Below are 227,640 nucleotides of genomic sequence, written 5' to 3' on the forward strand. Positions count from 1 at the left end.
CCGTCATCCGGCGCCGCTATATCGGCAACACCGCCATCCTCGAGACCGAGGTCGAGGACGAGACCGGTGCCATGATCCGGATCACCGACTTCGCCCCGCGCTGCCGGCGCTTTGGCCGGCTCTACCGGCCGGCCACGCTGATGCGGCGGATCGAGCCGGTCCATGGCCGGTTCCGCGGCACCATCCGGGTCCGGCTGAACGGCCGCTACGGCGCCGAGCGGATGCGCAAGGTGCCGATGAGCAACAGCATCCGCTTCGTGGGCGAGGAGCAGACGATCCGGCTGACCACCGACACCTCGGTGGCCTGCATTGCCGAGGAACTGCCGATCGTCGTGCACGCGCCGATCCACATGATCCTGGGGCCGGACGAATCGGTGCCGGAAGCGCCCGGCCACCTGTTCCGGGAGATCTTCGACGAGACCCTGCTCTACTGGCAGGAATGGTCGCGCTACCTGTCGATCCCGTTCGAGTACCAGGACGTGGTGCTGCGCGCGGCGATCACGCTGAAGCTGTGCGCCTTCGAGGAAACCGGCGGCGTGGTGGCGGCGCTGACCACCTCGATCCCCGAGGCGGCGCATTCGGAGCGCAACTGGGACTACCGGTTCTGCTGGCTGCGCGACACCTACTTCACCGTGCACGCCCTCAACCGCCTGGGCGCCACCCGGACCATGGAGGACTATCTCCGCTACATCACGACCGTGGTTGCGCTGTCCGAAGACGGCACGCTCCTGCCGCTCTACCCGATCCTGCCGGGGCGCGACCCGGACGAGAAGGTGGCGCCCGCCCTGACCGGCTACCGCAACATGGGGCCGGTCCGGGTCGGCAACGCCGCCTGGTTCCAGCGCCAGCACGACGTCTATGGCAGCGTCGTGATGGCTGCCGCCCAGATGTTCTACGACCACCGCCTGCCCAGGCGGGGCGACCTGGAGCTGTTCCAGCTCCTGGAGCGGCTGGGCGAGCAGGCCGCCCGGCTGGCGCTGGAGCCCGACGCCGGCATCTGGGAATACCGGGGGCGCGAGCGGGTGCACACCCATTCGGCGCTGATGTGCTGGGTGGCCTGCGCGCGGCTGGCCAAGATCGCCGGGGTCCTGGAGATGCCCGAGCGCGGCGAGTACTGGCGCGGTCACGCCGCCCGGATCCGCCGGGCGATCCTGGAGGAAGCCTGGGACCCGGCGCGGCAGACCTTTGTCGAAAGTTTTGGCGGCAAGGACCTGGATGCGGCGCTCCTGCTCATGCACGAGGTGGGCTTCCTGGCTGCCGACGATCCGCGCTTCGTCGGCACGGTCGAGGCCATCGAAAAGGAGCTGCGCCGCGGCAACCACCTGTTCCGCTACGCGGCGGCCGACGATTTCGGCGAGCCGGAGAACGCCTTCACCGTCTGCACGTTCTGGTTCGTCGACGCCCTGGCCGCCATCGGACGCAAGGACGAAGCGCGCCAGATCTATGAGGAACTGATATCCTGTCGCAATTCGATGGGGATCCTGTCCGAGGACGTCAATCCGCTCACCAAGGAACTGTGGGGCAATATTCCGCAGACCTATTCCATGGTAGGGCTGATCATCTCGGGGATGCGCCTGTCGAAAACTTGGGAGGAAGCATTTTGGCGCGACTCGTAATCGTCTCCAACCGCGTGAGCGTGCCCACCGGGCGGCGCGTCGAGGCGGGTGGGCTGACCGTCGTCCTGCGGGATGGCCTGCGGAAGGCGGACGGGCTCTGGTTCGGCTGGTCCGGGGATTTTGCGGAGCAGCCGGGGCCAGCGAAGGTGACCACGCGCGGGAAGATGAGCTATGCCCTGCTCGACCTGAACCAGGACGACTACAAGGGCTTCTACTACGGGTTCGCCAACGGCTCGCTCTGGCCCTTGTTCCACTACCGGCTGGGCCTGGTGGACTGGAAGGCGGAAAGCTACCGGGCCTACCGCAAGGTCAATCTCCAGTTCGCGTCCGAACTGATCAAGCTTTTGAAGCCGGACGACCAGGTCTGGGTCCACGACTACCAGCTGATCCCGCTCGGCGAGGAACTGCGCAAGCTGGGCTTCACCGGCACGATCGGCTTCTACCTCCACGTGCCGTTTCCTTCCGGCGACATCGTCGAGGTGCTGCCGGCCCATGTCGAGCTGGGCCAGGCGATGCTCAACTACGACCTGATCGGGGTGCAGACCGACCGGGCCCATCACGACATGCTGGACTTCCTGGAGCGCTGGATCGGGGCCGAGCGGGAAGGCGAGGACCTGCTCTATGCCGGCCGCCGGGTCCGCACCGGCGTCTACCGCGCCGCGATCGACACGCTGGGGTTCGGCAAGGAGGCCGCCGTCGCGGTCGAGAACGAGGAGGTGCGCAGCCTGGAAGAGTCCCTGGGCGGCCGGACGCTGATGCTGGGCGTCGAGCGGCTGGACTACACCAAGGGGCTGCCCCTGCGCTTTGCCGCCTACGAGCATTTGCTGGCCACCCATGAGGACTGGCTGCGCAAGGTGATCATGCTGCAGATAGCACCGGTCAGCCGGGGCGAACTCGCCCAGTACCGGGCCCTGCGCTCCGACCTGGAGCGCGCCACCGGCCGAATCGCCGGCCGCTTCGCCTCCCCCGACTGGAACCCGATCCGCTACGTGAACCAGCCGGTGCCACGCAAGATCCTGTCCGGCTACCTGCGAGTCGCCCAGGTCGGGCTGGTGACGCCCCTGCGCGACGGCATGAACCTGGTCGCCAAGGAGTATGTCGCGGCGCAGGACCCGCAGAATCCCGGGGTGCTGGTGCTCTCGCGCTTCGCGGGCGCCGTGGAAGAACTGGGCGAGGGGGCCCTCCTGGTGAACCCGCTCGACATCGAGCGCACCGCCGAGGCGATGCGCGATGCGCTGGCGATGCCGATAGACGAGCGCATCGACCGCTGGCAGCGCTGCATGGAGCCGCTGCGGGTGTGGACTGCGCGGACCTGGTACGACGCGTTCGTGCACAAGCTCCACGAGATCGCCGACGCCAACAGCAAGCTGGCCCACGCCGCCTGAGCCCGCCTCCGCTCCCGAACCACCGGGGGCGGGCCCGGGGGCTTTGGCCGGTAGCGGCTGGTCGCGCGCCAGCGCAGGAAAGCGCCGAAAGGCACCCCCTGCGCATTGCCGCGTCACCGACCCGTGCCCTGCTACGGGCCAGCCGGTGATCCGGGCGTTGAAGAAGCGATAGGCACAATAGGGCAGGTCCGGCAGAGGCGCCTGCGACCCGCCGGAGCCCGGCCCCCGCCGCATCCAGGTCAAGGACGGCCGGGGGAAGCGAGCGCCGCTCCCGGTCTCGCTCCCGTCGGCAGGCGTTCCGGACCGCGCTGGGGCCGCCCGGATACGGCGTTTCCTGCCGCGGGTGGCAAAGGAAGGTGGCGGGCTACCGGAAGAAGCCGGACGCCAACACGCGTCCTTGCAGCCCGGGCGATCGTTTCGGCGTTTCAGCGCCCTGCGCCGGCCGGTCTCGATGGATCAGGCTCGGGCAGCAGGCCATGAGGGTGCGCTGCGCCCCCGGCCAAGGGCCGATGCCATTGCCCGGCCTCAGTCCCAGACCGGATCGCCCAGGTCGACGTCGTCTTCGTCGGTCAGCACGCCGGCCGCGCCGCCAGCCGCCCCGCCGATCGCTGCACCGCCCAGGACGCTGCCGCCGGTGACCGCCCCGGCTGCCGCGCCGACCCCGGCGCCCAGGGCGGCACCGCTCACGCCGCGTTCGGTCGTGCTGCTGCCGCAAGCTGAAAGGAGCAAGAGAAATGCCAATGCCGAGACCATCTTGGTCATCGTACCGCCTCCATGGGTCAACGATTTCCCAGTAGCGGAACAAACGCTCAAGAAGTCAGCAGGTTCCGTCGACTTCAGACTTCGCTACCGCTGCTCAGGAGAAACTCCACGAGACTCGCCTGTTCTTCCGCCGTGCAGTCGAACAACAGATGGGTCTGATGGCGGCTGACGCTGACGACCCGGGCACGCAGCGTCTTGCTGGGCGTCAGCCCGTCGATGCCGATCTCGGCCGCGGCCCCGATCGTGGCCGGGAGGGCCGGAGCCAGACCGGCGCCGCCCAGCGAAAGGTTGAGGATGGTGACCGGCCGCACGGCGCCGTCAATTTCCAGGCGCGCCGGCAGGCCTGCGGCGTAGCGGCGGTGATAGCGGCGCTCGCCCAGAGGTGGCAGCAGGTCGGCGAGCGCCTGCCCGTCGGTCTCGGCGTGATCCATGGGAGGCACCTCATGCGGATGGCGATGCCCTGGACCTTATCTTCCACTTCTTAAGGAAGCCTTACCTCGCGCCGGATCCCGCGCCACAGGGTAGGTCGGTGCATCAGGCCCCCATTGTCGCGCCCGACCCGCCTGCCGGCGTCGCTTCCCGGTTCCGCCGACAGGGCTCTTGGTCTAGACCCTGCGGGCATCCACCAGATACGTGACGTAACAAAGACGATGGCCGGCCATTCCCACGCCAAGAATGTCATGCACCGCAAGGGTCGCGCGAATGCGGCCAAGTCGGCGCTGTTCACCCGCCTGATGAAGGAGATCCAGGTCGCGGCGAAGACGGGCGTGCCCGACCCCGCGATGAACCCGCGGCTGCGCATGGCGGTCCAGGCGGCGCGCCAGGCCAACGTGCCCAAGGACAATATCGAGCGGGCCATCAAGCGCGGCCAGGGCGGCGACAGCGAGAACTACGAGGAGGTCCGCTACGAGGGTTACGGCCCGGGCGGGGTGGCCATCATCGTCGAGGCGCTCACCGACAACCGCAACCGCACCGCCGCCGACGTGCGCTCCGCCTTCACCAAGCATGGCGGGGCGCTCGGCGAGAGCAACAGCGTGAGCTTCCAGTTCGAGCGGATCGGCAAGATCCGCTTCGACGCCTCGGCGGGCGACGCCGACACGGTGATGGAGGCGGCGATCGAGGCCGGCGCCCAGGACGTCGAGAGCGGCGAGGAGAACCACGAGATCTTCTGTGCCGCCGACGAGCTGAACACGGTCCTGCAGGCGCTCGAGGAAAAGCTCGGCTCGGCCAGCGAGGCGGTCCTGACCTGGCGGCCGCAGAACAACGTGCCGGTCGACGACGACAAGGCCGAGACGCTGTTCGACCTGCTCGAGGTGCTGGACGAGAACGACGACGTGCAGCGCGTCGTTGCCAACTTCGAGGTGTCGGACGAGACGCTGGCCCGCCTGAGCGCCGGCTGATGCTGGTCCTGGGCCTCGATCCCGGTCTGCGGCACACCGGCTGGGGCGTGGTCGAGGTGCAGGGCAACCGGCTGCGCTTCGTGGCGGCCGGCGTGGTCGACACCGACGCCGGCGACGAGCTGGCGCGCCGGCTGGTGACGCTGCATGACGGGCTGGCCGAGGTGGTCCGCCGCTATGCGCCGACCGTCGCGGCGGTGGAGGAGACGGTGGTGAACAAGAACGCCGCCTCCTCCCTCAAGCTCGGCCACGCCCGCGGGGTGATCATGTTCACCGCGGCCGCGGCCGGCCTGCCGGTCACCGAGTACCCGTCCAAGACGGTCAAGCGCGCGGTGGTCGGCACCGGTGCTGCCGAGAAGGAGCAGGTGGCCGCGATGATCCGCATCCTCCTGCCGGGCGCCGGCGTCTACCGCTCGGATGCGACCGACGCGCTGGCGGTGGCGGTGTGCCACGCCAACCGAACCTCCACGGTCGCCGCCATCGGCCGCAGCGTCCGCTCGGTGGTGGGAGGCGTCGCTTGATCGCGCGGCTGCGCGGGCGGGTGCTGGAGCAGCTGGAGGACGGGGTGGTCCTGGACGTGAATGGCGTCGGCTACCTGGTGTACTGCCCCGCCCGGGTCCTGGCGCTGCTCGGGCGGACCGGCGAGGCCGCCGACCTTCATGTCGAGACCCAGGTGCGCGAGGACGCGATCACCCTGTTCGGCTTTGCCGAGGCGGCCGAGCGCAACTGGTTCAAGGCGCTGCAGGCGGTGCAGGGCGTGGGCGCCCGCTCGGCCCTGGCGATCCTGGGCGTGCACGACCCGGACCGGCTGGCGACCGTGATCGCGGCGCAGGACAAGGCCGCCCTGGCGCGAGCACCCGGCGTCGGGCCGAAGCTGGCGGCGCGGATCTGCGCGGAACTGAAGGACAAGGCGGCGCTGCTCGGCACCGGCCGCGGCAGCGCGCCGGCCGCGGGCGCGGCCGCGGCGCCGGAAACTTCCGGGCCCATGGAGGATGCGCTCTCGGCCCTGACCAATCTGGGATATGGTCGCGCGGAGGCCTTCGCGGCCCTGCAGATCGTGCGGACCGGCGAGCATGAGCAGGCCGGCCTGCAGCAATTGCTCACCCTGGCGCTGAAGGAGCTCGCACGATGAGCGAGCGGCTGATCGACGCCCTCGAACAGACCGACGACCTGGACCGCTCGCTGCGGCCGCAACGGCTGGCGGAGTTCGTCGGCCAGGCCCGCCAGCGCGCCAATCTCGAGGTGTTCATCGAGGCGGCCAAGGCGCGCCACGACCCGCTGGACCATGTGCTGTTCGCCGGGCCGCCGGGCCTGGGCAAGACCACGCTCGCCCAGATCCTGGCGGCCGAGCTGGGTGTCGGCTTCCGCATGACCAGCGGGCCGATCATCGCCCGGGCCGGCGACCTGGCGGCGCTGCTCACCAACCTGCAGCCGCGCGACGTCCTGTTCATCGACGAGATCCACCGGCTGTCGCCAGCGATCGAGGAAGTCCTCTATCCGGCGATGGAGGACTTCCAGCTCGACCTGATGATCGGGGAGGGGCCCTCGGCGCGCTCGGTGCGGATCGACGTGCAGCCGTTCACCCTGGTCGGCGCCACCACCCGCTCCGGCCTGCTGACCACGCCGCTGCGCGACCGGTTCGGGATCCATGCCCGGCTGGAGTTCTACACGATCGAGGAGCTGGTCTCGATCCTGCGTCGGGGCGCCAGGTTGCTGGGCTTCGAGCTGGCCGAGGACGGCGCGGTCGAGATCGCCAGGCGCGCCCGGGGCACGCCGCGGGTGGCGACCCGGCTCCTGCGCCGGGTGCGTGACTTCGCCACGGTGGAGCGGGCCCGCGCGGTCGACCGGGAGCTGGCCGACCGGGCGCTGCTGCGGCTGGACGTGGACCGGCTGGGCCTGGACACGCTGGACCGGCGCTACCTGAAGATGATCGCCGGCGCCTATGGCGGCGGGCCGGTGGGGATCGAGACCCTGTCGGCGGCCCTGGCGGAGGAGCGCGACACCATCGAGGAGACGGTCGAGCCGTTCCTGATCCAGCAGGGCCTGGTGCAGCGCACCCCGCGCGGGCGGATGCTGACCCGCCCGGCCTGGCTGCATCTGGGCGAGCAGCCGCCGGCCTCGTTCGAGCAGGGCTCGATGTTCGAGGAACTGCCGGAATGACCGGCGTCCATGCCATGCCGCTGCGGGTCTATTACGAGGACACCGACGCCGGCGGGATCGTCTACCACGCCAACTACCTGCGCTTCGCCGAGCGGGCCCGCACCGAGTGGCTGCGGACCCTGGGCTTCGACCATCCGGGCCTGCTCGAGACCTTCGGGGTGATGTTCACGGTCCGGCGCTGCGACGCGGTGTTCCTGGTGCCGGCGCGGCTGGACGACGAGTTGCGGGTGGAGACCCGGGTGGCGCGGATCGAGGGGGTGCGGATCCACCTGGACCAGGTCGTGCTGCTGGGCGAACGCCGCCTCGTCACGGTCGCGGTGGAACTGGTCCTGGTCGACCGCCGGGTACGCCCGGTGCGGCCGCCGGCAGCCCTGCGCAGCCTGCTCGAGCCGATGGCGGAACCGTGATCCGCGCCGGACGCAAGGCCTATTTGCCGCCCAAGGGTTCCGCTTGACACAACATCATGCCTATGGTGCAGGTGCACAGCGGGAAAGCCAGCCGAGTCCATCGTCTTAGCTGAAGTTCCTGATCTTATTAGTCTTTTCGGCGACGCGCCGACTTCGCCGCCGTCTCCGACCCGGACCGCCGAGAACCATGGATCCCAACCTCGTCACCGCCGCTCCTATCGCGACGCCGGAAGCCGCGCTGTCCATCTGGGCCCTGGTCATGCAGGCCGACCTGGTGGTCAAGTCGGTGATGGTCATCCTGGCCCTGGCCTCCCTGTGGTGCTGGGCCGTGATCTTCGAGAAGATCTGGCGCCTGGCCTCGCTCAAGCGCCGCACCAGCGGATTTGAACGCCTGTTCTGGTCGGGCGCGCCGCTGGAGGACCTGTACCGCCGCCTCGCCAAGCGTCCCGACCATCCGATGGCGATGATGTTCGCCACTGCCATGGAGGAATGGCGGGAAGCGCCGCGCAGCGCCGTGCGCGACGGCGGCGACCACCTGCTGGAGCGGATCGGCCGGGTGATGCGCCTGGCCATGGACCGCGAGCTGGTGGTCCTGGAGCGCAGCGTGCCCTCGCTCGCCACGATCGGCTCGGTGGCCCCGTTCCTCGGCCTGTTCGGCACGGTCTGGGGGATCATGAACAGCTTCACCGCGATCGCGGTCTCGAAGAACACCACGCTCACCGTGGTGGCGCCCGGGATCGCCGAAGCCCTGTTCGCGACCGCGGTGGGCTTGGCCGCGGCCATCCCGGCGGTGGTCGCCTACAACAAGCTGTCCGGCGAGATCGACCGCTATGCCGACCGGCTGGAAAGCTTCGGCGAGGAGTTCCAGGTGGTGCTCGCCCGGGAGATCGAGGCGAGCAGGGCGGCCTGACCATGGCGGGAAGCTCCATCCCCACCCACGGCACCACGCGCCGCGGCCGGCGCCGGCGCCGGCCGATGTCCGAGCCGAACGTCACGCCGATGGTCGACGTGATGCTGGTGCTGCTGATCGTGTTCATGGTGGCCGCGCCGCTCCTGACCGCCGGGGTCTCGGTCGACCTGCCGCAGGCCCAGAGCTCGCTCCTGCCAGGCCAGGACGAGCCGCTCTCGGTGACGGTCGGCCGCGACGGCAAGGTCTACCTGCAGGAGAGCGAGATCGCCGTGGACCAGCTGGGCCCGCGCCTGCAGGCGGTCACCCAGCGCAACCAGGAGGCGCGGATCTTCGTGCGGGGCGACCAGGCGGTGAACTACGGCCAGGTGATGGCGGTGATGGGGGCGATCCACTCCGCCGGCTTCACCAAGGTGGCGCTGCTGACCCAGGTTCCCGAGGGCGCGGCCGCGGCACCGTCCCCGGGCGGCAGCGGCACATGAGCGCCAGGCGCGTCGGCGGGTGATCGGACGTGCGTAAGTCCCTGCTCGCTTCGGCCGGCTTCCACGCGCTCGTGGCCGGCATCCTGTGGTTCGGCCTGCCCGAGTTCGGCCAGCCGCTGCCCGAGGATGGCGGTCTCACCATCGACCTGGTGACCGAGATTCCCGTCGAGCAGCCACGCCCGCAGCCCGCGGCGCAGGCACCGCTCCCGGAGCGCCAGGCCGCCTCGCGCCAGGAGGAGCCCACGCCGGAGAAGCCCAAGGAGCTTCCGAAAGCGCCGCCACCTCCGCCGCCGCCACCTCCGCCACCTCCGCCGCCACCGGCACCGCCGCCACCTCCGCCGCCACCGGCACCGCCGCCACCTCCGCCGCCGCCGGCACCGCCGCCTCCGCCGCCGCCGGCACCACCGCCGCCACCTCCTCCGCCGCCGCCTGTGCCGGCGCCGGAGCCCAAACCCGCACCGGAGCCGCCGCCACCACCCCCGCCACCACCGCCGCCCCCTCCGGCTCCGCCACCGCCGCCGGCGCCACCGCCGCCGCCGGTTCCGGCACCGCCAAAGAGCAAGCCCAAGCCGCCGCAGGCCAAGCCCGCGCCGGCGAAGGAGACGCCCAGGCCGGCCGAGCCCGAAGACGATTTCAACGCGCTGCTGAAGAGCGTGGAGAACCTCGACAAGCGGGTGCGGGCCGACGAGCAGCGCGACGGCAATGGCCAGGTTGCGGCGAACGACCTGCCGAGCGCCGGGCAGCGCGGGCCGCGGACGCCGCGCCTGGGCGCGGCCGGCCTGGGCGCGATGGTGCGCGAGCAGATCGAGCCCTGCTGGAACGTTCCCGCGGGCGCCCGGGGTCTTGCCGGGATGAGCGTCGGCATCAATCTCCGGCTGCTGCCCGATGGCCGGGTGCAGAGCGCGGAGCCGGTCGAGGCTGCGCGGATGCGCGCCGACCCGGTGTTCCGGGCCGTGGCGGAAAGCGCCCAGCGGGCGGCCCTGCAGTGCTCGCCGCTCCGGCTGCCGCGCGAGGACTACGACATGTGGAAAGACATCATCATGAATTTCCGCCCCGACCAGATGGGTTGAGCACGGTCGGCAGGGAGGCCAGCCTCGTGAGACATTTCATCGACCCAACCCGGCCCGATCTCCTGGTCCGGCCGCTGCTCGGCCGGCGCGTCTTCCTGGCGGGATCGGCGGCGGTGCTCGCGGCCGGCGCGGCCGGACCCGTGCAGGGCCAGCTCGCGGTCGACATCACCCGCGGGGTGGTGGCGCCGATCCCGATCGCGATCAGCCCGTTCGCGGCCGATGGCGGGCAGGCGGCGTCCCTGGCCACCCAGATCGCCGACGTGATCTCGGCCGACCTGGACGGGTCGCGGCTGTTCGAGACGATCGACCGGCGCGCCTACATCCAGAGCCCGCAGGAACTGCGGGAGATCCCCCGGTTCGGCGACTGGCGGCAGATCAACGCCCAGGCCCTAGTGAGCGGCACCATCGCCGAGACGGGGACCGGGCTGGCCGTCGAGTTCCGCCTCTGGGACGTGCTGGCCGGCTCGCAGATGGCGGGGCTGCGGATCGACGCGCCGGCCGCGTCCTGGCGGCGGATCGCGCACAAGATCGCCGACGCGATCTACGAGCGGATCACCGGCGAGAAGGGCTATTTCGACACCCGGATCGTCTATGTCAGCGAGACCGGGCCCAAGGCGAAGCGGATCACCCGGGTGGCGCTGATGGACCAGGACGGCGCCAACCACCGCTTCCTGACCGACGGCCAGGAGCTGGTCTTCGGGCCGCGCTTCTCGCCGGACACGCGGCGGGTCGCCTACCTGCTCTACCGGGGGATGCGGCCGCGGGTGTATATCCGCGACATCGACGGCGGCCGGGAGCAGGTGCTGCTCGACACCGACGGCATGAACTTCGCGCCGCGCTTCTCGCCCGACGGAAACACCGCGCTGATCACGGTCAACCAGGGCGGGAACTTCAACATCGTCGCGGTCAATTTGGGAACGCGCGCGCAACGCGACATCACCACCGGCAACGGCATCTCGACCTCGCCGTCCTTCTCGCCGGACGGCAGCCGGATCGTGTTCAACAGCGACCGTTCCGGCCGGCCGCATCTGTTCGTCACCGGCACCGGCGGCGGCCCGGTGCAGCGGATCTCCTATGGCGAGGGCCAGTACGGCAGCCCGGCCTGGTCACCGCGCGGCGACATGATCGCCTTCGTCAACATCAAGCAGCGCAGCTTCCATATCGGCGTCATGCGGCCTGATGGCAGTGACGAGCGGCTGATCACGCGTAGTTGGCAGGATGAAGCGCCGACCTGGTCGCCCAATGGTCGTGTCGTTCTTTTTCAACGAACCGAGCCGGGCGGAACAACCAAGCGGCTTTATCAAATTGATGTGTCCGGACACAATGAACGTCTGGTGCCGACACCACTGGATGCTTCGGATCCGGATTGGTCGCGCTTGATTCCGTAACCGGTGCTTCTATAAGGGGCACGTGACAGAAATCGTGTCCAGGTTGATAGTGTCCTTTCCTGCCACATCTTCGCGGCAAGAAGTCGCCGCTGGGAATTGCCGATGAAACTCGCTCTCCTTCCCGTTGCCGCGGCTACCCTCCTGCTGGCGGCCTGCAGTTCGACCCCGAGCGATTCGACCGCGAATGCCGGCGGCGGCATCACCACGACCGACACGTCCGGTCTGGCAGGCGGCGCGGCGGCGGCGGGCAGCCAGGCCGACCTGGAACAGAATGTCGGCGACCGCGTCTATTTCGGCTACGACAGCACCGCGCTGGACGAGGAGGCCCGCGCCACCCTGCAGCGCCAGGCGACCTGGCTGCAGCAATACCCCTCGGTCTCGGCCACCGTGGAGGGCCATACCGACGAGCGCGGCACCCGCGAGTACAACCTGGCGTTGGGCGAGCGCCGCGCCTCGGCGGCAGCCCGCTACCTGTCCAGCCTGGGCATCGGCGAGAGCCGGCTGGTGACGATCTCCTACGGCAAGGACCGGCCCGCCGATCCGGGCAGCGACGAAGCCGCCTGGGCGAAGAACCGCCGCGCGGTTACGGTGATCAACGCCACCAACTGAGCATCGCGGGAACGGTCCCGGCCGTTCCCGCGATCGAGGCGATGTCGTCACGTCCGGGTCGTGAGGTAGGATGCGCGTGCACTTGTCGAGACTAGCCCTGCTGCTGGCGTTCATGCTGTCGATGGCCGGCCAGCCGGCCTCGGCGCAGACCGCGGACGCGCGCAAGGTCGCCGACCTGGAGGCGCGGATCCTGTCCTTGGAAGAAGAGATCCGCCAGCTGCGCGGGCGGGTCGAAGAAGCCGAGTACCAGGCCCGGGAAGCGAACCAGCGGATGGAGCGGCTGCTGGCCGATGTGGATGCCCGCCTCCAGGGCGTCGAACCGTCGCCGGCGCCGGGCGGTCCGAATGGCGGCGCGGCGGCGCCGGTCGCCGGGGCCTCTGCCGCCGGCGCCGCCGTGGCGACGGCGCCCAGCAGCGCCGAGCCCGGCGTGATCGGGACCCTGCCGCGCGACGCCCTACTGGGCCTGCCGGAGCCGCCGCCGGAGCCCGCGGTGCCGGCGGGCAGCGCCCTGGTCAGCGGCTCGGCGCGCGACCGCTTCGATGCGGGCATGGCCCGGGTCAAGGCGGGGGACTGGGCCGGGGCCGAGGCGGCGTTCGCCTCGGTGGTGGCGTCGTCGCCGGACGACCCGCTGGCCCCCAACGCCGCCTACTGGCAGGCGGAAACCTACTACGCGCGCAAGGACTGGCCCCAGGCAGCGGCCGGGTTTGCCCGCAACGTCCGCACCTATGGCGAGGACGCCATCCGCTCGCCGGACAATCTCCTCAAGCTCGGCATGTCCCTGGTGCGCCTGGGCGACACCCAGAAGGCCTGCGCGGCGTTTGCCGAGTTCGACCGCCGCTACCCTGGCGCTCCCGCTGCCCTCAAGCAGATGGCGGGCCGGGAGAAGGCCAGCGCCGGCTGCAGCTGACCTGATCCCGCCCCTGGACGGGGCCTCCATCCCGTCCTCCGAAGGGAGGTCTCCGCTCGATGCAGCCTTTGCCCGGGCGATGGCCGGGTTCGGCCCGTTCGAGCCCCGGCCAAAGGTCGCGGTGGCGGTCTCCGGCGGGGCCGACAGCGTCTGCCTGGCCATATTGGCCGACGCCTGGACTGCGGAGAGGCAAGGCGAGATCCGGGCCTTCGTGGTCGACCATGGCCTGCGCGAGGGCTCGGCGGCGGAAGCCCGGCTGGTGCTCGGACGCCTGGAGGCGCTGGGCATTGCCGGCCAGGTCCTGTGCTGGCGGCACGACCCCGTCGCCAGCCGGATCCAGCAGCGGGCCAGGGAAGCCCGCTATGCGCTGCTGGAAGAGGCCGTCGCCGCTTGGGGCGCCCTGCACCTGCTGCTCGGGCACCATGCCGACGACCAGGCCGAAACCGTGGCGATGCGCCGGGCGCGTGGCAGCGGGCCGCTCGGGCTGAGCGGCATGCCCGCGGTGTCCGAGCGCGCAAGGATCCGGATCCTCCGGCCGCTCCTGCATCTGCCCAAGGCGCAGCTGGTCGCCGAGCTGCAGGCCAGGGGGATCCCCTGGGTGGAGGACCCGAGCAACCGGGACCAGCGCTTCGCCCGCGCCCGGCTGCGCCGCCAGGGAGGCCTGCCGGAACGTGCCGCCGCCGAGGCGCGCTGTCGCCTGGACGAGGGGGTGGCCCGATTCCTGGCCGCGCATGGCTGGATCGCGCCGGACCGGCGGGTATGGTTCGAGCGGGCCCCCTTCAGGGCGCTGGCTCCCGACATGGCGCGGCATCTGCTGGGCCGGGTCATTGCAGCCATGACCGATCGACCCTACCTGCCGTCCGGGACGGGACTTGCCCGGCTCGCCCAGGAGGTGCAGGTGGGCGCCCCCGGCGCCGCCACCCTGGGAGGCTGCCTCGTTCGCCATGGCGAGCGCTGGGTGCGGATCCGGCCCGAGCGGGTGCACGGCCTGCCCTGGCGTCCTCCCATACCGCTCGCGCCGGTTCCTTTTGGCGCAGGTGCGGACGCAGCGACGATCTTGCTTCACTCGCCAGGGAACTTATGTTCCACGTAATAGCGGTATTCTGCCTAGCGTTCGGGTCTGGCAGGATCGCCCGCACCGGACGAGGCACGGCTACGTGAACAATTTCAGCAAGAACCTGGCGCTCTGGGTCATCATCGGCCTGTTGCTGATCGCGCTGTTCAACCTGTTCCAGAGTCCCAGTACCCGAGGGACCAGCTCTAATCTGGCGTTCTCCGACTTCCTTTCGGAAGTCCAGGAAGGGCGGGTCGCCGAGGTGACCATCCAGGGCGAGCAGATCACGGGACGGACCAACAGCGGAACTTCCTTCCAGACCTACACCCCGAACGACCCGGCTCTGGTCGACCGTCTGACCGAGCATGGCGTCCGCATCACCGCGATGCCGGTGGACGACAACGTGCCGTCGCTGCTGGGCGTCCTGGTGTCCTGGTTCCCAATGCTGCTGCTGATCGGCGTCTGGGTGTTCTTCATGCGCCAGATGCAGGCCGGCGGCGGCAAGGCGATGGGCTTCGGCAAGTCGCGGGCGCGCATGCTCACCGAGAAGCACGGCCGCGTCACCTTCCAGGACGTCGCCGGCATCGACGAGGCCAAGGAGGAACTCCAGGAGATCGTCGAGTTCCTGAAGAACCCGCAGAAGTTCACCTCGGTGGGCGGCCGGATCCCGAAGGGCTGCCTGCTGGTCGGTCCTCCCGGCACCGGCAAGACCCTGCTGGCCCGGGCGATCGCCGGCGAGGCGAATGTGCCGTTCTTCACGATCTCGGGCTCCGACTTCGTCGAGATGTTCGTGGGCGTGGGTGCTTCCCGCGTGCGCGACATGTTCGAGCAGGCCAAGAAGCACGCGCCCTGCATCGTGTTCATCGACGAGATCGACGCGGTCGGCCGCCATCGTGGCGCCGGCCTTGGCGGCGGCAACGACGAGCGCGAGCAGACCCTCAACCAGCTGCTGGTCGAGATGGACGGGTTCGAGGGCAATGACGGCGTGATCCTGATCGCCGCCACCAACCGGCCCGACGTGCTCGACCCGGCGCTGCTGCGGCCCGGCCGCTTCGACCGGCAGATCGTGGTCCCGAACCCCGACGTGATCGGCCGCGAGAAGATCCTGAACGTCCACATCAAGAAGGTGCGGACCTCGCCCGACATCGACGCGCGCACCATTGCCCGCGGCACCCCCGGCTTCTCCGGCGCCGACCTCGCCAACCTCGTCAACGAGGCGGCGCTGCTGGCGGCCCGGGTGGGCAAGCGCCTGGTCACCATGAACGAGTTCGAGCAGGCCAAGGACAAGGTGATGATGGGGGCGGAGCGCCGCTCGCTGGTCATGTCCGAGGACGAGAAGAAGCTCACCGCCTATCACGAGGCGGGCCATGCCGTGGTCGGCTTCTTCTCCCCGGCCTCCGACCCGATCCACAAGGCGACCATCATCCCGCGCGGCCGGGCGCTCGGCATGGTCGTGCGCCTGCCCGAGGGCGACCGGCTTTCGGTCACCCGCGAGAAGCTGGAAGCAGACATCGCCGTGGCGATGGGCGGCCGGGTCGCCGAGGAACTGATCTTCGGCCATGACAAGGTCACCGCCGGCGCCTCCTCGGACATCGAGCAGGCCACCAAGATCGCCCGGCACATGGTCACCCAGTGGGGCATGAGCGACAAGCTCGGGCCGGTGGGCTATGCCGAGAACCAGCAGGAGGTGTTCCTGGGGCACCAGCTCCACCAGACCAAGAGCGTCTCCGAGGCGACCGCGCAGACCATCGACAGCGAGATCCGCGTCCTGGTGGACCGCGGCTACCAGCGTGCCCGCACCATGCTGACCGAGAAGATCGACCGGCTGCATTCCTTCGCCCAGGCGCTGCTGGAGTACGAGACGCTGACCGGCGAGGAGATCGGCGCGGTGATGCGCGGCGAGCCGATGCCGGCGCCCAAGCGCTGGGGCGACGACAACCCGCCGACCTCCGCCCCGACCAACTCCGGTGGCGGGCGGCGCTCCTCGGTGCCGACGACCCGTCCGGCCGATGGCGCCGGTGGGGTCGAGCCTTCGCCTGGCCCTGCCTGATCGATCGTTACCGGCGGCTCTTCCGGGCCGCCCAGCCAGAGAAGGGAAGGGGAGCCGGCGACGGCTCCCCTTTCGCATGAGATGAGCGCACGGACCTATCTGGAACCGCTGGGCCTCCTGCACGGCCCGACCGCCGCCGCGGCGATCGCGGCCGGCTGCGCCCTGCCGCTTGGCGAGGAGGCGGCCTTCACCGCCGGCCGGGTGCTGCGGCGGGACGGGGAGGCGGTGGAGGAGCGGATCCTGCCGGCCGCCGCTCTCCTGGAATCGGCGGACCCGGCGATGGCCGGGCGCCTGGCCCGGCTGGCGCGGCCGGCGGGGCCGGTGCGGATCATGGGCGTGGTCAACGTGACCCCGGACAGCTTTTCCGACGGCGGCCGCTGGTTCGGCCGGGATGCCGCGATTGCCCATGGGCTGGCCCTGGCGGCGGCAGGAGCTGCCATCCTGGACGTGGGCGGGGAAAGCACCCGGCCGGGCGCCGAGCCAGTTCCTCCCGCCGAGGAGATCGAGCGGATCGTCGAGGTGGTGCGGGCCCTTTCAGGCCATGGCTGCACCGTCTCGGTCGACACGCGCAACGCCTCGACCATGGCGGCCGCGCTCGACGCAGGAGCCACCATCGTCAACGACGTGACCGCCCTGCGCCACGACCCGGCCGCCATGGCGGTGGTGGCGGAGGGCGGCTGTCCGGTCGTGCTGATGCACAGCCAGGGCGAGCCGCGCACCATGCAGGCCGATCCGCGCTACCAGCGGGCCTGCCTGGACGTGTTCGACCATCTGGAGGAGCGGATCGCCGCCTGCGCCGCCCATGGGATCGGCACCGAGCGGATCATCCTCGATCCGGGGATCGGCTTCGGCAAGCGCGCCGGACACAGCCTGGACGTCCTGCAGCACCTGGCGATGCTGCGCACGCTCGGCTGCGACCTGCTGGTGGGCGTGTCGCGCAAGAGCCTGATCGCCCATGTCGCCGGCGACCGGAACCTGGCTCCGACCGAGCGGGTGCCGGGCTCGCTGGCGGCGGCCCTGGCGGGTGTCGGGCGAGGAGCCAGCATCATCCGGGTGCACGACGTGGCGGAAACACGTCAGGCCCTGGCGCTGGCCCGCGCGGTGGACGTCGCCGCCTAGGGCCCGCAGGAGACCCGGCTGCCCAGGGCCGGGCAACCCGGCGGGGGGTGCGGATCGAAGCTGCGGGTCATCGCCCGCCCGCGCGAGGGCGCCGCAGGCGGGCCCAGAGCTGCCAGGCCGGCGGGACCGCCACCACGATGATGGCGATCCGCAGGATGTGGTGGGTGGCGACGAAGGCCGGGTCGATGGCGAGGACGATCGCGATCAGGCTGGTCTCGGCGACACCGCCCGGGATGAACGCCAGGAGCAGGGCAGGGAAGGGCAGGCCGGTCAGGAGGTGCAGCGTCCAGGCGGCGAGGCCCGCCAGGAGCAGCATCAGCGTGGTCGACAGGACGCTGTCGCCCAGGGTGCGCAGGACCATGCGCGGGTCGGTGCCGGTGAAGCGGCAGCCGGCGGCGGCCCCGATCACCAGCTGAGCCAGGGCGACGCTCCAGAACGGCGGGGCGCCATGGACGAGGCCGGCCATGTGCGCGGCGCCGCTCACCACCATGCCGCCCAGCAGCGGCCCGGCCGGCAGGCGCAGCACGGCGCCAAGCGTGCCGCCGACCACCCCGCACAGCACCAGCAGCACCAGGTCGTACGGCCCGGCCACCGGCATGGACAGGGAGGCGGAGCCGGCGCCCTCGGCCTCCATGATCCAGGCAAAGCCCGGCAGCAGGCTGACCGCCACCAGCACGCGGATCGCATGGATCAGGGCGATCCGGCGCAGGTCGCCGCCGGCGCGCTCTCCCGCCAGCACCATTTCGGAAAAGCCGCCCGGGGCAGCGCAGAAGAAGGCGGTGATCGGGTCGTAGCGGACGGCCTTCACGAACCAGAGGGCGGTCACCACGGTGGTGATGGCGATATAGGGGACGAGCGCCAGCAGGCTCGGCCACCAGCGCCCGACATGGCCGGCCATGTCCGGGGTGAACCAGGAGCCGACCAGCACGCCCAGCACCACCACCAGGGGAGCCCGCAGCGTGTTGGGCACGTCCAGGCGGAAGCCGGCCAGGGCGGCCAGAGTGGTGGCGAACAGGGCCCCCAGCATCCAGGCAAGCGGGATGTGCAGCAGGGCAAACACCGCACCGCCGATGCCGCCGACCAGGAGGGCCGGCAGCACCCGCAGGCGCCAGTGGTCGATCCCCGGGATCATCCCGGTGCTGGCCTGGACGAGGGAGGGCGGCTCACATCCCGCCCAGGTGCAGGATCTTCTGCCAGTGGACGTCGGTGACCGGCATGACCGAGAGCCGGGACTGGCGGATCAGGGCGATGCCGGCGAGATCCGGCTCGGCCTTGATCGCCGAGAGCGGGACCTCGCGCGGCAGCCTGGCCTTGGGCTTCAGCCGGACCAGGCACCAGGGCTGGTTGTGCTCGTCCGGATACCAGCCTTTCGAGACCGTCATGATCCCGATCACCGCCGGCTGCACGACCGAGCGGTAGAAGAAGACCTCCTCGCCTTCCTCCATCGTGCGCATGTTGCGCGCGGCCTGGTGGTTGCGCACACCGCCCCATTCGGTCTCGCCATCCGCCACCAGCCGGTCCCAGGAATAATCCTCGGGCTCGGTCTTCATCAGCCAATGGGCCATCGGCCAGTCAGCCCAGCCATTCGCCGAGGGCGGCGCGGTAGGGAGTGACGGTGAAGGAGGCAAACACGCCCTCGGTGGAGAAGGGGTCGCCCTTGGCGAACGCCTCGGCGGCCGCCTTGTCGGCGACGTCGACGATCAGCACGCTGCCCATCGGGTCGCCCTTGTCGTCGAGGATGGCGCCGCCGACCTTGATCACGTCCTTTTTCGACTGGAGATATTCCAGGTGCACCGGGCGCACTTCCAGGCGGCGCGCCAAGGCGCCGGGCTTGTCCTCGGCGCGGATGATGAAGAGCATGTCGAACTCCGAGTGTGATCGATCCGTCCGGACCATAGGCATGGCCATGCTGGCCCGTCACCCCGGCAGCGCGTGCCGCCCGCAGGCGGCCGGCGAGCCTGCGGGTCAGACGGCGGGCCTGGTCGCGACGAAGGAGGGGTGGCGCTCCATCTGCTCATGCCAAGCGGCGAGCCTGGGGGCAGGGCCGCGCCAGTCGATGCCGGGATGGCGCAGGCCCAGATAGGTCAGCGCCACCGCGATCGCGATGGAGTCCAGGCGGAGCGTGTTGGCGAAGGCCGGAAGGTCGGCCTCGGCGGCGGCCACCGCGCGCAGGATCGCGTCCCTCTGCTTGTCCATGAAGGCCTGCGAACGCTCGCCGTCCGGGCGGATGCTCTCCTGGCGGGAGGCGACCGCCGCGTCCATGATCCCGTCGGCCAGGGCCGTGCGGACCAGCACCGGCCAGCGCTCCCCACCGTCCGGCAGCAGCTTCGGGCCGCTGCCCTGCGAATCCAGGTACTCGCAGATCACCGGGCTGTCATAGATCGGGGTGCCGTCGCCCAGCAAAAGGGTCGGGATCTTGGCCAGCGGGTTCTTCGCGACGACCAGCGGGTCCTGAAACAGCGCCGTCGGCGCGGTCGGCGCGACGATCTCGATGTCCAGCCCCTTCTCCAGGGCCACGATCTGCGCCTTGCGGCCGAACGGGCTGAGCGGCAACGTGATCAACTGCATGCGACGAACCTCCAGGAACCTGCCGCCCTGATGCCACGCAGGGCGCCCCGGTAGAAGGGCCGCCGCACTGGAAGCCTTCACTGGAAGAACGTGTCGACGCCCAAAAGGTCGCCGCCGCCCAGCACCGCGGCATAGCGCAGGCCCTTGCCGATCCCGACCAGGACCAGGAACGGGACCAGGTGGACGCGCAGCGTGCCGGCCGCGATCGACAGGGCGTCGCCGACGCCGGGCAGCCAGGTCAGGAGCAGGGCGGGCTTGCCCCAGCGGCCGAACCACCCCTGCGCCTGGGCCAGCTGGTCCGGGCTCACCGGGAACCATTTGCGGTCCTGGAAGCGCAGGATCGCGGTGCCCATCCACCAGGACAGGACCGAGCCGACGAGATTGCCGGCGGTGGCGACGAGCCAGAGCGGCACCACGCCGATGCCCTGGGTCATCAGGCCCAGCATCACCACCTCGGAGCTGCCAGGCAGGATGGTGGCCGAGCTGAAGGCGCTGACGAACAGGCCGGCCAGCAAGACAAGGTCGTGCACGAAGGATCTCCAGCCTGCCGCGGTTCCGGCTCAGTCCAGGTCGGGGTAGCCGAACAGCTGCGGATCGCGCCAGACGAACAGCTCCTGGTCGATGTCCTGGTTGGTCCGGACATCGGACAGGGTCACCACCGTCTTGGTCCCGCCCGGATCGAACACGGTCCAGCGCCGCAGCTCGACCGGCTTTTCCGCGAACACCAGCTGGACCGAGCCCTGGTCCTCGTTGCCCTTGCTGAAGGCGGTGATCCGGATCTCGCCGCCGGTCACCTCGACATCGCGGATCAGCACCTCGTCGCCGAAATCCGGGTTCCTGGCCAAAAGGAAGCCCAGAGGCGTCTGGGCGACCGGGATGTAGTTCACCTGCTTGGTGGTGCCGTCATAGAACACCAGCCGCCAGTCGGTGGTCACCAGCAGGATGTTGGCCGGCGGATCGTATTGCATCCGCATCTCGCCCGGCCGCTGGATCCACAACCGCCCGGTGGTCAAGGCGCCGCTGGGGGCGATCTGGACAAAGGTCGCGGAGAGCGTCTTCAGCCCCTTCATCCAGTCGGTGACCCGGTCGACCGCGGCCTGCTGCGCCCCGGAGAGCGCCGCCCGGGCCAGGGCAGGCACGGTCAGGCCGGCCAGGATGGTCGAAAGAAACAGACGGCGTGAGGTCAACGTTCACCCTTCCCGGAGCGGGCCTCAGAATTCGATCGGCTCGTCGCCGTCCACGCCGCCGCGGCCCATCAGGACCTGGCGGCGTCCGACATGGTCGGCCGCCGTGATCAGGCGGTCCTGCTCCATCCGCTCGATCAGCTTGGCAGCGGTGTTGTAGCCGATGTTGAGCTTGCGCTGCAGGTAGGATGTGGAGGCCTTGCCGTCCCGGGCAACCACCTTCACGGCTTCCTGATACATCGAATCGCCGCCGCCATCGCCGCCGCCGAACATGGCGCCCTGGGCCGACCCGTCACCGCCCCCGCCGCCTTCGTCGCCGCCGGCCTCGTCGGTGACCGCGTCGACATAGTCCGGCTCGCCCTGCGCCTTGAGGTGGGTGACCACCCGGGCCACGTCGTCGTCGGTGACCAGCGGCCCGTGGATGCGCAGGATCCGGTCGCCCGGCATCATGAACAGCATGTCGCCCTGGCCGAGCAGCTGCTCGGCACCCGGCTCGCTCAGGATGGTGCGGCTGTCGATCTTGGACGACACCCGGAAGCTGATCCGCGACGGCAGGTTGGCCTTGATCACGCCGGTCAGCACGTCCACCGAAGGCCGCTGGGTCGCGACGATCAGGTGAATGCCGGCGGCGCGGGCCTTCTGTGAAAGGCGCTGGATGGCGTTCTCGATCTCCTTGCCGGCGGTGAGCATCAGGTCGGCCACCTCGTCGACGATCACGACGATCAGCGGCAGCGACTTCATCTCGATCGGCTGGTCCTCGAAGATCGGCGCGCCGGTGTTCGGCTCGAACCCGGTGCGCACCCGCCGGCTCAGGCTCTCGCCCTGGGCCTTGGCCGCCTCGATCCGGCGGTTGAAGGCGAAGATGTCGCGCACGCCCAAGTGCGACATCAGCCGGTAGCGCTCGTCCATCTGCCGGACGACCCATTTCAGCGCCACCACCGCCTTGCCCGGCTCGGTCACCACCGGGGCCAGGAGGTGCGGGATGTGATCGTAGACCGAAAGCTCGATGACCTTCGGGTCGATCATGATGATCCGGCACTGCTTGGGCGTCAGCCGGTAGACCAGCGACAGGATCATCGCGTTGATCGCAACCGACTTGCCGGCCCCGGTGGTGCCGGCGATCAGCAGATGCGGCATCCGGGCCAGATCGACCATGATCGGCTTGCCGGAGATGTCCTTGCCCAGCGCCAGCGCCAGCCGCGCCGAGGTGTCGGTGTATTGCGGGCTGTCCAGGAGCTCCTTGAGGAACACCGTCTCACGGACGTCGTTGGGCAGCTCCACGCCGATCACGTTGCGGCCGGGCACGGTCGCGACGCGCACCGACAGGGCGCACAGGGAGCGGGCGATGTCGTCGGCCAGGCTGATCACCCGGGCGGCACGGGTGCCGGGAGCGGGCTCCAGCTCGTAAAGCGTGACCACCGGGCCGGGCTTGGCGTCGGTGATCTCGCCGCGCACGCCGAAATCGTCCAGCACCGTTTCCAGCTGACGGCTGACCTCGTGCAGCTTCTCCTTGGTGATCGCAGCGCCGGGCTTGTGCTTGGGCGGGGTCAGGAACTCCAGGTCCGGCAGCTCGAACTCGTCGTCGAACGGCTGGACGTTGCGCTTGGGCTGGGGCGGGCGGGTGTCGCGCACGGGCGGCGGCGGCTCGCGCACCGGGGCCGGAGCGGCGGGCCTGCCCGCCGGGCGGGCCGGATCGGCGCTGCGCGGGTAGACTGGCGCCTCGTAGGGCTCGTCGTCCCGCTCGTCGTCGTCCGCCTCGTCCGCGTCCGGCCTAAAATCGTCCACCGGCGCCGGAGGCTGGGGACGCCGCTGCGGCTGTGCCTGGGCGCGGGTCCGGCTGCGGGCAGGCCTGGCCGGTGCCGGCTCGGGTTCGTTTGTGTAATCCTCGTCGTCGAACACATCGGAAAACGGCTCGGGCTCGGGCCGGCGGACGCCCGGACGGCGCGGGCGGACCGGCGCCTCGGGTTCGTTTCGTCGAAACAGGGCAGTTGTCCGCGCGGCCATGGCCTTCGCGCCGGTCGCCACCCGCTGCACCAGTCCGGGCCCCCGCGGGCGCTGGACCTCGTCCGCCAGCTCGGCGCGTGCGGCGACCCGGGCCTTGCGGCGGGGCCGAAGCAGGCCGAGGACGCTCCAGTTCCCCTCGACCAGCTGCACCCCGAACGCCACGACCCCGGCCAGCAGGGTCACCACCACTGCGGCCCAGCCATAGGCGGCGCCGCCCAGCATGGGGTGGAGGGTTTCGTAGAGGAACCGGCCGACGAATCCGCCCAGGCCCACCCGGAGCGGCCAGCTCGCCGCATCAGGCTGGGGCTGGGTCGCCAGGAAGGCGCAGAATCCCAGCAGCGCCAGCGGCAGGGCGGTCGAGGCGATCCAGACATGGTGGAACGGCTTGTCGGCGATCAGCCGGATCCCCCAGGCGGCAAACACCCCGATCGGCAGCCAGATGCCGACGCCGAACAACTGCAGGGCGAGGTCGGCGGTGTAGGCGCCGAACAGGTCGAGCGGGTTGACCGGGGTGGCGCTGGTCGCGGTGTTGAAGGACGGATCCGCCGGGTTGAAACCCCAGACGGCTACCGCCAGCAGGATCGCCGCCGCCAGCCAGAACAGGCCCATCACCAGCCGGCGGGCGGTGGCGATCAGGCCGGCGAGCGGGCGGTCCTGGTCGAGGCGTTCGAGCATCGCGGCCATGTCAGGATCTTCCGGCCGGACGGTCGTCCGGGGCGAGGGTGGCGACGAAGCGGTCGAGCGCATCGGCGATCGTCCCGAGGTCGTGGACCAGGGCCAGTCGGACATAAGGGGCGGAGATCGGCGCCGGCCCGTCCAGATAGGCGCCGGGCAGCACCTTCAGCCCGGCCTCGGTCCAGAGCCTGGCGGTGGCGGCGACGCCGTCGCCGACGTCCAGCCAGAGAAAGAACCCGGCGGCCGGCCGGAAGAATCCGAACCGGCCGGACAGGCGCTGCTCGGCCACGTCGAACTTCTGGCGGTAGAGCCGCCGGTTCTCCTCGACATGGGCCTCGTCGTTCCACAAGGCCTCGGCCGCCTCCATGAGCGGGATCGGCTGGGTGGCGGCGGCGTAGGCGCGCAGCTTGGCGAAGGCCTGGACCAGGGCGGGATCGCCGGCGACGAAGCCCGAGCGCAGCCCCGCGGCGTTCGAGCGCTTGCTCAGCGACTGGAACACCAGGACCTGGTCGAGGCTGCCGGTGTCGTGGTGGGCGACATCCAGGCCGCCGGGCGGCGGCTCCTTGTCCCAGAGCTCAGAATAGCACTCGTCCAGGAACAGCGCGAAGCCGTGGCGGCGGGCCAGGCCGATCGCCTTCGCAAGATAAGCGCGGTCGGCCACGGCGCCCTGGGGGTTGGCCGGGCTGCACAGGTAGAAGGCGGCGGTCCGCGCCAGGACCTCCGGCCCGATCGCGTCCAGGTCGGGCAGGAAGCCGCTCGCCGCGCTGGCCGGCAGCAGCACCGGCTCGGCCCCGGCCATGGATGCGGCGCCATAGTAGACCGCGTAGAACGGGGTGGGCATCAGCACCGCGGGGCGGCTGCGGCCGGCCCGGTCGACGGCCAGCTGGGCCGCCAGATAAAGGGCCTCCTTGGTGCCGGCCACCGGCAGGACATGGCGGTCCGGGTCGAGCACGGTCTCGGACAGCGCGTTGCGCCGTGCCAGCCAGCGGGCCACCGTGCGGCGGAACGAGGGCGTCCCGGTCGGCGGCGGGTAGCGGTTCCAGCTGGCGGCGTGGCGGGCGACGTTCTCGGCCAGGATCGGCGGCACGGCATGCTGCGGCTCGCCGATGCCCAGATCGAGGACCGGCCCGGCCGGCGACGGGACCTTGTCCGCGAGCAGCCCGGCCAAGCGGCGGAACGGAAATTCGCCAAGACTGTCCAGGCGGGAACGACTCATCGGGATGGAGGCTTCTTGCTCGCTGCGTTCATGGATGCAAAGCAAGAGTTAACATCCAGGCGCAAGCCATCGCAACGCCGCAAGAAAACGGGTTGTAGCCCTTGAGCGGGATTGTGGCGTCATTCCCGCAACAAGGGAGTGTGCGGGGGGTCTGGACACGCTGCGGTTTTGTGCGCCGACTTGGCGACCGTGCCCCGGCGCTCGTCCGGCAGCAGGATCGCCAGGATCAGCACCGCCAGCACCACCACCGCGATCGCCCCGTAGAGCGGCAGGAAGCTGCCGGTCGAGGCGCGCAGCAGCCCGCCTGCCAGGTTGCCGGTCATGTTGCCGACCGCGAGCGCCATGTTGACGATGCCGAACATGCGGGTGGCGCCGGCACCGACCACCGTGCGGGCGAGATAGGCCGGCACCAGGCCGAACATCGCCATGAACGCGATCCCGAACCCGGCGATCGCCGGGTAGACCAGCAGCTTCTCCGCCGGCCGGGTCAGGCCCAGCACCGCCAGCAGCAGGACCGTGGCCGCCAGCACCAGGGCCAGGCGGACCGACAGGCGGTCGGCCAGCCAGCCGAAGGCCACCCCGCCGATCATGCCGGCAACCCCCAGGACCGACCAGACCTGGGTAGCCGCCTGGGCGTCCCAGCCGCCGTCCTCGCGCAGGAGCCCGCCCAGATAGGTCTGCAGCGGCGCGCAGGCGAGGCCGGTGGCGAACATGATCGCCACCAGCACGACCACCGGGCCATGCCGCACGGCCGCCGGCTCCCACCGCTCCTCCGGCCTCGCCGGGGACGCCGGTTGGACGGAACGCAGCTGCAGGACGAAGGCGGCCAGGAGCAGGGCGGTGAGCAGCGCCATCATCAGCCATGCGCCGCGCCAGCCGGCGATGGCCAGGACCGGCGGAACCAGGGCGCCGTTCAGGAACACGCCGTAGCTGGTGCCGCTGGAGACCAGCCCCAGCACGAGGCCGCGGTGGCGGGCCGGGATGGTCGCCTGGACGATCTCCGCCACCGGCGTCCAGCCGAGCGCCGCAGCGCCGGCCAGGACGAACAGGAGGGCCATGACGGTGAAGATGTGGCTGGCGGCGGCCATCGCCGTCAGGGCCAGGACGCTCGCCAGCAGGGCCAGCGCCATGGTGGGCACCGCGCCGAACCTGGGGGCCGCGACGGCGCCGGCGAGCGACGCGGTGAAGAAGCCGGCCTGGGCGATGGCGGTGGCAAGCCCGGCCGTGTCGTAGCCGAAGCCGAGCCCGGCCCGCATGTCCGGCAGCAGGACCGGGAACAGATAGATGCCGAAGCCGAACACTGCCGCGATCAGGCCGGTCAGGAGGGCCGCGACGAAGAGGGGGCGGGGGGCAGTCTGGGTCATGCCAGGACGATCGCCGGCCCGGCCGGGCCGCACCATCGACAAGCATGCGGGCAATCTTGAATCCTGCTCAAGGATCCGGCATCGATCGACCGCATGAAGCTGCCGCCGCTGCCATCGGTCCGGATGTTCGTCGAACTGGTCGAGGCCGGCCGGCTCGGGCCGGCGGCCGAGCGGCTGGGGGTCACCGATTCCGCGATCACCCACCAGATCCGCAAGCTGGAGGCGGACCTGGGCCTGGCGCTGTTCGAGCGCGACGGCCGCTACCTGCGCCTCACCCCGGCCGGGCGCGAGTTCCACGGCGAGGTGGCGCCGGCGCTGGAGCGGATCGCCCTGGCCAGGGCCAGGCTGCGCGGCGAACAGCGGCCGCAGGTGGTGCTGACCCTGCCGCCGTCCCTGGCCAGGGCCTGGATCCTGGACAAGGTCGCCGCGTTCGAGGCGGCGCTGCCGGGGGTGGAACTGCGGCTGCTTCCGGTGACCCGGCTGGTCGAGCTGGAGCGCGAGCGGGTCGACATTGCTATCCGCTACCTGTCGGCGGGGGTCGCCGGCGAGGGCCATTTCCTCCATGCCGAGCGGGCCTTCCCGGTCTGCGCCCCGGCAATCGCCGCCCGGGCGGATTGGGCCAGGGTGCCGGTGCTGCGCAACGAGGACCATCCGCTCGAATGGCAGGACTGGCAGCGGCTCTCCGGCGCCCTGACGTCGCTCGGGCCCGAGCGGATGCGGGCCAGCTCGCTGGTGCTGATGGATGCGGCGGCGGCCGGCAACGGCCTGGCGATCGGGCGCACCCCGATCGTCGACCCCTATCTCGCCGATGGCCGGCTGGTGGCGCCGTTCGGCACCGACTGGCCGACCGGCGGGCGCTACCTGCTGGTGGTGCGCCGGCGCGGCCGCCGGCCGGAGGTGGTGGCGGCCGAGCGCTGGCTCAGCGAGCTGCGGTTCTGAACCTGTTTGGTGGTTGCGCCGGTCCGCCCCTGGCGTTCACAAGGAGGAAATTCCAGCACCGGCGGAGGAAACTTGCACCACGAGGTTCCCCTGATCGCCACGGTCGCGGTCGCGTTCGTGCTGGCCTTCGTGTTCGGCTTCTTGGCCAACCGGCTGCGCCTGCCGCCGATGGTGGGCTATCTGGTCGCGGGGATCGTGGCGGGACCGCTGGTGCCGGAGCTCGAGGCGGACACCGAGCTTGCCCTGCAACTCGCCGAGATGGGCATCATCCTCCTGATGTTCGGGGTCGGCCTCCATTTCTCCGCCCGCGACCTGATGGCGGTGCGCGGCATCGCCATTCCGGGCGCGCTGGGCCGGATCCTGATCGTGACCCCGGTCGGCATCGCCCTGGCCTGGATGTGGGGATGGGGAGCCGGCGCCGGGGTGGTGTTCGGCCTGTGCCTGTCGGTGGCGAGCACGGTGGTGGTGCTGCGCGCCCTGGAGGAACGCAACGCCCTGGCGAGCCTGAACGGCCATCTGGCGGTCGGCTGGCTGATCATCGAGGACCTGGCGATGGTGTTCACCCTGGTCCTGCTGCCGGCGCTGGCCGAGGTCCTGCACGGCCAAGGCGAGGCTGGCGGCGACATCCTGCTGATCCTGGTGATCACCTTCGGCAAGATCGCGGCGTTCGTGGCGCTGGCGGTGCTGCTGGGACCCCGGGTGGTGCCGTTCCTGCTCACCCAGGTGGCGCGGACCGGCTCGCGCGAGCTGTTCACCCTGTCCGTGCTGGCCCTGGCGCTGGGGATCGCCTACGGCTCGGCGATGCTGTTCGGGGTCTCGTTCGCGCTCGGGGCGTTCTTCGCCGGCGTGGTCTTGAGCGAATCCGAGTTCAGCCAGCGCGCCGCCGCCGATTCGCTGCCCATGCAGGACGCGTTCGCGATCCTGTTCTTCGTGTCGGTCGGCATGCTGTTCGACCCGGGGATCCTGCTGCGCGAACCGGTGGCGATCCTGGTCGTGCTGCTGGTGATCACGCTCGGCAAGGCGCTGGTCACCACCGCCATCCTCCTGCTGCTGCGCCTGCCGCCGGCCACGGCGCTCTCGGTCGCGGCCAGCCTCGCCCAGATCGGCGAGTTCTCCTTCATCCTGGCCGGGCTCGGCGTCGCCACCGGGCTGATGCCGCCGGAAGGCCGCGACCTTTTGCTGGCAGGCGCCCTCCTGTCGATCACCCTGAACGCCCTGGCCTTTGCCGGCAGCGACCTGCTGACCGCGTTCGGCCGCCAACGGCTGGCGCCCTGGTTCGACCGGTTCGGCGAGGAGCGGCAGCGCGTCATCCAGAACGAGCTGGACGCGCTGCGCCGGCGGAGCCTGGCGCGGGAGGAGGCGCACAGCCTGCGGCTCCAGGAACTGGCCGACCGCTTCCCGATCTTCGCCGACCTGGACCAGGCGGCGCGGGAAGAACTCCTGCTGCTCCTGCGGCCGCGCACGGCGGCGCCGGGCGAGCGGATCATCCGGGTCGGCGACCGCCCGGACGCCGCCTTCTTCATCACCTCCGGCACCGTGCTGGTCCAGGTGCACGGACAGGAGATCCGCCTGAACGCCGGGGAATATTTCGGCGAGATGGCGCTGCTCAGCGGCCGACGCCGCACCGCCGACGTCACCGCCCTGGACTACTGCCAGTTCCTGGTCCTGGAGCAGCGCGACTTCCGCTCCTTCCTGGCCCGCCATCCCAAGCTGCGGGGGCAGCTCCTGGAACTGGTGCGCGAGCGCGCCGAGATGAACCGGCGCGCGGTGGACGGCGACCGGGCGCTGGCCGGCTGAGGGGACGGGCGGCAGGCCTGCCGACGTGGCACGTCTCGCTGGTGCCGCCACCAAGCATCCGGACGCCCAGCCCGCCGCCGCCCGCTCAGATGCGGGTGGCGGTCGCCAGATGGGCGGGCGCGGCGAAGGCGACCCGGCCGTCTGACCCGGCGAGCGGCCGCAGATCACGGAGGGCGGCCTGCAGCAGCGTGCGGTACTGGTCGTCGTCGATCAGGTCGGCGAGGGTCCAGCCCTTGATGTCGGTGTGCACCCAGGCCTCGATCGAGGGAAAGCGGGCGGTGCCGGCGCAGGTCTCGATCCGGGGCTGCGGCAAGCCGGCCAGCTCGAACAGGCGACGAAGCTCCGCCTGGTCGCCCAGCATGAAGGGCGCGCGCAGCTCGGCGGCGACGCGCTGGCCGAACAGCCGCTCCAGCAGGTCCGCCATCGCGGCGTAGCCGGGCGAGCGGTCGATGGCGTCCCAGACCGCGACGGCGACCAGGCCGCCCGGGCGGAGGACGCGCCTCATCTCCTTCAGGGCACCTGTCCGGTCCTGGAAGAACATCAGGCCGAACTGGCACAGGACCCGGTCGAACGCATTGTCCTCGAATGGCAGCTGCTCCGCCATTCCTTCCCGCCAGTCGATCCCGGGCGCCGTTCGGCGGGCCAAGGCGAGCATGCCCGGGTTGCGGTCCAGACCGGTCACGGCGCCGTCCGGCTGCACCTGCCGGGCCGCCTCGCGCGCCAGCACGCCGGTGCCGCAGGCGACGTCGAGGACGCGCTGGCTGGGCGCCAGCCCGGCCGCCTTCGCGACCTGCGGCGGCCATTGCTGGAACAAAGCGGGGACGAAGAAGGATTCGTAGATCTCCGCGGCGCTGCCGGTGACCTGGCCGTCGAGGGTGGTGGACATGACGATGTCCCTTCCTGACGAGGATGAACCGATCATCATATTATATAGACCGGTCGTCATATTTTGGCCAGCCAGCTACACCGGACGCCATGCCCAAGGACACCCGGACCCGGATACTGGAAACCACCGCGCGGCTGCTGCAGCATCGCGGCTATCATGGCACCAGCCTGAACGACATCCTGAGCGAGAGCGGGACCCCGCGCGGCTCGCTCTATTTCCATTTCCCCGGAGGCAAGGACCAGCTCGTGCTGGAGGCGACCCGGGCGACGGTGGAGGAGACCACCCGGGCGCTGGGCGACGCGCTGGCCCTGGGACCAACCTTGGGCGTGCGCCGCTACACCGAGATGGCGGCCCGGCTGATGCGCGAGACCGACTTCGCGTTCGGCTGCCCGGTGGCGCCGGTGATCCTGGACGGAACCGCGGCCCTGACGGATCTGGCCGCGATCTGCCGCGAGGCGTTCGAGACCTGGGACGGCATGCTCCAAGATGCGTTCGTCGCGGCCGGCATGGCGCCGGAGCGGGCGACCGCGATCGCGCTGATGGTCAGCGCCGCGATCGAGGGGGCGCTGGTGATGGCGCGGGCGGCACGGGACGAGGGGCCCCTCATGGTGGTGGCCTGCGAACTGGAGCGGATGGTGGCGGCGGAGCTGCCGCCGGCCTGAACCGGTCCAGTCGCGTCAGCGCCGGGCGCGCTTGGCCGGGGCGGGTGCCGGCACCGGCATGGCGAGCGCCCGCGCGAACGCGTCCTCGGCGGCGAAGCCTTCCAGGATGTCGGCGATGATCTGCTCGCGCGACGCGTTGATCGTCTTGGGGATCGCGGCCTGGTTGGCCTTGTAGTGCTCCCACATGATCTGCACCGCCTTGTCGCGGGTGAGCTTGGCCTTGGGCGCGAGGTCGGCCTCGGCCTTGCGCAGGAAGGCCGGGAACCCGGCGGCTACGGCCGACCAGTCGGTGGAGAACACGTTGCGCCTGGCCTCGAACGGGTCGGCCCCGTCGGTGTTGCCCTCGGCGTCGCCCTGGACCACCAGGCAGGTCAGGTCCGGCAGGCCCTGTTCCTGGGTGAAGCCGCGCACCACCTCCATCCGCCGGCCGGTCTCGAGCGGGTCGGCGTTCTGGACGATCTTGCGCCGGGGATGCGCCAGCCGGGCGCGCTCGACCAGCTCGGTCTGGGTGATGGTCCGCTTGTCCTTCGCCAGCTCCAGGAGGATCGGGAAGAAGACCGATGCCAGTTGCAGGTCGAGGACGGTGCGGCCGGGAGCCGCGTCTCCGGTGGTTCTGGTCACGAGCGCGCCTGACATCGGACATGGGTGGGGTAGGGAAGCCACTGCCTGAGGGCAGCCCCCTGGGCTTGTAGGCGCAGCTGCCGCGCGAAACAGCCGAAAAAGTTCCGCAGCGGCGGGAAAACCGCCGGTCACTCCCGCATCAGCCGCCCGAGCAGCTGCACGCCCGGCTGGATCCGGTCGGTCGGGATCGAGCCGACGCCCAGGCGGAAATAGTTCCGGGGCGGGTCGGCGTCGGCGAAGAACGGGGTGCCGGGCTCTAGCAGCAGGTCGTGGGCCAACGCGCGCTCGGCCAGCTTCGTAGAATCCAGGTCCGGCGGGCCTTCCACCCAGGCGCCGCCGCTGCCGGGGCGCATCGTCCAGCGCAGCCGCGGCAGGTGCTGGCGCAGGCTGTCCTCCAGGGCGCGGGCGCGCTCGGTGAACGCCTTGCGCATCCGGCGCAGCACCGTCTCGTGGTGGCCATGGGCCAAAAACAGCGCCAGGGCGCGCTGGTTGTTGGCAGGCGGATGGCGCAGCATCAGGCGGCGCAGCGCCCGCGCCTCCTGGATCACCGGGGCGGGGGCCACGACGAAGCCCAGGCGCAGCCCGGGGGCCAGGGTCTTGGAGAGCGAGCCCACGTGGATCACCCGGCCGTCCTTGTCCATGGACTTGAGCGCCGGCACCGGCTCGTCGGCCAGGCCGTCCACCGTGTCGTAATCGTCCTCGATCACGATCCGGTCGCCGGCATGGGCGTCGGCCAGCAGCGCCTCGCGCCGGTGCTGGGGCATGGTGACCGTGGTCGGGCACTGGTGGCCGGGCGTGAGCAGGACCAGGTCGCAGCCGTCCAGGCGCCGGTCGACCACCAGGCCGTGGCTGTCCACCGGCAGCGGGCGCAGCCGCGTGGTGCGCAGGGACAGGATGTTGCGGGCGTCCGGATAGCCCGGGTTCTCGATGCCGACCGTGGTGTCCGGGCTGACCAGCAGCGAGGCCAGCAGGTAGAGGGCCTGCTGGGCACCCAGCGTGATCACGATCTCGTCGGCGGCGGCCCAGATGCCGCGCCGGGGCAGGACCCGGGTGCGCAGCTGCTCGATCAGCTCGGGATCGTCGCCGTCGATCAGGTCCTTGGCCCAGTCGCGCACCTCCAGCACCGACATGGCCTGGCGGACGCAGTCGCGCCATTCCGCGCGCGGGAACAGGATCGGGTCGTACTGGCCGTACAGGAACGGGTAGCGGCGCTGCTGCCAGTCGTCGGGCTTGCCGACGTTGCGTTGCGACGAGGGCGTCGCGATCAGGCGCCGCCGCCAGGCCACGGTCGAGCCGTTCGGCAGGATCGGCCGGGTGGGCGGGATCGCCACCCGCGGCGCCACCACGAAGCCCGACCGGGGCCGCGGCTCCAAAAAGCCTTCGGCGACCAGCTGCTGGTAGGCGAGCACCACGGTGTTGCGGGCGACGTCGAGGGCGCCGGCCAGGGCGCGCGACGACGGGACCGCGGCGCCGGCGGGCAGGTGTCCGCCCAGCACAGCACCGGTGATCATCTGCCGGATCCGGCTCTGCAGGGAGCGGCCCTGGCCGCCGATGCGGGCGAACAGCAGCGCCCAGGGGATGGCGCGCCGCTCCCGGGTCGAGGGATGGCTCATTCCAGCCGGGTTCGGTCGGTGAACGGCAGGTCCAGCGAATTGGCGACCGCCTGGTAGGTGAGCTTGCCATGCGCCACGTTCAGGCCTTCGGCCAGACCGGGATCGGCCTTGATCGCCGCCTTCCAGCCCTTGTTGGCCAGCGCCAGGGCATAGGGGAGGGTGGCGTTGTTCAGGGCATGGGTGGAGGTGCGGGCGACGGCGCCCGGCATGTTGGTCACGCAGTAATGGATCACGCCGTCGACCTCGTAGGTCGGGTCCGCATGGCTGGTGGGCTTGGAGGTCTCCGCGCAGCCGCCCTGGTCGATGGCGATGTCCACGAATACCGAGCCCGGCTTCATCCCGGCGATCATCTGCCGGGTGACCAGCTTGGGCGCCGCGGCACCCGGGATCAGCACGGCACCGATCACCAGGTCGGCGGCGGTGACGTGCTGCTCGATCGCGTCGATGGTGGAGAAGATCGTGTTCAGCGTCGGGCCGAACTGCAGGTCGAGCTCGTTGAGCCGCTCCAGCGAGCGGTCGATCACGGTGACCGCCGCTTCCATGCCCATCGCCATGCGCGCGGCATTGGTGCCGGACACGCCGCCGCCGATGATCACCACCCGCCCGGCCGGCACGCCCGGCACCCCGCCCAGAAGGGTGCCGGAGCCGCCCTGCGCCTTTTCCAGGCAGTGCGCGCCCACCTGGATCGACATCCGCCCGGCGACCTCGGACATGGGCGTCAGCAGGGGCAGCCGGCCGCGCTTGTCGGTGACGGTCTCGTACGCGATGCAGACCGCGCCGGATGCCATCAGCGCCTCGGTCTGCGGCTTGTCGGCGGCGAGGTGCAGGTAGGTGAACAGGATCTGGCCCGGGCGCAGCATGGCGCATTCGTGAAGCTGCGGCTCCTTGACCTTCACCACCATGTCGGTGCCGGCGAAGATCTCGTCCGGGGTCGCCACGATCTTTGCGCCGGCGCGGGCATAGGCGTCGTCGTCATAGCCGATGCCGGCGCCGGCCCCGGTCTCGACGCTGACCTCGTGGCCGTGATGCGCAAGCTCGCGCACGCTGGAGGGGACGAGACCGACCCGATACTCGTGGGTCTTGATTTCCTTCGGGACACCGATGCGCATCGTGGCTTCCTTGGTGCGGCTCGATGCAAGACGGTAGAAGCCGGAGCATGGGACCGCCAGTCTTTGGCACCAGTCGGCAAGACGATCTGGCACCAGTTTCCCGGCGACCCCAGGTGCGGCGGCCACAGCGGCCAGGCATTCCGGCGAATCCTGCCCATTCGCCTTGGCAACGCTAACATGGACATCTATCTCCGTTTTTGTCTCGGTCACTCGAGGGACTGATGTCTCTGTCTCGCCGTTCGGTGCTGGGGTCGCTCGGGGTCGTTGCCGGGCTGGCCGGCCTGTCGACCTCCGGCCAAGCCGCGAGCTTCTTCCGGATCCTCACCGGCGCGCCATCCGGGACCTATTATCCGGTCGGCACCGCGATCGCCGGCGTGATCGGCGCGCCCGAGGGCGGGCGGCCCTGCCGGCTGGGCGGTGGCTGCGGCGTGGAGGGCCTGGTGGCCCTGGTGCAGTCCTCGCGCGGCTCGGTGGAGAACGTCGAGGCGATCGAGAGCGCCGAGGTGGAAAGCGGATTCTGCCAGGCCGACATCGCCCATTTCGCCGCCAATGGCGAGGGCCCGTTCCAGGGAAGCCCCCCGTTCCAGAAGCTGCGCGGCATCTGCTCGCTGTTCGACGAGGCCCTGCATCTGGTGGTGATGCCCACCTCCAAGATCGCCGCGATCCGCGACCTGCGCGGAAGGAAGGTGGCGATCGGCTCGCCCGGCTCCGGCACCGCGATCACCGTCCACCGGGTGCTGGATGCGTTCGGGCTGACTGCCAGCGACGTCACCCTCGTCGAGATCGATGCCGTGGAAGCGCTGGGCCGGATGCGGCTCGGCACGCTGGACGGGATGTTCCTGATCGCCGGGGCGCCGGCCGAGGTGGTGTCCGAAGCCCTCTCGGCCCTGGACGCCCAGCTGGTCGGGATCGACGGCGGCGCCGTCGATCGCCTGCTCAAGGACAGTTCGTTCTTCACCCGCGCCACCATCGAGGCTGGCACCTATGCCCGCGCCTATGCCAGCCCGACCATCGCGATCCGCGCCCTCTGGCTGGTCTCGGCCGACGTGCCGGCCGAACTGGTGCACGGCATCACCCAGGCCTTCTGGCATCCCCAGTCCCAGGCCTTCCTGCGCAACGTCCATCCGCGCCTGATCGACCTGGACCTCGCCCATGCGCTGGACGGCATGGAAGTCCCGCTCCACCCCGGCGCCGCGGAGTTCTACCGGGAACAGGGCTTCGTGCAGTGACCGCGCCGGTGGCGGTGCGGGTCGACGGGCTGGTCAAGCGCTACGGGCAGGTGGTGGCGGTGGACGGGCTGAGCTTCGCGATCCCGGCCGGGCGGACCACCGCCCTGCTCGGCGCGAACGGTGCGGGCAAGACCACCACCATCGCCATGCTGCTGGGGCTGCTCGCCCCCTCGGCCGGCTCGATCGAGATCTTCGGCCTGCCGATGCCGCGCCAGCGCAACCGCCTCCTGCCGCGCATGAACTTCTCCTCGCCCTATGTCGACCTGCCGCTGCGCCTGACCGTGCGGCAGAACCTGAAGGTCTATGCCGACCTGTACGGGATCCCGGACACGGCCGGGCGGATCGCCGAACTGGTGGAGCGGCTGGACTTAAGCGCCTTCATCGACCGGCCGACCGGGCGGCTCTCGGCCGGGCAGAAGACCCGGGTGGTGCTGGCCAAGGCCCTGATCAACCAGCCGGACCTCCTGCTCCTGGACGAGCCGACCGCATCGCTCGATCCCGACACCGCCGACCGGCTGCGCCAGATGCTGGCCGACTACCAGGCCGAGCGCGGTGCCGCCGTGCTGCTGGCCTCGCACAACATGCTGGAGGTCGAGCGGCTGGCCCACCACGTGGTGATGCTGAAGGCCGGCCGGCTGGTGGCGGAGGGCTCGCCGGCCGAGCTGCTGGCGCGCTACGGCCGGACCGACATGGAGGAGGTGTTCCTCGACATCGCGCGCGGCCGCTCGCGGCGCATGGAGGAGGCATGAGCGCGCTCGGCCTGTCGCTGCGCCGGATCCGCGGCGTGTTCCGCCGGCACTGGTACCTCCTGACCGCGTCCTGGCCGCGCATGCTGGACCTGGTCTACTGGCCGACCGTGCAGGTGATCCTGTGGGGGTTCATCACCCGGTTCCTGGCGACCGAAAGCTCGCTGGTGGCCAACGCGGCCGGGATCTTCCTCTCGGCCGTGCTGCTCTGGGACGTTTTGTTCCGAGGTCAGCTGGGCGTCAGCCTGAGCTTTCTGGAAGAGATGTACGCAAGGCATTTCGGCCATCTCTTCACCAGCCCGCTGCGGCCCTACGAGCATGTTTTCGCGGTGTTCCTGATCGCGATGATCCGGGTGAGCCTGGGCGTGGGCGGGGCGGCGCTGCTGGCGATCCCGATCCACGGCTTCTGGATCGGCGGCGCGCTCGGCTGGTCGACCGTCCTGTTCATGGCGGTGCTGATGGGCTTTGGCTGGTCGATCGGGCTGATGATCTCCGGCACGGTGATGCGCCTGGGGATGGGCGCGGAGAGCCTGGCCTGGGCGGCGATCTTCCTGATCCAGCCGCTGTCCGGCGTGTTCTACCCGATCGAGACTCTGCCCGGCTGGGTGCAGGCGATCGCCTGGTGCCTGCCGACGGCCCCGGTGTTCGAGGGAATGCGGGCGGTGGTGATCGACAACCGCTTCGACACCGGGCTGTTCGCCCAGGCGCTGGGTCTGCTGGCGGTCTGGCTGGCGATCGGGACGGGCGTGTACGCCCTCTTGTTCCGCTCGGTCCGCAAGCGGGGACTCCTGCTGCAGACAGGCGAATAGCGGCCGGCCTCAGGCCAGCACGATGGCGCTGGCCTGGGTCCCGAACGGGCCGCCGCCGGCAAGCGTGGTGCGCCGGTAGCTGAAGAAGCGCTCGGGCAGGGCGACGGTGTCCAGGCCGCTGGCCTGCACGGTGCGCACGCCGGCACGGCCCAGGCGCATGCAGACATAGGATTCCAGGTCGAAATAGGCGCGGTCGCCGCGGCCGGCGGTGAAGAAGGCCTCGGAGGCCGGATCCTCCTCCAAAAAGCGCGCTTCGAACTCCGGGCCGACCTGGTAGGAGCGCCGCTGGATGCAGGGACCGACCGCGGCGGCGATCCGGGCCGGATCGGCGCCGGCCTCCGCCATCGCCTGCACGACGCTCTCGACGATGCCGGACAGCGCGCCTTTCCAGCCGGCATGGGCGGCGCCGATCACCCTTGCGTCCGCGTCGCCCAGGAGGATCGGCGCGCAGTCGGCGGTGGTGACCGCCAGGACCAGGCCCGGCTCGGTGGTGACCAGCGCGTCGGCGTCGGGCGCATCGTCGGGTGCCCAGGGCGTGGCGACCCGGACCGTGTCGGTGCCGTGGACTTGGCGGGCGACCACGAGCTCCCGGCCTTCCAGGGCCTCGGCCACGATCCGCCGGTTGGCCAGGACCCGGGCGCGCTCGTCGCCGGTGCGCAGCGCCATGTTCAGGCTGTCATAGGGCGGCTGGCTGGTGCCGCCCTGGCGGCCGAAGAAGCCGTGGCGGATGCCCGGGCGGCTGTCCAGGAGGGCGGTGGTGGTTCTCACGGGGCGGCGCCTTCGGGGACGGACGTGTCGGGGGCAGGAAAGCCCGGCGGCAGCGGGCGGCCGGGTGCTGCCACGCCCAGCACCTTGAACAGGCGGCCCATCCGCGCCGGGTCGACCAGGCGCTGGCTGCGGCTCCACAGATCGGCGGCGGCGGCCTCGTCGAGGTTGCGGGCCAGGGCCTCGGTGCGCGGCTCGATGCCCAACGCGCGCAGATACTCGCCCTGCGGCACCGGGCCGGCGACCTCGCAGCCGGCGGCGCGGAACGCCGCCACGACCGGGCCGAAGTCGACCCGGCTGGTCAGGTCGACCTCGCCCGGCAGGTCGAACGGGTCGTGGATCTTCTTGTGGCCGCGCACTGCCTGCACCGTGTCGCCGGTGGCTCCCTGGTAGACGTCGCCATAGTCGATCAGGAGCGCGGCGCCGCCGGCGGCGACCAGGCGCTCGGCGATCGAGCGGGCCATGATCTCGCGGGCAGGGGAGATCTCGTGGATCGAGCCGTCCGGGCAGGCGGGCAGCGCGGGGCCCAGCGCCGAGGGACGCGGATCCAGCATCAGGCCGAGATGGCCGCTGCCGCTGATCCCGACCTTGCGCTCGAACCAGAGCCCGGACAGGTGAACGAGCTGGCGGATCGGCAGGGCGTCGAGCAGCTCGTTGGCGACGAGGAACAGGGGGCCGGCCGCGGGCGCGTGCTCCAGCGTGTCGTACCAGCGCACCGGCAGGCCGCGCAGGCGGTTGGTCTGGAAGCTGCGCATCGAGGCGCTGACCTCGACCAGCGCCAGCGGCGCCAGGGCTTCCCGCGCACCCGGAGCCACGCCCAGCGCCCGCCACGCGTCCGCCATCAGCGTGCCCTTGCCGGGCCCGATCTCCGCCAGGGTGGCGGGCGCCGGCGATCCCTGGTCCAGCCAGGCCTGGACGAGCGACAGGCCGATCAGCTCGCCGAAGACCTGGGAGATTTCCGGCGAGGTGATGAAGTCGGCCCCCAGCGGCACCCGGGTCGCATAATAGCCATGGCCCGGATGGTAGAGGCAGGTCTGCCACCACTCGTCCAGCCGGATCGGGCCTTCCGCCTCGATCTTGCGGCGCAGGAGCTGCAGCAGCGGCCCGCTCATGCCGGGCGGACCGCCCGGCGGGTGCGCAGGATCAGCCACAGCCCGACCAGCGCCACCGGCAGGGACAAAAGCTGGCCCATGGTCAGGCCGCCCATCAGGTAGCCCAGCTGCGCGTCGGGCTCCCGGGCGAACTCGACCAGGAAGCGGGCAAGCCCGTAGCCGAACAGGAAGGTGCCGCCGATCAGGCCGCGATCCTCCGGGGTGCGCGGCCTGAGCGCCAGCCATTGCACCGCGATCAGCAGGACCAGGCCCTCCAGGAAGGCCTCGTAGAGCTGGCTGGCATGGCGCGGTTCCGGGCCGCCGTTCGGGAAGACCACGCCGAACGGCAGGTCGGTGACCCGGCCGTACAATTCGCCGTTGATGAAGTTGGCGATCCGGCCGAACAGCAGGCCCAGGGGTGTCACCGCCGCCACCGCGTCGGCCACGTCCAGAAACGGCACGCGGCGCGAGCGGGCGAACCACCACATCGCCACCAGCACGCCGATCAGGCCGCCATGGAACGACATGCCGCCCTGCCAGACCATCAGGATCTGGGCAGGATTCTCCAGATAGGAGGGCAGGTTGTAGAACAGCACGTAGCCGAGCCTGCCGCCCAGGATCACGCCCAGCGTGATGAAGAACAGGAGGTCGTCGACATCTTCCGGGGTGATCCGCCAGCCCGGCCGGGTGACCAGGCGCTTGGTCAGGTACCAGCCGAGCAGGAGGCCGCCGACATAGGCCAGGGCATACCAGCGCAGGGCGAACGGCCCGAACTGGACGATGACTGGGTCAATGTTAGGGAAGGCGATGGCGAGCAACGGGGGCAAGGTCTGTTCCGGGTGCGGCTGGGTGCGAGCGCGGTCATGCCGGTTGGGAGCGACGGCTTCAAGCGAGGCCGGAGCGAACCGCGCGACAGCCTAGTCTTTGCGCCGGCCAGGGGAAGACCCATATAGGCAAGCGGACGTAGCCGTCGCGCATGGAGGACAAGATGCAGACCACGAGCCGGTTGTTCGACGATCTGGCCAAGGTGGCCGGCGGAGCGGTGAGCACGTTCGGCGCGGTGAAGGAGGAGATCGAAACCCGCGTCAAGGAACGAGTCGAGCGGCTGATGGCCGAGATGGACCTGCCGACCGCCGACGAGGTCGCCGCGGTCCGGGCCATGGCTCAGAAGGCTCGCGAGGAACAGGACGTCCTGATGGAGCGGATCGCCGCCCTCGAGGCACGTGTGGCAATTCTGGAGAAAACAGCATCCGAAATCGACTGATGGGCGAGTAGAACATGGCTCCCGCGTTGTCGACAAGCAACGCCTGAGGCATGCTCGGGGCAGAGCGCGCCCGACGCCGACCATTTTCCAAGGATCCCCGGCCAGGGATCCCTTCGTCAGGAGAAGCCATTGACGATCATGCGCTCCGAAGTGGCCGAAGACGACGAACCTGCGTCGAACCCACTCGAAATGATCGAACACCTAGCCCAGCTCCGGGAATGGGACTGTGTCCGCAAGGACGACGACGAGCTGACCGTGGAGGTCGTCGGGTCCTGGTGCCGCTACCAGCTGATGATCACCTGGAACCCCGACCTCTGGGTGCTGCACTTCACGACCGCGCTCGACCTCAAGGTGCCGGCCAAGAAGCGCGAGCCGATCCGCCAGCTCCTGGCGCTCGCCAACGAGAAGCTCTGGCTCGGTCATTTCGACCTGTGGTCGGACGAGGACCTGCCGGTGTTCCGCCACGGCATGCTGGTGCGCGAGAGCGCCCTGCCGTCGCTGGAACTGATCGAGGACATCGTCGACATCTCGGTGGGCGAGTGCGAGCGGTTCTTCCCGGCCTTCCAGTTCGTGGTCTGGGGCGGCAAGAAGCCGGCCGAGGCGATGATGGCCGCCCTGCTGGAGACGGAGGGCGAGGCGTGACCACCGAGCCGCAGAACGATCTGGCCACCGCGCGCGTGCTGCTGGTCGGCTGTGGCAAGATGGGCTCCGCCATGCTTCATGGCTGGCTGGCGGCGGGCCTGCCCGCCGCCAACGCCCATGTGGTGGAGCCCGGGCCGACCGCCGGGGTGCCGCGGGGCGTGGACTGGGTGTTCAAGGCCGAGGAGCTTCCGGCCGACCTGGCGCCCGACGTGATCGTGCTGGCCGTGAAGCCGCAGATGATGGACGCCGCCGCCGCCGGCTTCCGGCCGTTCGTGCAGCGCGGCGGGCTGGTGCTCTCGGTGGCGGCCGGCAAGACGATCGCCACCTATGAAGGCTATTTCGGCCATGGCACCCCGGTGGTGCGCGCCATGCCAAACACCCCGGCGGCGGTCGGGCGGGGCGCCAGCGTGCTGGTGGCGAACGGCCATGCCAGCCCGGACCAGCGCCGCCTGGCCGAGCAGCTGATGGCGGCGGTGGGCACCACCGACTGGATCGAGGACGAGCAGCTGATGCACGTCGTCACCGCCATGTCGGGGGGCGGCCCCGCCTATGTGTTCCTGCTGATCGAGGCAATGGCCGCGGCTGCCGAGAAACTCGGCCTGCCGGCAGATCTGGCGATGCGGCTCGCACGTACCACGGTATCAGGAAGCGGCGAACTGGCGCGGCTCGTGCCCGAGCCGGCCGCCCAGCTGCGCAAGAACGTCACCAGCCCGAACGGCACCACCCAGGAAGCCCTGGCGGTGCTGATGGCGGATGACGGCATCCAGCAATTGTTCGACAAGGCGATCGCGGCGGCGGCCAGACGCTCCGAGGAGCTGGGCTGACCGTCCCGATCGGGAAAGGGACGGAGATGGCCAGGAAGCCCAAGGCCGCGGACACCGCGGCACCGATGTCGATGCGCGACCCGCTCGATACGGCACTCGCCATGATCGAGACCGGCGGCTGGCGCGGCTTCAGCCTCGTGGAGCTCGCCCGCGAGCTGGGCGTGCCGGTGGGCGAGGTCTACGCCCAGTTCCCGTGCCGCACCGCCGTGCTGCACGAGCTGGGCAAGCGGCTGGACTCCCGCATGCTCGAGCTCTCCGCCGCCGACCTCGACGACATGAGCACGCGCGACCGGCTGTTCGAGCTGATCATGCGCCGCTTCGACGCGATGAAGCCCTACCGCGAGGCCCTGCGCCGCGTGGCCAAGGAAAGCCGCGGCGACCTGGAGGCGGCGGGCGTGGGTTTCTGCAACCTCACCCGCTCGGTCGTCGAGATCGTCGATGCCGCCGGGATCCGTGGGCCGGCGGCGCTGCTCGCCCGCAAGGGGGTGGGGCTGCTCTACCTGCGCGTCCTGCGGGTATGGATGCGCGACGAGGACCCGGAGCAGGCGAAGACCCTGGCGGAGCTGGACCAGGGGCTGGCGCGGCTGGAGCAGACTGCCCGCAATCTCTGCCGGTTCATGCCCAAGCGGCGGGCAAAGGAGGCCGAACCTGCGGCAGTTTGACTGGGCATGCATCATTGCTGCGATGCACAATAAAACTTGACGGACTCATACCGCAGCGCGAGATAGGCACATGGGTCGAGTTGCTCGGCACGATGCTTTTGCTGAAGGTGAAGTCATGAGCGAGACCAGCATCCCGAAGACGACCAAGGCTGCGGCCGAGAAGGTGTCCACGGCTGCGGCGGACCAGGCGTCCAAGGTGGCCGACACCAGCGCGGAGACCGTGGACAAGACCAGCGCCACCGCCAAGAGCGCGATGAAGCCCATGGCCGATGCATTCGACCAGATCGCCCAGGCCCAGGCCGAGTTCGCGCAGCGTCTGGGTTTCGATCCCAAGACCTTTGGCTTCGATCCCGCCAAGTTCGGCTTCGACCCGGCGAAGTTCGGGTTCGACCCGGCCAAGTTCGGCATGGACAAGTCGTTCGGCGCGGCCGCCCCACGCTTCGAGCTCCTTTTCACGCAGCACCAGAAGAACGTCGACGCCTTCTTCAAGGCTCAGGCGGCGATGGTGGACGGCGTGCAGGCGGTGTTCCAGCGCCAGCTCGCCCTGTTCCAGCAGACCCTGGCCGAGGCCACCTCGCTGATGCAGGCGCTGATGGCCGAGAAGGACAGCCGGATCGGCGTCGAGAAGCAGGTCGACGCCTCGAAGAAGGCCTTCGAGAAGATCCTCGCCGAGGCCAAGGAACTGGGCGACGTCGTCACCAAGTCGCAGAGCGAGGCCTTCCAGCTCCTCAACGACCGGGCGATGGAGCAGATGGAAGAGATCAAGGCTGCCTACGACAAGGCCGCTTGACCCCTTCTTCTTCCTGATCGAACCCCTGGACGGCGGCCGGTGATCCGGCCGCCGTTCTTGTTTTTCCAGCCCCGGGGGAGGCTGCCTTGACCATATCCTTCGATGATTTTCTCAAGGTCGACATCCGGGCCGGCACGATCGTCGCCTGCACGCCCAACGTCGCGGCGCGCAAGCCGGCCTACAAGCTGTCGGTGGATTTCGGGCCGGAGATCGGGATCCGGACCAGCTCGGCGCAACTGGTCGATCTGTACCAGACCGAGGACCTGATCGGGCGCCAGGTGGCGGCGGTGGTGAACTTCCCGCCGCGCCAGATTGCCCGGGTGGTCTCGGAAGTGCTGGTGCTGGGCTTTCCCGACCAGGACGGCCGGGTCGTCCTTGCCGCCGTGGAGCGCCCGGTCCCGAACGGCGCCCGGCTGTTCTAGGCGGCGAAGGCGTCGTCCTGGCAAGGGAGCCGCCCGGAACCCTGGCACCCGCGAGGCTCTGTTCGTGACGGCGCGACGCCTTTTCAGGGAAATCCGATGGCATCTCCGGGCGAAACCGGCGCCGCTTCCGCCGAGCTGACCACGCCTGACCTCGGACGGAGCCTTCCGGAGGTGCATCGCAGCGTGGCCGTTCCCAATGCCGGCGGCTTCCTGCGCAAGTTCATGGTGTTCCTCGGGCCGGGCTACCTGGTGGCCGTGGGCTACATGGATCCCGGTAACTGGGCGACCGCCCTCGCCGGCGGCTCGGCGTTCGGCTACACGCTGCTTTCCGTGGCGCTGCTGTCCTCGCTGATGGCGATCCTGCTGCAGGCCCTGTGCACCCGGATCGGCATCGCCACCGGCCGCGACCTGGCGCAGCTCTGCCGGGAGCGCTTCCCGCGGCCGGTGGCGGTGCCGCTCTGGATCATGGCCGAGACCGCCATCTGCGCCACCGACCTGGCCGAGCTGATCGGCACGGCGATCGCGCTGGAACTGCTGTTCGGCATCCCCCTGCTCTATGGCGTGGTGCTGACCGCGCTGGATGCCTTCCTGATCCTCTGGCTGCAGCACAAGGGCGTGCGCTGGGTGGAGGCGCTGATCTTCGGGTTGATCACGCTCATCCTGGCCTGCTTCGTCGGCCAGCTCGCCATTGCCCATCCGGTCTGGGGGGAGGTGCTGCAGGGCTACCTGCCGCAGGCCTCGGTGGTGACGGACAGCCAGCAGCTCTACATCGCCATGAGCATCATCGGCGCCACGGTGATGCCCCACAATCTCTACCTGCACACCGCCCTGGTGCAGTCACGGGCGATCGGCCCGGACGTGGCCGCCAAGAGGGAGGCGATCCGCTACGCCGCGCTGGACAGCAGCCTGGCGCTGACCCTCGCCCTGGTGATCAACTCCGCGATCCTGATCACCGCGGCGGCGACCTTCCACGCCAGCGGCCGGACCGAGGTCGCCGAGATCCAGGATGCCCATCGGCTGATGGCCCCGCTGCTCGGCAGCGCGCTTGCCGCCAGCCTGTTCGCGGTGGCCCTGCTCCTGTCCGGCATCAATTCGACCGTCACCGCCACCCTGGCCGGCCAGGTCGTGATGGAGGGCTTCCTGCGCCTGCGGCTTTCGCCGGTCCTGCGCCGGCTGGTGACCCGGCTGATCGCGATCGTGCCGGCGGTGGCGGTGACCTGGATCTATGGCGAGGGCGGCACTGCGCAGCTCCTGATCCTCAGTCAGGTGATCCTCTCGCTGCAACTGCCCTTTGCGGTGGTGCCGCTGATGATGTTCGCCGCCGACCGCCGCCGGCTTGGCCCGCTGGTGGCGCCGGGCTGGCAGCTGGCGGTCGGCTGGGCCATCGCGCTGCTGATCATCGTCCTGAACCTGAAGCTGATCCTGGACTTCGTTCTGGGCAACTGAAGCGGTACTGGAAGATGGCTTGTGAGGATTGGCACTCCCAGTCCGGGGGAGGTCGTGTATGGTTGGCGGATAGTGCAGCCATGGCCTGGCAGGAGTGCGTCGCATGTCCGTCGGCAGAACACGGGGCTCGGGCACCTGGCGGGGACGAAGGCCGTCCCGGAGGTGAAGGACGAGATCCGGCACGTGCGCATGGCAGCACATGGGACCCACGAGGAATCGCTTGCCGGCTATCCGGTAGCGGGCTGCCGCTGGAGGCTGCGCGTGCCGGAGGGCCTCGACCTGATCCAGGTCGAGGGAAAAGAAGCGGATCCGGGCGTGCCGGCGGGGAGCGGGATGCGGCTGAGGATCACCGGCCGCGGACAACCGGGCTACGCGATCGTCCAGGCCGATTTCGGGCGGCCCTGGCAGGGCACCCCGGACTGCATGGTCATGCTCATGATCGAGCTGAGCGACTGAGGCTGCTCCGGCCGCACCGCATCGAGACGGGCGCGGCCGGAGCGCCGGTCACTCGGGCAGGGCGTTGATCGCGTAGAGCGCCCGGACGATCTCCGAGGGCGAGGCGTCGCTGCCGAACGTGGCGCCGAACAGATCGATGATCCCGCCGCTGCGGTAGAGCTTGGCCAGCGCGCGGTCGACCGCCAGCCGGAACGCGCCGTCATCCTTGGGCAGCGCCAGGGCATAAGGCTCGTTCGAGAAGAACTGGTCCGAGATCATCAGCTTGTCGCGGTCCGGGCTCTGCCGCCACTGGTACAAGAGGATCGCGCCATCGCCGAAATAGGCGGCGATCTTGCCGGCGGCCAGGTCGGCCACGCCCTGCTCGTGGCTGTCCACCGCGACCAGATCGGCCTGGAACTGCTGGTCGGCCAGAGCCTGCTTCAGGCCCGATTCGGTGGTGGTGCCGGCATGCACGCCGATCTTCTGGCCGGCCAGCTGTTCGAAGTTCTGCGGGCCATCCTGACGATAAAGCAGGGTCGAGCCGGTGGCGAAGGTCGGCAGGGAGAAGTCCACCTGCTCGCGCCGGGACAGGGTCTGCGTGGTGGCGCCGCACAGAAGGTCGATCCGGCCCTCGCTCACCGCCTTGAAGCGATCCTCGCCGGTCACCTTGACGTAGCGCACCTCGAGCTTGTCGAGCTTCAGCTCGCTCTTCACCTCGGCGGCGACCACCTTGCACAGGGCGACGCTGTAGCCCGCCGGCTCGCCGATGTCGTTCTCGAACGAGAAGGGCACCGCGTCGGCTCTGTATCCCAGGGTGAGGACGCCCGTCTCCTTGATGCGGTCGAGGGTGGCGGCCTCGGCCTGGACGGCGAGCAGGCCCGACGAGGCGATGGCGGCGGCGAACAGGATGCGCATGCGACGGCGTTCCGAGACAGTTGGCCCTGCCGGATTTGTAGAATTTATCCGACCCAACTGCCAGGGCTCAATCGCTGCGGCCGACGTTGGATCGGAGCATCGGCCGGGCCTGCCGCGGTCCGGCGCCTGCCTCCCGCATGGCCCGCGGGAACGGCCAGCCGCGGTTGACCATGGCAGGCCAGCCCCCGATCCTCCGCCGCCGCAACAGGAACCATCCGGAGAAGAACATGCCGTCGGCATCGAAAGCCCTGTTCATCGGGACCGCCTTGACCGCAATCCTCGCCGCAGCGCCTGCCGCCATGGCGGCAGAAGCGCGCGAGGAACTGACCGCGGCGGTGCTGCAGGGCGAGGGGGTGGAGCGCCTGGTCGCCAACCAGGCCTTCCTGCCGCCCAGCGATGCCGCGGCGGCGCTGGAGCCCTTCCAGGGGACGCTGCATCTGGACGAGGTCGAGATGACGACCACGCCGGACGCCTTCACGACGCGGCAAGTGCTGGGCAAGGACCCGAAGATCTTCCCGTCGCTGTCGGTGTCGTTCTTCACCGAAGAGGGCGAGCTGGTGCCCGTGTCGCAGGACGTGATCCGTGCCGGCTCCACCGGGGAGGGGCGAAGCTATTGGGACATGATCGTCCAGCCGGGCCGGGTATGGTCGGAGCCGGGCGATGGCGGCTGGTCGCGCGCCTCGTTCCCGTTCGCGCTGATGCACTCGATCGAGGGCGAGACCCATAACGGCGTCGCGACCTTCCTCTACAAGGGTGAGCAGGTCAGCGGCCTGCAGTTCCAGGTCGTCCAGCAGACCTCCCCCTATTACATCGAGGACTACTTCACCGCCGCCGGTCTGGCGCCCGCGCGTTTCGAGGAGCTCGCGGCGGACGGCCTGGACGAGGCGCGGCAGGCCTATCGGGAAAGCTTGGCCAACCAGGTGGAGATCCGTCCCTGGTCGGAGCTGGAGACGCAGGTCGGGGCCGCCGAGCTGGAAGGCTTCGACAGCTCGATCACCGCCGGCGAGATCGTGGTCGACGGGCTGCTCAAGGACGGCGTGTTCTACCTGAAGTCATGTCCCAGCGCTGCCGGCGACCTCGCCTACTGCGAGCGCCAGCGCTTCGGGGTCTGGTCGGTGACCAAGGCGGCGGCGAACGCGGCGGCCCTTCTGCGCCTGGCCGAGAAATACGGCCCGGAGGTCTTCGACGCGAAGCTGGTCGACCATGTCACCGAGGCCGCCGACTATCCGGGCTGGCAGGAGGTCACCTTCGGCGATGCGCTGAACATGGCAACCGGGATCGGCAACGGCAGCACCGAGACCGCCCCGAACCTGATCGGCGACGGCGAGCTCGATGAGACCTATCCGCAGTGGTACGAGGCGCGCTCCGAGCAGGACAAGATCGATACGATCCTGCGGATCGCCAAGAACTACCCCTGGGGGCCGGGGGAGGTCGCCCGCTACCGCGACCAGGACATGTTCCTGCTGGGTGTCGCGATGAAGCGCTACCTGCAGGCGCAGGAAGGCGCGGACGCCGGTCTGTGGGCGATGATGGAGCAGGAGGTCTATGGCCCGATCGGCATCCAGGCGCTGCCGATCAACAAGACCCTGGAAGCCGACGGGCGCGCCGGGCAGGCGCTGATGGCCTTCGGCCTCTACCCGACCATCGGCGACCTGGTGAAGATCGCGACCCTGTTTCAGGAGGAGGGGGCGCATGACGGCACCCAGATCCTGCACCGGGGCAAGCTCGCCGACATCCTGCCGGGCCCGCAAGCGCGGGGCCTGCCGACCGGCGGCTTTCATCCCGCCTACCACATGGCCTTCTGGCATGCGCAGCACCGCTCCGAGGAGGGCTGCACGCTCTGGTACCCGATGATGCTCGGCTGGGGCGGCAACATCGTCACCCTGCTGCCGGACGACCTGGCAACGATCCGGCTCGCCAGGAACTGGAGCGGCGAGGATGCCGCCTCCGACATGTCCAGCCTGGTCGAGGTGGCGGACCGGATCGGCACGTTCTGCCCCTGACGACTGGCCCGGCCGGCCGCCAGGAGTACTTCAACAGCCTGAACGGGCCTGCCGCGGCAGCCCGTTCCAGGACATCCCGGAACTGGCGACCCTTCTCCGCCCCAGCCGGAGCGGAGAAGGGTGTCGCCGGATCACATGACGGCGCCGACCATCCACGGCACGAACTCGTGGTCGCCCACGCCCAGCTCCTCGGACTTGGAGGGGGTGCCGCTCGCGACCTCGATCACCTTGTCGAAGATCCGCTGGCCGACCTGCTCGATGGTCTCGGAGCCCTCGACGATCGTGCCGGCATTGATGTCCATGTCCTCCTCGATGCGGCGGTACATGGCGCTGTTGGTCGCGATCTTGATCGACGGCGCCGGCTTGAAGCCGAAGCAGGAGCCGCGCCCGGTGGTGAAGGTCACCATGTTGGCGCCCGACGCGACCTGGCCGGTGACGGCCGCCGGGTCGTAGCCGGGGCTGTCCATGAACACGAAGCCGCGCGCGGTCACCGGCTCGGCGTACTTGTAGACGCCGTTCAGGTTGAGCGTGCCGCCCTTGGCCGCCGCACCCAGCGACTTCTCCAGGATGGTGGTGAGCCCGCCCGCCTTGTTGCCCGGCGACGGGTTGTTGTTCATCTCGCCGCCGTTGATGGAGGTGTAGTTCTCCCACCACTTGATGCGGTCGATCAGCTTGTCGGCGATCTTCTGGTCGACGGCGCGGCGGGTCAAAAGGTGCTCCGCCCCGTAGATCTCGGGCGTCTCGGACAGGATCGCGGTGCCGCCGTTGCGGACCAGCAGGTCGGCCGCATGGCCCAGCGCCGGGTTGGCGGTGATGCCGGAATAGCCGTCGGAGCCGCCGCACTGCAGCGCCAGGCTGATCTCGGAGACCGAGACCGGCTGGCGGGCGTACTCGTTCACGCCGGGCAGCATCTCCTGGATGATCTCGTGGGCCCGCTCGATGGTCTTGCGGGTGCCGCCGGTGGCCTGCATGGTCATCGTGCGGAAGTTCGGGCCGGGCTTGATCTGGTAGGCGTCCAGCAGGAAGTCGATCTGGTTGACCTCGCAGCCCAGGCCGATCATCAGCACCGCAGCGAAGTTCGGGTGGCGCGCGAAGCCCCACAGCGTGCGCTGCAGGTTGCCATAGCCCTCGCCGGCATCGGCCATGCCGCAGCCGGTGGAGTGGGTGATCGCGACCACGCCGTCGACGTTCGGGTACTGCGCCAGGACTTCCCGGGGGAAGCGCTCGGCGATGAACTTGCAGACCGTGGCCGAGCAGTTCACCGTCGACAGGATGCCGATATAGTTGCGGGTGGCGGCCCGCCCGTCGGCGCGCAGGTAGCCCTGGAAGCTCGGGCGCTGGTTCTCCGGCACGTAGTCGATCGGCTTGACGTCGGCGCCGACCGCATAGTCGCGGTCGAAGTCCTGCATGACGCAGTTCTGCACATGGACATGCTCGCCGGGTGCTATGTCCTGGCTGGCGAAGCCGATGATCTGGTTGAACTTGCGGATCGGCTCACCCTTGGCGATCGGGCAGATCGCGACCTTGTGGCCTGCAGGAATGCGCTGGGTGGTGCGCACGGCGTCGATGCCGAGTTCGGTGTTCGGCAGGATGTCGAGCCTGGCCACGACCGTGTTGTCGTTGGCGTTCAGGCGAATGGTCAAGGCAAGGTCGGTCAAGGTATTGGGCCCCGGGTTCTATCCGCGCACATCATAGCCGTTCCAATGGCCGAAACCAGGGTGACGTAGGGGCTTGTGCGGCTCGATCAACGCGCTGGAGCCGTGTGGCCGTGGCGATTCAGCCACGGCCGGGCAGGCGAATAAACGTTTCACAGCATCGTCTGTGCGGGTATCGCCGGTCAGGGCCGCCCGGAGCCCATGTCGCGATTGGCAACGCGCATGGCGCGAGGCCCGAGGTCAGGCGGGCCCGCTTCGATGTATCCGGAACGGGAGCTCGCCTGGAGGATGGCGTCGGGGCCGGGGAACGGCTAGGTCCGGGCAGGGTACCCCATGTCCGTCACGCGCGGCGGGGCCAGCCATAAGAAGGGGATAGGCATGCGTTTCACATCGGTAGGCGCGGGCGTTCTGGCGCTCTCGATCGGCTGGGCGGCTGTTCCGGCGCAGGCGGAGACGCTGCGGATCGGCACGGAGGCGCAAGGCATCCCGTTCGCCTTCATGAACGAGCAGAACGAGATCGACGGCTTCATGGTCGACCTGATCAAGTCGATCGGCGAGAAGGCCGGCTTCGAGGTCCAGATGGAGCCGATGGAGTTCTCGGCGCTGATCGCCTCCCTGACCTCGGGCAAGATCGATCTGATCTCGGCCGCCATGTACAACACGCCCAAGCGCGCCGAGGTGATCGACTTCTCCGACCCGGTCTACAGCTTCGGCGAGGGCATGATCGTGCCCAAGGACGACACCAAGGACTACACGTCGTTCCAGGAGATGGAGGGCCAGACGGTCGGTGCGCAGCTCGGCACGGTCTACATCGCGGCGCTGGAAGAGGCCGGCATCTTCGAGGAGGTGAAGGTCTACGACACGATCCCCGCGATCATGAACGACGTGAACGCCGGCCGGATCGCCGCGGGCTTCGCCGACTATCCGGTGATGTCCTACTATCTGGGCCAGGGCCAGTTCCCGGACGTGCGCCTAGTCAAGAGCTACGAGGCGGTGCTGCCGGGAAAGATCGGCGTCGCCACCCAGAAGGGCGACACCGAGCGCATGGCGGCGATCAACAAGGCGATCGGCGAGATGAAGGAGAGCGGCGAGCTCGACCAGCTGATCGAGAAATGGAGCCTCAACTGAGGCCGGCTGCCCGATCCAGGCAGGCATGACGAAGCGGCGGCCGGCTTCCGGCCGCCGCGCTCTTGAGGTGGAAGGTGACGATGGGCGGCTTTTTCCAGGACATGATCAGCTTCCTGCCGGTGCTGATGAAGGGCATCCAGCTCACCATCATCGTCACGGTCGGCTCGATCATCTTCTCGACGGTGCTGGGGCTGGTCTGGGCGATCATGCGCCTGTCCTCCAGCCGGGCGCTGAGCTGGACCAGCGCCACCATCGTCAACCTGCTGCGCGCCATCCCGATCCTGGTCCAGCTGTTCTACATCTATTTCGTGATGCCGGAGCTGGGCCTCGCGCTCACCGCGCTGCAGGCGGCGATCATCGGCCTTGGCATCGCCTACTCCTCCTACCAGGCCGAGGACTTCCGCGCCGGCATCGAGGCAGTGGACCATGGCCAGACCGAGGCGGCTCAGTCGATCGGCATGTCGCGCAGCCTGATGATGCGCCGGGTGATCCTGCCCCAGGCGGTGCGGATCATCCTGCCCTCCTACGGCAACACCATGATCATGATGCTGAAGGACAGCTCGCTCGCCTCCACCATCACCGTCGCCGAGTTGTCCCTGCAGGGCAAGCTGCTGGCCTCCTCGACCTTCAAGAACACGGCGGTCTTCACCACGGTGGCGCTGCTCTACCTGGTGATGTGCCTGCCCCTGATGGGCCTGAGCCGGTGGCTGGAGAAGCGGATGGGGCGGAGGCGCTGACCATGGCGATGATCGAGTTCCAAGACGTCCACAAGAGCTTCGGCGCGCTGGAGGTCCTCAAGGGCGTGGACGCCACGGTCGGCAAGGGCGAGGTGGTGTGCATCATCGGCCCCTCGGGCTCCGGCAAGTCCACCATGCTGCGTTGCGTGAACGGGCTGGAGGACTACCAGAAGGGCAGGGTGCTGGTGGAGGGCCAGCTGGTCGACCGCAACGCCCCTTCGATCCGGGAGGTCCGGATGGAGGTCGCGATGGTGTTCCAGCGCTTCAACCTGTTTCCGCACCGGACCGTGCTGGAGAACGTGATCGAGGGGCCGGTCTACGTGAAGGGCGAGCGCAAGGCCGAGGCGTCGCGCCGGGGGCAGGCGCTGCTGGAACGGGTCGGGCTCGCGCAGAAGGCGGATGCCCATCCCCAGCAGCTCTCCGGCGGCCAGCAGCAGCGGGTCGCGATCGCCCGGGCGCTGGCGATGCAGCCGCGCGCGATCCTGTTCGACGAACCGACCTCGGCGCTCGACCCGGAACTGGTCGGCGAGGTTTTGACCGTGATGCGCGACCTGGCCAAGGAGGGCATGACGATGCTGATCGTCACCCACGAGATCGCGTTCGCCCGCGAGGTCGCCGACCGGGTCCTGTTCATCGATGGCGGCGTGATCGTCGAGCAGGGGCCGCCGGCCGACGTGCTGGCCCGGCCATCCCACCCGCGCACCCAGGACTTCCTGCACCGGGTGCTGCACCCGATCGACTGACGGTCCGCGAACCGAGGCGGGGATTTCGCAGTCGGGCGGTGCGCTGCTAGAGTTCGAGCATTCCCCTTGGGGCAGAACCGGACACGGCTTCCACCATGGACGACAGCATCGACCATCGCGCCATGATCTCGCGCCTGGCGCCGGAGCAGCGCCGGGCGCTGACCACGCTGTCCGACCGGCCGGGCCTCGTCCAGCTGGCCGGCCATCTCGGCCTGATCCTGGTTCTGGGCTGGGCGATCCTGGCCGGCGTGCCCGGCTGGCCGCTGCTCCTGGTGCCGCAGGGCATCCTGATCGTGTTCCTGTTCACCGCCCTGCACGAGACGGTGCACGGCACCGCGTTCCGCACGCCATGGCTGAACCGCGCGGTGGCGCATCTGGCCGGGTTCCTGGTGCTGATCCCGCCCTGCTGGTTCAAGTATTTCCACTTCGCCCACCACCGCCACACCCATGACCCGGACCACGACCCGGAACTGATGGCGCCCAAGCCGGAGACCGTGCTCCAGTACCTGCGCTACCTCTCGGGCGTGCCGCTCTGGATCTCGGCGGTGCGGACGCTTCTGACAAATGCTCGCGGCGCCATCACCGACGACTATCTACCCAGGCGGGCGCGGCCGCAGATGGTGGTGGAGGCGCGGGTGATGCTGGGGCTGTACGCCCTGCTGGCGGCGGGCTCGGTGGCCTTTGGCTCGACGGCGCTGTGGTGGGCCTGGCTGGCGCCGATCCTGCTGGGCCAGCCGTTCCTGCGCGCCTATCTGCTGGCGGAGCACACCCGCTGCCCGCATGTCGCCAACATGCTGGAGAACACCCGGACGACCTTCACCACCCGGGTGGTGCGCTTCGTGGCCTGGAACATGCCCTACCATGCCGAGCACCATGCCTACCCGACCGTGCCGTTCCACCAGCTGCCGGCGCTGCATGAACATGCCAGGGCCTATCTGCGCCAGACCGAGCGGGGCTATGCCCGGTTCCACCAGAAGCTGGCCCGCGCCCTGGCGGGCGGTGGCTGACCACGCCGGAAGCGGCGGCCTGCCAGGGCGCAGCCGCCAAGCATCTTTCCGATGCGGTCCCGGTCAGGCGGCGCGCCTGCGCCGCCCGGCTGGCTTGTCCTCGTCCAGGTCGAACAGCTCCGCCAGCTGCTTGAGCATGGTGCCGCCCAGCTGCTCCGGGTCGGAGATCGTCACGGCGCGCCGGTAGTAGCGGGTCACGTCGTGGCCGATGCCGATGGCGAGCAACTGCACCGGCGAGGTGGTCTCGATCTGCTCGATCACCTGGCGCAGGTGCTTTTCCAGATAGTTGCCCGGGTTGGACGAGAGCGTGCTGTCGTCGACCGGGGCGCCGTCGGAGATCACCATCAGGATCCGGCGCTGCTCCGGCCGGGCGAGCAGGCGCTCGTGCGCCCACAGGATCGCCTCGCCGTCGATGTTCTCCTTGAGCAGCCCCTCGCGCAGCATCAATCCCAGCGCCCGGCGGCCGCGCCGCCAGGGCGTGTCGGCGGCCTTGTAGATGATGTGGCGCAGGTCGTTCAGCCGGCCGGGCGAGGCCGGCTTGCCCTCGCGCAGCCACTGCTCGCGCGACTGCCCGCCCTTCCAGGCGCGGGTGGTGAAGCCCAGGATCTCGACCTTGACCCCGCAGCGCTCCAGTGTGCGCGCCAGGATGTCCGCGCTCATGGCCGCCACCGCGATCGGCCGGCCGCGCATCGAGCCGGAATTGTCGATCAGCAGGGTCATGACCGTGTCGCGGAAGTCGGTCTCCTTCTCGACCTTGAAGGTCAGGGCGTGGCTGGGGTTGATCACCACGCGCGCGAGCCGCGCGGCGTCCAGGATGCCCTCGTCCAGGTCGAACAGCCAGGAGCGCTGCTGCTGGGCCATCAGCTTGCGCTGCAGCCGATTGGCCATCTTGCCGATCATGGCGTGGAAGCGCTGCAGCGACATGTCGAGCTGGCCGCGCAGCCGTGTCAGCTCGGACGGGCCGCACAGCTCGTCGACGGTGACCACCTCGTCGAACTTCTTCGCGTAGACCTTGTAGGAGGCGAGGTCGCTCTGGCCCTGGCCGGATTTCGGCCGGTTGGAGGCGGGCGCCTCGCCCTCGTCCTCGGCGCCCATCTCGGCCATGGCGTCCTGGCTCTCGTCGCCCTCGCCGGCCTGGGCCTCCGCGGCATCCTGCGAGGCGCTGGTTTCCTTGGTCTGGCTGTCCTGCTGCTGGTCCTCGCCGCTGCCTTCCTCGCCCTGGTCGCCGCCTTCCTGGCCTTCCTGCTGCTCCTCGTCCTGGTCCTCGGACTGGTCCTGGCCCTCGGCGTCCTCGGGCAGTTCCTCGGTGGTGAACCCCAGGTCGTTCAGCAGGTCGCGCATCTCGATGGCGAACCGCTCCTGGTCGTCCAGCAGCGCTTCCAGCTTGGGCAGGTGGCCGGCCATGTGCTGGGCGAGATGATCGCGCCAGGGTTCCAGCGCCTTGGCATAGGGCGGCGGCAGCTCGGTGCCGAGCAGCTGCTCGCGGGCGAACAGCTCGATGATCTCGGCCATATGGCCCGCCTGCTCCTGGGCGCCCGCCTCGATCGGCCGGACCCGGGCCTTCCAGGCGCTGAGCAGGTTGTCGCGCACGCCTTCCATCCGCGACGCGCCGAACGCCTCGATCCGGACCTGCTCCATCTTGTCGTAGACGAGCTGGGCGATCTCGCCGGTCGGGGCATGGCGGGCATGCAGCTTGGCGTCGTGGTGGCGCAGGCGCAGGGCCGACTGGTCGCCCTCGCCACGGATCCGGGCGAGGTCGGCGCGGGCAAAGTCCTGGCGGGGGCTGGGCAGCCGCACGCCCTCGGCCGCGCGGGGATCGGCGGCGCGCTTGCCGTCGCCGGCCCGGAACTGCACGTCCAGGGTCGGTTTCCCGGCCATCGCGCGCACGGTGGCGCCCACGACCCGCTGGAAGTTGTCGACCCGCTCACGCACCGTCTGGTTGGGCTCGGGCGCTCCCGGGCGCGTTGCGACCACTACCACTGCCAGGCTCCCCTGCTTGTCGTTCCTGGGCGCGCCGCGACCGGACCGGGCGCGCCCGCTCCGGTCAGGCCATCGCCAGCCGGGTAGCCGATTCCGGCAGTTCCTGGCCGAAGCAGCGCTGATAATACTCGGCGATCGTGGCGCGCTCCGCCTCGTCGCACTTGTTCAGGAAGGTCAGGCGGAAGGCGAGCGGCAGGCTCTTGAAGATCCGCGCGTTCTCCGCCCAGGTGATCACCGTGCGGGGCGACATCACCGTCGAGACATCGCCGGCGACAAAGCCGTTGCGGGTCAGGTCGGCCAGGCTCACCATCTGCGACACCGACTTGCGCCCTTCCGGCGTGTCGTAGTCCGGGCACTTGGCCAGCACGATCCGCACCTCGGCGTCGTGCTCCAGATAGTTCAGCTGGGTCACGATCGACCAGCGGTCCATCTGGCCCTGGTTGATCTGCTGGGTGCCATGATAGAGGCCCGACGTGTCGCCCAGGCCCACCGTGTTGGCGGTGGCGAACAGGCGGAAGGCCGGGTGCGAGCGCAGGACCTTGTTCTGGTCGAGCAGGGTCATGCGGCCCTGGCTCTCCAGGACCCGCTGGATCACGAACATCACGTCCGGCCGGCCGGCATCGTACTCGTCGAACACCAGCGCCACCGGGTTCTGCAGCGACCAGGGCAGGATGCCTTCCCGGTACTCGGTGACCTGCTTGCCGTCCTTCAGGACGATCGCGTCCTTGCCGATCAGGTCGATCCGGCTGATGTGGCTGTCCAGGTTGACCCGGACGCAGGGCCAGTTCAAGCGGGCGGCGACCTGCTCGATATGGGTCGACTTGCCGGTGCCGTGATAGCCCTGGATCATCACCCGGCGGTTGTAGGCGAAGCCGGCCAGGATCGCGAGGGTGGTGTCGTGGTCGAAGCGGTAGGCATCGTCCAGGTCGGGGACATAGTCGGTGCGCCGGCTGTAGGCGTCCACCTCGAGGTCGCTGTCGATCCCGAAGGTCTGCCGAACCGACAGCCGGATGTCCGGCCTGGCGGGCAGATCGATCCGGTTCGACGGATCGAGAAGCGAACTCTGATCAGCGAGAGTCATGACGGATCCGAAGACGCGAAGGTAGCGAGGCTCTGTTGGCGCGTGGTGCTGGGCAATGGCCAGCCCGAACGAGGGCACCGCACCCGCAGCGCCCACCTCGACAACGCCGACGCTAGCAGATCGTTCCAATTGTCGCCAACCCTGCCGGATGTCCTGCTTGGCGGATGAGCCGGACGGGTCGGCGCCACTCCTGGCCGGCCTTCGCCGCGACCGCGGACCCTTTGCCCCAGGGTCCGCCCGCCGGGTCGATGGGGCCGGGAAAAGGTCTGCCCCGGACCTGTCGCGCGGCCTCAGCCAGCCCCGAGCGCCTGCCGGAGATAGGCCTGGACGAACGTGGGGATGCCGTCGCCCTCCGCTTCGGCAACGCTGCGCACCAGCCGGACGTCCGAGAACTCCGGCCTGGTCTCCGAACGAAGGAAGGAAACGATCCGTGCGCGCAGCCGCTCGGCCGGCAGATCGATCCGGATCTCGCGCATCAGGGCGGTGCGCCCGCCTTCGATCACCACGGTCCAGCCTTGGCCGACCTCGACCTCGTCCGGCCGGATGCCGGTTTCCTCGGCAAGTTCACGCAGCACGTTGCCCTGCAGGTCGACCCGGCCGTCCGGCAGGACGTCGGCCGGATCCGGGGTGCCCGCCGGAAAGTAGATCCGCCCGGCATTGGCGGTATGCCCGGCCATCACGCCCAGAACATAGGCGCCGTCGGCGCTGCGCAGCGCCGCCATCCCGAAGCAGTTGCCGGCGCTCGGATCGGGAAAGCCCAGGTCGCGGAAGGTGAGAAAGCTGGCATAGTCGATGGCGACGTAGCGGACCTGCAGGCAGCCGGCGCGGATCTGCCGGTTGCGGCCGATCAGGACCTGCCCGTTGAACAGGGCCGGGTTGGCCCTGCTCAGCCGGTCCCAGTGCGCCCGGACCCGCTCCCGGTTCGCCACCGCCCAGGGCCAGGGACCGTCCTCCAGATGCGCCTCGATCCGGTCGACGGCATGCATGGTCACGTTGCTGCTCATCGCTTTCCGTCATTCATGGCGGCCCGTCCCGCCGGCCGGCCGCATTGGCCGCCGCGACCTTGCCGCGCCCCGACCGGATCTGCCACCGGCTTGTGGGGCGCGGGCCCGTCCCTGCCTTCCTCCCGAAATGGCTGCAGCACCGATGCCGCGACCGGGGCAGCTCAGCGGGCGTCGGGATGGGCCAGCAGCCAGGTGTAGGCGGCGTTGATCTGCTTCAGGCGCTCTTCCTGGTGGCGGTCGCCGCCGTGCAGGTCCGGGTGGTGCTGCTTGGCCAGCGTCTTGTAGCGCCGCTTCAGTTCCTCGACCGAGAAGCCCAGGCTCAGCCCCAGGGTCTGCGCATGGGTCTGGGCGGTCGTCGGCGGGCGGCTGGCAGGGGCTTCCCGGCGGGACCGGCTGGTGAAGCCATGGGCATGCAGAAGCTCGAACGGGTCCTTCAGCCGCATGTCGGCCGTGTTCAGGCCGGGCGGCCAGGTCGGGCGGCTCCAGGTGACGTCGTCCCGGCGCTGCGCCTCGATCTCGTCGGCATCCATTCCCTGGAAATAGTCCCAGCGACGGTTGAACTCCCGGACATGCTCCAGGCACAGCCACTGATAGTCCCGCAGCGAGGCTCGCGAGAGCGGCGCCCGGTACTCGCCGCAGGCGTCACAGCCCGGCCAGGCGCAGGTCCGCACCGGCCCGCCACGATGGGCGCCGCCGCGCGCATGGTTCTGGCCGCCGGTGCTCTGGCGCAGCGGTTCCTCGGCGATCATCTGAGCGCGGCTTCGTACGGTCGTGGTCATTGTTCGTGAATGCTGGGAGGTTGCCGGATGATGGGCATCCGCGGGGCCTCAGGCAAGGCCGCAGCGGTGCGCGGGCGTACCGATATCCGCGCATGATGTCGCTGGCCGGTCCTCCGTGCAGGTTGCTGCGCCCTTGCGCATCGATGCCGGCCATGCCTCGATCCGGCGCCTCATCGGCCGAAGGAGACACGCCCATGACCGCTGCGCTGCCCGCCACCATGCGCTACGTGAAGATCGTCCGCCCGGGCGGACCGGAGGTGCTGGCGCTGGACGAGATGGCGCGGCCGGACCCGGCACCCGGCGAGGTCCTGATCCGGGTCGCCGCCGCCGGGATCAACCGGCCCGACGTCTTCCAGCGCGGCGGCTCCTACCCGCCCCCGCCCGGCGCCTCCGACGTGCCCGGCCTGGAGGTCGCCGGGGAGGTGGTCGCCCTGGGCAGGGGCGTCGACGCCTATGCGGTGGGCGATCATGTCTGCGCGCTGGTGGCCTCGGGCGGCTATGCCGACTACTGCGTGGCCCCGGTCGAGCAGACCCTGCCGGTGCCCTCCGGCTGGAGCGACATCGAGGCCGGCGGCGTGCCGGAGACCTTCTTCACCGTCTGGACCAACGTGTTCCAGCGGGGCGGCCTGCAGCCGGGCGAGCGCTTCCTCGTCCATGGCGGCACCTCGGGCATCGGCGTCACCGCCATCCAGCTGGCCCATGCGCTGGGCGCCGAGGTGTACGCGACCGCGGGATCCCCGGAAAAGGCCAAGGCCTGCGAGGAACTTGGCGCTGTCCGCGGCATCGACTACCGCCGGGAGGACTTCGTCGAGGTCGTCAAGCAGGCCACCGGCGGCAAGGGCGTCGACGTGATCCTGGACATGGTCGGCGGCGACTATGTCGCGCGCAACCTGGAGGCGGCGGCCATGAACGGCCGGATCGTCCAGATCGCCTGGCTGCAGGGCAGCCGGGTCGAGGCCGATTTCACCAAGCTGATGGTGAAGCGGCTCACCTGGACCGGCTCGACCCTGCGTGCCCGCTCGGTCGCGGAGAAGGGCGCCATCGCCCAGGAACTGCGCACCCGGGTCTGGCCGCTCCTGGAGGCCGGCACCATCCGCCCGGTGGTCCATGCGACCTTCCCGCTGACCGAGGTGGTCGAAGCGCACCGGCTCATGGAAAGCTCGGCGCACACCGGCAAGATCCTGCTCGTTCCCTGAGCCAGTCGAGCACGCCCTCGCCGGCGGCGGCGCCGGTGGCGAAGCAGGCCTGCAGGAGGTAGCCGCCGGTCGGCGCCTCCCAGTCCAGCATCTCCCCGGCGACGAACAGGCCCGGACAGCGGCGCAGCATCAGCCGCTGGTCGAGTTCCTCCAGGGCGATCCCGCCGCTGCTGCTGATCGCCTCGGCGATCGGCCGGCTGCCGGTCACCTCGATCGGCAGGGCCTTCAGGGCGGCGGCGAGCTCGGCCGGTCTGCTTGCAGGCCCAATCCCTGCCTCGCGCAGGAGCACCGGGGTCATCGGCGGCAGGCGCAGCGACCGGCTGAGCCAGGTCGGCCAGGACTGGCTGCCGCGCGGGCGGGAAAGGCGGCGCAGGAGCTCCTCCGGGGCCAGGTCGGGCTTGAGGTCGATCTGGAGGCGGCCCTTGCCGCAGGCGTCGATCTGCCGGCGCAGGGCAGCGCCCAGCGCATAGACCAGCTGCCCCTCCACCCCATAGGGCGTCAGCACCAGTTCGCCCCGGGCGGTCTCGCCGTCCACGGTGGCCGCCAGGTTCTTCATGGGGATGCCGGCAAAGCGCTGCCGGGCCACCTCGGACCACGGCACCAGCACCCCGGCATTGGCGGCCCGCAGCGGCCGCACCGCCACCCCGAGCGCGCTCAGCATCGGGACCCAGGCGCCGTCCGCCCCCAGCCTGGGCCAGCTGGCGCCGCCCAGGGCCAGCACGGCGGCATCCGGCCGGCAAAGGCGCTCGCCATCCGGCCCGTCCAGCCGGAGCGCGCCGTCGCCGCTGATCCCGACTAGTCGGGTGCGCAGCTTCAAGGTCACACCCAGCTGGTCCAGACGTGCCAGCCAGGCGCGCAGGAGCCCGGTTGCCTTCAGCGCCTTGGGGAAGATCCGCCCGCTGGTCCCGACAAAAGTCTCGGCTCCCAGCTCATCCGCCCAACTGCGCAGCGCCGTCACGTCGAAAGCGGACAAGTGCGGCTCCAGCCAGTTCCGGGCATCCCCATAATGCCGGAGAAGTTGTTCCACCTCCCCGACATGGCTGAGATTTAGGCCGCCTCTGCCGGCGATCAGGAATTTCCTCGCAGGACGCGCCGATCCCTCGACCACAACTGGTCGCAATCCTTGCTTGGCCATGCGTTCGGCGGCGATCAGCCCGGCGGGGCCAGCGCCGATGACCAGAACAGACGGGGGTTCCTCGCTGTTCGGCCAATCTCTATCGGTATTTGCAACCATCGATTGCCATGATAATGCGCGTTTCACCTTTAGTCATGCAGAGGAGTACTCCATGACCTTGGACGAACTGAATTCGGCAGTCGCAGACAAGGCCGGCATCACCAAGGCCGATTCCGCGAAGGCGGTCCGCGCCGTTCTGGACAGCATCCAGGCCGCGCTCAAGGACGGTGACAAGGTCACCATCACGGGCTTCGGCTCCTTCGAGGTCGTGCAGCGCGCCGCCCGCGAGGGTCGCAACCCGCAGACCGGCAAGACGATCACCATCGCGGAATCGAAGGCGGTCCGCTTCAAGCCCGGCAAGGGCCTGAAGGACGCGGTCGGTTGACTAAGCGCAGCCGTTGCGGCTGCGTTACTTTTGTCTCCGGATGATCGAACAAGAAGCAACAGGCATCCGGACAAAGCGCAGGACAGGCTCTCCGTTTCTGGCCTAGTCAATTCCTAGTCACGCCCCAGATGTTCCTTGGGAAGTTCTGGCAGGCAGGACAGGATCATTCGCCTCAGGGTTGCTGAGGCTGTTCCGCCTCTGTTTCGGCAATCTCCGCCGGCGGTCCTGTGCTCCGGCCGGATCGCCTTCCGGGGACGGGTGCCGTTGCTCTGGCTGGGGCGACCGTGCCTCGACGCGGCTGGTACCCAAGGTGGCTCCGGCTTCCAAAAACGGCACGAGGGACGGACGCTGTCCGCATCCGTCCCTTGGCTGCCTGGCGGGGGGGCGGATCAGGCTAGCGGATGGTGCCGTTCATGCCGTGCGGGAAGAAGCCGCCGCGCGGGGCGCCGGTACCGAGATAGACGACATCCAGCACCTGGCGCGGCGTGCGCGAGAAGGCGACGCTGTTCAGGTCGGTCGGGACGATGTTGACCTTGCCCTGGTTGCTCAGACCCTGATCGGTGACCGAGGGGCCATCGATCATGTCGCGCGCGCGGGCAATCCGGCTGGCCAGGAAGCCCTTGCCGGCGCGCAGCAGCATCGAGCGGATCTCGCCCGCGTGGTAGGCCTCGACGGCCAGGATGCCGGCGGCCGCCTCCAGATAGGGCGATTCCCGCAAGGCAGGGGTGGCGCCCTTGTAGGCGGTGACGCCGACATCCTCGAAGGTGAACGCGCCCAGCCAGAAATTTTCCTCGCTGCTGAACGGATCGAACATCATCGATCCGCTGGGCACGCCGGTGGCCTGGCCAAGAGCCGAGAAGGACTTCGAGAAGTCGATGGCCGGCCGCGCCACCGCAGCCTTGCCCAGAACGGAACGCAGCAGCTTCACATGGTTGAGCTCGTCCTGGGCGATCTCCTGGGCGATCTCGCGCTGGTAGCGCGCGCCGAACTGGACCTGGCGCCCGCCGGTGACCGCGCCGACGGCCTGATTGCCCGAACCGGCGTCGCTGGCGTCCAGACCACGGCCATAGGCGGCGCGCAGGTAGTATTCGGCCTCCAGATATTCGAGGTTCAGCGCGAAGTTCAGGACGTCCGCCTCGGTGATGGCCGGGGCGGCCTGGGCTGCCTTGGACCTGAGGATCGCCGGACCGGCCAGCCCGACGGCACCGGCAAGGCCGAGGGTGCGGGTCATCAGGCTGCGCCTGCCGGTAGCCGCGGTCGAACCTGTCTCTGTCATGTGGATCTGCCTTCCGATCTGTCCGCCTCGCACGATGTCCCGGATGGGGATCCAGCGTGGCGGCTCTTCGAAGGGGCTAACGCGGCGCCGGCGATCCGAGATGCAGCGCCTGCGAAAATTCTCGCCTCGTTCCAGCCGGCCGAAGTAAAGGGCGGGATCCGCTTTGCGCTATCCCCGGAAACATCCATCGATGTGATGGGTCCGGCGTCTCGGCAAGCCGTCGCGGCGCTACGGCCTGATGCGGCTCATGAAAGCGGGGATCTGGTCGCCGACGGGCCGGCAGGCGCTCCTGATCCCTGTCCAGGCGGCGCGGCCGGCCGAGCTCGGCCAGTGCCGGTTCCCGTCCCACTGCTCAGCTGACCTGGGCGCAGGCCGGACGAGCGGCAGCTACAGCTGAAAGACAACGGCCGCGGCGATGGCCTCGTTTCCGCCATGTCAGGGGCGGCCAAGTCGGCCGACATCACCACCGCGCCTGGAGCAAGGGGTGGCCCTGGCACTGCTTCCCCAGGCTTGGTGGGATCAATCGTTCATTGGTCCAACTGGCAGCAGCGGGACGGCGATGCGCCAGGGCGTCGGCCAGCAAGAAGAGGGATGGCGTGCCAACGGTCGGGAATGCTGCAACCGAGCGCCGGCGGTTCGGCCGCAGCCCGAGCGGCTGCCCGTGCTGGACCAGGCCGCCCCGGGCGCCTGGACAGGGCGCTCGAACAACTTCCTGCAGCGCCATGCTTTCTGATCGGCTCAGCCTGGTCATCGACATTGGGAGAGCCTGCCGGATGGGCTGCAGGACATGAGGGGGCGCGCGGATTGTACCGCAGCTGCCCCATCCTTGGCCGGGCCGGCCCAAGGACCGACAGCCCGCACGCGATCAGCGAAGCCCGGCGCGCGATCGAGGGCGACTACCCCACCCGCCAAGGGCTCCGGACCCGATCCCGGTGGAGACGGATGATCCGCTCCCTGCGGATCGAGGCGGGATGTGCCTCCAGGCTGTGGCCCGGACGTGACCATGTGCAACCGCTGCCATGGCCTCTGCGGCCTCCTGGCCGCGGCTCCTCTGGGGAGCGTGGATGATGGACAGGCCCGGAGGAATGGCAGCTGCTGTTTCGGCAGGCTGCCGGCAGCGGTCCGGTGCCGGGCAACGCTCGATCGAGCGCCGCCACGTCAAGCCCCATCACTCCGCTTCTGGTGCTAAGGGGATGTCCGATGATCGGCCCTTGCGGGGCGGCCGGACATCAACGTTCCATGGACTGGCCGATGATCGTGGCCAACCGTTCGCCTGCACCATGGCATCGGGCAACATCGCCGGCATCAGGATGGTAGTGCGCTGCTCCCTACCGCCCCGCCCCTGCGGCGGGCCATCGCCGACAAAGCCCATGATGCCGACCGTCTGCGTCCCTGGCTCAGGGCCCGGCACATCCAGGCCATGGCCCCCCTCCACGGCCAGTCGCACCATTTCTTGCCCGCTCGACCGCAAGGCTTGCGTGCGACGCGGCCTGATCGAGCGGCTGTTCTGCCGGCTCAAGAACGGTTGACGTCTCGCCACCCGTTGAGACCAGCACGCCCCAGAATGTCTGGCCGCCCTCGCACTCGTCGCCTTTGCTTCAGCCTGGACTGAACGAGTTCCTTCTGGAGTTTGCCGGCATCTCTTGGCTTCCAGGGGGCGACGGAAAGGGAACTGCGCCCATGCTTGGCCGAGCATCCGACTCCTGTGCCGAGATCTGCCGTTTCCACAACCCTCTCGACGGCCGATCCTAGCGCGCCTGGCTGCGCGGAAGGCTGGCCAGCAGCTTGCGGGCCAGCTGCGGGGCGGTGGTGAACTTGATGGCCGCTGCCGAGTACAGCCCGGATGGCCCGCCCTCGGCACCATGATCGACCAGGAGCGGGCGGTTGGTCAGCTCGGTCGAGCCGGCCGCCCCCACCGGCAGCAGGCCGGCATGGACCGCCTGCACCGCGTCGAGGTCCAGGTCGAGCCAGGGCAGGGCATCGGCGAGATCGTCGATGAAGGCCAGCAGGTCCCTTTCCGGCGGTTGGGGCGCATCCGGCGCGCCGATCCAGGGGGCGTGCCAGGTACCGGCAAAGGTCCGGCCCTGCAGCGGATAGACGAACAGCACCGGCGCGTTCGGCCGGCGCGCCTGGACCGCCAGGGCGCCCTCGAAGGGAGCCGGCCGGTCCAGGACTAGGTTGAAGGCCAGGGAAGGGCGGAACAGGTCGCGCCGACGGACCGACGGCAGGTGGGCAAGCGTGAGATCGGTCCAGGGCCCAGTCGTGGTCACGACCGTCTCCGCCCGCACTGTCTCCCCGTTGGCGAGGCGCACGCCATGGACCTTGCCATGCTCCACCAGGATCTCCTGGACCGGGTGGGAGGGACGCAGCTCGGCGCCCGCCGCGCGTGCCCGCGCCGCCAGGGCCGCGGTCAGCCGTGCGGCATCCTTGGCGACCGCATCCGTCCACCGGGCAGCGCCCTGGAGGCCTGGCGCCTGCAGGCAGGGCAGCAGGTCGCGGGTCTCGCCGACGCTCAGGATCCGGCCCCTGGGCAGATGCCGGTCGGGCCGGATGCCGCGGTTGCGCCAGGAAGCCAGCGCCGCATCCATGGCAAACGCGGCGCGGAACAGTGCCGGCCGCTTCAGCCCGCGGCCGGTCAGCAGCATCAGGCAAGGCAGGGGCTCCACGAGATCCGGAAAGTCCCGCAGCCATTCCCGGCGGGCCTCCACCGATTCCCGATGGCGGACCAGATCCAGGGATTGCAGGTAGCGCAGGCCGCCATGCAGGATGCGGAACCAGTTGGCCGAGGTCGCCTGGGCGAAATCCGCCCGCCTCTCCAGCAGCGCCACCGTTTGGCCGGTCCGCGCCGCCTCGTAGGCCAGGCACAGGCCGACCACCCCGCCCCCGACAATGGCGAGGTCGACCGACGCCCGCTCCGTCAATGGCCGACGCCCCAGCGGGTCTTCCAGTCCTGGAAGACCAGCATCGCCCAGATGACGTGGCTATGGTTGGCACGGTTGCTGCGATGCTCGGCCAAGAGCCGCTGGACGGTGTCCGGCTGGAACAGGCCATCGGCCTTCAGGCGCTCGGGGGCCAGCAGTTCGTCGGTGAGCGGCCTGAACGCGTCGTTCAGCCAGTGCTTGATGGGGATCGAGAAGCCCTGCTTGGTCCGGTACACGCTTTCGCGCGGCACATGGCGCGCGGTCACTTCCTTCAGGAGTGGCTTGGTCTGCCCGTCCTTCAGCTTCATCGAGGAGGGCATCCGGAAGGCCAGCTCGACAAGCTCGATGTCCAGCAGCGGGACGCGCAGCTCCAGGGAACAGGCCATCGACATCCGGTCGGTCTTCACCAGGCAGTTGTCGACCAGGTAGGACTTCATGTCGACATGCAGCGCCCGGTCGACCGGGTCGCGTGCCTCGGCTTCCTGCATGTAGCGCCGGACATGGGCCTCGGCGCCGGTGTCGCGCTGCTCGCCCATGCCGGCCGTGAACAGATTGCCGCGCAACGCTGCGTCCATGAACAGCCGCCAGCGGGCATGGCCCAGGGCCGGATCGAGCCTGGCTCCCTCGACAAAGCGCTTGGCCTTGTTGATCAGCCCCTTCTTCTGCGGCCGGGGCGGGATTCGGTCCAGCAGAGGGGCGATCACGCCCTGGCGGAGAAAGGCCGGCAGGCGCTGCCAGCGCCCAGCCATCGCCTGGGCCACATAAGTGTCGTAGCCGCCGAACAGCTCGTCGCCGCCATCCCCGCTCAGCGCCACCGTCACGTGGCGGCGCGCGAGGCGGGAGACGAGGTAGGTCGGGAAGATCGAGAAGTCGGCGATCGGATCGTCCATGAAATGCATCAGGTGGTCGAACATGCCCCGCACGTCGGCGCGGATCGTCTCGACCTCATGGCGCACGCCGAGATGGCGCGCCACCCGGCGCGCATGGGGCAGCTCGTCATAGGATGCGTCGTCAAAGCCGATCGAGAAGGTCAGCGCACCCTTGCCCATCTGGGACACGACCATCGAGCTGTCGACGCCCCCCGACAGGAGAGCTCCCAGCGGGACATCGGCCACCATCTGCCGGCGGACCGCCTGGCCGATCGCGGCGTCGAGCCGGTCCGCCCAGGCGCGCTCCTCGCCCGGTTCCACCGCATCGGCAGCGGGCAGGTCCCAGTAGCGGCGTTCCTGCACGGCACCCCTGTCCAGGTCCACCGCCAGGGTGCAGCCCGGCTCCAGCTTGCGGATGGCGCGAATCAGCGTGCGCGGGGCCGGGACATATTCCCAGCTCATGAACTCTGCCAGGGCATCATGGTCGAGTTCGCGGGGCACCAGCCCGCTTGCCAGAAGCGCCTTGATCTCGGAGCCGAACACCAGCTGGCCCGGCAGCTTCGCCACGAACAGCGGCTTGATGCCGACCTGGTCGCGGGCCAGGAGCACGCGCCGGCGCGTGCGGTCGTGCAGCGCGAAGGCGAACATCCCGTTCAAAAGGCGGGGGAACGCGTCACCATGCTCCTCGTAGAGGTGGACCAGCACCTCGGTGTCCGAGCGGGTGCGGAACCGGTGGCCGCGCCGCTCCAGGTCCTGGCGCAGCTCGCGGTAGTTGTAGATCTCGCCGTTGAAGACGACCTGGACCGTGCCGTCCTCGTTGCCGATCGGCTGATGACCGCCCGCGACGTCGATGATCGACAGCCGGCGCATGCCCATCAGCACCGGCGGATCGACATGATGACCAACGCCGTCGGGCCCCCGGTGGAGGATCGTGTCGGTCATCCGCGCCAGCAGGGATGGATCGAGGCGGTCGCCGCCCGGGAAGGTCAGGACGCCTGCGATTCCACACATACGGCTCTGCTTCTTTCGGGACAGACCATGTCGAGCACGCGGCGCATCTTCGCGACGTAGATCGGCCGGCTGTAGACGTCGGCGTAGCGGCGGCGCGCCCCTTCGGCGACCGCCGCCCGGGCCTCGTCGTCGCCGATCGCGGCGACCAGGGCCTGGCCGAACGCAGCAGGCTCAGGATCGCTCAGGAAGCAGACCGTGTCGTCCAGGACCTGGGTGTGCGACAGGATGTTGGTCGCCACCAGCGGCACGCCGCTGGCCAGCTGCTCGTAGATCTTGAGCGGCGTGTTGATCCCGGTGCTGCGCGGCGAGACCAGCACGTGGGCCATGCCGATATAGTGCTTGGCCAGGGTCTGGGCGACCCGGCCGGTGAACACCACCTGGTCGCCGATCCCGAGGTCGCTGGCCAGGCCGCGGTAGTGCTCGACCTGCTCCGGGGTGCCGCCGACGATCAGGAGCAGCGCGTCCGGCGTCTGCGGGAACGCCTGGGCGAACCCGCCCAACAGGATCTCGATGCCCTGGTAGGCTTCCAGCGTGCCGGCATAGACGACCAGCTTGCGGTCGGCCGGCAAGGGGATCGGTGGCGGCGGGGGCGCCCCCTGGACCGTCCGGACCAGCCGCACCGGGTCGAAGATCGAGTTCTCGATCAGCACATGCCGGCTGCGATCCGGCACCAGCGGCTCCGCGTAGCGGGCAAGTTCCGGGCAGATCGTGATCACCGCGTCGGCGTTCTTGAGGCAGGTCCGCTCCAGCCACTCGAAGATGCCGATGATGATCCTGGATTCGGTGAATTTGTAGTTGCGGAGCTGTTCGGGCAGGCTCGAATGCATGTCGTAGATCAGCCGGAAGCCGAAGAGCGGCTTCAGGAAGCGCAGGAAGAACACGCTCTCCTCATGCGCATGGACGAACTGGTAGCGCCGGGTGCACAGCAGGAACAGCGTCCAGAACAGCATGAAGACGTCGAGGAACAGCTTGAGCGGCGACGGCCCGATCTTGACCGGCCCCAGGAACTCCATCCGCGGGATGCGGTAGATCCGGACGTTGGGCAGGTCGATGTCTTCGCCGCGCCCATAGCACAAGAGGTCGACGTCGAATCCTTCCTCGGCAGTCACCAGGGTTCGGTAATAGACGGAAAACGGAGTGCCACGCGGCGTGAAAAATGGCTGAGGTGCTACCACCAGCGCCCGAGGACGAATCATCGGCGGGTCCTCTTGACTATCTGCATCGCAATCTGATCGCGCAGGAACGGAAGGCTCCTAGTGAGCCTGCCGGTTGGAGATGCCGGAGCATCCTGGTTCGCGAGGACCTGGCGGAGCTGCGCGAACGGACGATCCCCATCGACCGGTCCATCCAGGCGCAGCCCATAGCTGCCGGGACGGACCTGATGGGAAGGGAAGGGAAGGGGATCGCTGCCCGGGAGCACCCGACGGCCGGCTGCCTCGATCTGCCCGAACGGCCGGGGCGCCGGCCAGAACCAGGGGCGCCCGCCATTGTCGCCCAGGAAGAGCTGGGACGCTTCGGGGCTCGCCAGCACATCCGCGAGCAGCCGGCCACGGCGACCCGACCATTTCCCGAAGCCCCAGGGGACTACCGGCAGGGCGCCTGCCTCGACTGCCCTGGCCAAAGCCGAGCGGAACTGGGTGCCATCGGCAATCGGATCGTCCAGCCCGAGGGTCAGCAGTTCCAGCCCTTCGGCGGTCTGGACCTGACGTCCGGCCGTGACCACGACCTCCTGCCCGGTGCGGTCGGCGAGCGTCAGAGTGACCCCGTCGCCGTGCCGGTGGACCCTCCAGCCATCCGGGGGAGTGGATGCCAGCTCGCGGAATGCGAAATCCCGGGCGGTCTCGGTGAACAGAAGCCAGGGGAGCTCCGCGCCGGCCGCTCGAGCGTGCCGCAGCGCCGCCGTCAGGAAGGTCGGCCGGTCGAAGGACGGATAGAGATGGACATGCGCGTCGACCAGGATCCGCCGCATCGACCCGACCGCCTCCTGCCGAGCCGGCCGCTCCCCCATTCTGTCCTCCAAGCCCATAGCTTTGTTCGACAATCTCGATGTGTCGCCGATTGCGCGCGAGAGGTGTGGCCTATGACCCGAACCATTGCAAGCCGAGGCTCGCATCATGATGCAGCGGCCGGACACCATCATCGCCGTCTCGACCATGGTAGAAGCAGAAACCGGGCAGATGAAGGCCTGTCTCCTTCGTTCAGGGTGGCCAGTGATATCTATCTCGCCCCTCATTAAGATTTGCCTAACATCTTGTCGGTATGATGCGCATCACAACGCTGTTGACGATGTTTCCGATGAGACCCGGCTCGTGTACGAAACCGCCGCGCACGGCCGGCTCGCCCTCCTCGTCCCGTCCGTGCTGCCCCAGCGGAGCGATCTCAGATGACGGATACCCCCCCTCGGCGCGCGCTGGTCACCGGCGCCACCGGATTCACCGGCTGGTACGTGGCCAAGGAACTGCTGGCCCAGGGCTTCCAGGTGCGGGCGCTGGTGCGCGACCCGGCCAAGGGCGGAGAGCTGGTCCAGGCCGGCATGGAGGTCGTGTCGGGTGATCTGCGCGACGCCGCCAGCCTGAAGCAGGCGGTGGAGGGCTGCACCCATGTCTTCCATATCGGCGCGCTCTACCGTGAGGCCCGCTTCGCCGATTCCGTCTATTTCGACGTCAACGTCACCGGGACCGGCCACCTGTTCGAGGCAGCGCTCCAGCAGGGTGCCAGGGTGGTCCACTGCAGCACGGTGGGGGTGCATGGCGACATTGAAGGCATCGCCGACGAGAACGCTCCGATCGCGCCCGGGGATGTCTACCAGGAGAGCAAGGTCCAGGGGGAGGAGCTGTTCCAGGACTATCTGCGGCGCGGCATGATCGGCGCCTGCTTCCGCCCGGCCGGCATCTACGGACCGCGCGACACCCGGTTCCTGAAGCTGTTCCGGACCATCCGGGACCGGAAGTTCCGGATGTTCGGCAGTGGCGAGATTCTCTACCACCTGACTTATGTCGAGGATCTCGCTCGCGGGATCGTGTTGCTGGGCACCCATCCCGCCGCGATCGGCGAGACCTTCATCCTGACGGGCGCCCGCTACACCACGCTGAACGAGCTGGTCGCGCTGACGGCGGAGGCGGTGAAGGTGCCGCCCCCCAAGGGCCGCCTGCCGATCGCGCCGCTGCTGGTGGCCGCCGCCGCCTGCGAGGCCTTGTGCAAGCCGTTCGGCATCGAGCCGCCGCTGCATCGTCGCCGGACCGACTTTTTCACGAAGTCGCGCGCCTTCACCAGCGCCAAGGCGGAGCGGCTGGTCGGCTATGCGCCCGTGGTCGACCTGCGCGAGGGGCTGGGGCGGACCGCACAGTGGTATTTCGAGCAGGGGCTGCTGAAATAGGCTGCGCGGCAACCTTGGAAAGGCAACGGGCCGGACCGTAAGCGGCCGCTGGCCCGGCGGCCGCGAGGCTGGCTCTCAATCAACCGATGCGGCGGCGGATCCGCCAGCCGATGGCCTGGGCTGCCCATGGCGGCAGCGACTCGTCAGGGGCCGTCCCTCGACACGCGGTGCCAGACCCGCCCAGCCGCCTCTCCAGGCGCTTCGGTCCAATCCGCGCTGGCTGCCGCAGCCGCAGGCACGCCTTCGCGCGATGCTTCCGGGCGATGCCAGGCTGGGGTGCCTTGGCTGGACCAGCCCAAGCCACGCGACGTCCCCCGACACGCGGTGCCAGACCCGCCCAGCCGCCTCTCTGGGCGCTTCGGTCCGATCCGTGCTGGCTGCTGCAACGGCAGGCACAATTTCGCGCGGTGCTTCTGGGGGCGAGGGCAGGCTAGAGCATCTTCCGATCAGGCTGCATCATTGTCGCAGCCGGCGGCGGTAGAATAGTTGCCGCATTCCTGCGGGCCGAAGGCGCTGGCGGCGGTGCCGATGGCGGTCCACAGGCCAGTGATGCTGCGCTCGGCGGCCTTGCGCAGGAGGGCCTTGAGCTTGGCAAAGGCGTTCTCGCCTCCCGGTCCTGCTGGACCGGGCCCTTTCAGGGTACGGACGATCCGGCTCCTGCCGGATCACGGATCAAAGTCAGGACCATAGGGCGGCAGGTAAAGCAGTCTGGCGCCGGCATCTTCGATCGCCTTGCGCATGCCGGGTACTTTGTGGCTGCCAAGGTTGTCCAGGAAAGGCCAGCAGGCCTTTCATCCGACTCCTGCAGGGAGCGCGGTCAGGAGACCGCGAAGGGATGACCGTATCGCCAGGCCGCAGCTCAGGCACCAGCACCTGGTCGATATAGGCCTGGAAGGTAATGCCGTTCATCGGCCCACCGAGAACCATTGGAGCTACCATGCCGGTCCAACGCAGGCCGGCTAGGAAAGTCGTGGTCTTCCAGTGTCCGTGTGGGAGGGCACCGCGAAGACGTTCGCCCATGCGGCTACGGCCGCGCGGTCGAGCCATCTTGGTGGAGGTCCCGTCAATCGCCGCTGGCGCTCGACCATCACTGAAGACCAGTGGTTCCGGCTCGAGAGCTGGCCCTCGAACCATGCCCGGCGCCGCTTCAGGGCATCGGGCCGGTCCTGCCCGGCCGCCTGCGCCGACTTTTTTCTGAGCGTGAGTTCGTGCCGGTCCAAGAACCGTCACAGCGTCGCAATGCCAGCGGAAATGCCGGAAGTCGCCATGGCGGTTCTGAGCTCGCCGAGCGTGATGTCGGGCGTGCGGTCCACCAGTTGCAGGATCAGCGCTGCATGCGCCTCGATCCGCGACGAGCGTCGGTCGCCGCCCGATGCCCCGGGCAGGATCGGACCCGTCGCGCGCAGCCTTGCGTACCAGCGGATGGCGCTCGACAAGCTGACCTCGGAGCGTGCCGCGGCCGACCGGCACGACGCGCCTGCCGACACGGCCCGCACCACCCGCTCGCGAAGATCGACCGACAGCGCCTTGGACATCCCTCTGCCAGCCTCCCTACCGGCCAGCAGCTTGAATCACATCCTTAGCCCTTCGAGGATCCCAGGCGATGCAGTCAGCTCGGAAACCGCTCTGGGCGTTCTGAGCGGACCAGCCCGAGCCAAGCAACGTCTCTACCTTTGTCGCCCATCGTAACCCGCATCATGGCGTTCGCTGCGCCCGTCCATTCTCCCGGGACATCGGTAGCGTCCGGGAAGGCAAGGTGCAGAGACCGGGATGGTGCTGCCCAGCTGGTGGGCCTGCTCCAGGTTGTCCCGGAACGGTCTGGACATCCGGCAATCGGCGGCTGGGCGCAACGACACGCTGGTGCGCGAACTCCTTCAGCAAATGCGGTCTGGACATTGTTTCGGCCGGGGCGGGATCGCGGGCCGGGCACCTAGTCCCGGCTGGTGGGCATGACGGCAGGAGGCGGATGCCGGGCGCTCCGTGGCGTGGTGCGATACCTGGGCCGGCAGGTCATCGGTGCGGCCATGGGTGATTGATGCGGCCGCACGGCGGCGCGGTAACCGGATCGTCCGCATGCGCCGGGGCACGCCAAGCTGCCGGATCCCTGCGATTGGCCGCTCCTCCGTGCTTGCAGATTGTTCAGGTCGAAAAGTCATCGCCAGCAAGCGTAGAGAGATATCCGCAGATCGAGAGAATAATTCTCCAGAACAACGAACATTACATGCATGAACTAGCAGCAAAGTGATGCTGATCACAGCAATGTGCAACAAACCCGTGGCAGAGCAGCCGGGAAGTGTTCAAGGATACGCCTTTCGACGTCGTGATCGGGCAAGGAAATGCTTGAGTATTTTTCAGCATCCATGGGCGTGGCGGCGGGCTGCATCGCGATCGTCGGCGAGATCTGGTACAATGGCTCGATCCTGTCCGGGCGGACGCGGCCGGACCGCCTGGCCTGGTGGATCCTGGCGCTCACCGGCTGGCTGGGGGTGGGCAGCCATCTCGCCCTTGGAGGCGGGTGGAGCGTGCTGGTGCCCCTGGTGATCGCCATCGGGATGACCGTCACCGCGATCCTGTCCTTTCTCCACGGCGCGCCCCTCATGCGCGGAGGACTTGACCGGGCTGCGCTGGTGACGGTGGCGCTCGGCCTGCTCGCCTGGGGCATGTTCGGTGCCCCGCTGCTGGCGATGCTGGCGTTGATCGTGGTCGACACCGCGGCCATGGCGCTCAACATTCACAAGGCATGGCAGCTGCCGGGCTCCGAAGCGCGCACCCCCTGGGCCATTGCGGTGCTGGCCGACCTGGTCAACCTCCTGGCGGTCGACCCGAGCGGACATGGCTGGATCCTGCCCTGCTATCTCCTGGTGACCAACCTGCTGATGCTCGCCAGCATCATCGCCGCCACCAGCCGGCCGTTGCCGCCGCAGCCGGTCGAGCCTTGAGCAGCTCGACCATCCGCCGCATCTGCCCACTTCCGTGCAAGGCAGTGCCGGTCGGGCCGACGAACGGGAAGGCTTGGGTGTCGCCTGATCGGAGCCACCGGCAACGGTCTGACCGCCTCCCGCAACCCCCGGCTGCGGGTCCGGCCATCACCTGTGGGTCAGCGGTTGTCGGGACCGGTGCGTCAGGCCGACCCTCCGGCCACATCCCCACCGGCGGGCGAGGTGCACGGCATGCGGGCGCTGGACGGCTGGATCCTGCCTGGTTCGGCTGAGGCCGCCCGGCCGCCCGACATGATGCCGCCATGGACCCAGCCAGCCTGGACCCGGACAGCCGCGGCGCCCGGCTTCGGCCGGGCCGAAGCCCGCGGCCCGCCTCGGTGCGGCCGGACCCCGCCCGAGCATCGGGACAGCCGGCGTCGGACCAGCCTGGATCGGCTCTCCGGCACCTGGCCTCGGCGAGCCGGGCGATCTTCCAGGACCAGCCAGCCCCCCTGGCCAGTCGGACTCCGCCAGCGGGTGCGGCTATTCAGGCGGCTTCCAGCCAATTGTCGTCCTCGCGGACCTCGATGATGGTCGGACCGTCGGCCCGGGCCGCCTCGATCAGCGCTGCGGTCAGCTCGGCCGCGGAACCGGGCCGGACATGGCGGCAGCCATAGGCCTGGGCGATCGCGCCGAATTCCGGGGTGAACGGATGGACCGCCAGTTCCTCGATCGAGCGGTTGCGCATGCCGAGCGCGATCTGGCCGAGCGAGCGGTTGTTCCAGAGCAGGATCGGCAGGGGCAGGTTCTCTTCCCGCGCGGTGCCGAGCTCGGCCAGGGTGAACTGGATGCCGCCATCGCCGATCAGCGCCACCACCGGGGTCTGGGGCTTCGCCAGCTTCGCGCCGATGGCGGCCGGCAGGGCGTAGCCCAGCGTGCCGAAGCCTGCCGGGTGGAACCAGGTGCGCGGCTGGTCGGTCGGGTAGCGGCTGTTGCCGCTATAGGCGATCATGGTCATGTCGCTGAACACCATGCCCTCTTCGGGCAGGGCGGCGCGCAGGGCGCCCAGGACCTTCTCGTGCTTGTGCTCGAGCGGGATCGTGGCGGCGCGGTGCGCGCGCCGGAGTTCCTGGACCCGCTCGGCCGGCGCCGGCCGCCCCTCCGGCAGCGCTTCTGCCAGTGCGGCCATGGTGGCGCCGGCATCGGCCAGGATCGCGATCTCCGCCGGGAAATCGCGGTCGAGCTGGTCGGGGTCGAGGTCGACCCGGATGATCTTGCCGGGGATCTCCAGCCGCTCGGCCCAGATGTCGTTCTCCGCCAGCTCGGTGCCGATCGCGATCACCAGGTCGGCCTCGCCCAAGAGGGCATGGGCGCCGGAAAAGGTCAGGATCGAGCCGGCATGGTTGGGATGGTCCTGCGGCAGGACGCCCTTGCCGGCGATGGTGGTGAAGGCGACCGCACCGGTCCTGGCGACGAAGTCCCGGGCGGCCGGTGCGGCATCCACGCAGCCGCCGCCCAGCACCACCACCGGCAGGCGGGCCGCCTGGATCAGCGCCGCGGCCTCGGCGACCTGCCGGGGAGCCGGATGGGCACGTTCGGCTGGTCGGCGCGGCCAAGCACCCCGGCCACCCCGGCGTTCCGCCACGTCCAGCGGCACCTGCAAGACGATCGGGCGCGGCCGTTCCAGGGTGAGGTGGCGGAAGCAGGCGGCCAGCACCTCGTCGACCTCCTCGGGCGACTGCACCGTCCGGGTCAGCCGGGTGATCGGCGCCACCGTGGCGCGCTGGTCGCCGATCTCGTGCAGGCGGCCGCGGCTGAGACCGCCGCCATCCATCGGGTTCAGCGTGGTCAGCACCAGGACCGGCACGCTGTCGGAATAGGCCTGGCCGATCGCGGTGGCGGCGTTGAGCAGGCCAGGCCCGGTGATCAGGCAGGCCACCCCCGGCTGGCCGGTGGCGCGGGCATAGCCGTCCGCCATGAACACGCCGGCCTGCTCGTGGCGGATGCCGACATGGCGGATGCTGGCGCGGGCCATCGCGTCATAGAGCTGCAGCGTATGCACCCCCGGGATGCCGAACACCGTGTCGACCCCGTAGGCGATCAGGCCCTCGATCAGGGCTTCGGCAGTGGAGGGGGCGTTCTTCAAGGCGTGATCCTTCCCGTTGGCCGGCCTATCGTGCCCCCAGGCAAGGCGATGCGGCAACCGCATCCCCGGAAATAATCGGCCAGGCATCGGGGAAGGCACATGGCGAACTACCGGACGATCTATCAGCGCTCGATCGAGAAGCCGGATGCCTTCTGGGCGGAAGCGGCCCGGGCCCTGCACTGGGACCGGCCCTGGGACCGCGTGCTGAACTTCGACCGGCCCCCGTTCTACCGCTGGTTCGAGGGCGGGGAACTGAACACCTGCTTCAACGCCGTCGACCGGCACGTCGCCAGCGGGCGGGGCGGACAGGTGGCGATCATCCACGACAGCGCGGTGACCGGCTCGGTGCGCCGGATCACCTATGCCGAGCTGCAGGACCTGGTGGCGCGCTTTGCGGGCGTGCTGGTGGGCCAGGGGGTCGGCAAGGGCGACCGGGTCGTGATCTACATGCCGATGGTGCCCGAGGCGGCGATCGCGATGCTGGCCTGCGCGCGGATCGGCGCGATCCACTCGGTGGTGTTCGGGGGCTTTGCCGCCAAGGAGCTGGCGACCCGGATCGACGACGCCAAGCCCGTGCTGATCGTGGCGGCGTCCTGCGGGATCGAGCCTGGCCGGGTGGTGCCGTACAAGCCGCTCCTGGCCGAGGCGCTGGCGCGTTCCCGGCACCGGCCGCGCCGCTGCATCGTGCTGCAGCGGCCGGAGGGGATGGCGGAACCGGAGCCGAGCATGGACCTGGACTGGCAGGCCTGCATGGACGAGGCGCAGCCGGTCGGCTGCACCCCGGTGGAGGCGACCGATCCGCTCTACATCCTCTACACCTCCGGCACGACCGGTCTGCCCAAGGGCATCGTGCGCGACCATGGCGGCCACGCCACCGCCCTGCTCTGGTCGATGAAGAACATCTACGGCGTCCAGCCGGGGGAGGTGTTCTGGACCGCGTCCGACGTCGGCTGGGTGGTCGGCCACAGCTATATCGTCTACGCGCCGCTGCTGAACGGCAGCACCACGGTGATCTACGAGGGCAAGCCGGTCGGCACGCCGGACGCGGGTGCCTTCTGGCGGGTGATCGCCCAGCACGGGGTCAAGGTGATGTTCACCGCGCCCACCGCCTTCCGGGCGATCCGCCGGGAGGACCCGGACGCGGAACTGATGCACCGCCACGACTTGGGCGGGTTCCGCGCCCTGTTCCTGGCCGGCGAGCGCTGCGACCCGGAGACCCTGCGCTGGGCCGAGGAAAAGCTGATGGTGCCGGTGATCGACCACTGGTGGCAGACGGAGACCGGCTGGGCGATCGCCGCCAACTACCTGGGCATCGAGCATCTGCCGGTGAAGCCGGGCTCGCCGACCTTGCCGGCCCCTGGATATGACGTGCGGATCCTGGGCGAGGACGGCCAGGAGCTTCCGGCCGGCGAGCAGGGCGCCATCTGCATCCGGCTGCCGCTGCCGCCCTCCTGCCTCAACAGCCTGTGGGGCAGCGAGGAGCGCTTCGTCGAGAGCTACATGAGCCGCTTTCCCGGCTACTACCTGACCGGCGATGCCGGCTACCGGGACGGGGACGGCTACCTGTTCGTGATGGGCCGCATCGACGACGTGATCAACGTGGCCGGGCACCGCCTGTCGACCGGCCAGATCGAGGAAGTGCTGGCCGCGCATTCGGCGGTGGCGGAATGCGCGGTGATGGGGGTGGCGGACCAGCTCAAGGGCGAGCTGCCGGTGGGCTTCCTGGTGCTGAAGGCCGGGGTGACCACGGCGCCGGCGGAGGTCGAGAAGGAGGCGATCGCCATGGTCCGGGCCGAGATCGGTCCGGTGGCGGCGTTCAAGCTCGCCAAGGTGGTCAAGCGCCTGCCCAAGACCCGCTCGGGCAAGATCCTGCGCGGGACTATGAAGAAGATCGCCGACGGCACGCCCTGGACGATGCCGGCCACCATCGACGATCCGGCCAGCCTGGAGGAGATCGGGGACGCGCTGGCGCAGCTGGGCTATCCGCGGCCACAGTGACCCCTGCCAATCGCGGCACCGCTCACGCGGATGGTGACGCGTGGCCGGGAACGGGACGAACCTGCTCCTGCCCGAGCACGGGCAGGAGCTACACCATGAGCACTGTTCCTCGTTTCCTTCGCCTCGTCCCGTTCCTCGGGCTGGCCCTGCTGACCGCGTGCGAGACACCGAGCGGTCCTGGCCGGCCGGTCGACGCCGGCTCCTCGTCGATCGTGTTCGACCACCCGCTCTACCAGGGAGCCGAAGGGGAGTATCAGCAGAGGAGCAGCGTGGGCGGGACCAACGGCCGGATCGACAGCGCCACGTTCGAGGGGGTGCTCGGCTTTGTCTCGATCCAGAGCCACCGCTCGGCCGGCGACACCTATTTCTCGAAGCGCCCGATGGACGATCTGGTCGCGCAGCTCGGGCCGGAGCCGGAAGCGAACCGGATGAACGAGGAAGGCGTCCTGCCGAACAGCTTCCCGCCGGTGGCCTGGGCGTCGTTCGACATGGCGACCGGGGACGGGGAAACCCTGGCCTGCGTCGTGATCCAGCGCAGCGGCGCCAACGCCACGACCGCCAGGGGTGGCCTGACCTCGGCACTGGTCGTGGCGACCGAGTGCCGGCTGCCGCTGCAGGAACTGGGGGAGGCGGAAGCCTCGGCGCTGTCGAACGCCGTGACCATCAAGTGATCCGCCGGCGCGGGCGGAATCGCAGGCGCCGGCTCAACAACAAAACGGGCGCTTGAGGCGCCCGCTTGTCACTTGATCTTGGATTCTTTGAACTCGACGTGCTTGCGCACCTTCGGGTCGTACTTCTTGAACGACAGCTTGTCGGTCGTGCTGCGGGTGTTCTTCTTCGTGGTGTAGAAGAAGCCGGTGCCAGCGGTGCTGACGAGCTTGATCAGTACGGTCGCGGCCTTGGCCACAGGCCTTCTCCGAGGTAAATGTTCCGGAACGGGTGCGGACCTAGCGGCAACCGCCGGGTTTTGTCAACCTTGCCGCTCGGCGCCGCCAGGCGCCAGGGCGTCCAGCCGCGCCAGCGCCAGCACGAGCACGGCGCCTCCCAGGACCCAGGGCATCACCCAGGCACCGGCCAGCTGCATGGCGGTGCCGCCCAGGAGCGGGCCGACCGCGACGCCGATCTGGATGGTCATGATGTAGGTGGTGTTGGCCGCGGCGATATGGTCGCGGCCATAGGTGCGGCCGAGCAGCGACAGGCCGCAGGAGTAGAGGCTGCCGATCGCTCCGCCGGTGAACAGCAGGATCGGCCAGATCAGCCAGCCCGAGGCCAGGCCCAGGTTCATCAGGGCGTGGCCGAGCGCGGCGGCCAGCGCGGTGGCGACGATGGTCCGCACCCGGCCGATCCGGTCGCCGATCCACCCCACCGGATACTGGAACAGGATGTTGCCGGCGATCAGCACCATCACCATCAGGCCGGCCTGCTGCTCGGCCGCCCCGCCGGCCAGCCCCCAGAGCACCAGCAGCGCGAAGTGGCCGGTCTCCAGCACGGCGAACACGAAGGCGGTGGCGAACACGAACGGGGTGGCCCGCAGCTTGCCCAGGATGTCGGGCCGATGCCCGGCACCACCGCGCAGCAGGGGATCGATCGGCGTGAGGAACAGGGTCAGGACAGCGCCCATCGCCAGGAGCGCGGCGCAGGCCAGGAAAGGCGCCAGGCCCTCGCTGCCGAGCAGGACGATCAGCCCTGGCCCGGCGGTGTAGCCCACGCTGAACAGCGTGCCGTACAGGCCCAGCACCCGGCCGCGCCGTTCCTCGGTGACCAGGGCGTTGACCGCCGATTCGCTCATGATGAACAGCAGCGCCAGGCCGATGCTCTGCAGGAGGCGCAGGCCGAACCAGAACCACAGATCGATCCTGAGCGGCAGGAGCAGGAAGGTCAGCGCGGTGATCGCCAGGCCCAGCAGCATGGCGCGGCTGGCGCCCATGGCGAGCAGGCGGGGAATGAACGGGATGACCAGGAACACGCCCAGCCCGCCAGCGGCGGCGTTCAGGCCGATCAGGCCCTCGGGCACCCCGTGGTGATGGAGCACCAGGGAGAGCAGCGGCTGACTGGTGGAAAGGACGATCCCGACCAGGGTCGCGGTCGCCATGACGAGCGCGAGGACATGGAGCGGCGGCTCAGAAGCGGCGGCGTCCCTTGTTCCCACCATTGCCACGACCTGCTCTCCCACTCGTCAGCCTGGAACGGCGCTTCTTGCCGCTTGCCCATTCCCTCGCCGCCGCGATGCTGGCGGGCCCTGGCTGATGTTCGAGGAGGCGGAAGGAGATCCTGCCGCCCAGCTGGTCGATCTCCTCCAGCTCGACGGTCACCCGGTCGCCCAGCGCGTAGACCTCTCCGGAGAACCGGCCGACCAGGGCATGGCGCGCCTCGTCGTGCACCCAGTCGTCCCGGCCGAGGCCGCCGACATGAACCAGACCCTCGGCCCCGCTGTCCAGCAGGGAGACGAACAGGCCAAAGCGCTGCACCGAGGCGACCATCGCTTCGAAGCGTGTGCCGACCTGGTCCTGCATGAACAGGGCGACGAAGCGCTCGTAGGCGGTGCGCTCGGCGACCATGGCGCGCCGCTCGGTCGAGGAGAGATGCGAGCCCAGCTCGTAGAGCGCCTCGCCTTCCTCATACTTGGACAGCCCGCCGTCGCCTAAGGACAGGGCGCTGATCAGGGCGCGATGCACGACCAGGTCGGAATAGCGGCGGATCGGCGAGGTGAAATGGGCGTAGCGGCGCAGGTTCAGGCCGAAATGGCCGATATTGTCCGGGTGGTAGACCGCCTGGGCCTGGGAGCGCAGGACCAGCTGCGAGACGATCTGGCGCGACGCCTCGTCTTCGATGCGGCTGATCAGCCGGGTGAAGTCGCCGGGCCGGGCGACGTTCTTGCCCCAGGGCAGGCCCAGCTCGCGCATGTAGTCGGCCAGCGCCGCCAGCTTGAGCGCATCGGGCTTGTCGTGGACGCGGAACAGGCAGGGTGCCTTGCGCCCTTCCAGCTCGGAGGCCGCGGCGACGTTGGCCGCGATCATGAACTCCTCGATGAGCTGGTGGGACTGCAGGCGCTCGCGCGCCTTGAAGCCCGCGGGCCGGCCGTTCTCGTTGAACAGGACCTTGCGCTCGGGCACGTCCAGGTCCATGGCGCCGCGCCGGTCGCGGGCGGCGCGCAGCAGGGCATAGGCCTGGAACAAGCGCTCGACCGGCTGGCGCACGTCCAAAGAAACCGCTTCCGGGTCGCCCAGATGGGCGGCCTCCACGACGGTGTAGGTCAGCCGGGCGCGGCTGTTCATCACGCCGCGCAGGAACTTCCAGCGGCGGATTTCTCCCTGGCCGTCGATCGACAGGACGCAGGCGACGCAGGCGCGGTCCTCGTGCGGGCGCAGCGAGCACAGGTCGTTGCTGAGCTTCTCCGGCAGCATCGGGATGACCCGGTCGGGAAAATAGACCGAGTTGCCGCGCTTCTTGGCCTCCTGGTCGAGCGCGTCGTCCGGGCGGACATAGTGAGCGACGTCGGCGATCGCGACGGTGATCAGGAAGCCGCCCGGGTTCTTCGGGTCCGGGTCGGGGACGGCGTGGACCGCGTCGTCGAAGTCGCGAGCATCCTCGCCGTCGATGGTGACCAGCTCCAGGTGGCGCAGGTCGGTGCGGCCCTCCAGGGTCACCGGCTCGGCCTGCTCGGCCAGCTCCAGGGCCTTGTCCGGGAACACCATCGGCAGGTCGGCCTCGACCGCCGTCATCAGGCTGATCGAGCGCGGGTCGTCCGGGCGGCCCAAGTTTTCCACCGCCTCGGCGTGCGGGATGTCCTGGCGCCAGCCGGGCAGCACATGGGCCCGCACCAGGTCGCCGATCGCGACCTCGATCTTGTCGGCGCGCAGCCGGTACTCGTGCTTCGCCTTGCGGTCGGCGGGGCGCAGCCGGAAGCCGTCGCCGGCCCGCTCGACCACGCCGATCACTTCGCGCGAGGTCTTGGGCAGGACGCGGATGACCCGCCCCTCGAACGTGCCGTCCTGCTGGCGGAAGTTCTTGACCAGCAGCCGGTCGCCCGGGCCGGGGACCGGCCGTTCCAGCGCATGGTGCGGCAGGCGGATGCGCAGCTCGCCGAAGATCTCATCGAGCGGCCGGGCGATCAGGTCGCCGTCCTCGTCGACCTCTTCCACCGTCACCGGCATGATCGCCGGCGGCTTGCCGGCGATCGCGTGGCGGCGCGGCGGCCGGCCCTCCAGCTCGCCCTCGGAGCGCAGGTCGCGCAGGAGCTTGCGCAGGGCATGGCGCTGGTCGCCGCCCACGTTGAACGCCTGGGCGATCTCACGGGTCTGCAGTTCGCCGCCGGCGGCCCGGATGAACTCCATGAGCTGTCGGCGGGACGGCAGTCCCGTGCGGCCGTGGGGCGGTGGCCTGCGAGGGGGCAAGCTCAGGCTCGCCTGGTGCTGGAACGGGTGAGCTTCGTGGTGCTGTCGCTGTTGCCGGGGGTGGCGAGGGCTTCCGCGTCCGCCGGTGCCTTCCTGGCAGCAGCCTTCTTGGCCGGCGCTTTCTTCGCGGCCGGCTTGCCGTCGCCCGGCTGGGCCTCCTTGGCCGGTTTCTTCTCCGCCGTCTTTGCCGCTGCCTTCTTGGCCGGAGCCGCCTTCTTGGCTGCACCGCGCTTCGGCTTCTTGCCCGGACCCTTGGCGGCGCGCTCGTCGATCAGGCGAATGGCGGTGGCCAGGTCGAGTTGTTCCGCAGCGAGCGACTTCGGCAGGCTGGCGTTGACGTCGCCGCACTTGACGTAGGGGCCGAAGCGGCCGGCGAACAGCTGGATCGGCTGGTCGTTGTCGGGATGGACGCCGACCTCCTTGAGCGGCGCCGCGGCGGCCCGGCGGGCATTGGCCGGCGGCTCGGCGAGCAGGGCCATCGCCCGGTTCATGCCGACCGTCAGGACGTCCTCGTCCGGCCCCAGCCGGACGAAGCGCTTGTCCAGATGCACGAACGGGCCGAACCGGTTGATGCCGGCGGTGATCGGCTTGCCGGTCTCGGGATCGGTGCCGATCTCGCGCGGCAGCGCCAGGAGCTGGATGGCCCTGTCCAGGTCGAGATCGTCGGGCTTGAGGTTGGGCGGCAGGGAGGAGCGCTTGAGCGTGTCGCCGGAGCCGCGCTGCACATAGGGGCCGAACCGGCCGACCTTCAGCCAGACTTCCTCGGCGCTGTCCGGATCGACGCCCAGCAGGCGGTCCTGGCTCTCCGCCGCGGCTTCGTCGGCGGGCACGTCGAGCTGGCGGGTGAAGCGGCATTCCGGATAGTTGGAGCAGCCCACGAACGCGCCGAACTTGCCGATCTTGAGGGACAGCTGGCCGGTCCCGCAGGTCGGGCAGATCCTCGGGTTGCTGCCGTCCTCGCGCGGCGGGAACAGCCGGGTGGCCAGCGCATCGTTGAGCGCGTCGATCACCTCGGCGACCCGGCGCTCCTTGACGTCCTCGATCCTGGCCTTGAACGGATCCCAGAACGCCCGCAGCACCGCCTTCCAGTCGATCTCGCCGGACGCCACGTCGTCGAGCTGGTCCTCCAGCTTCGCGGTGAAGTCCGGCTGGACATACTGGTCGAAGAACGAGGTCAGGAAGGCTATCACGATGCGGCCGCGCGATTCCGGCACGAACCGCTTCTGCTCCAGGCGCACGTACTGGCGGGCCTGCAGGACCGAGAGAATCGAGGCATAGGTGGAGGGGCGGCCGATACCCAGCTCTTCCATGCGCTTGACCAGGCTGGCCTCGGTGAAGCGGGGCGGCGGCTCGGTGAAGTGCTGGGCAGGCTCGACCTTCTCGCGTCCGACCGGCTCGCCCTGCACCATGGGCGGCAGCAGGCGGCTGTCGTCGTCGTCGTCGGCCGACGGGTCGTCGCGGCCTTCCTGGTAGAGCTCCAGGAAGCCCGGGAAGGTCACGGTCTGGCCGGTGGCGCGCAGCCCCACCGAGCCGTCGACCGCCTCGATCTCCGCGGTGACCCGGTCCAGGACCGCCGCGGCCATCTGGCAGGCGACGGTGCGCTTCCAGATCAGCTCGTAGAGGCGGCGCTGGTCGTCATCCAGGAACTTGCCGATCTCCTGCGGCGTGCGGAACACGTCGGTCGGGCGGATCGCCTCGTGGGCTTCCTGGGCGTTCTTGGTCTTGGTCTTGAAGGTGCGCGGCTTCTCGGGGAGGTAGCGCTCGGAGAAACGCTTCTCGATCCAGCGGCGGCACTGGCCGATCGCGTCGCCCGACAGGGCCACGCTGTCGGTCCGCATGTAGGTGATCAGGCCGACCTGCTCGCCGTTCAGGTTGGCGCCCTCGAACAGGCGCTGCGCCGTGCGCATGGTCCGGTCGGCGGAGAAGCCCAGCTTGCGCGAGGCCTCCTGCTGCAGGGTCGAGGTCGAGAACGGCGGCGAAGGGTTGCGGCCGACCTGCTTCTTCTCGACCGAACCCACCTGGAAGGTCGCGGCCTCGATGGCGCGCACCGCCGCCTGGGCCGCCACCTCGTCGGGAAGGTCGAACCGGTCGAGCTTCCTGCCGTCGAGCTTGGCGAGGCGCGCGGTGAAGGCATCGCCGCCCTGGGTGCGGCAGCCGACCGCGATCGTCCAGTATTCCCGCGCGACGAACGCCTCGATCTCGGCCTCGCGCTCGCACACCAGGCGCAGCGCCACCGACTGGACCCGGCCAGCCGAGCGCGAGCCCTGCAGCTTGCGCCACAGCACCGGCGAGAGGGTGAAGCCCACCAGATAGTCCAGGGCGCGGCGAGCCTGGTAGGCGTCGATCAGATGGTGGTCGAGCTGGCGGGGGGCCTTCATCGCCTCCAGCACCGCCGGCTTGGTCACCTCGTAGAACAGGACCCGCTCGACCCGCAGGTCCTTCTTGATCGCCTTCTTGTCGGTCAGCGCCGAGAGGACATGCCAGGAGATCGCCTCGCCCTCGCGGTCCGGGTCGGTGGCGAGCACCAGCCGGTCGGCGGTGCGAACCGCCCGGGCGATCTCGTCGATCCGCTTCTTCTTCTCTTCCTGGACCTCGTAGATCATGCGGAAATCGTCGTCGGGAAGGACGGAGCCGTCCTTCTCGGGAAGATCGCGCACGTGGCCGTAGCTCGGCAGGACCGTGAAGCCCTCGCCCAGATACTTGTTGATCGTCTTTGCCTTGGTGGGGGATTCGACGACGACGACGTTCATCAGCGGCTTTTCTCGAGATGCCCACCGCGGCAGGTCGTGAGCGAGTGGGATCGGGTCGGGAAGGTGGGCCCTATCTCTTAAGTTGCAAGAGCATGCAAGACGCAAGGCTCAGGCGAACAGGAGAGACACGCGGTTGCCACCATGCCGCTCCAGGCGGCCTTCGAGCTCCAGCTCGAGCAGGGCCTCATGGATATGGGCCGTGGTTGCTTGGCATTGGCGTACGAGATCGTCAACCGCGAGGGGGTCGGGACCGAGCAGGCCGACGATCCGCGCGACCAGCCCGTCGGGCTCCGCGATGGCCGTGCCGTCCGGACCGGCCGACGGAACGGGCGGGGCACCCGGGCGGGCCGCCTCCACGGCCGGAGACCGCCGGGGCGGGCGGTGTGCCTGCCGGAGCAGCAGCGGCTCCAGGACCCGCCGCACGTCCTCGGCGTCCTCGACCAGCACCGCGCCGTCCTTGATCAGCTGGTTGGTGCCCCGGTGGCGCTCGTCGAGCGGCGAGCCCGGCACCGCCATCACCTCGCGGCCCTGTTCCAGGGCCAGCCGGGCGGTGACCAGCGAGCCGGAGCGCAGGGCCGCCTCCACCACCAGGACACCGAGCGACAGGCCGGCGATGATCCGGTTGCGAGCCGGAAAGGCTTGCGCCCGCGGCTCGGCGCCGAACGGCCGCTCGGTCAGCAGCAGGCCGGTCTCGCCGATCCGGGCGGAAAGACCGGCATTCTGCTCGGGATAGACCTGGTCGATGCCGGTGGCGATCACCGCGATGGTGCGGTGCTCCTGGTCCAGGGCTCCTTCATGGCCGGCCGTGTCGATGCCCCGGGCCAGGCCGGAGACGACTGTGAACAGGCTGGAGGCGAGGCCGTGCGCGATGGAGCGGGCCAGGGTCCGGCCGTTGCCGCTGGCATGGCGGGAGCCCACGATCGCGACCGCCGGGTGTTCCAGCAGGCCCGGATCGCCCAGCATGGTCAGGACCGGCGGCGGGTCATGGATGCTGGCCAGGGCTTCGGGATAGCCCGGGCCGCCCAGGAAGAGCAGGCGGGCGCCTGTGCGCTCGGTCTCCTGCAACTCCCGCTCGATTGCGTCCGGCTTGGCCAGGCGCACCTGGCTGGTGACGACCGGCGGCAGTTCGTGCCATCGCTCCAGCACGGCGGCGGCGCTGCCCATGCGCAGCACGAGCCGGCCGAACGCGCGGGGGCCGATCCCGTCGCTGCGGCACAGGCGCAACCTGGCGAAGGCTTCGGCGGGGGCAATGGACAGGTTGGACATGGTCGCCATCGGGAGCGGGAGGCTCTCCACTAATGCGTCATGATCCTGAGGAAATGCAACCCTGGCGAGAAAAGCTGGCCGGCTACTGGGATCGGGCCGGCCATGGCCCGATGCGGGAAACAATTGTCCAGGCGCTGGACTGCTTCGAGCGGGAAGGGCGGGTGCCGCCGCTGCGGGTCGTGGATCTGGGCTGCGGGGTCGGGCGGGACACCCTGAAGCTGCTGGCGCTGGGGCATCATGTCCAGGCGATCGACCGGGAAGCGGTCGCGGTCGAGCGCCTGGTCGCCGCCTGCCCGGCCGAGGCGCGGCCGCGGCTCGTGCCGATCGTGGGCCGGTTCGAGGAGGCGGGCTGGGCGCCGGTCGACCTGACGGTCTCGTCGTTCGCACTGCCGTTCTGCCCGCCCGACCGGTTCCCGGCGCTCTGGACGACGATCGGACAGCGGCTCCTGCCGGGCGGCCGGCTCGCCTGCCAGCTGCTCGGGCCGAACGACGGGTTTGCCGGCCAGCCGGGCATCACCCTGCATGGGCGGCCGGAGGTCGAGGCCCTGCTGGCGGCTTACCGGATCGAGCGGCTGGAGGAGGAGGAAACCGACAGCGTTACCCCGCGCGGCAGGGCCAAGCACTGGCACCTCTACCACCTGGTCGCCAGGAAGCGGTGATGCACCAGGGTCCGGGAAGGGCTGTCAGGCCTTCTTGGAGAAGCTCACCTTGTTCTCCTCGCCGCGCACCAGCCGGCCGATGTTCTGGTGGTGCTTGAGGATGACGATGATGCCGATCAGCGCGAACAGGAAGGCAGCCTGCGGATCGCCGATCATGTACGCCACCAGGGCGGCGGTGACCGAGGCTAGCACCGAGCCCAGCGAGACGAAGCGGGTGGCGATGACGGCAGCCAGGAACACCAGCAGCGCCGCCAGCAGGGTCAGCGGGCTCAAGGCCAGCACCACGCCGGCCGCGGTGGCAACGCCCTTGCCGCCCTTGAACTTCAGCCAGGCGGGGAAGCAGTGGCCGAGCACGGCGCCCAGGCCCACCACCAGGGCCACGTCCCGGTTGAACCAGGCCATGGCCAGCAGCACGGGCAGGGCGCCCTTGGCTGCGTCGGCCAGCAGCGTGGCCAGGGCCAGGCCCTTGCGGCCGGTGCGCAGCACGTTGGTGGCGCCGATATTGCCGGAGCCGATCGCGCGGATGTCGCCCGCACCGGCCATCCGGGTGACGATCAGCCCGAACGGGATCGAGCCGGCGAGATAGCCTGCCAGCAGGGCAAGCAGGAGCGGCCAGCCCCAGGAGGAGGCGGCGATCGGTTCCATGGGTTCAGTCCTCGCTGCCCGATGACGTCTGGTCGCGGCGGAACACGACCCGCCCGTCGACCAGGGTGGTCTCCACCCGGCCCATCATGAGCCGGCCCTCGAAGGCGGTGTTCTTGGACGCGCTGTGGAGGTCGCGCTCGGTGACCTTCCAGGGCCGGTTCGGGTCGAACAGGATCAGGTCGGCCGGGGCGCCCACCGCCAGCGTGCCGGCGTCGATGCCGAGCAGGCGGGCGGGCGTGGTGGCCAGGCGCGACATCAGGGCCGGCAGGCCGATCCGCCCGTCATGGAACAGGCGCAGCGCCACCGGCAGCAGGGTCTCCAGCCCGACCACGCCGAACTCGGCGCTGGCGAACGGCAGGCGCTTGCTGTCCTGGTCCTGGGGGCGGTGGTCGGAGGCAATCGCATCGATGGTGCCGTCGATGACCGCGGCCTCGACCGCCAGCCGGTCGGCCTCCGCGCGCAAGGGCGGCGAGACTTTGGCGAAGGTGCGGTAGCCCTCGACCTCCAGCTCGTTCAGCGCCAGGTGATGCGGCGTGCAGTCGCAGGTCACCCGGACGCCCTCGGCCTTGGCCCGCCGGATCGCGTCCAGGGTCTCGGCGGTGGTGACCCGGGAAAAATGGATCCTGCCCCCGGTGGCCCGCGCCAGGCGCAGGTCGCGCTCGATCATGATGACCTCGGCCTCGCGGGGCACCGAGGTCAGGCCGAGCCTGGCGGCGATCGGGCCGGGATTGGCCACGCCGTTGCGAGCGAGGTCCGGCTCCTCGGGATGCTGCACCAGGAAGGCGTCGATCAGCCGGCCATAGGATAGGGCGCGGCGCATGATCCGGGCGCTGGCGACCGCCTGGTGGCCGTCGGTGAAGCCGATGGCGCCGGCCTCGCGCAGCAGGCCGAACTCGGCAAGCTGCTCGCCCTTCAGCCCCTTGGTGATCGCGGCATAGGGATAGACCTTGGCGAGCCGCGCCCGCCTGGCCCGCCTGGCCACGAACTCGACCATGGAAGGGTCGTCGATGGGCGGGAGGGTGCCGGGCAGGCAGGCAAAGCTGGTGACCCCGCCCGCCACCGCCGCGAGCGCGCCGGTGGCGAAGCTTTCCTTGTGCTCGGCGCCGGGCTCGCCCAGCTGCACGCGCAGGTCGACCAGGCCCGGCGCCAGCACGGCGCCCTGCGCATCCAGCCGCTCGGCCTCGATCGAGCCGTCCTGGCCGAGACGGGGACCCAGCGCCGCGATGCGCCCGTGCTGGATCAGCAGGGCGCCAGGCTGCTCGGTGCCGGCGACCGGATCAACCAGCCTGGCATTGGTGATCAGCAGGCGGCTCATGGCCTGGCCTCCCGGTCGGGTCCGGCCAGGGCGTCGAGCACCGCCATGCGGACCGCCACGCCCATCTCCACCTGGTCCAGGATGGCGCTGCGGTCGATGTCGTCGGCGACCACGCCGTCGATCTCCACGCCGCGGTTCATCGGGCCGGGATGCAGGACCAGCGCGTCCGGGGCGGCGTTGGCGAGCTTATCGCGGGTCAGGCCGTAGAGCCGGAAATATTCGCGGATCGAGGGCAGGTGGGCGGATTGCATCCGTTCCAGCTGCAGGCGCAGCATCATCACGATGTCCACGCCCTCCAGGCCGCGCATCATGTCGGTGGTGATCTCGGCGCCATAGGCGTCGATGCCGCCGGGCAGCAGGGTCGGCGGGGCGATCAGCCGGACCCTGGCACCCATGGCGAGCAGCAGCAGCATGTTGGAGCGGGCCACCCGGGAATGCAGGACGTCGCCGCAGATCGCGACCGTCAGCCCCTCGATGCGCCCCTTGCGCCGGCGGATGGTCAGCGCGTCGAGCAGGGCCTGGGTCGGGTGCTCGTGCAGGCCGTCCCCGGCATTGACCACCGAGCAGCGGACATGGCGGGCCAGGAGGGCCACCGCACCGCTCTCGCCATGGCGCACCACCAGCACGTCCGGGTGCATGGCGTTCAGGGTCATCGCGGTGTCGATCAGGGTCTCGCCCTTCTTCACCGAGGAGGTGGCGACCTCCATGTTGACCACATCGGCGCCCAGCCGCTTGCCGGCCAGCTCGAACGAGGTCCGGGTCCGGGTCGAGTTCTCGAAGAACAGGTTGAGGAGCGTGCGCCCGGCCAGCCGGTCGCGCCGGTCGGCGAGGCCGCGATTGACGTCCACGCACGCCTCGGCGCGGTCCAGCAGGTCCTGGATCTCGTAGGGGGCCAGTCCCTCGATGCCGAGGAGATGAGGCCCGCGGAAACGAAGGGAGTATCGGTCATCCATGGCCGGGAGGAATAGGCCCCGGCAGGCCGGTCGACAAGCCGACGAAGCGGCCGCGGCGACGATCGCTCAGGCGTCAGTCGCGCCGCTGCTCGTTCCCGGTGGCCTCGACACGCAGCCCCAGCGGCGCGAACCAGAGGTTCGCCCAGATGGTCACGCCCATGCGGAGCATCGCCCAGGGCAACAGCCAGGCATCTGGGACATCCGGCCGGGCCCCGGTGGCGGGGAGGGCTGGTACAGGCCTTGTCGGCGTGCGCAACTGGATGATGTCTGCCATGAGCGGTCTCGGCCTCGCCTGCCAGATCTATGACCGACGTCCCGAGGGTCGTCTATGACTGGCAGGACACCAACCGGACATTAAGCGCAGGGTGCCATACCCCACGGTGACATGTGTCACTCCAACCGGACCAAAAGCCTCAGCTCAGTAGATCATGCCGAGTTCGAGCTGGGCTTCTTCGGACATCATCGAGGGATGCCATGGCGGATCCCAGGTGATCTCCACCGTGCACGACGTCACGCCCGCGACGGCGGAAATCTTGTTCTCCACCTCGATCGGCAGGGATTCCGCGACCGGGCAGCTCGGCGAGGTCAGGGTCATCGAGACGATCACCCGGTCGCCGTCCTCGATGTCGATCTTGTAGATCAGCCCGAGCTCGTAGATGTTCACCGGGATCTCGGGGTCGTAGATCGTCTTGAGCACGTCGACGATCTGCTCGCCCAGCCGTTCGATCTCGACGGTGCGCGCCCGGCTGGCGGCGTCTTCGGGCGTTTCCTGCAGGAACGCTTCGGCGCGATCGAGGCCGCTGTTCTCGTCCATGTCCGCTTCCTCAGCCATACTTGCCGACAATGTAGCGCAGGCTCTTCGCCAGCGCCTCGACATCGGCCTCGTTGTTATAGATGCCGAACGACGCGCGGGCACTGCCTTCCAGGCCGAAGCGCCGGTGCAGCGGCTGGGCGCAGTGATGGCCGCTGCGGATCGCGATGCCGTCCAGGTCGAGCATCGCCCCGATGTCCTGGTGGTGCAGGCCGTCGACCCAGAACGAGATGGCGCCGGTGCGGTGGGCTGGCGCCCCCAGCACGTTCAGACCGGGGACCTGCTGCAGCGCGCGCAGGCCGATCGCCATCAGGTGGTCCTCATGGGCCTGGACCGCCTCGATGTCGAACTGGCGAAACCAGTCCAGCGCCGCCGCCAGGGCATGCACGCCGGCGATGTCCGGCGTGCCGGCCTCGAAGCGGAACGGAATCTCGCCATAGGTGGTCTCCTCGAAGGAGACCCGGTCGACGATCCCGCCGCCGCCCTGCCAGGGCTGCATGCCCTCCAGGTGCTCGCGCCGGGCGTACAGGACGCCCACCCCGGAGGGGCCGTAGATCTTGTGGGCGGAGAAGGCCAGGAAGTCGATGTCGAGCGCCTGCACGTCCACCGGCAGGTGCTGCACCGACTGCGCGGCGTCGACCAGCACCGGCACGCCCTGGGCGTGCGCCGCTGCGACAATCTCGCCGATCGGGTTGACCGTGCCCAGCACGTTGGAGACCCAGGAGCAGGCCAGCATCCGGGTGCGCGGCCCGATCATGGCGCGCAGGGCCGCCGTGTCGAGCTCGCCGGCATCGCTGACCGGCGCCGCCACCACCTTGGCGCCGTGGCGGGCGGCGATGATCTGCCAGGGCACGATGTTGGAGTGGTGCTCCATGGTCGTGACCAGGATCTCGTCGCCGGCCTGGAGCTTCGGCTCCAGGAACGACCAGGCGACCAGGTTGATCGATTCGGTGGTGTTGCGGGTGAACACGACCTCGCGCCAGTCGGCCGCCCCCAGGAAGCCCTGCACCTTGCGGCGGGCGCCGTCGAAGGCGTCGCTGGCGCGCTGGCTGAGGTCGTACACGCCGCGATGGATGTTGGCGTAGTCGTGCCGGTAGAACTCGGCCTGCGCCCGGATCACCGCTTCCGGCTTCTGGGCGCTGGCTCCGCTGTCGAGGAACACCATCGGCCGGCCGCTCATCGGCTCGGCCAGGATCGGGAACGCGGCGCGCACCGCGTCCACGTCGAGGCTGGGAGCGCTGACGCGCTCCTGGACGTCGGTGCGCATCTCGCTCATCCCAGTTCGGCCAGCCGCTCGCCGCCGGGCAGGCGGGCGAGGATCATCGCCCGGGCGGCATGCGACACGCTCTCGTCGACGATCCGCTCGAACACCTCGCCGGTGAACGCGAAGGTCAGCATCGAGCGGGCCAGCGCCTCGTCCAGCCCGCGCGAGCGCAGGTAGAACAGGCCGGCCGGATCCAGGTCGCCGCAGGTGGCGCCATGGCTGCACTTCACGTCGTCGGCATAGATCTCGAGCTCGGGCTTGGCATCGATCTCCGCATCGTCCGAAAGCAGCAGGTTGGTGCTCTTCTGGTACGAATTGGTGCGCTGCGCATCCTTGTGCACGAAGATCTTGCCGCTGAAGACCGCGTGGCCCCGCTCGTCGGCGACCGTCTTGTAGAACTGGTCGGACTCGCAGTCGGGCTGCTCGTGATGCATGCGGATCAGCGTGTCGGCGTGCTCGGTGCCCCGCGGCATGGTCAGGCCGTTCAGGGTCGCGTTGCTGTGCGTCCCGCGCAGGCGGACCTCCATCTCGTGCCGCTGCAGAGTCCCGCCCAGCGCCATCGTGGTCTGGGTCAGCCTGGAGCGGCTGCCCAGGGCATAGCGCGACCGGGTGATCGAGCTGCGCCCGTCGCCGTGCTGGGAGGTGCGGTCGAGGGTCAGCTCCGCGTCGTCGGCGATCTCCACCGTCTCGACCTGGTTGAGCAGGCTCTCGCCCGCCCCCAGCGCCACGGTGGTCAGGATCGCGTGCAGGCGGGCACCCTTGCCCAGGCGGATCACGTGGCGGGGATGCACCATGAACGCGCTGGAGGATGGGGTGAGCAGCGAGATGACCTGCAGCGGCTCGTCCACCGCTACCCCGTCATCCAGGGTGATGAACGCGCCATCCTCGGTAAGCGCCCGGTTGAGCGCCTCGAAGGAATGCTCGGGCTCGCCCTCGATCTGGGCGCGGTCGACCAGTTCCGGGCTTTCGGCCAGGACATGGGCGAGCGGGCGCACGACCATCCCGGCCGGCAGGCCGCCGATATGGCTGAGCTGCGGGACGATCCGGCCATTCACCATGATCAGCCGGCGCGCCTTGTGGCCGCCCGCGAAGTGCGGGATGACCAGCGAGGCGTCGGCGCTGTCGCGCGGCGCCACGCCGAACGGCTTGTTCACCAGGCTCGCGGCGTTGGTGTACTTCCAGTTCTCGACGCGCGGCGTGGGCACGCCCAGCGCGTTGAACCGCTCGAAGGCGGCGGCGCGCTGTTCCAGCGCCTTGCCGGAACTGCCGGCCGCCTCGCCGCGCAGGCGCTCGAAGGCCTCCGCGAAGGCGGGCACCGGATCCACGGTGCGGTTGCGGGCGATGCTGGTCATGCCGCGATCTCGCCGAACTCAGCGCCGAGCACGCCGCCATAGCCCTTGTCCTCCAGGGTCTTCGCCAGCGAGCTGTCGCCGCTCATCTGGATCTGGCCCTTGGCGAGCACATGGACATGGTCCGGCACGATGTAGTCGAGCAGGCGCTGGTAGTGGGTGATGATCAAAAAGCCGCGGTCGGGTGAGCGCATCCGGTTGACGCCATCAGCCACCGTGCGCAGCGCGTCGATGTCGAGGCCGCTGTCGGTCTCGTCCAGGATGCACATGCGCGGCTCGAGCATGGTCATCTGCAGGATCTCGTTGCGCTTCTTCTCGCCGCCGGAGAAGCCGCGGTTGACGTCGCGCTTGAGCAGCGCGTCGCTCATCCCGATGAGCCCGGCCTTCTCGCGAATCATCTTCATGAACGCGGCGGCGCTGATCTCCTCCTCGCCGCGGGCCTTGCGGATCGAGTTCATCGCCTGGCGCAGGAAGTACATGTTGGAGACGCCCGGGATCTCGACCGGGTACTGCATCGCCAGGAAGAAGCCGGCCGCGGCCCGCTCCTCCGGCTCCTGCTCCAGGATGTCCTCGCCGTTCAGGGTCACGCTGCCGCTGGTCACGTCGTAGCCGTCACGGCCGGCCAGGACGTAGGCCAGCGTGCTCTTGCCCGATCCGTTCGGGCCCATGATCGCATGGACCTCCCCGGGGCGAACGGTGAGCGAGACGCCCTTGAGGATTTCCTTGTCGTCGATGTTCGCGTGCAGGTCTTTGATTTCGAGCATGGTCTTCTTCGATCCGGCTGGGTGCCGTCGCACCCCGAAAAATGGTTCAGGACAGGGCGCGGCTCAGCCGACGCTGTGCTCAAGGCTGATCGCCAGCAGCTTCCTGGCCTCGACCGCGAACTCCATCGGCAGCTCGTCCATCACCTCACGGCAGAAGCCGTTGACGATCAGCGCCACCGCGTCCTCGTCGGAGATGCCGCGCGAGCGGCAGTAGAACAGCTGGTCGTCGGAGATCTTCGAGGTGGTCGCCTCGTGCTCGCACACCGCGGAGCGGTTGCGGACCTCGATGTAGGGCACGGTGTGCGCCCCGCACTGGTCGCCGATCAGCATCGAGTCGCACTGGGTGTAGTTGCGCGCGTTCTGGGCGGACTTGAGGACCTTCACCTGGCCACGATAGGTGCTGTCCGACCTGCCGGCGGAGATGCCCTTCGCGACGATGCGCGAGCGGGTGTTCTTGCCGATATGGATCATCTTCGTGCCGGTGTCGGCCTGCTGGTGATTGTTGGTCACCGCGACCGAGTAGAACTCGCCCACCGAGTTGTCGCCCTGGAGGATGCAGGACGGGTACTTCCAGGTGATCGCCGAGCCGGTCTCGACCTGGGTCCAGCTGATCTTGCTGTTCTTGCCGCGGCAGGCGCCACGCTTGGTGACGAAGTTGTAGATGCCGCCCTTGCCGTCCTTGTCGCCCGGGTACCAGTTCTGCACGGTCGAGTACTTGATCTCGGCATCGTCCAGCGTGATCAGCTCGACCACGGCGGCATGCAGCTGGTTCTCGTCGCGCATCGGCGCGGTGCAGCCCTCGAGGTAGCTGACATAGCTGCCCTCGTCCGCGATGATCAGGGTACGCTCGAACTGGCCGGTGCCCTTCTCGTTGATGCGGAAATAGGTGCTCAGCTCCATCGGGCAGCGCACGCCCTTGGGGATGTAGACGAAGCTGCCGTCGGTGAAGACCGCCGCGTTGAGCGCCGCGAAGAAGTTGTCGCCGGCCGGGACCACGCTGCCCAGATACTTGCGCACCAGCTCGGGATGGTCCTGCACCGCCTCGGACATCGAGCAGAAGATGATGCCCAGCTCGTGCAGCTTCTTGCGGAAGGTGGTCGCGACCGAGACGCTGTCGAACACGTAGTCGACCGCGACGCCGGCCAGGATCTCCTGCTCCTTGATCGGGATGCCGAGCTTCTCGTAGGTGCGCAGGATCTCCGGGTCGATCTCGTCCAGGCTCTTCGGGCGCTCCTTGATCTTGGGCGCCGAGTAGTAGCTGATCGCCTGGTAGTCGATCGGCTCGTAGTCGACCTTCTGCCAGGTCGGCTCCGACATGGTCTGCCAGCGCCGGTAGGCGGCCAGGCGCATCTCAAGGAGCCATTCGGGCTCCTGCTTCTTGGTCGAGATCAGACGAATGACGTCTTCGCTCAGGCCAATGGGCGCATTGTCCGCCTCGATCTCGGTGACGAACCCGTACTTGTAGTCGCCGCCGGTATACTCGCGGACCGTCTCGAGCGCGGTCGCCATGGATGTCGATCTCCCGTTTTCGTCGATCAGGCAGTCAGATATTTCGGGTCGCGCGCCGGAGCGTGCTTCGGGTCCTCGCCGTCGGTGCCGGCCTCGAGAAACGCCGCTGGGACCGTGCGCGCCATCTCGTCGATGGATACGGCGTCCAGCGCCACCCGGATCGCATGGTTGATGGTGTGCCAGTTGGTCCGGGCCGGACAGAACGAGTCGATGCCGCACTCCGCGCCGTTCGGGTCCAGGCAGCTGGTGATCGCGATCGGGCCGTCCACCGCCTCGATCACCCGGGCCACCGACACGCGCTCGGTGGCGCAGGCCAGACCATAGCCGCCCTTCGCACCCCGATGGCTGACCAGCAGCCCGGCGCGCACCAGCGTCTTCAAGAGCTTGCTGGTCGTCGGCAAGGGGATGCCGGTGGCGGCGGCGAGCTCCGGCGCGCTCCAATGACGTGCGGGATGACGCGCGACCTGCGTGGTCAGCACGATCCCGTAATCAGCAAGGCGGCTCAGTCGAATCACGCTACCTACGGCCGGTTGTGCAGCTCGGAACCATTCCAGACCGGTTCGGTCCAGTTTGCACTGCTCAATTGGCGTCGGCGGGCGCTATGTCAAGCGACCACATGGGCGGCCACGGGCCGGAATCGACAATGGCCGGTCCAGGAAGCAGGCTGGATGGGACAGGCTGCTGGCGGGTGCTGGACAGGTCGTTCGCCGCTGCGCTGGACGATCCCTGCAGCATGGCCCGCGCGGCCGGCATGCGCGAAGGAAACGGCTGTATGGACAATCCTGAAGAAGGGGGGCGGCGCATCCTGACCGGCGGCTGTCTGTGCGGGGCGATCCGCTATGCCGTGACCGACAGGTTCAGCTATGCCCTGAACTGCCACTGCTCCGACTGCCGCCGAGCCACCGGTTCGGCGTTCAAGCCCTTCGCCGGGATCGAGCGGGACAGGCTGCGCATCACCCAGGGCCGGGACAGCCTCCTGCTTCGGGGCGACGAGGCCGCCCACGACGCCTGCTGCAGACGATGCGGCTCGCTGCTGTACTCGGTGGTCCGCGACGGGACGTTCGTGCATGTCCTCATGGGCTCGCTCGCCGACGATCCCTCGATCCGCCCGAGCGCGCACATCTTCGTCGCGTCGAAGGCGCCATGGTTCACCATCACCGACGACCTGCCGCAGCATGCCGGGCACGCAACGGCCGAGCCGGTGGAGGAATAGCTCCGGCAATCGCTGCCGGATGGCGGTATGCTTGAGCCGGCCGGCCGGTTCTGCCAGCGTCGGGTGGCCGGGTGACCCCGGCGGTTCGATCGTTGCGGAGCTTCCCGATCATCATGTCCACTGCGTTGCCGCTTGCCGGGATCAGGGTCCTGGATCTCAGCCGGATCCTGGCCGGCCCCACCTGCACCCAGCTCTTGGGCGATCTCGGCGCCGAGGTGATCAAGATCGAGAAGCCGGGCGAGGGCGACGACACCCGCAAATGGGGGCCGCCCTATGTCCAGGACGCCGAGGGCAAGGACACCCGCGAGAGCGCCTATTATCTCGCCGCCAACCGCAACAAGCGCTCGGTCGCGGTGGACATCGCCAGGCCGGAGGGCGCGGCCCTGGTCCGGCGCCTGCTGGCCGACTGCCAGATCCTGGTGGAGAACTTCAAGGTCGGCGGGCTGGCCAAGTACGGCCTGGGCTATGAACAGCTGCGCGAGGAATTCCCGTCCCTGGTCTACTGCTCGATCACCGGCTTCGGCCAGACCGGGCCGTACCGGGACCGGCCGGGCTACGACTACCTGGCCCAGGGCTATGGCGGGCTCATGAGCGTGACCGGGGAGCCGGACGGCGAGCCGATGAAGGTGGGAACCGCCGTCGTCGACGTGCTGTGCGGCATGTACGCGTCCGTGGGCATCCTGGCGGCCCTGCGCCATGCGGAGCGGACGGGGCAGGGGCAGCAGATCGACGTCGCGCTCCTGGACAGCCAGGTGGCCGGGATGATCAACCAGGCCACCAACTACCTGGTGTCGGGCAAGGTGCCCGGCCGGTTGGGCAACCAGCATCCGAACATCGTGCCCTACCGGGTCTACCAGGCGAAGGACGGCTACGTGATCCTGGCGGTCGGCAACGATACCCAGTTCCGCCGCTTCTGCGCATTCGCGGGCCTGCCGGAGCTGGCGGACGACCCGCGCTTCGCCACCAACAAGGCGCGGGTGCGGCATCGCGCGGAGATGGACGCGATCCTGCCGCCGGTCATGGCGAGCCGCACGATCGCGGAGTGGGTGCGGGAACTGAGTGCGCTGGGCGTCCCCTGCGGGCCGGTCAACACGCTGGCGGACGTGTTCGAGGACGAGCAGGTCGAGGCGCGCGGCATGAGGATCGAGGTGCCGCATGCCAGCGCCGCCAAGGGTAGCGTGCCGCTCCTGGGCAACCCGCTGCGGCTTTCGGCGACGCCGGTGCGCTACGAGAAGGGCCCGCCGACCCTGGGCCAGGACACGGACGAGGTGCTGCAGGAGCAGCTGGATCTGCCGGAGCACGAGTTGGCCCGGCTGCGGGAAGAGGGGGTGATCGGCTGAGGCCGGCCGGTCAGCCCGGCTGTGCCTGCCGCCCCGGCGCCCGGTAGCTGGAGCTGGCGAAGGTCGGGTGGTCGGCCTTCAGGAAGAACAGATGGATCTGCCAGAGCAGGCCGTCGCCCGGGCGCCACAGGGGGTCGCACAGGTCGGCCGGGCGGAAGCCCATTCCCTTCAGGTGCAGGGACATCTCGTCGAAGGTGAGGTTGCGGCCGCCGGCGAAGCCCAGCTTGAAGTTGTAGCACTCCATCATGAGGATCGCGGTCTGGCGCAGGGTCTCGGCAGCCCCGGCCAGGATCGGCAGCTCCGCGCCATGGGTGTCGAACTTCAGGAAGTAGGGCGGGGGCAGGGCATGCTGGGCGATCAGCGTGTCCAGCCTCACCGAGCGAATCCGCTGGGCGTCGCCGTCGATCGGACCTTCCAGGGCGATCCCGCCGGTCCGGTCGGTCTTGCGCATGCCGATCTCGCCGTCGTGCTCGGCCAGCGCGGCGACCTCGCCGACCAGGCCCGGCATCTTCTTGGCGAGCTGGTCCCAGACCGGGCGGAAATTCTCGTCCATGTCGATCAGCAGCACCCGGGCACCCGGCCACTGCTCGACGAAGGACAAGGCGTCGTCGCCCTTGCCGGAGCCCAGGCACACCAGGGTCCCGATCTCGTCGACATTGGCGCGCAGCCGCTTCAGGGTCGAGGCCAGCGAGGTCGGGTGCGCCAGCATCGCCGCCTGGGACAGCTTCGGCGCCGCCGGCTTTGGCGCAGGCGCCGGCGCAGCGCTGGCGGGTGCCGCAGGCGGCGGAGCCGCGAACTCGTCCCTGCCGGTGGCCACTGCCCAGGCGCGGCGGAGCCTCGTCAGCAGATCGGATCGGCCGGTCCCTTGCATGCTCGTCTCCCAGGCTCGCGCTAAAGGCGCCCGACGCGGCGCCGCTGGCCCCTTGGCAGGACTGCGGGGCGATTCGTCAAGGCTGCTCTGGTCGTCAAGGCTGCTCTGGCCGCGATGGCCGATGCCTGCCCCCTTGCGCAGGGGGTGCGGGCGCTGGATCCGCACGACTGCGTTGCAGGATTGCATTGGCGGGTGCCGCCGCCCTTCACCGGAGAGCCGGTCGATGGTAAGGGGGCCGCGTTCGCCGGACGGGGGTGGTCCGTCCGAGGCCGAAGGTCCGTGCTTCATGAAGATCGTCGCTGCCAACAGCAATCGCCCGCTCGCCGAGGCGATTGCGGCTTCCCTGCGCATGCCGCTGACCGCGGCCAGCGTCCAGCGATTCGCCGACATGGAGGTGTGGGTCGAGATCCACGAGAACGTCCGCGGCGAGGACGTCTTCATCGTCCAGTCGACCAGCTACCCGGCCAACGACCATCTGATGGAACTGCTGGTCTGCATCGACGCGCTGCGCCGCGCCTCGGCCCGCCGGATTACCGCCGTGGTTCCCTATTTCGGCTATGCCCGCCAGGACCGGAAGCCGGGTCCGCGCACGCCGATCTCGGCCAAGCTGGTCGCCAACCTGATCACCCGGGCCGGCGCCGACCGGGTCCTGACCCTCGAGCTGCATGCTGCCCAGATCCAGGGCTTCTTCGACATCCCCGTCGACAACATGTTCACCACCCCGATCATGGTGCCCGACATCGTCACCCATCTCGGCACCGAGGACCTGGTGATCGTGTCGCCGGACGTGGGCGGGGTGAGCCGGGCGCGCGGCTTCGCCAAGCGGATGGGCGTGCAGCTCGCGATCGTCGACAAGCGCCGCGAGAAGCCGGGCGCGTCCGAGGTCATGAACGTGATCGGCGAGGTCGGCGGCAAGCGCTGCATCCTGGTGGACGACATCGTCGACTCCGGCGGGACCTTGTGCAATGCGGCAACCGCGCTATTGAAGGCCGGTGCGCGCAGCGTGCAGGCCTACTGCACCCACGGCGTGCTGAGTGCCGGCGCCGTGGCGCGGGTGGCGGCGTCCGACCTGGAGCGGCTGGTGATCACCGATTCGATCCGGCCGACCGAGGCGGTGCGCGTCACCGACAAGATCCGGGTCGTGTCGGTCGCCCAGTTCATGGGCGAGGCGATCAAGCGGATCTCGAGCGAGGCATCGGTCAGCTCGCTGTTCGACTGACGCCGCCTGAAAGTTTTTCGTGATGGCCTGTCCGGGGCCGGGCATGGGGCCCAGGTGCCGGAGGGGTGGAGTAGAGTGACGATGAGTGATGTCCTGACCCTGAGCGCCGAAGCGCGCTCGAACCACGGCAAGGGTCCCGCCCGCGCGCTGCGGCGCGCCGGCAAGGTGCCGGCGATCATCTACGGGCCCGGCGGCGAGCCGGAGATGTGCGCCCTGGTGTTCAACGAGCTGAAGAAGGTCGCCAACAAGCGCAGCTTCTTCAACCAGCTGATGGTGCTCGACTTCGGCAACGGCCGCTCCGAGCGGGTGCTGCCGCGCGAGGCGCAGTACCATCCCGTCACCAGCGATCCGATGCATGTCGACTTCTACCGTGCCGGCGAGCATGCCACGGTGATCGTCGAAGTCCCGGTCGTCTTCCTCAACGAGGCTCACTCCCCGGGCCTGAAGATGGGCGGCACGCTCAACATCGTGCGCCGCACCGTCGAGGTCCACGTTCCGGCCGACGCCATCCCGGATCACCTGGAGGTCGACCTGACCGGCCGCGAGATCGGCGACACGGTCCACTTCAGCGAGATCACCCTGCCGCAGGGCGTGAAGCCGACCATCACCGATCGCGACTTCACGATCTGCTCGATCGTTCCGCCGACGGTCGCTCCCGAGGAGTGAGCCTGATGCCGGGCCCGTCGAGGCGTTCATGAAATCCGTGGCATGAAGTTCATGGCATGAAGCTCTTCGTCGGGCTCGGCAATCCGGGCGACCAGTACGCGCGCAACCGCCACAATATCGGGTTCATGGCACTGGAAGCGATCGCTTCCCGCCACCGGGCCTCCAACTGGCAGCGCAAATGGCAGGGCAGGCTCGCCGACGCGACCATCGGAACCGAACGCGTCCTGCTCCTGATGCCGCAGACCTTCATGAACCAGTCCGGCCGGTCGGTGGCGGAGGCGGTGCGCTTCCACAAGCTGCTCCCCGACGACGTCGTGGTGTTCCACGACGAACTCGACCTGGCGCCGGGCAAGGTCCGGGTGAAGCTGGGCGGCGGCGTCGCTGGCCATAACGGCCTGCGCTCGATCCGCGACTGCCTGGGCACGGCCGAGTACAAGCGTGTCCGGCTGGGCATCGGCCATCCCGGGCACAAGGAGAAGGTGCTGGGCCATGTGCTCGGCGACTTCGCCAAGGCGGACAGGCCCTGGGTGGATCCGCTGCTGGATGCCCTGGCCGATGCCGCCCCGTTTCTTGCCTCGGGCGACGATGCCGGTTTCATGAACCGCATCGCCCTGCTCACCGCACCGCCCAAGCCTCCCAGGCCGCTTCGCGTGGAAGAGCCGCCGGCGACCGGATGAACCCGTGCCGCCGCGGTGATCCTGCCAGCGGCTACTCTTCCTCCAGCTGCCTGCGGTACTGGGCGAACTGCGCAAGCGTCTCCTCGGGCACAACCGGAAAATGCAGGTCGAGGCGCGTCATGCTGTCGACGATCGCCCCGGCGACCACCAGCCGGGTGAACCATTTGTTGTCCGCCGGAACGACATACCAGGGCGCATGTGGCGCTGCGGTCGCCTGGATCGCCTTCTCGTAGGCAGACATGTAGTCGTCCCAGTAGGCGCGTTCCTTCAGGTCGCCAGCCTCGAACTTCCAGTTCTTCTCGGGATTGTCGAGCCGCTTCAGGAAGCGCTTCTTCTGCTCCTTCTTGGAGACGTTGAGGAAGAACTTCAGGATCAGCGTGCCCTGGCGCGCCAGGTAGCGCTCGAAATGGGCGATGTCCTCCAGCCGCTCGTCGAAGATGCCCGGGCTGATCAGCGTGGGCGGCAACTGCTGCGCTTGGAGGATCTCGCGGTGGACGCGGGCAACCAGCACTTCCTCATAGTAGGAGCGGTTGAACACGCCGATCCGGCCGCGCTCGGGCAGGTTGCGGCTGGTGCGCCACATGAAGTCGTGGTCCAGTTCCTCCGCCGAGGGGCGCTTGAAGGAGTAGACCTGGACACCCTGCGGGTTGACCCCGGACATGACGTGCTTGATCGCGCTGTCCTTGCCGGCCGCGTCGATCGCCTGGAAGATCAGCAGCACCGACCAGCGGTTCTGCGCATAGAGCATCTCCTGCAGCTCGGTCAGGCGCTCGATGCCGACCCGCAGATAGTCCTTCGCGTCCGCCTTCTCGATGCCCAGCTCGTGGGTATCCGCCGGGTCGTGATCGGAGAGCCGGAATGCCTGCCCGTTCTCGATGCGGTACGGTGCCAGGAATTCGTCCAGCGCCATCATCATGCTCCAGGTCCTCGCATCGTTTCCTGGCCAAGTTGATCGTCCGGCAGGCATTGGCAAGGCTGCCATGCCTCCCTGCCGCTCGCATCCGCGCCCAGACCCGGCTAGAACCCCGGCAACTTGGTTCCTCTCGCACCTCCTGGACGATCATGGGCTTCAATTGCGGTATCGTCGGGCTGCCGAATGTCGGCAAGTCCACGCTGTTCAACGCGCTGACCAAGACCGCGGCGGCGGCGGCGGCGAACTACCCGTTCTGCACGATCGAACCCAACACCGGCCGGGTGCCGGTGCCGGACCCGCGCATCGAAAAGCTGGCCGCGATCGCCAAGTCGCAGAAGACCATCCCGACCCAGCTGGAGATCAAGGACATCGCCGGGCTGGTGAGGGGCGCCTCGAAGGGCGAAGGGCTGGGCAACCAGTTCCTGGGCGCCATCCGCGAGGTCGACGCGGTGCTGCACGTGCTGCGCTGCTTCGAGGACGACGACGTGACCCATGTCGAGGGCGGCGTCGATCCCTTGCGCGACCTGGAGCTGATCGAGACCGAGCTGCTGCTGGCGGACATGGACAGCCTGGAGCGCCAGCGCGACGCCCTGGTGAAGCGCGCGAAGGGCAACGACAAGGAGGCCAAGGAGCGGCTGGCGCTGGCCGAGAAGCTGCTGCCGCCGATCGGCGACGGCATCCAGGTCCGCTCGATCCCGCTGGCGCCCGAGGAGCGCGAGCTGGCTCGCAGCTTCCAGCTGATGACGGCCAAGCCGGTCCTCTACGTGCTGAACGTCGAGGAGGGGGCCGCGGCCACCGGCAACGCGCACAGCGCCAGGGTCGCCGCCGAGGTCGCCAAGCACGACGCCGGCTCGGTGGTGATCTCGGCCTCGATCGAGGCGGAACTGGCCCAGCTCTCCGACGAGGAGCAGGAGGAGTACCTGGCCTCCCTCGGGCTGGAGGAGCCCGGCCTGAACAAGGTGATCCGCGCCGGCCACGACCTTCTGGGCCTGCTCACCTTCTTCACGGTGGGCCCCAAGGAGGCGCGGGCCTGGACGGCGCACCGCGGCGCCACCGGCCCGGAAGCCGCCGGGGTGATCCATACCGACTTCCAGCGCGGCTATATCTGCGCCGAGATCATCGCCTATGACGATTTCGTGGCGCTTGGCGGCGAGCAGAAGGCCAAGGAAGTCGGCAAGATGCGCCTGGAAGGCAAGGACTACGTGGTGAAGGACGGCGACGTCTGCCACTTCCGGTTCAACGTCTGAGATGCCGCCGCGGGCCTCCCTCCGGACTGCCATTATAGCCCTGGCGGTCCTGGCCAGCCTCCTGCCTGCCGCCGGCCGGGCGGAAGCGCCGGTCGAGGCCCTGCGGGAGGCGATGGTCCTTCGCCTGGAAGCCATGCCGGACGTCGCCCGGCACAAGTGGAACAATGGATCACCCGTGGAGGACCTGCCGCGCGAGCAGGTCGTGATCGAGGCGGCCGTCCGGGAGGGCGAAGGCCTGGGCCTTGCCGACAGCGTCGTCCGCCCGGCCGTGGCGGCCCAGATCGAGGCGGCCAAGGCGGTTCAGGCCGCCCTGATCGTCCGCTGGACCGCGGAGGAAAGCGGCCCCTTTGCCGGCGTGCCGGATCTGGCGTCGGTGCTGCGGCCGCAGGTCCAGGAGGCGACCAGCGCCTTTCTGCGCGCGCTTGCCGGGGCGCTGGCCGACCTGCGCGAATGCGCGGCGGTGCTCGAACTTCGGGCGCTGCCGCCGGCGCTGAGCGACCATCCGGAGGCGTGGCGGATCGCGGCCGAGGGGGTCCTGGCCGCGGCGCAAGGGGCGGCAGCGCCGGCCTGTTCCCCCTGATCGCCGGTCTCAGATGTCCAGGTCGACGCTCACCGGCACATGGTCGGAGGGCTGGTCCCAGCCGCGCGCGCTGCGCAGGATCGAGCCGCCCGCCAGCCGGTCCCTGATCGCCGGCGCCAGCCAGACATGGTCCAGGCGGCGGCCGCGGTCGCTGACCTCCCAGTCGCGGTTGCGGTACGACCACCAGGAATAGAGCTTTTCCGACGGCGGCACGATCTGGCGCAGCGCGTCGGTGAAGTCGTAGCCCGCCTGGACCCGCTTCAGGGCCTCCACCTCGACGGGTGTGTGGGAGACGACGCCCAGGAGCTGCTTGTGGCTCCAGACGTCCTGCTCCAGCGGCGCGATGTTCAGGTCGCCGACCACCACCATCCGGTGGTCGCGCCGCTCCATCCCCTCCAGCCACACCGCCATCTCGTTCAGCATCTGCAGCTTGTGCGCGAATTTCGGGTTGGTCTCGGGATCGGGGATGTCGCCGCCGGCCGGCACGTAGAAGTCGTGGACCTCCAGCTCGTTCTCCAGGGTCACGAAGCAGTGGCGCGCATGGTCGCTGCCGCACCAGGTCCGGGTGCCGACCGAGCGGAACGGGAGCTTCGAGAGGATCGCCACGCCATGATAGGCCTTCTGGCCGTAGACATGCTGGTAGGGGAAGCCCAGCGCCCGCATGGCCTCTCCAGGGAAGCGCTCGGTCTCGATCTTGATCTCCTGCAGGCACAGGACATCGGGCCGCACCTCCTCGACGACGCGGGCCAGCAGGTCCAGCCGGATCCTGATCGAGTTGACGTTCAGCGTGGTGATCCGCAGGGGCAAGATCGGCTCCGGTAGGCAGGTGCGGGGGCAGATAGGGGCGGCGTCAGGTCGGGCGGACGAAGCTTTGGCGCAGATGCTCGCAGGGCTCCCGGCAGACACAGCCCTCCAGGTGGTCGTTGACCAGCCCGCAGGACTGCATGAAGGCATAGACGGTGGTGGGTCCCACGAAGCTCCAGCCACGCTTGCGCAGGAGCTTGGACAGCGCGGTCGACTCCGGGCTCTTGGTGAGCGGGATCAGGGTCTCGGGGATGATCCGCTCCGGTCGGGCTTCCGGCGGCGGCTCGAAGCTCCAGACGAGGCCGGCCAGCGTCTGGCCCTGCTCGCGCAGTTCCAGGTAGCGCTGCGCGTTGTTCAGGACCGATTCGATCTTGCCGCGATGGCGCACGATGCCGGCGTCGCCCAGCAGGCGCTCCAGGTCGGCCTGGCCGAACCGGACCAGGCGCTCCGGCACGAAGCCGGCGAAGGCGGCCCGGAAGTTCTCGCGCTTGCGCAGGATGGTCAGCCAGGAAAGTCCCGACTGGAAGCCCTCCAGGCAGAGCTTCTCGAACAAGCGGATCTCGTCGGCGACCGGCCGGCCCCATTCGGTGTCGTGGTAGAGCCGATAGTCCGGCAGGCCGCCATGCCAGCGGCAGGTGGCGGTGCCATCCGGGTCGTGCAGCAGGCCGTCGCTCAACGTGCTTGGATCCTGGAAGCGGGTTCGGTTTGACCGCGGGGTTCTACCAGGGGGCCGGGGAGATTGCATCGCCGGAACTTGCGCGCCAATTTCCGCGCGACCGCAACAACACCGAAGATACGGGGAGGACCGGGCATGCCACGCTTCGTGGAGCGATTCGGACTGGACGGCAAGAAGGCGCTGGTGACCGGCGCCAGCAAGGGGATGGGCGTCGAGATCTGCGCGGTGCTGGCGGATGCCGGCGCGGACATCGTGGCGGTGGCGCGCGACAAGGAGGGGCTCGCCCAGACCAAGGCGCTGGTGGAGAAGGCCGGGCGCCGCTGCCTGACGGTGGAAGCCGACATGGCGACCGTGGAAGGGCCGCGTCATGCCGCAAAGGTCGCGCTGGACGCCTGGGGCACCATCGACATCCTGGTCAACAATGCCGGGATCGCCCGGGTCTCCCCGATCCTCGAGCATTCGGCCGAGGACTGGGACCTGGTGATGGCGGTGAACCTGCGGGCACCCTTCCTGATGGCGCAGGCGCTGGCGCCGAAGATGATCGAGCAGCGCCGGGGCAAGATCATCAACATCAGCTCGCAGACCAGTGCGGTGGCCCTGGTCGATCATGCCGCCTACCAGGCGTCGAAGAACGGGCTCAACGCGCTCGGCAAGTGCATGACGATCGAGTGGGCGCAGTACAACATCCAGATCAACGCGATCTGCCCCACCGTGGTGATGACCCCGATGGGGCAGCAGGTCTGGGGGGCGCCGGAGAAAGGCGACCCGATGAAGGCGAAGATCCCGGCCGGCCGGTTCCTAGAATCGATCGAGGTGGCGGACAGCGTGCTGTTCCTGGCTTCCGACGCATCCAACATGATCACCGGCGAGACCTTGTTCCTCGACGGTGGCTACTGCTCAGCCTGATCGGATCGGTGGCCAGGGTGCCTGTTGCGGGCACCCTGAAGCCTAGGAGAGCAGGTCTCCTCGGGAGTGAACTTGGGTGATTCGCAATCCCTGAGAAAGGGATAAACCATTCCTTTCCTGAAAGTCATCATTGCTCTCAAAACGCTGCGTTGATTATCGTCGCATCGCCAGAAGCCATCGCTGAATGGCTGTCAGACCCATGCCCGGCACTGGCCGGTACTGGTGCATGAAATCTTGTTAATTTCCTGAAATGCGGTGGATTATCAGTCGTTTCCTTGTCAGTCCCGGAGCCCGGGCAGCGAACAACTGCTCCAGTTCTGGTGCGACGACAGGAAACAAGAATGCGCTCCCTAAGCACCGCCGCGGGTGCCCGCCCGATGGCTGTTCTCGGGCTGGCCCTGCTGGCCTGGTCCGCCACCATGACGGCATCGCCCTTGCCCGTGCAGGCATCCGACATGCAGCTGGAGGATCGGGTCCGGCTGCACCGCACGCCGTCACGCGGCATGGAGTTCGTGCCGATCGCCAAGGCCGGCACCTCCGGCGGTGGCAAGTCCTCGCTCAAGGTCGAGATCGTCCGGCAGATCAGCATCGACGGCAACGCGATCGACAACGCCTACTCCAGCGTCCTGCCGCTCGACTTCAACAATAACGGCACTGCCGAGTTCCTGCACTGGAACGGCCACCGGATCATGCGCCTCTATGGCCGCTACGGCGGCAAGGTCTGGCAGATCTACAATCCTTCCGGGCGCAAGCAGAGTTCCGAGGCCTACACGCATCGGGACGGCGCTGCGGTCCTCGACCTGGACGGCGACCGCTCCGACGACGTCCTGCACTGCTGGCAGTCCGGCTCGCAGAAGCTCCTGATCGCCCGCGACGGCAGCACGGGCAAGGAGATCCGCCGGGCCAGCCTGAGCGGCCAGAGCAACGGCCCGACCGCGTTTTGCCGGATCTCGGTGTACCGGCAGCAGGCCAGCAAGCAGCCGATCATCCTGGTGGCGCACCAGCAGCCGGGCGGGAGCGCCAAGTGCGGCGGCAGGAACTGGGTCGACAACTGGACCCGGGTGGTGGCGTACGACACCAAGCTGAAAAAGCTGTGGACCACCGACACCTGCCATGCCGGCCACCAGACCGCCGGCGTCGACGCCAACAATGACGGTTACCAGGAGTATTTCTTCGTCGGCAAGTACGCCCTGGACTTCAACGGCAAGATCCGCTGCAGCCTGAAGGGCTGGCACCCGTCCGACCATGTTGACGCGATCCGGGTGGCCAGGCTCGACCCGAGCTCGTCGCGGATGACGGCGGTCGCGGTGGGGCTGACCGGCGGCGGCGCGTTCGATGCCAGCAACTGCAAATGGCTCTGGGGGCTGCCCAAGTCGGTCCGGAACCCGCAGGAACTGGCGATCGCGCAGCTGGACCCGGCCCCCAAGCCACTTTCGATCACGGTCACCCAGCGCGGCTCGGAAACAAATCCGAAGACCTTCGTCCTGAACGCTGACGGCAAGCTGACCCGCGCCATCTCGCGCCGGATCATCCCGATGCAGAATGCCGAGCTGGACGGCAACCGGACGAATGACGAGCTCCTGGCAATGTTCGGCGAGGTGTTCACCGGCACCGGCAAGCAGCTCCTGTCGCGCAGCTGGTACTGGAACCTCAAGGGCACCCGCGTCACCCAGAAGAGCACTTCCAACGTCTATGACCGCTGGGTGGCCTTCCCGCTGCTCTACGACGTCGACAATGACGGCAAGGACGAGTTCGTCACCTGGGGGCAGAGCCTGATCGTGGTCGGCAAGCCAGGCTGACCAATGAAAATGGCGGCGACGTCCAGGCACGTCGTCGCCGCACCGCTGCTTTTGCTGTCCGCTTGTTGCGTTCCGGGCAACTTGCGGAAGTGTCGGAAACATCACCTGCAACTTACTCGGGTACGATCGGAGGAGCGGAGGGTCTTCTCCTGCGCTCGTTCCCTGGTTTCCGGATATTAATCTGGTGGGGTTGCGCAGGATCACCGGAAATGCCGCGATTCCGAGCAATCACGCGATCATAATGCCGGGACAGCGTTCCTGTTGTCGCAGCCGGACATGAATGAAAACTCGTCCATTTCCCGAATTGTCGTGGAATGGAGGGACGTTTTCTTGTCATTTCCGACGGCGGGAAAAACTAACTTCCCGCCTATCCAGTGCGACATCAGGAAACGAACATGCGATTCCCGCGAACCGCTGAACGGCCTCGTGTGCATGCTGTGCTGGGAGCTGGCCTCCTGGCTGCGCTCGTGGCGAGCTTGGCATGGCCCGCAGACAGCCGAGCCGGCAGCCTCGAAACCAAGCTCGAGGACCGCGTTCTGCTTCATCGCAACGCTCCCCGCGGCATGGAATATGTGCCCACCTCGCGTTCGGGATCGTCCTCAGGGGGCAAATCCTCGCTCAAGGTCAAGGTTCTCAAGAAGCTCAACATCGACGGCAACGCGATCGACAACGCCTATTCCAGCGTCCTGCCGCTCGATTCGAACAATGATGGCAAGTATGGCTACCTGCACTGGAACGGCCACCGCATCATGCGGCTGTTCGACAGGAATGGTAAGAAGATCTGGCAGGTCTACAACGGCTCCGGCCGCAAGCAGAGTTCCGAAGCCTACATCCATCGCGATTCGGCGGCGATTCTGGACCTGGACGGCGACAAGAAGGACGACATTCTTCACTGCTGGCAGTCCGGTTCGACCAAGCGTCTGGTCGCCCGTGACGGCGCGACCGGCAAGGAGATCCGCCGGGTCAACCTGAGCGGCCAGAGCAACGGCCCGACCGCTTATTGCCGGGTCGCGGTCTACCGCCAGCAGAAGACCAAGAAGCCGATCATCCTGGTGGCGCACCAGCAGCCGGGCGGCAGCGCGAAGTGCAACAAGAAGAACTGGGTCGACAACTGGACCCGGGTGGTGGCCTTCGACACCAAGCTGAAGAAGCTGTGGACCAAGGATACCTGTCATGCCGGCCACCAGACCGCCGGCGTCGACGCCAACAATGATGGCTATCAGGAGTATTTCTTCGTCGGCAAGTACGCGATGGACTTCAACGGCAAGACCCGCTGCAGCCTGAAGGGCTGGAGCAAGACCGACCATGTCGATGCGATCCGGGTGGCCAAGCTCGACCCGAAGTCGTCGAAGCTGACGGCGGTCGCGATCGGCATGAGCGGTGGCGGCGCCTATGACGCCAGCAACTGCAAGTGGCTGTGGAAGGTGCCGGTCAAGAACCCGCAGGAACTGGCGATCGCGCAACTCGACCCGGCGCCGAAGCCGCTCTCGGTCACGGTCACCCAGCGGGGCACGGAGAAGAGCCCGAAGACCTACGTCCTGAACTCCAAGGGCAAGGTCATCCGCAAGATCTCGCGCCGGATCATCCCGATGCAGAACGCCCAGCTGGACGGAAACAAGAAGAACGACGAGCTGGTGGCGATGTTCGGCGAGGTGTTCACCGGTACCGGCAAGCAGCTCCTCTCGCGCAGCTGGTACTGGAACCTCAAGGGTTCCAAGGTGAAGCAGAAGAGCACCTCCAACGTCTATGACCGCTGGGTGGCGTTCCCGCTGCTGTTCGACGTCGACAAGGACGGCAAGGACGAGCTCATCACCTGGGGGCAGAGCCTGATCGTGGTCGGCCGGCCCGGCTGACGCCTGCAATCCTTCCTCTCGGAGGCCCCCGGAAAGCCGGGGGTCTTTTTTGCGCCTGCCGGCGAACTTTACCTGAAAATCAAAGCTGAGGCGGAACAATTCCACTAACGCATTGTGCATCAACGTGAATCAACCAATAAATTCCCGGCAAAATGTCTTTGTTTTTATGAAATACTCGTAATTTCCGCGACATCGATAGACCAGCCTTCAACGGCGATCTACTTCCTGGTTCAACTCGGCAGGTCCGGTCGGACATGCCCGTGGGCGGGGAGCCGGAATGATCGGGTGGAAACGTCTCTGGCAGTTGAATGCCAGGGCTGCGGCAGGGCTGTGCCTGCTCGTGGCCATGGCCATGTCGGCAACCTCTTCCGCACAGGCGGCCCCGCTCGACGACAGGCTGGATGCACGGGTCCTGCTGCACCGCAACGCCCCGCGCGGGATGGAGTACGTCCCCCTGGCGACGGCCACGGCCATTAACGGCTCGCGCCGCAACGCCCTGAACGTCGACGTGCACATCAAGGCGGAACTGGACGGGACGGCGATCGACAACGTCTACGCCAACGTCCTGCCCCTCGACTTCAACAATAACGGCCGTTTCGAATACCTGCACTATAACGGCTACAACTTCATCCAGGCGTTCAACTCCAGTGGCCGCAGGGTCTGGCGGATCACCAACCCGGCCGGCCGCAAGAACAGCGTCACGGCCGCCACGCATCGCGACGGCGCGGCCATCCTGGAACTGCGGGGGCAGGAGAAGCCGGCCGGCCAGGACGTGCTGCATTGCTGGGCGGAGGGTTCGCAACGGCTCCTGATCGCCCGCCGCGGCATCACCGGCGCGGAACTGCGCCGGGCGAAGCTGGACGGCACCGCGACCAGCTCCGGAAGCGTCTGCTACATCTCCGTCTACCGCATGCAGTCGACCGGCAAGCCGATCATCCTGGTGGCCCACAACCAGCCGGGCGGCAACACCCGCTGCGACGGCAAGAACTATGTCGACTACTGGACCCGCGTGGTGGCGTTCGACCTCCAGCTGAACCGGCTGTGGCAGACCGACACCTGCCACGCCGGGCACCAGACCGCCGGGGTGGACGAGAACGGCGACGGGCTGACCGAGTATTTCTTTGTCGGCAAATATGCTCTCGACGAGAACGGCAAGATCCGCTGCACCCTGCAGGGCTGGAACAGCAAGGACCATGTCGACGCCATCCGGGTGGGCCAGCTCGACCCGGCCAAGCCGGGACTGCAGGCGGTGGCGGTCGGGCAGACCGGGATGGCCGCCTTTGCGGCCAACGACTGCCGGCGCCTTTGGAGCGTGGGCTCCAGCCTGGTGAAGAACGGCCAGGAACTGGCCCTGGCGCAGTTCGATCCGGCGCCGGCACCGCTGTCGATCCTGGTCACCCAGCGCGGCTCGGAACCAAAGCCCACCAGCTACGTGGTGAGCGCTCAAGGCAAGCTGCTGCGCAACCTCAAGCGCCGGATCGTGCCGCTGCAGAACGCCGAGTTCGACGGCGACCGGCGCACCGACGAGATCCTCTCCATGTGGGGCACCGTTGACGACGGTTTTGGCCGGCAGCTCCTCTCCCGGAACTGGTACTGGAACCTGAAGGGTACCCAGGTGAAGGAGACCGGCCGGCAGGACTATGATCGCTGGGCGCCGTTCCCGGTCCTGTTCGACGTCGACAGCGACGGCCGCGACGAGATGATCGTCTGGGGCCAGAGCCTTCTCGTGGTGGGCAAGCTGCGCTGACCAGCCTGCCGGGCGGGCGCGGCGCAGCTGGCCGCGCCTGCACGGGTCAAGGCGTCGCCGCCGGGCTCAGTCGGTGAGCACGATCCCGTCGGCCGGCTCGAACGCCACCCAGCATTCGGTGCCGGTGCGATAAGGTTCCTCACGCGAGCGCGACTGGTTGTGGCGAAGCACCACGATCCGGCCGGCCTGCTCGGTCTCCACGAACACCTGGCTGTTGTCGCCGAAATAGGCGACCTGGGCGACCTTGCCGGGAAGCCGGACCCAGCCGAGTTCCGGCTCCTCGCGATAAAGGCGCATCTTCTCGGGCCGCACCGCCAGGGCGATCTCCGGGGTGGCCGGGTAGTCCCAGGGCACGTCGACCAGCCCGATCCCCTTCAGGTCGACCCTGGCCCTGCCGCCGTCCGCCGAAAGCATGTCGCCCTCGAACAGGTTCATCTCGCCGATGAAGTCGGCGACGAACCGGCAGTTCGGCTCCTCGTAGAGATCCCAGGGCGGCGCCACCTGCAGGACCTTGCCCCGGTTCATGACCGCGATCAGGTCGGCCATCGACAGGGCCTCGTCCTGGTCGTGGGTCACGATCACGAAGCTGATGCCGACCTCCTGCTGCAGGCGGACCAGCTCCAGCTGCATGTCCTCGCGCAGCTTCTTGTCCAGGGCCGACAGAGGCTCGTCGAGCAGCAGGAGCTTGGGCTTCTTCACCAGGGCGCGGGCCAGCGCCACCCGCTGCCGCTGGCCGCCCGAAAGCTTGTCGGGCTTACGATCGGCGAACGCCTCCAGCTTCACCATGTGCAGGGCTTCCTCGACCCTGGGCTCGATCTCCGCCCGGGGCACGCCCGACACCTTCAGCCCATAGCCGACATTCTCGCGCACGCTCATGTGCGGGAACACCGCGTAGGACTGGAACACCATGTTGACCGGCCGCTTGTTCGGCGGGATCCCGGCCATGTCCTCGCCGTCGATCAGGATGCGGCCGGAGGTCGGGTGCTCGAAGCCCGCCAGCATCCGCAGCAGGGTGGTCTTGCCGCAGCCGGACGGACCCAGAAGGGCGAAGAACGCGTTGTTGGGCACGTCCAGGGTGATGCCGTCCACCGCGTGGAACGAGCCAAAGCTCCGGCGGACATTCTCGAAGCGGACGATGGGGACGCCGTTGCTCATGGTCAGCCGACGCCCTCCGAGGGTTTCTGGAACTTCAGCGCCACCAGGGTGAGCGCCACGGTGAACACGATCAGGATGGTGGAGGCCGCGTTGACCTCGGGCGTCACGCTCTGGCGGACCATCGAGTAGATCTTGACCGGGAAGGTGATGGTCTCGGGGCCGCTGGTGAAGAAGGTGATCACGAAGTCGTCCAGCGACAGGGTCATCGCCAGCAGGCCCCCCGCGATCAGACCGGTCTTCATGTAGGGCAGCGTCACGTTCCAGAACGTCTGCCATTCCGAGGCGCCCAGGTCCTTCGACGCCTCCTCCAGCGACCGGTCGAAGCCTTCCATGCGGGCGCGCACCACCACCGCCACGAACGGGAAGCTGAACACCACGTGGCCGATGATCACCTGGCTGAGGTTGAGCGGCCAGGGCAGGCCGGTGGGCCAGCCGACCCGCGCGTAGAACACCAGCAGCGCCACGCCCATGCAGATCTCGGGGATCACGATCGGCAGGGCCGAGACGCCGTCCAGCACCGACTTGCCCGGAAAGCGGAAGCGGTAGAGGCCAAGCGCCAGCAGCCCGCCCAGGATCACCGACAGCACGGTCGAGACCAGGGCGATCATGATCGAGTTGGTGAAGGCCTCGATCAGCGAGGAATTGTTCAGGGCGCGCCCGTACCAGTCGGTGGTGAAGCCGGTCCAGACGATGTTGCGCTTCGACTTGTTGAAGGAGAAGGCGATCAGCACGACGATCGGCGCGTACAGGAAGACGAATACCGCCAGGAGCCACAGGCGGACCCAGGTCCGCCGGGTGAACTCCAAGGGGCCGATCGGGCTACGCATCGGCCTTCTCCTCGCGGGCGGCGTACCAGGCGCGCAGCGCCAGGGCGATGAAGGTCAAATAGAGCAGCAAAAAGGACAATGCGGCGCCGAGCGGCAGGTTGTTGGCGGCACGGAACTGCCGCTCGATCACGTTGCCGATCAGCTGGCTGTCCGGGCCGCCCAGCAGGTCGGAGATCAGGAAGGTGCCCAGTGCCGGGATGAACACCAGGATGATCCCGGAGATGATGCCGGGCTTGGCGAGCTTGACGATCACCTCGAAGAAGGTGCGGATCTGGCTGGCTCCCAGATCCAGGGAGGCTTCCACCAGCGAGCGGTCGAGCTTCTCCAGGTTGGCGTAGAGCGGCAGCACCATGAAGGGCAGGTAGATGTAGACGATGCCCATCACCACGGCGGTGTTGTTGTAGAGCAGCGCCAGAGGCTCGAACCGCTCGCCCATCAGGCCGTCCAGGCCCACCGGAGTCAGCAGGAACTTCACGGCGGTCCATATCGCGCCGATGCCGTCGTTGAGGAAGCCGTTCTGCCGCAGCATCGCGATCATCGCATAGGTGCGGATCAGCATGTTCGTCCAGAACGGCAGGATCACCAGCAGGAGCAGGAGGCCCTTGTAGCGGCTGGGAGCGAAGCAGATCGCCAGCGCCACGGGAAACGCCACCACCAGGCAGATCGCGGTGGAGAGCACCGCGATCCACAAGGTCTTGAGGAACAGCTGCAGGTAGATCGGTTGCAGCGCCTCGGCATAGTTCGACATCGTCCAGGTCACGACGATGTCGACCGGGCCTTCCCGCTCGCCGATGGCGAAGAACCAGATCCACCCGAGCGGGATCAGGAAGAACAGCAGCAGCCAGAAGGCGGCCGGGGCGATGAAGGTCAGGAATACCCAGGGCTGCTGCCGCCAGTTCTCCAAGGTCAGTCCTCACCCCAGGCCGGCCAAGCAGGAGCGCCGGCGCAATGGTCCCACGTCATGACCCGGTGATCCTGGAAAATGCCGTTGCCGTCGGTCAAGCCGCCAGCACGCGGGTGAGGACGTCCTCGTACATCTTTTCGACCTTCTCGCCCTTGTAGGAGGCCACCTCCGACTGGGCCAGCACCTCGTCCGGCGGATAGACCTGCGGGTCGGTGCGATCCGTCTCGGGCAGGAGCTGCACCGCCGGCTTGTTCGGGATCGCGTACATGATCTCTTCCGCGATCGCCGCATGGACCTCGGGGCGCAGGATGAAGTCGATGAAGGCATGGGCGTTGTTCGGGTGCGGCGCACCCTTGGGGATGCACATGCAGTCGATGCCCAGCAGGGAGCCCTCGCTCGGCACCACGAAGTCAAGATCGTCGTCCTCGGCCATCACCTGGCGGAAGTCGCCCATCCAGTCGACCGCCAGATCCACCTCGCCGGACAGCAACAGGTCCTGGCCGGTGTCAGGCGCGAACATCTTCACGACGCCCCGCTTCTTGGCGTCGAGCAGCACGTCCTCGGCCGCCTTCAGGTCGGCGGGATCCTCGCTGTTCAGGGACTTGCCCAGGTATTTCAGCACGGCGCGGATGAGATCGGTGTCGTTGGGCAGGGAGACCCGGCCCACCGGCGCGTCCGGACCGAACACCGCGTCCCACGAGGTCGGCTCCTGCTCCACCGCCGACTTGCGGTAGCCGATCGCCAGCAGGCTGTAGGTATAGGGCGCCCCGTACTTCAGGCCCGGGTCGTAGCTCGGGTTGGCGAAGGCCGGGGCGATGTTCTTCAGGTTCGGGATCAGGGCGTGGTCCAGCGGCATCAGCATGTCGCCGGCGACCATCCGCTCCACGAAATTGTTCGACGGGAAGATCACGTCGTAGCCGGGATTGCCCTCGCGCAGCTTGCCGAACAGCTCGTCGGAGGAGGCGTAGAGGTCGTAGCGTACATCGATCCCGGTGGCGTCGGTGAATTCCGAGAGCGTATCCAGGCCGATATAGGTGTCCCAGTTGTAGACGTTGACCTGCTTTTCTTCCTGGGCATGCGCCAGTTTCGCCAGCGGCAGCAGGCTTGCTACGGCCAGGCTGCCTCCAAGCAGGCCGCGGCGGCGGACAGATCGCATGACCATCTCCTTCAAGGTTCGGGCGCTGGCGGGCGACAACGCCATGGGTTGAAAGCGCAGGATCGTGACGGTGTCGTGACGGTCAAGGCCGGCTGGAGCTCGAGGCGTCCGGCCTCAGGCCGCAAGAACCCTGGTCATCGCCTGTTCGTAGAGCGTTTCCACGGCTTCGCCCTTGTAGGTCGCGTACTCGCAGCGGGCGAGGGTCTCTTCGGAAGGGTAGATCGCCCTGTTGTTCCGGGCGGCTTCCGGGATGAACGCCATCGCGGCGGCATTCGGGCTGGCATACCCGATCTCGGTGGCGATGGCGCCGTGGACCTCAGGGGTCAGGATGAAGTTGATGAACGCATGGGCATTGATCGGGTGGGGCGCGCCCTTGGGGATGACCATGTTGTCCGACCAGAGCATGCTGCCTTCTTCCGGGATCACGTAGGCGAGGTCGTCGTCCTCGGCCGCGACCTGCTGGATGTCGCCGGACCATTCCAGGCAAATGTCGACCTCGCCGGCCAGGAGCAGGTCCTGTCCGGTATCGGGCGCGAAAGTCTTGATGCCGGGCTTGATCCGGATGAGGTAGTCACCGGCAGCGGCGATCTGTGCCGGATCCCTGGTATCGAGCGAGAAGCCCAGTGCCTTGAGCGCCATGCGCAAGGTATCGACGCCGGACAGCAGCGAGAAGCGGCCCTGCATCGCCTCGTTCTCGGTCATGTCCTTCCAGGAGGTCGGCTTGGTCGGGAACATGCTCTGGCGGTAGCCCAGCCCCTGGGTGCCCCAGAAATAGGGCGCGCCCCATTTCAGGCCGGGATTGTAGGGGGCATTGGCGAAGGCGGGCGCGATATTCTCGAGATTCGGGATCAACGTGCGGTCGACTGCGATCAGCATGTCGGCCGCCGCCATGCGCTCCACGATATTGTTGGACGGGAAGATCACATCAAAACCGGGATTGCCTTCCCGCAGCTTGCCGAACAGTTCGTCAGCCGAGGCGAACAGGTCGTAGCGGACGTCGATCCCAGTGGCCTCGGTGAACTCGGCGAGGGTGTCGGTCCCGATATAGGTGTCCCAGTTATAGACATTGACCTGCGCCTCCTCCGCCGCCTGCGCGACGCGGCCGAACGGCGCGATCGACGCCAGGCTCAGGGTCGTGCCGAGCAGGTGGCGGCGCGACAGGTAGGGCATCGGGAACGGGGAGGGGCGGCGGGCCATGGGCGTGGTCTCCGGCGGTGCGCGGCTGCGAGGCGTCGACGGTCGCCCCGGCACCATGGCCTGTCAACGCAAGTAAGGCAGAATCAGGACGTTCCCGTGACGGTCCGGCAGCCATCGCCGGACCGGATGTTCGTCAGGCCTGAACCCGGTGCTGCAGGAAGAAGCGGATCATCTCCGCCGAGGCGTCGGGACCCTTGGGGTCGGTGTAGGATCCAGCCGCGCTTCCGCCAAACCAGGCATGGCCGGCACCCTGCACCGCCCAGTGCTCGTGCATCGCCCGGCCGGAACCGTCGGCATAGACGGTGCGGGTATAGGCATGGCCGTTGTTCACGGCATGGCGCTCGACCGGAAGCGGCGCGGTTGTCTGACGGATCTGGTCGATGATCCGCATGGCGTTGCGCGGATGGACGGTCCCGTCCTGGGTGCCATGGAACACGATGGTCGGCACCGCCGGCGCCGCGCCGATCTGGCGGCCGGGCGCGTCGCCCTGGCGCATGGCGGCGAAGGCGGAGTTCATGTCCTGGGCCGCCCCGAACGGCAGGCCGGAATGGACGCCGGCTGCAGCGTAGAGGTCCGGGTAGAGCAGGGCCATCGCCAGCGCCGCGGCGCCTCCCGCGGACAGGCCGGCAATGTAGACGCGCCCGGGATCGACCGGGTGCTCGCGCAGGATGTCCCGGGTGATGCCGGCGATCAGGGCCGGCTCGCCCTGTCCGTGGCGCTGGTGGCCTGGCTCGAACCAGTTCCAGCACCGGGAAGGGTTCGCCGTTTGCGGCTGCTCGGGATAGGCGATCAGCAGGCCGTGGCGCTCGGCCTGGCGGTTCATGCCGGTACCGGCGGCGAAGTCCGCCGGATCCTGGGTGCAGCCGTGCAGCATCACGACCAGCGGCATGGGCTCCGCGCCGGCACGGCTTGGGACATAGAGCCGGTAGTCACGGCTGCCGGCGCGGTCGGTGAAGCGGCGCTCCAGGAACGCAGCACCGTCGGGAAGGGGCTCGGCAGGAGTCCGCTGCCTGAGGAGGCCCTGCAGGCCCTGGAGTCCCTGCAGGTCCTTGGGCAAGTGGCTGCGCAGGTCGGCGAAGCCTGCGCCGGCGGAGGGCAGGTCCGCGGAGGGCATGGCAGAGGTTCCCCGGCCCTGGCGGAGCTGCGCGGTCGCTTCGCCGAGCCTGCCGGCACGGATCAACCGCATGGCCTCGGCCATGGTCTGCGAGATGTCGGTGGTCATGTCGGCGGGAACTTTCGATGTGGGCGACGGGGGATCAGCGGATACGGTCGGCCAGCGCCGCCTTCACGGCGGGGCTGGCGGCGAGTGCACCGACCACGACCAGCGATTCGATGCTGGCCCGGGCAAGCTCGGGATCGACGTCGGCGGCAATGGTGGCGAGGCCCAGCACGTGGATGCGCAGCTTCTGGCCGCTGTCGCGGGCAGCCTCCAGCTCGGCCCGGCCGAAATGGCGCAGGCCCAGGTCCAGGCCATGGCGCACGACCGATTTCTGCAGGACGTCGGCATGGCGCTCGAGCTGGTTGCGGATCGCGGTGCGGATGAAGTCGGTACGGTTGGAGTAGAACCCTTCCCGGACCATCAGGTCGACCTGACCCAAGTCGACATAGCCGAGGTTGATCGTGATCTTCTCGCTGTCGCTCGGTCGAGATCGCAGCTCATGAACGTTGTCTGCCATCATCCCATCCCCATGCCATCCGTGTGGATGGTAGATGGATGTGCTGAGCTACTGCGGCAAGAGGAGACGTGGCGATTTCGCTCGCACCGTTCGGATCTGGAGCGCTAGGCACGCAGCAGCAGCTGCGACGGAGGCAGGCTTGGAGATCTGGATCGGGCTGGCGGCGGCCTTCGTGGCCGGTCTGGGTGCAGGTTTCCTGCTGGGACGCTCCGATGCCCGCAGCACGTCGGCCGGCACCCGGCGCGTGCTGGCGGAACTGGATGGCCGCCGATCCGAGGAAACCGAGGCGCTGCTCGATCAGGTCAAGCTCGCCTTCGCCGAGCTTTCCCGGGAGGGCGAGAAGCGCGCCGCCGACGAGCTTGCCCGGGCGGTGCAGACCGCCTTCACGGTGGAGCGGACCCTGCAGGGCCATCGCTCGCAGGCGGAGCGCGCCGAGTTCGAGGCGCGCATCCAGAACGTGCTGGGTCAGGTTGAGCGGCTGGGCGAACTGATCCGGCGGATCGAGCGGGAGAGGGCGGAAAGCTTTTCGTCCCTGGGCGGCCGGGTCGAGCAGGCCTTCGCCCGTGCCGAGAAGCTGGCCGAAACCACCGCCTCCCTGCGAGACGCGCTGGTGCATGCGCGGGTGCGTGGCCAGTGGGGCGAGCGGATGGCCGAGGACCTGCTGCGCGCCATGGGGCTGGTCGAGAACCTGCACTGGGTACGCCAGCGTCAACTCGACGACGGCACCCGGCCGGACATCACCTTCCTGCTGCCCGATGGCCGGGTCCTGCACATGGACGTGAAGTTTCCGTTCGAGAACTGGGCGAGGCTGGTGGAGGCCAGCGACGAAGAGGGGCGCAGCCGGGCGCGGGCCGCCTTCGTGCGCGACGTGCGCGGGCGGATCGCCGAGGTGGCGAAGCGCGGCTGGTCACGTCCGGAGATCGGTGCGCTGCCGCTCGCCCTGCTGTTCGTCCCCAACGAACAGGTGTTCGCCGGCATGGTCACCGCCGAGCCGCTGCTGGTCGACGAGGCGATCGGCAAGCGGGTCTGCCTGGTCGGCCCGGCCAGCCTGTTCGCGGTCCTGGCGCTGATCCGTCACGCTGCCGAGGAGCGCCGGATCGCCGACGGTCTGACCGGCCTCCTGGAGGCCCTGCATGGGCTGGACGAGGGCTGGCGCGCCCATCTGCAACGGCTGGACCGCCTGGGGCGCCGCCTGGAGGACAGCCTGCGCGACTGGCATGAGCTGCGCGGCAGCAAGGTGCCGCAGCTGGAGCGTCTGCTGCGGCAGATCGGCGATCACGGGGCGCAGGCTTCGGCCGGGCGGTCGGACGCTCAGTCCGAGGAGAGCGGCGCGAAAAACAGTTCGTCGAGCCTGCCGGGCGACACCGAGCCCAGCACGTCGAACGTCACGCCATCGTGACGGCGGATCATGTGGGCAAGGCCGTGACGCCGGGCATAGGCCACCACGTCGGCCGAGACGGATGACATCCCGTCCACGGTCGGCAGGAGCATCAGGCGGTCGTCGTCCCGGCCGGCGGCCAGGACCACCGGCCGGCTCTCCATGCCAATCCGCAGCTCGCCACCGCCCAGGAGGGTGATGCCGGGTGGGAGTGCCAGGTCGACCGGCCGCCCGAGCTGGACCTGCAGCCAGTCAGGCACCTCGGCCGGCTGAACGTCGATCTGGGCGAGATCGACCGGGGCCGCAGCCGGGCTGCCCGTTCCGGCCTCCTCGAACGGCGCGGCGACCGCTTCGGTGGCGCTGGCGGCATCGACGGGATCGGCACTGCCGAGCAGGCGCAGGTCGCCCCCTGTGTCCTCGGTTGTCTGCGGGTTGGAGCGGATCAGCACCCAGCCGCCCGTGCTCACCCCGGCGAGCACGAGGCAGAGAAGGGCCACCACCGACCAGCGCGGCTCACGCACCGGTGCATCCGGCGGCGTCGCCGGCACGGAGCTCCGGCTTCGCGACGGCGGCGGCAGCAGCGCACCGGTCAGGGAGGTCATCGGCGGGCGTGGCGCCCTGGGCGGCAGCAGGTCGCTCGACCCGGCAGCGCTCGGCAGGCCGACCAGATCAAGTTCCAGCCCGGTCCAGAGCCGCTGCGTCCTGGCCATCGCGCGGAACCGCTGATGCAGGTCGACCTCGAACTGGCGAAGCTCCTCGACCCGGGCACGGCAGCTCGGGCAGGTCATCACATGGCGGCGCAGCACGAGCCACTGGGCCCGGCGCAGCCGCCCTTCCAGATATGCCTCGAGATAGCGTTCGAGGCTCGCGCACTCCATGCCTGCCCCCACAACACCCGACGCCCGCGACAGAACCGCTACGGCCAATCATGATCCGACAGATCCGCCAGTCTGTCCACCTCCGGATGCGCGCACTTCGGGCGCTGGAGACCATGGCTGCGCCGCTTGTACGCAGGAGGCGGAATCGGTCCTCCCGGCTCCTGCCTGCCGATGTCGGGGTTGCCAAGCGTTGCCGATGCTCTGAACATGCGTCGTCACCGATCGCGCGTGCCGGTCGGACGCCTCTCGTCAGAAGAGTGCCGACCGCGCTCGAAGCTGCGTGTCGGCAAGGCGGGAGGCCTGAACGAATGAGTACGGAACGTAGCGCACGCAACCTTGCGCTCGTCGGCCCGAACGGCGCCGGCAAGACGACTCTGCTCGAGAGCATGCTGTTCGTCTCCGGTGCCCTTCCGCGCAAGGGCAGGGTGGCCGACGGCAGCACGGTGGGCGACCATGCGCCGGAAGCCCGCGCCCGCCAGATGAGCACCGAGCCGACGCCGGCCACCTTCAACGCCAACGGCGCCAGGCTCACCGTGATCGACTGCCCGGGCTCGGTGGAGTTCATCCACGACACGCGCGCGGTCCTGGCCGGGGTCGATGCGGCGGTGGTGGTGGTCGAGCCGGTCCTGGAGCGGATGGTGGCGGTGGCCCCGCTCCTGCATTTCCTGGATGAGATCCACCTGCCCCACCTGATCTTCGTCAACAAGATGGACCGTTCGGAAGTTCGCTGGCGCGATCTCCTGGCCGGCTTGCGCTCGGTGAGCCAGCGTCCGGTGGTGCCGCATCTCTATGCGATCGGGCGGGGCGAGGACCTGGCTGGCTATATCGACCTGGTCGACGAGACCGCCTGGCATTTCAACACCGGTGCCGCGGCCGACGAGATGCCGATGCCGGAGGAGTACCGGGACCGCGAGGCCCAGGCGCGCCAGGAAATGCTGGAGGCGCTGGCCGACTTCGACGACGAGCTGCTGGAGCAGATCTTGGAGGACAAGCCGGTCGATCCGGCCACCGTGCTGCGCGATCTCGCCCAGGGGCTCTCCGCCGACCGGGTCGTGCCGGTGCTGCTGGGCGTGGCGGAGCGGGACATGGGGGTGCGCCGGCTCCTGCGGGCGATCATCGAGGAGGCGCCGGCGCCCGAGACCAGCGCCGAACGGCTGGGGATCGCACCGGAGGGGCCGCCGCTGGCGCAGGTGCTCAAGACCTATCATGTGCCGCACGCCGGCAAGCTCAGCCTGGCCCGGGTCTGGCGCGGGCCGCTGAAGGACGGCGCCCAGTTCGGCGGGGTCCGCGTATCCGGCCTGTTTGAGGTCACCGGCGCCAAGAGCGAGACGATCGCGGAGACCCAGAGCGGGACGATCGTGGGCCTCGGCCGGATGGAGGGCGTGCAGACCGGCGACGTCCTGGGCGGCAGCGAGGGCGAGAGCCGCCATTTGCTGTCGATGGCGCCGCCGCAGCCGATGTACGCCTTCGCCCTGCACGCCAAGGACCGCAACGACGAGGTCAAGCTCTCGGCGGCCTTCCAGAAGCTCTCGGAGGAGGATCCGGCGATCCGGATGGATCTGGACCCGGAGACCCGCGAGACGATCCTGTGGGGGCAGGGCGAGATGCATCTGCGGGTGGCGCTCGATCGTTTGCGCCAGAAATACCGGCTGGACCTGGAGACGCATTCGCCGCGCACGCCCTACCGGGAGACGATCCGTGCCGGTACCCAGGCGCATGGCCGGCACAAGAAGCAGACCGGCGGCCATGGCCAGTTCGCCGACGTGAAGATCGAGATCCAGCCGCGCGAGCGGGGCGGCGGCTTCAACTTCGCCAACAAGATCGTGGGCGGGGCGGTGCCTAAGCAGTTCATCCCGGCCGTCGAGGACGGGGCGCGCGAATGGCTCGCGCGCGGGCCCCTGGGATTTCCCGTCGTGGACGTCGAGGTGACCCTGCATGACGGGCAGTTCCACTCGGTCGACAGTTCGGAACTCGCCTTCAAGCTCGCGACCGGGCTCGCGCTGAAGGAAGGCCTGCCGCACTGCCAGCCGGTGCTGCTGGAGCCGATCCTGGCGATCAGCATCTCGGTGCCCTCCGACTACACCTCCAAGGCGCTGGCGCTGATCTCCAGCCGGCGGGGCCAGGTCCTGGGCTACGAGGCCAAGGCGGACTGGCCGGGCTGGGACGAGATCACCGCCAACATGCCGCAGGCGGAAAGCCACGACCTGGTCCTGCAGCTCCGCTCGATGACCCAGGGCGTCGGCTTCTTCACCTGGATCGTCGACCATCTGGACGAGGTGCCGGAGCGGCTCACGCGGGACATCGCCGCCCAGGCATCCGCCGCCACGGCCTGACGGGACGAGGGGGCGGCTCCCGCCCCCTCGCGTCCTCCGGTCGCAGCCGCTCGGCAGCGGGCGGCGCGCGTGGCATGATGGGGGACGTGACCCATGCCCTGCCTCATCGCCTGCGCCTCCTGACCGCACGGATCCTCTGTGCGCTGCTGCTCGGCCAGGTGCTGATCCCGGCGGGCCTGGCGCCGCCTCGCCCGGCCCTTGCCGGCGCCGACGGCAATCTGCTTCCCTCCGTGTTCTGCTCCGTGGCGCGAGCCGCCAGGGAAGGGCAGCCGGCCCCGGAAGGAGGCGACCATCATCACTGCGTGCTGTGCCGCCTGCCGGCCCTGGCCGCGCTGGGCGCCGGCATCGTCCCGGCGCCGGACCTGCCGCCTCCCTCTTCCTGGACACGCCTCCGGCACCAGGCACCTGCCGGACGGGCCGGTGCGGTCGACCCGGTCCATGGCTTCCAGGCGCGCGCGCCCCCGCCGTTCCCGGCCGCGTGAACCGAGGACGACGAGGAAGAACGATGACGAAGTCTTGGATGCGGGCCGCGCTCTGCGGCGGCCTGCTTGGCATCTTTGCAGGAACGGCACTGGCGTCGGACTACCGGCTGGGCGATCTGGAGATCGGGCAGCCTTGGACGCGGGCGACGGTGGCGGGGCAGCCGGCGGCCGGCGCCTATTTCTCGATCCACAATGCCGGCTCCGATCCGGACCGGCTGGTATCGGTCGAGAGCCCGGTCGCCCGGGCGGCGGAACTCCACGACATGAAGGTGGAGAACGGCGTGATGAAGATGCGGCCGCTGGCGGACGGAGTGGCGGTGCCGGCCGGGGCGACGGTGGAACTGGCGCCGGGCGGCATGCACGTGATGCTGCTGGGCCCCGAGGGAGCGCTGAAGCCGGGGCAGCAGGTGCCGCTGCGCCTGACCTTCGAGAAGGCCGGCACGGTCGAGGTCGAGCTCACGGTCGAGAAGCCCGGCGCCAAGGCGGCCAGCCCGGCGCAGGGCCATGACGCCGGTCACGGCAAAGCGATGAACCACGGAACGGGAGGTTGACCATGCGCGCTGCGATCCTGCGCTCGGCGGCGGTGGTGGTCCTGGCGGCTGGTACTGCCGGACTGGTCGGCTGGCAGGCCGGCTGGTTCGAGGCGGCGCGGACGCCGGCGCCGCAGATCCCGGGCGTCATCCGGGAGGCGCCCGTCGGCGGGCCGTTCACCCTGACCAGCCATGACGGCCGCACCGTCACGGAGAAGGACCTGCAGGGTAAGCTGACGCTGATGTTCTTCGGCTACCGCTTTTGCCCGGACTTCTGCCCGAACGAGCTGCAGAAATACACGGAGGTCCTGGAGCAGCTTGGCCCCCAGGCGGACAAGGTCCAGGCCTGGTTCGTTTCGATCGATCCGGAGCGGGACCGGCCCGAGGACCTGGCGGAATATGTCGACCTGTTCGATCCCCGGATCGTCGGCCTGTCCGGCAGCAAGGAGCAGGTTTCCGGGATCTCAAAAGCCTGGAGGGTCTACTATGCCCGGGCCGAGCAGGACGAGAGCACCGACTACCTGATGGACCACAGCACCTACAGCTACCTGATGGGTCCGGACGGCACCAACCTCGCCGTGTTCAACTACGAGGTGGCGCCGGAAACCATGGTGAAGGTGATCGAGGACGAGCTGCCGGCCGGCTGATGCCGCCCCGTCATGCCGCGGCGCCGGCCGTCGCGGCCGCAAGCGTCGGATCCGCCAGGATCCGGTAGCTGCGGTCGGAGGGCGACCAGCGCCGGCCCGGCACCATGTCGGCCGGATGCCCCGCCAGCACCGTCCGGGCATCGCGCACCACTTCCGGGCGCGCGCGCCAGTACTGGTGGTCACCGTCGCCAAGGCCGGTCCAGGCGACCTCGCTGCAGTCGATGCAGACGATCCGGTCGCCCAGCCGGCCGCGGTCGCGCGGCCCGGCGCTGCCCAGCCGGTCGGGGTTGCCCTTGGTGAGGTCGGAGATCACCAGGGCGCGGTCGCTCTTGGCATAGTAGACATGGATGGCGCCGGCGAGCCGGTCGAGCGGCGCCAGCTTGTGGTCGACGTTCAGCGCATCGTCGTCCTCGTCCGCCGCCATCAGGAACACGTTGGCGAAGATCCGGGGCAGGCGGTCGCAGTCCAGGATCGTGCGCAGGCCCTGGACGGCATGGCGGAGCGCCCAGTTGCCCATGCTGTGCGCGACCAGATGGACGCGCTGGCCGCAATCGTTGCGCCCGCTGCGGACCTTGGCGAGGAACTCCAGCATCGCCGCGATCGCCCGCGCCATCGCCAGTCCGGACGAGGCGGCGTCCGCGCGGTCCATCCCGTAGCGCCAGCGTGGCCGGGTGGCGCCATCGGACGGCCAGGAAAACACGAACACCGGCATCGGCCGGTCGCCGCCCCAGCGATGCGCCAGTTCCGCCGCGCGGGCGAGCGACATCGTGAAGTCGGTGGCGAACCCGTGCAGGAGGATCAGCAGGTCGCTGCCCTCGGCCTGCATCCGCGCCTTGAGCCTGGCGAACACCTGCTCGCTGCCGAACAAAGGGGGAAGGACGTCGTCCTCGGCGACCAGGCGCTCGGGCGCCAGGCGGACGAGGCCAGGCTGGTACTGCCCGCCCACCAGCGCCACCTCCGCGCAGCCGACCCGGAACACGTGAGGTCCCGCTGCATTGAAGCGCGCACCGAACGTCGTGGCACCGCCGGGCAACTCGGCAAGGTCGCGGTTGGTGGCGAAGCAAACGTCGATCGTCGTCATGACGCCTCCGGAGCAGGTCCGGAGTTCCTAGCATGAACCGGAAGAAATAGGAATATTATCTGTGAATGGTGGGCCCCTGGTCCTCGCCTGCCGTTTCAGCTACCGTGGTGCGTCGGGACCTTCTGGTGGCTCGTATTGACGCGGCGCCGCAAGGAGGCATGCCAGGCCGGAGGGAGCACCCGGGACAGCAGGCGCTGGGTGCCGGCCTTGGCGACCCGTCCAGCAAAGAGCGGCCAGGCGATGCGGCCGGGCAGGCCATGGCGCATCGAGATGTCCCGCAACTCGGCGGCGGCCTGGATCCAGCGCCGGTCGGAGGCACCTCCGAGCCGGTAATGGCCCACCAGGCAAGGGTCGTGGACGAAGCGGGCGCCGGCGCGGTGCGCCCGCAGGCACCAGTCGTAGTCCATCGCGATGCGCAAGGTGGGATCGAACCCCCCGATCTCGTCGAACAGGCCGCGCCGCACCAACAGGGTCGGGTGGTTGATCGCGGGAAAGCCGCGGTCGATCCGGCCGGCATAGGCCGCGTCGCCCTGGAGCCGATGGGCAGGGCGGCCCGCCAAATCCTCGCAGACAAGATCGCCGAACACCCCGTCCGCCCCCGTCCGCTCCAGCGTGGCGGCTGCCCGGGCGACCTGGCCTGGCCCCAGCCGGTCGTCGGCGTTCACGAACATGACGTAGGCGCCGCTCGCCCGGGCAATGCCCTTGTTGAAGGCATCGGCGATGCCCTGGTCCGGCTCGCTCACCACCACCGCCAGCCGCGGCCGCCAGCGCTCCAGGATCTCCAGGGTGCCGTCGCTGGAGGCCCCGTCGATCAGGATGTGCTCGATAGCGCGACCGCGCTGTCCGGCTACCGATTCAAGGCTCGCCTCCAGGGTGGAAGCCGCGTTGCGGCAGACGGTGACGATCGAGACCAGCGGCAATCCGGAACACTCACAATTCGGACGGTTTTCGGGCCAGCTTGGTGAGGACCATCCAGGGTAGCGCGATCGAGACGATCATGACGCCTGCCAGGATCAGCATCTCCTGCCGGCCCAGCGGCACTCCGTTTTGCCGGAGGTTGAGATACATCAGGTAGCAGGCGATGATACCGGAGATTCCGAACACACAGGTCAGTACGGTCCGTAATCGCCGATAGAAGAGGTAGCGCCGGTAGGCGCTGCGATAGCGGACTGCCACGAACATCCCCTCTGCATGCGTGAACAGGCCGCAAATCTACGGTTTATTGTGCAACGCAGCAAGGACGACATGGCAGATCCGGTTAGTTTCCGGTAATGTTGATGCTCCGTGATCTGAGCGACGCAGCAGCCCTGCCGCTTACCAGGTTCCGATGTTCTCCGCGGACTTCCATGGTTCCGCCGGCTCCAGGGCACCGCCCTTCTGCAGGATCTCGATCGAGATCCCGTCCGGCGACTTCACGAACGCCATGCGTCCGTCACGCGGCGGGCGGTTGATGGTCACGCCGTTGTCCTGCAGGTGCTTGCAGAAGGCGTAGATGTCGTCGACCTCGTAGGCGAGATGGCCGAAGTTCCGGCCGCCGGTATAGGTCTCCGGGTCCCAGTTGTAGGTCAGCTCGATCGGCGCGTCGGGATTGTCCGGAGCCGCCAGGAACACCAGCGTGTAGCGGCCCTTCTCGCTCTCGCTGCGCCGGGTCTCCTTGAGGCCGAGCAGGTCACGGTAGAAGTGCAGCGACTGCTCGAGATCGGTCACCCGGACCATCGTGTGCAGGTAGCGCAAGCCGGTTCCTCCGAATGCTTGGGTGGCGATGATGTAGGGCGGGGCGATCGAGCGCGCCAGGAGCATGTCGGCCGTGGTGGTCCTCGACCCTGGTCCGACGTATCGTTGCGGGCAGGGGGACGGCCCAGCCGGTTCCCCTGCCCGACGTCGCCGGAGATCATCCCCGTGGCCCCGCTGCCGAGCCTAGCTGAAGAGTTTCCTGCGCCCGACCTCGGCACGTGGCGGGCGCTGGTCGAGAAGGGCCTGAAAGGTGCCGATTTCGACCAGCGGCTGCTGGCGCGCACCGAGGATGGCATTCCGCTTCCCCCGCTGTTCACGCGCCATGACGAACTGCCGGAGCCGGGCCTGCCCGGAACGGCGCCCTGGGTGCGCGGGTCCGCCGCGGCAAGGACCGGCTGGGACATCCGTGCCCTTTGCCGCCTGCCCGACCCGCTTGCGGCCAACCGGGCGATCCTGGCGGACCTGGCCGGCGGCGCCAGCTCGATCCTGCTGGATGCGGCGGACCTCGATCCGGCCGACCTGCGGCTGGTGCTGGACGGGGTGATGCTGGACCTGGCGCCGGTCTACCTGCGCCGGAGCATCGAAGACTTGCAGCGGCGGGACCTGCTGCCTGCGGGCGTCATCGTCGTCCATGATCCGGTGGAGTGCTGGGCTGCGGGCCTGGTGGACGCTCCCGGCCGCATGCTGGACGCGATCTCGGGCGAGGGATTCGCGCGCATGCCCGACCTCCGCCTGGCGGTGGGCGGTGCGGTGTTCGACGATGCCGGCGCCAGCGATGCCGAGGAGATCGGGCTCACGGCCGCCGCGGTGATCGGGCATGCCCGTCGCCTGGACGAGATGGGAGTGGCGCCGGAGCTGGCGCTCGGCCGGATGATCCTGGGCGTCACCACCAGCGCCGATTTCTTCGCGGGCATCGCCAAGCTGCGGGCACTGCGCCGCCTGTGGGGGCGGTTGACCGAGGTGCTGGGCATCGACCTGCCCCCGGTTGTGCATGCCACCACCTCAGCGCGGATGCTGGCCCGCTACGACGCCTCGACCAACCTGCTGCGCAACACGATCGCGGCGGCAGCCGCCGGCATGGGCGGGGCGGACGCCGTGACGGTCCTGCCGCACGACCATGCCATCGGCCTGCCCAAGCCGTTCGCGGCCAGGATGGCCCGCAACATCCAGAATGTCCTCCAGGAGGAGAGCCGCCTGGGCCTGGTGGCCGATCCTGCCGGCGGGAGCTGGTATGTCGAGCAACTGACCGACGGGTTGGCCAAGGCAGCCTGGGCGATCGTGAACAAAGTCGAGGCCGCCGGCGGCCTCGACGCCGCCTGCCGGGATGGTCTGGTGGAGGCGTTGCTGGCGGAGCGGCGGGAGGCGCGTCGCCAGCGGATCGCGACCCGCGAGCGAACCATCGTCGGGATCAGCCGGTTCTCGGATGCGGCGGAGCGGACTGCCCCTTCGCGTCCTGCCGAGCCGGAGCGCCGACTGCCGCGGGTTCGCGACGCGGCGCCGTTCGAGGACCTGCGCGAGCGCGTGCTGGCGGCGGAGACACCCCCGGTCCGGATCGTGACCCTGGGCCCGGCCACGCGCCATGCCGCCCGCCTGGGCTTCGGCCTCGACCTGTTCGCGGCGGCCGGGCTGCGCACCGTCGTCACCGACGACGCCGGCTCCGGCTCGGCCCGGCTCTCGGTGCTGGCGGGTGCCGACGAGGACTATGCAGAGCAGGGCCCCGACCTGGCGCGCCGGCTGGCGGCGTCGGGCGAGGTCCACCTGCTCGGCCGCCCGAAGGCGCTGGAGGAAACGCTGCGGGCGGCCGGGGTGACGCGCTTCGTGGCCCAGGGAGAGGACATGGTCGCCTATCTCGGCGAGGTGGTGGAGCGGCTGGCATGAGCAGGATCCCGAACTTCAGCGACGTGGAATTGGGGTCGCTGGCACCGGCCACGGTTCGTCCGGGCCAGGTGCGGGCCACCCATGACACGCCCGAGACGATCCCGCTCTCGGCGGTCTACACCTCCGCCGACCGGGCCGGCCTGGAGATGCTGGACAGCCTGCCCGGCATCCCGCCGTTCCTGCGCGGCCCCTACCCGACCATGTATGTCCAGTCGCCCTGGACCATCCGGCAATATGCCGGGTTCTCGACCGCAGAGGCCAGCAACGCCTTCTATCGGCGCAATCTTGCTGCCGGGCAGAAGGGCCTGTCGATCGCCTTCGACCTCGCCACCCATCGCGGCTACGACAGCGACCATCCGCGCGTGGCCGGCGATGTCGGCATGGCCGGGGTGGCGATCGATTCGATCCTGGACATGCGCCAGCTGTTCGACGGCATCCCGCTCGACCAGATGAGCGTGTCGATGACCATGAACGGCGCGGTTCTGCCGGTGCTGGCGCTCTATGTGGTGGCAGCCGAGGAGCAGGGCGTGCCGGCGGCGAAGCTGACCGGTACGATCCAGAACGACATCCTCAAGGAGTTCATGGTCCGCAACACCTATATCTTTCCGCCCAAGAACAGCATGCGGATCATCTCGGACATCTTCGCCTACACGGCAGAGCACATGCCGAGGTTCAACTCGATCAGCATTTCCGGCTACCACATGCAGGAAGCCGGAGCGACCGCCGACCTGGAACTCGGCTACACCCTGGCGGACGGTGTCGAATATGTGCGCGCCGGCATCGCTGCCGGGCTGCCGGTGGACGCGTTCGCGCCGCGCCTGTCGTTCTTCTGGGCGATCGGCATGAACTTCTACATGGAGGTCGCCAAGCTGCGCGCCGGCCGGCTGCTCTGGGCCAGGTTGATGAAGCAGTTCCGGCCAGAGGACCAGCGCTCGCTGAGCCTGCGCACCCACTGCCAGACCAGCGGCTGGTCGCTGACTGCCCAGGACGTGTTCAACAACGTCACCCGCACCATGATCGAGGCGATGGCCGCCACCCAAGGACATACCCAGTCCCTGCACACCAACTCGCTGGACGAGGCGCTGGCGCTGCCGACGGACTTCTCGGCCCGGATCGCGCGAAACACCCAGATCCTCCTGCAGCAGGAAAGCGGCACGACCCGCCCGGCCGATCCCTGGGGCGGTTCCTACTTCATCGAGAGGCTCACCCAGGATCTGGCCGAGCGGGCCTGGGCGCATATCGAGGAGGTCGAGGCGTCGGGCGGCATGGCCCGGGCGATCGAGCGCGGCATCCCCAAGCTGCGGATCGAGGAGGCGGCCGCCCGCACCCAGGCGCGCATCGATTCCGGCCAGCAGACCGTGGTCGGGGTCAACAAGTACCTGGTGGACGAGGACGAGAAGATCGAGGTCCTCAAGGTCGACAACAGCGCGGTGCGCGCGGCGCAGCTGGAAAAGCTGGCGCGGCTGAAGGCGGAGCGGAACGGCAATGCGGTCGAGGCGGCGCTCGATTCCCTGTCGAGGATGGCGGAGAGCGGCACCGGCAACCTTCTGGCCGGCTCCATCGACGCGGCCAGGGCAGGGGCCACGGTCGGCGAGATGACGTTGGCGCTGGAGCGGGTCTGGGGCCGCCACGTAGCCGAGATCCGCTCGATCACCGGGGTGTACGGGAAGGAAACCATGTCGGTGCCCAAGGTCGCCAAGGTCCGCCAAATGGTCGAGGCGTTCGCCGAGCAGGACGGGAGGCGCCCGCGCATCCTGATCTGCAAGATGGGCCAGGACGGCCATGACCGCGGCCAGAAAGTGATCGCGTCGAGCTTTGCGGACCTGGGCTTCGACGTGGATATCGGCCCCTTGTTCCAGATGCCGTCGGAGGCTGCCCAGCAGGCGGTCGACAACGACGTCCATGTGGTGGGGGTGTCCAGCCTCGCCGCCGGCCACCTGACCCTGGTGCCAGAACTCAAGGCCGAACTGTCGGCGCGAGGCCGGGACGACATCCTGATCGTGGTGGGCGGGGTGATCCCGCCCCAGGACTACGACGCCCTCCATGCCGCCGGAGCCGCCGCGATCTTCCCGCCAGGCACGGTGATCGCCGACGCGGCGGAAAAGCTGGTGGCCCGGCTGAACGAGATGCAGGGCTACGACGTGGCGGTCTGATCAGCCCCGGCCGGATCGGCGAAGGCCGCTTCGGCTAGATGCAGGGCATGGCCGCGGATGTCCGCTGGCCAGTGGGCAATGGCGTCGGTGAACTTCGCACGGTTGCCGGCATAGAGGCCGCGGGCGGCTTCCTCGTAGCCCGGCCGGTCCCCGGCGATGGCCACCATGAAGCGGTCGGTCGCTTCCTTGGCCTGCCGGGCCCGATCCGCCGGCGCATGGCTGGCCCTGGCCTGGTCGACCAGCTTGCGCAGCGCCACCGAGGCGCCGCCCGGCTGGCTGCCGAGCCACTCCCAGTGCCGCGGCAGCAGGGTCACCTCCCGCGCGACCACGCCCAGCCTCGGCCGGCCCGGACCGCGCAGGTTGGCCTGAGCTGCCGCTGCCTCGTTTCTTGAGCGAGGCAACGGCAGCCCGCTGCGCAGGTCGATGTCGACGGTGCGCCCGGTCCGGTCGTCGAAAACCAGCACCTCGGCGGCGCCAGTGTCGTGCAATACTGCCACCGCGGCTTCCAGCACCGCCTCCGGAGATCCGGACAGGAGGCGTCGGGTGCCGGTGAAGGCGGTGTACTGCTCGGGCGAACTGCTCATGTCGGCACTCCCTCAGCCAGGTGTGCCGCTTTATACCCGGATATAATTCGGGCGCACAATATACCCGGGTATAATTCATCTTGAGTGCGTGCTCAGGCGTCGCCGCCCGAGAAGATGTCCTTGCGGATCACCGCATGGACTCCGAAATTGCCGTCCACCACCTGGGTCACCCCGAAATCAACCCCGATGGACATCAGCGAGATCGCCTCGTCCTCGGTGAGGCCCTTGGCGTTCATCAGGAACTGCCGCATCTTGCGGAACGCATCGCGCATGGCACCGTCGACGGACGACTTGGAGTAGATGGCAGACTGCGCGTCGGCTCCCAGCTCCGACAGGTAGTTGGCATAGGTGAAGCCATGGACGACCCAGTCGTCCTTGGTCTCCAGCATCGGGAAGTCGAGGCCCTCGAGCGCCGTCCCGGCCAGGTCCTTCTTCTTGTGCAGGATGAGTTGGAAGGTGCCGGTCAGCGAGCACTCGATCGCGGTGCCGCACAATTCGGAATCACCCTGCGACGCATGGGAGTCGCCGATCGACAGGAGGGCGCCCTCAACCGCGACCGGGTAGTACATCACGGCACCCTTGCCGACGCGCCAGTTGTCCATGTTGCCGCCGAAATAGCCGGGCGGGATCGAATCGACCATGTCGGCTTCGCGCGGCGCCACCGCGATCACGCCGAAATGCGGCCGGATCGGGACCCGGACGTTCTTCAGGACGCCGTAGGTGCGCTCGGTGAGGCTGTGGTCGACCGGCACGCCCGGATAGTCGATCGTGGGGTGCACGACGCCGAACGGATCGGTCTGCGGCACCCAGCGGAAGTTGTAGACGGCCTTGGCCCAGCTGCGCTCCCCCGTCGCGTCGATCTCGTAGATCGTGACCACCTCGCGCGGCTTGGGCTCGGTGAGCAGGTCGTTGTAGTGATAGCCCCACCACGCCGCGGCGTTGCTGCCGAAGGCCTTGCCGGCGAACTCGGGATTGGCGCTGGGACGCGGCTCGACGTCCAGGATGCGCACCTCCAGGACGTCCCCTGGCTCGGCGCCCCGGACATGGACGGGGCCAGTGCAGATATGGACGCCGAAGCCCTCGCCGGCGCCGCGGCCATGGATCGAGGCGTCCATCGGACCGGCGCCCCGCCGGTCGACATTCTTCTGGTCCTTCGTCCAGTGGAACACGCTCTCGGCGCCCGGATCGCCCTTGATCATCCGCTCCGCATCGTCGTTCGCGTGATGGGTGAGCGCCTCGATGGTGACGAGGTCGCCGGAATTCACCTCCAGCTGCGGCTTCAGGAGCTTGCTGAAATAGCCCCAGTGGACCGTGTCGGCGGTGGCGGGCAGGTAGTGGTAGCCGCGTTTGGCCGGCTGCGCCGCCTCGGCTGCCCTGGCCATCGCCGGGGTGACCAGGGAAAGGCCGCCGGCCGCGGCGGCGATCCCGCCGGCCGCGGCAACTGCGCTCTTCATGAAGGAGCGCCGCTCCGCCCCGAGTTCTGCCAGGAAGCGCTGGCGATGCTCGGCAAAATGAGGGCAGTTGCGGTCGTCGCCCTGGCACATTTTATTCTGCCTTTCGAAGTGATGTCTTCGAACAGGCAGCAAATTATGTGCCGGAGGTGACCTGGATGCGGGCGCCTACTCTGCGAGTGCCCGCGCCAGCCCCAGCAGCACCTCGTCCGAACCGCGCCACCCGATCAGCGACACGCCGACCGGGATGCCATCATGGCTGGCGAGCGGCAGGTTGATCTGCGGCAGCCCGGTCAGGCCGGCGATACAGGTCAGCTCGATGATCCGGCCGACTGCCGTGGTCATCTGGGTGAAGCTCTCCTCGCGGCCGGGCGGCAGGATCGGGGTGGTGGGCAGGCACAGCACGGCGTCTTGGCCGAGCAGGCCTTCCAGCCGAGCCCGCGCCTTCTCCCGGAAGGCCTTCGGGCCGACGAGTTCCTCGTCGGAGATCAGGCTGGCCATGGTGATGCTGCGGCCGACCTCGATCGAAAAGCGCGGCACGCAGCGCTCCACCCACGGCCGGAAGGTACGGCCGAACTCGCCGGCCTGCAGCTTGCGCTGGTTCTCCCACCAGGCAGGAAGATCGCCCTCGCCCAGCTCGACCTCGCCCGTTTGCACGAACGAACCCGAGACTTTCTCCAGCACCGGTGCCAGCGCCGAGCGCACCTGGGGCACGGCGATGTCGAAGCAGTCCGTCGCGAGCAGCAGTTTCGCCGGCCGGATCTCGGAAGCCGGCGCCTGCAGCAGCACCTCGCCGACCTTCACGAAGGTCTCGGCATCCCGGGCGAACCAGCCACAGGTGTCGAAGCTGGGCGACTGGGTGTCCATACCCTCCACGGAGATCCGGCCGTGGGTCGGGCGCAGTCCGTACAGGCCGCAGAAGCTGGCAGGGGTACGCACCGAGCCGCCTGAATCCGTGCCGAGCGCCGTGTCGACCAGACCGCCGGCCACCGCCGAGGCGGAGCCGCTGGACGAGCCGCCCGGCACCCGCCCGGGGGCGCTGGGATTGACCGGCGTGCCGTAGAACTGGTTGCGGCCGAGCAGGCCCAGCGAGATCTCGTCGGTGATGGTCTTGCCGACCAGCGTGGCGCCGGCATCCAGCAGGGCCTGTACCGCCCAGGCATGCCGGCGCGCCGGCGGATGGGTGCGCTCCCAGTCCGGGTTGCCCCCGCCGGTGCGGTAGCCGGCCACCGCGAACAAGTCCTTGGCGGCAAACGACAGGCCCGCCAGCGGGCCTGTCCTCGCACCTTGGACGACGCAATCGACATGCGGCACGAACGCGCCGAGTTCGTCCTTCATCCTTGGTCTCAGGCTTTCTTGATCGTGCGGTAGTCGATGTGCTGGTGGAACCAGTACACGTAGTTCTCGATGTTCGGCTGCATCGCCACGTCGCCGAACAGCTGCGCCAGCGGGATGCGCGGCACGTCGGCCATCACGATGTTGACCATGTTGGTCAGCGCCTCCTTGTAGGCGGCGTCGTCCGTGGCGAAGCGGGCGATCTCGATCTGCTCGTCGAGCTCCGGGTTCACGTAGTTGCAGGTGTTGAAGACCGAATTGTTGCCGCCGTGATAGGTCCAGAAGAAGTGGTACTCGGGATAGTCGAGCCAGGGGTAGAACTCGGCGATCACGAAGGGCATGCTCTTGGACGCCATGTTGGCGAACCAGTTCGCCCCCGGCACCTTCTCCAGCGTGACCTTGATGCCAATCTTGCCCAGCGATTCCTGGACCAGCAGTGCGATCGGCTCGCGCGTGGTTGCCTGGCTCAGGTCATAGGACAAGGTGGTCTCGAACCCGTCGGCGAGGCCCGCCTCAGCCAGCAGCGCCTTGGCCTTGTCGAGATCGGTCGAGAACGGCGAGGGGGTCGGCCAGGTCGGCGGGAAGCTGGTGGTCGAGGGATCGGCGCCGAACATCGGCACGCCGCGGTTGTAGAGGGCGCCGTCCATGATCTGCTGGTAGGGGATCGCATGGGCGATCGCCTGGCGGACCTTGAGGTTGTCGAACGGCTTCATCTGCACGTTCATGTCGATGAACAGCAGATCGCCCTGGACCGGGGTGCCGACCACCTTGACCGTGTCGCTGGTCGCCATCTCGGCATAGTCCTTGGGCGGGAGGCCCACCGAGATGTCGACATCGCCCTTCTCCAGCAGCGCCCGGCGGGTGCCGGGGGAGGCGATCTGGCGGAACACGATGCGCTTGAGCTGCGGGGTCGGGCCGGACTTCCAGTCGTCGAACCGGGTCAGCACCAGCTGGTCGCCGGGCTTCCAGCTCTGCACCATGTAGCCGCCGCCGCCGGCGTCGTTGCGCTGGGTCCATTCCAGGCCCCAGGGATCCGCCTCGGTGACGTGCTCCATCACCAGCTTCTTGTTGACGATGCAGGGCACCGGCACCGCGCAGTCGGGCAGGCTCAGCTTGTTGGCCTTCTCGAAGGTGATCTTGAAGGTGTGGTCGTCCACCACCGAGAACTGGTCGGGGCTGGACAGCGAGCCCGCCGCCATCTGGATGGCCGGGAAGCCGCCGGCGGCCACCGCGCGGTCGAACGACCACTTCACGTCCTCGGCGGTGACCGGGCTGCCGTCGTGGAAGGTCGCGTCCTGGCGCAGGTGGAAGATCAGGGTCTTGCCCTCGTCCAGCACTTCCCAGCTCTCCGCCAGTTCCGGCTCGAACACGGAGGCGTCATAGCCCGTGGCCCCGTTCGGCATGGTCTTGGTGCCGTGGGTGACCAGGCGGTCGTACACGTTCCAGGCGACCATGCGCGCCTGGTCGTTGGCCGACGGCAGCATGGTGTCGAGAGAGTTCGGGCCCATCTCGTTGACCAGGATCAGCACGTCCTTGGGCGTGGCGGCGCCCGCCTTCGGGATGCCCATGGCGGCGACCGATGCGCCGCCGGCCATGAGGCCGAGATAGGTGCGGCGATCCAGCTTGATCATGCTCAGGTCTCCGTAAGTAGCGTCAGGAGGGCAGGGCGTTGTTCGTGGCGCCCATCGGCAGGCCGAGGGCGCGGTGATAGGCGTGGCCGAATCCGAGGATCCGGCTGTCCTGGAAGGGCGGGGCGATGAACATCAGGCCCTGGGGCAGGCCGTCGGGGCGGAAGCCGTTGGGCACGGCCAGCGCACAGAACTCCATGAGGTTCACGAAGTTCGTGTAGGTGCCCATGATCGCGTTGCGCTCGATGTTCTTCTCGAGCAGTTCCGCGATCGTGAAGGTCGTGGGCGTGGTGGGGGTCACCATCACGTCGACGTCCTGGAACAGCTTCATCGCGATCTTGCGATAGCGGGCGAGCTTGTACTGGGCGACGAAGACGTCCGCGGCCGAATAGTTCGTGCCCCAGGACAGGATCTCGCGCGTGGCCGGGTGGAACCGCTCGCCGCACTTCTCCCAGACGGGCTTCAGGTTGGCGTAGCGCCTGGCGATGAAGGCGTCCTCGTAGAGGAGCCTGGCGGCGGCTTGGAACGGCGCGTAGTCGAACGTGACCGCAGTCCCGCCCATGGCTTCCAGGCGGCCGATCGCGGCTTCGAACAGGGCTTCGGCAGCTGTGTCGCCGAAGAACAGGCGGCTTTCCCTGGAGGGCACCGCGAAGCGGAAGCGGGCCGGTGGCGGGTCGATCTTCAGGTCGAAGGCCGCTGCTTCCGGCAGGGAGAGCGGGTCGTCCTCCACGTGCTGGATCAACTGGCGGACGGCGTGGACGTTGTCCTCGACGGTCAGGGTCAGGACGGTGTGGCTGGCGCCCATGCCGGCGGCGGAGATGCCGAGCGGGACCAGGCCGTTGGTGGGCTTCAGGCCCACCAGGTTCTGCAGGGCGGCCGGCACGCGGCCCGAGCCTGCGGCATCGCCGCCCAGCGCGAAGCTGACCAGGCCGGCGGCGACCACCACGCCGCCGCCCGAGGTCGAGCCGCCGGAGATGTAGTCCTGGTCGAACACGCAGGACGGAATGCCGTAGTCGGTGCGCACGCCGACCACGCCCATGCCGAACTGGTCCATGTTGTTGCGGCCGATCGCGATCGCGCCCTTGTCGAGCAGGCGCTGGACGATCGGGTCGGTCCGGGTGGCTAGGTACTCGCTCGCCCGGCAGGCATTGTTGGTGGGGTAGCCCGCGAGGTCGAAGTTTTCCTTGATGCCGAACGGCAGGCCGATCAGCGGGTGCGTGTCCGGCGAAGCACCGGACGCTTCCAGCTCGGCTGCGGCCGCCAGCGCCCGCTCGCGCGGGATGATCAGCGTCCAGGCCGGATCCGGGCCACGCGCGGCGATGCGGTCGTAGACGGCGGCGATCACCTGGGAGGGTGTCAGCGTGCCTGCGCGGTAGGCGGCGTGCAGGGTGCGGAAGTCGAGGCTTCCGGTCTCAGGGGACCAGGTCATCGGGTCAGAGGCCCAGTTCGGCGACGAGCGGGGGCCAGGAGTCCTTCCAGGGCTTCGCCTGTTCGAAGGCGGCCGAGGCCTTGAGGACCATCGGGTCGTCCAGGTGGCGGCCCACGATCTGCAGGCCCACCGGCAGGCGGTCCTTGGTGAAGCCGGCCGGGATGGAGGCCGCGGGCTGGCCCGTCAGGTTCATGATGTAGGTGAACGCTAGCCAGTCGCCGCTGGTCACCATCCTGCCCTCGATGATCTCCGGCCCCTGCATGTGCACCGGGAAGGGCGGCACGGCGAGGGTCGGGGTGAGCAGCAGGTCGTAGCGCTGCATGAAGCGCCACATCTTGTTGACCACCATCTTGCGCACGGTCTTGGCGTCGGTGAACTCGGCGCCGGTCCATTCCTTGCTGACCAGCGCCAGGAGGTGCGGGGAAACCTCCTTCTCGCGGCCCTGGATCATCCTGCGCATGCCGGAGAGGTCGCTCTCGGCCGCGACCAGCGTCCAGAAAGAGGGGAAGGGGTCCTCCCAGCTGGGATGGGCCTCCTCCACGATGCAGCCCAGGTCCTCGAAGACCTTCACGGCCTCGCCCACCACGCGGCGCACCTCGGGATCGACCGGCGCATAGCCCCAGTCGGCGCTGTAGGCGACCCGCAGGCCCTTGAGCGACGCGGGCTTGGCAACCTCGTTCCAGTCGAAGTCAGGCCTGGGCAGGGAGTAGCGGTCACGCATGTCCGGGCCAGATGCGATCACGCTCAGCATCAGCGCCGAATCGGCCACCGTGCGGCTCATCGGACCGATATGCTCCAGGGACTCCCAGCTCGACACGCCCGGGTATCGCTCGTCGCGGCAGCCGGGATAGAGCGGCACCCGGCCCATCGACGCCTTCATGCCATAGAGGCCGGAATGGGCCGCCGGGATGCGGATCGAGCCCCCGCCGTCCGAGCCGATCGCAAACGGGGACACGCCGCAGGCCACCGAGGCGCCGGAGCCGGCCGAGGAGCCGCCTGGCGTCAGCGCCAGGTTCCAGGGATTGCGGGTGGTCTCGAACACCGGGTTGTGGCCGACGCCGCTGTAGCCGAACTCCGGCACGTTGGTCTTGCCGAGGATGACGGCGCCGGCGTCCGTCAGGCGCTCGACGACGATGTCGTCCTCCTCGGGCACGAAGTCCTCGTAGAACTTCGAGCCCATGACGGTGCGGATGCCCTTGGTCGCGACCAGGTCCTTGATGCCGATCGGCACCCCGGCGAGCGGCCCGGGATCCTCGCCGGCCGCAACCTTGCGGTCGACCTCGGCGGCAGCGGCGCGGGCGACGTCGGGGGTGGGCACGCAGTAGGCGTGGATGTGGGGCTCCAGCTTCTCCATGCGGCGGAGTGCTGCCTCAGTGACCTCGGCGGCGGAGAACTGCTTGGTCCGGATCTTCTGCGCCAGCTCCGTGGCGGGCAGGCGCGCGATCTCGTTGTCGGTGCTTGAGGACATCGTCGGATCCAGTGGCTTGGTCAGGCGGCGGAGACAAAATGACAGGCAGCCTCGTGCTGCCGGCCGGCGGGCCTGAGCAGGGGAGCCTGCTCGGTGCAGGCGGTCGTGCCCATCGGGCATCGGCCGTAGAAGCGGCAGACCCTGGGGTCGGGATCAATCGGGCTGCGCGGGCTGCCTTCCAGGCGCGGCGGATGCTTGCCCCGATGGGTCGGGTCGGGGATCGCAGCCAGCAGGGCGCGCGTGTAGGGGTGCTTCGGCTCGCGGAAGAGTTCCTCGGCCGGCGCCGTCTCGATGGCCTTGCCCAGATACATGACGACCACCCGCTCGCAGAGCAGGCGGACCACGTTCAGGTCATGGGAGACGAACAGGTAGCTCATCCCCAGCCGGTCGCGCAGATCGGCCAGCAGGCGCAGGATGACGGCTTGGACCGACACGTCCAGGGCAGAGGTCGGCTCGTCCAGGATCAGCAGCGCCGGCTCCACTGCGATGGCGCGGGCAATGCCGACCCGGGCGCGCTGGCCGCCGGAAAGCTGGTGCGGGTAGCGGCCGATCAGTTCCTGCGGCAATCCCACCAGATCGACCGCCTTGCGCACGCGCTCCTCCAACTCGGCCCGGCTCCTGGGCCGGACCAGCAGGCGGATCGGGTCGGCGATCGCCTCGAACACCTTGAAGTGCGGGTTCAGGCTTTCGGTCGGGTCCTGGAACACCACCTGGATGCGAGCGCGTTCCGGCGACCTGACGAACTTGCCCAGCGGAATCGCGCCGATGTCCTGGCCATCGAAGCGGATCGTGCCGCCGGACGGGTCGGTGAGGCGGGCAAGCAAGCGGGCCAAGGTCGACTTGCCGCAACCGGATTCGCCGACCAGTCCCACGCTCTCGCCGCGGTTCACCACCAGGTCGACGCCATCGACCGCATGCAGCGTGCCGCGCTTCTTGCCCTCGCCAGTCGGGTAGAATTTCTGCAAGCCGCGTACTTCGAGGAGGGGGGTCATGCAGGCCGCCAGCATCGGACGAGGTGGTCGCCGGCAAGCTCGGTCACCGGCAGGGGCTGTGCGTCGCAGGTCTCGATCCGCCGCTCGCAGCGGTCGCGGAACCGGCAGAACGGCAGGTCGGCGCGGCGCAGGTCGGGCAGGCCGCCGGGGATCGAGCCCAGGTCGGAAATGGCCCCGGCGGCCGCCGGGGTCGCCGCGATCAGCTTGGCGCTGTACGGATGCGCCGCCTGGGCGAGCAGCGTCTCCGTCGGAGCGTCCTCGACCGTGTGGCCGGCATGCATGACCACGATCCGGTCGCAGTATTCGCCGGCCAGGCCCAGGTCATGGGTGATCAGGAGCGCCCCCATCCGGGTCTGGTCGACCATCTCCCGGATCAGGTCCATGACCACCGCCTGGGTGGTGACGTCCAGGCCGGTCGTGGGCTCGTCCGCGATCAGCAGCATCGGCTCGCAGGCCAGCGCCATGGCGATCATGACCCGCTGGCACATGCCGCCGGAGAGTTCGAACGGATAGGCATCGTAGCGGCGTGCGGCATCGGGGATACGGACCCGCTCCAGGGCCTCGATCGCCTTCTTCCTGGCGTCGCGGCCGGTGACCGGGCCATGGCGGCGCAGCACGTCCTCGATCTGCCTGCCGACCTTGCGGATCGGGTTCAGCGCCGTGCGCGGGCTCTGGAAGATCATCGAGATCTCCCGGCCGCGCATGGCCCGCATCGCCGCCCCGTTCTGTGCGAGCAGGTCGGCGCCGGCGAAATGCATCGTGCCGCCGCCGATCTCGGCCGTGTTCTCCAGCAGGCCCATGATCGCGAAGGCGCTCACGGACTTGCCGGAGCCGCTCTCGCCGACGATGCCCAGGATCTCGCCGCGGTCGATGTGGAAGGAGACGTCCTGGAGCGCCTTCACCCGGCCCTCACGGGTGCGGAAGTCCAGGGACAGGCGGTCGACATTCAGGAGGGGCTGGCTCACGAGCACCTCCCATTCAGCCTAGGCAACGCCTTCATGTGCGCCTCCGGGGATCGATCATGTCGCGCAGCCCGTCGCCCAGGAGGTTGAAGCAGAACACCGCCAGCACGAGCGCCATGCCGGGAAACACGAAGGTCCACCACTCGCCGGAGAAGATATAGCTGGCGCCCTCGGACACCATGATCCCCCATTCCGCCTCCGGCGGGCGCACCCCTAGGCCGATGAAGGACAGGCCGGCGGCGTTCAGGATCGCCCAGCCCATGTTGAGCGAAGCCTGCACCATCATGGGCGGCAGGATGTTCGGGACGATGTGCCGGGCGAGGATGCGGGCCGAGCCGTTGCCGCCCATTCGCGCCGCTTCGACATAGGGCGCATCACGGCGGACATTCACTTCGGCTCGGGCATAGCGGCCGTAGAAGGGCAGGTTGATGATGATGGTCGCGATGATGATGTTGACCACGCTGTTGCCCAGCGCCGCCACGATGCCCATCGCCAGCACGAACAAAGGGAATGCCATGATCGTGTCGAACACCCGGCCGATCATCTGGTCGACGAAGCCGCCGCGGTAGCCGGCGATGGCTCCCAGGCCCGTGCCCAGCACGAAGGACACCGCGACGGCGGTGACGGCCATGCCCAGGTCCAGGCGGGCCGCCACCACGACGCGGCTGAAGATGTCGCGGCCCAGATGGTCGGTGCCGAACCAGTGCTGCCAGGAAGGCGGCACCATGCGCGCCTGGGAATCGGTCATCAGCGGGTCGTAGGGCACCACCGATGGCCCGATCACCGCGCAGAGCACCAGGAAGGTGAAGATCACGAAGGCCAGCAGCGTCAGCGGGTTCTCGCCGAACGCGTGACGGGTGTCCTTGGCGAAGGTCGCGAGGGTCATGCGGTCAGCTCTCGAAGCGCACGCGCGGGTCGATCATTCCGGCGACCAGGTCGACCACGAGGTTCAGCAGCACGTAGATCACCGCCATCATCAGGATGAAGCCCTGCACGGCGGCGTAGTCCGAGGCGATCACCGCGCTCACCGCATAGGCCCCGATCCCGGGCCAGCCGAACACCTGCTCGATCAGCACGTTCGACCCGAGCAGGAACGAGAAGATCATGCCCATGATGTTGGTGATCGAGAGCAGGGCGTTGCGGAAGGCGTAGGCGAACAGGATGGTGGAGGCCGCCAGGCCGTTGGCGCGTGCGGTGCGGACGAAGTCGCTGCCCAGCGCCGTCAGCATCGCAGCGCGGGTCATCCGGGCGATCGGGGCCAGCGCGAACATGGCGAGCGCGATCGAGGGCAGGACCAACTGCGCCAGGGAACCGTGAAAGGCTTCGGTGTCACCGGCGATCAGCGTGTCGATCAGGTAGAAGCCCGTCACCGGATCGGGGGCGACGAAGTAGATCTCGTCGATCCGGCCCAGGGGCTGGGGCGCCCAGCCCAGCAGGTAGTAGAAGACATAGACCAGCAGCAGGGCGACGAAGAAGGTGGGGAAGGCGGCTGCGACCGTGACGGCGCCCCGGCAGAAATGGTCGACCAGCGAGTTCGGCCGGGCCGCGGCGAACACGCCCAGCGGCACCGCGATCAGGATCGCCAGGATCAGTGCGGAGAAGGTCAGTTCCATCGAAGCCGGCAGGCGCTGGATCAGGTCGTCCATCACCTGCTGCCCGGTGGTGAGCGAGGTGCCGAGGCTGCCCCGGGCGAGATCCAGGACATACACGACGAACTGCTCCGGCAAGCTCTTGTCGAGGCCCAGGCTCTCCCGGACCTGCCGCACCGATTCGGCATTGGCGGCCGGGCCCGCGAAATAAACGGCGGGATCGCCCGGCAGGGCACGCGACAGGAGGAACGTCGCGATGATCACGCCGATCAGGCTGGGGATGGCGGACGCTACGCGGCGCAAGATGTAGCTGGCGGGCAGGGGAGTGCTCCTCGCTGCGGGACCAGGTCAGGCGACCTTTGTGGCAGGGAGGCAGCAAGCGACATGCCATTCCGGGCGCCTTAGCGAGGCGATGTGGTGTCGATGTGGGATTCGAGGAGTTTGCGCAGGCCAGAGAGCCCGGCGTGAACGAGAGGCTGCCGCCGGAGCGTGCAGGTGATCATGAATGAAGCAGGAACGGCGCCACCCGAAGCGTTGCGCCGGGATCCTCCGTCAAGCGGCGGAGGATCCCGGCGTCGAGCCTAGCTCAGGAAGCGGCGGGCGCCGTCACGGTCTTGCCACGCCGGCCGGCCAGCCAGCGGCAGACCACGTAGAACACCGGCGTGAACAACAGCCCGAACAGGGTCACGCCCAGCATGCCCGCGAACACGGTGGTGCCCAGCGTGCGCCGCATCTCGGCGCCGGCGCCGGAACTGAGCATCAGCGGCACCACGCCCAGGATGAAGGCCATCGAGGTCATCACGATCGGGCGCAGGCGCGTGCGTGCCGCCTCCACGGCGGCATCCAGCCGGTTCATGCCGTGTTCCTCGGCCTGCTTGGCGAACTCCACGATCAGGATCGCGTTCTTCGCCGCCAGGCCGATCAGCACCACCAGGCCGATCTGCACCAGGATGTCGTTGGCAAACCCGCCGGCAAGCACGCCGGTGATCGCCGCCAGGATGCACATCGGCACGATCAGCACGACCGCCAGCGGCAGCAGCCAGCTCTCATAGAGGGCGGCCAGCACCAGGAACACGAACACCACCGCAGCCCCGAAGGCGAAGATCGCGGTGTTGCCCGCCAGCTTTTCCTGCAGGGACAGCTCGGTCCACTGGAAGGCGAAGCCGGTCGGCAGGATGTCGGTCGCCAGCCGCTCCATCTTGTCCAGCGCCTGGGCGCTGGAGGTGCCGGGCAGGGTGGAGCCCTGCACCTCCGCCGCCGGATAGAGATTGTAGCGCGGTACCCGGTACGGACCGGTGATGTCGCGGAAGCTGGCGACCGAGCCCAGCGGCACCATGGCGCCGTTGTCGCTGCGGGTCTTCAGCCGCGCCACGTCGCGCGGGTCGCGGCGGTAGGGCCAGTCGGCCTGGGCGGTGACGCGGAAGGTCCGCCCGGCGAGGTTGTAGTCGTTGACGTAGGCGGAGCCGAGATAGACCTCCAGCGCCTCGAACACCCGGGACGCCGGCACCTCCAGCATTTCCGCCTGCACCCGGTCGATGTCGGCGAACACCTTCGGCGTCTTCGTGCTGAACAGGGAGAACACCGAGGTGAGCCCGGGCTCCTGGTTGGCCGCCTGGGCCAGCGCCTGGGTGGCTTCCTCCAAGGACGGCAGGCCGCGGCCGTTGCGGTCCTGGATCATCATCTTGAAGCCACCGCCCGTGCCCAGGCCGCGGACCGGCGGCGGCATCAGGCTGAACACCATGGCTTCCTGGACGCCCCCGAGCCGCTGGCGCAGGTCGTTCAGGATGGTCTGGGCGTCCAGGCCCTCCGCGACACGCTCGGGGAAGGGCTGCAAAGGCGAGAAGATGGCGCCGCCGCTCGGCGTGTTGGTGAAGGTGGCGCCATCGAAGCCGGCGAACGCCACGCTGTGCGCGACGCCCGGGGTTTCCCGCACCATCTGGGCGACCTTGCGCACGACCTCGTCAGTGCGGGCCAGGGAGGAGCCTGGAGGCAGCTGGACCACCGTGATCAGGTAGCCCTGGTCCTGCTCCGGGATGAACCCGCCTGGAGCCCGTTCCACCTGGTACCAGGTCAGGCCGATCAGCCCGGCATAGACGACCAGCACCAGGGCCGACATCCGCACCATGCGCCGGGTCAGTCCCGCATAGCCGCCGGACACCCGGTCGAACACCCGGTCGAAGCCGCGGAAGAAGGCGTGGACCGGGCGGGTGAACAGGTTCGGCTTCGCCTGAGCGGAATGCGGCTTGAGCAGGAGCGCCGCCAGCGCGGGGCTGAGGGTCAGCGAGACGATCAGCGAGATGCCGGTCGCCGCGGCGATGGTGAGCGCGAACTGGCGGTAGAACTGGCCGGAGATGCCGGTGATGAACGCGGTGGGCACGAACACCGCGATCAGGACCAGGGCGATCGCCACCAGGGCGGTGCCGACTTCGTCCATGGTCTTGTGCGCCGCCTCCTTGGGCGTCATGCCGGCAGCCAGGTTGCGCTCGACGTTCTCCACCACGACGATCGCATCGTCGACCACGATGCCGATCGCCAGCACCAGGCCGAATAGCGACAGGTTGTTCAAGGAGAAGCCGATCGCGGCCATCACCGCAAAGGTGCCGATCAGGGAGACCGGAATCGCGATGATCGGGATGATCGACGCGCGCCAGGTCTTCAGGAACAGGATCACGACGATCACGACCAGCACGATCGCCTCGATGATGGTCTTGTAGACCTCGTGCACCGATTCGGAGATGAACACGGTCGGGTCGTAGACGATCCGGTATTCCAGCCCGTCCGGGAAGCTGGCGGAGAGCTCCTGCATGGTGGCGCGCAGCTTCTCCGCGGTCGCCAGCGCATTGGAGCCCGGGCGCTGGAACACCAGGAGCGGCAGGGCCTGGTCCTCGTCCAGATAGCCGATGGTGGAATAGTCGACCGCGCCCACCTCGACCCGCGCCACGTCGCGGACCCGGGTCACCCGGCCGCTGCCATCGGTCTTGATGACGATGTTGGCGAATTCCTTCGGCTCCACCAGACGGCCCTTGGTTTCCAGGTTGAGCTGGAAATCGCCCGGAGACGTGGTCGGCGGCTGGTTCAGGATGCCGGACGCGACCTGGACGTTCTGGGCGCGCAGAGCCTCGACGATCTCGCCGGGCGTCAGGTCGAGGGCAGCGGCGCGCTCCGGGTCGATCCAGACCCTCATCGAATACTCGCGCGAGCCGAACAGGCGCACGTCGCCGACCCCGTCCAGGCGCGCCAGGACATCGCGAACCTGCAGGACCGCGTAGTTGGACAAATAGAGCAGGTCGACCTTGTCGTTCGTCGCCAGCAGATGGATCACCATCAGCATGTCCGGCGAGCTTTTCTGGGTGGTGATGCCGAGCCTGCGCACCTCCTCCGGCAGGCTCGCCTCGGCGATCGCGACCCGGTTCTGGACGAGCACCTGCGCCTTATCCAGGTCGGTACCCAGCTGGAAGGCGATGGTGATGGTGAGGGCGCCATCCGCGGTGGATTGCGAGGACATGTAGAGCATGTCCTCCACGCCATTGATCTCCTGCTCCAGAGGCGCCGCGACCGTGTCGGCCACGGTCTCCGCGGAGGCGCCGGGATAGTTGGCGGTGACTGTCACGGTCGGCGGTGCGACCTCGGGATACTGGGCGACCGGCAGGCCCCAGTAGGCGATGGCGCCGACGATGGTGATGACGATCGAGATGACCGCCGCGAAGATCGGGCGGTCCACGAAGACATGGGTGAAGCGCATCGGCCGTTCCTCAGTCTTCGTTCGCGGCAAGCTCGACCGTGCCGGCCTGCGGGGTGACCTTCTCCCCCGGCCGGGCGCGGACCAGCCCGTCGATGATCACGTCGTCGTCGGCGGTGATGCCCTCGCGCACCACGCGCAGCCCGTCATGGAGCGGGCCAGGGCGGATCACCTTTGCCTGGACCGTGCCTTCTTCATCAACCGTCATCAGCAGCTTGCGCGCCTGGTCGCTGACCACGGCGCGATCCGGCACCAGGATTGCCTGGTAGGGCTCGGAGCCGGGCAGGCCCAGCCGCCCGAACTGGCCGGGAGTGAGGAAAAGGCCAGGATTCTGCACGATCGCGCGTGCGCGCATGGTTCCGCTGGCCGGGTCGATCCGGTTGTCGAGAAAGTCGAGCGTGCCGGTGAGGGTCCATTCCTTCTCGTCCGGCAGGCGCAGGGCCACCTCGACCTTGCCATCGCGCTGGGAAGCCATCCGGCCCTCCGCCGCGGCCCGGGAGTAGGCCAGGAACTCGGTCTCGCTCATGTCGAAGTCGAAATAGATCGGGTCGAGCGCCACGATCGTGGTGAGCACGGTGGCGGCCGGCTCGCCGCTCACGAGGTTGCCGATATCCACCAGACGACGCGAAATCCGGCCGTCCAAGGGCGCCCGCACCTCCGTGAACTCGAGGTCCAGCTTGGCCTTGTCGAGGGCAGCCTCGGCAGCCAGGACGCCGGCATCGGCGATCTGCTTGTCCTGCAGGCGCTGATCGAAGGTCGCCTTGGCGACGGCCGAGCTTGAGACCAGCGCACGCGACCGCTCCAGGTCGGTCACCGCCAGCTGCTGTCTCGCCTTGGCGCTGGCGAGATCGGCTTCCGCCTCATGCAGGGCGTTCTGGAACGGGCGCTGGTCGATGACGAACAGAAGATCACCGGTCTTGACCATCTGCCCGTCGGTGAAGGCGATCTTGTCGAGATAGCCGGAGACGCGGGCGCGGACGTCCACGCTGGCGGCCGGGTTGAACCGGCCGGTGAACTCGTCCCGGTCGACGATCTGCTGCACCAGGGGCTTGGCGACGGTCACTTCCGGAGGCGGCGGCGCAGCCGACTGCTGTTCCTCCTCCGTGCCGCAGCTGGCGAGGAGCGCCAGCACGCCCGCGGCAATGCCGAAGCGGCGAATACTCCCGATCGTCATCTAGCGTCCTCCGAAGGATCGACGTCAGCTCGGAGCAAGCGGCAGCCCACCGGCTGTAGTTCATGCTGTGCCATAGGCGGGGCCATGACAGTTCCGGTCAATTCTTTCCTGTACGAATCCTTCAGGAATGGAGCCGGGGTGGGATGTCTCCGCGCGGGGAGAGGGAGGCTGCACGGTGTCGGCACGTACCGATCCCTATATCTTAGCGATCGTTACGAAATGGGAAGCCGGGCCGGAGGTTCAACCAACGATGCTGGCGAAACTTTCTCCGGCCAAACCGGCTTGGTCCGGCTGTGGCCGGTGATCTTGTCCTTGAGCAGCCACAGCATACCTAGGATCACGATGCCGGAATCCTCCACCACCAAGACGTGCCACCGCCCCAAGACCGGCCCGGCACGGGGACGACCTCGCTCCTTCGATCGCGACATTGCTCTGGACCAGGCGATGAGGCTGTTCTGGCGGCAGGGCTACGCCGCCACGTCGATCGCTGAACTCACCGCCGCGATGGGCATCAATCCACCCAGCCTGTATGGCGCATTCGGGGATAAGGAGCGGCTTTTCCTGGAAGCCGTCGAACGCTACCAGCGTTCGGCCGATGCCGCGGCCGAGCAAATCCTGGCCGAGGCTCCGACCGCCCGTGCCGCGATCGAGAACCTGCTGCGCTCGGTGGCCGAGCAGTTCACCTGCCCGGACCAGCCCTCCGGCTGCATGGTCGTCACTGCCGTCATGAACTGTCCCGATGCCGAAGGGCACCTGAAGGAGGTCATGGCCAGGATCCGTGCCGCTTCGGCGGGACGGATCTTGAACCGGATCCGCGACGCGATCGCCACCGGCGAACTGCCTGCCGATACCGACGCCGATGCTCTTGGCGCCTTCTTCGACACCGTTCTGCAGGGCATGACGATCCAGGCCCGCGACGGCGCCTCGCGCGCATCCCTTTGTGCCATCGCTGCCTGTGCGATGCGGGCCTGGCCGGATCGCCGCGCGGCCTCGGCGAAACCAACGGAAGATCGCCCCTAGGCTTGGCGGGCCCGGCGAGGCGGATGCGGCAACCTACTGCCCCCTTGCCGCGCCTTCGCGACGGGGATCGACGCCGCTCTCGAGCGTTTCATCGCCAATCAGGATCGCATGCAGGCCGCTGTTGAGCGGCTTGACCTGGACCTCCTGGCCGCGGGAACGCAAGGCTTCCTCCATGGCCGCGGCCTCCGTGCCGGCTTCCAGCTCGGCGGGGCCGTTGCGGCTCAGCACATGGCCCATGGCCACGGCTTCCTGCGGGCTCATGCCCCAGTCCAGCACGGCCACCAGCGCCTGCGCGACATAGCCGATGATCTGGCTGCCGCCCGGGGAGCCGATGAGAAGGACCGGCTCCCCGGCCTCGTCGAACACGATGGTCGGCGCCATCGAGCTGCGCGGGCGCTTGCCCGGCTGGACGCGATTGGCGACCGGCCGGCCCCCTTCCTCGGGGGCAAAGGAGAAGTCGGTCAGCTCGTTGTTGAGCAGGAAGCCTCCAACCATCATTCTGCTGCCGAACCCGCTCTCGATCGTCGTCGTCATCGAAATGGCGTTGCCGTCGTCGTCGACCACCACGAGATGGGACGTTCCCGGCAGCTTGTCGCTGTCGTCCGGCGCCAGCAACCCGGCTTCGCGCCAGGGCGGGTTGCCGGCGACCGCCTTCTCGATCGAGCTGTCCAGCCGGATCTGCTGGGCCCGGCTGGTCAGGTAGGCCTGGTCGAGCAGTCCCCGCACCGGCACCGACACGAAATCGTCGTCCGCCAGGAACAGGTTGCGATCGGCAAACGCCAGCTTGGAGGCCTCCACGAGTGCCTGCATGCCGTCCGCGGTCGGTCCCAGGCTCGGCAGATCGAAATGCTCCAGCAGGCCCAGGACCTGCAGCACGGCGACGCCGCCCGAGCTGGGCGGCCCCATGCCGCACACCTCATAGGCACGGTAAGGCCGGCAGACCGGGGGCCGCATGACGACCCGGTAGTCGGCGAGGTCCTGCCGGGTCATCGCGCCGGGATTGACCGGGGCGCTGCGCACCGTCTCCACCAGCGCATCGCCGATCCGGCCGCGATAGAGCGGCGCACTGCCTTCCTTGGCGATCTGGCGAAGGGTTGCTGCGAATTCCGGATTGCGCAGGACCGTGCCGGCGGCACGCGGCTTGCCGTCGGTGTCGAGGAAATAGGCGCGGGTCGCCGGGAACACGGCAAGTTCAGCGGCGCTGTCGGCGATGGCGCCGGCCAGACGCGGCGAGATTTCGAAGCCGTGCTCGGCCAGGCGCACCGCAGGCGCCACGAGTTCGGCGAACGGCAGGCGTCCGTGCAGCCGGTGCGCGAGTTCCATCAGGGCAAGCGTTCCCGGCACGCCCACCGAACGTCCTCCCGGCACCGCGTCCGCAAATGCCATCGGCGTGCCGTCCCCGGCCATGAACAGTTCGGGAGTGGCCGCCATGGGCGCTTTCTCGCGGCCATCGAAGCTGGTCAGCTCGCCGGCCTGCTCGTCCCAGTGCAGCAGGAATGCACCGCCGCCGATGCCCGACGACTGCGGCTCCACCAGGTTCAGGACGAGCTGCGCGGCTATCATCGCGTCGACGGCACTGCCGCCGCGCGCCAGGATGGCCTCGCCTGCCTCGGTCGCGAGCGGATTGGCGGTCACGATCATGTGCCGGGATGCGGTGACCGCCTCGCGTTCGGCCCGGCCACTCGGCGCTTCCGGCGGCGGTGGCTCCTGGGCCGGAGCGGCGGGAGCCAACAGCAGCAGCATCGCCAGCGGCATCACGATCCCGGTGGTGCGCAAGCTCATCGCCTATCCTTCCACTATCCAACGTGAAGTCCGCAGGCCGATCCTCGGCAGGTATCCACCGGTCCGGGCAACACGGCGCAGCCGACGCCTGGCAAGGGACGAGGTCAGGCTGGATGAGAGGGATGCCACCAGTCCGCCCAGGCCGGTGAGCAGCGCCATCATCCAGCCGCCGATCGTCGCCTGGACCCTTTTCCCGGCACGATAGACCCGGAATGCCGTCTTGCTGTTCTTGCCGACCAGGGTGAGCACCGCCTCGGTCGTCGGCCCCATCGCCTTGGCGATCCGCTGATAGAAGCTGAGATCGGCCAGATCGTCGGCCTGTTTGAGCACCGCCAGCGTGCCGGCAGTCCCGGCAGAGGCGTGGATGCGATAAAGGCGGCCGCCGACATGGCCCAGTTCCGTCGCCACCTCATGGCGTACGAGGCGGGCGGCGCGAGCCGGGGTAAGGTCCATGCTGCGGGCGGCCCGTCCGGCGGCCGGAAGATCCACCAGGGTCGTCCCGATCCGCCGGATATCGGCGCCTACGCCGGGGCTGACCTTCGCAAATCGCCCGGCCGTCTTCAGGAACGCCTTGCCGAAGCGGGCGGGGATCGCCTGCTGCGGCACCACGAAGGCCAGGGCGGTAAGGCTGAGGCCGAACACGGACAAGCCGAGCACGAACCGGTCGGGCTCGTCCGGAACGCCCAGCTGATAGGCGATGTCGCGCAGGTCGCCGGCTGGGGTGAGGTCCACCGCCAGCGCACCGGCCAGGCTGCCGAGGGAATCGCTCTGGCCAGTGGCACCGCCGCGCATCACCTCCACGGACTGCCGCAGGATGGTCGCCCGCCAGCTGGTCGCTTCCGCGAAGGACAGCATGGTCTCCGGCCGCAACGGGATGCCAAGCAGGCCTGCCGCCTCGACATGGATCCGCGCATGGTTGACGTCCCCCCGCTCCAGGGCCTCGCCAATCACGGTGTTGAAGTCGGTGCCGGCCGCCACCCGGGCAAGCTGGCCAAGCAAGGTCTGCTCGATGTCCCGGTCTTCGGCGGGTAGCTCGATGAACGGCTGCTCCACCACCCGGTCCACCAGGAGGGTCACCTGCTGGACCGCCAGGACGATGCATCCAAGGGAGATGGCGAACAGGCCGGCGCGCAGGGCAGCCTGCCTGGGCCAGGCCCTCGGCATCCGTCGCCAGAGCCGGGCCTGCGCCAGGGAAGCCGCCAGGGCCGAGAGAAGCAGGGGCGCTCGGTAGAACGAACCCCAGGCCTGGATCAGGCTCCACCCGTCGGGCAGGGTCTGGCGCAGCAGGGCCTGGGCCGCCGGCCAGGTCCAGTCGGCATGCCTGGCGGCCGCCATGGCGAAGGGCAGGACCAGCGCCAGCATGAAGACGAGCCAGGCGATCCGTGCCTGCCATCGGCAGGAGACGCCGTGATCGGGTTCGCGCTCCCGCGGGAGCGCGTCCATCGGGGCAGATGCCTCCATTGTTTCATCGCCACCCGGGCCGTGCCTTCAGCGCGCCGGCCAGTCTCCAGGAGCGCGTCAGCGGAAGCAACCCCCAGCACCGGCTGGCGCAGCCCTACCGATAGACGAGCACGGGGATCTTGGCCTGTGCCAGGACCTTCATCGTCACGCTGCCCAGCATCAACGCCGTGATTCCGCGCCGCCCGTGGGAGGCCATCGCGATGAGGTCGCATCCCCGGTTCAGGGCAGCGGTGAGGATCGCCTGGTCCGGATGCTCGTGCGTCACGTGCAGGACCCCGCAGTCGACATGCTTGTCCCGGGCATTGCGCTCGGCGGCGTCGAGGATCTCCTGCGCGTGCCGGGCAGCATGTTGGCGATATTCGTCGCGCGTGTCGGAGACCTGCTCCGGCGCCAGCGAGAACAGGTGAAAGGGCTCGATCACGGTCAGGACAGTCGCCCTGGCGCCGATCTCGCGGGCAAAGCCCAGGCTCCGGTCGAGGGCCGAGGAGGAAAGATGCGAGCCATCGGTGGGGATGAGGATATGGGTGAACAACGGCTTCTCCCTTCCATGAACCGAAAGGCGGCGGTGCTCCGGAAAGTTTGTCGGTGCGAGCCACCCTCCTGACGGCCTGCCCTGCTGCGCGCTCTTCGCAGCCGAGCCATCTCCCATCCTAGCATGCCGGACATCGAACCGAGCGACATAGGGTGCGCATCATCTGGCCGACCGGCTTTTTCTTGACCTGGATCAAGGCGGCGTCGGCCCATTGCGTTGATCCTGGCGCTGCCGCTCTTCCGGCGAGGGAGAAGGGCAGCGCAGGAGAGGAAAAGATGAGCGATGCCCATTCATCCTGGCGGGATCGGGGGATCGGCGAGACCGAGGAATGGCTGGCGGGAATCCAGAACCATTGCCGCCTGGGATCGGAGAGCCATGCCTTTTGTGCTCTGCGCGCAGTGCTTCACGCCCTGAGGGACAGGATGACCGTGGATCAGGTGGCCGATTTTGCGAGCGTGCTGCCGATGCCGGTCCTGGCGATCTACTATGAAGGCTGGGAACCGGCAGGAAAGCCCACGACCCGGCAGGAGATCGACGCATTTCTGGAGGATGTCGAGGCGGACCTGCCGCCGGGTTTCCCCTGCCGCAGCGATCTCGCGGCGCAGACCGTATGCGCGTTGCTCTGGAGAGAAGTCGACCCGATGAGGATGAACAGGGCCGCCCAGGCACTGCCGGTCCCGCTTCGATGCCTGGCGCCTTCCAGCATGGCCCGTTGAACGACGGGTACATGCCTGGCGGGTCATGCCGCCGCATGGTTCGTGACGTTCGCCGCTCCTGAGTGCATGGTCGGCTCCTCAAGGAGTCGCGTCCCAAGAAATGGCGACCGACATGAGAGCGGGAGGGCGAGATTGGTGCCGGGCATGGGACATACCGGGCTGAGGGTGCGGTGGCCCTGACCCGTATGCTGACCCGCCGGCCCGGTGAGACGATCCGGCAGCGCCGCTGGAAGATGCGACCGCGCGTGCCGAGCGTCCCGATCTCGATCGCGCTGGTGGTGGGGACGGCGCTGCTGCTGGCGGTCACCGCCGGCTTCGTGCTGTTCGCCGGATATCGTGCCGCCCGGCTGAACACCGGTGAACTCGCCCGGGAAGGTGCGGAATCGATGATCCGCTCGATGGTGGAGCGCACGCGCGCCCATCTCGATCCGGTCCAGGCCCAGCTCGACTTCCTGTCGCAGCAGATCGTCCGGCAGCGCCTGGACCTCACCCAGGCGGAGCGGTTGGGCGACCTGCTGCTCGCCTCGCTGGCTGCCGTGCCGCAAGAGAGCGTGGTGGCCTTCGCCACGCCCGACCTCCAGGTGCTGCGAGCCTTCCGAAACCGGCCTTCCACGCCGCTCGCGGTCAACGACTGGCGCGACGATCCGGGTTTCGAGAAGGCGATGCAGCGGGCCGCCCAGGCAAGCGGGGCCTTCTGGGGCGAACTCTATGTGGCCCAGGGGCGCGGGATGCCCTTCATCAACCTGTTCGTCCCGGTCCATCGGGAAGGAAAGTTCGCCGGCGCGCTGATCGCCGGGGTCACCACCGCGGCCCTTTCGGACTTCCTGGCCACGCTCGGCAGCGAGGACCTGGCCAACCCGTTCATCCTTTACGGCCCGGATTCGGTGCTGGCCCATCCCAGGCTTCGGGAAGGCTTCCCGGGGCTGAGCGACAAGCATCCGCTTCCGAGCCTGCGCGAACTCGGCGACCCGGTCCTGGAGAAGATCTGGACGCCCGACCCGGAAATGCGGCTGCAGCAGGCGGGCACCTTCACCAACGCCGCGGTCAGCGCCCGGCTCGTCGACATCGGCGGCGAGAGCTTCCTCTTCATTCTCCAGGAGCTTCCCGGCTATGGCGAGCGTCCCTGGACGATCGGCACCTACATGCCCCTGGAGCAGGCCGTTCCCCAGCTCGACCGGCTCACCCATCTGCTCTGGGTGGGCGGCATCGTGCTGGTGGTGGGCATGGTGCTGGCGCTCCTGCTCGGGCGAAGCCTCAGCCATCCGATCCGGGAACTCGCCGACGAGGCCAACCGGTTGCGCGAGCTCAACTTCGATGCGCCGCCGCCGCGGCTGCGCGGCCCGTTTCGCGAGCTGAACGAGGCAGCCCGTGCCTTCGACGCCATGGTGGGCGGGCTGCGCCTGTTTTCCACCTACGTCCCGCACACGCTGGTGCGAAGGCTGATGCGCCACGGCTCGCCCAAGGCGATCGTGTCGGAGGAGCGCGAGGTCACCGTGATGTTCACCGACATCGCGGGCTTCACCACCCTGTCGGAGCAACTGCCCGCCGCGGAGGTGGCGGCTTTCCTCAATGGTCACTTCACCCTGGTGGGCGGATGCGTCGAGGCCACCGAAGGCACGGTGGACAAGTATATCGGCGATGCGGTCATGGCGTTCTGGGGAGCGCCAGGTCACCAGCCCGATCATGCCGCCAGGGCCTGCCAGGCGGCGCTCGGCATCGCCCAGGCCGTGCACGCGGACAACCAGGCGCGGGCCAGGGACGACCTGCCGCCGGTGCGGGTGCGGATCGGCATCCATAGCGGCCGTGCCCTGGTGGGCGACATCGGGGCGCCCAGCCGGGTGAACTACACGGTGGTCGGCGACGTGGTGAACGTGGCCGAACGCCTGGAAGAACTGGCCCGCAGCGCCGCCCGGACCATCGAGGGCGAGGACGTGTCGGTCCTGCTCGGCGCCCGTACCGCGGCTGCCCTGGGCCAGGAGTTCCCCCTCATTCCTCTGGGTGACTTCGAGCTTCGTGGCCGGCGCGAGCCGCTAACGATCTTCCAGCTTCAGGTTGGTTGATCCTAGCTTTCGCCTCGCCATCGCACAGGCGCGTCCGCCATGACGAGCAGGCGCAGCATTTACCCGGTGCGGCTTGTGATGAATCCAATTCTTCGCCAGTCTACGTGGCAGTCGTCGTAGGGCATGCAGGCTGGGGGTGCATGTCGGGACCATGCATCGACTTGCCCTGTCTGGGGCGCGACCTGGAGATGCATGGTCATGGAATGATGCGAAGGCGGGACGGCGACTGCTGATCCCGGGGAGGCAGCTTCCGCCGGTCGCGTCGGTTGCGTCAAAGGAAGACGACCGTGGCACGTGCAGTCATCCAGCCGCCCTATTTCCCGATCATCTATGTCCGCGGCTATGCCGGCACCGAAGGTGAAATCGAGGACACCGTCGCCGACCCGTACATGGGCTTCAACGTTGGAACGACGAAGATCCGCCAGGTGTGGACCGGGGCCATTTCCCGTCATTATTTCGAATCACCGGTCGTCCGGCTGATGAAGCAGCATGGATATTCCGACGTCTACACCGATGGCGAGGACATGCCCGGGCACGAGGCGATCCCGTCCCGGTCGATCGTCGTGTTCCGCTACTACGACGAGGTTTCGACCGCCTTCGGCAGCGGCGAGCGCACCCCGATCGAACGGTTCGGCGAGGAACTGGGCGAACTGATCCTGCGGCTGCGCCAGCGGGTGTGCGGGGACGACCCCGCAGCGCTGAAGGCGTTCAAGGTCTATCTGGTCGGCCACTCCATGGGCGGGCTCATCATCCGGTGCATGCTGCAGAACGGGAAGCTCGGGAGCAATGCCGAGCACCGGCAGCGCCTGGCCGAGGCGCGGCGGCTCGTCGACAAGGTCTTCACCTATGCCAGCCCCCATAACGGCATCGACTTCCAGATCATCGGCAATGTCCCGGCGATCCTGACGGCGAACGACGTCAACAATTTCAACCGTCCCCGGATGGCCGGCTATCTGGGGCTGCCCACCAAGGGGCCGGCGGCTGCCAAGGAGGTGCACAGCCTGAACGGCGCGTTCGATCCGGATCGGTTCTTCTGCCTGATCGGGACGAACTCCCTGGACTACGCCGTTGCCAACGGCTGGTCGTCCCGGGCCGTTGGGCCCTACAGCGACGGGCTGGTGCGCATCAACAACGCGTTCGTCACCGGGCCGAGTGGCCAGCCGGACAACCCGGTGCGGCTGGCGCCCAGGGCCTATGTCCATCGCAGCCATTCCGGCCATTTCGGGATCGTGAACTCCGAGGAGGGCTACCAGAACCTGACCCGCTTCCTGTTCGGCGACGTCAGGGTGGACGGCGTGCTGGATGTCCATTCCCTGTCGCTGCCGGGTTCCGTGGAGAAGCGGCGGGCCGCCGGGGAGAAGGTGCGCGCCTCCTACCACTTCGAGGCGATCGCGAGGGTACGTGGCGTCCACTGGGACCTGAGCCGCCGGGTAGCTTCCGAGCATTCGACCGTGTTCCGCCGCTATGACGAGCTGTTTCCCAACCCGAACAAGCCGGCGGACCCAAGTGTTCGCCCGCATCACGAGCGGCCGCACCTGTTCACCGCCTTCCTGAGTTCCGGCGCGCGGGTCGAGAAGCGCCGGCGCTCCTTAGGCTTCAGCCTGGACCTGGGCGTGCTGGTGCCGACCTACGAGGTGGATGGCGTGCTCTGGCTGAAGGACCATTACGACGGCGGCTACATCTACCGGGACAAGATCAACCTCGAGGCCATTCCTCCCGGAGGCGATCAGCCCCAGTGGCGGCTTCGGTTCGGGTTCGACAGCCGCACGCCGAACCGGGTGACGATGGAGGCCCAGCCGCTTGTCGGGCCGGAAGCAATCGAGTTCCGGATCCCGGTCGAGCAGAATTCCAGCCCCGGCATCACGGCATCGCTGGTGCTCACGGCAAGGTCCTGGAACTAGCCGGGCGGAGGGGCGACGGCGACACGGTTCCGGCCGGCGTTCTTGGCCTGGTAGAGGGCCCGGTCGGCCCGCTCGATCAGCAGGTCCGGGTTCTTGTCGAACCGGCCGCTGGCGACGCCGAACGAGGCGGTCACCTTGCTCAGGGACTTGCCGTCCTTCATGGTGATGCTCGCCATTTGCTCCAGTGTCAGCCGTGCTTGATCGGCAAGGTCGCGGGCCTCCGCCAGGCCGGAATTCGGCAGGAAGATCGCGAACTCCTCGCCCCCGAACCGGATGGTCAGGCCGCGCTCGCCGGTCACCTGGCGAAGGATCCGGGCGAACGCCACCAGGATCAGGTCGCCGGCCCGGTGGCCATAGGTATCGTTGAAGCGCTTGAAATGGTCGATGTCGGCCAGGACCAGGCTGGCTTCCACCCGCTCGGCCATCGCTTCGTCGAGACGGCGGCGGTTGCCGATCTTGGTGAGGGGATCGGTCCGGGACGCCTGCCGCTCGGCCTCGAACCGCTTGCCGGCGCGGACGATGCTGCGGGTCGAGGCCTCGACATGGGCAGCGACCTCCCTGCGCAGCTTGGCATCTTCCTCGGCCAAGCTCGCCAGCTGGCTGGCGGCACGCTCGATGATCCGGCGGGTCGCGCCGGAGGTTGCATGAGCCGCCTCGGACAGGTTGCTGGCAATCTCGCCAAACCTTTCGGCGTGGTGGGTGGTCCGGCTCAAGAGTTCACCGATCTCCGCCACGCCGCGGCCGAGTTCCATGATGGCCTCGTTGTAGTCGGCCAGCATGCGCTCGGAACCAAGGAAGCGATCGTAGATGGCCTCGCACCGCCAGTTCGTGGCCAGCGAGGGGTCGACCAGCATGGCCCGGACCTCCCGCTCGAGGTCGGGGAACTGCCCGGCATGGTAGGCGAACATGATGCAGTAGCTGGCTGGAAGCGCCGGCAGACCAAGCCTGTGCAACGTCGACATGGCCAGGGCGCAGAGCTTGGCAGCGAGTTCTCTGTCAACCGTAATATGGAGCATGCGCGATAAAATCCGGAGGACGTTATTTCGCCCCGGCTTGATCTCGGCGTTCCTTCTCAACAATACATCAAGTCGATCGTCCTGGGGAAGGCAGGATCATCTGCAGGAAGGAAGAAGGCACTTTCCGGTCGCCGGCGCTGCCGACGACCGGATGCAACCCGGCGGCGCATCAGCGTTTTCTGGCAGGACACCGCCGTTTGGCGAGGCTCTTTCCCCGGGCCGCAGCCAAGCCGTGGCCCGCCTTAGTCCAGGAGACAGACACCGTGCCGATCGATCCCAAGAACGACGCACCGCAGCCGCCGCAGCCCAAGCAGCAGCAGGACATGCCTGGCTCCACGGCCGAGATGACGCCCAAACCCGACCATGGCGAGGAGAGCTATCGCGGCAGCGGCCGCATGCAGGGCATGGCGACCATCATCACCGGCGGCGATTCCGGCATCGGCCGTGCTGTGGCGATCGCGTTTGCCCGGGAGGGCGCCGACGTACTGATCTCCTATTTCAACGAGCACGAGGACGCCAAGGAGACCGCGCGCTGGGTGGAGAAGGCTGGGCGCAAGGCCGTGGTCGTCTCCGGCGACATCAAGGAGGAGAGCCACTGCAAGGAACTGGTCGCCCAGGCGATCCAGGAATTCGGCAAGCTCGACGTCCTGGTCAACAACGCCGCCCACCAGGCCAGCTTCGACAGCATCGAGGACATCAGCGCCGAGGAGTGGGACGTCACCTTCCGCACCAACATCCACAGCCAGTTCTACCTGTGCAAGGCGGCGATCCCCCAGATGAAGCCGGGCAGCTCGATCATCAACACGAGCTCGATCAACGCCAAGAACCCGTCGCCCTCGCTCCTTGCCTACGCCACCACCAAGGGAGCCATCGCCAACTTCACCGCCGGCCTGGCCGGCCTGGTCGCGGACAAGGGCATCCGGGTCAATGCCGTGGCGCCGGGGCCGATCTGGACGCCCCTGATCCCTTCGACCATGCCCCCGGAAAAAGTCGAGAGCTTCGGGAAGAACACGCCCCTGGGCCGGGCCGGCCAGCCCGTGGAACTGGCGCCTGCCTATGTGCTGCTGGCCTCGCACGAGTCCAGCTACATGACCGGCGCCCTGATCCCGGTCACCGGTGGGCGGCCGATGCTCTGACCAGCCGGGCAACATGGCCGGGAGCCGGCGCGGCGAACTGGTTCGCCGCGCGGCACTCCGCCCTCTGCTCGGGTTCGTTCGTGTAAAAAGGGCCCCACAAGGTCGCCCGGCGATCGTCCGGCGGGCAGAGCAGGGCCCGTCCCGTCTGCTCGGGGGAGGGTTTGGGCCCAACCGCCCGGGAACGCCGGCCCGGTCCTTGCGTTGCTTTTCGTGATCATGGGGCAGGGGAGCAGAGCGACATGGCCGGAACAGGCAAGCCACTGGCCTTCGCGGGCGCCGCTTCCCTGGTGCTGCTGTCCTGCAGCGGCCCGGAGCCTCTGCCGGTCTCGGCGGGCTATGGGCCGGATCCGGCCTTGCCGGAGCCACGCACCTCCTGGATCCCCACGGTCAACATCGCTCCCGCCAAGGGCTGGCTCGAGGGCCGGCGCCCGACCCCGGCCGAGGGCTTCGAGGTGGCGGCTTTCGCGGACGGCCTGGACCACCCGCGCTGGCTTTATGTCCTGCCGAACGGCGACGTGCTGGTCGCGGAAAGCAATGCGCCGGAAAAGGAAACCGGCGGGATCCGCGCCTGGGTGACGGGCATCGTCAAGAAGATGGCGGGGGCGGGCGTCCCCAGTGCCGACCGGATCACGCTCCTGCGCGACGCCGACGGCGACGGCAGCCTGGAAACCCGCTCGGTCTTCCTGGAGGACCTGCACTCGCCGTTCGGCATGGCCCTGATCGGCAGCGACTTCTACGTGGCCAACACCGACGCGATCCTGCGCTTCCCCTACCAGGAGGGAGCCACGGAGATCCGCGCCGAAGGGACCAAGGTCGCCGACCTGCCGGCCGGTCCCATCAACCAGCACTGGACCCGGAACATCATCGCCAGCCCGGACGGGTCCAGGCTCTATGCCACCGTTGGGTCGAACAGCAACGTGGCCGAGAACGGCATGGAGGCCGAGGAGAACCGCGCCGCGATCCTGGAAGTGTTCCTGCCGGACGGCGACACGCGCGTCTTCGCCAGCGGCCTGCGCAACCCGAACGGCCTGGACTGGCAGCCCGGTTCCGGCGCGCTCTGGACCACGGTCAACGAGCGCGACGAGATCGGCGACGACCTGGTCCCGGACTACATGACCTCGGTGCAGGACGGCGGCTTCTATGGCTGGCCGTACAGCTGGTACGGCGACCATGTCGATCACCGGGTGGAGCCGCAGCGCCCGGACCTGGTCGAGAAAGCGCTGGTCCCGGACTATGCGCTGGGCGCCCATACCGCGTCGCTGGGACTCGTCTTCTATGAGGGGGATGCCTTCCCGGAACGCTACCGGGGCGGGGCCTTCATCGGCCAGCATGGCTCGTGGAACCGCTCGGAGCCCAGCGGCTACAAGGTCGTCTTCGTGCCGTTCGGTCCGGACGGACGGCCCGCCGGCGGGCCGGAGGATTTCCTGACCAGGTTCCTGAGCGAGGAGGGCGACGCGCTGGGCCGGCCGGTCGGGGTCGCGGTCGACCGGACCGGCGCCCTGCTGGTCGCCGACGACGTGGGCAATATCGTGTGGCGGGTCACCACTGCCGGAACCGGGCCCGGCTCCTGACGGGAGGCGGCGTGGCCGGATGGCCGGCGGCGACGCTTCTTCAGCCGGCCGACGATCCCGTGCTAGATCCGGTCCGCACCCTGGGAGGCTTTCGAGATGTGCGGCCGATACCAGCTCCACACGCCGGTCGCGATCCTGCAGCAGGCGTTCCGGTTCACCCAGCGGCCGAACCTGGAGCCGCGCTACAACATCGCCCCAACCCAGACGGTGCCGATCGTGCGCCATGCGGCCGAGGGGGAGCCCGAGCTGGCGATGGTGCGCTGGGGGCTGGTGCCGTTCTGGGCCAAGGACATCTCGATTGGGTCGCGGATGATCAACGCGCGGTCGGAGACGGTGGCGACCGCTCCCTCGTTCCGGGCGGCATTCAGGGCGCGACGCTGCCTGGTGCCCGCAGACGGTTTCTATGAATGGCAGAAGGTCGAGGGCGCCAAGCGCAAGCAGCCCTACGTGATCCGCCGCCGCGACCGGCAGCCCCTGGCCTTCGCCGGCCTGTGGGAAAGCTGGAAGGGGCCGGAGGGGGCGGTCGAGACCTGCACGATCATCACCACGGCGGCCAACGCCACGCTGGCGCCGCTGCACGACCGGATGCCGGTGATCCTGGAGCCTGACGTCCAGGCGCGCTGGCTGGACACGTCCCGGCCAGACGCCGCCGACCTGCTGAGGCCAGCCGCGAACGACCTGCTGGAGGTCTACCCGGTCAGCACCAAGGTCAACTACGTGGCGAACCAGGGGGCCGAGCTGATCGAGCCGATCAACCCAGCCTGAGATTCCTCAGGCCCCGGCCATTGCCCGGGCCAGGGCGTCCGGGATGCGCGGGTCGCCCATCTGGGCCACGTTGAAGCGAAGGAAGTCGGACGCGGACTGGGACAGGCTGAAGACATTGCCCGGGGCCAGGACCACGTCGTCGCGCAGCGCCCGGCGCGCCACCTCCGCTGCGTCCAGGCCGTCCGGCAGCCGGCACCACAGATAGAAGCCGCCGCGCGGCATCAGCCAGGGCCGGATGCCCAGCGTCGCGAGTTCGGCCGCCACTTCCAGGCGCCGGCGCGCCAGGCGCCGGCGCAGCCCCTCCATGTGCTTGCGATAGCTGCCGTCGCTCAAGGTCGCCAGCACCAGGCCGGCCACCACGGGGCTCGGGCCGCCAAAGGTCGTCGCGACCTGCAGATCGACCAGCCCCTCGATCCAGTCCGGACGGGCCGCGATGTAGCCGCACCGAACCGAGGCGGACAGCGCCTTGGAGAAGCTGCCGATCCGGATCACCTGGCGCAGCCCGTCCAGCGCCGCCAGGCGCGGGGAGGGCTCCGGCTCGAACGGGGCGAAGATGTCGTCCTCGACGATGACCAGGTCGTGGGCTGCGGCTTCATGGAGCAGCCGGTGCGCGGTCTGCGGCGAGATCGTGGCTCCGGTCGGGTTATGCAGCGCCGAGTTGGTGATGTAGAGCCGCGGCCGATGCGCCGAGAGGGCCTGGGCAAACGCCGCCGGGTCAGGGCCATTGGACGTGTGGGGCACGCCCACGATCCGGACCTGATGGGCGCGCAGCAGGGCCTGGAAGTTGAAGTAGCAGGGATCGTCGACCAGCGCCGTGTCGCCCGGCCGCAGGAGGAAGCGGCAGACCAGGTCGATGGCCTGGGTTCCCGATCCGGTCAGCAGGATCTGGTCGGCTCCCGCCTCGACCCCTTCGGCGGCGAACTGGCGGGCGAGCAGCCGGCGCAGCGCCAGCGAGCCGCGCGTGCCGGCATAATCCGCCAGGACCGCATCGTCGGCGCGCGCCAGGCCGCGGATCGCGCGGCGGATCAGGTCGTTCGGCATCCAGTCGGCGGGGAGCCAGCCGCATCCGGGCTTCAGCATCCCGGCGCCGGCATCAAGGGATTGCCGCGACACCCAGAAGGGATCGATCGCCCGGTCGAGGCGCGGCTCGACCTCGGCCAGGGCCAGGGGCGGCGTGGCGCCGGAGAGATAGAAGCCGGAGCCCGGCCGCGAGCGGATCACGCCCTCGGCGGCGAGCCGGTCATAGGCCTCGACCACGGTCGAGGGCGAGACGCCCATGGTGGCGGCGAAGCCGCGGATCGAGGGCAGCTTATCGCCGGGCGCCAGCGCCCGGCTCGCCATCCTGCGCCGGATCGCCTCCATGACCTGGCCGGTCCGGGTGGCGGCATGGCTGTTCGTCGACCGGTCCATGGGCAGGTGTATCGCTTCGTCCGACCATACAGTTCGGTTGAATTGTATGGGTTCGTTCCTGGCTCCGCCAGCACCGATCCAGCTAAGGGAAGGCGGACAGGAAAGGGGAGATCATGGGGCGGACCACCGACGGATGGGGCAGCGGCCTGTTGGGCGTGGTGATCTTCAGCGGCTCGCTGCCGGCCACCCGGGTGGCGGTCGGCGGCTTCGAGCCGCTGTTCCTCACCTCGGCGCGGGCGGTGATCGCGGCGCTGCTCGCCGTCCTGCTGCTCCTGATGCTGCGGCAGGCGCGTCCTGGCCGTGGCGACCTCGGGTCGCTCACCATCGTGGCCTTGGGGGTAGTGGTAGGCTTCCCGCTGCTTACGGCGCTGGCGCTCCAGCACGTCACCGCCGCGCACTCGATCGTCTTCATCGGCCTCCTGCCGCTCGCCACCGCGATCTTCGGGGTGCTGCGCGGCAAGGAGCGGCCGAGGCCGGCCTTCTGGGCGTTCTCCTGCCTCGGCAGCCTGGCGGTGGCCGGCTTCGCCCTGAGTAAAGGGGGCGGTGGGTCGCTCCAGGGCGATCTGCTCATGCTGGCCGCCATCCTGCTCTGCGGCCTGGGCTATGCCGAAGGGGCGACCCTGTCGCGCCGGCTGGGCGGCTGGCAGGTTATCTCCTGGGCGCTGGTCCTGGCGCTGCCGGTCATGGCGGTCCTGGCTGCCGTGACGATGCCGTTGGCCTGGACCGGGATCGGCATGCCCGCCTGGCTCGGCCTCGCCTATGTGTCGGTGTTCAGCATGCTGGTGGGGTTCGTCTTCTGGTACCGGGGGCTGGCGCGGGGCGGGATCGCCGGCGTCGGCCAGCTGCAGCTGCTCCAGCCCTTCTTCGGCCTGGCGCTGGCCGGCCTCCTGCTGCACGAACCGGTCGCCTGGACGATGATCGCCGTCACCGGGCTGGTGGTCCTTTGTGTCGCCGGAGCGAAGCGCTTCGCCTGACAAGCAGTTCACCCCGGGCTTCAAGCTGGCCCGGGTGTGGCAGCCTGGGAAGCCTTTCCGGATTGACGGCGGCGGCGATTCAATAGAACAAAACAAGAACAAAATCGGTTCTTGTCTGGATCCTCATGGCCCCGGCCCGGCAGCGTCAGGCTGTTGACACCTTGCGCGCCCGCATCCGGCAGATGGAGCGGGGCGAGCGCGTGCGCCATCGCGCCCTGCCGTTCGGCATCGCCCTGCTCGACGAACGGCTGCCCGAGGGCGGCCTGTGCCTGGGCGCCCTGCACGAGGTGGCCGGCGGCGAGCTGGGCGCCGCCCACGGGGCGGCCGCGGTCCTGTTCGCCGCCGGCATCCTCGCTCGCCTGGAAGGGCCGGTGCTGTGGTGCCTGAAATATCGCGACCTGTTCGCCCCGGCCCTGGCCGGGGCCGGCCTGCATCCCGACCGGGTGATCTATGCCGAGGCCGGCGACGAGACCGGCGTGCTGCAGGCGGTCGAGGAGGGGCTGCGCCATGGCGGGCTGGCCGGGGTGGTCGGCGAGACGGCGAAGCTGCCGATGACCGCGTCGCGCCGCCTGCAGATCGCCGCCGAGGCCAGCGGCGTGCCCGGCCTGATCCTGCGCCGCTGGCGCAGCCCGGCTGCCGCCGCCGAGTTCGGCCAGCCCACCGCCGCGGCCAGCCGCTGGCGGATCACCGCCCAGCCGTCCTCGCCCCTGCCGGCTGCGGGGGTGGGCCGGGCGCGCTGGCGGGTCGACCTGGTCCGCTGCCGGGGGGCCGAACCGTTTTCCTGGGACCTGGAGGGGTGCGATGCGCAAGGTCGTCTCGCTGTTCCTGCCGACCTGGCCGACCGATCGGCTCCGGCGGCAGATGGGCAGCGCCTCGCCGCCACCGGCTGAGCCCCTGATCCTGGCCGGGCGCGAGGGCGCCGCCCGGATCATCCACGCCGCCGATGCCGTCGCCCGGCAGCTCGGGCTGCATCCGGGCCTGCCGGTGGCCCAGGCGCGGGCGCGGGTGCCGGACCTGCATGTCCTGGATGCCGATCCGCCGGCCGACCGGGCAGCGCTGGACCGGCTCGCCGCCTGGTGCCTGAAGCGCTACAGCCCGGTGGTCGCCCTGGACCCGCCGGACGGGCTGTGGATCGACGCCACCGGTGCTGGGCACCTGTTCGGCGGCGACCGGGCGATGCTGGAGGATCTGGTCCAGCGCCTGGGCCGTGCCGGGATCGCCGCGCGCGCCGCCATGGCCGACACGCCGGGAGCCGCCCATGCCCTGGCCCGCCACGGCTACCAGCAGGTCGCCATCGCCGACCGGCAGATCGAACAGGCGCTGGGGGTCCTGCCGATCGCGGCCTTGCGCCTGCCGGACGAGATGGTGGTGGCCTTGCGCAAGCTCGGCTTCGAGCAGGTGGGCGAACTGGCGCAGACCGCACGGGCGCCCTTGGCCCTGCGCTTCGGCGCCCTGATCGGCCAGCGCCTCGACCAGATGTTCGGTCGGGAGCCGGAGCCGTTCGACCCGGTCGAGCCGGCCGAGCTGGTCCGGGTGGAGCGGGCGTTCGTGGAGCCGATCGGGGCGCCGGAAACCCTGCAGCGCCAGATCGGCCTGCTGGCCGAGGCCTTGTGCATCGCACTTGCCCACCGTGCCCTGGGCGCCAGGCGCCTGGACCTCCTGTTCCACCGGGTCGATTCCGCGGTCCCCAGCATCCGGGTCGGCACGGCCGCTCCCTGCCAGGATCCCCGCCATCTCGCCCGCCTGCTGGCCGACCGGCTGGAGACCGTCGATCCGGGTTTCGGGGTCGAGCGGATGAGGCTGACCGCGTCGCTGGCCGAGCCGGTGGTGCCGCGCCAGACCAGCGCCTGGTCGGCCGGCAGCGGCGGCGAGGTGGCGGCCCTGGTCGACATGCTCGCCAACCGGCTGGGCCCGGCCAAGCTCTACCGCGCCGCTCCAGTGGAAAGCGACCTGCCCGAGCGCTCGGTGGCGAAGGTCGCGGCCATGGCGCCGGTGGGCGGGACCAGCTGGCCGGATGACCTGCCCAGGCCGAGCCGGCTCCTGGCCAGGCCCGAGCCGGTCGACACCCTGGCGCTCCTGCCCGACCATCCGCCGGTGCAGTTCACCTGGCGCGGCGTGCGCCGCCGCGTGCTGCGTGCCGACGGGCCGGAGCGGGTGTTCGGCGAATGGTGGCGGGCCGACCAGGAGCGCCACACGGTGCGCGACTATTTCCAGGTCGAGGACCAGGACGGCGAGCGTTTCTGGCTGTTCCGCTCAGGGGACGGCGTCGACCCCGCCACGGGCTCGATGCGCTGGTACCTGCATGGCGTGTTCGCATGAGCGTCTACGCCGAGCTGCAGGTGACCAGCCATTTCTCGTTCCTGCGCGGCGCCAGCTCGGCCGAGGAGCTGTTCGCCGCGGCGGCATTGCTGGGTATTCCGGCTCTGGGGATCACCGACCGCCATTCGCTGGCCGGGATCGTGCGCGCCCACGAGGCGGCCAGGGCCACCGGGGTGCGCCTGGTGGTCGGCTGCCGCCTGGACCTTGCCGACGGCACCACGGTCCTGGTCTACCCGACCGACCGCGCGGCCTATGCCCGGCTCTGCCGCCTGCTGACGCTGGGCAAGGCCCGGGCCGGCAAGGCCAGGTGCGAGCTTGCCTGGGCCGATCTGGTCGAGCACGGGCAGGGACTGGTCGTGGTCCTGGTCCCCGACCGGCCCGACCAGGGCTGCGCGTTGCGGGTCGCGCGGCTGCGCGCCGCCTTTGGCGATCGCGCCTACCTCGCCCTGACCCTGCGCCGCCGGCCAGGCGACGCCATGCGGCTGCACGGCCTGGCCGAACTCGCCGCGGCCGAGCGCGTGCCGACCCTCGCCACCAACGACGTCCTGTTCCACACAGCAGAGCGGCGGATCCTGCAGGACGTGGTCACCTGCATCCGGCTGGGCTGCACCATCGACGATGCCGGCTTTCGCCGCGAGCGCTTCGCCGACCGCTACCTGAAGCCGCCGGAGGAGATGGCCCGGCTGTTCGCCAGGCATCCGCAAGCGGTCGCCCGCTCGCTGGAGGTCGTGGCGCGCTGCCGGTTCGGCCTGGAGGAACTGGCCTACCAGTACCCGCGCGAGACCAGCATCCCCGGCCTCTCCGCCCAGGAGACGCTGGAAAAACGTGCCTGGGAGGGGGCGGCCTGGCGCTATCCGGCGGGCATCCCAAACAGCGTCGCCGGCAAGATCCGCCATGAGCTGCGCCTGATCGAGGAGCTGGATTACGCCCCCTATTTCCTGACCGTGGACGCGATCGTCCGCTTTGCCCGCTCGAAGGACATCTTGTGCCAGGGCCGGGGGAGCGCCGCCAACTCGGTGGTCTGCTACGTGCTGGGAATCACCTCGATCAACCCGGAGGAGCACGATCTCCTGTTCGAGCGCTTCGTGTCCCAGGCGCGCAAGGAGCCGCCGGACATCGATGTCGACTTCGAGCACGAGCGCCGGGAAGAGGTGATCCAGTGGATCTACGAGACCTACGGGCGCGAGCGCGCGGCCTTGTGCGCCACCGTGATCCGCTACCGGGCGCGCGGGGCCATGCGCGACGTCGGCAAGGTGATGGGCCTTTCCGAGGACGTCACCGGCGCGTTGACCAGCCAGGTCTGGGGCTGGTCGGAGGAGGGGGTGGAGGAGAAGCACGCCCAGAGCCTGAACCTGAACCTCGCCGACCGGCGCCTGGGCATGGCGCTGGATCTGGCCCGCCAGCTGATCGGCTTTCCCCGCCATCTGTCCCAGCACCCGGGCGGCTTCGTGCTCACCGAGGACCGGCTGGACGAGCTGGTGCCGATCGAGCCCGCCGCCATGGCCGACCGGGCGGTGATCGAGTGGGACAAGGACGACATCGACGCGCTGAAGTTCATGAAGGTCGACGTGCTGGGCCTGGGGATGCTGGGCTGCATGCGCCGCGCCTTCGACCTGCTGGCGGAGCACAAGGGGCTGCGCCTGGACCTTGCCGCCATCCCGCGCGACGACAGCGCCACCTACGCCATGATCCGCCGGGCCGACACGCTGGGCGTGTTCCAGATCGAGTCCAGAGCGCAGATGGCGATGCTGCCGCGCATGAAGCCCAGGAAGTTCTACGACCTGGTGGTCGAGGTCGCGATCGTGCGGCCGGGGCCCATCCAGGGCGACATGGTCCACCCCTATCTGCGCCGCCGCGAGGGCAGGGAGCCGGTCACCTATCCCAAGCCCGCGTTCGAGAAGGTGCTGGGCAAGACGCTGGGCGTGCCCTTGTTCCAGGAGCAGGCGATGCGGGTCGCCATCGAGTGCGCCGGGTTCACCCCCGCCGAGGCCGACCAGCTGCGCCGCTCCATGGCGACCTTCAAGTTCACCGGCGGGGTCAGCCATTTTAGGGACAAGCTGATCGCCGGCATGGTGGCGAACGGCTATGAGCAGGCGTTTGCCGAGAAGACCTTCAGCCAGCTGGAAGGGTTCGGCTCCTACGGCTTTCCCGAGAGCCACGCCGCCAGCTTCGCGCTGATCGCCTACGCCTCGTCCTGGATGAAGTGCCACCATCCCGAAGTGTTCTGCGCGGCCCTGCTGAACGCCCAGCCGATGGGGTTCTACGCGCCCGCCCAGATCGTCCGGGACGCGCTGGAGCACGAGGTCGAGATCCGCGCGGTGGACGTCAACCACAGCGCGTGGGACTGCACGCTGGAGCCGGCCGAGCGGGGGCTGGCGGTTCGCCTGGGCCTGCGCATGGCCAAGGGACTGGCCGAGCAGCATGGCCGTGCGATCGCGGAAAGGCGCCCGTTCGCCTCGATCCACGACCTGTGGCGCCGCTCGGAAGTACCGGCGGCGGCCCTGCAGAAGATCGCGGCCGCCGACGGTTTCGCCGGCTCCATGGGCCTGTCCCGGCGCGAAGCGCTCTGGGAGATCGGCAGCCTGCGCGACCAGGCGCTGCCTTTGTTCGCAGCCGCCCCGGAGTTGGCCGAGCCGGCGGTGGCGCTGAAATCCATGACCGCCGGGCGCGAGGTGGTCGAGGACTATGGCAGCACCGGCCTGACCCTGCGCCAGCACCCGCTGGCGTTCCTGCGCGCCGAGCTGGCCCAAAGCGGCCACCGTCCCTGCAGCGACCTCGACACCGCACGGAACGGCCGCCGCATCGCCGTGGCCGGCCTGGTGCTGGTCCGCCAGAAGCCCGGCTCGGCCAAGGGCGTCATGTTCATCACGATCGAGGACGAGACCGGGATCGCCAACCTGGTGGTCTGGCCGACCTTGTTCGAGCGCCAGCGCCGCCTGATCCTGGCGGCCAGCACGATCGGCGTGGAGGGCAGGGTCCAGCGGGAAGGGGAGGTGGTCCACCTGGTGGCCGAGCGCCTGACCGACCTGACCGACCTCCTGAAGAGCGTCGGCGACCGCGACCAGTCCTTCCCGATCCCTACCGGCCGCGGCGACGGGGCCCGGCATGGCAGCGGCCCCGACCCGCGCGACCCGCTCGCCCGCAAGCCCCGCGACATCTACATCCCCGATTTGCGCCTGGGCTCCGGCATCAAGATCCCGACAAGGGACTTCCGGTAGAAAGGGCACCGCTCTCTGCGTCGTACAGACGATCCGATCAGCCGGCCCACGACCCCCTGGATTGCAGTGTGAAATAATTGACGTTCAATTGCTGTATGTACATGATCTTTATGGCCCCTCCGATCCGCAAAGGTGGTCGGGCGGCTGAGGGGAGATGCACAGATGGCCGTCGTGACCGGCACGATCGATGACGATGTCCTTGAGGGGACCGAGCAGCGCGACCTGATCTTCGGCCTCGCAGGCGACGACATCATCCGGGGCTTTGGCGGCGACGACGTGATCGAGCTTGGTCCAGGCGCCGACATCGCCATCGGCGGTTTCGGCAATGACCTGATCAAAGGGGACGACGGCGACGACCGTCTCCTGGGCGACGCTGGCGACGACATCCTGCGCGGCGGTTTCGGCAACGACAGCCTGACCGGCTGGACCGGTGACGACACCCTGCAGGGGGAGGATGGCGACGATGCCCTGTGGGGGGACCAGGGCAACGATCTCCTGTTCGGCGGCAACGGAGTCGATCTGCTGCATGGCGGTGCCGGTGACGACCGTCTGCAGGGTGGTGCCGGCGACGATCGCCTCGACGGCGACACGGGCAGCGACACGATCTTCGGCCAGGAAGGCGACGACTACATCACGATCCGCAACTATGCCGTCGTCGATGGCGAGGGCATGCTGCTTGGCGGCGCGCATCTGCTGCTCGGCGGTGCCGGCGACGACACCATCGTCGCGCCCTACAGCCGGAGCACCGTCTATGGCGGCACCGGCGACGACGAGATCTTCCTGGGCGACGAGGACATCGACCTGCTGGATTATCCTGCCGCGACCGTGGATGGCGGGGACGGCAACGACCGGATCGTCGGCGGCCAGGGCGACGACATGGTGCGCGGCGGTACCGGCGACGACTACATCAACACCAGCCGCGGCGACGACCATGTCCGCGGCGGCGTCGGCGACGACATCCTGTGGGGCACCGGCGGCGACGACGTGCTCGAAGGCAACATGGGCGACGACAAGCTGGTGGGTGGCAGCGGCCACGACCTGCTCGCCGGCGGCAGCGGCAGCGACCTGTTTGCCGTCCACTTCGCCTATTCCAACGGCTTCCAGAGCGTCTCCGATTCCACGGTGACCCAAGCCGATGACCTCATCCTCGACTTCGTCCGCGGCCAGGACCGGCTGCAGATCACCTACTTCAATGAAGGCAGCCCGGTGAACGGGGAGGGCAGGACCTTCCGGACCGTCACCTTCGCCGACTTCGATACCGACGACAGCCACACGCTGGACGCCGGCGACGCCGGCATCTCGGTGCAGGCGATCACCCATGACGGGCAGACGAAGGCGTCGCTGGTGCTCGACACCGAGCAGTTCGCCTTCGAGGCGCCGCTGGCGGTGACCGGCACCATCACCCTGTTCGGCGTCACCAGCCTCACGGCCGCCGACATCGATGCCGTGACGCCCAAGCAGGACTTCTACGTCTAGCCGCTCCCGCTTCGAAAGCCTTGCGCCCGTTCAGGTGGTGCGCCGGCTGCAGGGAACCCGGCCGGCAGCTTTCCGTCTTGAATGGCAAGAACCATGGGATCGGCGCTCGGCCCCGGCGCAGGACGCGCCGGCCAGAGGCGTCGCTCCCTCCACCCGCCTGACCGGAGCCGCCATGGACGTCCTGCGCATCCTGATCGCCATCCTCCTGCCGCCGCTCGGCGTGTTCCTCCAGGTCGGCCTGGGCCTGCAGTTCTGGCTCAACATCCTGCTGACCCTGCTGGGCTACATCCCCGGCATCATCCACGCCGTCTACATCATTGTGAAGCGGTGAAGGCAGCCATCTGGCAGCCTTGTGTTCGACAGCCAGACTTGCAGCGCGACTTCCTGATCTGGCGCAAGACTGGGAGATCGCGCTTGCAGGTCTTCAGGATGCCATCATCGATGTTGATCTGAGGTATCTCTCATGGATCCGCAGACTTATTTTGCCGAATTTGTGCAGCCCAATTATTCGGATTTCCTCGCTCACCGCGACTCGCTGCGCCATGCGGCGAACGCTGCCGTGAGTGCTTATCATCTCGTCGATTACGTGGCCAAGCAGGAGGGTTTGACGGGCAGCGGCAAAGTGGTGGAACAGTTCAGATCCAAGTGCCCGGAGTTCACCTTGATCCAGCAGATCGCCAACACCTTCAAACACGCCGTTCGTGATCCTTCGCGGAGCAAGAAGGAAGTTACGGTCGTAACCGATGTGCTGCGCATCAAGGTGGGGCAGCAGGAGCCATTCAGCGATGGGACGTTCTTTAGTGACGGCACCGGCTTGGAAAGCGAGCGCAGTCGTATCGTCATCGACGGTGAGGACGGACGGCCACATGACTTCGAGTTCAACATAGGAAAAGTGATGGAACATCTTCGCTTGCGGTTTGGCTCCTAGGCTTCGGCCGCAACGGCATCGTACTCTGGTAGGGTAGGGTAGGGTAGGGCAGGGCAGGCGTGGGCTAGGTTTGGCCGACTCCCGCTAGCGCCCCGGCCAAACCCAGGCCGGCGGCTCGCCGTTCCGCACCACCGTCTCGCCCAGCTCCTTGTCCAGCACCACCCGGCGGCAGCCAGCTTCCTGCCCAAGCGCCGCCACCAGGGCCGGCGCGTGCGACACCACCACGACCTGGCCGCGTTGCGAGGCCCGGCCGATCAGGCGGGCGAGCGGCACCAGCAGGTCCGGGTGCAGGCTGGTTTCCGGCTCGTTCAGGATCATCAGCGCCGGCGGCCGGGGCGACAGCAGGGCGGCCGCCAGCAGCAGGTAGCGCAGCGTGCCGTCCGACAGTTCCGCCGCCTTGAGCGGGCGCAGGAGCCCGTGCTGGCGCATCTCCAGCTCGAACCAGCCGTCCGTGCTGGCGATGCCGAGTTCCGCACCCGGGAATGCGTCCGCCACCGCGTCCGCCAGCGCGTCGCGGTCGCCGATCTCGATGATGGTGCGCACCGCCGCCGCCAAGTCGGCGCCGTCGCCGGCCAGCACCGGCGTGTAGGTGCCGATCTGCGGCCGGCGCGCCGGGGCGTCCCGGTCGGTGCGCAATTGGTCGTAGAACCGCCAGGCGCGCATCCGCTCGCGCAGCAGCAAGAGCTCCGGCGCCTCCCTGGGGTCGGCGCAGTGGGTCATCATGCTGTCGAACGGTGCCAAGTCGCCGATCGCCTGCCGCCACACGCCCATGTCGTCGCGCAGCCGCACGCTCGGCCCGTGGCGCTCGGCAAAGCCGCTGGCCCGGCGCAGGAGCGGCCCAGTCCACACCGCCTCCGCCTTGATCTCCGGGTCGCGCGCAAAGAACGAGGCGGACGGCTTGGGCAGGCCCAGGTCGATGGCATAGCCGTAGTCGTCGCCGGCAAAGCCCAGCCGCAGCGCCACCGGGCGAGAGCGCCGCACACCCTGCACCGGCACCGATCCCGCCTTCATGCCGCGCGAGAACGCTTCCGGCCCGGCCCACAAGGTCGAGCCGAGTCCGCCCTCGCCGGCCAGGGACTGCACGACCCGCCCCTGCGCGATGTCGGCCAGCAGGCGCAGCGCCCGGTACAGGCTGGACTTGCCGCTGCCATTGGCTCCGGTCACCACGGTGAGCCGGTCCAGTTCGAGCCGCACGTCGCGCAGCGAGCGGTAGCCCGCCACCGCCAGCCGGGTGATCGTCACCAGGGCCTCCTTGCCGTTTGACGGTTCTGGCCGCCCGAGCTTCCCTGTCCCCGCCGTTGTTCCCGGTCAAGCCGCCGACGCGATCCCGGGCTGGGCAGCGACGGAAACGGATGTACCAAGGAGCCCGGCGCAGCCCCTTGCGCCACCGCCTGGAGCACCCCCATGCCGGCATCGTCCCAACGCCCGACCATTGCCCGGATCTGGCGCGGCCGCACCACCGCCGCCCGCGCCGACGAGTATGCCGCCTACCTGCACGAACATGGCATCCGTCCGCTGATGGAGAAGGCGCTGGGCGTGCAGCAGCTGCGCGAGGAGCGCGGCGACGAGACCGAGTTCGTGACCATCTCCTACTGGGAAAGCGTCGAGGCGATGAGCCGGTTCGCCGGCAGCGACCCGACCCGCATCCACCACCTGGAGCGCGACCGGGAGTTCCTGGTCGAGCTGCCGGAAAGCGTGCAGGTCCTGGCGATCGTCACCAGCCACGGTGACTGCGGCGGCGGCTGAGCAGCGCCGGTTCTTGATCCGGATCAATGCTGGCCCCCGGGCCCGGTCCCATTCTGCCGCCACCAGCGCCAAGCGGAGGGAGCAAGGGCCATGGCCAAGATGAAGGCTGCCATCTTCATCGAGAAGAACCGGATCGTCCTGGGTGAGAAGCCGGTGCCGGAGGTCGGGCCGCTCGGCGCCCTGCTGCGCGTCACCACCACCACGATCTGCGGCACCGACGTCCACATCCTGAAGGGCGAGTACCCGGTCGAGAAGGGGCTGACGGTCGGCCACGAGCCGGTCGGCATCATCGAAAAGCTGGGTTCGGCCGTGTCCGGCTACCAGGAGGGGCAGCGGGTCATCGCCGGGGCGATCACGCCCAGCGGCACCACCAATGCCTGCATGTGCGGCTGCGGCTCCCAGGACGGCGTCGGCACCCGGCACGGCTTCAAGGCGACCGGCGGCTGGAAGTTCGGCAACATCATTGATGGCTGCCAAGCCGAGTATGTGCTGGTGCCGGATGCCATGGCCAACCTGTCGCCCGTGCCGGACGGGCTCACCGACGAGCAGGTCCTGATGTGCCCGGACATCATGTCGACCGGGTTCTCCGGGGCCGAGAGCGGCAAGGTCCGGATCGGCGACATGGTGGCGGTGTTCGCGCTGGGTCCGATCGGCCTGTGCGCGGTGGCGGGGGCGAAGCTGATGGGCGCCTCCACCATCATCGGGGTCGATACCGTCCCGGCCCGCATGAAGGTCGCCCAGGCGCTCGGCTGCGACCATGTGGTCGACTTCAAGGCGGGAAGCCCGGTCGAGCAGATCATGGAGATCACCGAAGGGCGCGGCGTCGATGTCGCCATCGAGGCGCTGGGCACCCAGAGCACGTTCGAATCGGCGCTGCGCGTGCTGCGCCCGGGAGGCACGCTGTCCAGTCTCGGTGTCTATTCCTCCGACCTGCGCATCCCGCTCGACGCTTTCTCGGCAGGGCTGGGCGACCACCGGATCGTCACCACGCTCTGCCCGGGCGGCAAGGAGCGGATGCGCCGGCTGATGGGCGTGGTCGCCTCCGGCCGGGTCGACCTGAAGCCGCTGGTGACCCATCACTTCAGCCTGGACCGGATCGAGGATGCCTACGACCTGTTCGCCCACCAGCGCGACGGCGTGCTCAAGGTCGCGATCCGGCCCTGACAGCCGGCGGAAGGCGACATCCCGCTGCGGCTTTCCACCGCGGGAGAATCGCCTGCACCGCCTGGATGGGTGATCGTCCGCCGGAACCGGAGCGCGGGTCGCGCTTTTCTTTCTCATGACCCAGCGTACCGGTTCCCAGAGATCCCTCCCGGCTGGAGAAGGTCTTGTTCAGGTCGAGGTCCGCCTGTCCGCGAGCACGGTGGCGGCCATCGACCAGTGGCGGCGCGATCGACCTGATCGCCCCAGCCGGGCCCAGGTGATCCGCCAGATCGTCGATGCGGCGGTGCAGGGTGAAGCCAGCGACAGCCTGCCCTCGGCCGAACGGTTCAGCCAGGTCCTGCGCTGACGCGTCCTTTGGCGGCACGGCCTGCCGACATTGACAGCCTGACGGTCACCCTGGTCGTGCATGATCCACGATACTGAGATGGGCGGTGCTTGATAGCGGCGCGACGAAAGATCGAACGCGTCGTTCTCCTGGACCAGGTCAATGAGGTGCTCAAGGAACGCATCCTCGACCACGTCGATGCGCTATCCGAGCGGTTGAGCATCGACGCGCTGGCGCGCGAACTGCAGGCCAGTTCCACGCCGCTGCGCGAAGCGCTCCGGCGGCTGACCGCCGAAGGTGTGGCGACCGCGACACCATCCCATGGCTTCTCCATGCAGTCGCTTTCTTAAGACAAGGATTACCCGGATCTTTCCAGTTCCGGATGGTGATCGAGCCCCGGGCTGCCGCCGAGACTGCGCGCCGCCGTCCGCCGGAGACCCTCGCGGCCCTGGAGGAGGCGCTCCAAGACATGAACGAGCAGCCGCTCCACCCGAGCGATAGCGGCCATCGAAACTTCACGCTGGCCGATTCGGCCTTCCATCTCGCCAACATGAACGGTACCGCCAATCAGCCCGCGGTCGAAAGCTTCCGGGACCTGCGCATCCATTTGCACATGTCCCGTTTGTTCATTCAACGCGGGCAGGATGCAGCGTCTGTCCGGAGCAGGCACGAGGCGATCCTGGCGGCGATCCGCACCGGGCGGCTGAGGAGATGCACGAGCGTCTCCTGGCCTCCAGGAGATCGCTGCTCGACTGAAGTCTTTCCACGATCGGCGGGGTGGCCCAGGCGGCCCCGCTATCCAACGCGCAGACATGGGAGGCGCACCAGGATGATGAAGAAACTGGCGATCGCACTGACGATCACCACGGCCTTGATGGCCTCCACGGTCGCCCGGGCGGAGACGCTTCGGTTCGGCCACGCCAATTCGCCGGGCGAGACGCTGAACGACATGTTCAACGAGTTCGCCGAGCGGGTGAAGGAACGCACCAACGGCGAGCTGGAAATCCAGGTCTTCCCGGCCGAGCAGCTCGGCAAGGAGGTCGACCTGATCCAGCAGGTGAAGTTCGGCGCCCTCGACATCTCGGCGCCCAGCATGCCAGCCATGGCCGGCCTGGTCCCGGCCATGGAGATGGCGAGCGCCCCCTTTCTCTGGCAGGACTGGGAAGAGGCTGAGGAGGTCATCCGTGGCCCGGCCTTCGAGCCGCTCTGGGACGAGCTGCGCGACCAGCACAACATCGTGCCGCTCACCAAGATCGCCTACTGGGGCTGGCGCAACTTCACGCTCACCGACCGCGAGGTCCGCACGCCCGAGGACATGGCGGGTCTGAAGATCCGCGTGCCGGAAAGCCCGATCTGGGTCGAGATGATCCGCGCGTTCGGCGCCGCCCCCACGCCGATCCCGTTCGGCGAGGTGTACACCGCGCTGCAGCAGAAGACGGTGGACGGCCAGGAGAACCCGATCCCGACCATCTACTCGCGCAAGTTCTACGAGGTGCAGGGCGTGCTCGTGCTGGACCGGCACATGCTGCAGAACAACACGGTGGTGATCTCCAAGACCACCTGGGACCGGCTGCCCGAGGACCAGCAGCAGATCCTGCGGGAAGAGGCCGAGGTGATCTCCAAGAAGAACTCGGAGGTGCAGCAGGGCCGCGAGACGAGCATGCTCGAGGAGATCCGCAAGGCCGGCAACACCACGATCATCGAGGACCCGGACCGCGACGCGTTCAAGGCCAAGATCGAGCCGATCTATCCTGAGCTCGCGGCGCGCTGGGGCGAGGACAACTGGAACCGCCTCCAGGAAGAGATCTCCAAGGTCCGCGGCGAGTAATTTCACCAGCCCGCTTCAATGGGAAGCAGCCCATGTCCGCCGTATGGATCGAACGGCTGGACGACATGCTGGCGCGCGGCGAGGAAGTCTTCCTCGCCGCGACGCACGGGATCGTCGCCACGCTCGTGATCGCCGCCGTGTTCTTCCGCTATGTGATAAACGACCCGCTGATCTGGTCGGAAGAATTCATCGTCATCGTCTTCACCTGGATGATCTTCATCGGGCTATCCAGCGGCTTCCGGCTGCGGATGCATCTGCGTGTCGACGCCCTTCTGGTGGTGCTGCCCGAGCGGGTGCGCGCCGTGTGCGGGCTGATCGCCGTGGCTGCCACCATGATCACGCTGGTGGGCCTGATCTGGTTCGGCTTCAGCCTGACCATGACCATGCTGCACAGCCCGACCCCGATGATGCGGATCTCGTCGGCCTGGGCGGTGAGTGCCGTGCCGGTCGGCGCCATCCTGTCCTGCATCCACATCCTTCGTCATGCCGTCTCCGACGGCCTCGGCCAGACCTTGTGGACTCCGGATCTGATCGGTGATCCGGACGGAGACGCCTGATGCTCGTTCTGCTTGGCGCCTTCGCCATCCTGGTGATCGTCGGCACGCCGGTCGCCATCGCGATGATCGGCTCGGCCGGACTGGTGATCGGGATGGAAGGCATCCCGCTGGCGCTGGTTGCCCAGCGCGTGTTCGCCGGCCTGCAATCCTTCCCGCTGCTCGCCATCCCGCTGTTCACGCTCGCCGGCTCGCTCATGAACGAAAGCGGCATCAGCGAGCGGCTGTTCGGCTTCACCCGCGCCATGGTCGGCCATATCCGTGGCGGCCTCGCCCAGACCGCCGTGGTCGGCAACGTGTTCCTGGCCGGCATCTCCGGCTCGTCGGTCGCCGACACCGCCGCGACCACAAGGGTGCTGGTCCCGCAGCTGGAGCGCAACGGCTACAGCCGCGGCTTCGGCGCTGCCCTGTCGGCCGCCTCGGCGACGCTCGGGCCCATTATCCCGCCCTCGATCCTGATGGTGCTCTACGCCTGGCAGGCCAACGTCTCGCTGGGCAACCTGTTCATCGCCGGCATCTTTCCAGGGATCATCATGGCCGGAGCCATGTTCCTGGTGATCGTGATCCTGGCGCGGGTGCGCCGGTATCCGACGTCCGGGGCCTTTTCCGGATCTGCTCTCTGGACCGCGTTCAAGCGTGCGATCTGGGCATTGCTGATGCCGGTGATCATCATCATCGGCTTCAGGATGGGAGCCGTCACCGCCACCGAGATCGCCGGCGTCGCAGCCCTCTACTCGGCGCTGGTCGGCATCTTCATCTACCGCACGCTTCACATCGGGCGCATCCCGCATATTCTGGCGACCACCGCCCGCGAGACCGCGGTGATTCTGATGATCGCCGGCGCGGCCTCGCCGTTCAGCTGGATCCTGGGCATCGAGCAGGCGCCGCAGCTGGTGGTGAGCACGGTGAGCGCCATCACCGACAACCCCTGGATGGTCCTGCTGATCCTCAACATCGCGCTCCTGATCCTCGGCATGTTCGTCGAGACCATCGCGATCATGATCATCCTGGTGCCGATCCTGATCCCGCTGCTGACGGCGATGCAGATCGACCTGGTGCATTTCGGGATCGTGCTGCTGGTCAACCTGGTGATCGGGCAGCTCACTCCGCCGGTTGGCGTCCTGCTGTTCGTGTCGATGACGATCGCGAAGGTCTCGATGGGACAGATCCTGCGCGAGGTCTGGCCGTTCTTCCTGGGGCTGACCATCGCGTTGCTGTTCATCACCTACATCCCGTCGATCAGCCTGTGGCTGCCCAGCCTGATCGGGCCGAACTGACCGGCTGTGCCGACGCCCACCGACCGGACCGGCCGGATCACCCACCGGTCCGGTCGGCCCGGAGCAATCCCCCCGTTCTGCGAGCAGACCATGCAAATTAACAGCATCAACCTCACCGATCGCGTGGCGATCGTCACCGGCGGCGCCCAGGGGATCGGGCTGGTCGTCGGCCGCCGCTTCCTGGAATCCGGTGCCAAGCTCGTCATCTGGGATGTCGTGGCGGATCGCCTGGAGGCGGCCAGGCAGGAACTCGAAGCGCAGGCAGGCGCGGGCCGGGTCCATGCCGAGCTGGTCGACATCGCGAACGAGCCGAACGTGGCGGCGGCGGTGAAGAACACCGTCGGCAAGCTCGGCCGGATCGACATCCTGGTGAACAACGCGGCGATCGTGGGACCCAACGCCACCCTGGCCGACTATCCGCTCGATGACTGGCGCAGCGTGATCGACGTCGACGTCAACGGCACCTTCTACTGCTGCAAGCACGTGACGCCCGTCATGCAGGCGCAGGATTATGGCCGGATCGTCAACGTGGCCTCGATCGCCGGCAAGGAGGGCAACCCGAACGCTGCGGCCTACAGTTCCGCCAAGGCGGCGGTGATCGCGATGACCAAGTCGCTGGGCAAGGAACTGGCCGGCGGCAACATTGCGGTGAACTGCGTGACCCCGGCCGTCGCCCGTACCCCGGGTGCGATGGAACAGTCGCCCGAGCACATCAAGTATATGCTGGCCAAGATCCCGCGAGGGCGCTTCCTGGAACTGACCGAGGCCGCGGCCATGATCGCCTGGCTGGTCAGCGAAGAGAACTCGTTCACGACAGGGGCGGTGTTCGATCTTTCCGGCGGACGAGCGACTTACTGAGGCAAGAACTCAAGAACTCTGGTAGCGTCCTCCGCGCGAGATCCACCGTCCCCTCCTCCGGAGACAAGTCGGCTTTTTGGAATGCCGGGGAACTGGATGCCCGCGTCGGATCTAGTGGGGGCGTGCTTGCCAAGGCACCCACCCCCTGCGTCCTTTGGCTCACCCCGCCATCCACGAATGCCTTGGTTGTAGGAGATCGTTGGTGCCTGCGGCTCCCCTTCCCGCCGATGAAGCCCAGCGTCTGGCCTCGCTGCTGGCGTGCGACATCCTGGACACGCCAGCGGACGAGCGGTTCGACTCGATCACCCGGATGGCGGCGCGGCTGTGCGACGTGCCGATCGTCCTGGTCTCGCTGATCGACGAGCGTCGGCAGTGGTTCAAGTCGGCAGTGGGGCTGGAAAGCGGGGGCGAGACGCCGCGGGAGCAGGCATTCTGCGCCTATGCAATCCTGCGCCCGCGGGAGCCGCTGGTGGTCGAGGACGCGACCCAGGATCCCCGCTTCGCCGACAACCCCGCGGTCAACGGGCCATTCCATCTCCGCTTCTATGCCGGGATGCCGCTATGCGACCAGGAAGGCCGGGCGCTTGGCACGCTCTGCATCATCGACAAGCGCCCGCGGCGGATCTCCGAGGACCAGCTCCGCTACCTGACCGACCTGTCGGCCTGCGTGGCGTCCCTGATCGGCCTCAACCGCAGCGTCCTGGCACTCCAGGAGAGCGAGGCGCGGGCCAAGCAGCATGCCGCCGAGCTTGAGGAAGCGCGTCGCAAGGCCGAGGAGGCCGACCGCGCCAAGTCGATGTTCCTGGCGGCGATGAGCCACGAGATCCGCACGCCGATGACCGGGGTGCTGGGGATGGCCGATCTTCTTGCCGAAGAGCCGCTCACCCCCAAGCAACTCCAGTATGTCGGGGCGATCCGCACCTCGGGCCGCCATCTGCTGACGGTGATCAACGACATCCTCGACTTCTCCCGGATCGACGCCGGCGGGCTGACCCTGGAGGAGATCGACTTCTCGCTCGGCGAGGTGCTGGAGCAGACCCGCGCCATCCTTGCCCCCCAGGCCGTCGACCGGGGGCTGCGCCTTACCTTCGACCTGGACGAGCACTCGCCGCCGGTGGTGCAGGGCGATCCCACCCGCCTCCGCCAGGTCCTGGTGAACCTCGCGGGCAACGGCCTGAAGTTCACCAGCACGGGCGGCGTCGAGGTGACGGTCCGTTGCACGCAGCCGGACAGCGAGCACGTGAACTGCCGCTTCGAGGTGCGCGACACCGGGATCGGCATTCCGGAGGATCGACAGGGCGAACTGTTCTGCGCCTTCACCCAGGCAGACCGCTCGACCACCCGCCGCTTTGGCGGGAGCGGCCTGGGCCTCGCGATCTGCCGCCAGCTGGTGGAAGCGATGGGGGGCCGGATCGGCCTGGAAAGCAAGCCCGGCCAGGGCAGCGTCTTCTGGTTCGACCTGCCGTTCCGCATCGGCCATGGGGCAAGTGTGACGGAGACGGCCGAGCGGGCGCCTAGCTCCATCCCGCCGATGCGGGTGCTGGTGGCCGAGGACGTGGAGGTCAACCGCAACCTGCTGGAGGCGGTGCTGACCCGGCACGGCCATCAGGTCAGCTTTGCCTTGGATGGCGCGGAGGCAGTGTCCCGGGTACTCGAGCAGCCCTTCGACGTGGTGCTGATGGACGTGCAGATGCCGGTTCTGGACGGCATCGAGGCAACCCGGCGCATCCGGGCGCTGTCGTCGCCGGTCGCTGCCGTTCCAATCGTGGCGCTCACCGCCAACGTCATGGAGGAGGAACGGCAGCGCTGCATGGCGGCCGGCATGAACCAGGTGCTCACCAAGCCGGTGACATGGCCCGACCTGTTCCGCACCCTGGCGATGTTCACCCGGAACGGCGCCCAGGTCGCAGCACCCTCTTCACGGCCGGAGCCCGTGGTCGACCTGATCGACAGGACGCGCCTCGACAGCCTGCGCGCCATGGCCGGCGAAGCAAAGTTCATGCTGTTCGTGCAGAACGCGATGAACTCGGCGGTGGCGCTTTTCGCGGAGATGCTGGACCTGCGGGACGAGCCCGCGGAACTGGCCAAGTCGGCCCACCGGCTGGCAGGCTCGGCGCCGAGCTTCGGCCTGGTCCGGATCGGGGTGCTCGCCCGCGAGATCGAGCAGCGCAGCGTGGAGCGGCAGGCGCTCGACGGCCTGATCGACCAGCTGGGCCTGGCCCTTTCGAAGACGAGGGAGGAACTGGTCCGCCTGGGAATCCTGGCGGGCTAGGGCCGGGCCTACCTGCTCCGTCCGCGCTCGCGGCGGGAAATTCGCCAGCAGGCGCAACGTCGGAACCCGTCACGCTTTTATGACAGCGGTGAGGCTGTTCTCCCGGGAGCGGCCGGCGGGAGGGCGGCGACTTGTTCAAGAAGATCCTGATCGGTTTGGCCGCTCTCTTCCTGCTGCTGGCCAGCGCCGCCGCAGCCACCTTCTACCTGGTCGACCCCAATCTCCTGAAGCCTTATGCGGAGCGCGCGATCAGCGCCGCGATCGGCCGGCCGTTCAGCATCCAAGGCGACCTGGAGATCGAGCGCGGCTGGATCATCAGGGTGCGGGCCCACGACGTCCATGTCGGCAATGCCGAGTGGGCCGAGCAGGCCGACATGGCATCGGTCGAGACCGTCGAGGCGAGCCTGGATCTCTGGGACCTTTTGACCAGGCAGCAGGTCACCCTGCCGGAAGTGATCCTGGACCGGCCGATCGCGAGCCTGGAGCGCAATGCCGAAGGCCAGGCCAACTGGCAGCTTGGCGCTTCCCCGGACGACGCTCCCTCCAAGGAAGCGCCGGCCGAGCGCGGCAACCTGCCTTTCATCGGAAAGCTCGTCGTCCGGGACGCGACGATCGACTACCGCGACGCAGTAACCGGGCAGGAAATCTCGAGCCGGCTCGACAAGCTGGAGGCGGCGAGCCAGGGCGAAGCCGGCCGGATGAAGGTGAGTGCCGCCGGCCAGGTGGACGACCTGCCCCTGGAACTGGAGGGCACCTTCGGCTCCTACCAGCTCCTTGCCGAGAGCGCCCAGCCGTTTCCCATCGAGGGAACGCTCACGCTGGGCAGATCCAGGATCGCGCTCGACGGGACCATTGCTGACCCGGCCAATCTGGAGGGCGTCGATCTCGACCTGGACCTGGCGGCCCAGGACCTGACCAAGGTGCTGGTGCTGGCCGGCCTGCCGGCCCCGGAGATTCCTCCGTTCGATCTGGACGGCCATCTGACCCGCAAGGATGGGGAGGTCCGGATGGAGGACCTGACCGGGAAGGTCGGCGACAGCTCGATCAAGGGCTGGGTGGCGTTCGGCTCCACCGGCGACCGGCCGAAGCTGTCGGGCGACCTTACCTCGGAGCAGTTCGACCTGGATGACCTGGCGGGCCTGATCGGCCGGCCACCTGCAACGGGACCGGGCGAGACTGCCTCGCCTCGCCAGGAGCAGAAGGCCGAGGAGGTCGAGGACAGTCCCTACGTGATCCCGGACACCCAGCTCAGCTCGGAGCGCTGGCAGGCGCTCGACGTGGACATGCGTTTTCGCGGAGAGCGCGTCAATGCGGGCAAGCTGCCGCTGGAAGCGGTCGAGTTCCGCATCGTGATGGACCAGGGCCGCCTGCGGCTCGACCCGCTGCAGGCGACCATCGCCGGCTCGTCGGTGGGCGGGTTCGTGGCAGTCGATTCCACCGCCGAGCCCCCGCAGGCCGAGATCGACATCTCCGCCAGGAAGCTGGAACTTGAACGGTTCCTGGGAGAGTTCGGCCTTTCCGAGTATGGCCGCGGCCTGATCTCGGCGCGGGTGGCCTTGCAGGGCCAGGGGGAGGGGCTCCGCTCGATCCTGGGCAGCAGTGAGGGCCAGGCTGGAATCACCATGGAAGAGGGTGCCCTCAGCGCCCTGATCGTCGAGGCGCTCCATCTCGACCTGGCCGAGGTGCTGACCGTGCTGTTCGGCGAGGAACCCGGAACGCCCGAGCAGTCGTTCGGCGTGCGCTGCCTCATTGCCAATTTTCAGGTGGCCGACGGCATCGCCTATGAGCGAACCTTCGTGCTGGACACTACCGACAGCCTGATCACGGTGAACGGGGCCATCAATCTCGGAACCGAGGCGATCGAGCTGGATCTCGACACGGAGCCCAAGGACAACAGCCTGTTCGCGGCCCCCTCGACCCTCTACCTGCGCGGCACCTTCGGCGAGCCGAAGGTGACGCCCGACCTGACCGGGGTCGGCCTTCGGGGGGCTGCCGCGGTGGCGCTGGGCGTGGTGCTGACGCCGCTGGCTTCGTTCCTGCCCTTCATCGAGATCGGCACCGCCGAGAATGCTCCCTGCGGCGCGATGCTCGCCCAGGCCGAGCAGGAAACGAAGGTCCCGGACAGCGGGGAGTGAGGTTGCCCTCCACTCTCCCGCATCCGGGCTGCGCCCCGTCTCAGTGCGCGGCGGGAGCCTTGCGGCCATCCTCCTTGCGGAGGGTCACCGGCACCGATTTCGCCGCAGGCACCTTGCTCTCCTCGGCATGGTGCGCGATCGGGATGAGCACGTTGCACTCGGGATAATAGGAGCCGACGCAGCCTCGCGGGATGTCGTAGGGCACCACCTGCAGCCCGTTGATCTCCCGGTGCACCTGGTCGTCCGAGGCGCCGACCAGGGTGACGAGCTCGTCCTGGGCCAGCCCGAACCGCTCCATGTCATCCGGGTTGATGAACAGGACCATCCGGGTGCCGTCGATACCACGGAAGCGGTCGTGATAGCCGTAGATCGTGGTGTTGAACTGGTCGTTGCTGCGCAGCGTGATCAGCCGGAGCATGTCCGGGGTGAGGTCCAGCCCATGGCTGCTCATCGTGTCCGGCACCACGAAATTTGCCTTGCCGGTATCGGTGTTCCACTTGCGCTCACGCGCGGCCAGGGGCCTGGGAAAGCCGCCCGGCGTCCACAGGCGGTCGTTGAAGTCCTTGAACTGGTCGGGATAGGTCGCCTCGATCGCGTCGCGGATCTTGGAGTAGTCGCCGACCCAGGCATCCCAGTCGACATGACCGCTGGATTCCAGCGTAGCCTTGGCCATCTCGGCGACGATGCGTGGCTCGGAACGCAGATGCTCGCTGATCGGCTTGGCGACCGCCCGGGAGCCGTGGATGCGCGCAGTGCTATCCTCGACGGTCACCACCTGCGGCCCGGTGGCCTCCTCGTCGATCTCGGTGCGGCCGAGGCAGGGCAGGATGTAGGAAATCTCGCTGGCGACCAGATGGCTGCGGTTCAGCTTGGTCGAGATCTGCACGTTGAGCCGCATCCGCTTCCAGCCTTCCTCCATCCGGTCCCGATCGGGCGCCGCACGCAGGAAATTGCCGCCCAGGCCGATAAAGGCGCGCACCGACCCGTCGACGATCCCCTTGCAGGCGTCCACGGTGGACATGCCCTCCCAGCGCGGCGGCTCGAACTTGTAGAGTTCCTTCAGCCGGTCGAGCGGCACCAGCTTGGGCTTCTCGGAAATGCCGACGGTGCGCTGGCCCTGCACGTTGGAGTGGCCGCGGACCGGCAGGATGCCGGCTCCGGGCCGGCCGATATTGCCTTTCAGCAGGAGCAGGTTGACCAGCATCTGCACGGTCTCGACGCCCTTGCGATGCTGGGTGAGCCCCATGCCGTACAGCGCGATGGTCGCCTTGGAGCGCACGTAGATCCCGGCGGTTTCCTCCAGATCGCCCCGCTTCAGCCCCGAATGATGCTCGATCTCCTTCCAGGACGTCCCCCGCAAGCTGTCGAGAAACGCCTCGAAGCCGTGGGTGTGCTCCCGGATGAACTCATGGTCGAGCACTGCAGGCTCGCCCTTGGCGGTCGCCTCGTCGTCCAGGACGACCAGGGCCTTGCAGATGCCCATGATCGCGGCGAGGTCGCCGCCCGATTCAACCTGGAAATAGTGGGAGCTGATCCGGGTCTCCTGGCCCAGCACCATCTCGGTCGGGCTCTGCGGATCGGTGAAGCGCTCGAGCCCGCGCTCGCGCAACGGATTGAAGGTGACGATCGGCACGCCGCGCTTGCTCACTTCCCGCAAGGGATGGAGCATGCGCGGGCTGTTGGTGCCGACGTTCTGCCCGAAGAACAGGAGGCATTCGGTGTCCTCGAAGTCTTCCAGGCTGACGGTGCCGACCGGCACGCCGATGCTCTTCGGCAGCGCCACCGAGGTCGATTCGTGGCACATGTTCGAGCTGTCGGGCAGGTTGTTGCTGCCATAGAGCCGCGCGAACAGCTGATACATGTAGGAAGTCTCGAGCGAGGCCCGGCCGGAGGCGTAGAACACGGCGGCATGGGGATCGATCGCCCGCAGCTCGCGGCCGATCTCGACGAAGGCATCGGGCCAGCCGACCGGCACGTACTTGTCCTGGGCCCGGTCGTAGCGCATCGGCTGGGTCAGCCGGCCGACTTCCTCCAGGTCATGGTCGGGCCAGCCGAGAAGTTCGGTGACGGTATGCGCGGCAAAGAAGTCCGGCCCGATCTTGTTGGCAGTCAGTTCCCAGGCGGTGGCCTTGGCGCCGTTCTCGCAGAACTCCGCCGGGTGCGAATCGGCCGGCTTCGGCCAGGCGCAGCTCACGCACATGAACCCGCCGGTCTTGTTCTGGTGGGGCAGGGCGGCGGTGACCCGGGCCAAGCCTTCCTTGCCAACATAGCGGAGCACCGACTGGGCCGATCCCCACCCGCCCGATGGACCTTCGTACGGCTTGATGGTGACCTTGGCCATGACCCAGCTTCCCGTTCGTGCCTGTGCGTCGGGCGGTCGCGGCAGGACTGCCCTGGACCTTCAACGCATCATGCCAAACAGGGTTTCCGCGCCCGCATGGACAGGGCGCGGACAAGCTAGGCTCAGCTGCCCACCACGATCTTCGCAAACCGGTCCAAATAGGGCTCGTTCAGCTCGATCCCCAGGCCCGGCGCGGTCGGTATGGCCAGCCTTCCGTCCTTCATTCTGGTCTCGTAGGCGACGTTCACGATGTCGTTGCGACCGTCCGGCCAGTACGGGAACCACTCCATGATGATGAAGTTCGGCATGGCGAACACGGCATGCACGGCGGCGGCCGTGGCGACCGGGGCGCCGCAATTATGCGGCTGGACGTGCAGGTTGTAGACCTCGGCCATGGACGCGATCTTCATCATCTCGCTGATGCCGCCGCACAACCCGATGTCCGGCTGCAGGATGTCGAGCGCCTGGCGCTCGACGAACGGCCGGAACTGGTAGCGGGTGTAGAGCCGCTCGCCGCCGGCGATCGGGATCGGCACCTCCTGGCCGACCTTCACCATCGAATCGACGTTTCCGGGATCGACCGGCTCCTCGTAGAAGAACGGCCGGTACTCGGCCAGCATCCGCCCGTAGGTGATGGCATCGGTGGTACCGAGATTGCCGTGGATGTCCAGGCAGATGTCGAAGTCGGGCCCCACCGCCTCGCGGATCGCCTTAACCCGGTCCACCGCGAGCAACGCCCAGTCGCGCGGGATGTGCCGGTCGGGGAAGCGGAAGACGCCTTCGCCGGTGGTCTCGAACGGATCGAGCTTGCAGGCCGTGTAGCCTTCCGCCTGGATCTCGAGCACCCGCTCCGCAGCCTGCTCGGGCCGCGCCATCTTGGTGAACCAGCCATTCGCATAGAGCCGGATGCTGTCACGCATCTTGCCGCCCAGCAGCTGCCAGACCGGCACGCCCAGCGCCTTGCCCTTGATGTCCCAAAGGGCGTTGTCGATGGCGCTGATCGCCCCGTAGAGCACCGGACCGGGGCTCTGGCCCCAGAAGGTCTTGCGGTAGAGCCGGTCCCAGATGGCGCCGATCTGGCGGGCGTCCTGGCCGAGCAGATGCCGCTCGAACAGCTGGGTCAGGGTGTGGATGGCGCCGCGATTGCCGTCGCCATAGGCCAGCCCGACCTCGCCGGCGCCGTAGACCCCCTGGTCGGTGTCGATCCGGATGATCACCGGGTGCTGGGAGATGTTGTGGGACAGGCCGTAATCGACGTCCCAGACGGTGAGCCGGGTGATCTTCATGACCGGCCTCCCACCACGATCCGGTCGAACCGGGCGAGGTAGTCGTCGTTCAGCTCGATGCCCAGGCCCGGCCGGTCGGGAATCCGGTACCGGCCCTTCTTCTGCTGGGGCTCCAGCGCTTCCCTCACGATCTGGTAGCGGTCGTCCTCCCAGTAGGGAAACCACTCCATGATGATGAAGTTCGGGATCGAGGCGTCGAGTTGCACGCCCGCCGCGGTCGAGACCGGCCCGCCGCAATTGTGCGGCTGGACGTGCAGGTTGTAGGTCTCGGCGTAGGAGGCGATCTTGCGCGCCTCGGTGATCCCGCCGCACAGGCCCATGTCCGGCTGGAGGATGTCCAGCGCGTGGCTCTCCAGATAAGCGCGGAACTGGTAGCGGGTGTAGAGCCGCTCCCCCGCCGCCATCGGGATCTTCACGTTCTCCGAGACCTTCTTCATGCAGGCCACGTTCATGGGATCGACCGGCTCCTCGTAGAAGAATGGCCGGGACGCCTCGAGCATCCGCCCGTAGATGATCGCGTCCGTGGTGCCGAGATTGCCGTGCAGGTCGAGCAGGATGTCGACATCGTCGCCCACGGCCGCGCGCACCGCCTCGACCCGCTTCACCGCAAGGATCGCCCAATCGCGCTCGATATGCCGGCGCGGATAGATCCAGCGCCCGTCCGGCATGGTGCCGAACGGGTCGAACTTCAGCGCGTCATAACCATCCGCCACCACTTCCCGGGCGCGCTCGGCATATTCCTCGGGCGCATTCAGACCGGTGTACCAGCCGTTCGCATAGACCCGGATCTCGTCGTGGATCTTGCCGCCGAGCAATTCGTAGACCGGCACACCCAGGGCCTTGCCCTTGATATCCCACAAGGCCTCGTCGATCGCCGACATGGCGCCGTAGACGATCGGCCCGCCGCCCTGGCCCCAGAAGGTGCGACGGAAGAGCGTTTCCCAGATCGCCTCGATGTCGAACGGGTCGGCGCCGATCAGGTGGCGCTCGGCCAGGGTGCGGATCATGTGGATGCCGCCCTTGGCGCCCGTCCCGTAGGCGAGACCCAGTTCCCCTGCGCCGTAGATGCCCTGGTCGGTATTGATCCGCACGATCACCGGGTTCCAGAAGGTGTGGAAGTCCCGGCCATAGTCGACATCGTAGACCGTCACGGCGGTGATCTTCATCGGCAACGCTCCAGGAGGGTCAGGGCTTGATCAGTCCGAAGGCGCGGGGAAGGGCGAGGGTGAGGTCCGGCCACAGGCCGATCAGCACGACCACGACGGCGCCGCTCGCGATGTAGGGGAGCATCGCCCGGGTCAGCGGGCCGATCCCGATCTTGGCGATGTTGGCGACCGCGAACAGGACGTTGCCCACCGGCGGCGTGATCAGGCCCAGCACGCAGTTGATGATCAGCATGATGCCCAGCTGGACCGGGTGCAGGCCGGCGGAGAGCGCCAGCGGCGCCACGATCGGCGCGAACAGGATGATCGAGATGCTGGCGTCGAGCCACATCCCGCAGAACAGGAAGAACAGGTTGATGATCAGCACCACCGTCAGCGTGTCGTGGCTGACGCCGGCCAGCAGCGAGGTCACCACCGCCGGCAGGTTCTCCATGGCGAACACCCAGCTCATCGCCGAAGCGCCGGCGATGATGAAGAACAACCGGGCGGTGTCCATGGAGGCCACCGAAAGGATCGGGCCCAGGTCGGACAGCTTCAGGGTGCGCAGGAAGAAGAAGCCGACCACCAGGGAATAGACCACGCAGGCCGCCGCCGCCTCGGTGGGCGTGAACCAGCCGAGCACGATGCCGCGGATCAGGATGATCGGCATGATGATCGCGAAGAACGCGTCCCGGAAACCCAGGACCAGCTTCTTCGGCGTCACCTCGACCTCGACCTTGGGATATTGCCGGCGCCAGGCGGTCCACTGCACCTGGCCCATCTGCACCAGGCCCAGCACCAGGCCCGGGAAGATCGCCGCCAGGAACATGGCGCCCACCGACACGTTGGTGACCGCGCAGTAGACGATGATCATGGTGGAGGGCGGGATGATGGCACCCACCAGGGAGGTCGCCGCCGTGATCGCCGCGGAGAACGGGCGGTCGTAGCCCTGGCGCTCCATGGCAAAGATGAACATCCGGCCCTGGCCGGCGATGTCGCCCAGCGCCACGCCGGTGACGCCGGCGAACATCACGCTGGACACCACGTTGACCTGGGCAAGCCCGCCGCGGATCCGGCCGACGATCAGGTTGCAGAAGTCGAACAGGCGGTCGGTCAGCTTCGCCCGGTTCATGATCTCGCCGGTGAGCAGGAAGAACGGGATCGCCATCAGCACGAACACATCGATCCCGGCGAACATCTTCTCCGGCAGCATGCGCAGGAACAGGAGATTGCCCGAGAACAGGAAGTAGGCCGTCGAGGAGACCAGCATCACCAGGGCGATCGGCAGCCCCAGCACCAGCAGCAGCAGGAACACGACGACGAAGCCGGTGATGTCCATGGATCAGGCGGCTCCGTCTGCGGGAAGGGGGCGCCGGCCCGACAGGGCCAGCAGGTCGCCCCAGAGGTTCACCAGGGTCACGAACACCATGATCGCGGCCGCGACCGGGATCGCGAGGTAAGGCCAGAACAGGCTGATCCCGAGGGCAGGGGCGTGGGTGACCTGGCGGGCCAGGGAAGCCGTCCAGGACTGCTGAACCAGGATCACCAGGAAGCCCAGGACCAGGACGCGCAGCACGGCGGACAGGACGAGCTGCGCCTTCGGCCCCAGCCGGCTCTGCAGGAGGTTCAGCCGGATATGGTCGTCCCGGCGGAGCAGCACGGCAGCGCCCAGCATGCTGAGCCAGACCAGGAGGAAGCGGGTGAGTTCCTCGGACCAGGCGAACGAGAAGCCCAGCATGTTGCGCGACACGATCAGGACGGCGATCACCGTCGTCATGATCGCCAGGATCGCGTTGCAGATCAGCTCGATGGCACGGCACAGGCGGTCGGCCAGGCGGCTGGCGCGCGCGTACATGGGCGATGTCCTGCTCGGACGAAGGGGGCGGGCTAGACCGGCATCGGCCGGTCCAGCCCGCGAGGGCCAGAATCTCAGCGGTAGCCGTAAAATTCCTCGGCCTCGGCGACCGCCGCCATCAGCTCGTCCAGGACCTGCGGATCCATCTGGCCCTTCAGCCATTCGATCGCGGCCGGCTGTGCCTTGGCGCGGAACTGCGCCTTCTCCTCGGCGGTCGGGTCGTAGATCGAGACGCCCTCGCTCTCCAGGAAGGTCCGGCCGGACAGCTCGTTGGCGACCGAGAGGCCGCGATTGGTTTCCAGCGCCACGGCGGCGGCCTGACGGATCACGCCCTGCAGGTCCGGGGGCAGGCTCTGGTACCAGGCCTCGTTGATGGCGACCGTGTTGATGCTGTAGACGTGGCCGTCCAGCACCATGTTCTTCTGCACCTCGTAGAGCTTGGGCACCATGAAGGTCGGGATGGAGTTCTCCTGGCCGTCGACCACCCCGGTCTGCAGGGCGGTGTAGAGCTCGCCCCAGGCGATCGGGGTCGGCGACATGCCCAGGCTCTTGGCGATCTCCATGTGCAGGGGATGGTTCATGGTCCGCATCTTGATGCCGACCATGTCGTCGGGCGACTTCATCTCCTTGCTGGCCGAGGTGTAGTGCCGAAAGCCGCCGTTCTCCGACCAGAACAGCGGCCGCAGGCCGACCTCCTTGGCCATTCGCTCGCGCATCGCCTCGCCGACCGGCCCGTCCAGCACCCGCCAGGCGACCTCGCGGTTGACGAACAGATAGGGCACGCCGAAGGCCTGGATGTCGGGGAAGGTCGAGGCGAAATGGCCATCGGCCGGGTCACAGGCCTGGATGATCCCGTCCTTCACCTGGTTCACCAGCGACTCGATGCCGCCAAGCTGCGCACCGGGATACATCTCGACCTCGATCCGGCCGCCGGAGCGCGCCTCGATCTCCCGGGCCAGCACCTCCAGATGGGTCCAGGAGAAATTGTTCTCGAGTTCCGGCGACGCCGTGGCGAAGCGCATGGTGAACTCGGCGGCGTGGGCGGCGGCCCCGAGGGCGCCGATCGCCAGGGACGCACCCACGGCCAGGACCTTCAGCAAGCGAAGCGACATCGTTCCAGCCTTCCTGATCCGGACGGCCGCCTTCTTCGGGCGGACCTGTCTCGTCGTCCGACACAACTTGTATGTAAGGTACCGCTGATGTTGCGTCAGGCCGGGGCAGGCGGTCAATCCGGCAATTGCCGCCGGACGCGACGCAGCCGGAGTTGGGAAGGGGCTCGTCTTTGGCAGGGAAAGGGCGGCGGCCATCAGCCCGACGGGTCCGCCCGGGCATAGCGGCTCGACGGAACCGCAGCAGAACGACGCGGTCAGGCCGCGATCTGCTCCAGCAGATCCAGGGCGCGGACCACCGTCTGCTCGCGGACGGCGGCGCGGTCGCCGGGGAACACCACCTGCTCGTGGATCAGGCGGCCGTCCCGTGCGGCGGCCGCCAGATGGACCAGGCCCACCGGCTTTTCCGCGCTGCCGCCGCCGGGGCCGGCAATGCCGGTCACCGCGACCGCCAGATCGGCCGCCGACTGCGCCAGCGCCCCTTGGGCCATCGCGCGCGCCACCGGCTCGCTGACCGCGCCATGCGCCAGCAACAAATCGCCCGGGACATCCAGGACGCCGGCCTTGGCATCATTGGAATAGGTGACGAAGCCGCGATCGACCACGTCGGAACTTCCGGCGATCGCCGTCAGGATCCCGGCGATCATGCCGCCGGTGCAGCTTTCCGCCGTCACCAGGGTCAGCCCTTTGGACCGGCAGGTCGCCAGCAGCCGCTCGGCCCGGGCAAGGAGGACAGGATCGATCGTGATCATCACAGGTAGCTCCCGACCATGAAGACCAGAAGAGCGGCGTAGATGCCTGCCACCAGATCGTCGGTCATCACGCCGAGGGCGCCGTGCATCCTGCGATCGATCCAGCAGGCAGGCCAGGGCTTGGTGATGTCGAGCACGCGGAACAGGAGGAAGGCCACGATCACGCCCAAGAAGGTCAAGGGTGCCGCGGCCAGGGCCAGCCACTGGCCCACGACCTCATCCAGCACGAAATCGTCCGGATCGGGATGCTCGGCGGTGATCAGGTAGACGCCGCCCAGAATCACGCCGACGCCATAGAGCAGCAGCGCCAGGACACCCAGCGCCAGTGGGCCGAACGCCCAGTGCAGGACGATCCCGAACGGCAGGGCGGCGAGTGATCCCCAGGTGCCCGATGCCGGCTTGATGTAGCCGCTGCCGAACCAGGTGATCAGCATCTCGATCGACCGGGACGTCACGCCGGAAAACTGACGGTCACGAGCGCCTGCGCGGCGATCCCCTCCTGGCGGCCGATCGCGCCCAGGCCCTCCATGGTGCCGGCCTTCAGCCCGATCCGTTCCGGAGGCAATCCCAGGAGTTCCTGCAGCCGCGCGACGATCGCACCGCGGTGGGGACCGATCTTCGGCCGCTCGGCCATGATCGAGAGATCGGCATGCTCGAGCCGACCCTCCCGCTGCGCCAGGAGCTTGAGCGCGTGGCGGACGAACTGTCCGGATTCTGCGCCGCGCCACTGCTCGTCCGATGGGGGGAAGTGCACGCCGATGTCGCCTGCGCCGATCGTGCCCAGCAGGGCGTCGGTAAGGGCGTGGAGCAGCACGTCGGCGTCGGAATGGCCGGCCAGCCCGAACGGCGCCGGGATCTCCACGCCTCCCAGGAACAAGGGACGGTCCGGCGCGGTGGCATGAATGTCAAAGCCCAGGCCGCTGGCAAAGCGGCGCGGCCTGGCGCCGAGGGTGCGGGCGGCGATCGCCAGGTCGTCGGAGCGCGTCACCTTCAGATTGTCCTCTTCTCCATCCACCCAGGCCACCTGGCCGCCATCCCGGCGGACCAACTCGACATCGTCGGTGACGCTGGTATCGCCGGCGTGACGCCGATGCGCGTCCAAGACCGTCTGGAACCGGAAGCCCTGGGGCGTCTGCGCCCGCACCAGCCCGTCCCGGGAGATCTCGCCGCACACCCGCCCGGCTTCCACGCGCCTGAGGGAATCGACGACCGGCAGCCCAGGCAGCGCCGCGTCGGCTTGGTCCAGCGCCAGCAGCACCCGGTCGATCAGGCCCCTGGTCACCAGGGGCCGTGCCGCATCGTGCACCAGCACCAGGTCCGGCGGATCACCGGCCAAAGCTTCCAGGCCGGCCAGCACCGAGTCCTGCCGCGTGGCACCTCCAATCACCGGCGGCAGCAGATCCAGCCCGGCCATGGCGGCCTGGTAATAGTTTTCATGCCCCGGGGCGATCACCGCCCGCACGCCGGTGATGCGGGGATGATCCAGGAAAGGATGGATCGCTCGCCTGAGGACGCTAGAGCCGAGCAGGTCCAGATATTGCTTGGGCAGATCGCTGCCGAAGCGTTCACCGCGTCCGGCGGCCACGACGAGGACGATGCAGGTAGGCTGAGGCATGGCTCCAGGGTAGTCGAGGCTGCGAGAGCCGCCCAGTCCCGATGCACAACTCCCGGGCAGCCGGGTCGCACGGAAGTTGCCTTCTGCCTCGCTTGCGTCCGTCAACAGCCGAAGCTAGGTTGCCTATCGAAAAGGCACGACAGGCGGAATGCTCACCAAGTGCGCAATGCTACACTTTTGGATCGCTCGGCACGCGGCGCACGAACCTCTCAGGTAAGTGCGGCGCAGTTGCTGGCCAACCTGCCCAGTCCGCTGTTCGTGGTCGACGAGCATATCAGGCTGCGGACCGTCAATCCTGCGGCCGAGCAGTTGTTCGGCGCTTCCCTGAACATGCTGCTCGACCGGCCCCTGTCCGACTTCCTGCCGGCGCACGCGACGATCCTGGACCTGATCCGCCACGTCGCCGCCGGAGGCGCCTCGGTCTCGGAGTATGGCGTCGAGCTGGCCCTCTCCAAGGGCGAGACGATTGCCGTCGACAGCCACATGACCCCGATCCTGGAGACGCCGGGCCATGTGCTGGTGGTCCTGCATCCCTGCTCCGTGGCGCGGCGGCTCGACCAGCACCGGGTCCAGCGCGGCTCCGCCCGGTCGGTCGCGACCCTGGCCGCGACCCTGGCGCACGAGGTCAAGAATCCGCTTTCGGGCATCCGCGGCGCTGCCCAGCTGCTGGAGCCGTCGATCGGCGAGGAGGACCAGCCGCTGGTCCAGCTGATCTGCGACGAGACTGACCGGATCTGCGCGCTGGTCGACCGGATGGAGGAATTCAGCGCCGGCCGCCCCATCGACCGGCAGCCGGTCAATATCCACCAGATCCTGGAGCATGTCCGGCGCATCGCCGAGAGCGGCTTTGCCCGGCGGCACCGGATCGTCGAGCACTACGACCCGTCCCTGCCGGACGTCGAGGGCGACCGGGACAAGCTGATCCAGGTGTTCCTGAACCTGATCAAGAACGCTTCGGAAGCGGCCCAGCCCGATGGCGGCACCATCACCCTGTCGACCACCTACCAGCATGGCTGGCGGATGGCGCTCGGCACCTCGCGCGAGCGGCTGCACCTGCCGATCACGGTGGAGATCAAGGATGACGGTCCGGGCGTGCCACCGGATGTCGCCGAGCACCTGTTCGAGCCCTTCGTGACCAGTAAGCCGCGCGGCACCGGGCTGGGCCTGGCCCTGGTGGCCAAGATCGTGCACGACCATGGCGGGGTCGTCTCCTACCATGCCGGAGAGCCGGGCGCGGTGTTCCGCGTCAGCCTGCCGGCCAATCGCCCCAACGGCCGGGGCGGACGTGAGCAAGAAGAGGCCGCCCAGCGATGAACGACACCACGATCCTTCTGGCCGAGGACGACGCGGCCATCCGCACGGTCGTCAGCCGTGCCCTGGCCAAGCAGGGCTGGCGGGTGCAGGCGACCTCGGCCGCCTCGGCGCTGTGGCGCTGGATCGCCGCAGGCGAGGGCGACATCGTCATCACCGACGTGATGCTGCCCGACGAGAACTCGCTGGACCTGCTGCCGCGGATCCGCTCCACCCGGCCGGACCTCCCGGTGATCGTGATGAGCGCGCAGAACACGCTGCTCACCGCGGTGCGCGCCACCGAGCGCGGGGCATTCGAATACCTGCCCAAGCCCTTCGATCTCGGCAACCTGACCGCCGCCGTGCAGCGGGCGCTGGCCCAGCCCAAGCGCCGGTCGAACGGGCGCTCGGATCCCTTGAGCGGCCTGGACGACAATCTGCCGATCATCGGCCGCTCCTCGGCGATGCAGGAAATTTACCGCATCATCGCCCGGCTCACCGGCACCGACCTCACCGTGCTGATCGCCGGCGAGAGCGGGACCGGCAAGGAACTGGTCGCCAAGGCGTTGCACGAGTTCGGCAAGCGCAAGAACGGGCCGTTCGTGGCGGTCAACATGGCCGCGATCCCGCGCGAGCTGATCGAATCCGAGCTGTTCGGCCATGAAAAGGGCGCCTTCACCGGTGCCCATGCCCGCAGGGTCGGCCGGTTCGAGCAGGCCAATGGCGGCACGCTGTTCCTGGACGAGATCGGCGACATGCCGCTGGAGGCGCAGACCAGGCTCCTGCGTGTCCTGCAGCAGGGCGAGTTCCTGCCGGTGGGCGGCACCCATGCCATCAAGACCAACCTGCGGATCGTGGCGGCCTCGCACCGTGACCTGCGCCAGATGGTCAGCCAGGGCCTGTTCCGCGAGGACCTGTTCTACCGCCTGAACGTGGTGCCGATCCGGCTGCCGCCCCTGCGGGAGCGGGTCGAGGACATCCCGGCGCTGGTGCAGCATTTCTTTGCCAAGGGCGCGAGCGACGGGCTGGCCATGAAGAGCCTGGCGCCCGAGGCGATGATCCGGCTGAAGTCGCATCCCTGGCCCGGCAATGTCCGCGAGCTGGAGAACATGGTCCGGCGCCTCTCGGTCCTCTACACCGACGAGATCCTGGCCGAGGACACCATCGCCTCGGAGCTGGAGCAGGCCGAGTATCGCCCGGCCAACGGCAACGGCGAGGCGAGCCCGGCGGCGCATGGCGAGGTTCCCGTCGCCGAGGAGACGCTGTCCTCGGCGGTGGAGCGGCATCTGGAACGGTGGTTCAAGGCCCATGACGGCAGCCTGCCGCCGGACGGGATCTACGACCGGGTATTGCGGGAGATCGAGCGGCCGCTGATCGGCAAGGCGCTGGCGGTGACCCGCGGCAACCAGCTGCGTGCGGCCGACCTGCTCGGCATGAATCGCAACACGCTGCGCAAGAAGATTCGCGAACTGGACATCGTCGTCTCCCGCGCGCCATGATCGGCCCGATTACGCGAATGAGACGGGCCGACATCTCCTGCTGAGCGGATTCTCCATCAAAGAGCCGTCCTTGTGGCGACGCATCGGCGCGATCGCCCAGGACTCCCGTACGGCCATGACCCTGGTGGTCGCGGCGGTGGTCTGCGGCATCAGCACCTGGGCCGTGCTGACCGGGAAGGGACCGGCCGGCCTGGATACCGGCGGCGTGCTGGTTCTGCTGTCGGTCGACCTCGTGCTCGTCCTGCTGCTGAGCGTGGTGGTCGCCCGCCGCCTGGTGCGGATCTGGGCCGCCCGCCGCAAGGGATCCGCCGGCTCCGGCCTGGAAGGGCGGCTGGTCGCCCTGTTCGGCCTGCTGGCGGTGACGCCGGCGATCGTGGTGGCCCTGTTCTCGGTGTGGTTCCTGCATGTCGGCGTAAATGCCTGGTTCAACGACCGCGTGCGCGGCGCGGTGGACACCTCGCTCCAGGTCGCCCGCGCCTATCTGGAAGAGCATCGCGAGATCATCCGCGCCGACGCGCTGGCGATGGCGGCCGACCTGAACCGCGAAGGCCCTTATCTCGGCGGGCGGACCAGCCTCGAGAACTTCATCGAGGCGCAGGCTGCGCTCCGCTCCCTGACCGAGGCGGTGGTGTTCGACGCGACCGGCACCGTCCTGGCCCGCAGCCAGCTCGCCTTCTCGCTGGATGTCGGCAGCATCGAGGCCGCCGACCTGGAGCGGGCCGCGGCCGGCGAGGTGGTGACGCTCACCGCCGACACCGACGACCGCATCCGTGCCCTGGTTCGGCTGGACGGATTCGGCGACGTCTATCTCTATGTGGGCCGCTTCGTCGATCCGAAGGTGCTGAACCTTCTGGAACGGACCCAGGCGGGCGTGAGCGAGTACGAGGCCGCAGCCGCCGAGCGCTCGCGCATCCAGATCATCTCGCTGGTCCTGTTCGGGGTGGTGGCGCTGCTGCTCCTGCTGGCTGCTGTCTGGGCGGGCCTGTATTTCGCGACCCGGATCGGCGAGCCGCTCGGCCAGCTGATCACCGCGGCGGACCGGGTCAGCACCGGCGACCTGGACGCCCGGGTCAACGAGCGGATCGACTTCGAGGAGGTCGCCTCGCTGGCCCGGGCCTTCAACCGGATGACCCAGCAACTGGCGTCGCAGCGCCGCGAGCTGGTGGAGGCCAACCAGCAGCTCGACCAGCGCCGCCGCTTCACCGAGGCGGTGCTGACCGGGGTGACCGCCGGGGTGCTGGGGCTGGACGGCCGTCGCCGGATCGTCCTGCCGAACCGCTCGGCCACCCGTTTCCTCGAGCTCGATCCCGGCCAGATCGTCGGCCGGCCGCTGGACGAGCTCCTGCCCGAACTCTCCCCGCTGATCGACCGCACCATCGATGGACGCGCCGGCTTTGCCGAGCAGCAGCTGGTGATCGTGCGGGGGGTCACCCACCGTACCCTGCTGGTGCGGGCCGAGGTCCAGGAAGAGGAGGGGCGGATCCAGGGCTGGGTCGTCACCTTCGACGACGTGACCGAGCTGCTCTCGGCGCAGCGGGTTGCCGCCTGGGCCGAGATCGCTCGCCGGCTGGCGCACGAGATCAAGAACCCGCTCACCCCGATCCGCCTGTCGGCGGAGCGGCTGCAGCGCCGCTGGCTGAAGCAGATCGAGGACGAGCCGGAAACCTTCCGCGGCTGCACCGACACGATCGTGCGCCATGTCGACCAGATCGGCCGGCTGGTGAACGAGTTCTCCTCGTTCGCCCGGATGCCGGAGCCGGTGTTCCGGGAGGAACGGCTGGGCCAGATCGTCCATGACTCACTGCTCCTGCAGCGCACCGCCCGGCCGGACATCCGTTTCGAGCTGGAGATGAAGCACCCGGAGCTCACGCTGCCCTGCGACCACGCAAAGGTCGGCCAAGTGCTGACCAATCTGCTACAGAACGCCATCGACGCCATCGACGCCAAGGGCGCCGGCGGCGAGGGGAAAGCGAGGGGCACCGTGCGCGTGCGTGTGCTGGAGGAGGAACGTGCCGTCGTCCTCCAGATCGACGACGACGGCGTCGGGCTGCCGCCGCAGCACCGCGAGCGGCTGTTCGAGCCTTACGTGACGACCAAGGCCAAGGGCACCGGCTTGGGCCTTGCCATTGTCCGGAAGATCATGGAAGAGCACGAAGGCTCGATCGACCTGGGTGAAGCCGCAGGCGGCGGGACTTCTGCGAGACTCGTCTTTCCGCGCCGTGCCGTCGTGCAGTCCGCAGCGTGAGCCTAGGACGGGAAAATTGGATGAGCGTGAAAGACTGCAGTCCTGGGGGCGGCAGGATCGACAGGGCTCGGGAGGCGCTTCGCCGGATGGTTAGAGGATGAGCAAGGACGTTCTGATCGTCGATGACGAGGCTGCGATCCGTGAGGTCGTCGCCGCGTTGCTGCAGGACGAAGGCTACAAACCGCGCCAGGCGGCCAACAGCGACCAGGCGTTCAGTGAGATCGACCGGCGGGTGCCGGACATCGTCCTGCTCGACATCTGGCTGGAAGGCAGCAAGCTGGACGGGATGGAGATCCTGGATCGCCTGCGCACCCAGTGGCCGGGCCTGCCGATCGTGATCTTCAGCGGCCACGGCACCATCGAGATGGCGGTGCAGGCCATCAAGAACGGCGCCTACGACTTCATCGAGAAGCCGTTCAAGACCGACCGCCTGCTGCTCACCATGCAGCGGGCGCTGGAGATCAGCCGGCTCAAGCGCGAGAACGAGCAGCTCAAGATCAAGGGCGGCGACGAGATCGACCTGCTCGGCACCTCGCCGGGCATCGTCCGGGTCCGCCAGGCGATCGACCGGGTGGCGCCCACCAACAGCCGCGTCCTGATCAGCGGCCCGCCCGGCTCCGGCAAGGAGATCGCGTCGCGGATGATCCATGCCCATTCCCGGCGGGCCGACGCGCCGTTCGTCGTGCTGAATTGTGCGGTGATGGCGCCCGAGCGCCTGGAGGTCGAGCTGTTCGGCGCCGAGGCGTCCGGCGACACGCCGCGCTCGGTGGGCATCCTGGAACGCGCCAACGGCGGCACCCTGTTCCTGGACGAGGTGGCCGACATGCCGCTGGAGACCCAGGGGCGGATGCTCCGGGTCCTCCAGGAGAACCGCTTCTCCCGGCCGGGACGCACCGAGCGGATCGACCTGGACGTCCGGGTGATCGCGTCGACCAATCGCGACCTCACCCAGCTCATGAGCCAGGGCAAGTTCCGCGAGGAGCTGTACTACCGGCTGAACGTGGTGCCGGTGCAGATCCCCGCTTTGGCGGACCGCCGGATCGACATCCCGCTGCTGGCGCGCACCTTCATGGACCGCGCGGCCCGGATCGCCTCCACGCCGCCCCGGGTGATCGGCGAGGATGCAATGGCGGTGATGCAGTCGGCGGAATGGCCGGGCAATGTCCGCCAGCTGCGCAACGCGGTCGAGTGGATGCTGATCATGGCGCCGGGCGACCCCAAGCAGCCGATCGGCGTGGACGGACTGCCGCCCGACCTCACCAACAGCGCGGTCGGCTCGATGGACCCGACCTCCAATGGCGAGCTGGTGGCGATGCCGCTGCGCGAGGCCCGGGAGCATTTCGAGCGGGCCTACCTGCAGGCGCAGCTCGAGCGCTTCGGCGGCAACATCTCCCGGACCGCCAACTTCGTCGGCATGGAGCGCTCCGCCCTCCACCGCAAGCTGAAGACGCTGGGCCTGCACAGCGGGGACGACTGACCTCTTGCGCGTCATCGTCGCCGGAGCCGGGCGGGTCGGCGAGAGCATCGCCCGCTACCTGGTCCGCGCCGGGCACGAGGTCACCGCGATCGATCAGCGCCCGGAACTGGTGCAGCGGATCTCCGAGACCGTGGACCTGCGCGCGATCGTCGGCTCCGCCTCGCACCCGGCCGTGCTGCGCGAGGCCGGCGCCGCCAACGCCGACCTGCTGGTCGCGGTGACCCGCAGCGACGAGGTCAACATCGTCGCCTGCCAGGTCGCCAACGCCCTGTTCAAGACGGCGACCCGGATCGCGCGGATCCGCCAGCAGGCTTATCTGGACCGTCGCTGGGAAGACCTGTTCGCCCGCCAGCACCTGGCGGTGGACGTGGTGATCTCCCCGGAGATCGAGGTGGCCCGCTCGGTAGCGCGGACGCTCCTGGTCCCAGGCTCGCTCGCGGTGATCCCCTTCGCCCGCGACCAGGCAAGGCTGGTCTCGGTCCGCTGCGATCCCGACTGCCCGATCCTCGACACGCCGCTGCGCCAGCTCTCCTTCCTGTTTCCGGACCTCCACGTCGTGGTGGTGGCGATCGAGCGCAACGACCGGCTGTTCGTGCCTCATTCCGAGGACCGGCTGCTGTCCGGCGACCGGGCCTGGTTCGTGGTCGAGACCAAGCAGCAGGCGCGCGCGCTGACCGCTTTCGGCCATGAGCCCTACCAGGGCCGGCGGGTGGTGATCGGGGGCGCCGGCAGCATCGGCCGGTTCCTCGTCCAGGAACTGCGCAACATCGCCCCGCAGGTCCGCCTCACCGTCCTGGAGAACGATCCGGAGCGGGCCGGCTCGCTGGCCGAGGACGAACCGGACGTGATCGTGCTCAAGGGCGATGCCCGCGATCCGGACCTGCTGCGTGAAGCCGGTGTGGAGACCGTCGATACCTTCGTCACGGTCACCAACCAGGACGAGGTGAACATCATGTCGGCGCTGATGGCCAAGCGCCTGGGCGCCAACCGCACCCTGGCCCTGGTCAACACCGACAGCTACGCGCCGCTGATCAGCGACATCGGCATCGACGTGATGATCGACCCGCGCGGCACCACGGTCAGCTCGATCCTGCAGCACGTGCGGCGCGGCCGGATCCTGGCCGGCTTCAGCATCAAGGATGGCGCCGCCGAGGCGATCGAGGCCGACCTCCCGGAGAACAGCCCGCTGGTCGGCAAGCCGCTGGAGAAGGGCCGCCTGCCGCACGGCGTGATCATCGGCGCGGTGCTGCGCGAGGGGCAGTACATCGTGCCCCGCCCGGACACGGTGCTGCGGGCCCGGGACCGGCTGATCGCGATCGCCCGGGGCGACCAGATCAAGAGCCTGGAACAGGCGGTGGCGGTCCGTTTCGACTATCTCTGATCCTCATCCTTCGTGACGTTCCTTCGGAAAGCTGCCCCATGGCCCGGATCGCCTATGTCGACGGTCGCTACCTGCCGATCACCGCGGCCTCCGTCTCCATCGAGGACCGCGGCTTCCAGTTCGCCGATTCGATCTACGAGGTCCTCAAGCGGATCAACGGCCGGCTGATCGACGCGGACCGCCACCTGGCGCGGCTGCGCCGCTCACTGGGGGAACTGCAGATCGCCCAGCCCTGCTCGGAGGCGGCGCTCCTGCGGATCGTCCAGGAGACCCTGGCGCGCAACGCCCTGAAGGATGCCCTGATCTACATCCAGGTCAGCCGTGGGGCGGCGCCGCGCAACCATCCCTTTCCCGCGAGCACCCGGCCGACCCTGGTGGTCACCGTGCGCCGCCTGAGCCTGCCCAGCCAGCTGGAGCGGGAGCAGGGGGCCGGCGTGGTGACGGCGCCGGACCAGCGCTGGGGCCGCTGCGACATCAAGTCGACCGGCCTTCTGCCCAACGTCCTGGCCAAGCAGGAGGCCCAGCAGGCCGGAGCGCGGGAAGCCTGGCTGGTGAGCGGCGAGGGCACCGAGGCGGTGGTGACCGAAGGCTCCAGCACCAATGCGTGGATCGTCGATGCGGCCGGGGTGCTGCGCACCCATCCGGCGACACCGGCGATCCTGGGCGGGGTCACCCGCTCGGTGGTGCTGGAACTGGCCAGGGCGGAGGGCATCGCGGTCGAGGAGCGTGCGTTCACCTTGGGTGAGTTGGCCAAAGCCCGCGAGGCGTTCCTCACCAGCGCGACGTCGCTCGTGCTGCCGGTGACCCGCATCGACGGCCGCCCGGTGGCCAACGGCATGCCCGGCGAGACAACCCGCCGGCTGATGGCCTGCTATGCCGAACGCTGCGGTCTTCCCGCCCATAGATGACTGCAGCCGGCACGGACCTTCTGGTCACAATCGGCAAACATAACGCTTGCGGATATAATCATCCATCTTGCACCAATGGCGCTTGCCGACCTTTGGCCCGATAGCTATGTCCTGAGTTCCGAAGGAAAAAATGTGGTCGGATCGCGCAATAGAATGCGGACCGTACCCGGCCGTGCGAAGCAGAGGCGCATGTCGCCCTGCCAGCGCGGTACCTTCAAATTCACCGAAAGGTACTCGGATGGCAGCCGAGAAGCAGCAGAATCTCCAGGACGTATTCCTGAACCACGTCCGCAAGAACAAGATTCCTGTTACGGTATTCTTGATCAACGGTGTCAAGCTCCAGGGTGTGATTGGCTCCTTCGACAATTTCTGCCTGCTGCTCCGACGTGACGGTCACGTGCAGCTGGTCTACAAGCATGCAGTGTCCACCGTGATGCCTTCGTCGGCGGTCCGTCTCTATGACGCACCTCCGGGCTCGGTGCCCGGGCAGGGGCCGGGAGCCGAGCGTGGCTCCTATGGCGACCGGGGCCGGGATGAGGACACGCGGGAAGAATGAGCCCCAACGGGACGATCGAGTCATAGGTAACGAAACGGCAGAAGGCAGCGGTCGCTGCCTAGTGATCCATCCCTATCTTCTTACCGACCGGGAGCGGCTGCGCTCGCCTGCCGCACGTCTCGACGAGGCGGCAGGACTGGCGCAGGCGATCTCGCTCGACGTGGTCGACCGTGAGCTGGCCCCGCTCCGGCAGCTGACGCCAGCGACCCTGATGGGGGAGGGCAAGGTGGCCGAGATCGCGGCCCGGGTGAAGGAGGACGAGATCGACCTCGTGGTGGTCGATGGCGCCCTTTCGCCCGGCCAGCAGCGCAATCTCGAGCGCAAGTGGAAGTGCAAGGTCATCGACCGCACCGGCCTGATCCTGGAGATCTTCGGGGAACGCGCCCGCACCCGCGAGGGTGTGCTGCAGGTCGACCTGGCGGCGCTGAACTACCAGAAATCGCGGCTGGTGCGCTCCTGGACCCATCTGGAGCGGCAGCGTGGCGGCGCCGGCTTTCTGGGCGGTCCGGGTGAAAGCCAGCTGGAACTGGACCGGCGGATCATCGCGGACAAGATCGTCAAGCTCGAGCGCGAGCTGGCCGATGTCAAGCGCACCCGCAGCCTGCACCGCAGGGCGCGCGAGCGGGTGCCTTATCCGGTGGTGGCGCTGGTGGGATACACCAATGCCGGCAAGTCGACCCTGTTCAACAGCCTGACCGGGTCCGAGGTCTTCGCGAAGGACCTCCTGTTCGCCACGCTCGATCCGACCATGCGCCTGATCCGCCTCCCGCATGGCCGCAAGGTGATCCTGTCGGACACGGTGGGCTTCATCTCCGAACTGCCGACCTCGCTGGTCGCCGCGTTCCGCGCGACCCTGGAGGAGGTGCTCTCGGCCGACGTGGTCCTGCATGTCCGCGACGTGGCCCACGAGGACACCCGAGCGCAGGACGCGGACGTCCGCAAGGTGCTGGACGAACTCGGCATCGACGAGATGGACCGGGGCCGGCGGATGATCGAGGTGTGGAACAAGATCGACCTGTTCGATGCCGAGCGGCGGGCGACGCTGGAGCCGGAACTTGCCCGCTCCCCTGACACCGTGGCGGTCTCCGCCTGGACCGGCGAGGGGCAGGACCGGCTGCTGCAGGCGATCGAGGCGAAGCTCGCCGAGAGCGCCGTCCCGACCGAGGTCGTGGTCCCGCACGAGGACGGCGAGACCCTGGCCTGGCTGTTCCGCAATGGCGAGGTGCTGGCCAAGGCGGAAGCCGAGGACGGCACCCATCTGTCCGTGCTGCTGGCCGACGACGTCAAGCGGCGCCTGGAAGCCCGGCTGGCCCCGCCGGGCTAGGCCTTTGCGCGCTCGGCGAGCTTGGCCTCGTCCCACCAGGCATCCAGCTCGTCCAGCGTGCAGTCGGCCGGGTCGCGGCCGGCTGCCCGGGCGGCCGCCTCCACTGCGCGGAAGCGGCGCTCGAACTTGGCGTTGGTGCCGCGCAGCGCCTCCTCGGGATCGACCTTGAGGTGTCGGGCGAGGTTGGCCACCGCGAACAGGAGGTCGCCGATTTCCTCGGCCTGATGGGCGGGATCGGCCGCTTCCTCGACCTCGGCCAGTTCCTCGCGGATCTTGGCGACCACCGGCGCCAGCGCCCCCCAGTCGAAGCCGACCCGCGCCGCCCGCTTCTGCAGCTTCTCGGCCCTTACCAGGGCGGGGAACCCCACCGGGATGTCGTCGAGGATGCTGGCCGGCGCGGAGGGCAGGCCCTTGGCGGCGCGCTCGGCGGCCTTCAGGTCCTCCCACAGGCGGCGCTCGCCTCCTTCGGGAAGGGCCTGGCCCTCGAAGACATGCGGATGGCGCCGGACCATCTTGTCGACGATGCCCGAGGCGACCGCGTCGAAATCGAACAGGCCCTGCTCCTGGCCGATCTGCGCCTGGTAGACGACCTGCAGCAGGAGGTCGCCCAGCTCGTTCCTGAAATCGTCCAGGTCGCCCCGCTCCAGGGCGTCGCGGACCTCGTAGGCTTCCTCGATCGTGAAGGGTGCGATCGTCTGAAAGGTCTGCTTCTGGTCCCAGGGGCAGCCAACCACCGGGTCGCGCAGGATCCGCATGACCGCCAGAAGCCGGTCGATCGGCCGCTCGTCGTCGGGGACCGGTACGCTCACAGCAAGGTCCCCTGCACGGGTTCGGGCGCGTCGCCCCGCCTGGGGCGGCTGCCGGTGCCGACGGCCAGCTCGCCGTCGTGGAAGACCAGCGACAGCCTGCCCTCCCGGCGCGCCGTCTCCACGTCGCTGACCACCTGGCCCGTGGCGGCCGAGCGGACCAGGGCATAGCCGCGCTCCAGGACCTGCCGATAGCCCAGGCTGTCCAGGAGCTTGCCCTGCGCCTCCAGGCGGGCGTGGTCCCGCTCGATCTGACGGCGTGCCGCAGCGGCAAGCCGCTGGCCCCGGTCCTCCAGCATCGGCGTGGCCCGGGCGATCAGCGCCAGGATGTGGGCCGGCACCAGCCGGGCAGCCGTGCGTTCCAGGTGGCGCTGCTCGGTCTTCACCAGCCCGCCAACCAGCTCGGCCATGCGGCGGTTCAGCATGTCCAGCCGCTCGGTCTTGCTGCGCAGCACGTCCTGCGGGCTGCGCAGGCGCAGCCGCTCGGACAGGTCGTCCAGGCGCTGCGTCGCCAGGTTCAGCAGCATGCGCGGGTCGGGCAGGCCGCGCGCCGAGCGCTCCAACTCGGTGCGCCGCCGGTTCAGCTGCGTGACCGCGGCCGAGCGGCTGCGTCCCTCCAGCACGGAAACCCGCTCGATCAGCTCCAGGCGTACCGGCACCGCCATCTCGGCGGCGGCGGTGGGGGTGGGGGCCCGCCGGTCGGCGGCATGATCGGCCAGCGAGGTGTCGGTCTCGTGGCCGACCGCGCAGATCGTCGGGATCGAGCAGGCGGCGATCGCGCGGACCACCATCTCCTCGTTGAACGGCATCAGGTCCTCGATCGAGCCGCCGCCGCGCGCCACGATCAGGAGGTCGGGGCGCGGCACCGGGCCGCCGGGCTGCATGGCGGAAAAGCCCTGGATCGCGGCGGTGATCTGCTCGGCCGCCTGCTCGCCCTGGACCAGCACCGGCCAGAGCAGGACCCGGCGCGGGAAGCGGTCGCCCAGGCGGTGCAGGATGTCGCGGATCACCGCGCCGGTGGGCGAGGTCACCACGCCGATGACGCGGGGCAGGAACGGCAGCGGGCGCTTGCGCGCCGCCTCGAACAGGCCCTCGGCGGCCAGCCGGCGGCGGCGCTCCTCCAGCATCGCCATGATGGCGCCAGCACCAGCCGGCTCCATCTGCTCCACCACCATCTGGTAGGTGGAGCGGCCCGGATAGGTGGTGAGCCGGCCGGTGGCCACCACCTCCAGCCCGTCCTCCGGGGCGAAGCGCCAGCGCTGCACCGAGCCGCGCCAAGCGACAGCGTCCAGCCGGGACTGCTGGTCCTTCAGGCCGAAATAGGCATGGCCCGAGGCGGCCCGCTTGAAGCCGGAGATCTCGCCCTTGACCCGGATCAGGCCGAACGTGTCCTCGACGGTACGCTTGAGCGCGCCGCTGATCTCGGAGACGGTGTATTCGGTGAGGTTGGTCGCCATGGGTCCTGGCTTGCTAGCAGCCCCAAACGTTCCCGTCAGCCCGTGCCATGGACGGAGCGGCAAGGAGAGGTGCGATGGCGCCGGCTTCGAATGATCTGCCGAGGATGAGCTTCGAGGAGTTCATGGCGTTCGAGGGCGAGCCGGACGCCCGCTACGAACTCTACCAGGGACGGCTGGTCGCCATGGCGATGCCGCACGGGCGGCATGCGCGGATCGCGCAGAATGTCGGCAACGTCATGGACCGCCGGTCGTCCGATCCCGACCGTTGCCTGGCGTACCAGGGCGCCGGGCTGGTGATCTCGGAGAGGGACGCGACCTACCTGGTCCCGGACGTGATCTTCGCCTGCACGGCCCCCGACCGGCGCGGCCTCATGCACCAGGCCGCCATCATCGTGGAGATCCTGTCGCCGTCCACGGCGGCGAACGATTTTCGCGCCAAGGTGCCGGCCTACCAGCAGATCGCGGGCGTGGAGGAGATCTGGCTGGTGGATGCCGGCCGGCGCTGGGTGCAGCGCTGGCAGCGGCACGGGCAGGACTGGGTGGTCGCCCTGCCGGTCACCGGCGAGGACAGCTTCGAGAGCCGGGTGCTGGAGGGACGGGTGCCGCTGGCGGAGCTTTATGCCGGCGCACGCTTCGACGACGAGGAGGCCTGAGCGCGGCGGCATAGAGCTCCGCCGCGCTCGAGGCCGGCCTGGATCAGACCAGGCCGTCCTCGACCAGGGTCTCGGCGATCTGGACGGCGTTCAGCGCCGCCCCCTTGCGCAGGTTGTCCGAGACCACCCACATGTTCAGGCCATAAGGGACGGTGTCGTCCATGCGCAGGCGCGACACGAAGGTGGCGTACTCGCCGACCACGTCCTTGGGCGTCGCGTACTGGTAGTCGTCCGGGTCATCCAGGACGTTGATCCCCTCGAACTCGTGCAGCGCCTCGATCGCCTCTTCCAGGCTGATCTCGCTCTCGAACTCGACGTTGATCGCCTCGGAATGGCCGATGAACACCGGGACGCGGACGCAGGTCGCCACCACCTCGATCGAAGGGTCGAGGATCTTCTTGGTCTCGACCTTCATCTTCCACTCTTCCTTGGTGGAACCGTCCTCCATGAACTTGTCGATCTGGGGGATGACGTTGAAGGCGATGGCTTTCTGGAACACCGTGGGCTTCTTGCCCAGGTCGTTCATGTAGACGGCCTTGGTGTGCTCGAAGAGCTCGTCCATGCCTTTCTGGCCGGCGCCGGACACCGACTGGTAGGTGGACACCACCACCCGCTTGATCGTCGCCAGGTCGTGCAGGGGCTTGAGCGCCATGACCATCTGGATGGTCGAGCAGTTCGGGTTGGCGACGATGTTGCGGTTGCGGGCGTATTGCAGCGCCTCGCGGTTGACCTCCGGCACCACCAGCGGGACGTCCTCGTCCATGCGGAAATGGCTGGTGTTGTCGATCACCAGGCATCCGGCGGCGGCGGCGCGCGGGGCATGGACCGCGGACACGGCACCGCCCGGCGAGAACAGGGCCATGTCGTAGCCGGTGAAGTCGAAGTCCTCGAGCGCCTTGACCTTCAGCAGCTTGTCGTCGCCGAAGCTGACTTCCTTGCCGACCGAGTTGCGCGAGGCGAGCGCCACGACCTCGTCGGCCGGAAACTCGCGTTCCGCCAGGATGTTCAGGATCTCGTGGCCGACAGCGCCGGTGGCGCCGGCGACGGCAATTCTAAAGCCCATGAGCGTTTCCTTTCGAGGGACCCGGGCGGCCCGCCAGGGCACCCGGGACGCCCATGAAATCCGGATTCAGGTCGAGCGCTTGGTCAGCGCGGTGAGGATCTTCTGGCCCATTTCCACGGTGCCGAGCTGGGTCATGCCGTCCTGCGCGATGTCGGCAGTGCGGTAGCCCTCGTTCAGCACGTCGGCGATGGCGGCTTCCAGCAGCTGGGCCTCGGCATCGCGGTCGAAGCTGTACTTGAGAAGCATGGCAAAGCTCATCAAGGCCGCGATGGGGTTGGCCATGTCCTTGCCGGCGATGTCGGGGGCGGAGCCGTGGATCGGCTCGTACATCGCCTTGCGCTTGCCAGTGGCGGCATCGGGCGCGCCCAAGGCGGCCGAGGGCAGCATGCCGAGCGAGCCGGTCGCCATGGCGGCGGCATCCGAGAGGATGTCGCCGAACAGGTTGTCGGTGACGATCACGTCGAACTGCTTGGGCCGGCGGATCAGCTGCATGGCGCAGTTGTCGGCATACATGTGCGAGAGCTGGACGTCGCCGTACTCGCGGGCGTGCAGGTCGGTGACCACCTGGCGCCAGAGCACGCCGGTGTGCATCACGTTGGCCTTCTCGACCGAGGTCACCGCGTTGCCGCGCTTGCGCGCCAGCTCGAAGCCGACCCGGGCGATGCGCTCGATCTCAGGCGTGGTGTAGACCTGGGTGTCGACGCCGCGCTTCTGGCCGCCGCCGATCTCCTCGATGCCGCGCGGCTCGCCGAAGTACACGCCGCCGGTCAGCTCGCGCAGGATCAGGATGTCCAGGCCACGCACCAGCTCGGGCTTCAGCGTGGACGCATCCACCAGGGCGTCGAACACGATCGCCGGGCGCAGGTTGGCGAACAGCTCCAGCTGCTTGCGCAGCTTGAGCAGCGCCTGCTCGGGCTTCAGGTGGAACGGGTTGGCGTCATACTTATGCACGCCGACCGCGCCGAACATGATCGCGTCGACGGCCTTGGCCTTGGCCAGGACCTCCTCGGTGATCGGCACGCCATGGGCGTCCAGCGAGGCGCCACCGACCAGGTCCTCGTGCAGCTCGAAGGACAGGCCCTTCTTGCCCAGATGGTCGATGACCTGACGGACGACGCCCATCACCTCCGGCCCGATGCCGTCGCCAGGAAGGAAGAGGATCGAGCCGGTGGTCATCGCTGCTTTCTCGGGTTCGTTCGTGCAAAAGGGACGAGGGGCAGGAGGTTCGCTTGCTCAGGAAGACGGCGCTCGGGTTCGTTCGTGCAAAATCGCCTTCCCGGGTTCGTTTCGTTCCGTCGCCCTCTCGGGTTCGTTCGTGCAAATCGCTTGGTCGGTCGCCTCCCGAGGGGGTGGAAAGGGAAGCGACCGGTCAAGGTCTCATGCCGTCCCTGGCCCGGTCAAGCCGCGCCAGGGGGGCTCAGGCGGCCGAGGGGTAGAGCCAGGGCGCCTGCTCGCGCTGCCTGCCCTCGAACGACCGGATCTTCTCGGCCTTCTGCATGGTGAGCCCGATATCGTCCAGGCCCTCCAGGAGGCAGTCGCGGCCGTGCGGGTCGATGCTGAACGAGATCGGCTCGTTGCCGGTGGGCCGCAGGATCAGGTTCTGCTCCAGGTCGACCGTGAAGGTCGGGTCCGGCGCGTTCTCCGCCTCGGCCATCAGCGCGTCGATCGTCTCCTGGGGGAGACGGATCGGCAGGATGCCGTTCTTGAAGCAGTTGTTGTGGAAGATGTCGGCAAAGCTGGGCGCGATCACGCAGCGGATGCCGAAATCGGCCAGCGCCCAAGGGGCGTGCTCGCGCGAGGAGCCGCAGCCGAAATTCTCGCCGGCCACCAGGATCTGCGCCTGGCGGTAGCGCGGCTGGTTCAGGACGAACTCAGGGATCTCCTGGCCGTCCTGGGTGTAGCGCATCTCGTCGAACAGGTTCTTGCCGAGCCCAGTCCGCTTGATGGTCTTCAGGAACTGCTTGGGGATGATCATGTCGGTGTCGACGTTGATCATCGGCAAGGGCGCGGCGACGCCGGTCAGCTTGGTGAAGGGGACCATGTTCGTCTCTCCTCAGGCGACCATCTTGCGGACGTCGGTCAGCCGGCCGGTCACGGCGGCGGCGGCGGCCATCTCGGGCGAGAGCAGGTGGGTGCGGCCCTGCCGGCCCTGGCGGCCCTCGAAGTTGCGGTTGCTGGTGGAGGCGCAGCGCTCCTTGGGCGAGAGCTGGTCCGGGTTCATGCCCAGGCACATCGAGCAGCCGGCCTCGCGCCACTCGAAGCCCGCCTCCTTGAAGATCTTGTCCAGGCCTTCCTGCTCGGCCTGGTAGCGCACCAGGCCGGAGCCCGGCACCACCATCGCCTGGATGTTGGCGGCGACCTTCTTGCCGGCCACCACCTTGGCGGCGGCGCGCAGGTCCTCGATCCGGCCATTGGTGCAGGAGCCCAGGAACACCTTGTCCAGGACGACCTCTTCCATCGGCATGCCGGCGGTCAGGCCCATATAGTCCAGGGCGCGCTGCATGGCCTTGCGCTGGCCCTCGTCCTTCGCGGTCCTGGGATCCGGCACGCGGCCGGAGATCGCCACCACGTCCTGGGGCGAGGTGCCCCAGGTGACCTGCGGCTCGATGTCCTCGGCCTTCAGCAGGACCTCGGCGTCGTAGGTCGCCCCTTCGTCGGAGGGCAGGGTCGACCAGTAGCGGACCGCCTGCTCCCAGGCCTCGCCCTTGGGCGCCATCGGGCGGCCCTTCAGGTAGGTCCAGGTCTTCTCGTCGGGCGCGATCAGGCCGGCGCGGGCGCCGCCCTCGATCGACATGTTGCAGATGGTCATGCGGCCTTCCATCGACAGGCCGCGCACCACCGAGCCGGCATACTCGATCACGTAGCCGGTGCCGCCGGCGGTGCCGATCTTGCCGATGATGGCGAGGATCACGTCCTTGGCGGTCACGCCGAAGGGCAGGTCGCCCTCGACCGAGATCCGCATGGTCTTCGGACGCTTCTGGATGAGGGTCTGGGTGGCCAGCACGTGCTCGACCTCGGACGTGCCGATGCCGAACGCCAGGGCGCCGAACGCGCCGTGGGTCGAGGTGTGGCTGTCACCGCAGACGATGGTCGTGCCGGGCAGGGTGAAGCCCTGTTCCGGCCCGATCACGTGGACGATGCCCTGGCGCTTGTCGCGCATGCCGAACAATTGCACGCCAAATTCGCGGCAATTCTCCTCCAGCGTCTCCACCTGGATGCGCGAGGTGGCATCCTCGATCGGCTTGGACCGGTCGGTGGTGGGGACGTTGTGGTCGGGAACGGCCAGGGTCGCCTCGGGGCGCAGGACCTTGCGGCCGGAGACGCGGAGACCCTCGAACGCCTGGGGGCTGGTCACCTCGTGGACGAGGTGCCGGTCGATGTAGAGGAGGCTGGTGCCGTCCTCGGCGACGTCGACCAGGTGGCTTTCCCAGATTTTCTCGAAGAGGGTCTTGGGCCCGCTCATCTCTTCTGTTCCCGATCTGCCGGGATGCGTGCCGCATCCCGGTTCAATGCGATGCAGTCAGCCTTGCTGGCCCGGTTCAGGCCGAGGCGGACTTCTTGGGGGTGTCCATGCGGCGCTCGGTGATGCGCGCCGCCTTGCCGGTCCGGCCACGCAGATAATACAGCTTCGCGCGACGCACCTTGCCGCGACGCACCACCTCGATGGAGGCGATCCGCGGGCTGTACAGCGGGAAGACGCGCTCGACACCCTCGCCGTAGGAGATCTTGCGGACGGTGAACGCGCTGTTCACGCCGCGATTGCGCCTGGCGATGCAGACGCCCTCGAAGGCCTGGACCCGCTCGCGGGTGCCCTCGATGACCTTCACGTTGACACGAAGCGTGTCGCCGGCGCCGAATTCGGGCACCTGCTGGCCGCGGCCCTCGAGTGCTGCTTCAATCTGCTCTTTGTTGAGCTGTGCGATCAGATCCATGGATCAGTGTCCTTCAGGGTGGAGTTCGACGTTCTTGGCCCCGATCAGGTCGGGGCGTCGCGCGGCGGTGATGGCTTTCGCCTGTTCCCGCCGCCACTCCCGGATCCGGGCATGATGCCCGGACAGGAGAATCTCAGGGACCGGCCGGCCTTCCCAGACCGCCGGCCGCGTATAATGCGGATATTCGAGCAATCCGTCCTCAAAGCTTTCCTCAGCCAATGATGAGGCGGAGCCCAGCACGCCGGGCAGGAGCCGCACCACCGAATCGAGGAGCAGGAAGGCGGCCAGCTCGCCGCCGGACAGGACGAAGTCGCCGATCGAGACCTCGTCCAGGCCGCGGGATTCGACGACGCGCTGGTCGATCCCCTCGTAGCGGCCGCACAAGAGGACGACGCCCGGCCCGTCGGCCAGGCGGCGGGCATCCGCCTGCACGAAGCGGCGCCCGCGCGGGGTGAGGAAGATCTTCGGGCGCGGGTCGCCTGTCGGCGCCGCCGCGTCCAGGGCGGCGGCGATCACGTCCGGCCGCATCACCATCCCGGCCCCGCCGCCGAACGGGGTGTCGTCGACCGACTGGTGGCGGTCCTGGGTGAAGCTGCGCGGGTTGACCGTTTCCAGCGACCAGTCGCCGCGCTCCAGGGCCTTGCCGGTCAGCGACTGGCCGAGCGCGCCCGGGAACATCTCGGGGAAGATGGTGACCACCGAGGCGGCAAAGCCCATCACTCCACCTCCACCGGCGGGTCGATCACCACCCTGCCGCCGGCAAGGTCGACCACCGGCACGACTGCCCTGGTGAAGGGGAAGTCCAGCAGGGCGCCGTCTCCGGCACGCACCTCCAGGATGTCGCCGGCGCCGAAATCCTGCACGCCGACGACCTCGCCCAGAAGCGCGCCGGACGTGTCCTCCGCACGCAGGCCGATCAGGTCCTCGTGGTAGAACTCGTCCTTGCCGGTCGCGGGCAGGACGCTGCGCGGGACATAGAGGGCGGTACCGCGCAGCCGCTCGGCGGCGTTGCGGTCGGTAATGCCCTCAGCCTTCACGATCAGGCCGTTGTCCAGCACCGTCTCCACGACCATCGTGAACAGGCGCTTGCCGTTCTGGTCGTAGACCGGCCCGTAGGCGGCGGCATTCTCCGGCTCCTCGGTGAAGGTCTTCAGCTTGAGATGACCGCGCACGCCATGGGCCGTCGCCACTGCGGCGACGCACACCATCCGTTCGGCGGCATCTCCAGCCATCGATCCTCAACCCCGTCCCGGCAACCCAGCGGCCATCGGCCCTGCGCTAAGCCCAAGGAGGACCCGGCGGCCTCCGGCTCTCGTCTCGACATGGAAGCGGCGTCCACGTCCAGTGCTGGACGCGAACGCTGTCCCGAAACCGGCTCAGGCGGCCGCTTCGGCTTCCTGCTTCGCCTTCTTCTCGGCGATCTCGGCGGCGCGCTTGCCGGTGCCGCGATGCACGGTGGCGCCCGGCAGGATGCCGGCCTTGTCCAGGAAGCGGGCGACCCGATCGGTCGGCAGGGCGCCCACGGACAGCCAGTGCTTGATCCGCTCCTCGTTCAGGACCAGGCGGTTCGGGTCCTCGGTGGTGCGGATCGGGTCGTAGGAGCCCAGACGCTCCAGGAAACGACCGTCGCGCGGCGAGCGGCTGCTGGCCGCGACGATCTTGTAGTAGGGACGCTTCTTCGCGCCGGCGCGGGCGAGGCGGATCTTCACCGACATAGCTGACTTCCTAGAGTTCAACGGTTGAGCGAGAAACAGAGAGAAGAAGCTTACATCCGGGGCAACATTCCCTGCGGGATCATTCCCTTGGGGAGCTTGCCCATCAGGTTCTGCAAGCCGCCCATCTTCTTCATCTGCTTCATCATGTCCTGCATCTGGCGATGCTGCTTCAAGAGCTGGTTGACGTCCTGGACGGTGGTGCCGGAGCCCTTGGCGATGCGCCGCTTGCGCGAGGCGTTGAGCTTGTCCGGTTCGCGCCGCTCCAGGGGCGTCATGCTGTCGATGATCGCGGTCTGACGGACGAACACCCGTTCGTCGACCTTCTTCTCGTCCAGCTGCTTCTTGATCTTCTGCACGCCCGGCAGTGCCGACAGCATGCCCTGCATGCCGCCCATCTTCTTCATCTGCACGAGCTGCGAACGGTAGTCGGCCAGGTCGAACCGGCCCTTCTGCACCTTCTTGGCGAGCTTCTCGGCCTCGTCGCGGTCGATGTTCTCGACCGCCTTCTCGACCAGGCTGACCACGTCGCCCATGTCGAGGATCCGGCCGGCGACCCGCTCGGCGACGAACGCCTCCAGCTGGTCGAGCTTCTCGCCGACGCCCACGAACTTGATCGGCTTGCCGGTGATGTGGCGCATCGACAGCGCCGCGCCGCCGCGGGCGTCGCCGTCCATGCGGGTGAGCACGATGCCGTCGATGCCGATCTCGTCGTTGAAGGTCCGGGCCACGTCGACCGCGGTCTGGCCGGTCAGGCCGTCGGCGACCAGCAGGGTCTCCTGCGGCTCGGCGAGCAGCTTGACCTCGGCCAGCTCGTCCATGAGCTGGTCGTCGATCTGCAGCCGGCCGGCCGTGTCCAGGATGACGACGTCGTAGCCTTCGCGGTGTGCGGTATCCAGCGCCCGCTGGGTGATCTCGACCGGCTTCTGGCCGGGGATGATCGGCAGGTGGCCGGTGCCGGTCTGCTCGGCCAGCACCTGCAGCTGCTTCTGCGCGGCCGGCCGCTGCACGTCGAGCGAGGCCAGGAGCACCTTCTTGCGCTCGCGGTTCTTCAGCCGCAGCGCCAGCTTGCCCGAGGTGGTGGTCTTGCCGGAGCCCTGCAGGCCGCACATCAGCACGACCGAGGGCGGCGAGCCCAGGTCCAGCCCGGCCTGCTCGGCACCGCCCAGGAGCTCGATCAGCCGGTCGTTGACGATCTTGACGATCTGCTGGCCGGGCGTGATCGAGCGGATCACCTCCTGGCCGACTGCGCGCTCCTTGATGCCGGCGACGAAGTCCTTGACCACCGGCAGGGCGACGTCGGCCTCCAGCAGCGCCACGCGGATCTCGCGCAGGGCTTCGCCGACATCGGCCTCGGACAGCGCGCCGCGCCGGCGCAGCCGGTCGAACACGCCACCAAGGCGGGTGGTTAGGTTTTCGAACATGATCCCGGTCGTTCCGTCCTGTGCCAATCCATCAACGTCGTTCCCGGCGATGGATTTTCCGGACACGGCAGCGTATAGAAAACCGCCTCCGCGAGATGGGCCCGCGAAGCGCGGCTCTCTTGAGCACCGCGCCATCCAGATGTCAAGGAATCGCGGTTCCACCGTTGCGCGGGGGGCGACGATCTGCGATCAGGCCGCACCATGACCATCGTGCCCTTCACCAAGATGCACGGGCTGGGCAACGACTTCGTCCTCCTGGACGAGCGTCGGATGCCGATCCCGATCGATCCCGCCTGGGTGGCCAGGCTCGCCGACCGCCATCGCGGCATCGGCTTCGACCAGCTCGTCGTGATCGACGAGGACCCGGAGCTGGACGCCCATGTGCGGTTCTTCAACGCCGACGGCAGCGAATCCGGGGCCTGCGGCAACGCCACCCGCTGCGTCGCCCGGCTGATCCACGACGAGACCGGCCAGGACCGGATCGAGCTGCGCACCGGGCGCGGCATCCTGCGGGCGGTGCGCGACGGCGATGCCTGGTCGGTGGACATGGGCCAGCCGCGCTTTCGCTGGGACGAGATCCCGCTCACCCATGAATGCGACACCGAGCAGGTGCCGGTCGACATCGCCGGGCTGCCGCGGCCGTTCGCGGTGAACATGGGCAACCCGCACGCGGTGTTCGTGGTCGAGCATCTGGAGAGCCTGGACGTCGCCGGGATGGGGGCGATGCTGGAGCGCGACCCGATGTTCCCCGAGCGCGCCAATATCGGCTTCGTGCAGGTGCTGGACCGCCAGAACGTGCGGCTGCGCGTGTTCGAGCGAGGCGCCGGGCTGACGCTCGCCTGCGGCAGCGGGGCCTGTGCGGCGATGGTGGCGCTGGTGCGCAAGGACCTGGTCGACGGCAAGGTCCGCTTCCAGCTGGACGGCGGCGAGCTGCAGCTTGCCTGGGACGGGATCAACGGGGTGGTGATGACCGGGCCGACCGCGCTCTCCTATACGGGCGAGATCAGCGCCGAGATGGCGCCGGACGCGCCATGAGCGCCATCGACGTCCTGACCTTCGGCTGCCGGCTGAACATCTTCGAATCCGAGGTGATGCGCCGCCATGCCGAGGAGGCCGGGCTGAAGGACCTGGTGATCGTCCATTCCTGCACGGTCACCGCCGAGGCGGAGCGCCAGGTCCGCCAGGCGGTGCGCAAGGCAAGGCGGCAGAACCCCGAGAAGCGGATCGTGGTGACCGGCTGCGCCGTCCAGGTCGACCCGGCCAAGTGGACCGGGATGGACGAGGTCGACCATGTGGTCGGCAACGAGGACAAGCTGAAGCCGCTCACCTGGACCGGCCTTGCCGGCGAGGGGCCGGAGCGGGTCCGGGTCGGCGACATCATGGCGGTCAAGGCGATGGCCGGGCACCTGGTGCCGGGCTTCGACGGCCGGTCGCGCGCGTTCCTGCAGGTGCAGAACGGCTGCGACCATCGCTGCACCTTCTGCATCATTCCCTACGGGCGCGGGCCGTCCCGCTCGGTGCCGATCCAGGACGTGGTGGCGCAGACGCGGCTGCTGGTCGGGCAGGGCTATCGCGAGCTGGTGGTGACCGGGGTCGACATCACTTCCTATGGCAAGGATTTGGGGGATGCGCCGACGCTCGGCGGGCTGATGAAGGCGGTGCTGCGCGACGTGCCGGAACTTCCGAGGCTGCGCCTGTCCTCGATCGACCCGGCCGAGATCGACGACGACCTGCTGGAGCTGATCGCGAGCGAGCCCCGGCTGATGCCGCATTTGCATTTGTCGCTGCAGGCCGGCGACACCATGACGCTCAAGCGGATGAAGCGCCGCCATTCCCGCGAGGACGTGCTGGGGCTGACGGCGCGGCTGCGCGGCCTCCGGCCGGACCTGGTGTTCGGCGCCGACATCATCGCGGGCTTCCCGACCGAGACCGACCAGATGTTCGAGAACACCAGGCGGATCGTCGAGGAGGCCGGGCTCACCTGGCTGCACGTGTTCCCCTACAGCCCGCGCCAGGGCACCCCGGCGGCGAAGATGCCGCAGGTCGAGCCGATGCTGCGCAAGGAGCGCGCCGCCCTCTTGCGCGCCGAGGGCGCCAAGGCGGTGGCGCGCTTCTATGCGGGCGAGCAGGGCCGGGTGCGCGAGCTGCTGGTCGAGCGGGGCGGGGCCGGGCACACCCGGCATTTCGCGCCGGTGAAGCTCGCCGCAAACGACGACCCGCCGGCGGGCACGCTGGTGGACGTGCGGATCAAGGGCGTGGAGGGCGAGGTGCTGCTGGGCGAGCGGGCGGCCTGAGCCGGTCAGCTGCGCAAGGCGGCGGCGACGGAGTTGCGGTAGGTGAGGGCGGCCGGGATGGCGGCCAGGGCCAGCCCGACCAGCACGATCGCCAGGACCAGCAGGAATTCCGGGTGGCCCAGGGCCACCGGCAGGGCCACCGAGGTGCGGCTCTCGAAGGCCAGGGACACCAGCAGGGCGCCGCCATAGCCCAGCGCCAGGCCCAGCAACGCGCCCAGCGTCAGGATCAGCGCCACGTTCAGCCAGACCGTGGCGAACACGAACAGGCGCGACGCGCCCAGCGCCCGCAGGACCCCGATCAGCCGGCGCCGCTGCGCCAGGCTGGCCAGCACCGCCAGCAGCACCGCCCCGATCACCAGGACCTGGGTCAGCACCGAGATCGTCGCGATCAGGTCGCGCACGTCGCCCAAGAGCGCGTAGAGCTGCACCAGCACCTCGCCCGGGAACACCGCCATGGTGGCGTCGGCGCCGCGGTACTGCGCGCGCAGGGCATAGGCCGCGGCGAAGCTGGCCGGCTTGACCACGATCGCCGGGACGCCCGGCAGCTCGTCCAGGTCGAAGGGCGGGCCCACCGGGATCGCCGAAAAGTCCGGCTCGCCGTGCAGGCCGGCCGGCCAGACCCGGGCCTCGTCCAGGGCATGGCCGACCGGCAGGCCGTGGATCCACCAGGTGGATTCGATGCTGGACACGATCGCCCGGTCCCAGGGGCTGCCCAGGCGGGGCAGCCGGCCGACCACCCGGAAGGCGAATTCGTGGTGGTCCTCGTCCTCCATCTCGACATGGCCGTGCAGCGGCTCGAATTCCTGCTCCAGGGCGAGCGGCACGTCCGCGCCGACCACCACCTCGTCGACCCGGGCGAACGGGCGTCCCTCGGCCAGGGCCAGGGCGCCGCCCCGGGTCAGGAAGTCGGTGGTCGAGCCTATCAGCGGGTGGCCCTGCCAGTTGTCGCCAAAGCCGATCGGCGCGGCATAGGCGACCTCCGGGTTGTCCGCGAGCTCGGCCAGGATCCTGGCGTCGATCAGGTCCAGGGAGGCGGGCTGAAGGTAGACGGTGGAGAGGACCAGCTGGGTTTCGCTGCCGGGCGCGCCGATCAGCAGGTCGAACGGGTCGGCGGCCTCAGCGCTGCCTTCGCGCAGGGCGCGCTCCTGGGCGGAGACCGCCACGCCCAGGGCCACGGCCAGCGCCACCAGGAGGATGACCGCCAGCACGCCCGCCCGGCTGCGCCGCAGGTCGGCCAGGACGAAGGGCAGGGGGTTGCCCAAACGCTCAGATCCGCTCGTAGCTGGCGTCGAGCAGCCGGACCCGGCTCACGAAGCCGGTCTCCTCGTCGATCTCGGTGCCCAGCGACAGGGTGCCGGTGACGCGGATCGGCAGGTTGAAGTCGACCCATTCCTGCGGACTTTCCAGGCGGACCAGGATGATGTCCTGCGGCCAGTCCATCTCGCTGTCGCAGAACGGGCAGACCGCCATCGGCCGCTTGGTCAGCACGAAGAAGGGCGCGTCGGGCTTGAGCGGCGGCGCCATGAAGCCCTGGATCTCCACGGTCTGGTCGGCCAAGGCCAGCGCCTCCTCGGAGAACGCCGCACCCCTGCCGTAGATGTCGCGCAGCTTGATCTGCGGGGCGGCATGGCCGGGTCGCACGGTTCCAGCCACGCCGATCGCAGCCAGGGCGGCCAGCAGGTGACGTCGGGTGGGCCCGGCCATGTCCTGTCTCCCCTTCAGATCCTCACTTGGCGGCGCCGGCTGCGCGCTGGCTGATGCCGGAGGCATGGTCCATCACGTGGAAGATATAGTTCTGCTCCACCGTGCCCTGGAAGAGATGCGACCAGGGGCCGATCGCATAGATGCCCAGATCCTCGCCGCCATGGGTCTCGCTGGCGAGCGGCACCAGGGACTGCTGCAGGAAGTCGACATCGGTGGTGTCGACGTTGGTCAGATCGGCGCGGACGCCGTCCTTCATCGCGCCCGGGCCATTGGCGAAGCCCAGGGTGGTGTAGGGCTTGCCGTCATCGCCCAGCAGCGGCTCGCCCTTCCAGGAGGCCAGGCCCAGGATCGGATTGCCGCGCTCGGGATAGCCGCTGATGGTCAGGGTGTGGCCGTGGTCGGCGGTCACCACGATCAGAGTCTCGTCGAGGTCGACCTTCTGGGTGGCGGTCTTGATGGCGCGGTCGAAGGCGATCGCATCGTTCAGCGCCCGCGCGGCATTGCCCTCATGCAGCGCATGGTCGACCCGGCCGGCCTCGACCAAGAGGATGAAGCCCTCGTCACCGGCCTTGGCCTGCAGGATGTCGATGGCCTTGGAGGTCATCTCCGACAAGGACGGCTCGCCGCCTTTGTCCTTCTCGCGGTCGACCGAATACTTCATGTGCGACATCTCGAACAGGCCGAGGACCGGGCCGGTGGTCGCGGGGTCGATCGCGTCGAACTGCTGCTGGTTCCAGACGAACACCGCATTGTCGTTGCGGTCCTGCCATTCCCTGGTCAGGTCGCGGTTGTCGGTGCGCTTGCCGGTCTTGCCCTCATCCTCCGGATCGGCGGCGGTCTCGGGCAGGAAGTTGGCGCGCCCGCCGCCCATCGCCACGTCGAAGCCGTGGCCGTTCGGGGTCTCGATCAGGGAGCTGGCGATGTCCTTGCAGCCCATCTCGATCGCCTCGGGCGGCATGTCGGCATCCGATTCCCAGTCGCGGCTGGGCGAATGCGAATAGGTGGCGCCCGGCGTGGCATGGGTCAGCCGCGCGGTGCTGACCACGCCGGTGGCAAGGCCGGCGGCCTGCGCCATCTCGAAGATCGTGGTGACGGCACCGTTGTCCAGGGACGCCCGGCAGTCCTCTTCGGCCACGTTGTGCGACACCGCCATGACGCCGTTGTTGGTCTTCACCCCGGTCACCATCGCCACCGCGGTGGGCGAGCTGTCGGAGACCTGGCCATCGGCCGAGTAGGTCTTGGACGCAGCCAGGTAGGGGAAGGATTCAAAGGTCAGGACGTTGGATTCGCCGTCCACGCCGCGCTGCTGACCTTCCAGGATCCGGGTCGCGGTGATGGTGGGAAAACCCATGCCATCGGCGACGAACAGGATCACGTTCTTGGCGTGGTTGGTGTTCGGCTGCTGCGCCATGATCCGCTGGAGCGTGTCCTGGCCGGTCTGGAAGTAGGGATCGCCCGCCTGGGCCAGCGCGGCGCTGCTGCTGCCGACGGTCGTCTCGGCGCCCCGGCTGCTGCAGCCGGTTGCCGCCAGCACGACCGACCCCAGGCACAGAGCAGCCTGCACAGGTTTCTTCATGATCATCTCCCTGACCTTCGATCTTCCAAAGCGAGATAGTTCCAGGCAATGACGGATAGCAATACCACTCGAACAACAGAATGATCTGGAAAATCCATCGGATGTCCGGACATGTTGGGTGAAATGCGAGGGAGGATTTCTGTCTTGCCGGCACTCCAGGAAGTCGATCCAGGGCATCCCTGCCCGGGCGCAGCGGCCGGCGCCGGCCGATCCTTCGGAGGCGCCCGGTGAGCCACCTGCGGGTCCGGGGGCTCCGGGTCGCCTTCTCGGCGGTGCCGGCGCTGGATGTCCCGTCGCTGGAGATCCGTCAGGGCGCGCGGGTTGCCATCACCGGGCCGTCCGGCTGCGGCAAGACCACGCTGGCCTTCGCGCTGAGCGGCATCCAGCCGGTGCAGCAGGGAGAGGTGCGCTGGGCGGACCAGGAGATCACCGCCCTTCCCGAGGGCGCCCGGGACCGCTGGCGGCGCCGCCATGTCGGCATGATCTTCCAGGACTTTCACCTCATCCGGGGCATGCCGGTGCTGCAGAACGTGATGGCCGCCGGCTATTTCTCCGCCTGGAGGCCGGTCCCGGCCGCAAAGGAGCGGGCCTTGGCCCTGCTGGACCTCTGTGGGGTGTCCGGGGCGCGCGAGGACGTCGCCACCCTGTCCCGGGGCGAGCAGCAGCGGGTCGCGATCGCCCGGGCCCTGTTCCAGGACCCGCCCATCCTGATCGCCGACGAACCCACCGCCAGCCTGGACGCCGCCAGCGCCTCGGCGGTGATCGGCCTCCTGCGCGAGGAAACGTCCCGGCGCGGCACCACCTTGCTGGCGGTCAGCCATGACCCGGCGCTGGTGGAGGCGATGGACCGCCCGATCCGGATGGCGGGAGGGCGGCTGCTGACCTGACGCCTCGTCCGGCACATGGCAGCCATGCACGCCGCGGCAAGGCAGATCAGGGGGCTCCACGTCATCCGGCGCTTGCCGAACCCCGCCGCATCGGCGAGTTTCCGCCTCGCCATGACCCAGACCAATGCCAGCTGGTGGCAGCGCCTGAAATCCGGTCTGTCGAAGACCTCGGGCCAGCTCACCGGATCCATTTCCGCGATCTTCGTGAAGAAGAAGCTCGACCAGGAGACCCTGGACGAGCTGGAGGAGGCGCTGATCCTGGCCGACATGGGGGTGGAGACCTCCGGCCGGCTGGTCGCGCACCTGAAGAAGGAGCGCTACGGCAAGGACGTCACCGACCAGGAGGTCCGCCAGGTGCTGGCCGCCGAGGTCACCCGGATCCTGAAGCCGTATGCGAAGCCGATCCCGTCGCGGGACGTGGCGCCGCAGGTGATCCTGGTGTGCGGGGTGAACGGCACCGGCAAGACCACCACGATCGGCAAGCTCGCCAAGATGGCGACCGATGCCGGGCTGAAGGTGGTGCTGGCCGCCTGCGACACCTTCCGGGCGGCCGCGGTGGAGCAGCTCCAGGTCTGGGGCGAGCGCAACGGCGTGCCGGTGCTGGCGGCGACGCAGGGATCGGATCCCGCGGCGCTGGCCTTTTCCGCGCTGGAGAAGGCCAAGGCGCAGGGCGCCGACATCCTGATGATCGACACGGCCGGGCGGCTGCACAACAAGGCGGCCCTCATGGACGAGCTGAAGAAGATCATCCGGGTGATCAAGAAGGTCGATCCCGACGCCCCGCACGACACCGTGCTGGTGCTGGACGGCACGACCGGGCAGAACGCGCACCGGCAGCTCGAGGTCTTCAAGGAGATCGTGGACGTGACCGGCCTGGTGGTGACCAAGCTGGACGGCACCGCCAAGGGCGGCGTGGTCGTGTCGCTGGCCGAGCGGTTCCACCTGCCGATCCATGCCTTGGGCGTGGGCGAGGCGATCGAGGACCTGAAGCCGTTCGAGGCCGAAGCATTTGCCCGGGCCCTGCTCGGGCTGGACGAGAAGACCGGGCAGGCCTGAGACGCCCGAGGTTGAGGGTTTGGCCGTCAGGCGCTACCTGACCGCATGGATCGAGCGCGACGACGTCGGAGAGGAATGGCATGGCCCGCAGCATCGTCGAGACCATACTCGGGGCCCTGGTGCTGCTGGTGGCGGCCGGCTTCCTGTTCTGGGCGTATGGGCGCAGCAACATCGGCGGTCCGAACGGCTATGAGCTGGTGGCGCAGTTCGACCGCGCCGACGGGATCGATGTCGGCGGCGACGTACGGATCAGCGGGGTGAAGGTCGGCACCGTCACCGCGAAGAGCCTGGACCCGCAGACCTTCCGGGCGTCGGTCCGCTTCTCGGTGCAGAACGGCATCGAGCTGCCGACCGACAGTTCGGCCTCGGTCGCCAGCTCCAGCCTGATCGGCGGCAAGTACCTCTCGATCATCCCCGGTGGCGACGACCGCAACCTGGAGCCGGGCGGGGCCATCACCCTGACCCAGTCCTCGGTCAGCATCGAGGACCTGATCGGTCGCTACATCTTCAGCCAGGGCGGCAGCGAGAGCGGCGGATCGGGCGGCGCGGCATCTGGCGGCGACGCGGGAGCCGCCGACGACATCTTCTCCAGCCCATGATCGCTTCGATGGTTCTGCGGCGGCTGGGCGCCGCCGTCCTGCTGTCGTCCGCCTTGAGCGCCGGCCCAGCCCTGGCGGCGGGGCCGACCGTGCCGAACAACAAGGCGGAGATGCAGGGCCTGGACAAGGTCACGGCGCGGGTGGTGCGGATCGAGGTGACCCTGGACCAGCCGGTCCGGTTCGGCACCCTGCTGATCACGCTGAAGGCCTGCTTCACCTCGCCGCCGACCGAGACCCCGGAAGCCGCCGCGTTTCTGGAGATCGACGATCTCGACCAGGACCGCGAGGAGCGGATCTTCTCCGGCTGGGTCTATGCCTCCAGCCCCTCGCTCCACGCCCTGGAGCACCCGGTCTACGACGTGTGGCTGACCGGCTGCATCGACCCGCTCCTGCCCGATCCCCCGGCGAGCGTGGTGCCGCCCGGCTGAACCCCGTCCTTGGGGAACACGGCGTTCAGCATCATCGCATGGTGCAGGCGCCGCTGGTACTCCGCCTGGGGGATCTCGATCGCGCCGAAGCGGGTCAGGTGGCTGGTGACGAACTGGGTGTCCAGCAGCACGTAGCCGCCGGCGCGCAGCCGGCGCACCAGTTCCACCAGGGCGACCTTGGAGGCGTCGGTCGCCCGGCTGAACATGCTCTCGCCGAAGAAGGCGCCGCCGATCGAGACGCCGTACAGCCCGCCGACCAGCCTGCCGTCCTGCCAGGTCTCCACGCTGTGCGCATGGCCCCGGCGGTGCAGGGCGCCATAGAGCTCGATGAGCTGCGGGTTCAGCCAGGTGCTGGGCCGGATCTCGGTGGCCTCCGCGCAGGCCCGGATCACCCGGTCGAAGGCCTCATCCGCGGTCAGCGCGAACCGGCCCGACCGGAAGGTCTTGGCCAGGCTGCGCGGCACGTGGAAGCGGTCCAGCGGGATGATCCCGCGATGCTTGGGATTGATCCAGTGGATGGTCGGGTCGTCATGCGCCTCGGCCATCGGAAACACGCCCAGGCGATAGGCGGTCAGCAGGATCTCCGGCGTGATCGTCCGGGCGTCCTCGTCCTCGTCGATCGCGGCCGGGTCGCGCATCACACTACCGGCGGCTCCCAGTCGGCGATGAACTTGCCGAGCCAGCCGGTGTCGTACTGGCCGTTCCTGAACGCGCTGGTGCCGATCACCGTGCGCAGGAGCGGCAGGTTGGTGTCGACGCCTTCCACCACGCATTCCGCCAGCGCCCGCTCCAGCCGGCGCAGGCAGGTCGGCCGGTCGACGTCGTGGACGATCAGCTTGCCGATCAGGCTGTCATAGTAGGGCGGCACGGTGTAGCCGGCGTAGAGGGCCGAATCCATCCGCACGCCCGGCCCGCCCGGGGCGTGATAGCCGGTGACCCGCCCCGGCGACGGCGCCAGGGTCTTGGGGTTCTCCGCGGTGATCCGGCACTCGATCGCATGGCCACGGAAGCGCACGTCCGACTGGGAGAAGGCCAGCTTCTCGCCGGCGGCCACCCGGATCTGCTCGCGGACGAGGTCGGTGTCGGTGATGAGCTCGGTCACCGGATGCTCCACCTGCAGGCGGGTGTTCATCTCGATGAAATAGAACTGGCCGTTCTCGTAGAGGAATTCCAGCGTGCCGACGCCCCGGTAGCCGAACTTCTCCATCGCCTTGGCGACCAGCAGGCCGAGCTTCTCGCGGTCGCCCGCATCCAGGACCGGGGAGGGCGCCTCCTCCACCACCTTCTGGTGGCGGCGCTGCAGCGAGCAGTCGCGCTCGCCTAAGTGCAGGACCTGGCCGTGCGTGTCGCACAAGACCTGGACCTCGATATGGCGGGGCGCCGCCAGGAACTTTTCGATATAGACCCGGTCGTCGCCGAACCCGGCCTTGGCCTCGCCGCGCGCCATGCGCAGCGCGTCCAGGAGCTGGGAGCGGTCATGGACCACGGTCATCCCGCGCCCGCCGCCGCCCGACACCGCCTTGATCAGCACCGGCCAGCCGATCTCCTCGGCGGCCGCGAGCGCTTCCTCGTCGCTGGCCACCGGGCCATCGGTCCCCGGCACGCAGGGGATGCCCAGCTTCTTGGCGGTGTCCTTGGCGACGATCTTGTCGCCCATCAGCCGGATATGGTCCGGGGTCGGCCCGATGAAGGCGAAGCCGTGCTCCTCAACCATCTGGCAGAAATCGGCGTTCTCGGAGAGGAAGCCGTAGCCCGGATGGATCGCCTCCGCCCCGGTGATCTCGGCAGCCGCCAGGATCGAGAGCTTGTTCAGGTAGCTCTCGCCGACCTGGGGCGGGCCGATGCACACGCTCTCGTCGGCGAAGCGGACATGCATGGCGGACGCGTCGGCGGTGGAGTGCACCGCCACGGTCTGGATGCCCATCTCGCGGCAGGCGCGCAGCACCCGGAGTGCTATCTCGCCGCGGTTGGCGATCAGGATCTTCTTGAACAAGCCGCTCACTCCAGGATGAGGAGTGGTTCGCCGAATTCGACGGGCGCCGCGTTCTCGACGAACACCCGCGCGACCCGGCCGGCTTTCGGCGCCCGGATCGCGTTCATCACCTTCATCGCCTCGATGATCAGAAGGGTCTGGCCCTCCTTCACCTCGGAGCCGACCGCGGCATAGGGGGCGGCGCCCGGCTCCGGCGCCAGGTACACCGTGCCCACCATGGGCGACTTCACCATGCCCGGGTGCGAGGTGTCGGGACCGGCCGGCGCGGCGGCCGGGGCCGCGGCCGCCGCCGGGGCGGGCTGGGCGGCATGGGGCTGCATGTAGACCGGGGCGGTCACGTCGAGCGGCGCCATCTGGATCTGGCGCGCGACCCGGATCCGGGTGGTGCCCTGGTTGATCTCGATCTCGGTGAGGCCGGTGCGCTGGAGGAGTTCCGCCAGCTTCTCGATGAAGTTGGTTTCGACGTCGAGCTTGGCCATCATTCGTCTCGAGCGGCAGCGGGGGAAGGGGAGATGAGGTGGTGGGCGGCGCGCAGGGCCAGGACGTAGCCGTAGGGCCCGAGCCCGCAGATCACGCCGGTGGCGACCAGCGACACGTAGGAGTGGTGCCGGAAGTCTTCCCGGCGGTGCACGTTGGAGACGTGCAGCTCGATCACCGGCTTCTCGGCGGCGGACAAAGCATCCATCAGCGCCACCGAGGTGTGGGTGAGCCCGCCCGGATTGATCACGATGACGTCCGCCTTGGTGCGGGCCTCGTGGATCCAGTCGATCAGCACGCCCTCATGGTTGCTCTGGCGGAAATCGGCGGTCACGCCGAGATCGGCCGCCTCCTGCTCGACCATCGCCCGGACGTCCGCCAGGGTGGTGCGGCCATAGATCTCGGGCTGGCGCAGGCCGAGCATGTT

General features: G+C 68.8%; 208 protein-coding genes and 2 pseudogenes (2 of these 210 running past the window's edge). 101 read left to right on the forward strand and 109 right to left on the reverse strand.

Features of this window, described 5'->3' with window-relative positions; all coding sequences use genetic code 11:
• Both GEMRO_RS0112895 and GEMRO_RS29420 read left to right on the forward strand, forming a co-directional pair.
• Positions 1–1,616, forward strand: partial view of a glycoside hydrolase family 15 protein gene (locus GEMRO_RS0112895; protein WP_027134321.1) — the 3' portion only. The gene continues 181 nt to the left of window position 1, outside the view; the window shows 1,616 of its 1,797 coding nt (coding positions 182–1,797); its start codon lies beyond the left edge, outside the window; it ends in the stop codon at positions 1,614–1,616.
• Complete coding sequence (locus GEMRO_RS29420) at positions 1,601–3,001, forward strand: alpha,alpha-trehalose-phosphate synthase (UDP-forming) (RefSeq protein ID WP_205624966.1); 1,401 nt, start codon at positions 1,601–1,603, stop codon at positions 2,999–3,001. The genes GEMRO_RS0112895 and GEMRO_RS29420 overlap by 16 nt, the downstream gene beginning before the upstream one ends.
• Positions 3,002–3,526: 525 nt before the next feature.
• Here the strand turns inward: GEMRO_RS29420 and GEMRO_RS0112905 are convergent.
• Together GEMRO_RS0112905 and GEMRO_RS0112910 are read right to left on the reverse strand one after the other, a co-directional pair.
• On the reverse strand, positions 3,527–3,763 hold the full coding sequence (locus GEMRO_RS0112905) for a hypothetical protein (RefSeq protein ID WP_027134322.1): 237 nt from the start codon (positions 3,761–3,763) through the stop codon (positions 3,527–3,529).
• Between the two features lie 74 nt (positions 3,764–3,837).
• A complete protein-coding gene (locus tag GEMRO_RS0112910; RefSeq protein ID WP_027134323.1) occupies positions 3,838–4,194 on the reverse strand; it encodes a PilZ domain-containing protein in 357 nt (118 codons plus the stop codon).
• Between the two features lie 219 nt (positions 4,195–4,413).
• Between GEMRO_RS0112910 and GEMRO_RS0112915 the strand changes: the two genes are divergently transcribed.
• The 14 genes from GEMRO_RS0112915 to folP all read left to right on the forward strand — a co-directional run bounded on the left by GEMRO_RS0112915 (position 4,414) and on the right by folP (position 17,313).
• Entirely contained in the window at positions 4,414–5,163 is a 750-nt protein-coding gene (locus GEMRO_RS0112915; protein ID WP_027134324.1) for a YebC/PmpR family DNA-binding transcriptional regulator, read from the forward strand.
• Positions 5,160–5,681: a crossover junction endodeoxyribonuclease RuvC gene (gene ruvC, locus GEMRO_RS0112920; RefSeq protein WP_027134325.1), complete on the forward strand. Its 522-nt coding sequence runs from the start codon at positions 5,160–5,162 to the stop codon at positions 5,679–5,681. Before GEMRO_RS0112915 ends, ruvC begins: the two co-directional genes overlap by 4 nt.
• Complete coding sequence (ruvA, locus tag GEMRO_RS0112925) at positions 5,678–6,292, forward strand: Holliday junction branch migration protein RuvA (RefSeq protein WP_027134326.1); 615 nt, start codon at positions 5,678–5,680, stop codon at positions 6,290–6,292. The genes ruvC and ruvA overlap by 4 nt, the downstream gene beginning before the upstream one ends.
• On the forward strand, positions 6,289–7,320 hold the full coding sequence (ruvB, locus tag GEMRO_RS0112930; protein WP_027134327.1) for a Holliday junction branch migration DNA helicase RuvB: 1,032 nt from the start codon (positions 6,289–6,291) through the stop codon (positions 7,318–7,320). Before ruvA ends, ruvB begins: the two co-directional genes overlap by 4 nt.
• Entirely contained in the window at positions 7,317–7,727 is a 411-nt protein-coding gene (gene ybgC / locus GEMRO_RS0112935) for a tol-pal system-associated acyl-CoA thioesterase (protein WP_027134328.1), read from the forward strand. Before ruvB ends, ybgC begins: the two co-directional genes overlap by 4 nt.
• Before the next feature lie 187 nt (positions 7,728–7,914).
• Positions 7,915–8,637: a protein TolQ gene (gene tolQ, locus GEMRO_RS0112940; RefSeq protein WP_027134329.1), complete on the forward strand. Its 723-nt coding sequence runs from the start codon at positions 7,915–7,917 to the stop codon at positions 8,635–8,637.
• Between the two features lie 2 nt (positions 8,638–8,639).
• Positions 8,640–9,116 (forward strand): protein TolR, encoded by a 477-nt coding sequence (gene tolR / locus GEMRO_RS0112945; RefSeq protein WP_027134330.1) that lies wholly within the window; start codon positions 8,640–8,642, stop codon positions 9,114–9,116.
• A gap of 29 nt (positions 9,117–9,145) precedes the next feature.
• Positions 9,146–10,186, forward strand: a complete 1,041-nt coding sequence (locus tag GEMRO_RS34675; RefSeq protein ID WP_169728294.1) for a cell envelope integrity protein TolA — start codon at positions 9,146–9,148, stop codon at positions 10,184–10,186.
• Positions 10,187–10,212: 26 nt separating this feature from the next.
• Entirely contained in the window at positions 10,213–11,574 is a 1,362-nt protein-coding gene (gene tolB, locus GEMRO_RS0112955) for a Tol-Pal system beta propeller repeat protein TolB (RefSeq protein WP_240476679.1), read from the forward strand.
• Positions 11,575–11,676: 102 nt separating this feature from the next.
• Entirely contained in the window at positions 11,677–12,183 is a 507-nt protein-coding gene (pal, locus tag GEMRO_RS0112960) for a peptidoglycan-associated lipoprotein Pal (protein ID WP_027134333.1), read from the forward strand.
• An 82-nt stretch (positions 12,184–12,265) separates the two neighbouring features.
• Complete coding sequence (ybgF, locus tag GEMRO_RS0112965; RefSeq protein ID WP_027134334.1) at positions 12,266–13,090, forward strand: tol-pal system protein YbgF; 825 nt, start codon at positions 12,266–12,268, stop codon at positions 13,088–13,090.
• Between the two features lie 79 nt (positions 13,091–13,169).
• The gene (gene tilS, locus GEMRO_RS35285) at positions 13,170–14,183 is read left to right on the forward strand and encodes a tRNA lysidine(34) synthetase TilS (protein ID WP_051329023.1); all 1,014 of its coding nucleotides are present in this window, start codon (positions 13,170–13,172) and stop codon (positions 14,181–14,183) included.
• Positions 14,184–14,247: 64 nt separating this feature from the next.
• Entirely contained in the window at positions 14,248–16,194 is a 1,947-nt protein-coding gene (gene ftsH / locus GEMRO_RS0112975; protein ID WP_027134335.1) for an ATP-dependent zinc metalloprotease FtsH, read from the forward strand.
• 81 nt (positions 16,195–16,275) lie between these two features.
• Entirely contained in the window at positions 16,276–17,313 is a 1,038-nt protein-coding gene (gene folP, locus GEMRO_RS29430) for a dihydropteroate synthase (RefSeq protein ID WP_051329024.1), read from the forward strand.
• 67 nt (positions 17,314–17,380) lie between these two features.
• Here the strand turns inward: folP and GEMRO_RS29435 are convergent, their stop codons facing one another.
• From GEMRO_RS29435 to GEMRO_RS0113025, 9 genes are all read right to left on the reverse strand, one after another.
• Positions 17,381–18,445, reverse strand: a complete 1,065-nt coding sequence (locus GEMRO_RS29435; protein WP_035485273.1) for an AbrB family transcriptional regulator — start codon at positions 18,443–18,445, stop codon at positions 17,381–17,383.
• A 31-nt stretch (positions 18,446–18,476) separates the two neighbouring features.
• Positions 18,477–18,878: an EVE domain-containing protein gene (locus GEMRO_RS0112990; protein WP_027134336.1), complete on the reverse strand. Its 402-nt coding sequence runs from the start codon at positions 18,876–18,878 to the stop codon at positions 18,477–18,479.
• Positions 18,879–18,885: 7 nt separating this feature from the next.
• Entirely contained in the window at positions 18,886–19,173 is a 288-nt protein-coding gene (locus GEMRO_RS0112995; RefSeq protein WP_027134337.1) for a YciI family protein, read from the reverse strand.
• Between the two features lie 105 nt (positions 19,174–19,278).
• On the reverse strand, positions 19,279–19,881 hold the full coding sequence (locus GEMRO_RS0113000; protein ID WP_027134338.1) for a glutathione S-transferase N-terminal domain-containing protein: 603 nt from the start codon (positions 19,879–19,881) through the stop codon (positions 19,279–19,281).
• 77 nt (positions 19,882–19,958) lie between these two features.
• Positions 19,959–20,411 carry a YqaA family protein gene (locus tag GEMRO_RS0113005; RefSeq protein ID WP_035485276.1) on the reverse strand — a complete coding sequence of 151 codons (453 nt, stop codon included), beginning with the start codon at positions 20,409–20,411 and terminating at the stop codon, positions 19,959–19,961.
• Between the two features lie 30 nt (positions 20,412–20,441).
• Positions 20,442–21,068 carry a LolA family protein gene (locus GEMRO_RS29440; protein ID WP_051329025.1) on the reverse strand — a complete coding sequence of 209 codons (627 nt, stop codon included), beginning with the start codon at positions 21,066–21,068 and terminating at the stop codon, positions 20,442–20,444.
• A gap of 24 nt (positions 21,069–21,092) precedes the next feature.
• Positions 21,093–23,753: a DNA translocase FtsK gene (locus GEMRO_RS29445; protein WP_051329026.1), complete on the reverse strand. Its 2,661-nt coding sequence runs from the start codon at positions 23,751–23,753 to the stop codon at positions 21,093–21,095.
• A 1-nt stretch (position 23,754) separates the two neighbouring features.
• Positions 23,755–24,960, reverse strand: a complete 1,206-nt coding sequence (locus GEMRO_RS0113020; RefSeq protein WP_027134340.1) for an aminotransferase class I/II-fold pyridoxal phosphate-dependent enzyme — start codon at positions 24,958–24,960, stop codon at positions 23,755–23,757.
• 119 nt (positions 24,961–25,079) lie between these two features.
• A complete protein-coding gene (locus GEMRO_RS0113025) occupies positions 25,080–26,324 on the reverse strand; it encodes an MFS transporter (RefSeq protein WP_169728384.1) in 1,245 nt (414 codons plus the stop codon).
• A gap of 93 nt (positions 26,325–26,417) precedes the next feature.
• Here GEMRO_RS0113025 and GEMRO_RS32665 point away from each other — a divergent pair, with 93 nt between their 5' ends.
• Together GEMRO_RS32665 and GEMRO_RS0113040 are read left to right on the forward strand one after the other, a co-directional pair.
• On the forward strand, positions 26,418–27,263 hold the full coding sequence (locus tag GEMRO_RS32665) for a LysR family transcriptional regulator (protein WP_027134342.1): 846 nt from the start codon (positions 26,418–26,420) through the stop codon (positions 27,261–27,263).
• A 72-nt stretch (positions 27,264–27,335) separates the two neighbouring features.
• Positions 27,336–29,060 carry a cation:proton antiporter domain-containing protein gene (locus GEMRO_RS0113040; RefSeq protein WP_027134343.1) on the forward strand — a complete coding sequence of 575 codons (1,725 nt, stop codon included), beginning with the start codon at positions 27,336–27,338 and terminating at the stop codon, positions 29,058–29,060.
• An 85-nt stretch (positions 29,061–29,145) separates the two neighbouring features.
• Here the strand turns inward: GEMRO_RS0113040 and GEMRO_RS0113045 are convergent, their stop codons facing one another.
• Complete coding sequence (locus tag GEMRO_RS0113045; protein ID WP_035485279.1) at positions 29,146–29,946, reverse strand: methyltransferase domain-containing protein; 801 nt, start codon at positions 29,944–29,946, stop codon at positions 29,146–29,148.
• Between the two features lie 89 nt (positions 29,947–30,035).
• Here GEMRO_RS0113045 and GEMRO_RS0113050 point away from each other — a divergent pair, with 89 nt between their 5' ends.
• Positions 30,036–30,608 (forward strand): TetR/AcrR family transcriptional regulator, encoded by a 573-nt coding sequence (locus tag GEMRO_RS0113050; RefSeq protein ID WP_027134345.1) that lies wholly within the window; start codon positions 30,036–30,038, stop codon positions 30,606–30,608.
• Between the two features lie 15 nt (positions 30,609–30,623).
• Here GEMRO_RS0113050 and GEMRO_RS29455 read toward each other — a convergent pair whose 3' ends face one another.
• The 3 genes from GEMRO_RS29455 to ald form a co-directional block, all read right to left on the reverse strand.
• The gene (locus GEMRO_RS29455) at positions 30,624–31,229 is read right to left on the reverse strand and encodes a hypothetical protein (RefSeq protein ID WP_051329028.1); all 606 of its coding nucleotides are present in this window, start codon (positions 31,227–31,229) and stop codon (positions 30,624–30,626) included.
• Positions 31,230–31,357: 128 nt separating this feature from the next.
• On the reverse strand, positions 31,358–32,842 hold the full coding sequence (pdxR, locus tag GEMRO_RS0113060) for a MocR-like pyridoxine biosynthesis transcription factor PdxR (RefSeq protein ID WP_027134346.1): 1,485 nt from the start codon (positions 32,840–32,842) through the stop codon (positions 31,358–31,360).
• A complete protein-coding gene (gene ald / locus GEMRO_RS0113065) occupies positions 32,839–33,951 on the reverse strand; it encodes an alanine dehydrogenase (protein WP_027134347.1) in 1,113 nt (370 codons plus the stop codon). Before ald ends, pdxR begins: the two co-directional genes overlap by 4 nt.
• Positions 33,952–34,172: 221 nt before the next feature.
• Between ald and GEMRO_RS0113070 the strand changes: the two genes are divergently transcribed.
• The 3 genes from GEMRO_RS0113070 to GEMRO_RS0113080 are packed head-to-tail and all read left to right on the forward strand — an operon-like array spanning position 34,173 to position 36,735.
• On the forward strand, positions 34,173–35,180 hold the full coding sequence (locus GEMRO_RS0113070) for a TAXI family TRAP transporter solute-binding subunit (RefSeq protein WP_035485282.1): 1,008 nt from the start codon (positions 34,173–34,175) through the stop codon (positions 35,178–35,180).
• Positions 35,177–35,929 (forward strand): ABC transporter ATP-binding protein, encoded by a 753-nt coding sequence (locus GEMRO_RS0113075; protein ID WP_027134349.1) that lies wholly within the window; start codon positions 35,177–35,179, stop codon positions 35,927–35,929. Before GEMRO_RS0113070 ends, GEMRO_RS0113075 begins: the two co-directional genes overlap by 4 nt.
• Complete coding sequence (locus GEMRO_RS0113080) at positions 35,926–36,735, forward strand: ABC transporter permease (RefSeq protein ID WP_027134350.1); 810 nt, start codon at positions 35,926–35,928, stop codon at positions 36,733–36,735. Before GEMRO_RS0113075 ends, GEMRO_RS0113080 begins: the two co-directional genes overlap by 4 nt.
• A gap of 9 nt (positions 36,736–36,744) precedes the next feature.
• On the opposite strand, the gene pgeF is transcribed toward GEMRO_RS0113080, so the two are convergent.
• The 3 genes from pgeF to lgt are packed head-to-tail and all read right to left on the reverse strand — an operon-like array spanning position 36,745 to position 39,418.
• Positions 36,745–37,503 (reverse strand): peptidoglycan editing factor PgeF, encoded by a 759-nt coding sequence (gene pgeF, locus GEMRO_RS0113085; protein WP_027134351.1) that lies wholly within the window; start codon positions 37,501–37,503, stop codon positions 36,745–36,747.
• A complete protein-coding gene (locus GEMRO_RS29460) occupies positions 37,500–38,612 on the reverse strand; it encodes a class I SAM-dependent methyltransferase (protein WP_084506913.1) in 1,113 nt (370 codons plus the stop codon). Before GEMRO_RS29460 ends, pgeF begins: the two co-directional genes overlap by 4 nt.
• A complete protein-coding gene (lgt, locus tag GEMRO_RS0113095; RefSeq protein ID WP_035485283.1) occupies positions 38,609–39,418 on the reverse strand; it encodes a prolipoprotein diacylglyceryl transferase in 810 nt (269 codons plus the stop codon). The genes GEMRO_RS29460 and lgt overlap by 4 nt, the downstream gene beginning before the upstream one ends.
• 161 nt (positions 39,419–39,579) lie before the next feature.
• Between lgt and GEMRO_RS0113100 the strand changes: the two genes are divergently transcribed.
• The 8 genes from GEMRO_RS0113100 to GEMRO_RS0113135 all read left to right on the forward strand — a co-directional run bounded on the left by GEMRO_RS0113100 (position 39,580) and on the right by GEMRO_RS0113135 (position 45,097).
• Positions 39,580–39,855 (forward strand): accessory factor UbiK family protein, encoded by a 276-nt coding sequence (locus tag GEMRO_RS0113100; RefSeq protein ID WP_027134353.1) that lies wholly within the window; start codon positions 39,580–39,582, stop codon positions 39,853–39,855.
• Between the two features lie 189 nt (positions 39,856–40,044).
• A complete protein-coding gene (locus GEMRO_RS35290) occupies positions 40,045–40,497 on the forward strand; it encodes a type III secretion system chaperone family protein (RefSeq protein WP_240476680.1) in 453 nt (150 codons plus the stop codon).
• On the forward strand, positions 40,494–41,321 hold the full coding sequence (gene proC / locus GEMRO_RS35295; RefSeq protein ID WP_276202827.1) for a pyrroline-5-carboxylate reductase: 828 nt from the start codon (positions 40,494–40,496) through the stop codon (positions 41,319–41,321). Before GEMRO_RS35290 ends, proC begins: the two co-directional genes overlap by 4 nt.
• Before the next feature lie 26 nt (positions 41,322–41,347).
• On the forward strand, positions 41,348–41,983 hold the full coding sequence (locus GEMRO_RS0113115) for a TetR family transcriptional regulator (RefSeq protein WP_027134356.1): 636 nt from the start codon (positions 41,348–41,350) through the stop codon (positions 41,981–41,983).
• Between the two features lie 115 nt (positions 41,984–42,098).
• Positions 42,099–42,773 (forward strand): phasin family protein, encoded by a 675-nt coding sequence (locus tag GEMRO_RS32670; protein WP_051329030.1) that lies wholly within the window; start codon positions 42,099–42,101, stop codon positions 42,771–42,773.
• Between the two features lie 86 nt (positions 42,774–42,859).
• Positions 42,860–43,195: a tRNA-binding protein gene (locus GEMRO_RS0113125; RefSeq protein ID WP_027134357.1), complete on the forward strand. Its 336-nt coding sequence runs from the start codon at positions 42,860–42,862 to the stop codon at positions 43,193–43,195.
• Positions 43,196–43,291: 96 nt separating this feature from the next.
• On the forward strand, positions 43,292–44,641 hold the full coding sequence (locus GEMRO_RS0113130; protein ID WP_084506919.1) for an Nramp family divalent metal transporter: 1,350 nt from the start codon (positions 43,292–43,294) through the stop codon (positions 44,639–44,641).
• Between the two features lie 189 nt (positions 44,642–44,830).
• Positions 44,831–45,097, forward strand: a complete 267-nt coding sequence (locus GEMRO_RS0113135) for a hypothetical protein (protein ID WP_205624968.1) — start codon at positions 44,831–44,833, stop codon at positions 45,095–45,097.
• A gap of 48 nt (positions 45,098–45,145) precedes the next feature.
• On the opposite strand, the gene GEMRO_RS29470 is transcribed toward GEMRO_RS0113135, so the two are convergent.
• Entirely contained in the window at positions 45,146–45,991 is an 846-nt protein-coding gene (locus tag GEMRO_RS29470; RefSeq protein ID WP_051329031.1) for an amino acid ABC transporter substrate-binding protein, read from the reverse strand.
• Between the two features lie 227 nt (positions 45,992–46,218).
• On the opposite strand from GEMRO_RS29470, the gene GEMRO_RS0113150 reads away from it, so the two are divergent.
• On the forward strand, positions 46,219–47,994 hold the full coding sequence (locus GEMRO_RS0113150; protein ID WP_205624969.1) for a serine hydrolase: 1,776 nt from the start codon (positions 46,219–46,221) through the stop codon (positions 47,992–47,994).
• A gap of 131 nt (positions 47,995–48,125) precedes the next feature.
• Here the strand turns inward: GEMRO_RS0113150 and GEMRO_RS0113155 are convergent, their stop codons facing one another.
• The gene (locus GEMRO_RS0113155) at positions 48,126–49,637 is read right to left on the reverse strand and encodes a UxaA family hydrolase (RefSeq protein WP_035487187.1); all 1,512 of its coding nucleotides are present in this window, start codon (positions 49,635–49,637) and stop codon (positions 48,126–48,128) included.
• Positions 49,638–50,027: 390 nt separating this feature from the next.
• Between GEMRO_RS0113155 and GEMRO_RS0113160 the strand changes: the two genes are divergently transcribed.
• The 4 genes from GEMRO_RS0113160 to GEMRO_RS0113175 all read left to right on the forward strand — a co-directional run bounded on the left by GEMRO_RS0113160 (position 50,028) and on the right by GEMRO_RS0113175 (position 53,264).
• Positions 50,028–50,777 carry an ABC transporter substrate-binding protein gene (locus GEMRO_RS0113160; RefSeq protein WP_027134362.1) on the forward strand — a complete coding sequence of 250 codons (750 nt, stop codon included), beginning with the start codon at positions 50,028–50,030 and terminating at the stop codon, positions 50,775–50,777.
• Between the two features lie 80 nt (positions 50,778–50,857).
• Positions 50,858–51,514: an amino acid ABC transporter permease gene (locus tag GEMRO_RS0113165; protein WP_027134363.1), complete on the forward strand. Its 657-nt coding sequence runs from the start codon at positions 50,858–50,860 to the stop codon at positions 51,512–51,514.
• An 8-nt stretch (positions 51,515–51,522) separates the two neighbouring features.
• Complete coding sequence (locus tag GEMRO_RS0113170) at positions 51,523–52,257, forward strand: amino acid ABC transporter ATP-binding protein (RefSeq protein WP_027134364.1); 735 nt, start codon at positions 51,523–51,525, stop codon at positions 52,255–52,257.
• Between the two features lie 95 nt (positions 52,258–52,352).
• Positions 52,353–53,264, forward strand: a complete 912-nt coding sequence (locus GEMRO_RS0113175; protein WP_205624970.1) for a fatty acid desaturase — start codon at positions 52,353–52,355, stop codon at positions 53,262–53,264.
• Positions 53,265–53,327: 63 nt separating this feature from the next.
• Here GEMRO_RS0113175 and cobT read toward each other — a convergent pair whose 3' ends face one another.
• The 4 genes from cobT to GEMRO_RS29475 all read right to left on the reverse strand — a co-directional run bounded on the left by cobT (position 53,328) and on the right by GEMRO_RS29475 (position 58,078).
• The gene (cobT, locus tag GEMRO_RS0113180; RefSeq protein WP_240476681.1) at positions 53,328–55,244 is read right to left on the reverse strand and encodes a cobaltochelatase subunit CobT; all 1,917 of its coding nucleotides are present in this window, start codon (positions 55,242–55,244) and stop codon (positions 53,328–53,330) included.
• 64 nt (positions 55,245–55,308) lie between these two features.
• Positions 55,309–56,325, reverse strand: coding sequence for a cobaltochelatase subunit CobS (cobS, locus tag GEMRO_RS0113185; RefSeq protein WP_051329032.1), 1,017 nt, complete (start codon positions 56,323–56,325; stop codon positions 55,309–55,311).
• Between the two features lie 290 nt (positions 56,326–56,615).
• Entirely contained in the window at positions 56,616–57,329 is a 714-nt protein-coding gene (locus GEMRO_RS0113190) for an NUDIX hydrolase (RefSeq protein WP_027134368.1), read from the reverse strand.
• A 161-nt stretch (positions 57,330–57,490) separates the two neighbouring features.
• Positions 57,491–58,078: a J domain-containing protein gene (locus GEMRO_RS29475; protein WP_084506925.1), complete on the reverse strand. Its 588-nt coding sequence runs from the start codon at positions 58,076–58,078 to the stop codon at positions 57,491–57,493.
• 248 nt (positions 58,079–58,326) lie between these two features.
• Between GEMRO_RS29475 and GEMRO_RS0113200 the strand changes: the two genes are divergently transcribed.
• Positions 58,327–59,304 (forward strand): NAD(P)H-quinone oxidoreductase, encoded by a 978-nt coding sequence (locus GEMRO_RS0113200; RefSeq protein ID WP_027134369.1) that lies wholly within the window; start codon positions 58,327–58,329, stop codon positions 59,302–59,304.
• Here GEMRO_RS0113200 and GEMRO_RS0113205 read toward each other — a convergent pair.
• Positions 59,258–60,538, reverse strand: a complete 1,281-nt coding sequence (locus GEMRO_RS0113205) for a BaiN/RdsA family NAD(P)/FAD-dependent oxidoreductase (protein WP_051329033.1) — start codon at positions 60,536–60,538, stop codon at positions 59,258–59,260. The two genes, GEMRO_RS0113200 and GEMRO_RS0113205, sit on opposite strands and share 47 nt — an antisense overlap.
• Here GEMRO_RS0113205 and GEMRO_RS35970 point away from each other — a divergent pair.
• On the forward strand, positions 60,477–60,863 hold the full coding sequence (locus GEMRO_RS35970; RefSeq protein WP_276202829.1) for an HU family DNA-binding protein: 387 nt from the start codon (positions 60,477–60,479) through the stop codon (positions 60,861–60,863). The genes GEMRO_RS0113205 and GEMRO_RS35970 overlap by 62 nt on opposite strands.
• A 394-nt stretch (positions 60,864–61,257) precedes the next feature.
• On the opposite strand, the gene GEMRO_RS29480 is transcribed toward GEMRO_RS35970, so the two are convergent.
• The gene (locus GEMRO_RS29480; RefSeq protein WP_205624972.1) at positions 61,258–62,094 is read right to left on the reverse strand and encodes a ferritin-like domain-containing protein; all 837 of its coding nucleotides are present in this window, start codon (positions 62,092–62,094) and stop codon (positions 61,258–61,260) included.
• 529 nt (positions 62,095–62,623) lie between these two features.
• Here GEMRO_RS29480 and GEMRO_RS34230 point away from each other — a divergent pair.
• Complete coding sequence (locus GEMRO_RS34230; RefSeq protein WP_157505575.1) at positions 62,624–62,872, forward strand: hypothetical protein; 249 nt, start codon at positions 62,624–62,626, stop codon at positions 62,870–62,872.
• A gap of 1,015 nt (positions 62,873–63,887) precedes the next feature.
• On the opposite strand, the gene GEMRO_RS0113230 is transcribed toward GEMRO_RS34230, so the two are convergent.
• Genes GEMRO_RS0113230 through GEMRO_RS32675 form a run of 4 tightly spaced genes read right to left on the reverse strand, consistent with a single transcriptional unit; the run spans position 63,888 to position 69,080 of the window.
• Positions 63,888–65,060: an FAD-dependent oxidoreductase gene (locus GEMRO_RS0113230; protein WP_027134372.1), complete on the reverse strand. Its 1,173-nt coding sequence runs from the start codon at positions 65,058–65,060 to the stop codon at positions 63,888–63,890.
• Positions 65,057–66,940 carry an asparagine synthase (glutamine-hydrolyzing) gene (asnB, locus tag GEMRO_RS0113235; protein WP_027134373.1) on the reverse strand — a complete coding sequence of 628 codons (1,884 nt, stop codon included), beginning with the start codon at positions 66,938–66,940 and terminating at the stop codon, positions 65,057–65,059. The genes GEMRO_RS0113230 and asnB overlap by 4 nt, the downstream gene beginning before the upstream one ends.
• Complete coding sequence (locus GEMRO_RS0113240) at positions 66,916–68,136, reverse strand: glycosyltransferase family 4 protein (RefSeq protein WP_084506929.1); 1,221 nt, start codon at positions 68,134–68,136, stop codon at positions 66,916–66,918. Before GEMRO_RS0113240 ends, asnB begins: the two co-directional genes overlap by 25 nt.
• Positions 68,133–69,080, reverse strand: a complete 948-nt coding sequence (locus tag GEMRO_RS32675) for a hypothetical protein (RefSeq protein WP_157505576.1) — start codon at positions 69,078–69,080, stop codon at positions 68,133–68,135. Before GEMRO_RS32675 ends, GEMRO_RS0113240 begins: the two co-directional genes overlap by 4 nt.
• Positions 69,081–69,323: 243 nt before the next feature.
• On the opposite strand from GEMRO_RS32675, the gene GEMRO_RS0113255 reads away from it, so the two are divergent.
• Positions 69,324–70,316 (forward strand): NAD-dependent epimerase/dehydratase family protein, encoded by a 993-nt coding sequence (locus GEMRO_RS0113255; RefSeq protein WP_027134376.1) that lies wholly within the window; start codon positions 69,324–69,326, stop codon positions 70,314–70,316.
• 446 nt (positions 70,317–70,762) lie between these two features.
• Here the strand turns inward: GEMRO_RS0113255 and GEMRO_RS33515 are convergent.
• Positions 70,763–71,851: pseudogene (locus GEMRO_RS33515) on the reverse strand (transposase).
• Between the two features lie 801 nt (positions 71,852–72,652).
• Here GEMRO_RS33515 and GEMRO_RS0113265 point away from each other — a divergent pair.
• Positions 72,653–73,255: a hypothetical protein gene (locus GEMRO_RS0113265; protein WP_157505577.1), complete on the forward strand. Its 603-nt coding sequence runs from the start codon at positions 72,653–72,655 to the stop codon at positions 73,253–73,255.
• A gap of 526 nt (positions 73,256–73,781) precedes the next feature.
• On the opposite strand, the gene GEMRO_RS0113270 is transcribed toward GEMRO_RS0113265, so the two are convergent.
• The gene (locus GEMRO_RS0113270; RefSeq protein ID WP_027134378.1) at positions 73,782–75,380 is read right to left on the reverse strand and encodes a 5-guanidino-2-oxopentanoate decarboxylase; all 1,599 of its coding nucleotides are present in this window, start codon (positions 75,378–75,380) and stop codon (positions 73,782–73,784) included.
• A gap of 99 nt (positions 75,381–75,479) precedes the next feature.
• Between GEMRO_RS0113270 and GEMRO_RS0113275 the strand changes: the two genes are divergently transcribed.
• Positions 75,480–77,378 (forward strand): propionyl-CoA synthetase, encoded by a 1,899-nt coding sequence (locus tag GEMRO_RS0113275; protein WP_027134379.1) that lies wholly within the window; start codon positions 75,480–75,482, stop codon positions 77,376–77,378.
• 95 nt (positions 77,379–77,473) lie between these two features.
• Positions 77,474–78,049 (forward strand): hypothetical protein, encoded by a 576-nt coding sequence (locus GEMRO_RS0113280; protein ID WP_027134380.1) that lies wholly within the window; start codon positions 77,474–77,476, stop codon positions 78,047–78,049.
• A 68-nt stretch (positions 78,050–78,117) separates the two neighbouring features.
• On the opposite strand, the gene rpmG is transcribed toward GEMRO_RS0113280, so the two are convergent.
• The 5 genes from rpmG to dprA all read right to left on the reverse strand — a co-directional run bounded on the left by rpmG (position 78,118) and on the right by dprA (position 85,797).
• Complete coding sequence (rpmG, locus tag GEMRO_RS0113285) at positions 78,118–78,285, reverse strand: 50S ribosomal protein L33 (protein WP_027134381.1); 168 nt, start codon at positions 78,283–78,285, stop codon at positions 78,118–78,120.
• 63 nt (positions 78,286–78,348) lie between these two features.
• Entirely contained in the window at positions 78,349–79,530 is a 1,182-nt protein-coding gene (locus tag GEMRO_RS0113290) for an MFS transporter (RefSeq protein WP_084506933.1), read from the reverse strand.
• Positions 79,499–81,772 (reverse strand): ribonuclease R, encoded by a 2,274-nt coding sequence (gene rnr / locus GEMRO_RS0113295; RefSeq protein WP_276202830.1) that lies wholly within the window; start codon positions 81,770–81,772, stop codon positions 79,499–79,501. The genes GEMRO_RS0113290 and rnr overlap by 32 nt, the downstream gene beginning before the upstream one ends.
• 2 nt (positions 81,773–81,774) lie before the next feature.
• A complete protein-coding gene (topA, locus tag GEMRO_RS29495) occupies positions 81,775–84,522 on the reverse strand; it encodes a type I DNA topoisomerase (RefSeq protein ID WP_051329038.1) in 2,748 nt (915 codons plus the stop codon).
• A gap of 108 nt (positions 84,523–84,630) precedes the next feature.
• Complete coding sequence (gene dprA, locus GEMRO_RS0113305; RefSeq protein WP_240476682.1) at positions 84,631–85,797, reverse strand: DNA-processing protein DprA; 1,167 nt, start codon at positions 85,795–85,797, stop codon at positions 84,631–84,633.
• 23 nt (positions 85,798–85,820) lie between these two features.
• On the opposite strand from dprA, the gene GEMRO_RS0113310 reads away from it, so the two are divergent.
• The gene (locus tag GEMRO_RS0113310; protein WP_084506934.1) at positions 85,821–86,447 is read left to right on the forward strand and encodes a class I SAM-dependent methyltransferase; all 627 of its coding nucleotides are present in this window, start codon (positions 85,821–85,823) and stop codon (positions 86,445–86,447) included.
• Positions 86,448–86,471: 24 nt separating this feature from the next.
• Here GEMRO_RS0113310 and plsY read toward each other — a convergent pair whose 3' ends face one another.
• From plsY to GEMRO_RS0113360, 10 genes are all read right to left on the reverse strand, one after another.
• Entirely contained in the window at positions 86,472–87,092 is a 621-nt protein-coding gene (gene plsY / locus GEMRO_RS0113315) for a glycerol-3-phosphate 1-O-acyltransferase PlsY (protein WP_027134386.1), read from the reverse strand.
• A gap of 4 nt (positions 87,093–87,096) precedes the next feature.
• On the reverse strand, positions 87,097–88,407 hold the full coding sequence (locus GEMRO_RS0113320; RefSeq protein ID WP_027134387.1) for a dihydroorotase: 1,311 nt from the start codon (positions 88,405–88,407) through the stop codon (positions 87,097–87,099).
• A complete protein-coding gene (locus GEMRO_RS0113325) occupies positions 88,404–89,360 on the reverse strand; it encodes an aspartate carbamoyltransferase catalytic subunit (RefSeq protein ID WP_027134388.1) in 957 nt (318 codons plus the stop codon). The genes GEMRO_RS0113320 and GEMRO_RS0113325 overlap by 4 nt, the downstream gene beginning before the upstream one ends.
• 73 nt (positions 89,361–89,433) lie before the next feature.
• The gene (locus GEMRO_RS34235) at positions 89,434–89,634 is read right to left on the reverse strand and encodes a hypothetical protein (RefSeq protein WP_157505579.1); all 201 of its coding nucleotides are present in this window, start codon (positions 89,632–89,634) and stop codon (positions 89,434–89,436) included.
• 144 nt (positions 89,635–89,778) lie between these two features.
• Complete coding sequence (locus GEMRO_RS0113335) at positions 89,779–90,174, reverse strand: SUF system Fe-S cluster assembly protein (protein ID WP_084506935.1); 396 nt, start codon at positions 90,172–90,174, stop codon at positions 89,779–89,781.
• 10 nt (positions 90,175–90,184) lie between these two features.
• Complete coding sequence (locus GEMRO_RS0113340) at positions 90,185–91,438, reverse strand: aminotransferase class V-fold PLP-dependent enzyme (protein ID WP_027134390.1); 1,254 nt, start codon at positions 91,436–91,438, stop codon at positions 90,185–90,187.
• A 5-nt stretch (positions 91,439–91,443) separates the two neighbouring features.
• Positions 91,444–92,787, reverse strand: coding sequence for a Fe-S cluster assembly protein SufD (gene sufD, locus GEMRO_RS29500; RefSeq protein WP_051329039.1), 1,344 nt, complete (start codon positions 92,785–92,787; stop codon positions 91,444–91,446).
• Positions 92,784–93,548 carry a Fe-S cluster assembly ATPase SufC gene (sufC, locus tag GEMRO_RS0113350; protein ID WP_027134391.1) on the reverse strand — a complete coding sequence of 255 codons (765 nt, stop codon included), beginning with the start codon at positions 93,546–93,548 and terminating at the stop codon, positions 92,784–92,786. The genes sufD and sufC overlap by 4 nt, the downstream gene beginning before the upstream one ends.
• 63 nt (positions 93,549–93,611) lie before the next feature.
• Entirely contained in the window at positions 93,612–95,057 is a 1,446-nt protein-coding gene (sufB, locus tag GEMRO_RS0113355; RefSeq protein ID WP_027134392.1) for a Fe-S cluster assembly protein SufB, read from the reverse strand.
• A gap of 26 nt (positions 95,058–95,083) precedes the next feature.
• Complete coding sequence (locus GEMRO_RS0113360; protein ID WP_027134393.1) at positions 95,084–95,572, reverse strand: SUF system Fe-S cluster assembly regulator; 489 nt, start codon at positions 95,570–95,572, stop codon at positions 95,084–95,086.
• Between the two features lie 257 nt (positions 95,573–95,829).
• On the opposite strand from GEMRO_RS0113360, the gene GEMRO_RS0113365 reads away from it, so the two are divergent.
• Together GEMRO_RS0113365 and GEMRO_RS0113370 are read left to right on the forward strand one after the other, a co-directional pair.
• Entirely contained in the window at positions 95,830–96,270 is a 441-nt protein-coding gene (locus GEMRO_RS0113365) for a GFA family protein (RefSeq protein WP_027134394.1), read from the forward strand.
• A 113-nt stretch (positions 96,271–96,383) separates the two neighbouring features.
• Positions 96,384–97,610 carry a CaiB/BaiF CoA transferase family protein gene (locus GEMRO_RS0113370; RefSeq protein WP_205624973.1) on the forward strand — a complete coding sequence of 409 codons (1,227 nt, stop codon included), beginning with the start codon at positions 96,384–96,386 and terminating at the stop codon, positions 97,608–97,610.
• A 10-nt stretch (positions 97,611–97,620) separates the two neighbouring features.
• Here the strand turns inward: GEMRO_RS0113370 and GEMRO_RS29505 are convergent, their stop codons facing one another.
• Positions 97,621–98,481, reverse strand: coding sequence for an FkbM family methyltransferase (locus tag GEMRO_RS29505; RefSeq protein WP_169728386.1), 861 nt, complete (start codon positions 98,479–98,481; stop codon positions 97,621–97,623).
• A gap of 286 nt (positions 98,482–98,767) precedes the next feature.
• On the opposite strand from GEMRO_RS29505, the gene GEMRO_RS0113385 reads away from it, so the two are divergent.
• From GEMRO_RS0113385 to pth, 3 genes are all read left to right on the forward strand, one after another.
• Positions 98,768–99,700 carry a ribose-phosphate pyrophosphokinase gene (locus tag GEMRO_RS0113385; RefSeq protein WP_027134397.1) on the forward strand — a complete coding sequence of 311 codons (933 nt, stop codon included), beginning with the start codon at positions 98,768–98,770 and terminating at the stop codon, positions 99,698–99,700.
• Positions 99,701–99,781: 81 nt separating this feature from the next.
• Positions 99,782–100,366 carry a 50S ribosomal protein L25/general stress protein Ctc gene (locus GEMRO_RS0113390; protein ID WP_027134398.1) on the forward strand — a complete coding sequence of 195 codons (585 nt, stop codon included), beginning with the start codon at positions 99,782–99,784 and terminating at the stop codon, positions 100,364–100,366.
• 56 nt (positions 100,367–100,422) lie between these two features.
• A complete protein-coding gene (pth, locus tag GEMRO_RS29510; protein WP_084506941.1) occupies positions 100,423–101,043 on the forward strand; it encodes an aminoacyl-tRNA hydrolase in 621 nt (206 codons plus the stop codon).
• A gap of 31 nt (positions 101,044–101,074) precedes the next feature.
• Here the strand turns inward: pth and GEMRO_RS0113400 are convergent, their stop codons facing one another.
• Entirely contained in the window at positions 101,075–101,956 is an 882-nt protein-coding gene (locus tag GEMRO_RS0113400) for a polyphosphate kinase 2 family protein (RefSeq protein WP_157505793.1), read from the reverse strand.
• Positions 101,957–102,105: 149 nt separating this feature from the next.
• Between GEMRO_RS0113400 and ychF the strand changes: the two genes are divergently transcribed.
• Positions 102,106–103,203: a redox-regulated ATPase YchF gene (gene ychF / locus GEMRO_RS0113405; protein ID WP_027134400.1), complete on the forward strand. Its 1,098-nt coding sequence runs from the start codon at positions 102,106–102,108 to the stop codon at positions 103,201–103,203.
• 1 nt (position 103,204) lies between these two features.
• A complete protein-coding gene (gene aroQ / locus GEMRO_RS32680) occupies positions 103,205–103,783 on the forward strand; it encodes a gamma subclass chorismate mutase AroQ (protein ID WP_051329040.1) in 579 nt (192 codons plus the stop codon).
• A gap of 9 nt (positions 103,784–103,792) precedes the next feature.
• On the opposite strand, the gene GEMRO_RS0113415 is transcribed toward aroQ (GEMRO_RS32680), so the two are convergent.
• Entirely contained in the window at positions 103,793–104,590 is a 798-nt protein-coding gene (locus GEMRO_RS0113415) for an exodeoxyribonuclease III (RefSeq protein WP_322100041.1), read from the reverse strand.
• Positions 104,591–104,633: 43 nt separating this feature from the next.
• Entirely contained in the window at positions 104,634–105,263 is a 630-nt protein-coding gene (locus tag GEMRO_RS0113420) for a DNA-3-methyladenine glycosylase I (RefSeq protein WP_027134402.1), read from the reverse strand.
• A 135-nt stretch (positions 105,264–105,398) separates the two neighbouring features.
• Between GEMRO_RS0113420 and GEMRO_RS0113425 the strand changes: the two genes are divergently transcribed.
• Positions 105,399–106,169 (forward strand): SDR family NAD(P)-dependent oxidoreductase, encoded by a 771-nt coding sequence (locus tag GEMRO_RS0113425; protein ID WP_027134403.1) that lies wholly within the window; start codon positions 105,399–105,401, stop codon positions 106,167–106,169.
• A 341-nt stretch (positions 106,170–106,510) separates the two neighbouring features.
• Positions 106,511–107,968, forward strand: a complete 1,458-nt coding sequence (locus tag GEMRO_RS0113430; protein ID WP_027134404.1) for a hypothetical protein — start codon at positions 106,511–106,513, stop codon at positions 107,966–107,968.
• 236 nt (positions 107,969–108,204) lie between these two features.
• Here the strand turns inward: GEMRO_RS0113430 and GEMRO_RS0113435 are convergent, their stop codons facing one another.
• Positions 108,205–108,513, reverse strand: coding sequence for a hypothetical protein (locus GEMRO_RS0113435; protein WP_027134405.1), 309 nt, complete (start codon positions 108,511–108,513; stop codon positions 108,205–108,207).
• A gap of 27 nt (positions 108,514–108,540) precedes the next feature.
• Here GEMRO_RS0113435 and GEMRO_RS0113440 point away from each other — a divergent pair, with 27 nt between their 5' ends.
• Together GEMRO_RS0113440 and GEMRO_RS0113445 are read left to right on the forward strand one after the other, a co-directional pair.
• Positions 108,541–109,821, forward strand: a complete 1,281-nt coding sequence (locus GEMRO_RS0113440; RefSeq protein ID WP_157505581.1) for a hypothetical protein — start codon at positions 108,541–108,543, stop codon at positions 109,819–109,821.
• A 352-nt stretch (positions 109,822–110,173) separates the two neighbouring features.
• The gene (locus GEMRO_RS0113445; protein WP_157505582.1) at positions 110,174–111,568 is read left to right on the forward strand and encodes a hypothetical protein; all 1,395 of its coding nucleotides are present in this window, start codon (positions 110,174–110,176) and stop codon (positions 111,566–111,568) included.
• 66 nt (positions 111,569–111,634) lie between these two features.
• Here the strand turns inward: GEMRO_RS0113445 and GEMRO_RS0113450 are convergent, their stop codons facing one another.
• The 7 genes from GEMRO_RS0113450 to GEMRO_RS0113480 form a co-directional block, all read right to left on the reverse strand.
• Positions 111,635–112,723: an ABC transporter ATP-binding protein gene (locus GEMRO_RS0113450; protein ID WP_027134408.1), complete on the reverse strand. Its 1,089-nt coding sequence runs from the start codon at positions 112,721–112,723 to the stop codon at positions 111,635–111,637.
• Between the two features lie 2 nt (positions 112,724–112,725).
• On the reverse strand, positions 112,726–113,550 hold the full coding sequence (locus tag GEMRO_RS29520) for an ABC transporter permease (protein WP_035485293.1): 825 nt from the start codon (positions 113,548–113,550) through the stop codon (positions 112,726–112,728).
• Positions 113,543–114,454: an ABC transporter permease gene (locus tag GEMRO_RS0113460; protein ID WP_027134409.1), complete on the reverse strand. Its 912-nt coding sequence runs from the start codon at positions 114,452–114,454 to the stop codon at positions 113,543–113,545. The genes GEMRO_RS29520 and GEMRO_RS0113460 overlap by 8 nt, the downstream gene beginning before the upstream one ends.
• Before the next feature lie 94 nt (positions 114,455–114,548).
• Positions 114,549–115,610 (reverse strand): ABC transporter substrate-binding protein, encoded by a 1,062-nt coding sequence (locus tag GEMRO_RS0113465; protein WP_027134410.1) that lies wholly within the window; start codon positions 115,608–115,610, stop codon positions 114,549–114,551.
• A gap of 114 nt (positions 115,611–115,724) precedes the next feature.
• On the reverse strand, positions 115,725–116,807 hold the full coding sequence (locus GEMRO_RS0113470; protein WP_051329042.1) for an ABC transporter substrate-binding protein: 1,083 nt from the start codon (positions 116,805–116,807) through the stop codon (positions 115,725–115,727).
• A 133-nt stretch (positions 116,808–116,940) separates the two neighbouring features.
• On the reverse strand, positions 116,941–118,029 hold the full coding sequence (locus tag GEMRO_RS0113475) for an extracellular catalytic domain type 1 short-chain-length polyhydroxyalkanoate depolymerase (protein ID WP_027134412.1): 1,089 nt from the start codon (positions 118,027–118,029) through the stop codon (positions 116,941–116,943).
• Positions 118,030–118,063: 34 nt separating this feature from the next.
• Positions 118,064–118,483: a CopG family transcriptional regulator gene (locus tag GEMRO_RS0113480; protein ID WP_027134413.1), complete on the reverse strand. Its 420-nt coding sequence runs from the start codon at positions 118,481–118,483 to the stop codon at positions 118,064–118,066.
• 139 nt (positions 118,484–118,622) lie between these two features.
• On the opposite strand from GEMRO_RS0113480, the gene GEMRO_RS29525 reads away from it, so the two are divergent.
• Entirely contained in the window at positions 118,623–119,882 is a 1,260-nt protein-coding gene (locus GEMRO_RS29525) for a DNA recombination protein RmuC (RefSeq protein ID WP_035485297.1), read from the forward strand.
• Here the strand turns inward: GEMRO_RS29525 and GEMRO_RS0113490 are convergent.
• Positions 119,795–120,739, reverse strand: a complete 945-nt coding sequence (locus GEMRO_RS0113490) for an anti-sigma factor family protein (RefSeq protein WP_027134414.1) — start codon at positions 120,737–120,739, stop codon at positions 119,795–119,797. The genes GEMRO_RS29525 and GEMRO_RS0113490 overlap by 88 nt on opposite strands.
• Positions 120,740–121,047: 308 nt before the next feature.
• On the opposite strand from GEMRO_RS0113490, the gene GEMRO_RS29530 reads away from it, so the two are divergent.
• The 4 genes from GEMRO_RS29530 (at position 121,048) to GEMRO_RS0113510 (ending at position 124,731) form a co-directional block, all read left to right on the forward strand.
• A complete protein-coding gene (locus GEMRO_RS29530; RefSeq protein ID WP_035485300.1) occupies positions 121,048–123,072 on the forward strand; it encodes an elongation factor G in 2,025 nt (674 codons plus the stop codon).
• Between the two features lie 86 nt (positions 123,073–123,158).
• On the forward strand, positions 123,159–123,554 hold the full coding sequence (locus tag GEMRO_RS0113500; protein ID WP_027134415.1) for a hypothetical protein: 396 nt from the start codon (positions 123,159–123,161) through the stop codon (positions 123,552–123,554).
• 23 nt (positions 123,555–123,577) lie between these two features.
• The gene (locus tag GEMRO_RS29535; RefSeq protein ID WP_157505584.1) at positions 123,578–124,105 is read left to right on the forward strand and encodes a copper chaperone PCu(A)C; all 528 of its coding nucleotides are present in this window, start codon (positions 123,578–123,580) and stop codon (positions 124,103–124,105) included.
• Between the two features lie 2 nt (positions 124,106–124,107).
• Positions 124,108–124,731, forward strand: coding sequence for an SCO family protein (locus GEMRO_RS0113510; RefSeq protein WP_027134416.1), 624 nt, complete (start codon positions 124,108–124,110; stop codon positions 124,729–124,731).
• 10 nt (positions 124,732–124,741) lie between these two features.
• Here GEMRO_RS0113510 and GEMRO_RS32685 read toward each other — a convergent pair whose 3' ends face one another.
• From GEMRO_RS32685 to GEMRO_RS0113530, 4 genes are all read right to left on the reverse strand, one after another.
• Entirely contained in the window at positions 124,742–125,812 is a 1,071-nt protein-coding gene (locus GEMRO_RS32685; protein WP_051329043.1) for an alpha/beta hydrolase, read from the reverse strand.
• Between the two features lie 95 nt (positions 125,813–125,907).
• Positions 125,908–126,732: a glycosyltransferase family 2 protein gene (locus GEMRO_RS32690; RefSeq protein ID WP_051329044.1), complete on the reverse strand. Its 825-nt coding sequence runs from the start codon at positions 126,730–126,732 to the stop codon at positions 125,908–125,910.
• A gap of 10 nt (positions 126,733–126,742) precedes the next feature.
• Positions 126,743–126,994 (reverse strand): hypothetical protein, encoded by a 252-nt coding sequence (locus GEMRO_RS0113525; protein WP_027134417.1) that lies wholly within the window; start codon positions 126,992–126,994, stop codon positions 126,743–126,745.
• A 132-nt stretch (positions 126,995–127,126) separates the two neighbouring features.
• Complete coding sequence (locus tag GEMRO_RS0113530; RefSeq protein WP_027134418.1) at positions 127,127–127,546, reverse strand: VOC family protein; 420 nt, start codon at positions 127,544–127,546, stop codon at positions 127,127–127,129.
• A gap of 165 nt (positions 127,547–127,711) precedes the next feature.
• On the opposite strand from GEMRO_RS0113530, the gene GEMRO_RS29550 reads away from it, so the two are divergent.
• Both GEMRO_RS29550 and scpA read left to right on the forward strand, forming a co-directional pair.
• On the forward strand, positions 127,712–129,424 hold the full coding sequence (locus GEMRO_RS29550) for a methylmalonyl-CoA mutase family protein (protein ID WP_051329045.1): 1,713 nt from the start codon (positions 127,712–127,714) through the stop codon (positions 129,422–129,424).
• Entirely contained in the window at positions 129,421–131,577 is a 2,157-nt protein-coding gene (gene scpA, locus GEMRO_RS0113540) for a methylmalonyl-CoA mutase (RefSeq protein WP_027134419.1), read from the forward strand. The genes GEMRO_RS29550 and scpA overlap by 4 nt, the downstream gene beginning before the upstream one ends.
• Here scpA and GEMRO_RS0113545 read toward each other — a convergent pair.
• The 12 genes from GEMRO_RS0113545 to GEMRO_RS0113600 form a co-directional block, all read right to left on the reverse strand.
• Positions 131,559–132,161 (reverse strand): DUF2239 family protein, encoded by a 603-nt coding sequence (locus GEMRO_RS0113545; RefSeq protein ID WP_027134420.1) that lies wholly within the window; start codon positions 132,159–132,161, stop codon positions 131,559–131,561. The two genes, scpA and GEMRO_RS0113545, sit on opposite strands and share 19 nt — an antisense overlap.
• A 92-nt stretch (positions 132,162–132,253) precedes the next feature.
• The gene (locus GEMRO_RS0113550) at positions 132,254–133,705 is read right to left on the reverse strand and encodes an acetamidase/formamidase family protein (RefSeq protein ID WP_027134421.1); all 1,452 of its coding nucleotides are present in this window, start codon (positions 133,703–133,705) and stop codon (positions 132,254–132,256) included.
• 75 nt (positions 133,706–133,780) lie between these two features.
• Positions 133,781–134,950 carry an amidase gene (locus tag GEMRO_RS0113555; protein ID WP_027134422.1) on the reverse strand — a complete coding sequence of 390 codons (1,170 nt, stop codon included), beginning with the start codon at positions 134,948–134,950 and terminating at the stop codon, positions 133,781–133,783.
• 8 nt (positions 134,951–134,958) lie between these two features.
• Positions 134,959–136,578: an ABC transporter substrate-binding protein gene (locus GEMRO_RS0113560; RefSeq protein WP_035485307.1), complete on the reverse strand. Its 1,620-nt coding sequence runs from the start codon at positions 136,576–136,578 to the stop codon at positions 134,959–134,961.
• Between the two features lie 22 nt (positions 136,579–136,600).
• Positions 136,601–138,004, reverse strand: coding sequence for an amidase family protein (locus GEMRO_RS29555; RefSeq protein WP_051329046.1), 1,404 nt, complete (start codon positions 138,002–138,004; stop codon positions 136,601–136,603).
• A gap of 4 nt (positions 138,005–138,008) precedes the next feature.
• Positions 138,009–139,472: an amidase gene (locus GEMRO_RS0113570; RefSeq protein ID WP_051329047.1), complete on the reverse strand. Its 1,464-nt coding sequence runs from the start codon at positions 139,470–139,472 to the stop codon at positions 138,009–138,011.
• A 20-nt stretch (positions 139,473–139,492) separates the two neighbouring features.
• Positions 139,493–140,464, reverse strand: a complete 972-nt coding sequence (locus tag GEMRO_RS29560) for an ABC transporter ATP-binding protein (protein ID WP_035487211.1) — start codon at positions 140,462–140,464, stop codon at positions 139,493–139,495.
• A complete protein-coding gene (locus GEMRO_RS0113580) occupies positions 140,461–141,429 on the reverse strand; it encodes an ABC transporter ATP-binding protein (RefSeq protein WP_027134425.1) in 969 nt (322 codons plus the stop codon). The genes GEMRO_RS29560 and GEMRO_RS0113580 overlap by 4 nt, the downstream gene beginning before the upstream one ends.
• A gap of 31 nt (positions 141,430–141,460) precedes the next feature.
• Positions 141,461–142,312 (reverse strand): ABC transporter permease, encoded by an 852-nt coding sequence (locus GEMRO_RS0113585; RefSeq protein WP_027134426.1) that lies wholly within the window; start codon positions 142,310–142,312, stop codon positions 141,461–141,463.
• A 4-nt stretch (positions 142,313–142,316) separates the two neighbouring features.
• On the reverse strand, positions 142,317–143,321 hold the full coding sequence (locus tag GEMRO_RS0113590) for an ABC transporter permease (protein ID WP_407645431.1): 1,005 nt from the start codon (positions 143,319–143,321) through the stop codon (positions 142,317–142,319).
• Positions 143,322–143,601: 280 nt separating this feature from the next.
• Entirely contained in the window at positions 143,602–146,757 is a 3,156-nt protein-coding gene (locus GEMRO_RS0113595) for an efflux RND transporter permease subunit (protein WP_027134428.1), read from the reverse strand.
• A gap of 10 nt (positions 146,758–146,767) precedes the next feature.
• A complete protein-coding gene (locus GEMRO_RS0113600; protein ID WP_027134429.1) occupies positions 146,768–147,928 on the reverse strand; it encodes an efflux RND transporter periplasmic adaptor subunit in 1,161 nt (386 codons plus the stop codon).
• 444 nt (positions 147,929–148,372) lie between these two features.
• On the opposite strand from GEMRO_RS0113600, the gene GEMRO_RS0113605 reads away from it, so the two are divergent.
• Positions 148,373–148,948, forward strand: a complete 576-nt coding sequence (locus GEMRO_RS0113605) for a TetR/AcrR family transcriptional regulator (protein ID WP_240476684.1) — start codon at positions 148,373–148,375, stop codon at positions 148,946–148,948.
• Between the two features lie 33 nt (positions 148,949–148,981).
• Here the strand turns inward: GEMRO_RS0113605 and ggt are convergent, their stop codons facing one another.
• The 3 genes from ggt to GEMRO_RS0113620 all read right to left on the reverse strand — a co-directional run bounded on the left by ggt (position 148,982) and on the right by GEMRO_RS0113620 (position 152,723).
• Complete coding sequence (gene ggt, locus GEMRO_RS0113610; RefSeq protein ID WP_027134431.1) at positions 148,982–150,730, reverse strand: gamma-glutamyltransferase; 1,749 nt, start codon at positions 150,728–150,730, stop codon at positions 148,982–148,984.
• A 3-nt stretch (positions 150,731–150,733) separates the two neighbouring features.
• Positions 150,734–152,173, reverse strand: coding sequence for a hypothetical protein (locus GEMRO_RS0113615; protein ID WP_027134432.1), 1,440 nt, complete (start codon positions 152,171–152,173; stop codon positions 150,734–150,736).
• A gap of 112 nt (positions 152,174–152,285) precedes the next feature.
• Entirely contained in the window at positions 152,286–152,723 is a 438-nt protein-coding gene (locus tag GEMRO_RS0113620) for a universal stress protein (RefSeq protein ID WP_027134433.1), read from the reverse strand.
• Between the two features lie 275 nt (positions 152,724–152,998).
• Between GEMRO_RS0113620 and GEMRO_RS0113625 the strand changes: the two genes are divergently transcribed.
• The 3 genes from GEMRO_RS0113625 (at position 152,999) to GEMRO_RS0113635 (ending at position 157,400) form a co-directional block, all read left to right on the forward strand.
• Positions 152,999–153,439, forward strand: coding sequence for a DUF2267 domain-containing protein (locus GEMRO_RS0113625; RefSeq protein WP_027134434.1), 441 nt, complete (start codon positions 152,999–153,001; stop codon positions 153,437–153,439).
• A 170-nt stretch (positions 153,440–153,609) separates the two neighbouring features.
• Positions 153,610–155,499, forward strand: a complete 1,890-nt coding sequence (locus tag GEMRO_RS32695; RefSeq protein WP_157505586.1) for an adenylate/guanylate cyclase domain-containing protein — start codon at positions 153,610–153,612, stop codon at positions 155,497–155,499.
• A 287-nt stretch (positions 155,500–155,786) separates the two neighbouring features.
• Positions 155,787–157,400 (forward strand): esterase/lipase family protein, encoded by a 1,614-nt coding sequence (locus GEMRO_RS0113635; protein ID WP_027134435.1) that lies wholly within the window; start codon positions 155,787–155,789, stop codon positions 157,398–157,400.
• Here the strand turns inward: GEMRO_RS0113635 and GEMRO_RS32700 are convergent.
• Positions 157,397–158,362 (reverse strand): GGDEF domain-containing protein, encoded by a 966-nt coding sequence (locus tag GEMRO_RS32700; RefSeq protein ID WP_169728387.1) that lies wholly within the window; start codon positions 158,360–158,362, stop codon positions 157,397–157,399. The two genes, GEMRO_RS0113635 and GEMRO_RS32700, sit on opposite strands and share 4 nt — an antisense overlap.
• Positions 158,363–158,739: 377 nt before the next feature.
• On the opposite strand from GEMRO_RS32700, the gene GEMRO_RS0113645 reads away from it, so the two are divergent.
• The 3 genes from GEMRO_RS0113645 to GEMRO_RS0113655 all read left to right on the forward strand — a co-directional run bounded on the left by GEMRO_RS0113645 (position 158,740) and on the right by GEMRO_RS0113655 (position 161,888).
• On the forward strand, positions 158,740–159,552 hold the full coding sequence (locus GEMRO_RS0113645; protein ID WP_051329613.1) for an SDR family oxidoreductase: 813 nt from the start codon (positions 158,740–158,742) through the stop codon (positions 159,550–159,552).
• A 239-nt stretch (positions 159,553–159,791) separates the two neighbouring features.
• Positions 159,792–161,123 carry a PQQ-dependent sugar dehydrogenase gene (locus GEMRO_RS0113650; protein WP_084506947.1) on the forward strand — a complete coding sequence of 444 codons (1,332 nt, stop codon included), beginning with the start codon at positions 159,792–159,794 and terminating at the stop codon, positions 161,121–161,123.
• Positions 161,124–161,219: 96 nt separating this feature from the next.
• Entirely contained in the window at positions 161,220–161,888 is a 669-nt protein-coding gene (locus GEMRO_RS0113655) for an SOS response-associated peptidase (RefSeq protein WP_027134438.1), read from the forward strand.
• Positions 161,889–161,894: 6 nt separating this feature from the next.
• Here GEMRO_RS0113655 and GEMRO_RS0113660 read toward each other — a convergent pair whose 3' ends face one another.
• The gene (locus GEMRO_RS0113660) at positions 161,895–163,298 is read right to left on the reverse strand and encodes an aminotransferase-like domain-containing protein (RefSeq protein WP_027134439.1); all 1,404 of its coding nucleotides are present in this window, start codon (positions 163,296–163,298) and stop codon (positions 161,895–161,897) included.
• A gap of 113 nt (positions 163,299–163,411) precedes the next feature.
• Here GEMRO_RS0113660 and GEMRO_RS0113665 point away from each other — a divergent pair, with 113 nt between their 5' ends.
• From GEMRO_RS0113665 to GEMRO_RS0113695, 7 genes are all read left to right on the forward strand, one after another.
• Complete coding sequence (locus GEMRO_RS0113665) at positions 163,412–164,272, forward strand: DMT family transporter (protein WP_027134440.1); 861 nt, start codon at positions 163,412–163,414, stop codon at positions 164,270–164,272.
• Between the two features lie 125 nt (positions 164,273–164,397).
• Positions 164,398–165,162, forward strand: a complete 765-nt coding sequence (locus tag GEMRO_RS0113670) for an ImuA family protein (RefSeq protein WP_035485313.1) — start codon at positions 164,398–164,400, stop codon at positions 165,160–165,162.
• A complete protein-coding gene (locus tag GEMRO_RS0113675; RefSeq protein WP_027134442.1) occupies positions 165,074–166,591 on the forward strand; it encodes a Y-family DNA polymerase in 1,518 nt (505 codons plus the stop codon). Before GEMRO_RS0113670 ends, GEMRO_RS0113675 begins: the two co-directional genes overlap by 89 nt.
• Positions 166,588–169,809, forward strand: a complete 3,222-nt coding sequence (locus GEMRO_RS0113680) for an error-prone DNA polymerase (protein ID WP_027134443.1) — start codon at positions 166,588–166,590, stop codon at positions 169,807–169,809. The genes GEMRO_RS0113675 and GEMRO_RS0113680 overlap by 4 nt, the downstream gene beginning before the upstream one ends.
• Before the next feature lie 162 nt (positions 169,810–169,971).
• Entirely contained in the window at positions 169,972–171,285 is a 1,314-nt protein-coding gene (locus GEMRO_RS29575; protein WP_051329051.1) for a calcium-binding protein, read from the forward strand.
• Between the two features lie 172 nt (positions 171,286–171,457).
• Positions 171,458–171,616: a YqaE/Pmp3 family membrane protein gene (locus GEMRO_RS33520; protein ID WP_035485317.1), complete on the forward strand. Its 159-nt coding sequence runs from the start codon at positions 171,458–171,460 to the stop codon at positions 171,614–171,616.
• Positions 171,617–171,748: 132 nt separating this feature from the next.
• Positions 171,749–172,213: a hypothetical protein gene (locus GEMRO_RS0113695; protein ID WP_027134444.1), complete on the forward strand. Its 465-nt coding sequence runs from the start codon at positions 171,749–171,751 to the stop codon at positions 172,211–172,213.
• 84 nt (positions 172,214–172,297) lie between these two features.
• Here the strand turns inward: GEMRO_RS0113695 and GEMRO_RS0113700 are convergent, their stop codons facing one another.
• Positions 172,298–173,455 (reverse strand): AAA family ATPase, encoded by a 1,158-nt coding sequence (locus GEMRO_RS0113700; protein ID WP_027134445.1) that lies wholly within the window; start codon positions 173,453–173,455, stop codon positions 172,298–172,300.
• 162 nt (positions 173,456–173,617) lie between these two features.
• Between GEMRO_RS0113700 and GEMRO_RS0113705 the strand changes: the two genes are divergently transcribed.
• The 11 genes and pseudogenes from GEMRO_RS0113705 (at position 173,618) to GEMRO_RS0113755 (ending at position 184,372) form a co-directional block, all read left to right on the forward strand.
• Positions 173,618–173,959, forward strand: a complete 342-nt coding sequence (locus tag GEMRO_RS0113705; protein ID WP_027134446.1) for an antibiotic biosynthesis monooxygenase family protein — start codon at positions 173,618–173,620, stop codon at positions 173,957–173,959.
• A 90-nt stretch (positions 173,960–174,049) separates the two neighbouring features.
• A complete protein-coding gene (locus GEMRO_RS0113710; protein ID WP_027134447.1) occupies positions 174,050–175,123 on the forward strand; it encodes an NAD(P)-dependent alcohol dehydrogenase in 1,074 nt (357 codons plus the stop codon).
• A gap of 199 nt (positions 175,124–175,322) precedes the next feature.
• Entirely contained in the window at positions 175,323–175,469 is a 147-nt protein-coding gene (locus tag GEMRO_RS34240; RefSeq protein WP_157505587.1) for a hypothetical protein, read from the forward strand.
• Between the two features lie 89 nt (positions 175,470–175,558).
• Positions 175,559–175,798 carry a GntR family transcriptional regulator gene (locus GEMRO_RS29585; RefSeq protein ID WP_027134448.1) on the forward strand — a complete coding sequence of 80 codons (240 nt, stop codon included), beginning with the start codon at positions 175,559–175,561 and terminating at the stop codon, positions 175,796–175,798.
• A gap of 32 nt (positions 175,799–175,830) precedes the next feature.
• Positions 175,831–176,100: pseudogene (locus tag GEMRO_RS35975) on the forward strand (FCD domain-containing protein); the annotation flags it as partial.
• 177 nt (positions 176,101–176,277) lie between these two features.
• Positions 176,278–177,276, forward strand: coding sequence for a TRAP transporter substrate-binding protein (locus GEMRO_RS0113730; protein WP_035487221.1), 999 nt, complete (start codon positions 176,278–176,280; stop codon positions 177,274–177,276).
• 32 nt (positions 177,277–177,308) lie between these two features.
• Complete coding sequence (locus GEMRO_RS0113735; RefSeq protein WP_027134451.1) at positions 177,309–177,833, forward strand: TRAP transporter small permease; 525 nt, start codon at positions 177,309–177,311, stop codon at positions 177,831–177,833.
• Positions 177,833–179,107, forward strand: a complete 1,275-nt coding sequence (locus tag GEMRO_RS0113740; RefSeq protein ID WP_035485318.1) for a TRAP transporter large permease — start codon at positions 177,833–177,835, stop codon at positions 179,105–179,107. Before GEMRO_RS0113735 ends, GEMRO_RS0113740 begins: the two co-directional genes overlap by 1 nt.
• Positions 179,108–179,197: 90 nt before the next feature.
• A complete protein-coding gene (locus tag GEMRO_RS0113745) occupies positions 179,198–179,965 on the forward strand; it encodes an SDR family NAD(P)-dependent oxidoreductase (RefSeq protein WP_035487222.1) in 768 nt (255 codons plus the stop codon).
• Between the two features lie 202 nt (positions 179,966–180,167).
• Positions 180,168–182,237, forward strand: a complete 2,070-nt coding sequence (locus tag GEMRO_RS29590) for a GAF domain-containing hybrid sensor histidine kinase/response regulator (RefSeq protein WP_157505588.1) — start codon at positions 180,168–180,170, stop codon at positions 182,235–182,237.
• Positions 182,238–182,368: 131 nt separating this feature from the next.
• Positions 182,369–184,372 carry an AsmA family protein gene (locus tag GEMRO_RS0113755; protein WP_027134454.1) on the forward strand — a complete coding sequence of 668 codons (2,004 nt, stop codon included), beginning with the start codon at positions 182,369–182,371 and terminating at the stop codon, positions 184,370–184,372.
• Between the two features lie 40 nt (positions 184,373–184,412).
• On the opposite strand, the gene GEMRO_RS0113760 is transcribed toward GEMRO_RS0113755, so the two are convergent.
• The 9 genes from GEMRO_RS0113760 to ispD all read right to left on the reverse strand — a co-directional run bounded on the left by GEMRO_RS0113760 (position 184,413) and on the right by ispD (position 194,472).
• Positions 184,413–186,713: an FdhF/YdeP family oxidoreductase gene (locus GEMRO_RS0113760; RefSeq protein WP_027134455.1), complete on the reverse strand. Its 2,301-nt coding sequence runs from the start codon at positions 186,711–186,713 to the stop codon at positions 184,413–184,415.
• A 122-nt stretch (positions 186,714–186,835) separates the two neighbouring features.
• Positions 186,836–187,999, reverse strand: coding sequence for a mandelate racemase/muconate lactonizing enzyme family protein (locus GEMRO_RS0113765; protein ID WP_027134456.1), 1,164 nt, complete (start codon positions 187,997–187,999; stop codon positions 186,836–186,838).
• Positions 187,996–189,165, reverse strand: coding sequence for a mandelate racemase/muconate lactonizing enzyme family protein (locus tag GEMRO_RS0113770; protein WP_027134457.1), 1,170 nt, complete (start codon positions 189,163–189,165; stop codon positions 187,996–187,998). The genes GEMRO_RS0113765 and GEMRO_RS0113770 overlap by 4 nt, the downstream gene beginning before the upstream one ends.
• A gap of 19 nt (positions 189,166–189,184) precedes the next feature.
• Positions 189,185–190,480: a TRAP transporter large permease gene (locus tag GEMRO_RS0113775; RefSeq protein WP_051329053.1), complete on the reverse strand. Its 1,296-nt coding sequence runs from the start codon at positions 190,478–190,480 to the stop codon at positions 189,185–189,187.
• Between the two features lie 3 nt (positions 190,481–190,483).
• Positions 190,484–190,996 carry a TRAP transporter small permease gene (locus GEMRO_RS0113780; RefSeq protein WP_027134459.1) on the reverse strand — a complete coding sequence of 171 codons (513 nt, stop codon included), beginning with the start codon at positions 190,994–190,996 and terminating at the stop codon, positions 190,484–190,486.
• Positions 190,997–191,070: 74 nt separating this feature from the next.
• A complete protein-coding gene (locus GEMRO_RS0113785; protein ID WP_051329054.1) occupies positions 191,071–192,108 on the reverse strand; it encodes a DctP family TRAP transporter solute-binding subunit in 1,038 nt (345 codons plus the stop codon).
• Between the two features lie 254 nt (positions 192,109–192,362).
• Entirely contained in the window at positions 192,363–192,854 is a 492-nt protein-coding gene (locus tag GEMRO_RS0113790; protein WP_407645432.1) for a CinA family protein, read from the reverse strand.
• Between the two features lie 2 nt (positions 192,855–192,856).
• Positions 192,857–193,312, reverse strand: a complete 456-nt coding sequence (locus GEMRO_RS0113795) for a phosphatidylglycerophosphatase A family protein (protein WP_027134462.1) — start codon at positions 193,310–193,312, stop codon at positions 192,857–192,859.
• Positions 193,309–194,472 carry a 2-C-methyl-D-erythritol 4-phosphate cytidylyltransferase gene (gene ispD, locus GEMRO_RS0113800; RefSeq protein ID WP_027134463.1) on the reverse strand — a complete coding sequence of 388 codons (1,164 nt, stop codon included), beginning with the start codon at positions 194,470–194,472 and terminating at the stop codon, positions 193,309–193,311. The genes GEMRO_RS0113795 and ispD overlap by 4 nt, the downstream gene beginning before the upstream one ends.
• Positions 194,473–194,700: 228 nt before the next feature.
• Here ispD and GEMRO_RS29595 point away from each other — a divergent pair, with 228 nt between their 5' ends.
• From GEMRO_RS29595 to hflX, 8 genes are all read left to right on the forward strand, one after another.
• Positions 194,701–195,786, forward strand: a complete 1,086-nt coding sequence (locus GEMRO_RS29595) for a two-component system sensor histidine kinase NtrB (RefSeq protein ID WP_240476685.1) — start codon at positions 194,701–194,703, stop codon at positions 195,784–195,786.
• A complete protein-coding gene (ntrC, locus tag GEMRO_RS0113810; protein WP_027134464.1) occupies positions 195,783–197,261 on the forward strand; it encodes a nitrogen regulation protein NR(I) in 1,479 nt (492 codons plus the stop codon). The genes GEMRO_RS29595 and ntrC overlap by 4 nt, the downstream gene beginning before the upstream one ends.
• A 70-nt stretch (positions 197,262–197,331) precedes the next feature.
• The gene (locus tag GEMRO_RS29600; RefSeq protein WP_035485321.1) at positions 197,332–199,506 is read left to right on the forward strand and encodes a sensor histidine kinase NtrY-like; all 2,175 of its coding nucleotides are present in this window, start codon (positions 197,332–197,334) and stop codon (positions 199,504–199,506) included.
• A 97-nt stretch (positions 199,507–199,603) separates the two neighbouring features.
• Positions 199,604–200,983, forward strand: coding sequence for a nitrogen assimilation response regulator NtrX (ntrX, locus tag GEMRO_RS0113820; protein WP_027134465.1), 1,380 nt, complete (start codon positions 199,604–199,606; stop codon positions 200,981–200,983).
• A gap of 4 nt (positions 200,984–200,987) precedes the next feature.
• On the forward strand, positions 200,988–202,364 hold the full coding sequence (trkA, locus tag GEMRO_RS0113825; RefSeq protein ID WP_027134466.1) for a Trk system potassium transporter TrkA: 1,377 nt from the start codon (positions 200,988–200,990) through the stop codon (positions 202,362–202,364).
• Positions 202,365–202,402: 38 nt separating this feature from the next.
• Positions 202,403–203,272, forward strand: a complete 870-nt coding sequence (locus tag GEMRO_RS0113830) for a D-amino-acid transaminase (RefSeq protein ID WP_027134467.1) — start codon at positions 202,403–202,405, stop codon at positions 203,270–203,272.
• Between the two features lie 238 nt (positions 203,273–203,510).
• Complete coding sequence (gene hfq, locus GEMRO_RS29605; protein ID WP_051329056.1) at positions 203,511–203,828, forward strand: RNA chaperone Hfq; 318 nt, start codon at positions 203,511–203,513, stop codon at positions 203,826–203,828.
• Positions 203,806–205,152, forward strand: a complete 1,347-nt coding sequence (gene hflX / locus GEMRO_RS0113840; RefSeq protein WP_084507790.1) for a GTPase HflX — start codon at positions 203,806–203,808, stop codon at positions 205,150–205,152. Before hfq ends, hflX begins: the two co-directional genes overlap by 23 nt.
• Here hflX and mazG read toward each other — a convergent pair.
• The gene (mazG, locus tag GEMRO_RS0113845) at positions 205,149–205,961 is read right to left on the reverse strand and encodes a nucleoside triphosphate pyrophosphohydrolase (protein ID WP_027134469.1); all 813 of its coding nucleotides are present in this window, start codon (positions 205,959–205,961) and stop codon (positions 205,149–205,151) included. The two genes, hflX and mazG, sit on opposite strands and share 4 nt — an antisense overlap.
• Positions 205,958–207,415: an exodeoxyribonuclease VII large subunit gene (gene xseA, locus GEMRO_RS29610; protein WP_051329057.1), complete on the reverse strand. Its 1,458-nt coding sequence runs from the start codon at positions 207,413–207,415 to the stop codon at positions 205,958–205,960. Before xseA ends, mazG begins: the two co-directional genes overlap by 4 nt.
• Positions 207,416–207,489: 74 nt before the next feature.
• Between xseA and GEMRO_RS0113855 the strand changes: the two genes are divergently transcribed.
• Complete coding sequence (locus GEMRO_RS0113855) at positions 207,490–208,068, forward strand: Uma2 family endonuclease (RefSeq protein ID WP_169728388.1); 579 nt, start codon at positions 207,490–207,492, stop codon at positions 208,066–208,068.
• Positions 208,069–208,111: 43 nt separating this feature from the next.
• On the opposite strand, the gene GEMRO_RS0113860 is transcribed toward GEMRO_RS0113855, so the two are convergent.
• The 9 genes from GEMRO_RS0113860 to ffh all read right to left on the reverse strand — a co-directional run bounded on the left by GEMRO_RS0113860 (position 208,112) and on the right by ffh (position 216,199).
• Complete coding sequence (locus GEMRO_RS0113860; protein ID WP_027134471.1) at positions 208,112–209,131, reverse strand: aspartate-semialdehyde dehydrogenase; 1,020 nt, start codon at positions 209,129–209,131, stop codon at positions 208,112–208,114.
• A gap of 66 nt (positions 209,132–209,197) precedes the next feature.
• Positions 209,198–210,307: a 3-isopropylmalate dehydrogenase gene (gene leuB, locus GEMRO_RS0113865; RefSeq protein WP_027134472.1), complete on the reverse strand. Its 1,110-nt coding sequence runs from the start codon at positions 210,305–210,307 to the stop codon at positions 209,198–209,200.
• A gap of 241 nt (positions 210,308–210,548) precedes the next feature.
• The gene (gene leuD / locus GEMRO_RS0113870; RefSeq protein WP_027134473.1) at positions 210,549–211,172 is read right to left on the reverse strand and encodes a 3-isopropylmalate dehydratase small subunit; all 624 of its coding nucleotides are present in this window, start codon (positions 211,170–211,172) and stop codon (positions 210,549–210,551) included.
• Positions 211,173–211,184: 12 nt separating this feature from the next.
• Positions 211,185–212,594 carry a 3-isopropylmalate dehydratase large subunit gene (leuC, locus tag GEMRO_RS0113875; protein WP_027134474.1) on the reverse strand — a complete coding sequence of 470 codons (1,410 nt, stop codon included), beginning with the start codon at positions 212,592–212,594 and terminating at the stop codon, positions 211,185–211,187.
• A 76-nt stretch (positions 212,595–212,670) separates the two neighbouring features.
• Entirely contained in the window at positions 212,671–213,063 is a 393-nt protein-coding gene (gene rplS, locus GEMRO_RS0113880) for a 50S ribosomal protein L19 (RefSeq protein WP_027134475.1), read from the reverse strand.
• Positions 213,064–213,066: 3 nt separating this feature from the next.
• On the reverse strand, positions 213,067–213,780 hold the full coding sequence (gene trmD, locus GEMRO_RS0113885) for a tRNA (guanosine(37)-N1)-methyltransferase TrmD (protein ID WP_027134476.1): 714 nt from the start codon (positions 213,778–213,780) through the stop codon (positions 213,067–213,069).
• Positions 213,780–214,295 carry a ribosome maturation factor RimM gene (rimM, locus tag GEMRO_RS29615; protein ID WP_035487230.1) on the reverse strand — a complete coding sequence of 172 codons (516 nt, stop codon included), beginning with the start codon at positions 214,293–214,295 and terminating at the stop codon, positions 213,780–213,782. The genes trmD and rimM overlap by 1 nt, the downstream gene beginning before the upstream one ends.
• A gap of 144 nt (positions 214,296–214,439) precedes the next feature.
• Positions 214,440–214,778 (reverse strand): 30S ribosomal protein S16, encoded by a 339-nt coding sequence (gene rpsP / locus GEMRO_RS0113895; RefSeq protein ID WP_027134477.1) that lies wholly within the window; start codon positions 214,776–214,778, stop codon positions 214,440–214,442.
• Between the two features lie 50 nt (positions 214,779–214,828).
• Complete coding sequence (ffh, locus tag GEMRO_RS0113900) at positions 214,829–216,199, reverse strand: signal recognition particle protein (RefSeq protein ID WP_027134478.1); 1,371 nt, start codon at positions 216,197–216,199, stop codon at positions 214,829–214,831.
• A gap of 201 nt (positions 216,200–216,400) precedes the next feature.
• Here ffh and dapF point away from each other — a divergent pair, with 201 nt between their 5' ends.
• On the forward strand, positions 216,401–217,234 hold the full coding sequence (gene dapF / locus GEMRO_RS0113905) for a diaminopimelate epimerase (protein ID WP_035485322.1): 834 nt from the start codon (positions 216,401–216,403) through the stop codon (positions 217,232–217,234).
• Positions 217,231–218,493, forward strand: coding sequence for a tRNA (N(6)-L-threonylcarbamoyladenosine(37)-C(2))-methylthiotransferase MtaB (gene mtaB, locus GEMRO_RS0113910; RefSeq protein WP_027134480.1), 1,263 nt, complete (start codon positions 217,231–217,233; stop codon positions 218,491–218,493). Before dapF ends, mtaB begins: the two co-directional genes overlap by 4 nt.
• 5 nt (positions 218,494–218,498) lie before the next feature.
• Here the strand turns inward: mtaB and GEMRO_RS0113915 are convergent, their stop codons facing one another.
• Genes GEMRO_RS0113915 through GEMRO_RS29620 form a run of 3 tightly spaced genes read right to left on the reverse strand, consistent with a single transcriptional unit; the run spans position 218,499 to position 221,773 of the window.
• Entirely contained in the window at positions 218,499–219,755 is a 1,257-nt protein-coding gene (locus tag GEMRO_RS0113915) for an FtsX-like permease family protein (protein WP_027134481.1), read from the reverse strand.
• Positions 219,756–219,759: 4 nt separating this feature from the next.
• A complete protein-coding gene (locus GEMRO_RS0113920) occupies positions 219,760–220,197 on the reverse strand; it encodes a hypothetical protein (protein WP_035485323.1) in 438 nt (145 codons plus the stop codon).
• 22 nt (positions 220,198–220,219) lie between these two features.
• On the reverse strand, positions 220,220–221,773 hold the full coding sequence (locus GEMRO_RS29620; RefSeq protein WP_035487234.1) for an alkaline phosphatase: 1,554 nt from the start codon (positions 221,771–221,773) through the stop codon (positions 220,220–220,222).
• A gap of 227 nt (positions 221,774–222,000) precedes the next feature.
• Between GEMRO_RS29620 and GEMRO_RS0113930 the strand changes: the two genes are divergently transcribed.
• The 4 genes from GEMRO_RS0113930 to GEMRO_RS29630 all read left to right on the forward strand — a co-directional run bounded on the left by GEMRO_RS0113930 (position 222,001) and on the right by GEMRO_RS29630 (position 224,743).
• The gene (locus tag GEMRO_RS0113930; protein WP_027134483.1) at positions 222,001–222,660 is read left to right on the forward strand and encodes an ATP-binding cassette domain-containing protein; all 660 of its coding nucleotides are present in this window, start codon (positions 222,001–222,003) and stop codon (positions 222,658–222,660) included.
• A gap of 111 nt (positions 222,661–222,771) precedes the next feature.
• Positions 222,772–223,716 (forward strand): signal recognition particle-docking protein FtsY, encoded by a 945-nt coding sequence (ftsY, locus tag GEMRO_RS0113935; protein ID WP_027134484.1) that lies wholly within the window; start codon positions 222,772–222,774, stop codon positions 223,714–223,716.
• Positions 223,717–223,796: 80 nt separating this feature from the next.
• Positions 223,797–224,315, forward strand: a complete 519-nt coding sequence (gene mlaD, locus GEMRO_RS29625; protein WP_051329058.1) for an outer membrane lipid asymmetry maintenance protein MlaD — start codon at positions 223,797–223,799, stop codon at positions 224,313–224,315.
• Positions 224,316–224,323: 8 nt separating this feature from the next.
• Positions 224,324–224,743, forward strand: a complete 420-nt coding sequence (locus GEMRO_RS29630; protein ID WP_169728389.1) for a DUF2155 domain-containing protein — start codon at positions 224,324–224,326, stop codon at positions 224,741–224,743.
• Here the strand turns inward: GEMRO_RS29630 and aat are convergent.
• The 4 genes in view from aat to aroQ (GEMRO_RS0113965) are tightly spaced (at most 5 nt apart) and all read right to left on the reverse strand, a layout consistent with a single transcriptional unit that may run on beyond the window.
• Entirely contained in the window at positions 224,668–225,381 is a 714-nt protein-coding gene (gene aat, locus GEMRO_RS0113950; RefSeq protein ID WP_051329060.1) for a leucyl/phenylalanyl-tRNA--protein transferase, read from the reverse strand. The two genes, GEMRO_RS29630 and aat, sit on opposite strands and share 76 nt — an antisense overlap.
• On the reverse strand, positions 225,381–226,736 hold the full coding sequence (gene accC / locus GEMRO_RS0113955; protein WP_035487240.1) for an acetyl-CoA carboxylase biotin carboxylase subunit: 1,356 nt from the start codon (positions 226,734–226,736) through the stop codon (positions 225,381–225,383). The genes aat and accC overlap by 1 nt, the downstream gene beginning before the upstream one ends.
• Positions 226,737–226,741: 5 nt before the next feature.
• Positions 226,742–227,215, reverse strand: a complete 474-nt coding sequence (gene accB, locus GEMRO_RS0113960; RefSeq protein ID WP_027134487.1) for an acetyl-CoA carboxylase biotin carboxyl carrier protein — start codon at positions 227,213–227,215, stop codon at positions 226,742–226,744.
• Positions 227,215–227,640: the 3' portion of a type II 3-dehydroquinate dehydratase gene (gene aroQ / locus GEMRO_RS0113965; protein ID WP_027134488.1), read on the reverse strand. 36 nt of this gene lie beyond the right edge of the window; only the last 426 of its 462 coding nucleotides appear in the window; the start codon falls outside the window, past its right edge — the gene reads right to left on this strand; it ends in the stop codon at positions 227,215–227,217. The genes accB and aroQ (GEMRO_RS0113965) overlap by 1 nt, the downstream gene beginning before the upstream one ends.

Origin of the sequence: Geminicoccus roseus DSM 18922, from assembly GCF_000427665.1 — a bacterium.
Lineage (GTDB): Bacteria > Pseudomonadota > Alphaproteobacteria > Geminicoccales > Geminicoccaceae > Geminicoccus > Geminicoccus roseus.

Bases quoted from the DNA above. Each gene is read 5' to 3' on its own strand.
- GEMRO_RS0113000 (WP_027134338.1), bottom strand. From the start codon at position 19,881: ATGCAGTTGATCACGTTGCCGCTCAGCCCGTTCGGCCGCAAGGCGCAG.
- hflX (WP_084507790.1), top strand. From the start codon at position 203,806: ATGAGGACACGCGGGAAGAATGAGCCCCAACGGGACGATCGAGTCATA.
- GEMRO_RS29470 (WP_051329031.1), bottom strand. From the start codon at position 45,991: ATGCGCATCCTGTTCGCCGCCGCCATCGCCTCGTCGGGCCTGCTCGCC.
- GEMRO_RS32665 (WP_027134342.1), top strand. From the start codon at position 26,418: ATGAAGCTGCCGCCGCTGCCATCGGTCCGGATGTTCGTCGAACTGGTC.
- rplS (WP_027134475.1), bottom strand. From the start codon at position 213,063: ATGGATCTGATCGCACAGCTCAACAAAGAGCAGATTGAAGCAGCACTC.
- GEMRO_RS29475 (WP_084506925.1), bottom strand. From the start codon at position 58,078: ATGATCGCCGAGGAACCGCTGCGCCAGAGCACCGGCGGCCAGAACCAT.
- GEMRO_RS0113450 (WP_027134408.1), bottom strand. From the start codon at position 112,723: ATGAGCAACGGCGTCCCCATCGTCCGCTTCGAGAATGTCCGCCGGAGC.
- GEMRO_RS0113465 (WP_027134410.1), bottom strand. From the start codon at position 115,610: ATGCGATCTGTCCGCCGCCGCGGCCTGCTTGGAGGCAGCCTGGCCGTA.
- rpsP (WP_027134477.1), bottom strand. From the start codon at position 214,778: ATGTCGGTGAAGATCCGCCTCGCCCGCGCCGGCGCGAAGAAGCGTCCC.
- GEMRO_RS29575 (WP_051329051.1), top strand. From the start codon at position 169,972: ATGGCCGTCGTGACCGGCACGATCGATGACGATGTCCTTGAGGGGACC.
- GEMRO_RS0112995 (WP_027134337.1), bottom strand. From the start codon at position 19,173: ATGCTCTTCATCATCCGCGCCGAGGACAAGCCCGGCGCCTTGGCGCGC.
- GEMRO_RS0113760 (WP_027134455.1), bottom strand. From the start codon at position 186,713: ATGGCCAAGGTCACCATCAAGCCGTACGAAGGTCCATCGGGCGGGTGG.
- ftsY (WP_027134484.1), top strand. From the start codon at position 222,772: ATGACCCAGACCAATGCCAGCTGGTGGCAGCGCCTGAAATCCGGTCTG.
- tolQ (WP_027134329.1), top strand. From the start codon at position 7,915: ATGGATCCCAACCTCGTCACCGCCGCTCCTATCGCGACGCCGGAAGCC.
- GEMRO_RS29630 (WP_169728389.1), top strand. From the start codon at position 224,324: ATGGTTCTGCGGCGGCTGGGCGCCGCCGTCCTGCTGTCGTCCGCCTTG.
- GEMRO_RS0113290 (WP_084506933.1), bottom strand. From the start codon at position 79,530: ATGGTGGGAACAAGGGACGCCGCCGCTTCTGAGCCGCCGCTCCATGTC.
- GEMRO_RS0113275 (WP_027134379.1), top strand. From the start codon at position 75,480: ATGGCGAACTACCGGACGATCTATCAGCGCTCGATCGAGAAGCCGGAT.
- GEMRO_RS0113770 (WP_027134457.1), bottom strand. From the start codon at position 189,165: ATGAAGATCACCGCCGTGACGGTCTACGATGTCGACTATGGCCGGGAC.
- GEMRO_RS0113265 (WP_157505577.1), top strand. From the start codon at position 72,653: ATGCTTGAGTATTTTTCAGCATCCATGGGCGTGGCGGCGGGCTGCATC.
- pal (WP_027134333.1), top strand. From the start codon at position 11,677: ATGAAACTCGCTCTCCTTCCCGTTGCCGCGGCTACCCTCCTGCTGGCG.
- GEMRO_RS0113490 (WP_027134414.1), bottom strand. From the start codon at position 120,739: ATGGAGTGCGCGAGCCTCGAACGCTATCTCGAGGCATATCTGGAAGGG.
- GEMRO_RS32675 (WP_157505576.1), bottom strand. From the start codon at position 69,080: ATGATGGTGTCCGGCCGCTGCATCATGATGCGAGCCTCGGCTTGCAAT.
- accB (WP_027134487.1), bottom strand. From the start codon at position 227,215: ATGGCCAAGCTCGACGTCGAAACCAACTTCATCGAGAAGCTGGCGGAA.
- dprA (WP_240476682.1), bottom strand. From the start codon at position 85,797: ATGGCGACCATGTCCAACCTGTCCATTGCCCCCGCCGAAGCCTTCGCC.
- GEMRO_RS0113445 (WP_157505582.1), top strand. From the start codon at position 110,174: ATGTCGGCAACCTCTTCCGCACAGGCGGCCCCGCTCGACGACAGGCTG.
- GEMRO_RS0112990 (WP_027134336.1), bottom strand. From the start codon at position 18,878: ATGGCCCATTGGCTGATGAAGACCGAGCCCGAGGATTATTCCTGGGAC.
- GEMRO_RS0113135 (WP_205624968.1), top strand. From the start codon at position 44,831: ATGGCAGCACATGGGACCCACGAGGAATCGCTTGCCGGCTATCCGGTA.
- GEMRO_RS0113615 (WP_027134432.1), bottom strand. From the start codon at position 152,173: ATGGACGCGCTCCCGCGGGAGCGCGAACCCGATCACGGCGTCTCCTGC.
- ybgC (WP_027134328.1), top strand. From the start codon at position 7,317: ATGACCGGCGTCCATGCCATGCCGCTGCGGGTCTATTACGAGGACACC.
- aroQ (WP_051329040.1), top strand. From the start codon at position 103,205: ATGCCGCCGCGGGCCTCCCTCCGGACTGCCATTATAGCCCTGGCGGTC.
- xseA (WP_051329057.1), bottom strand. From the start codon at position 207,415: ATGGCGACCAACCTCACCGAATACACCGTCTCCGAGATCAGCGGCGCG.
- GEMRO_RS0113745 (WP_035487222.1), top strand. From the start codon at position 179,198: ATGCAAATTAACAGCATCAACCTCACCGATCGCGTGGCGATCGTCACC.
- GEMRO_RS0113855 (WP_169728388.1), top strand. From the start codon at position 207,490: ATGGCGCCGGCTTCGAATGATCTGCCGAGGATGAGCTTCGAGGAGTTC.
- ffh (WP_027134478.1), bottom strand. From the start codon at position 216,199: ATGTTCGAAAACCTAACCACCCGCCTTGGTGGCGTGTTCGACCGGCTG.
- GEMRO_RS0113310 (WP_084506934.1), top strand. From the start codon at position 85,821: ATGCGTCATGATCCTGAGGAAATGCAACCCTGGCGAGAAAAGCTGGCC.
- GEMRO_RS0113170 (WP_027134364.1), top strand. From the start codon at position 51,523: ATGATCGAGTTCCAAGACGTCCACAAGAGCTTCGGCGCGCTGGAGGTC.
- GEMRO_RS29555 (WP_051329046.1), bottom strand. From the start codon at position 138,004: ATGACCTGGTCCCCTGAGACCGGAAGCCTCGACTTCCGCACCCTGCAC.
- GEMRO_RS0112915 (WP_027134324.1), top strand. From the start codon at position 4,414: ATGGCCGGCCATTCCCACGCCAAGAATGTCATGCACCGCAAGGGTCGC.
- GEMRO_RS0113475 (WP_027134412.1), bottom strand. From the start codon at position 118,029: ATGACCACCGACATCTCGCAGACCATGGCCGAGGCCATGCGGTTGATC.
- GEMRO_RS0113785 (WP_051329054.1), bottom strand. From the start codon at position 192,108: ATGTCGCTTCGCTTGCTGAAGGTCCTGGCCGTGGGTGCGTCCCTGGCG.
- GEMRO_RS29460 (WP_084506913.1), bottom strand. From the start codon at position 38,612: ATGAGCGGGCCGCTGCTGCAGCTCCTGCGCCGCAAGATCGAGGCGGAA.
- GEMRO_RS0113555 (WP_027134422.1), bottom strand. From the start codon at position 134,950: ATGAAGGACGAACTCGGCGCGTTCGTGCCGCATGTCGATTGCGTCGTC.
- GEMRO_RS32670 (WP_051329030.1), top strand. From the start codon at position 42,099: ATGAGCGAGACCAGCATCCCGAAGACGACCAAGGCTGCGGCCGAGAAG.
- GEMRO_RS29435 (WP_035485273.1), bottom strand. From the start codon at position 18,445: ATGATCCCGGGGATCGACCACTGGCGCCTGCGGGTGCTGCCGGCCCTC.
- GEMRO_RS0113255 (WP_027134376.1), top strand. From the start codon at position 69,324: ATGACGGATACCCCCCCTCGGCGCGCGCTGGTCACCGGCGCCACCGGA.
- GEMRO_RS29560 (WP_035487211.1), bottom strand. From the start codon at position 140,464: ATGACCCCCCTCCTCGAAGTACGCGGCTTGCAGAAATTCTACCCGACT.
- GEMRO_RS29530 (WP_035485300.1), top strand. From the start codon at position 121,048: ATGAGTACGGAACGTAGCGCACGCAACCTTGCGCTCGTCGGCCCGAAC.
- GEMRO_RS0113100 (WP_027134353.1), top strand. From the start codon at position 39,580: ATGCAGACCACGAGCCGGTTGTTCGACGATCTGGCCAAGGTGGCCGGC.
- GEMRO_RS0113340 (WP_027134390.1), bottom strand. From the start codon at position 91,438: ATGCGCACCGACGTCCAGGAGCGCGTCAGCGCTCCCAGCCTCGACGTG.
- GEMRO_RS0113175 (WP_205624970.1), top strand. From the start codon at position 52,353: ATGGACGACAGCATCGACCATCGCGCCATGATCTCGCGCCTGGCGCCG.
- sufC (WP_027134391.1), bottom strand. From the start codon at position 93,548: ATGCTCGAAATCAAAGACCTGCACGCGAACATCGACGACAAGGAAATC.
- pdxR (WP_027134346.1), bottom strand. From the start codon at position 32,842: ATGAGCCATCCCTCGACCCGGGAGCGGCGCGCCATCCCCTGGGCGCTG.
- GEMRO_RS0113600 (WP_027134429.1), bottom strand. From the start codon at position 147,928: ATGACGATCGGGAGTATTCGCCGCTTCGGCATTGCCGCGGGCGTGCTG.
- GEMRO_RS0113480 (WP_027134413.1), bottom strand. From the start codon at position 118,483: ATGGCAGACAACGTTCATGAGCTGCGATCTCGACCGAGCGACAGCGAG.
- GEMRO_RS29445 (WP_051329026.1), bottom strand. From the start codon at position 23,753: ATGGCCGCGATGCTCGAACGCCTCGACCAGGACCGCCCGCTCGCCGGC.
- GEMRO_RS0113070 (WP_035485282.1), top strand. From the start codon at position 34,173: ATGTCTCTGTCTCGCCGTTCGGTGCTGGGGTCGCTCGGGGTCGTTGCC.
- GEMRO_RS0113675 (WP_027134442.1), top strand. From the start codon at position 165,074: ATGCGCAAGGTCGTCTCGCTGTTCCTGCCGACCTGGCCGACCGATCGG.
- GEMRO_RS0112910 (WP_027134323.1), bottom strand. From the start codon at position 4,194: ATGGATCACGCCGAGACCGACGGGCAGGCGCTCGCCGACCTGCTGCCA.
- GEMRO_RS0113320 (WP_027134387.1), bottom strand. From the start codon at position 88,407: ATGAGCCGCCTGCTGATCACCAATGCCAGGCTGGTTGATCCGGTCGCC.
- GEMRO_RS0113645 (WP_051329613.1), top strand. From the start codon at position 158,740: ATGCCTGGCTCCACGGCCGAGATGACGCCCAAACCCGACCATGGCGAG.
- GEMRO_RS0113650 (WP_084506947.1), top strand. From the start codon at position 159,792: ATGGCCGGAACAGGCAAGCCACTGGCCTTCGCGGGCGCCGCTTCCCTG.
- mtaB (WP_027134480.1), top strand. From the start codon at position 217,231: ATGAGCGCCATCGACGTCCTGACCTTCGGCTGCCGGCTGAACATCTTC.
- GEMRO_RS0113525 (WP_027134417.1), bottom strand. From the start codon at position 126,994: ATGTTCGTGGCAGTCCGCTATCGCAGCGCCTACCGGCGCTACCTCTTC.
- ntrC (WP_027134464.1), top strand. From the start codon at position 195,783: ATGAACGACACCACGATCCTTCTGGCCGAGGACGACGCGGCCATCCGC.
- GEMRO_RS33520 (WP_035485317.1), top strand. From the start codon at position 171,458: ATGGACGTCCTGCGCATCCTGATCGCCATCCTCCTGCCGCCGCTCGGC.
- GEMRO_RS0113385 (WP_027134397.1), top strand. From the start codon at position 98,768: ATGAAGATCGTCGCTGCCAACAGCAATCGCCCGCTCGCCGAGGCGATT.
- GEMRO_RS0113115 (WP_027134356.1), top strand. From the start codon at position 41,348: ATGGCCAGGAAGCCCAAGGCCGCGGACACCGCGGCACCGATGTCGATG.
- GEMRO_RS0113595 (WP_027134428.1), bottom strand. From the start codon at position 146,757: ATGCGCTTCACCCATGTCTTCGTGGACCGCCCGATCTTCGCGGCGGTC.
- tolR (WP_027134330.1), top strand. From the start codon at position 8,640: ATGGCGGGAAGCTCCATCCCCACCCACGGCACCACGCGCCGCGGCCGG.
- GEMRO_RS0113050 (WP_027134345.1), top strand. From the start codon at position 30,036: ATGCCCAAGGACACCCGGACCCGGATACTGGAAACCACCGCGCGGCTG.
- GEMRO_RS0113545 (WP_027134420.1), bottom strand. From the start codon at position 132,161: ATGAGCAGTTCGCCCGAGCAGTACACCGCCTTCACCGGCACCCGACGC.
- sufD (WP_051329039.1), bottom strand. From the start codon at position 92,787: ATGACCAGCATCGCCCGCAACCGCACCGTGGATCCGGTGCCCGCCTTC.
- GEMRO_RS0113570 (WP_051329047.1), bottom strand. From the start codon at position 139,472: ATGTCCTCAAGCACCGACAACGAGATCGCGCGCCTGCCCGCCACGGAG.
- GEMRO_RS0113605 (WP_240476684.1), top strand. From the start codon at position 148,373: ATGAGGCTGTTCTGGCGGCAGGGCTACGCCGCCACGTCGATCGCTGAA.
- GEMRO_RS0113920 (WP_035485323.1), bottom strand. From the start codon at position 220,197: ATGGCCGGGCCCACCCGACGTCACCTGCTGGCCGCCCTGGCTGCGATC.
- trmD (WP_027134476.1), bottom strand. From the start codon at position 213,780: ATGGGCTTTGCCGCCTCGGTGGTCACCATCTTCCCCGAGATGTTCCCG.
- ald (WP_027134347.1), bottom strand. From the start codon at position 33,951: ATGCGCATCGGTGTCCCGAAGGAAATCAAGACCCACGAGTATCGGGTC.
- pth (WP_084506941.1), top strand. From the start codon at position 100,423: ATGAAGCTCTTCGTCGGGCTCGGCAATCCGGGCGACCAGTACGCGCGC.
- GEMRO_RS0113130 (WP_084506919.1), top strand. From the start codon at position 43,292: ATGGCATCTCCGGGCGAAACCGGCGCCGCTTCCGCCGAGCTGACCACG.
- GEMRO_RS0113695 (WP_027134444.1), top strand. From the start codon at position 171,749: ATGGATCCGCAGACTTATTTTGCCGAATTTGTGCAGCCCAATTATTCG.
- GEMRO_RS0113150 (WP_205624969.1), top strand. From the start codon at position 46,219: ATGCCGTCGGCATCGAAAGCCCTGTTCATCGGGACCGCCTTGACCGCA.
- GEMRO_RS0113160 (WP_027134362.1), top strand. From the start codon at position 50,028: ATGCGTTTCACATCGGTAGGCGCGGGCGTTCTGGCGCTCTCGATCGGC.
- GEMRO_RS0113470 (WP_051329042.1), bottom strand. From the start codon at position 116,807: ATGGCCCGCCGCCCCTCCCCGTTCCCGATGCCCTACCTGTCGCGCCGC.
- GEMRO_RS0113190 (WP_027134368.1), bottom strand. From the start codon at position 57,329: ATGAGCAGCAACGTGACCATGCATGCCGTCGACCGGATCGAGGCGCAT.
- GEMRO_RS0113730 (WP_035487221.1), top strand. From the start codon at position 176,278: ATGATGAAGAAACTGGCGATCGCACTGACGATCACCACGGCCTTGATG.
- GEMRO_RS0113390 (WP_027134398.1), top strand. From the start codon at position 99,782: ATGAGTGATGTCCTGACCCTGAGCGCCGAAGCGCGCTCGAACCACGGC.
- topA (WP_051329038.1), bottom strand. From the start codon at position 84,522: ATGAACGTCGTCGTCGTCGAATCCCCCACCAAGGCAAAGACGATCAAC.
- hfq (WP_051329056.1), top strand. From the start codon at position 203,511: ATGGCAGCCGAGAAGCAGCAGAATCTCCAGGACGTATTCCTGAACCAC.
- rimM (WP_035487230.1), bottom strand. From the start codon at position 214,295: ATGGCTGGAGATGCCGCCGAACGGATGGTGTGCGTCGCCGCAGTGGCG.
- tilS (WP_051329023.1), top strand. From the start codon at position 13,170: ATGGCCGGGTTCGGCCCGTTCGAGCCCCGGCCAAAGGTCGCGGTGGCG.
- GEMRO_RS0113280 (WP_027134380.1), top strand. From the start codon at position 77,474: ATGAGCACTGTTCCTCGTTTCCTTCGCCTCGTCCCGTTCCTCGGGCTG.
- dapF (WP_035485322.1), top strand. From the start codon at position 216,401: ATGACCATCGTGCCCTTCACCAAGATGCACGGGCTGGGCAACGACTTC.
- GEMRO_RS29505 (WP_169728386.1), bottom strand. From the start codon at position 98,481: ATGCAAGGGACCGGCCGATCCGATCTGCTGACGAGGCTCCGCCGCGCC.
- GEMRO_RS0113665 (WP_027134440.1), top strand. From the start codon at position 163,412: ATGGGGCGGACCACCGACGGATGGGGCAGCGGCCTGTTGGGCGTGGTG.
- GEMRO_RS0113205 (WP_051329033.1), bottom strand. From the start codon at position 60,538: ATGGTTGCAAATACCGATAGAGATTGGCCGAACAGCGAGGAACCCCCG.
- GEMRO_RS0113655 (WP_027134438.1), top strand. From the start codon at position 161,220: ATGTGCGGCCGATACCAGCTCCACACGCCGGTCGCGATCCTGCAGCAG.
- GEMRO_RS0113740 (WP_035485318.1), top strand. From the start codon at position 177,833: ATGCTCGTTCTGCTTGGCGCCTTCGCCATCCTGGTGATCGTCGGCACG.
- GEMRO_RS0113735 (WP_027134451.1), top strand. From the start codon at position 177,309: ATGTCCGCCGTATGGATCGAACGGCTGGACGACATGCTGGCGCGCGGC.
- scpA (WP_027134419.1), top strand. From the start codon at position 129,421: ATGAGCAGGATCCCGAACTTCAGCGACGTGGAATTGGGGTCGCTGGCA.
- GEMRO_RS0113710 (WP_027134447.1), top strand. From the start codon at position 174,050: ATGGCCAAGATGAAGGCTGCCATCTTCATCGAGAAGAACCGGATCGTC.
- GEMRO_RS0113585 (WP_027134426.1), bottom strand. From the start codon at position 142,312: ATGACCCTCGCGACCTTCGCCAAGGACACCCGTCACGCGTTCGGCGAG.
- GEMRO_RS34235 (WP_157505579.1), bottom strand. From the start codon at position 89,634: ATGGCAGACATCATCCAGTTGCGCACGCCGACAAGGCCTGTACCAGCC.
- GEMRO_RS0113025 (WP_169728384.1), bottom strand. From the start codon at position 26,324: ATGACCCAGACTGCCCCCCGCCCCCTCTTCGTCGCGGCCCTCCTGACC.
- GEMRO_RS0113400 (WP_157505793.1), bottom strand. From the start codon at position 101,956: ATGATGGCGCTGGACGAATTCCTGGCACCGTACCGCATCGAGAACGGG.
- GEMRO_RS0113200 (WP_027134369.1), top strand. From the start codon at position 58,327: ATGCGCTACGTGAAGATCGTCCGCCCGGGCGGACCGGAGGTGCTGGCG.
- cobS (WP_051329032.1), bottom strand. From the start codon at position 56,325: ATGACTCTCGCTGATCAGAGTTCGCTTCTCGATCCGTCGAACCGGATC.
- GEMRO_RS0113335 (WP_084506935.1), bottom strand. From the start codon at position 90,174: ATGGACGAGAACAGCGGCCTCGATCGCGCCGAAGCGTTCCTGCAGGAA.
- GEMRO_RS0113560 (WP_035485307.1), bottom strand. From the start codon at position 136,578: ATGATCAAGCTGGATCGCCGCACCTATCTCGGCCTCATGGCCGGCGGC.
- ychF (WP_027134400.1), top strand. From the start codon at position 102,106: ATGGGCTTCAATTGCGGTATCGTCGGGCTGCCGAATGTCGGCAAGTCC.
- ispD (WP_027134463.1), bottom strand. From the start codon at position 194,472: ATGCCTCAGCCTACCTGCATCGTCCTCGTCGTGGCCGCCGGACGCGGT.
- GEMRO_RS0113775 (WP_051329053.1), bottom strand. From the start codon at position 190,480: ATGGACATCACCGGCTTCGTCGTCGTGTTCCTGCTGCTGCTGGTGCTG.
- leuC (WP_027134474.1), bottom strand. From the start codon at position 212,594: ATGAGCGGGCCCAAGACCCTCTTCGAGAAAATCTGGGAAAGCCACCTG.
- ruvB (WP_027134327.1), top strand. From the start codon at position 6,289: ATGAGCGAGCGGCTGATCGACGCCCTCGAACAGACCGACGACCTGGAC.
- GEMRO_RS0113510 (WP_027134416.1), top strand. From the start codon at position 124,108: ATGCGCGCTGCGATCCTGCGCTCGGCGGCGGTGGTGGTCCTGGCGGCT.
- GEMRO_RS0113165 (WP_027134363.1), top strand. From the start codon at position 50,858: ATGGGCGGCTTTTTCCAGGACATGATCAGCTTCCTGCCGGTGCTGATG.
- GEMRO_RS0113325 (WP_027134388.1), bottom strand. From the start codon at position 89,360: ATGGATGACCGATACTCCCTTCGTTTCCGCGGGCCTCATCTCCTCGGC.
- GEMRO_RS29620 (WP_035487234.1), bottom strand. From the start codon at position 221,773: ATGAAGAAACCTGTGCAGGCTGCTCTGTGCCTGGGGTCGGTCGTGCTG.
- GEMRO_RS0113830 (WP_027134467.1), top strand. From the start codon at position 202,403: ATGGCCCGGATCGCCTATGTCGACGGTCGCTACCTGCCGATCACCGCG.
- leuD (WP_027134473.1), bottom strand. From the start codon at position 211,172: ATGGTCCCCTTCACCAAGCTGACCGGCGTCGCCGCGCCCTTGCCGATG.
- ntrX (WP_027134465.1), top strand. From the start codon at position 199,604: ATGAGCAAGGACGTTCTGATCGTCGATGACGAGGCTGCGATCCGTGAG.
- GEMRO_RS0113080 (WP_027134350.1), top strand. From the start codon at position 35,926: ATGAGCGCGCTCGGCCTGTCGCTGCGCCGGATCCGCGGCGTGTTCCGC.
- GEMRO_RS0112905 (WP_027134322.1), bottom strand. From the start codon at position 3,763: ATGACCAAGATGGTCTCGGCATTGGCATTTCTCTTGCTCCTTTCAGCT.
- GEMRO_RS0113765 (WP_027134456.1), bottom strand. From the start codon at position 187,999: ATGAAGATCACCCGGCTCACCGTCTGGGACGTCGATTACGGCCTGTCC.
- GEMRO_RS0113550 (WP_027134421.1), bottom strand. From the start codon at position 133,705: ATGTGCCAGGGCGACGACCGCAACTGCCCTCATTTTGCCGAGCATCGC.
- GEMRO_RS0113780 (WP_027134459.1), bottom strand. From the start codon at position 190,996: ATGTACGCGCGCGCCAGCCGCCTGGCCGACCGCCTGTGCCGTGCCATC.
- leuB (WP_027134472.1), bottom strand. From the start codon at position 210,307: ATGACCACCGGCTCGATCCTCTTCCTTCCTGGCGACGGCATCGGGCCG.
- GEMRO_RS32685 (WP_051329043.1), bottom strand. From the start codon at position 125,812: ATGACGACGATCGACGTTTGCTTCGCCACCAACCGCGACCTTGCCGAG.
- GEMRO_RS0113240 (WP_084506929.1), bottom strand. From the start codon at position 68,136: ATGATTCGTCCTCGGGCGCTGGTGGTAGCACCTCAGCCATTTTTCACG.
- GEMRO_RS0113045 (WP_035485279.1), bottom strand. From the start codon at position 29,946: ATGTCCACCACCCTCGACGGCCAGGTCACCGGCAGCGCCGCGGAGATC.
- GEMRO_RS0113705 (WP_027134446.1), top strand. From the start codon at position 173,618: ATGCCGGCATCGTCCCAACGCCCGACCATTGCCCGGATCTGGCGCGGC.
- mlaD (WP_051329058.1), top strand. From the start codon at position 223,797: ATGGCCCGCAGCATCGTCGAGACCATACTCGGGGCCCTGGTGCTGCTG.
- GEMRO_RS0113680 (WP_027134443.1), top strand. From the start codon at position 166,588: ATGAGCGTCTACGCCGAGCTGCAGGTGACCAGCCATTTCTCGTTCCTG.
- plsY (WP_027134386.1), bottom strand. From the start codon at position 87,092: ATGGAACCGATCGCCGCCTCCTCCTGGGGCTGGCCGCTCCTGCTTGCC.
- GEMRO_RS0113435 (WP_027134405.1), bottom strand. From the start codon at position 108,513: ATGAAGCAGAACGCGGTCCTCGAGCTTGGTTTCGAGGCTGCCGGCTCG.
- GEMRO_RS0113425 (WP_027134403.1), top strand. From the start codon at position 105,399: ATGCCACGCTTCGTGGAGCGATTCGGACTGGACGGCAAGAAGGCGCTG.
- GEMRO_RS29535 (WP_157505584.1), top strand. From the start codon at position 123,578: ATGACGAAGTCTTGGATGCGGGCCGCGCTCTGCGGCGGCCTGCTTGGC.
- GEMRO_RS0113670 (WP_035485313.1), top strand. From the start codon at position 164,398: ATGGCCCCGGCCCGGCAGCGTCAGGCTGTTGACACCTTGCGCGCCCGC.
- GEMRO_RS32700 (WP_169728387.1), bottom strand. From the start codon at position 158,362: ATGTCGACGTTGCACAGGCTTGGTCTGCCGGCGCTTCCAGCCAGCTAC.
- aat (WP_051329060.1), bottom strand. From the start codon at position 225,381: ATGCGCGACCCGGCCGCGATCGACGAGGACGAGGACGCCCGGACGATC.
- GEMRO_RS0113370 (WP_205624973.1), top strand. From the start codon at position 96,384: ATGTCCACTGCGTTGCCGCTTGCCGGGATCAGGGTCCTGGATCTCAGC.
- sufB (WP_027134392.1), bottom strand. From the start codon at position 95,057: ATGGCGACCGCGCTCGAGACGGTCCGCGAGTATACCGGCGGCGACTAC.
- GEMRO_RS0113020 (WP_027134340.1), bottom strand. From the start codon at position 24,960: ATGAGTCGTTCCCGCCTGGACAGTCTTGGCGAATTTCCGTTCCGCCGC.
- GEMRO_RS0113430 (WP_027134404.1), top strand. From the start codon at position 106,511: ATGCGCTCCCTAAGCACCGCCGCGGGTGCCCGCCCGATGGCTGTTCTC.
- folP (WP_051329024.1), top strand. From the start codon at position 16,276: ATGAGCGCACGGACCTATCTGGAACCGCTGGGCCTCCTGCACGGCCCG.
- GEMRO_RS35970 (WP_276202829.1), top strand. From the start codon at position 60,477: ATGACCAGAACAGACGGGGGTTCCTCGCTGTTCGGCCAATCTCTATCG.
- GEMRO_RS29480 (WP_205624972.1), bottom strand. From the start codon at position 62,094: ATGACCCGCACCCTCGGCCTTGCCGGTGCCGTCGGGCTGGCCGGTCCG.
- GEMRO_RS35290 (WP_240476680.1), top strand. From the start codon at position 40,045: ATGATCGAACACCTAGCCCAGCTCCGGGAATGGGACTGTGTCCGCAAG.
- GEMRO_RS0113625 (WP_027134434.1), top strand. From the start codon at position 152,999: ATGAGCGATGCCCATTCATCCTGGCGGGATCGGGGGATCGGCGAGACC.
- GEMRO_RS29520 (WP_035485293.1), bottom strand. From the start codon at position 113,550: ATGCGTAGCCCGATCGGCCCCTTGGAGTTCACCCGGCGGACCTGGGTC.
- ggt (WP_027134431.1), bottom strand. From the start codon at position 150,730: ATGAGCTTGCGCACCACCGGGATCGTGATGCCGCTGGCGATGCTGCTG.
- GEMRO_RS0113860 (WP_027134471.1), bottom strand. From the start codon at position 209,131: ATGGGCTTTAGAATTGCCGTCGCCGGCGCCACCGGCGCTGTCGGCCAC.
- asnB (WP_027134373.1), bottom strand. From the start codon at position 66,940: ATGTGTGGAATCGCAGGCGTCCTGACCTTCCCGGGCGGCGACCGCCTC.
- GEMRO_RS0113660 (WP_027134439.1), bottom strand. From the start codon at position 163,298: ATGGACCGGTCGACGAACAGCCATGCCGCCACCCGGACCGGCCAGGTC.
- GEMRO_RS0113365 (WP_027134394.1), top strand. From the start codon at position 95,830: ATGGACAATCCTGAAGAAGGGGGGCGGCGCATCCTGACCGGCGGCTGT.